The 225723-nt window shown below is 63.6% G+C and carries 216 protein-coding genes, 1 tRNA gene, 16 pseudogenes, 1 CRISPR repeat array and 2 riboswitches (2 of these 236 only partly in view); of the genes and pseudogenes, 102 read left to right on the top strand and 131 right to left on the bottom strand.

Features of this window, described 5'->3' with window-relative positions; genetic code table 11:
* Positions 1–1006 carry the 3' portion of an IS66 family transposase gene (locus tag HEQ16_02025; protein ID MCO4052840.1) on the top strand. Its footprint begins 662 nt before the window's first position, so 1006 of the gene's 1668 nt are visible here — the last part of the coding sequence; the start codon falls outside the window, past its left edge; the stop codon is at positions 1004–1006.
* 96 nt (positions 1007–1102) lie between these two features.
* The gene (locus HEQ16_02020; protein MCO4052839.1) at positions 1103–1432 is read left to right on the top strand and encodes a transposase; all 330 of its coding nucleotides are present in this window, start codon (positions 1103–1105) and stop codon (positions 1430–1432) included.
* A 4-nt stretch (positions 1433–1436) separates the two neighbouring features.
* On the opposite strand, the gene HEQ16_02015 is transcribed toward HEQ16_02020, so the two are convergent.
* The 6 genes from HEQ16_02015 to HEQ16_01990 all read right to left on the bottom strand — a co-directional run bounded on the left by HEQ16_02015 (position 1437) and on the right by HEQ16_01990 (position 6290).
* A complete protein-coding gene (locus HEQ16_02015) occupies positions 1437–3128 on the bottom strand; it encodes an IS66 family transposase (GenBank protein MCO4052838.1) in 1692 nt (563 codons plus the stop codon).
* A 76-nt stretch (positions 3129–3204) separates the two neighbouring features.
* On the bottom strand, positions 3205–3549 hold the full coding sequence (gene tnpB / locus HEQ16_02010; GenBank protein MCO4052837.1) for an IS66 family insertion sequence element accessory protein TnpB: 345 nt from the start codon (positions 3547–3549) through the stop codon (positions 3205–3207).
* Positions 3546–3929 (bottom strand): transposase, encoded by a 384-nt coding sequence (locus HEQ16_02005; GenBank protein ID MCO4052836.1) that lies wholly within the window; start codon positions 3927–3929, stop codon positions 3546–3548. The genes tnpB (HEQ16_02010) and HEQ16_02005 overlap by 4 nt, the downstream gene beginning before the upstream one ends.
* 223 nt (positions 3930–4152) lie before the next feature.
* Complete coding sequence (locus HEQ16_02000; GenBank protein MCO4052835.1) at positions 4153–4629, bottom strand: DUF3368 domain-containing protein; 477 nt, start codon at positions 4627–4629, stop codon at positions 4153–4155.
* A 6-nt stretch (positions 4630–4635) separates the two neighbouring features.
* Positions 4636–4959 carry a type II toxin-antitoxin system Phd/YefM family antitoxin gene (locus HEQ16_01995; protein MCO4052834.1) on the bottom strand — a complete coding sequence of 108 codons (324 nt, stop codon included), beginning with the start codon at positions 4957–4959 and terminating at the stop codon, positions 4636–4638.
* 176 nt (positions 4960–5135) lie between these two features.
* Entirely contained in the window at positions 5136–6290 is a 1155-nt protein-coding gene (locus tag HEQ16_01990; protein ID MCO4052833.1) for a tyrosine-type recombinase/integrase, read from the bottom strand.
* 75 nt (positions 6291–6365) lie between these two features.
* Here HEQ16_01990 and HEQ16_01985 point away from each other — a divergent pair, with 75 nt between their 5' ends.
* From HEQ16_01985 to HEQ16_01975, 3 genes are all read left to right on the top strand, one after another.
* A complete protein-coding gene (locus tag HEQ16_01985; GenBank protein ID MCO4052832.1) occupies positions 6366–6626 on the top strand; it encodes a type II toxin-antitoxin system prevent-host-death family antitoxin in 261 nt (86 codons plus the stop codon).
* Positions 6623–7051, top strand: a complete 429-nt coding sequence (locus HEQ16_01980) for a plasmid maintenance toxin (PemK-like) (GenBank protein ID MCO4052831.1) — start codon at positions 6623–6625, stop codon at positions 7049–7051. The genes HEQ16_01985 and HEQ16_01980 overlap by 4 nt, the downstream gene beginning before the upstream one ends.
* Positions 7052–7251: 200 nt before the next feature.
* Positions 7252–8514 carry a DUF1612 domain-containing protein gene (locus HEQ16_01975; protein MCO4052830.1) on the top strand — a complete coding sequence of 421 codons (1263 nt, stop codon included), beginning with the start codon at positions 7252–7254 and terminating at the stop codon, positions 8512–8514.
* A gap of 46 nt (positions 8515–8560) precedes the next feature.
* Here HEQ16_01975 and HEQ16_01970 read toward each other — a convergent pair whose 3' ends face one another.
* Together HEQ16_01970 and HEQ16_01965 are read right to left on the bottom strand one after the other, a co-directional pair.
* Positions 8561–8977: a DUF5615 family PIN-like protein gene (locus HEQ16_01970; GenBank protein MCO4052829.1), complete on the bottom strand. Its 417-nt coding sequence runs from the start codon at positions 8975–8977 to the stop codon at positions 8561–8563.
* Positions 8974–9616, bottom strand: a pseudogene (locus HEQ16_01965) (DUF433 domain-containing protein). Before HEQ16_01965 ends, HEQ16_01970 begins: the two are co-directional and overlap by 4 nt.
* Before the next feature lie 60 nt (positions 9617–9676).
* Here HEQ16_01965 and HEQ16_01960 point away from each other — a divergent pair.
* Entirely contained in the window at positions 9677–9931 is a 255-nt protein-coding gene (locus tag HEQ16_01960; protein ID MCO4052828.1) for a hypothetical protein, read from the top strand.
* A 305-nt stretch (positions 9932–10236) separates the two neighbouring features.
* Here HEQ16_01960 and HEQ16_01955 read toward each other — a convergent pair whose 3' ends face one another.
* Positions 10237–11265 carry an IS110 family transposase gene (locus tag HEQ16_01955; protein ID MCO4052827.1) on the bottom strand — a complete coding sequence of 343 codons (1029 nt, stop codon included), beginning with the start codon at positions 11263–11265 and terminating at the stop codon, positions 10237–10239.
* A 279-nt stretch (positions 11266–11544) separates the two neighbouring features.
* On the opposite strand from HEQ16_01955, the gene HEQ16_01950 reads away from it, so the two are divergent.
* From HEQ16_01950 to HEQ16_01900, 11 genes are all read left to right on the top strand, one after another.
* The gene (locus HEQ16_01950) at positions 11545–13179 is read left to right on the top strand and encodes an ABC transporter substrate-binding protein (protein MCO4052826.1); all 1635 of its coding nucleotides are present in this window, start codon (positions 11545–11547) and stop codon (positions 13177–13179) included.
* Between the two features lie 13 nt (positions 13180–13192).
* A complete protein-coding gene (locus HEQ16_01945) occupies positions 13193–14188 on the top strand; it encodes an ABC transporter ATP-binding protein (GenBank protein ID MCO4052825.1) in 996 nt (331 codons plus the stop codon).
* Positions 14185–15186, top strand: a complete 1002-nt coding sequence (locus HEQ16_01940) for an ATP-binding cassette domain-containing protein (protein MCO4052824.1) — start codon at positions 14185–14187, stop codon at positions 15184–15186. The genes HEQ16_01945 and HEQ16_01940 overlap by 4 nt, the downstream gene beginning before the upstream one ends.
* Complete coding sequence (locus HEQ16_01935; protein ID MCO4052823.1) at positions 15186–16118, top strand: ABC transporter permease; 933 nt, start codon at positions 15186–15188, stop codon at positions 16116–16118. Before HEQ16_01940 ends, HEQ16_01935 begins: the two co-directional genes overlap by 1 nt.
* Positions 16115–16990: an ABC transporter permease gene (locus HEQ16_01930; protein ID MCO4052822.1), complete on the top strand. Its 876-nt coding sequence runs from the start codon at positions 16115–16117 to the stop codon at positions 16988–16990. The genes HEQ16_01935 and HEQ16_01930 overlap by 4 nt, the downstream gene beginning before the upstream one ends.
* Position 16991: 1 nt before the next feature.
* A complete protein-coding gene (locus HEQ16_01925; protein ID MCO4052821.1) occupies positions 16992–18467 on the top strand; it encodes a nucleotide pyrophosphatase in 1476 nt (491 codons plus the stop codon).
* Between the two features lie 213 nt (positions 18468–18680).
* Positions 18681–19616, top strand: coding sequence for an ABC transporter permease (locus HEQ16_01920; GenBank protein MCO4052820.1), 936 nt, complete (start codon positions 18681–18683; stop codon positions 19614–19616).
* Between the two features lie 23 nt (positions 19617–19639).
* Positions 19640–20509: an ABC transporter permease gene (locus tag HEQ16_01915; GenBank protein MCO4052819.1), complete on the top strand. Its 870-nt coding sequence runs from the start codon at positions 19640–19642 to the stop codon at positions 20507–20509.
* Between the two features lie 82 nt (positions 20510–20591).
* On the top strand, positions 20592–22151 hold the full coding sequence (locus HEQ16_01910; GenBank protein ID MCO4052818.1) for an ABC transporter substrate-binding protein: 1560 nt from the start codon (positions 20592–20594) through the stop codon (positions 22149–22151).
* 61 nt (positions 22152–22212) lie between these two features.
* On the top strand, positions 22213–23031 hold the full coding sequence (locus HEQ16_01905) for a hypothetical protein (protein ID MCO4052817.1): 819 nt from the start codon (positions 22213–22215) through the stop codon (positions 23029–23031).
* 281 nt (positions 23032–23312) lie between these two features.
* Complete coding sequence (locus tag HEQ16_01900) at positions 23313–24233, top strand: metallophosphoesterase-domain-containing protein (GenBank protein MCO4052816.1); 921 nt, start codon at positions 23313–23315, stop codon at positions 24231–24233.
* A gap of 26 nt (positions 24234–24259) precedes the next feature.
* Here HEQ16_01900 and HEQ16_01895 read toward each other — a convergent pair whose 3' ends face one another.
* The 4 genes from HEQ16_01895 to HEQ16_01880 are packed head-to-tail and all read right to left on the bottom strand — an operon-like array spanning position 24260 to position 28531.
* Positions 24260–25546 carry an extracellular solute-binding protein gene (locus tag HEQ16_01895; protein MCO4052815.1) on the bottom strand — a complete coding sequence of 429 codons (1287 nt, stop codon included), beginning with the start codon at positions 25544–25546 and terminating at the stop codon, positions 24260–24262.
* A gap of 35 nt (positions 25547–25581) precedes the next feature.
* Positions 25582–26424: a carbohydrate ABC transporter permease gene (locus HEQ16_01890; GenBank protein MCO4052814.1), complete on the bottom strand. Its 843-nt coding sequence runs from the start codon at positions 26422–26424 to the stop codon at positions 25582–25584.
* On the bottom strand, positions 26421–27368 hold the full coding sequence (locus HEQ16_01885; protein MCO4052813.1) for a sugar ABC transporter permease: 948 nt from the start codon (positions 27366–27368) through the stop codon (positions 26421–26423). The genes HEQ16_01890 and HEQ16_01885 overlap by 4 nt, the downstream gene beginning before the upstream one ends.
* Positions 27369–27373: 5 nt before the next feature.
* A complete protein-coding gene (locus HEQ16_01880) occupies positions 27374–28531 on the bottom strand; it encodes an ABC transporter ATP-binding protein (protein MCO4052812.1) in 1158 nt (385 codons plus the stop codon).
* Between the two features lie 184 nt (positions 28532–28715).
* On the opposite strand from HEQ16_01880, the gene HEQ16_01875 reads away from it, so the two are divergent.
* On the top strand, positions 28716–29834 hold the full coding sequence (locus tag HEQ16_01875) for a Fic family protein (GenBank protein ID MCO4052811.1): 1119 nt from the start codon (positions 28716–28718) through the stop codon (positions 29832–29834).
* 125 nt (positions 29835–29959) lie between these two features.
* On the opposite strand, the gene HEQ16_01870 is transcribed toward HEQ16_01875, so the two are convergent.
* From HEQ16_01870 to HEQ16_01860, 3 genes are all read right to left on the bottom strand, one after another.
* Positions 29960–31564: an IS66 family transposase gene (locus HEQ16_01870; protein ID MCO4052810.1), complete on the bottom strand. Its 1605-nt coding sequence runs from the start codon at positions 31562–31564 to the stop codon at positions 29960–29962.
* A gap of 74 nt (positions 31565–31638) precedes the next feature.
* Positions 31639–32001, bottom strand: coding sequence for an IS66 family insertion sequence element accessory protein TnpB (gene tnpB / locus HEQ16_01865; protein ID MCO4052809.1), 363 nt, complete (start codon positions 31999–32001; stop codon positions 31639–31641).
* On the bottom strand, positions 31998–32411 hold the full coding sequence (locus HEQ16_01860) for a transposase (GenBank protein ID MCO4052808.1): 414 nt from the start codon (positions 32409–32411) through the stop codon (positions 31998–32000). The genes tnpB (HEQ16_01865) and HEQ16_01860 overlap by 4 nt, the downstream gene beginning before the upstream one ends.
* 505 nt (positions 32412–32916) lie before the next feature.
* Between HEQ16_01860 and HEQ16_01855 the strand changes: the two genes are divergently transcribed.
* Positions 32917–33972 (top strand): DNA primase, encoded by a 1056-nt coding sequence (locus HEQ16_01855; protein ID MCO4052807.1) that lies wholly within the window; start codon positions 32917–32919, stop codon positions 33970–33972.
* 37 nt (positions 33973–34009) lie between these two features.
* Here HEQ16_01855 and HEQ16_01850 read toward each other — a convergent pair whose 3' ends face one another.
* From HEQ16_01850 to HEQ16_01820, 7 genes are all read right to left on the bottom strand, one after another.
* The gene (locus tag HEQ16_01850) at positions 34010–35005 is read right to left on the bottom strand and encodes a tyrosine-type recombinase/integrase (GenBank protein MCO4052806.1); all 996 of its coding nucleotides are present in this window, start codon (positions 35003–35005) and stop codon (positions 34010–34012) included.
* The gene (locus HEQ16_01845; protein MCO4052805.1) at positions 34998–35945 is read right to left on the bottom strand and encodes a tyrosine-type recombinase/integrase; all 948 of its coding nucleotides are present in this window, start codon (positions 35943–35945) and stop codon (positions 34998–35000) included. Before HEQ16_01845 ends, HEQ16_01850 begins: the two co-directional genes overlap by 8 nt.
* Positions 35942–37192 carry a tyrosine-type recombinase/integrase gene (locus HEQ16_01840; protein MCO4052804.1) on the bottom strand — a complete coding sequence of 417 codons (1251 nt, stop codon included), beginning with the start codon at positions 37190–37192 and terminating at the stop codon, positions 35942–35944. Before HEQ16_01840 ends, HEQ16_01845 begins: the two co-directional genes overlap by 4 nt.
* Positions 37193–37272: 80 nt before the next feature.
* Positions 37273–38325, bottom strand: a complete 1053-nt coding sequence (locus HEQ16_01835) for a DNA primase (GenBank protein ID MCO4052803.1) — start codon at positions 38323–38325, stop codon at positions 37273–37275.
* Positions 38325–38642: a hypothetical protein gene (locus HEQ16_01830; GenBank protein MCO4052802.1), complete on the bottom strand. Its 318-nt coding sequence runs from the start codon at positions 38640–38642 to the stop codon at positions 38325–38327. Before HEQ16_01830 ends, HEQ16_01835 begins: the two co-directional genes overlap by 1 nt.
* A gap of 62 nt (positions 38643–38704) precedes the next feature.
* On the bottom strand, positions 38705–40834 hold the full coding sequence (locus tag HEQ16_01825) for a ParB N-terminal domain-containing protein (GenBank protein ID MCO4052801.1): 2130 nt from the start codon (positions 40832–40834) through the stop codon (positions 38705–38707).
* A gap of 126 nt (positions 40835–40960) precedes the next feature.
* Positions 40961–42157: a DUF932 domain-containing protein gene (locus HEQ16_01820; GenBank protein ID MCO4052800.1), complete on the bottom strand. Its 1197-nt coding sequence runs from the start codon at positions 42155–42157 to the stop codon at positions 40961–40963.
* 186 nt (positions 42158–42343) lie between these two features.
* On the opposite strand from HEQ16_01820, the gene HEQ16_01815 reads away from it, so the two are divergent.
* From HEQ16_01815 to HEQ16_01800, 4 genes are all read left to right on the top strand, one after another.
* The gene (locus HEQ16_01815) at positions 42344–42727 is read left to right on the top strand and encodes a transposase (GenBank protein MCO4052799.1); all 384 of its coding nucleotides are present in this window, start codon (positions 42344–42346) and stop codon (positions 42725–42727) included.
* On the top strand, positions 42724–43068 hold the full coding sequence (tnpB, locus tag HEQ16_01810; GenBank protein ID MCO4052798.1) for an IS66 family insertion sequence element accessory protein TnpB: 345 nt from the start codon (positions 42724–42726) through the stop codon (positions 43066–43068). Before HEQ16_01815 ends, tnpB (HEQ16_01810) begins: the two co-directional genes overlap by 4 nt.
* 746 nt (positions 43069–43814) lie before the next feature.
* Complete coding sequence (locus HEQ16_01805) at positions 43815–44132, top strand: hypothetical protein (GenBank protein MCO4052797.1); 318 nt, start codon at positions 43815–43817, stop codon at positions 44130–44132.
* A gap of 311 nt (positions 44133–44443) precedes the next feature.
* On the top strand, positions 44444–45838 hold the full coding sequence (locus tag HEQ16_01800) for a relaxase/mobilization nuclease domain-containing protein (protein MCO4052796.1): 1395 nt from the start codon (positions 44444–44446) through the stop codon (positions 45836–45838).
* Positions 45839–45844: 6 nt separating this feature from the next.
* Here the strand turns inward: HEQ16_01800 and HEQ16_01795 are convergent.
* Positions 45845–46911, bottom strand: a protein-coding gene (locus HEQ16_01795; protein ID MCO4052795.1) for an IS630 family transposase whose coding sequence is annotated in 2 segments (ribosomal slippage) — positions 45845–46425 and positions 46425–46911 — 1068 coding nt in all. Because the reading frame shifts where the segments join, the coding sequence is not laid out codon by codon here.
* 55 nt (positions 46912–46966) lie between these two features.
* On the opposite strand from HEQ16_01795, the gene HEQ16_01790 reads away from it, so the two are divergent.
* Positions 46967–47584, top strand: a complete 618-nt coding sequence (locus tag HEQ16_01790; GenBank protein ID MCO4052794.1) for a hypothetical protein — start codon at positions 46967–46969, stop codon at positions 47582–47584.
* 159 nt (positions 47585–47743) lie between these two features.
* Here HEQ16_01790 and HEQ16_01785 read toward each other — a convergent pair whose 3' ends face one another.
* Both HEQ16_01785 and HEQ16_01780 read right to left on the bottom strand, forming a co-directional pair.
* The gene (locus HEQ16_01785) at positions 47744–49336 is read right to left on the bottom strand and encodes an AAA family ATPase (GenBank protein ID MCO4052793.1); all 1593 of its coding nucleotides are present in this window, start codon (positions 49334–49336) and stop codon (positions 47744–47746) included.
* Positions 49337–49401: 65 nt separating this feature from the next.
* Positions 49402–49713, bottom strand: a pseudogene (locus HEQ16_01780) (transposase).
* 64 nt (positions 49714–49777) lie between these two features.
* Here HEQ16_01780 and HEQ16_01775 point away from each other — a divergent pair.
* The 4 genes from HEQ16_01775 (at position 49778) to HEQ16_01760 (ending at position 54957) form a co-directional block, all read left to right on the top strand.
* Positions 49778–50620, top strand: a complete 843-nt coding sequence (locus HEQ16_01775; protein MCO4052792.1) for a tripartite tricarboxylate transporter substrate binding protein — start codon at positions 49778–49780, stop codon at positions 50618–50620.
* 288 nt (positions 50621–50908) lie between these two features.
* A riboswitch (cobalamin riboswitch) is annotated at positions 50909–51115 on the top strand.
* A gap of 47 nt (positions 51116–51162) precedes the next feature.
* Positions 51163–53166, top strand: coding sequence for a TonB-dependent receptor (locus tag HEQ16_01770; GenBank protein MCO4052791.1), 2004 nt, complete (start codon positions 51163–51165; stop codon positions 53164–53166).
* 10 nt (positions 53167–53176) lie between these two features.
* Positions 53177–54184 (top strand): iron ABC transporter permease, encoded by a 1008-nt coding sequence (locus HEQ16_01765; protein MCO4052790.1) that lies wholly within the window; start codon positions 53177–53179, stop codon positions 54182–54184.
* The gene (locus HEQ16_01760) at positions 54181–54957 is read left to right on the top strand and encodes an ABC transporter ATP-binding protein (GenBank protein MCO4052789.1); all 777 of its coding nucleotides are present in this window, start codon (positions 54181–54183) and stop codon (positions 54955–54957) included. Before HEQ16_01765 ends, HEQ16_01760 begins: the two co-directional genes overlap by 4 nt.
* Here the strand turns inward: HEQ16_01760 and HEQ16_01755 are convergent.
* Positions 54909–55943, bottom strand: coding sequence for a threonine-phosphate decarboxylase (locus HEQ16_01755; GenBank protein ID MCO4052788.1), 1035 nt, complete (start codon positions 55941–55943; stop codon positions 54909–54911). The genes HEQ16_01760 and HEQ16_01755 overlap by 49 nt on opposite strands.
* Here HEQ16_01755 and HEQ16_01750 point away from each other — a divergent pair.
* Positions 55935–56825, top strand: coding sequence for an ABC transporter substrate-binding protein (locus HEQ16_01750; protein MCO4052787.1), 891 nt, complete (start codon positions 55935–55937; stop codon positions 56823–56825). The two genes, HEQ16_01755 and HEQ16_01750, sit on opposite strands and share 9 nt — an antisense overlap.
* A complete protein-coding gene (locus HEQ16_01745) occupies positions 56825–57799 on the top strand; it encodes a cobalamin biosynthesis protein (GenBank protein ID MCO4052786.1) in 975 nt (324 codons plus the stop codon). The genes HEQ16_01750 and HEQ16_01745 overlap by 1 nt, the downstream gene beginning before the upstream one ends.
* Here the strand turns inward: HEQ16_01745 and HEQ16_01740 are convergent.
* The 14 genes from HEQ16_01740 to HEQ16_01675 all read right to left on the bottom strand — a co-directional run bounded on the left by HEQ16_01740 (position 57785) and on the right by HEQ16_01675 (position 74595).
* Complete coding sequence (locus tag HEQ16_01740; GenBank protein MCO4052785.1) at positions 57785–59251, bottom strand: cobyric acid synthase; 1467 nt, start codon at positions 59249–59251, stop codon at positions 57785–57787. The genes HEQ16_01745 and HEQ16_01740 overlap by 15 nt on opposite strands.
* Positions 59248–59871: a cob(I)yrinic acid a,c-diamide adenosyltransferase gene (gene cobO / locus HEQ16_01735; GenBank protein MCO4052784.1), complete on the bottom strand. Its 624-nt coding sequence runs from the start codon at positions 59869–59871 to the stop codon at positions 59248–59250. Before cobO ends, HEQ16_01740 begins: the two co-directional genes overlap by 4 nt.
* Before the next feature lie 8 nt (positions 59872–59879).
* Positions 59880–61205 (bottom strand): cobyrinate a,c-diamide synthase, encoded by a 1326-nt coding sequence (locus HEQ16_01730; protein MCO4052783.1) that lies wholly within the window; start codon positions 61203–61205, stop codon positions 59880–59882.
* A complete protein-coding gene (gene cobN, locus HEQ16_01725; GenBank protein MCO4052782.1) occupies positions 61205–64909 on the bottom strand; it encodes a cobaltochelatase subunit CobN in 3705 nt (1234 codons plus the stop codon). Before cobN ends, HEQ16_01730 begins: the two co-directional genes overlap by 1 nt.
* A 6-nt stretch (positions 64910–64915) precedes the next feature.
* On the bottom strand, positions 64916–65422 hold the full coding sequence (cobU, locus tag HEQ16_01720) for a bifunctional adenosylcobinamide kinase/adenosylcobinamide-phosphate guanylyltransferase (GenBank protein MCO4052781.1): 507 nt from the start codon (positions 65420–65422) through the stop codon (positions 64916–64918).
* Positions 65423–65448: 26 nt separating this feature from the next.
* Complete coding sequence (locus tag HEQ16_01715) at positions 65449–65841, bottom strand: DUF1636 domain-containing protein (GenBank protein MCO4052780.1); 393 nt, start codon at positions 65839–65841, stop codon at positions 65449–65451.
* Positions 65842–65849: 8 nt separating this feature from the next.
* The gene (gene bluB, locus HEQ16_01710; protein ID MCO4052779.1) at positions 65850–66530 is read right to left on the bottom strand and encodes a 5,6-dimethylbenzimidazole synthase; all 681 of its coding nucleotides are present in this window, start codon (positions 66528–66530) and stop codon (positions 65850–65852) included.
* A 97-nt stretch (positions 66531–66627) separates the two neighbouring features.
* A riboswitch (cobalamin riboswitch) is annotated at positions 66628–66829 on the bottom strand.
* Between the two features lie 195 nt (positions 66830–67024).
* Entirely contained in the window at positions 67025–68506 is a 1482-nt protein-coding gene (locus HEQ16_01705; protein ID MCO4052778.1) for an ABC transporter ATP-binding protein, read from the bottom strand.
* A gap of 8 nt (positions 68507–68514) precedes the next feature.
* Positions 68515–69090: an ABC transporter permease gene (locus HEQ16_01700; protein ID MCO4052777.1), complete on the bottom strand. Its 576-nt coding sequence runs from the start codon at positions 69088–69090 to the stop codon at positions 68515–68517.
* Between the two features lie 260 nt (positions 69091–69350).
* Positions 69351–70313, bottom strand: a complete 963-nt coding sequence (locus tag HEQ16_01695) for an ABC transporter permease (GenBank protein ID MCO4052776.1) — start codon at positions 70311–70313, stop codon at positions 69351–69353.
* Positions 70310–71164 (bottom strand): DMT family transporter, encoded by an 855-nt coding sequence (locus HEQ16_01690; GenBank protein ID MCO4052775.1) that lies wholly within the window; start codon positions 71162–71164, stop codon positions 70310–70312. Before HEQ16_01690 ends, HEQ16_01695 begins: the two co-directional genes overlap by 4 nt.
* A 147-nt stretch (positions 71165–71311) precedes the next feature.
* The gene (locus HEQ16_01685; GenBank protein MCO4052774.1) at positions 71312–72847 is read right to left on the bottom strand and encodes an ABC transporter substrate-binding protein; all 1536 of its coding nucleotides are present in this window, start codon (positions 72845–72847) and stop codon (positions 71312–71314) included.
* Positions 72848–72877: 30 nt separating this feature from the next.
* Positions 72878–73384, bottom strand: a complete 507-nt coding sequence (locus HEQ16_01680) for a DUF1636 domain-containing protein (protein ID MCO4052773.1) — start codon at positions 73382–73384, stop codon at positions 72878–72880.
* Positions 73381–74595: a GTP-binding protein gene (locus HEQ16_01675; protein ID MCO4052772.1), complete on the bottom strand. Its 1215-nt coding sequence runs from the start codon at positions 74593–74595 to the stop codon at positions 73381–73383. Before HEQ16_01675 ends, HEQ16_01680 begins: the two co-directional genes overlap by 4 nt.
* 108 nt (positions 74596–74703) lie before the next feature.
* Here HEQ16_01675 and HEQ16_01670 point away from each other — a divergent pair, with 108 nt between their 5' ends.
* Together HEQ16_01670 and HEQ16_01665 are read left to right on the top strand one after the other, a co-directional pair.
* Positions 74704–75114, top strand: coding sequence for a transcriptional repressor (locus HEQ16_01670; GenBank protein MCO4052771.1), 411 nt, complete (start codon positions 74704–74706; stop codon positions 75112–75114).
* A 92-nt stretch (positions 75115–75206) separates the two neighbouring features.
* Positions 75207–76364, top strand: coding sequence for a hypothetical protein (locus HEQ16_01665; protein MCO4052770.1), 1158 nt, complete (start codon positions 75207–75209; stop codon positions 76362–76364).
* Positions 76365–76440: 76 nt separating this feature from the next.
* Here HEQ16_01665 and HEQ16_01660 read toward each other — a convergent pair.
* The 17 genes from HEQ16_01660 to HEQ16_01580 all read right to left on the bottom strand — a co-directional run bounded on the left by HEQ16_01660 (position 76441) and on the right by HEQ16_01580 (position 93702).
* A protein-coding gene (locus tag HEQ16_01660; protein MCO4052769.1) for an IS630 family transposase occupies positions 76441–77387 on the bottom strand; the annotation gives its coding sequence in 2 pieces (ribosomal slippage) (positions 76441–77042 and positions 77042–77387; 948 coding nt in all).
* Between the two features lie 268 nt (positions 77388–77655).
* On the bottom strand, positions 77656–79665 hold the full coding sequence (locus HEQ16_01655; protein ID MCO4052768.1) for a type IV secretory system conjugative DNA transfer family protein: 2010 nt from the start codon (positions 79663–79665) through the stop codon (positions 77656–77658).
* 128 nt (positions 79666–79793) lie between these two features.
* Complete coding sequence (virB11, locus tag HEQ16_01650; protein MCO4052767.1) at positions 79794–80843, bottom strand: P-type DNA transfer ATPase VirB11; 1050 nt, start codon at positions 80841–80843, stop codon at positions 79794–79796.
* Positions 80844–80877: 34 nt separating this feature from the next.
* Positions 80878–82245, bottom strand: a complete 1368-nt coding sequence (locus tag HEQ16_01645; GenBank protein ID MCO4052766.1) for a TrbI/VirB10 family protein — start codon at positions 82243–82245, stop codon at positions 80878–80880.
* Positions 82245–83114: a TrbG/VirB9 family P-type conjugative transfer protein gene (locus tag HEQ16_01640; GenBank protein MCO4052765.1), complete on the bottom strand. Its 870-nt coding sequence runs from the start codon at positions 83112–83114 to the stop codon at positions 82245–82247. The genes HEQ16_01645 and HEQ16_01640 overlap by 1 nt, the downstream gene beginning before the upstream one ends.
* Complete coding sequence (locus HEQ16_01635) at positions 83111–83944, bottom strand: virB8 family protein (protein ID MCO4052764.1); 834 nt, start codon at positions 83942–83944, stop codon at positions 83111–83113. Before HEQ16_01635 ends, HEQ16_01640 begins: the two co-directional genes overlap by 4 nt.
* Before the next feature lie 127 nt (positions 83945–84071).
* The gene (locus tag HEQ16_01630; GenBank protein ID MCO4052763.1) at positions 84072–85187 is read right to left on the bottom strand and encodes a conjugal transfer protein TrbL; all 1116 of its coding nucleotides are present in this window, start codon (positions 85185–85187) and stop codon (positions 84072–84074) included.
* Positions 85184–85498 carry a hypothetical protein gene (locus tag HEQ16_01625; GenBank protein MCO4052762.1) on the bottom strand — a complete coding sequence of 105 codons (315 nt, stop codon included), beginning with the start codon at positions 85496–85498 and terminating at the stop codon, positions 85184–85186. Before HEQ16_01625 ends, HEQ16_01630 begins: the two co-directional genes overlap by 4 nt.
* A complete protein-coding gene (locus tag HEQ16_01620; GenBank protein MCO4052761.1) occupies positions 85498–86187 on the bottom strand; it encodes a conjugal transfer protein in 690 nt (229 codons plus the stop codon). The genes HEQ16_01625 and HEQ16_01620 overlap by 1 nt, the downstream gene beginning before the upstream one ends.
* A 109-nt stretch (positions 86188–86296) precedes the next feature.
* On the bottom strand, positions 86297–87244 hold the full coding sequence (locus HEQ16_01615; protein ID MCO4052760.1) for a hypothetical protein: 948 nt from the start codon (positions 87242–87244) through the stop codon (positions 86297–86299).
* An 8-nt stretch (positions 87245–87252) separates the two neighbouring features.
* Positions 87253–89664 carry a VirB4 family type IV secretion/conjugal transfer ATPase gene (locus HEQ16_01610; protein MCO4052759.1) on the bottom strand — a complete coding sequence of 804 codons (2412 nt, stop codon included), beginning with the start codon at positions 89662–89664 and terminating at the stop codon, positions 87253–87255.
* A 5-nt stretch (positions 89665–89669) separates the two neighbouring features.
* Positions 89670–89966, bottom strand: coding sequence for a conjugal transfer protein (locus HEQ16_01605; GenBank protein ID MCO4052758.1), 297 nt, complete (start codon positions 89964–89966; stop codon positions 89670–89672).
* A 6-nt stretch (positions 89967–89972) separates the two neighbouring features.
* Positions 89973–90278 carry a conjugal transfer protein TrbC gene (locus tag HEQ16_01600; GenBank protein MCO4052757.1) on the bottom strand — a complete coding sequence of 102 codons (306 nt, stop codon included), beginning with the start codon at positions 90276–90278 and terminating at the stop codon, positions 89973–89975.
* A 15-nt stretch (positions 90279–90293) separates the two neighbouring features.
* On the bottom strand, positions 90294–91136 hold the full coding sequence (locus tag HEQ16_01595) for a lytic transglycosylase domain-containing protein (GenBank protein ID MCO4052756.1): 843 nt from the start codon (positions 91134–91136) through the stop codon (positions 90294–90296).
* Positions 91137–91209: 73 nt separating this feature from the next.
* A complete protein-coding gene (locus HEQ16_01590) occupies positions 91210–91353 on the bottom strand; it encodes a hypothetical protein (GenBank protein MCO4052755.1) in 144 nt (47 codons plus the stop codon).
* Positions 91354–91393: 40 nt separating this feature from the next.
* Positions 91394–92152 carry an alpha/beta fold hydrolase gene (locus tag HEQ16_01585; GenBank protein ID MCO4052754.1) on the bottom strand — a complete coding sequence of 253 codons (759 nt, stop codon included), beginning with the start codon at positions 92150–92152 and terminating at the stop codon, positions 91394–91396.
* A 713-nt stretch (positions 92153–92865) separates the two neighbouring features.
* Entirely contained in the window at positions 92866–93702 is an 837-nt protein-coding gene (locus tag HEQ16_01580) for an IS5 family transposase (GenBank protein MCO4052753.1), read from the bottom strand.
* Positions 93703–94018: 316 nt separating this feature from the next.
* Here HEQ16_01580 and HEQ16_01575 point away from each other — a divergent pair, with 316 nt between their 5' ends.
* The 17 genes and pseudogenes from HEQ16_01575 (at position 94019) to HEQ16_01495 (ending at position 112071) form a co-directional block, all read left to right on the top strand.
* On the top strand, positions 94019–96694 hold the full coding sequence (locus HEQ16_01575; protein MCO4052752.1) for a mechanosensitive ion channel: 2676 nt from the start codon (positions 94019–94021) through the stop codon (positions 96692–96694).
* A gap of 167 nt (positions 96695–96861) precedes the next feature.
* A pseudogene (locus tag HEQ16_01570) lies at positions 96862–97377 on the top strand (IS5 family transposase).
* A gap of 103 nt (positions 97378–97480) precedes the next feature.
* Complete coding sequence (locus tag HEQ16_01565) at positions 97481–97894, top strand: transposase (protein MCO4052751.1); 414 nt, start codon at positions 97481–97483, stop codon at positions 97892–97894.
* The gene (tnpB, locus tag HEQ16_01560) at positions 97891–98253 is read left to right on the top strand and encodes an IS66 family insertion sequence element accessory protein TnpB (GenBank protein MCO4052750.1); all 363 of its coding nucleotides are present in this window, start codon (positions 97891–97893) and stop codon (positions 98251–98253) included. The genes HEQ16_01565 and tnpB (HEQ16_01560) overlap by 4 nt, the downstream gene beginning before the upstream one ends.
* 251 nt (positions 98254–98504) lie before the next feature.
* Positions 98505–100268: pseudogene (locus HEQ16_01555) on the top strand (IS66 family transposase).
* Positions 100269–100351: 83 nt separating this feature from the next.
* The gene (locus tag HEQ16_01550) at positions 100352–101176 is read left to right on the top strand and encodes an IS5 family transposase (GenBank protein ID MCO4052749.1); all 825 of its coding nucleotides are present in this window, start codon (positions 100352–100354) and stop codon (positions 101174–101176) included.
* Positions 101177–101218: 42 nt separating this feature from the next.
* Complete coding sequence (locus HEQ16_01545; protein MCO4052748.1) at positions 101219–102157, top strand: hypothetical protein; 939 nt, start codon at positions 101219–101221, stop codon at positions 102155–102157.
* Between the two features lie 851 nt (positions 102158–103008).
* On the top strand, positions 103009–106113 hold the full coding sequence (locus HEQ16_01540) for an autotransporter domain-containing protein (GenBank protein MCO4052747.1): 3105 nt from the start codon (positions 103009–103011) through the stop codon (positions 106111–106113).
* 230 nt (positions 106114–106343) lie between these two features.
* On the top strand, positions 106344–106679 hold the full coding sequence (locus HEQ16_01535; protein MCO4052746.1) for a hypothetical protein: 336 nt from the start codon (positions 106344–106346) through the stop codon (positions 106677–106679).
* 77 nt (positions 106680–106756) lie between these two features.
* Positions 106757–107083 carry a hypothetical protein gene (locus tag HEQ16_01530; protein MCO4052745.1) on the top strand — a complete coding sequence of 109 codons (327 nt, stop codon included), beginning with the start codon at positions 106757–106759 and terminating at the stop codon, positions 107081–107083.
* A 47-nt stretch (positions 107084–107130) separates the two neighbouring features.
* On the top strand, positions 107131–107568 hold the full coding sequence (locus HEQ16_01525; GenBank protein ID MCO4052744.1) for a hypothetical protein: 438 nt from the start codon (positions 107131–107133) through the stop codon (positions 107566–107568).
* 61 nt (positions 107569–107629) lie between these two features.
* Entirely contained in the window at positions 107630–108166 is a 537-nt protein-coding gene (locus HEQ16_01520) for a hypothetical protein (protein MCO4052743.1), read from the top strand.
* Positions 108167–108328: 162 nt separating this feature from the next.
* Positions 108329–109153: an IS5 family transposase gene (locus tag HEQ16_01515; GenBank protein MCO4052742.1), complete on the top strand. Its 825-nt coding sequence runs from the start codon at positions 108329–108331 to the stop codon at positions 109151–109153.
* Between the two features lie 407 nt (positions 109154–109560).
* On the top strand, positions 109561–110832 hold the full coding sequence (locus HEQ16_01510; protein MCO4052741.1) for a DUF1173 domain-containing protein: 1272 nt from the start codon (positions 109561–109563) through the stop codon (positions 110830–110832).
* Positions 110833–110946: 114 nt separating this feature from the next.
* Positions 110947–111111, top strand: coding sequence for a hypothetical protein (locus HEQ16_01505; GenBank protein MCO4052740.1), 165 nt, complete (start codon positions 110947–110949; stop codon positions 111109–111111).
* 60 nt (positions 111112–111171) lie between these two features.
* Positions 111172–111354, top strand: a complete 183-nt coding sequence (locus HEQ16_01500) for a hypothetical protein (GenBank protein MCO4052739.1) — start codon at positions 111172–111174, stop codon at positions 111352–111354.
* A gap of 102 nt (positions 111355–111456) precedes the next feature.
* Entirely contained in the window at positions 111457–112071 is a 615-nt protein-coding gene (locus tag HEQ16_01495; GenBank protein MCO4052738.1) for a hypothetical protein, read from the top strand.
* On the opposite strand, the gene HEQ16_01490 is transcribed toward HEQ16_01495, so the two are convergent.
* Positions 112068–112292, bottom strand: coding sequence for a hypothetical protein (locus HEQ16_01490; protein MCO4052737.1), 225 nt, complete (start codon positions 112290–112292; stop codon positions 112068–112070). The genes HEQ16_01495 and HEQ16_01490 overlap by 4 nt on opposite strands.
* Positions 112289–113410, bottom strand: a complete 1122-nt coding sequence (locus tag HEQ16_01485; GenBank protein MCO4052736.1) for an acyltransferase — start codon at positions 113408–113410, stop codon at positions 112289–112291. The genes HEQ16_01490 and HEQ16_01485 overlap by 4 nt, the downstream gene beginning before the upstream one ends.
* A 28-nt stretch (positions 113411–113438) precedes the next feature.
* Here HEQ16_01485 and HEQ16_01480 point away from each other — a divergent pair, with 28 nt between their 5' ends.
* The 4 genes from HEQ16_01480 to HEQ16_01465 all read left to right on the top strand — a co-directional run bounded on the left by HEQ16_01480 (position 113439) and on the right by HEQ16_01465 (position 115793).
* Positions 113439–114035 carry a hypothetical protein gene (locus HEQ16_01480; GenBank protein ID MCO4052735.1) on the top strand — a complete coding sequence of 199 codons (597 nt, stop codon included), beginning with the start codon at positions 113439–113441 and terminating at the stop codon, positions 114033–114035.
* 218 nt (positions 114036–114253) lie between these two features.
* Positions 114254–114601, top strand: coding sequence for a hypothetical protein (locus tag HEQ16_01475; GenBank protein ID MCO4052734.1), 348 nt, complete (start codon positions 114254–114256; stop codon positions 114599–114601).
* Between the two features lie 176 nt (positions 114602–114777).
* On the top strand, positions 114778–115287 hold the full coding sequence (locus tag HEQ16_01470) for a transglycosylase SLT domain-containing protein (GenBank protein MCO4052733.1): 510 nt from the start codon (positions 114778–114780) through the stop codon (positions 115285–115287).
* Between the two features lie 56 nt (positions 115288–115343).
* The gene (locus HEQ16_01465) at positions 115344–115793 is read left to right on the top strand and encodes a hypothetical protein (GenBank protein MCO4052732.1); all 450 of its coding nucleotides are present in this window, start codon (positions 115344–115346) and stop codon (positions 115791–115793) included.
* A gap of 60 nt (positions 115794–115853) precedes the next feature.
* Here the strand turns inward: HEQ16_01465 and HEQ16_01460 are convergent, their stop codons facing one another.
* On the bottom strand, positions 115854–116177 hold the full coding sequence (locus HEQ16_01460; protein MCO4052731.1) for a hypothetical protein: 324 nt from the start codon (positions 116175–116177) through the stop codon (positions 115854–115856).
* 313 nt (positions 116178–116490) lie between these two features.
* Between HEQ16_01460 and HEQ16_01455 the strand changes: the two genes are divergently transcribed.
* Positions 116491–117075, top strand: a complete 585-nt coding sequence (locus HEQ16_01455) for a hypothetical protein (protein MCO4052730.1) — start codon at positions 116491–116493, stop codon at positions 117073–117075.
* Between the two features lie 29 nt (positions 117076–117104).
* Here the strand turns inward: HEQ16_01455 and HEQ16_01450 are convergent, their stop codons facing one another.
* Positions 117105–117356, bottom strand: a complete 252-nt coding sequence (locus tag HEQ16_01450; GenBank protein ID MCO4052729.1) for a helix-turn-helix transcriptional regulator — start codon at positions 117354–117356, stop codon at positions 117105–117107.
* Positions 117357–117454: 98 nt separating this feature from the next.
* Here HEQ16_01450 and HEQ16_01445 point away from each other — a divergent pair, with 98 nt between their 5' ends.
* On the top strand, positions 117455–118120 hold the full coding sequence (locus tag HEQ16_01445; GenBank protein MCO4052728.1) for a helix-turn-helix transcriptional regulator: 666 nt from the start codon (positions 117455–117457) through the stop codon (positions 118118–118120).
* Between the two features lie 438 nt (positions 118121–118558).
* Positions 118559–119259, top strand: a pseudogene (locus HEQ16_01440) (IS6 family transposase).
* A gap of 505 nt (positions 119260–119764) precedes the next feature.
* Here the strand turns inward: HEQ16_01440 and HEQ16_01435 are convergent.
* The 5 genes from HEQ16_01435 to HEQ16_01415 all read right to left on the bottom strand — a co-directional run bounded on the left by HEQ16_01435 (position 119765) and on the right by HEQ16_01415 (position 124745).
* Positions 119765–120676 carry an isocitrate lyase/PEP mutase family protein gene (locus tag HEQ16_01435; GenBank protein MCO4052727.1) on the bottom strand — a complete coding sequence of 304 codons (912 nt, stop codon included), beginning with the start codon at positions 120674–120676 and terminating at the stop codon, positions 119765–119767.
* On the bottom strand, positions 120673–121638 hold the full coding sequence (locus tag HEQ16_01430) for an alpha/beta fold hydrolase (GenBank protein MCO4052726.1): 966 nt from the start codon (positions 121636–121638) through the stop codon (positions 120673–120675). Before HEQ16_01430 ends, HEQ16_01435 begins: the two co-directional genes overlap by 4 nt.
* On the bottom strand, positions 121635–122708 hold the full coding sequence (locus HEQ16_01425) for a TRAP transporter substrate-binding protein (GenBank protein ID MCO4052725.1): 1074 nt from the start codon (positions 122706–122708) through the stop codon (positions 121635–121637). The genes HEQ16_01430 and HEQ16_01425 overlap by 4 nt, the downstream gene beginning before the upstream one ends.
* 103 nt (positions 122709–122811) lie before the next feature.
* Positions 122812–124104: a TRAP transporter large permease subunit gene (locus tag HEQ16_01420; protein ID MCO4052724.1), complete on the bottom strand. Its 1293-nt coding sequence runs from the start codon at positions 124102–124104 to the stop codon at positions 122812–122814.
* Between the two features lie 32 nt (positions 124105–124136).
* Positions 124137–124745 (bottom strand): TRAP transporter small permease subunit, encoded by a 609-nt coding sequence (locus HEQ16_01415; GenBank protein MCO4052723.1) that lies wholly within the window; start codon positions 124743–124745, stop codon positions 124137–124139.
* A 162-nt stretch (positions 124746–124907) separates the two neighbouring features.
* On the opposite strand from HEQ16_01415, the gene HEQ16_01410 reads away from it, so the two are divergent.
* Positions 124908–125381 (top strand): MarR family transcriptional regulator, encoded by a 474-nt coding sequence (locus HEQ16_01410; GenBank protein ID MCO4052722.1) that lies wholly within the window; start codon positions 124908–124910, stop codon positions 125379–125381.
* Between the two features lie 246 nt (positions 125382–125627).
* Here the strand turns inward: HEQ16_01410 and HEQ16_01405 are convergent.
* A pseudogene (locus HEQ16_01405) lies at positions 125628–126328 on the bottom strand (IS6 family transposase).
* 71 nt (positions 126329–126399) lie between these two features.
* A pseudogene (locus tag HEQ16_01400) lies at positions 126400–127202 on the bottom strand (IS3 family transposase).
* A 286-nt stretch (positions 127203–127488) separates the two neighbouring features.
* Between HEQ16_01400 and HEQ16_01395 the strand changes: the two are divergent.
* Positions 127489–127842 carry a hypothetical protein gene (locus tag HEQ16_01395; protein MCO4052721.1) on the top strand — a complete coding sequence of 118 codons (354 nt, stop codon included), beginning with the start codon at positions 127489–127491 and terminating at the stop codon, positions 127840–127842.
* 32 nt (positions 127843–127874) lie between these two features.
* Entirely contained in the window at positions 127875–128201 is a 327-nt protein-coding gene (locus HEQ16_01390; protein ID MCO4052720.1) for a hypothetical protein, read from the top strand.
* A 306-nt stretch (positions 128202–128507) separates the two neighbouring features.
* Here HEQ16_01390 and HEQ16_01385 read toward each other — a convergent pair whose 3' ends face one another.
* The 8 genes and pseudogenes from HEQ16_01385 to HEQ16_01350 all read right to left on the bottom strand — a co-directional run bounded on the left by HEQ16_01385 (position 128508) and on the right by HEQ16_01350 (position 136076).
* Positions 128508–129080: a transposase gene (locus tag HEQ16_01385; protein MCO4052719.1), complete on the bottom strand. Its 573-nt coding sequence runs from the start codon at positions 129078–129080 to the stop codon at positions 128508–128510.
* A 9-nt stretch (positions 129081–129089) separates the two neighbouring features.
* On the bottom strand, positions 129090–130757 hold the full coding sequence (locus HEQ16_01380; GenBank protein ID MCO4052718.1) for an IS66 family transposase: 1668 nt from the start codon (positions 130755–130757) through the stop codon (positions 129090–129092).
* A gap of 76 nt (positions 130758–130833) precedes the next feature.
* On the bottom strand, positions 130834–131178 hold the full coding sequence (gene tnpB / locus HEQ16_01375; GenBank protein ID MCO4052717.1) for an IS66 family insertion sequence element accessory protein TnpB: 345 nt from the start codon (positions 131176–131178) through the stop codon (positions 130834–130836).
* Positions 131175–131558, bottom strand: coding sequence for a transposase (locus HEQ16_01370; GenBank protein MCO4052716.1), 384 nt, complete (start codon positions 131556–131558; stop codon positions 131175–131177). The genes tnpB (HEQ16_01375) and HEQ16_01370 overlap by 4 nt, the downstream gene beginning before the upstream one ends.
* A gap of 76 nt (positions 131559–131634) precedes the next feature.
* Positions 131635–132458: direct repeats of the CRISPR family, unit length 29 nt; unit sequence CGGTTCATCCCCACGGGCGTGGGGAACAC.
* Positions 132459–132485: 27 nt separating this feature from the next.
* Positions 132486–133496 (bottom strand): CRISPR-associated helicase Cas3', encoded by a 1011-nt coding sequence (cas3, locus tag HEQ16_01365; protein MCO4052715.1) that lies wholly within the window; start codon positions 133494–133496, stop codon positions 132486–132488.
* Positions 133442–133669, bottom strand: a complete 228-nt coding sequence (locus HEQ16_01360) for a hypothetical protein (GenBank protein MCO4052714.1) — start codon at positions 133667–133669, stop codon at positions 133442–133444. Before HEQ16_01360 ends, cas3 begins: the two co-directional genes overlap by 55 nt.
* Positions 133666–135210: a CRISPR-associated endonuclease Cas3'' gene (locus HEQ16_01355; GenBank protein MCO4052713.1), complete on the bottom strand. Its 1545-nt coding sequence runs from the start codon at positions 135208–135210 to the stop codon at positions 133666–133668. Before HEQ16_01355 ends, HEQ16_01360 begins: the two co-directional genes overlap by 4 nt.
* Before the next feature lie 119 nt (positions 135211–135329).
* Positions 135330–136076 (bottom strand): annotated as a pseudogene (locus HEQ16_01350) (IS6 family transposase).
* 129 nt (positions 136077–136205) lie between these two features.
* On the opposite strand from HEQ16_01350, the pseudogene HEQ16_01345 reads away from it, so the two are divergent.
* Positions 136206–137218: pseudogene (locus tag HEQ16_01345) on the top strand (IS110 family transposase).
* Positions 137219–137499: 281 nt separating this feature from the next.
* A pseudogene (locus tag HEQ16_01340) lies at positions 137500–137664 on the top strand (IS30 family transposase).
* A gap of 59 nt (positions 137665–137723) precedes the next feature.
* Here HEQ16_01340 and HEQ16_01335 read toward each other — a convergent pair.
* From HEQ16_01335 to HEQ16_01325, 3 genes and pseudogenes are all read right to left on the bottom strand, one after another.
* The gene (locus HEQ16_01335; GenBank protein ID MCO4052712.1) at positions 137724–138035 is read right to left on the bottom strand and encodes a type II toxin-antitoxin system RelE/ParE family toxin; all 312 of its coding nucleotides are present in this window, start codon (positions 138033–138035) and stop codon (positions 137724–137726) included.
* The gene (locus tag HEQ16_01330; protein ID MCO4052711.1) at positions 138025–138315 is read right to left on the bottom strand and encodes a type II toxin-antitoxin system ParD family antitoxin; all 291 of its coding nucleotides are present in this window, start codon (positions 138313–138315) and stop codon (positions 138025–138027) included. The genes HEQ16_01335 and HEQ16_01330 overlap by 11 nt, the downstream gene beginning before the upstream one ends.
* A 137-nt stretch (positions 138316–138452) precedes the next feature.
* Positions 138453–139202: pseudogene (locus HEQ16_01325) on the bottom strand (IS6 family transposase).
* Between the two features lie 126 nt (positions 139203–139328).
* On the opposite strand from HEQ16_01325, the gene HEQ16_01320 reads away from it, so the two are divergent.
* Together HEQ16_01320 and HEQ16_01315 are read left to right on the top strand one after the other, a co-directional pair.
* On the top strand, positions 139329–139982 hold the full coding sequence (locus HEQ16_01320) for a DUF433 domain-containing protein (GenBank protein ID MCO4052710.1): 654 nt from the start codon (positions 139329–139331) through the stop codon (positions 139980–139982).
* A complete protein-coding gene (locus HEQ16_01315; GenBank protein MCO4052709.1) occupies positions 139979–140395 on the top strand; it encodes a DUF5615 family PIN-like protein in 417 nt (138 codons plus the stop codon). The genes HEQ16_01320 and HEQ16_01315 overlap by 4 nt, the downstream gene beginning before the upstream one ends.
* 46 nt (positions 140396–140441) lie before the next feature.
* Here HEQ16_01315 and HEQ16_01310 read toward each other — a convergent pair whose 3' ends face one another.
* Positions 140442–140591 carry a hypothetical protein gene (locus tag HEQ16_01310; GenBank protein MCO4052708.1) on the bottom strand — a complete coding sequence of 50 codons (150 nt, stop codon included), beginning with the start codon at positions 140589–140591 and terminating at the stop codon, positions 140442–140444.
* A gap of 145 nt (positions 140592–140736) precedes the next feature.
* Here HEQ16_01310 and HEQ16_01305 point away from each other — a divergent pair.
* Positions 140737–140961 (top strand): annotated as a pseudogene (locus HEQ16_01305) (IS21 family transposase).
* A 1-nt stretch (position 140962) separates the two neighbouring features.
* Here the strand turns inward: HEQ16_01305 and HEQ16_01300 are convergent.
* From HEQ16_01300 to HEQ16_01270, 7 genes and pseudogenes are all read right to left on the bottom strand, one after another.
* Positions 140963–142042, bottom strand: coding sequence for a dipeptide ABC transporter ATP-binding protein (locus HEQ16_01300; GenBank protein ID MCO4052707.1), 1080 nt, complete (start codon positions 142040–142042; stop codon positions 140963–140965).
* Positions 141961–142974 (bottom strand): ABC transporter ATP-binding protein, encoded by a 1014-nt coding sequence (locus tag HEQ16_01295; GenBank protein ID MCO4052706.1) that lies wholly within the window; start codon positions 142972–142974, stop codon positions 141961–141963. Before HEQ16_01295 ends, HEQ16_01300 begins: the two co-directional genes overlap by 82 nt.
* Positions 142975–142992: 18 nt before the next feature.
* Positions 142993–143925 carry an ABC transporter permease gene (locus tag HEQ16_01290; protein MCO4052705.1) on the bottom strand — a complete coding sequence of 311 codons (933 nt, stop codon included), beginning with the start codon at positions 143923–143925 and terminating at the stop codon, positions 142993–142995.
* Positions 143891–144850 carry an ABC transporter permease gene (locus tag HEQ16_01285; protein MCO4052704.1) on the bottom strand — a complete coding sequence of 320 codons (960 nt, stop codon included), beginning with the start codon at positions 144848–144850 and terminating at the stop codon, positions 143891–143893. Before HEQ16_01285 ends, HEQ16_01290 begins: the two co-directional genes overlap by 35 nt.
* 83 nt (positions 144851–144933) lie before the next feature.
* A complete protein-coding gene (locus HEQ16_01280) occupies positions 144934–146733 on the bottom strand; it encodes a peptide ABC transporter substrate-binding protein (GenBank protein ID MCO4052703.1) in 1800 nt (599 codons plus the stop codon).
* A gap of 162 nt (positions 146734–146895) precedes the next feature.
* Positions 146896–148155, bottom strand: a complete 1260-nt coding sequence (locus tag HEQ16_01275; GenBank protein MCO4052702.1) for an amidohydrolase — start codon at positions 148153–148155, stop codon at positions 146896–146898.
* Positions 148156–148388: 233 nt separating this feature from the next.
* A pseudogene (locus HEQ16_01270) lies at positions 148389–148757 on the bottom strand (IS6 family transposase).
* Here HEQ16_01270 and HEQ16_01265 point away from each other — a divergent pair.
* Positions 148713–149283, top strand: a pseudogene (locus HEQ16_01265) (IS701 family transposase). The pseudogenes HEQ16_01270 and HEQ16_01265 overlap by 45 nt on opposite strands.
* Positions 149284–149469: 186 nt before the next feature.
* Here the strand turns inward: HEQ16_01265 and HEQ16_01260 are convergent.
* On the bottom strand, positions 149470–150132 hold the full coding sequence (locus HEQ16_01260; protein ID MCO4052701.1) for a heme-binding protein: 663 nt from the start codon (positions 150130–150132) through the stop codon (positions 149470–149472).
* A gap of 433 nt (positions 150133–150565) precedes the next feature.
* The gene (locus HEQ16_01255) at positions 150566–151345 is read right to left on the bottom strand and encodes a helix-turn-helix domain-containing protein (GenBank protein MCO4052700.1); all 780 of its coding nucleotides are present in this window, start codon (positions 151343–151345) and stop codon (positions 150566–150568) included.
* Positions 151346–151490: 145 nt separating this feature from the next.
* Between HEQ16_01255 and HEQ16_01250 the strand changes: the two genes are divergently transcribed.
* The 7 genes from HEQ16_01250 to HEQ16_01220 all read left to right on the top strand — a co-directional run bounded on the left by HEQ16_01250 (position 151491) and on the right by HEQ16_01220 (position 157173).
* Positions 151491–152153 carry an amino acid ABC transporter permease gene (locus tag HEQ16_01250; protein ID MCO4052699.1) on the top strand — a complete coding sequence of 221 codons (663 nt, stop codon included), beginning with the start codon at positions 151491–151493 and terminating at the stop codon, positions 152151–152153.
* Positions 152150–152800 (top strand): amino acid ABC transporter permease, encoded by a 651-nt coding sequence (locus HEQ16_01245; protein MCO4052698.1) that lies wholly within the window; start codon positions 152150–152152, stop codon positions 152798–152800. The genes HEQ16_01250 and HEQ16_01245 overlap by 4 nt, the downstream gene beginning before the upstream one ends.
* On the top strand, positions 152787–153518 hold the full coding sequence (locus tag HEQ16_01240) for an amino acid ABC transporter ATP-binding protein (GenBank protein ID MCO4052697.1): 732 nt from the start codon (positions 152787–152789) through the stop codon (positions 153516–153518). Before HEQ16_01245 ends, HEQ16_01240 begins: the two co-directional genes overlap by 14 nt.
* 39 nt (positions 153519–153557) lie before the next feature.
* Positions 153558–154340, top strand: coding sequence for a transporter substrate-binding domain-containing protein (locus HEQ16_01235; GenBank protein ID MCO4052696.1), 783 nt, complete (start codon positions 153558–153560; stop codon positions 154338–154340).
* A gap of 148 nt (positions 154341–154488) precedes the next feature.
* Positions 154489–155526, top strand: coding sequence for a succinylglutamate desuccinylase (locus HEQ16_01230; GenBank protein ID MCO4052695.1), 1038 nt, complete (start codon positions 154489–154491; stop codon positions 155524–155526).
* A complete protein-coding gene (locus HEQ16_01225) occupies positions 155523–156470 on the top strand; it encodes a pyridoxal-phosphate dependent enzyme (GenBank protein MCO4052694.1) in 948 nt (315 codons plus the stop codon). Before HEQ16_01230 ends, HEQ16_01225 begins: the two co-directional genes overlap by 4 nt.
* The gene (locus tag HEQ16_01220; protein MCO4052693.1) at positions 156451–157173 is read left to right on the top strand and encodes an ABC transporter permease; all 723 of its coding nucleotides are present in this window, start codon (positions 156451–156453) and stop codon (positions 157171–157173) included. The genes HEQ16_01225 and HEQ16_01220 overlap by 20 nt, the downstream gene beginning before the upstream one ends.
* A gap of 122 nt (positions 157174–157295) precedes the next feature.
* Here the strand turns inward: HEQ16_01220 and HEQ16_01215 are convergent, their stop codons facing one another.
* From HEQ16_01215 to HEQ16_01165, 11 genes and pseudogenes are all read right to left on the bottom strand, one after another.
* Positions 157296–157985: a GntR family transcriptional regulator gene (locus HEQ16_01215; GenBank protein ID MCO4052692.1), complete on the bottom strand. Its 690-nt coding sequence runs from the start codon at positions 157983–157985 to the stop codon at positions 157296–157298.
* An 11-nt stretch (positions 157986–157996) separates the two neighbouring features.
* Positions 157997–159436, bottom strand: coding sequence for a peptide ABC transporter substrate-binding protein (locus tag HEQ16_01210; GenBank protein MCO4052691.1), 1440 nt, complete (start codon positions 159434–159436; stop codon positions 157997–157999).
* 25 nt (positions 159437–159461) lie between these two features.
* Positions 159462–160511 (bottom strand): ATP-binding cassette domain-containing protein, encoded by a 1050-nt coding sequence (locus tag HEQ16_01205; protein ID MCO4052690.1) that lies wholly within the window; start codon positions 160509–160511, stop codon positions 159462–159464.
* On the bottom strand, positions 160508–161485 hold the full coding sequence (locus HEQ16_01200; GenBank protein ID MCO4052689.1) for an ABC transporter ATP-binding protein: 978 nt from the start codon (positions 161483–161485) through the stop codon (positions 160508–160510). The genes HEQ16_01205 and HEQ16_01200 overlap by 4 nt, the downstream gene beginning before the upstream one ends.
* An 11-nt stretch (positions 161486–161496) precedes the next feature.
* Positions 161497–162288 carry an ABC transporter permease gene (locus tag HEQ16_01195; protein MCO4052688.1) on the bottom strand — a complete coding sequence of 264 codons (792 nt, stop codon included), beginning with the start codon at positions 162286–162288 and terminating at the stop codon, positions 161497–161499.
* Positions 162289–162400: 112 nt separating this feature from the next.
* Positions 162401–163366, bottom strand: a complete 966-nt coding sequence (locus HEQ16_01190) for an ABC transporter permease (GenBank protein ID MCO4052687.1) — start codon at positions 163364–163366, stop codon at positions 162401–162403.
* A gap of 80 nt (positions 163367–163446) precedes the next feature.
* Positions 163447–164979 carry an ABC transporter substrate-binding protein gene (locus tag HEQ16_01185; GenBank protein ID MCO4052686.1) on the bottom strand — a complete coding sequence of 511 codons (1533 nt, stop codon included), beginning with the start codon at positions 164977–164979 and terminating at the stop codon, positions 163447–163449.
* 71 nt (positions 164980–165050) lie between these two features.
* Entirely contained in the window at positions 165051–165446 is a 396-nt protein-coding gene (locus HEQ16_01180) for a VOC family protein (protein ID MCO4052685.1), read from the bottom strand.
* 306 nt (positions 165447–165752) lie between these two features.
* Positions 165753–167002, bottom strand: a pseudogene (locus HEQ16_01175) (IS256 family transposase).
* Between the two features lie 153 nt (positions 167003–167155).
* Positions 167156–167983 (bottom strand): annotated as a pseudogene (locus tag HEQ16_01170) (transposase).
* A gap of 4 nt (positions 167984–167987) precedes the next feature.
* On the bottom strand, positions 167988–168932 hold the full coding sequence (locus tag HEQ16_01165) for a tyrosine-type recombinase/integrase (GenBank protein ID MCO4052684.1): 945 nt from the start codon (positions 168930–168932) through the stop codon (positions 167988–167990).
* 29 nt (positions 168933–168961) lie between these two features.
* Here HEQ16_01165 and HEQ16_01160 point away from each other — a divergent pair, with 29 nt between their 5' ends.
* Positions 168962–169183 (top strand): hypothetical protein, encoded by a 222-nt coding sequence (locus tag HEQ16_01160; protein ID MCO4052683.1) that lies wholly within the window; start codon positions 168962–168964, stop codon positions 169181–169183.
* A 32-nt stretch (positions 169184–169215) separates the two neighbouring features.
* Here HEQ16_01160 and HEQ16_01155 read toward each other — a convergent pair whose 3' ends face one another.
* From HEQ16_01155 to HEQ16_01145, 3 genes are all read right to left on the bottom strand, one after another.
* On the bottom strand, positions 169216–169635 hold the full coding sequence (locus HEQ16_01155; protein MCO4052682.1) for a type II toxin-antitoxin system VapC family toxin: 420 nt from the start codon (positions 169633–169635) through the stop codon (positions 169216–169218).
* Entirely contained in the window at positions 169635–169886 is a 252-nt protein-coding gene (locus HEQ16_01150) for a plasmid stabilization protein (GenBank protein MCO4052681.1), read from the bottom strand. Before HEQ16_01150 ends, HEQ16_01155 begins: the two co-directional genes overlap by 1 nt.
* 260 nt (positions 169887–170146) lie before the next feature.
* Entirely contained in the window at positions 170147–170377 is a 231-nt protein-coding gene (locus HEQ16_01145; GenBank protein MCO4052680.1) for an ATP-binding cassette domain-containing protein, read from the bottom strand.
* Between the two features lie 181 nt (positions 170378–170558).
* On the opposite strand from HEQ16_01145, the gene HEQ16_01140 reads away from it, so the two are divergent.
* Genes HEQ16_01140 through HEQ16_01130 form a run of 3 tightly spaced genes read left to right on the top strand, consistent with a single transcriptional unit; the run spans position 170559 to position 173769 of the window.
* Positions 170559–171833, top strand: coding sequence for an efflux RND transporter periplasmic adaptor subunit (locus HEQ16_01140; protein ID MCO4052679.1), 1275 nt, complete (start codon positions 170559–170561; stop codon positions 171831–171833).
* 24 nt (positions 171834–171857) lie between these two features.
* On the top strand, positions 171858–173084 hold the full coding sequence (locus HEQ16_01135; protein ID MCO4052678.1) for an ABC transporter permease: 1227 nt from the start codon (positions 171858–171860) through the stop codon (positions 173082–173084).
* A complete protein-coding gene (locus HEQ16_01130) occupies positions 173077–173769 on the top strand; it encodes an ABC transporter ATP-binding protein (protein ID MCO4052677.1) in 693 nt (230 codons plus the stop codon). The genes HEQ16_01135 and HEQ16_01130 overlap by 8 nt, the downstream gene beginning before the upstream one ends.
* A 27-nt stretch (positions 173770–173796) precedes the next feature.
* On the opposite strand, the gene HEQ16_01125 is transcribed toward HEQ16_01130, so the two are convergent.
* From HEQ16_01125 to HEQ16_01090, 8 genes are all read right to left on the bottom strand, one after another.
* Complete coding sequence (locus HEQ16_01125) at positions 173797–174492, bottom strand: VIT family protein (GenBank protein ID MCO4052676.1); 696 nt, start codon at positions 174490–174492, stop codon at positions 173797–173799.
* Positions 174493–175111: 619 nt separating this feature from the next.
* Positions 175112–176407, bottom strand: coding sequence for a TRAP transporter large permease (locus HEQ16_01120; protein MCO4052675.1), 1296 nt, complete (start codon positions 176405–176407; stop codon positions 175112–175114).
* 1 nt (position 176408) lies between these two features.
* A complete protein-coding gene (locus tag HEQ16_01115) occupies positions 176409–176936 on the bottom strand; it encodes a TRAP transporter small permease (protein MCO4052674.1) in 528 nt (175 codons plus the stop codon).
* A 15-nt stretch (positions 176937–176951) separates the two neighbouring features.
* Positions 176952–177992 (bottom strand): TRAP transporter substrate-binding protein DctP, encoded by a 1041-nt coding sequence (gene dctP / locus HEQ16_01110; protein MCO4052673.1) that lies wholly within the window; start codon positions 177990–177992, stop codon positions 176952–176954.
* Positions 177993–178096: 104 nt separating this feature from the next.
* Entirely contained in the window at positions 178097–179071 is a 975-nt protein-coding gene (locus HEQ16_01105; GenBank protein ID MCO4052672.1) for an alpha-ketoacid dehydrogenase subunit beta, read from the bottom strand.
* Positions 179068–180057 carry a thiamine pyrophosphate-dependent dehydrogenase E1 component subunit alpha gene (locus tag HEQ16_01100; protein MCO4052671.1) on the bottom strand — a complete coding sequence of 330 codons (990 nt, stop codon included), beginning with the start codon at positions 180055–180057 and terminating at the stop codon, positions 179068–179070. Before HEQ16_01100 ends, HEQ16_01105 begins: the two co-directional genes overlap by 4 nt.
* A gap of 89 nt (positions 180058–180146) precedes the next feature.
* Complete coding sequence (locus HEQ16_01095) at positions 180147–181289, bottom strand: ISAs1 family transposase (protein ID MCO4052670.1); 1143 nt, start codon at positions 181287–181289, stop codon at positions 180147–180149.
* 50 nt (positions 181290–181339) lie between these two features.
* Positions 181340–181885 carry a hypothetical protein gene (locus HEQ16_01090; protein MCO4052669.1) on the bottom strand — a complete coding sequence of 182 codons (546 nt, stop codon included), beginning with the start codon at positions 181883–181885 and terminating at the stop codon, positions 181340–181342.
* 130 nt (positions 181886–182015) lie between these two features.
* Between HEQ16_01090 and HEQ16_01085 the strand changes: the two genes are divergently transcribed.
* From HEQ16_01085 to HEQ16_01075, 3 genes are all read left to right on the top strand, one after another.
* The gene (locus HEQ16_01085; GenBank protein ID MCO4052668.1) at positions 182016–183611 is read left to right on the top strand and encodes an AAA family ATPase; all 1596 of its coding nucleotides are present in this window, start codon (positions 182016–182018) and stop codon (positions 183609–183611) included.
* Positions 183612–183676: 65 nt separating this feature from the next.
* A complete protein-coding gene (locus tag HEQ16_01080; GenBank protein ID MCO4052667.1) occupies positions 183677–184750 on the top strand; it encodes an NAD(P)-dependent alcohol dehydrogenase in 1074 nt (357 codons plus the stop codon).
* A gap of 468 nt (positions 184751–185218) precedes the next feature.
* The gene (locus HEQ16_01075) at positions 185219–185905 is read left to right on the top strand and encodes a helix-turn-helix domain-containing protein (protein MCO4052666.1); all 687 of its coding nucleotides are present in this window, start codon (positions 185219–185221) and stop codon (positions 185903–185905) included.
* 14 nt (positions 185906–185919) lie between these two features.
* Here HEQ16_01075 and HEQ16_01070 read toward each other — a convergent pair whose 3' ends face one another.
* Positions 185920–186093, bottom strand: coding sequence for a hypothetical protein (locus HEQ16_01070; protein MCO4052665.1), 174 nt, complete (start codon positions 186091–186093; stop codon positions 185920–185922).
* An 8-nt stretch (positions 186094–186101) separates the two neighbouring features.
* Entirely contained in the window at positions 186102–186509 is a 408-nt protein-coding gene (locus HEQ16_01065; protein MCO4052664.1) for a hypothetical protein, read from the bottom strand.
* Positions 186510–186571: 62 nt separating this feature from the next.
* Here HEQ16_01065 and HEQ16_01060 point away from each other — a divergent pair, with 62 nt between their 5' ends.
* Entirely contained in the window at positions 186572–187870 is a 1299-nt protein-coding gene (locus HEQ16_01060; protein ID MCO4052663.1) for a hypothetical protein, read from the top strand.
* Positions 187871–188163: 293 nt separating this feature from the next.
* On the top strand, positions 188164–188382 hold the full coding sequence (locus HEQ16_01055) for a hypothetical protein (GenBank protein MCO4052662.1): 219 nt from the start codon (positions 188164–188166) through the stop codon (positions 188380–188382).
* 131 nt (positions 188383–188513) lie between these two features.
* Here HEQ16_01055 and HEQ16_01050 read toward each other — a convergent pair.
* A tRNA-Ala gene (locus HEQ16_01050) sits at positions 188514–188589 on the bottom strand.
* Positions 188590–188688: 99 nt separating this feature from the next.
* Here HEQ16_01050 and HEQ16_01045 point away from each other — a divergent pair.
* Complete coding sequence (locus HEQ16_01045) at positions 188689–188979, top strand: YggT family protein (protein MCO4052661.1); 291 nt, start codon at positions 188689–188691, stop codon at positions 188977–188979.
* Positions 188980–188993: 14 nt separating this feature from the next.
* Here the strand turns inward: HEQ16_01045 and HEQ16_01040 are convergent, their stop codons facing one another.
* From HEQ16_01040 to HEQ16_01020, 5 genes are all read right to left on the bottom strand, one after another.
* Positions 188994–189515 carry a hypothetical protein gene (locus HEQ16_01040; GenBank protein ID MCO4052660.1) on the bottom strand — a complete coding sequence of 174 codons (522 nt, stop codon included), beginning with the start codon at positions 189513–189515 and terminating at the stop codon, positions 188994–188996.
* Positions 189512–190069: a permease gene (locus tag HEQ16_01035; GenBank protein ID MCO4052659.1), complete on the bottom strand. Its 558-nt coding sequence runs from the start codon at positions 190067–190069 to the stop codon at positions 189512–189514. The genes HEQ16_01040 and HEQ16_01035 overlap by 4 nt, the downstream gene beginning before the upstream one ends.
* A 141-nt stretch (positions 190070–190210) precedes the next feature.
* A complete protein-coding gene (locus tag HEQ16_01030) occupies positions 190211–191173 on the bottom strand; it encodes a tellurite resistance TerB family protein (GenBank protein ID MCO4052658.1) in 963 nt (320 codons plus the stop codon).
* Between the two features lie 125 nt (positions 191174–191298).
* Positions 191299–191949, bottom strand: a complete 651-nt coding sequence (eda, locus tag HEQ16_01025) for a bifunctional 4-hydroxy-2-oxoglutarate aldolase/2-dehydro-3-deoxy-phosphogluconate aldolase (protein MCO4052657.1) — start codon at positions 191947–191949, stop codon at positions 191299–191301.
* An 84-nt stretch (positions 191950–192033) separates the two neighbouring features.
* A complete protein-coding gene (locus tag HEQ16_01020) occupies positions 192034–192528 on the bottom strand; it encodes an Lrp/AsnC family transcriptional regulator (protein MCO4052656.1) in 495 nt (164 codons plus the stop codon).
* A gap of 158 nt (positions 192529–192686) precedes the next feature.
* Here HEQ16_01020 and hppD point away from each other — a divergent pair, with 158 nt between their 5' ends.
* A complete protein-coding gene (gene hppD / locus HEQ16_01015; protein MCO4052655.1) occupies positions 192687–193814 on the top strand; it encodes a 4-hydroxyphenylpyruvate dioxygenase in 1128 nt (375 codons plus the stop codon).
* A gap of 635 nt (positions 193815–194449) precedes the next feature.
* Entirely contained in the window at positions 194450–195001 is a 552-nt protein-coding gene (locus HEQ16_01010; protein MCO4052654.1) for a winged helix-turn-helix transcriptional regulator, read from the top strand.
* Between the two features lie 144 nt (positions 195002–195145).
* On the opposite strand, the gene HEQ16_01005 is transcribed toward HEQ16_01010, so the two are convergent.
* Together HEQ16_01005 and HEQ16_01000 are read right to left on the bottom strand one after the other, a co-directional pair.
* A complete protein-coding gene (locus HEQ16_01005; GenBank protein ID MCO4052653.1) occupies positions 195146–195571 on the bottom strand; it encodes a hypothetical protein in 426 nt (141 codons plus the stop codon).
* Positions 195519–196520: a hypothetical protein gene (locus HEQ16_01000; protein MCO4052652.1), complete on the bottom strand. Its 1002-nt coding sequence runs from the start codon at positions 196518–196520 to the stop codon at positions 195519–195521. Before HEQ16_01000 ends, HEQ16_01005 begins: the two co-directional genes overlap by 53 nt.
* A gap of 275 nt (positions 196521–196795) precedes the next feature.
* Here HEQ16_01000 and HEQ16_00995 point away from each other — a divergent pair, with 275 nt between their 5' ends.
* From HEQ16_00995 to HEQ16_00970, 6 genes are all read left to right on the top strand, one after another.
* On the top strand, positions 196796–197827 hold the full coding sequence (locus HEQ16_00995; protein MCO4052651.1) for a substrate-binding domain-containing protein: 1032 nt from the start codon (positions 196796–196798) through the stop codon (positions 197825–197827).
* A 522-nt stretch (positions 197828–198349) separates the two neighbouring features.
* Positions 198350–199210, top strand: coding sequence for a shikimate dehydrogenase (locus tag HEQ16_00990; GenBank protein MCO4052650.1), 861 nt, complete (start codon positions 198350–198352; stop codon positions 199208–199210).
* Positions 199211–199481: 271 nt separating this feature from the next.
* Complete coding sequence (gene pcaH, locus HEQ16_00985; GenBank protein MCO4052649.1) at positions 199482–200207, top strand: protocatechuate 3,4-dioxygenase subunit beta; 726 nt, start codon at positions 199482–199484, stop codon at positions 200205–200207.
* Positions 200208–200210: 3 nt separating this feature from the next.
* Positions 200211–200837: a protocatechuate 3,4-dioxygenase subunit alpha gene (pcaG, locus tag HEQ16_00980; GenBank protein ID MCO4052648.1), complete on the top strand. Its 627-nt coding sequence runs from the start codon at positions 200211–200213 to the stop codon at positions 200835–200837.
* 7 nt (positions 200838–200844) lie between these two features.
* A complete protein-coding gene (locus tag HEQ16_00975) occupies positions 200845–201684 on the top strand; it encodes a 3-keto-5-aminohexanoate cleavage protein (protein ID MCO4052647.1) in 840 nt (279 codons plus the stop codon).
* A 114-nt stretch (positions 201685–201798) separates the two neighbouring features.
* Positions 201799–203019: a deoxyribodipyrimidine photolyase gene (locus HEQ16_00970; protein ID MCO4052646.1), complete on the top strand. Its 1221-nt coding sequence runs from the start codon at positions 201799–201801 to the stop codon at positions 203017–203019.
* Positions 203020–203085: 66 nt separating this feature from the next.
* Here HEQ16_00970 and HEQ16_00965 read toward each other — a convergent pair whose 3' ends face one another.
* The gene (locus HEQ16_00965; GenBank protein ID MCO4052645.1) at positions 203086–203847 is read right to left on the bottom strand and encodes an SDR family oxidoreductase; all 762 of its coding nucleotides are present in this window, start codon (positions 203845–203847) and stop codon (positions 203086–203088) included.
* Between the two features lie 223 nt (positions 203848–204070).
* Between HEQ16_00965 and HEQ16_00960 the strand changes: the two genes are divergently transcribed.
* The 3 genes from HEQ16_00960 (at position 204071) to arsJ (ending at position 206796) form a co-directional block, all read left to right on the top strand.
* Positions 204071–205102 carry a phosphotransferase family protein gene (locus tag HEQ16_00960; protein ID MCO4052644.1) on the top strand — a complete coding sequence of 344 codons (1032 nt, stop codon included), beginning with the start codon at positions 204071–204073 and terminating at the stop codon, positions 205100–205102.
* The gene (locus tag HEQ16_00955) at positions 205099–205425 is read left to right on the top strand and encodes a hypothetical protein (protein MCO4052643.1); all 327 of its coding nucleotides are present in this window, start codon (positions 205099–205101) and stop codon (positions 205423–205425) included. Before HEQ16_00960 ends, HEQ16_00955 begins: the two co-directional genes overlap by 4 nt.
* 102 nt (positions 205426–205527) lie before the next feature.
* Entirely contained in the window at positions 205528–206796 is a 1269-nt protein-coding gene (arsJ, locus tag HEQ16_00950) for an organoarsenical effux MFS transporter ArsJ (GenBank protein MCO4052642.1), read from the top strand.
* Positions 206797–206853: 57 nt separating this feature from the next.
* Here arsJ and pcaF read toward each other — a convergent pair whose 3' ends face one another.
* Together pcaF and HEQ16_00940 are read right to left on the bottom strand one after the other, a co-directional pair.
* Positions 206854–208065, bottom strand: a complete 1212-nt coding sequence (gene pcaF / locus HEQ16_00945) for a 3-oxoadipyl-CoA thiolase (GenBank protein MCO4052641.1) — start codon at positions 208063–208065, stop codon at positions 206854–206856.
* A gap of 66 nt (positions 208066–208131) precedes the next feature.
* Complete coding sequence (locus HEQ16_00940; protein MCO4052640.1) at positions 208132–208413, bottom strand: hypothetical protein; 282 nt, start codon at positions 208411–208413, stop codon at positions 208132–208134.
* Between the two features lie 652 nt (positions 208414–209065).
* Between HEQ16_00940 and HEQ16_00935 the strand changes: the two genes are divergently transcribed.
* Together HEQ16_00935 and HEQ16_00930 are read left to right on the top strand one after the other, a co-directional pair.
* Positions 209066–210019: a ring-cleaving dioxygenase gene (locus tag HEQ16_00935; GenBank protein MCO4052639.1), complete on the top strand. Its 954-nt coding sequence runs from the start codon at positions 209066–209068 to the stop codon at positions 210017–210019.
* Positions 210020–210525: 506 nt separating this feature from the next.
* Positions 210526–211722, top strand: a complete 1197-nt coding sequence (locus tag HEQ16_00930) for an MFS transporter (protein ID MCO4052638.1) — start codon at positions 210526–210528, stop codon at positions 211720–211722.
* 6 nt (positions 211723–211728) lie between these two features.
* On the opposite strand, the gene HEQ16_00925 is transcribed toward HEQ16_00930, so the two are convergent.
* From HEQ16_00925 to HEQ16_00910, 4 genes are read right to left on the bottom strand one after another with little or no spacing between them, the layout of a single operon-like run.
* Entirely contained in the window at positions 211729–212349 is a 621-nt protein-coding gene (locus HEQ16_00925; protein MCO4052637.1) for an L-2-amino-thiazoline-4-carboxylic acid hydrolase, read from the bottom strand.
* Complete coding sequence (locus HEQ16_00920) at positions 212249–213079, bottom strand: ABC transporter permease (GenBank protein ID MCO4052636.1); 831 nt, start codon at positions 213077–213079, stop codon at positions 212249–212251. The genes HEQ16_00925 and HEQ16_00920 overlap by 101 nt, the downstream gene beginning before the upstream one ends.
* Entirely contained in the window at positions 213072–214052 is a 981-nt protein-coding gene (locus tag HEQ16_00915; GenBank protein ID MCO4052635.1) for an ABC transporter permease, read from the bottom strand. Before HEQ16_00915 ends, HEQ16_00920 begins: the two co-directional genes overlap by 8 nt.
* Positions 214053–214110: 58 nt before the next feature.
* Positions 214111–215721, bottom strand: coding sequence for an ABC transporter substrate-binding protein (locus HEQ16_00910; protein ID MCO4052634.1), 1611 nt, complete (start codon positions 215719–215721; stop codon positions 214111–214113).
* Between the two features lie 332 nt (positions 215722–216053).
* On the opposite strand from HEQ16_00910, the gene HEQ16_00905 reads away from it, so the two are divergent.
* The gene (locus tag HEQ16_00905) at positions 216054–216992 is read left to right on the top strand and encodes an S-methyl-5'-thioadenosine phosphorylase (GenBank protein MCO4052633.1); all 939 of its coding nucleotides are present in this window, start codon (positions 216054–216056) and stop codon (positions 216990–216992) included.
* Between the two features lie 36 nt (positions 216993–217028).
* Entirely contained in the window at positions 217029–219242 is a 2214-nt protein-coding gene (locus tag HEQ16_00900; protein MCO4052632.1) for a PAS domain-containing protein, read from the top strand.
* 522 nt (positions 219243–219764) lie between these two features.
* Here HEQ16_00900 and HEQ16_00895 read toward each other — a convergent pair.
* Positions 219765–220778, bottom strand: a complete 1014-nt coding sequence (locus HEQ16_00895; protein MCO4052631.1) for a TerC family protein — start codon at positions 220776–220778, stop codon at positions 219765–219767.
* Positions 220779–221335: 557 nt separating this feature from the next.
* On the opposite strand from HEQ16_00895, the gene HEQ16_00890 reads away from it, so the two are divergent.
* The 3 genes from HEQ16_00890 to HEQ16_00880 all read left to right on the top strand — a co-directional run bounded on the left by HEQ16_00890 (position 221336) and on the right by HEQ16_00880 (position 224045).
* Complete coding sequence (locus tag HEQ16_00890; GenBank protein MCO4052630.1) at positions 221336–222400, top strand: ABC transporter substrate-binding protein; 1065 nt, start codon at positions 221336–221338, stop codon at positions 222398–222400.
* Between the two features lie 84 nt (positions 222401–222484).
* The gene (locus HEQ16_00885; GenBank protein MCO4052629.1) at positions 222485–223273 is read left to right on the top strand and encodes an ABC transporter ATP-binding protein; all 789 of its coding nucleotides are present in this window, start codon (positions 222485–222487) and stop codon (positions 223271–223273) included.
* A 1-nt stretch (position 223274) separates the two neighbouring features.
* Complete coding sequence (locus HEQ16_00880; protein ID MCO4052628.1) at positions 223275–224045, top strand: ABC transporter permease; 771 nt, start codon at positions 223275–223277, stop codon at positions 224043–224045.
* 6 nt (positions 224046–224051) lie between these two features.
* Here the strand turns inward: HEQ16_00880 and HEQ16_00875 are convergent, their stop codons facing one another.
* Positions 224052–224432, bottom strand: coding sequence for a hypothetical protein (locus HEQ16_00875; protein ID MCO4052627.1), 381 nt, complete (start codon positions 224430–224432; stop codon positions 224052–224054).
* 180 nt (positions 224433–224612) lie between these two features.
* Between HEQ16_00875 and HEQ16_00870 the strand changes: the two genes are divergently transcribed.
* Both HEQ16_00870 and HEQ16_00865 read left to right on the top strand, forming a co-directional pair.
* Positions 224613–225014, top strand: a complete 402-nt coding sequence (locus HEQ16_00870; protein ID MCO4052626.1) for a carboxymuconolactone decarboxylase family protein — start codon at positions 224613–224615, stop codon at positions 225012–225014.
* A 216-nt stretch (positions 225015–225230) separates the two neighbouring features.
* On the top strand, positions 225231–225723 hold the 5' portion of the coding sequence (locus HEQ16_00865; GenBank protein ID MCO4052625.1) for a cell division protein ZapE. It continues 647 nt past the right edge of the window; the window shows 493 of its 1140 coding nt (coding positions 1–493); its start codon is at positions 225231–225233; the stop codon falls past the right edge of the window.

The raw sequence follows: 225723 nt of genomic DNA, 5'->3' as shown, positions 1-225723 counted from the left end.
TCAGGAGGCGATCTACCTGCGCGACGGGGTCGAGATCAGCCGATCCCTGATGGCCCAATGGATGGGCCATCTTGGGTTTGAACTGCAGATACTGGCCGATTACATCCTCGAAAAGATCAAGGAGGGTGAGCGGATCTTTGCCGACGAAACGAGCTTGCCCACTCTGGCTCCCGGATCGGGGAAAGCAACCAAGGCCTGGTTATGGGCCTACGCGCGCGATGATCGCCCCTATGGCGGCACCAGTCCGCCAATGGTGGCCTATCGCTTCGAAGACGGCAGAGGCGCTGAATGTGTGGCCCGTCATCTGTCCGGGTACAACGGCATCCTGCAGGTCGATGGATACGTGGCCTATAGCAGCCTTGCCAAGAGCCAGGCCAAGAGCCAGGCCAAGAGCCACGCCAAAAGCCAGGCCAAAACCGGCAGCACAGAAACGATGAGGCTTGCCGGATGCTGGGCGCATCTCAGGCGCAGGTTCTACGATCTGCACATCAGCGGCGTCTCGCAGGCTGCCACGGACAGCGTCATGGCCATGACCGAGCTGTGGAGGGTCGAAGATGACGTGCGCGGCCGGAATGCAGACACCCGCGCGAAGCTCCGGCAGGAAAAGTCTGCGCCTGTCGTCGCGCGCCTCTTCGATCTTTGGGAACGGGAGCTCGGCAAGGTCTCCGGCAAGTCCAAGACGGCGGAAGCAATCCGCTATGCGCTCGCCCGCCGTGAAGCACTCGAACGGTTCCTCTCCGACGGTCGCATTGAAATCGACTCCAACATCGTCGAACGGGCCATCAGGCCCCAAACCATTACGCGAAAGAACAGCCTCTTTGCCGGAAGTGAAGGCGGTGGCAGGACCTGGGCTACACTGGGAACGCTTCTGCAAACCGCCAGGATGAACAATGTCGATCCTCTCGACTGGCTGTCGCAAACCCTCGCGCATATCGCCCAAGGATGGCCCGCATCCAAAATCGACGCCCTCATGCCCTGGAACTTCAGGTCAAACGCCCTCAGCTAACCGCTTACGCTGTTCTTTCGTAAGCGTGTAGGCAACCCCACGTATCTTTTGGTGTTCTGATCGCTCATTTTCCCGGTGAATCATGTGGGGAATCCTATGAGCGAGAGTATGAATCAAGATCGAGTTTTTGAGGTTTTGACGGCAGCGCCGGTGCGGACGAGGCGCAGGCCACGTGATTGGTCGGTCGACGAGAAGGCACGACTGATTTCCCAGACGCTGTTGCCTGGTGCGAATGTTTCGGCGATTGCGCGTTCTGCCGGGGTTGACCCTTCGCAGCTTTATGGATGGCGGCGACAGGCCCGGGCATCCGGGGCGGTCAAAGCCATGCCCGTTGCGCACGATGAGGTGAAGTTTGCGCGCGTCGAGGCGGCTGGCAACTGGGCTGTGGAGATTGTCATTCGGGATACGGTTGTCCGTAAGCGGTAAGCGGTTAGCTGAGGGCGTTTGACCTGAAGTTCCAGGGCATGAGGGCGTCGATTTTGGATGCGGGCCATCCTTGGGCGATATGCGCGAGGGTTTGCGACAGCCAGTCGAGAGGATCGACATTGTTCATCCTGGCGGTTTGCAGAAGCGTTCCCAGTGTAGCCCAGGTCCTGCCACCGCCTTCACTTCCGGCAAAGAGGCTGTTCTTTCGCGTAATGGTTTGGGGCCTGATGGCCCGTTCGACGATGTTGGAGTCGATTTCAATGCGACCGTCGGAGAGGAACCGTTCGAGTGCTTCACGGCGGGCGAGCGCATAGCGGATTGCTTCCGCCGTCTTGGACTTGCCGGAGACCTTGCCGAGCTCCCGTTCCCAAAGATCGAAGAGGCGCGCGACGACAGGCGCAGACTTTTCCTGCCGGAGCTTCGCGCGGGTGTCTGCATTCCGGCCGCGCACGTCATCTTCGACCCTCCACAGCTCGGTCATGGCCATGACGCTGTCCGTGGCAGCCTGCGAGACGCCGCTGATGTGCAGATCGTAGAACCTGCGCCTGAGATGCGCCCAGCATCCGGCAAGCCTCATCGTTTCTGTGCTGCCGGTTTTGGCCTGGCTTTTGGCGTGGCTCTTGGCCTGGCTCTTGGCCTGGCTCTTGGCCTGGCTCTTGGCCTGGCTCTTGGCAAGGCTGCTATAGGCCACGTATCCATCGACCTGCAGGATGCCGTTGTACCCGGACAGATGACGGGCCACACATTCAGCGCCTCTGCCGTCTTCGAAGCGATAGGCCACCATTGGCGGACTGGTGCCGCCATAGGGGCGATCATCGCGCGCGTAGGCCCATAACCAGGCCTTGGTTGCTTTCCCCGATCCGGGAGCCAGAGTGGGCAAGCTCGTTTCGTCGGCAAAGATCCGCTCACCCTCCTTGATCTTTTCGAGGATGTAATCGGCCAGTATCTGCAGTTCAAACCCAAGATGGCCCATCCATTGGGCCATCAGGGATCGGCTGATCTCGACCCCGTCGCGCAGGTAGATCGCCTCCTGACGGTAAAGCGGAAGACCGTCGGCATATTTGGAGACCGCGATAAAGGCGAGCAGCCGTTCCGTTGGCAATCCGGCTTCGATGATGTGTGCCGGTGCGAGCGCCTGGATCACGCCGTCATGGCCACGGAAGGCATATTTGGGACGGCGCGTCACGATGACCCTGAACTTCGGCGGAATGACATCGAGCCGTTCGGAACGGTCTTCGCTGATCAGCACCTTCTCCAGGCCCTCATATCCAGCGGGGAGTTCCGGCTCGATGACCTCCTCGATGCGCTCAAGATGCGCAGCAAAGCCTTTGCGCGGGCGTGGAGCGCGTTTCGGCTTGTCCCTGGCGCCCCGGTCGAGTTCGCTCTGGACGCTCGAAAGGCCGGTCTCCACCTCCTCGAAGGCAAAGGCAATCTGCTCGTCGTCGAGGACCCCAGGACCACCGGCGCGGAGCCGTTCAGAGCGCTTGCCATGTTGCGCGCGCTGCAAGACCTTCATGATCAGCGTCAGGTTGGCAATCCGCTCGTTGGCGCTCTGTTCGATCGCCTCCAGCCGGGCGATTTCAGCCTCCGCGGCTCTTAATCGAACATCCCCTTGCGCCTGCGCACGCGCCAGGGCGAGCACCATCGCCTTGAGCGCATCCACGTCGTCCGGCAAGGTGTTCAGGGGTAAATCCATGGGTGCAAATAGAGCACAAAACCGCTCACTTTCCCAATGATTACAGCAGCATGATTCATCTTGCCGCAGATCGACATCATCCCGTCAGCAAGGGTCGCCGCACCTTTGTCGGACGGATCTTCTTCCAGTCCATCCCGGCCAGAAGAGCCATCAGCTGCGAATGGTCCAGGCGAATGCGAGCCGCCGATAGGGCAGGCCAGCAAAAGCCTTGCTCCTCAAGCGTCTTCGAATAGAGACAAACGCCGCTGCCATCCCACCACACGATCCGAACACGGTCCGCACGTTTCGACCGAAACACGTAAAGCGCGCCGTTGAACGGGTCGAGGCCGCCATCCCGGACAAGCACCATCAGGGATGCGGCACCTTTACGAAAGTCGACGGGCTGGCACGACACGTAAACGACGACACCCAGGCCAATCATGCTTTGCGCACCGCCCTCAGTATCACGGTCAGATGATCCGCATCGATGTCGCCGCCAACACGGACAACCGTATCCCGAATGACAATCTCCACAGCCCAGTTGCCAGCCGCCTCGACGCGCGCAAACTTCACCTCATCGTGCGCAACGGGCATGGCTTTGACCGCCCCGGATGCCCGGGCCTGTCGCCGCCATCCATAAAGCTGCGAAGGGTCAACCCCGGCAGAACGCGCAATCGCCGAAACATTCGCACCAGGCAACAGCGTCTGGGAAATCAGTCGTGCCTTCTCGTCGACCGACCAATCACGTAGCCTGCGCCTCGTCCGCACCGGCGCTGCCGTCAAAACCTCAAAAACTCGATCTTGATTCATACTCTCGCTCATAGGATTCCCCACATGATTCACCGGGAAAATGAGCGATCAGAACACCAAAAGATACGTGGGGTTGCCTACACGCTTACGATACCACACCCACGCTACCCAAGTTCAAGCGCCAGATCGTGCATGCCTATCTCTCTGGTAAGAAGCGGGATGGCCCGACCAAAAGCCACGACGTCTCGCGCAACCTGATCCGCGTCTGGCTCCAGAAGCGCGAGCATGCTCGCAATCAGACCTCGTTGGCGCGCTGGAGCACAGCCTGAAGGAGCGCCTCGCTTAGGAAGTATCCGGCAGCCCGCCAATCCGCCAGAACTGGCTTGATCGCCGGGATGAGCCGACGCTGCTTGGCTGCAATGAGGATGGCCGCGCTACCGATCACCCTTACGCCATGCAAGCTGGCAACGCGGCGACCGAGACGTTCATCCATCAGCACTGGACAGCCAAGCTCCATCGCCAGCGCGATGGCGGAAACTTCGCCCTGTCCCAGCGCGGGGAGGGGATCGTTCAACACCCCGCCAGCGCGGGTCACGATATGTCCCGCCTTCTGCGCGGCCAGTATCGCGTTGGAACCGGGCCGGGAGCCCTCACTCACGCACTCGTCCCAGACGGCCTCGGGAACAATGACGTCGCCCGCGACGACACGCAGCACGTCGATGAGCTCGCTGCGCGCCAGCATGATGAGCGGCGAAGCGTCGACAACGATCATCCGCGGTCAGACGAGTGCGGCGAGATCTTGATCAAGCTCCGCTGGCGCAAGATCAACGGCTGGAATCCCCATAGCTCCCAGAACAGCAATGAAGCGCTCGACGGGGAGACCCGCCAGCTTTGCGGCCTTGCCAAGGCTGATGGTGTGCTCGGCGAAGAGGCGGCAGGCCATGGCGACGGCAACGCCCTCGCTGAGAAGATGCTCATCCAGCGGCACGGCAACGAAGAGCGGATGGCCGTGTTTCGCCACGATGGACAACCGTCCCTCTTCAGCCTGGCGCACCAGATCGCCTGAGCGTTCGCGCAAGTCTCGCACGGAGAAGGTGTCCATGGCTGGTTTCCTTTATTGATCCCCAATTTGATAGCACACTCTCTTCCCGTCCGTCCATCAACGATGCACGTCGTTGGTGGAAAGCTCTTGAGCCATCACCCGAGCTTTTGCTCTGTCTGATCTCCGCTCAATCCACAGACGCGCTTGAGAAAACAGGGGAGGGTGGCGGCCAGCGCTCATCCCAGCAACCGTGCCGCCTTGCCCATCCGGCGCTCGGCATCGTTGTAGTAGCGGGCGGCCTGTTGCACGGATGTGTGCTGGCTCTGCGCCATCGCTTCGGGCAGGGGTACGCCTTGCCGGGCCGCCTCGGTGAGGAAACCAGAGCGCAGGCCGTGGGCAGAGAAGCTGACGGGATCGAGGCCTGCCATTGCGATGCGGCGTTTGAGGATCAGGTTGATGCCCTGGCCGGTGAGACCTTCCGGGCGGATGTTCTCCCACTGGTCGATACGGCGGAAGATCGGGCCGCTCTTGATTCTGGTAAAGGCCAGCCAAGCCTCGAGTGCCCCGACCGGCGCGCCGATCACAAAGACGCTGGCATCCTGATCGGCGTCGGTGGTCTTGGTGCGCCCGAGCCGGATGCGCCGGCAGGGCAGGGGCGGGGAGGTGGGATCGCCGGGAACCGAAGGCACGTCCGGCTCCACCACAATGTCCTCAAGGCGCAGGCCAGCCACCTCCGAACGCCGCCGGCCACCTGAGGCGAAGGCGATCAGCAGCAACGCCTTGTCGCGCAGATCCTGCGGCCGGTTCAGCCAGCAAGTGGCAATCAGCTTTGCCACGATATCGCCGGTGACGGCCTTCTCGCTCTTGCGCTGACGCGGCCGGGCGGCGGCACGCACCGAGAGTCTGAGCGCCGTCCTGATCTGACCGTCGCCGAATGGCCCAGTCATTCCCCGCCATTTGTGCATCGAGCCCCAGAGCGACAGCCGCCGCTTCACCGTGCCAGGCGCGTGGGGGCCGGTGGATTTCAGGGCACCCATGGCTCGCAGCGTGTGCGCGACCTCATCGGGCATGCCATGAGCCGGATCGGCCTCCTTCTTCACCGCATCCCACAGGTGATGGGCAATGAACTTCACCACCAGCGAGGCCGGCGCCGGCCAGGGCAGGGGAGAGCCTGTCGCGGCCAGCGCCCAGCGCTCGAGATAGGCCAGATCCGAGGCGATGGCGCGCAGCGTGTTGGCACCCATGCCGCTCTCGACCAGATGGCGCAACGTAGCGACATCCGCATCGGAGAGCAGAGCGGAGAGCTCGTCGCGGCGGTGATAGGGCAGCACGCCTGCGAGCGCATTCAGCTCGGCAAAGCGGGCGTGCTCGAGATCGTCGGGATGGCTCATCGGGAATCCGCCAAAATTCGGTATTTCGCTAATTTAGCGAGTATGCTAGGTTTGCGAACCGAAAAAGAGGTCCCCATGCCAGCAACCCTGACCCGCAGCGCCTTCGAGGCCCAGGTCGGCGAGGCCCTGGACAAGGCGATGAGCCAGCCCGTCATCGTGACCAAGCACGGCAAGCCGAAGAACGTTGTGCTGTCATACGACGAATACGAGCGGCTGGCGGCACGCGACCGGCGCATCGTCACGCTCTCGGACTGGACTGAGAGCGAGATCCAGGCGCTCGAAAGCATGGAGATGGAGCCTGGGCTCGCGCATCTCGACGCCGAGCTTGAGGCGTGATCGGGGGCGAGCCAAAGGTCGGATACGTCCTGCGCTATGTCTACGATTGGGGCCCTGAGGCCAGGACCGGCAGCGACAAGGAGCGGCCAGCCGTCATTGTGCTGACCGTCAGGCGGGCAGACGGCAAGACGCTGGTGCGTGTGGCACCGGTCACGCACCGTGCACCGGACGACCCAGCGCGGGCGCTGGAGCTGCCCCGGGCGACGAAACAGCGCCTCGGCCTCGACGACGACCGCTCGTGGGTCATCCTCGACCATGCCAACGAGTTCCAGTGGCCGGGTCCTGATGTGCGTCCGGTGCCCGGCGCATTGCCGGCGACGATCTACTACGGTCCGTTGCCGCCGGCGCTCTTCGTGCGACTGCGCCAGCAGCTCCTCGGCCTGCTCAGGGCCGGCCGTGTGCGGGCCCGGCTGCGGCTTGACTGAGCGCACAAGCCGGAGAGCATGCAGTCGGCTGCGGCGGGAGGCAGATTTGGCGGTCATCAGGGCCAGAATCCACGATTCTGGTTTGGCTGCCCATGACTAACGATAAGGGGGCATTATCGTGAGTGATGGATCGCCTTTCAGACATGCATATGTGAGACAATCCAATAGCCTTTTGGATTGTTTGTGATACTCTGCCTGTCGTGATAACAGATTCTTACGCACTCTCTACAATAACCCTGCGCGCGCTGCTTTCCGATCTCGCCCGCCCGATCGAGGCTGCGACGCTGGCGCTGGTGCGGCTCGATGAGCGGCTGGCGCGAGCTGAGCCCGTGCTGGCCGACGGCGTGCGCGCCCGTGGCCATCTGTTCGAAGCGCAGGCACTGGCGCATCTGTCGGGGGAACTGGCCTCGCTCGAGGATCTTGTGCTGCACGATGCCGGCATGGATGTCCGCGTGCCCTCGACCGGCGTGGTGCGGGCGCAGCGGATCCTTGATGAGCGCCGCAGCCTGGCGCGGCGTACGCCAGAGGCCGTTCTGGCGCCGGAGGCGCTCAGCCGGCTGATCGGCGTGGCGGCAGAAAGCGGGCAGGTGAAAGCCAGGGACGCGGAGATGGGTCAGGCTGCAGCAGCCGTCAGCGCTGCCGCGCGTCCTGCAGTGTCCGGCCCCTGGGATATGCCCAAGCCGTTCGCCGAAGACGGGCTCTGGCCGGATCCGGACGAGAGCGACGATGGCGACGGGCTGGAGCTGTCCGACGATGAGGGCGAGGCGATTGCAAGCAACAGTTCGTGCGCCGCGGCCGGCGACCTCGCCACCATCGATGCGCTGCTGGCGCGCACAGGTCGCCTGCTCGACGTCTACACGGTGCCGCAGCCAGAAGCGGTTCCCCTCAGGTTGCGCGACCCGGACTATGGCGCATCAACCCGTCTCATGGCCTGGCTGGAGGCGCTGAAGGCAGCGGAGGATGCGCCCGCTGTTCTCGCCACAGCCCTTGCGCTCGATGCCTGGCTTGCGCTCGAGCCGGCCGAGCGGGGAGGGGAGGTGGGCTTCGCATTGGCGGCCACCATCCTGCGCCAACGCGACATCGCTGCGCACCACCTGCCGGCGCTGGGGCTCGGCTACCGCAAGGGTCGCTTCCGCTGGAGCCCGCACCAGGGACAGGAGGTCCGCCTTGCCGGCTTGATCGAAGCCATGCAGGGTAGTGCAAGGCTGGCCGACAGCGACCTCAAGCGGCTCAACCTGGCGCGCGAGGTGATGGGGCGGCGCTGCGAGGGACGACGGGGGAATTCGAAGTTGCCGCAACTGGTCGACCTGTTCATGGCCTCGCCGCTGGTCACCGTGCAGATGGCGACCGAGAAGCTCAAGGTCACGCAACAAGCTGTCGAGGTGATGCTGAAGGAACTCGGGCCCAGCCTGCCGCGCGAGCTCACAGGGCGGAAGCGGTATCGGGCGTGGGGGATCGTGTGAGGCGCGCAAGGCTGACTGTGAAGTGCTGCCCGAAGTGTGATCGCCTTCAGTCCGGAGGTAGGGCGTAGCGCAGGATGTGGATCTCATCGGCAGCGTCGGCTGTGACCTCGAGCACCTGATTGACGAGGTCGGGATCGCCTGCCAGCTCGTCAAGCGCGACCTCGAACAGCCCAAGCTGCAGATCGAGGTCCATGGCGTCCGCGGCGCCAAGGCAGATCAGCCCGGCATGCAGTGCGACGCCGGCGTATTGCCCCTTCGCGCCCGGCCGATCTGCCGGCCCGCGGAAATCGACCGCGTTCTTGGTGACGAAGGTCCAGTCGCCGGCGAGGATAATCGGCTTCAGCTCCCAGTCCTTGCGGCCGGCAAGACCCAGCCAGACCACATGCGAGGATTCGCCGTGGCCGCGCCGCTGCGCCAGCTTGGTGAGGTCCGGGCTGAGGCACTCGTCGATGAGGAGCTTCACGCCGCCGCCCTGCGGCGCACCACGCGGCGATCCGTAACGATCCGAGCGCCGGCAGGCAACTCGACCGACCGAGGCCGCCCGCGCGGCGGGTTAGCGGCGGCGTAAAAGGCGGCGAGGTCGACTTGGCGCCCGTCGAGGCTCGGATAGGCCGAAAGGATGCGCTCCATCGGAAGACCCGCCGCCACCAAGGCCGCTACGTCATGGACCGGCACACGGGTGCCGCGGACGACTGGCGCACCGCCCAAGATGTCGTGATTGTTTTCGACGAGGGCGCGAGCCTCGGCCAGCTTGTCCAGCCGCTCGGACGAACGGCCCGAGGTCAACCGCAAGATAGGCCTCGCGCCAAGTCCAGTCCTCGTCAGCGGCCTCGCTCAGCGTCCTGGATCCCAAACTGCCCAGCCGTGGAGCCATGGCGTTCAGCACGGCCAGCCGCTCCTCGGCCGCCAGGCGCCGGGCGCTGGCGAAATAGAAGGCGATCATCGGGCAGGTGGCGGCCCGCAGACGGCGGCCGTCCTCGGCCGCGAGCAGGTCAGCCGGCAGGAGCCTCTCGTCCACGACCCGGTTGACGTCGCGCAGCGAGACTCCCGCAACCGCGGCCGCTTCGGGTGGCTTCAGAAGTTCGGTGGCTGTAATGAGCATGACCGTGCTCCTAACGCATAAAATCATCCGATCGATCGGATTATATATCAACGCTGTGAGATGATCAACCTGACAGGGTACTGTCATGTTGACGACGTGTCGGCGAACATCGGCTCTTCGAGCGCGATGATGCGGCAGCACCGATACGGCCGACGCTCGTTGGTCGAAACAGCGATTTCCCGGGTGAAGAGGATCAACGGCGGACGCCTCACCTCACGAACCTTTGGAGCCCAGCAGAATGAAGTCGCCATTCACATCAAGATCGCCAACCGCAACATGCTGCTCGCGAGACCGCAGTCACAGCGCATTCGCTGACCAGGCTGCAAAGCCGAGATGCCGGGTGCCTCCATCCATGCACCATGTGTAGACGCCCGTTTGGCAAGAGGAATCTTTGGTCAGTACGTGCGCGTTGTCGGGTGCTGACATGTGTCCGGCCTCTGATGCGGCTTTCTCATGCGCCGCGGGCCCGTATGGTGTTAGCGGATCAGGTCCAAATCAACGCCGCGTGCTGATGAAGCACTTTGGTGCACACTGGTTTTCCTAATCCCGTCTCACGACCGTTGCTCCATACCCTCCTTCTGACCTCTCCTGCTGCGACGTCCCCCTCGATCGCCTCGGCTTTATGCCGCCGCGACCGAAGCCCTGTATGTCTCTCCCCGCGCCATGATCGCCCAAACGATGCTCGCCATCTTGTTGGCGAGCGCCACGCGCACCAGCATCGGTGGTTTACTCGCCAGCATGTTGGCCAGCCATGACCCCGGCGTGGCACCTTTGCGTTTGCGCCAGATCAGTTCGCTGTGTGCGCCCATGATCAGGAGCCGCCGCAGGGATCGTTCACCCATCTTCGTCGTGGAGCCAAGGCGTTGCTTGCCGCCGGTCGAATGTTGCCGGGGCACAAGCCCAAGCCATGCGGCGAAGTCACGTCCGCGTTTGAACGTCTCCGGCGATGGCGCAAGAGCCACCAGAGCCGAGGCGACCAGCGGCCCAACCCCAGGGATCGTCATCAGCCGGCGCGCCTTCTCGTCTTCGCGTGTGCGCCTGACGATCTCGGCATCCAGGACGCCGATCTGATCATTCAACTGCGACAGGGTCGCCGTCAGAAACCGCAAAGCCGCCCGCGCCGGTTCCGGCAGCACGGTCTCTGGATCATCAATCATCGCCGTCAGCTTCGAGGCGTGGCCCAGACCTTGCGGCGCGACATGACCGAACTCGGCCAGATGGCCTCGCAAGGCATTGATGGTCTGCGTGCGTTGGCGGAGCAGCAAATCACGGGTGCGCAACATGACGGCTGCCCCTTGTGTCGCTTCGCTCTTCACCCCAACAAAGCGCATCGTCGGCCGCTGAGCCGCCTCGCAGATCGCCTCGGCGTCTGCCGCATCGTTCTTCTGCCGCTTCACGAAGGGTTTGACATAAGCAGGTGGGATCATCCGCACCTCATGTCCCAGCCGACCGATCTCCCGCGCCCAGAAGTGGGAACTTCCGCAGGCTTCCATCGCCACCAGGCATCGCGGCTGATCAGCGAAAAACTTCAGAACTTGCCCGCGCCGCAACTGCTTGCGGAGCACAACAGCTCCCGCCGCATCCGCGCCATGCACCTGAAATGCATTCTTGGCCAAATCCAAACCGATCGTGCAAACCTCGCTTGTCATGCCTCTCTCCAATGGTGATGCCAACCATCCTTCTTTGCCACACATTGGGATCGTCGCGGGCGTCTATATCATCAACGCCATGGCCAAACCCTTAGCGTAGGATTCTACACCCCACCGCAAACGACCCCAATAAATCCTCACTTCGTGAAGCTGCTGTCATCACCCTGTCGCGCAAACGGAGGATTGTAGAACTGACAAGTCAGATCGTCGGTGCAGTGTCCTGACATCTACGTCATGTCATCGAAAATACCAATTTTTTGAACAAACCGAGAGACGATCATGACGGCTTTCACACGACGTAGGGCGCTTCAGCTTGGCGTAAGCGCGCTTGGCGCATCGGCCTTGCCGAACTTCGCCATCGGCCAATCCGACACCCGCGCCTCGATCACCATCGCAGTGCAGAAAATTACCAACTCCAATGTGCTCGACGTGCTGCGCGAGCAATCCAATGTTGGCGAGCGTGTATTTTTTACCTCGATCTGGGAAGGGCTGATCAGCCGCGACTGGCTAGGCAACCTGTCTCCGCGTCCGGGGCTCGCCACGGAATGGAGGCGCATCGACGACCAGACCGTCGAACTCAAGTTGCGTCAGGGCGTCAAGTTCCATAACGGCGAGGAAATGACAGCCGAGGACGTCGTTTTTACGTTCTCGCGTGAGCGCATGTTCGGGAATACCGAACCTAAGAACCGGACGGTCATCCGTGTTGAGGGTCGCATTCCTGCGCCGCGCCCCGGCAAGGAGCTACCGCCTGAAGTCACAGCTATTGCACGTCGCGCCTGGCCAGATCTGGCCCGGGTAGAAGCCATCGATAAGTATACGGTTCGTTTTTATAACGCGACTCCTGACGTAACCCTCGAGGGCCGTCTTGCCCGCTACGGTTCCGACATCATGAGCCGCAAGGGCTGGGAAGATGCCGCAAGCTATCTCGACTGGGCCCGCAAGCCGATCACCACCGGTCCTTACAAGGTCGTCGAATTCCGGCCCGACAACTCGCTGACGCTCGAAGCCCATGACGAGTATTGGGGCGGGCGTCCACCGCTGCGCCGCATCCGTTTCGTCGAGGTGCCCGAAGTGCCGAGCCGCATCGCCGGGCTCTTGTCAGGCCAGTATCAGTTCGCCTGCGACATTCCGCCGGACCAGATCTCGGACATCGAGAAGAACGCCGCTTTCGAGGTGCAGGGCGGCACGATCCTCAACCACCGCCTGACGGTGTTCGACAAGAACCATGCCCAGCTTCAGAACCCGCTGGTCCGCCGCGCGCTGACCCACTCCATCGACCGCCAGGCCATCGTCGACTCGCTCTGGGCTGGCCGCACCAAGGTTCCCGCCGGACTGCAGTGGGAGTATTACGGAGATATGTTCCATGCCGATTGGACGGTGCCGGAATTCAACCCGACGCTGGCCCGCGATCTCTTGCGGCAGTCCGGATACAAGGGCGACCCGATCCCATACCGCATGCTGAACAACTATTACACCAACCAGAACTCCACAGCGCAGGTGCTGGTCGAGATGTGGCGGTCGGTTGGGCTGAACGTCCAGATCAATACAGTCGAGAACTGGTCGCAGATCATGGCACGTGGCGAGGCCAGAGCCATTCGCGATTGGTCCAACTCCGCCCCGTTCAGCGATCCTGTTTCGTCAATCGTCAACCAGCACGGTCCCAACGGCTCGCAGCAGCAGGCCGGCGAATGGACAAATGCCGAGATGAACCAACTCTCGGAGGTACTCGAAACCTCGACCGATCGTGCAAAGCGGAAAACCGCGTTCCGGCGGATGCTAGAAATCTGTGAGCGCGAGGACCCCGCCTACACGGTGCTGCACCAGAACGCGACCTTCACGGCAAAGCCGAAAGCACTGCGCTGGAAAGCTTCGCCAGCCTTCGCCATGGACTTCCGGCCCGGCAACTATGTCTGAGGCCAGCCGGATCATGATACCTTCCACACAATTTACCCTGTCGGGGCTGACTGTCAGCTTCGACGGGATCACGGTTTTGCATGGCATCGACCTTTCGATTGGCAAGGGCGAGGCTCTCGGTCTCGTCGGCGAGTCAGGGTCCGGCAAGTCGGTCACCTGGCTTGCGGCGCTTGGCCTCCTGCCGGGCAAGGCGCGCGTTTCCGGAAGTGCAAGGCTTGACGGCCTCGAACTGATCGGTGCAATGCCTGAAACACTGGATAAGGTCCGTGGTGGTCGCGTCGCGATGATCTTTCAGGACCCGACCAGCGCACTAAACCCTGTGCTGAAGGTCGGCACACAGATCGGCGAGGCCTTGGCGCTGCATCGCGGGCTTTCGGGTGCTGCAATCAAGGCGGAGGCGAAAAGGCTGTTTGATCTGGTCGGCATTCCCGATGCGGAACGCCGCCTGTCGTCCTATCCGCATGAGTTTTCAGGCGGCCAGAACCAGCGCGTGATGATTGCCATGGCGCTGGCCGGGGAGCCAGACATTCTGGTGGCCGACGAGCCCACAACGGCATTGGATGTCACCATTCAGGCACAAATCCTCGATTTGATCAACACTGTCCGCCGCGAGATGGGCATGGCACTGGTGCTGATCAGCCATGATCTCGGTGTCATTGCGGAAACCTGCGACCGCGTCGCGGTGATGTATGCCGGGCGCATCGTCGAGGAAGCGCCGGCGGCCGATCTGTTCGCAGCCCCCCGACACCCCTATGCACGCGGACTTCTGCACTCGCTACCGCCTCTCGGAGGGGCACGCCGCAAGCTGGTCTCGATCCCCGGTGTTGTGCCTGACCCGCGCGCGCTGCCGAAGGGCTGCGCCTTTGCGCCGCGCTGCAGCGAGGTGACGGATGCCTGTCTCATTTCCCCGCTAACGCTTCGCAGCGCCGAGACAGGGCGTCGGCTCGCCTGCGTGCTTGATCCCCATGAGCCAGCGCGAAAAGACCAGCGCCAATTCGAGGCCGCATGAGCGCCGCCTTGCTCACTGCCACGGACCTTTCGCGCACCTATGGCTCGCGGCGTGGGCTGTTCGGTGCCATCACGAAAGTGCGCGCGGTCAACCGCGTCAGTTTCAGCATTGCCGCTGGCGAGACATTGGGCATCGTTGGCGAGTCCGGCTCAGGCAAGTCAACCATGGGGCGCATGGCCCTCGGCCTGGAGCCTCCCGATGAGGGGCAAGTGCGGTTCATCGGCCAGCCAATTCCCGCCTCCGGCAGTCTGGCGTGGCGGGCTCAGCGCGCGCGCATGCAAATGATCTATCAGGACCCGCTCGGCGCGCTTGATCGCCGCCTGCCGGTAATCGCCCAGGTTCAGGAGCCGCTGGATATCCACCGGTTGGGCGATCCTGCGCAACGTCTGCTGCGTGCGCAGGAGATGCTGGCCCGCGTCGGGCTTTCAGTTGAACAGATGGGCCGTTATCCTCACGAACTCTCGGGCGGGCAGCGTCAGCGCGTGGTGCTTGCGCGCGCGCTCATGACAAGACCTGATTTTCTGGTGTGCGACGAGCCGGTTTCGGCGCTGGACGTCTCGATCCAGGCACAGGTCGTGAACCTTCTGGTCGATCTGCAGGCAGAGTTCGGCATTGCCATGCTGTTCATCAGCCATGACCTGCGGGTGGTGCGGCAGGTCTCCAGACGCGTAGCGGTCATGTATCTCGGTGATTTTGTCGAGGTGGGCGATGCGGATGATTTGTTCGCCGAGCCGCTGCATCCCTACACCCGCGCGCTTGTCTCCGCGGCTCCGGTGACGCTGCGCATGCCCGACCAACAGCGCATCGTGCTGAAGGGCGAGCCGCCAAACCCAGCCAATCGGCCGGGCGGCTGCAGCTTCCATCCACGTTGCCCGTTCGCCACGGAGCGATGCAAGGTTGAAAAACCTGCGCTGTTGCCGGTCGATCAGGGCCTGGGGCGCCGTGTTGCCTGCCATCTGATTGAGCCTTCCAGCGCCGCAATCGAAAAGGCCGCCTGATGCTGCGCTATTTCGCCATCAGGCTCGGGCGCGCCATGATCACCATTGCGCTGGTCGTCACCTTCGCCTTCATCGTGCTGCGCATGTCGGGCGATCCGGCGCAGATCATCATGGGGCCGGAAGCGCCACCGGAGGTGATCGCCGCCTTCCGCAAGGCCTGGGGTCTGGATGATCCGATCTGGCTGCAGTATTTTCATTATTTCGGCGCGATCCTGCAAGGCGAGCTTGGTCGTTCCATGCGCGATGGGCGCTCCGCTATCGCACTGGTGACCGAGCGCATTCCGGTGACGCTGGCGCTGACGTTGCCTGCGCTGGCGATCAAGATCGGGCTTGGCATTCCCGCTGGCATCTATGCGGCCCTGCATCGCGGCAGCCTCGCCGACCGCATCGTGATGACGCTGTCGGTCGCTGGTTTCACCATCCCCAGTTTCGTGCTTGGCCTGACGCTGGTGCTGATCTTCGCGGTCAAGCTCGGCTGGCTGCCATCGGGCGGGCAGGATAGCTGGCGGCATGCCATCTTGCCAGTCATCACGCTCGGCATTGGCGGCGCGGCGGTGCTGGCGCGCTTCACCCGCAGTGCCATGCTGGAGGTTCTGGGTCAGCCGTTCATCCGTACGGCTAGCGCCAAGGGCGTGCCATGGCGCGATGTCATCGTCGGCCATGCCTTGCCCAATGCCGCCATCCCGACTGTCACCATTGTCGGTTTCATGATCGGCACGCTGATCGCCGGGGCGGTCGTTGTGGAGAGTGTTTTCTCATGGCCGGGCGTTGGGCGGCTTCTGGTTGTCGCAGTCGCAAACCGTGATCTGGCGGTGGTGCAGTGCATTCTCCTGCTGGTCGCAGCCACGATGGTCACCTCAAACCTGATCGTCGATTTCCTGTACGGCTTCCTTGATCCGCGCCTGCGCCAGAACGCGGGGAAGGCGTCATGAGCGATCACGCACTGCCCGGAACCACTTCAGGGCATCCGGTGGTCAGCCGAAAAAGGCGGGGCCATGACATGCCGCTTCTGGTCAAGATCGCGCTGCTCTGGCTGATCGGCATGATCCTGGTCGCAATCTTCGCGCCCCTGATCAGCCCGTTTGTCTACACTTCGCCAAACCTGCGCAACCGGCTGGCGCCGCCGGGCGCATTCCCGCATATCCTGGGCACAGACGAGCTTGGCCGCGATGTGCTTTCGCGCCTGCTGATGTCGATCCGCATCTCGCTTCTCATTGCCTTTGGTGCGTCGATCATTTCGGCGGTGCTCGGCACCACGCTCGGCTTCCTCGCCGCTTACTTTCGTGGCTTCGTCGAGCAGATCGTGCTGATGCTGGCTGATTTTCAGGCCTCCATGCCGTTCCTGATCCTGGCGCTTTCGGTGCTTGCCTTCTTCGGCAATTCGCTGGCGCTGCTCATTGGCCTGATGGGCCTGTTTGGCTGGGAGCGTTATGCCCGCATCTCACGCGGGTTGGCGATCTCGGCAAGCGCGCAGGGCTATGCCTCCGCCTGCCGCCAGCTCGGCGCCTCGCCCATGCGGGTTTATCTGCGCCACATCCTGCCCAACATCGCCTCCACGCTGATCGTCTCGATGACGCTTGTCTTTCCAGAGGTGATCCTGCTTGAAAGCGGGCTGTCCTTCCTCGGGCTCGGCGTGCAGCCGCCGATGACCAGTCTCGGCAACATGGTCGGCTATGGCCGCGAATACATCACTCGCGCGCCTTGGATCATGCTCAGCCCGGCCCTGACCATCGTGTTCACGACGCTGGCCGTTTCCGTCCTTGGCGACTGGCTGCGCGACAAGCTTGATCCAACGTTGAGATGAGATGATGCAGACAGCTTCACGTGTTGTTGTAGTGGTGTTCGATGGGCTCAGGCCCGACATGGTGACATCGGCCCGGATGCCGAATCTGGCTGGATTTGCGGCTGATAGCCTGTGGTTTCGCGAGGCGCGTTCGGTGTTTCCGTCGATGACACGGGTGGCGACGTCGTCGATATCGACCGGTGCGCCACCAGCCCTTCATGGGATTGTCGGCAACAGTTTCTACTGCCCCGAGGTGACGCGCGACTTCGTGCTCGACACGTCTCTGGCTGACGATCTCGCTCTGGCCGAGAGTCGCCTCGCCGGCCCACTGATTGCGCCAGAAACCCTTGGCGACAGACTGGCTACCCACGGCAAGAGTTTCGCCGTGGTCCACTCGGGCTCCGCAGGTTCGACCTATGCGATCAACCCGCGCGCCGCCGTCAATGGCCATTGGACGTTCTCGGTGATGGGGCGCGATGCGACACGGACGCTTCACGCGGTCGATGAGGTGGTTGAACGTTTCGGGCCGCTCCCACCCCGCACTTTGCCTCGCTTTGAGGAGACCGACTATGTGATGCGCGTTTTCACAGAGCATGTACTTGGCGAAATGGACCCGGACGTCGCGCTGATCTGGTTCAATGAGCCCGATACCTCGTTTCACTACAAATTCCTGGCCTCTGACGAAACCAATGCCATCATGAAAGCGGTTGATGCTGCATTCGGTCGCATTCTTGCCGTGATCAAGGCGCGGCCTGACGCGGACGAGATCGCGCTCATCGTCGCCTCGGATCACGGTCAGATTTCAAGCTCCGGCGTTGCCGATATCGCTGCACGGCTCACTGAGGCCGGGCACAGGGCGGCGCGTGCCTCGTCACGGGCAATCAATGGTGCAGATATCACGGTCACCGGCGGCAATATGGGCGAGATCCGCATGGTCGATGGCGACATGGAGCGCCGCGATGCGATTGCCCGCTGGCTGATGCAGCGCGACGAAATCGGGATGGTGTTCACGCCCTCCGATGATCCCGTCCAAGGTGCTGTCGAAGGGACATTCTCCACAAGTCTGGTTGGGCTCGACCACGCAAGGCAGCCAGAACTGGTTTATGTGCTCCGATCGGGGACCGAGGCAGATGCGCACGGATTACCGGGCCTTGGACTGATCACCGGAGGCGTTCCCGTCGGCGGCGGCATGCATGGCGGGCTCAACCGGCATGAAATCAACACCGTGCTCATTCTGGGTGGCGCCGCGCGTGGCGGACTGCCCGGCTTGAGTGAGGCGCCGTCCGGGATCATCGACATCGCGCCGACAGTGCTTGACCTGCTTGGGCTCGACGCCCCGGCCAGCATGCGCGGCGCCAGTCTGACGGCCGCTGCTACGCGCAACCATGCTCCCACGATCACAAGCTTCGAGGCTGGGATTGGATCGTTTCGCCAACGACTGAGTGTCAGACGACGCGGCAATCACATGTTTCCGGTCCATGGCAGCCGGATCGGCTGAGATCCGATCATCGCGTCTCACGCGGCGTCCGCCCGGACGAAATGCCCGGCTTTGAACTCGACCAAAGGCAGCCGCGTGGGCCGCTGGCCAACCGGCTTCTGTCACGCCGCTGACATCTCGCACCATTAGGCGATTGAGGACGATGCAATACAGACTTGGCCATTTGATCAGCAACTGTCGAGGCACATCGCGCAAAAGCCGCGCGGGGCGGACATGCTGACCTTCATTGCCCGTCGCATGCTGCGTGCGGTGCTCACGCTCTCCATCTGTGTCACCGCCGTGTTCGTGGTGCTGCGTCTGGCCGGCGATCCGACCGATATCCTCCTGCCGGACGACATGCCGCCTGAGGTGAAAACCGAGTATCGCGAGCGCTGGGGCATAGACCGGCCTATTCCTGAGCAATATGTCCGCTTTCTGGTTGCGGTCACACGCGGCGATCTTGGCGTCTCTTTCGCCGACGGACGCGCGGCCGCCATTGTTGTGGCTGAGGCCATTCCGAACACCCTTTTGCTGGCCGCGGCGGCACTGGGTCTTGCGCTCATGATCGGTATTCCGCTCGGGGTTTTCGCGGCGCTGAAGCACAATTCGGCGCTGGACCGCATTGTCATGTCGATGGCCGTGCTGGGCTTGTCGATCCCGACTTTCTTTCTGGGCATTCTGCTGATCTTGCTATTCGCGTTGACGCTGCGATGGCTGCCATCCTCGGGCACTGAAACCTGGTGGCACCTGATCATGCCAACGCTCACATTGGCGGCCGGCCTGCTTGGCAAGATTGCCCGCTTTACACGCACCGCCATGCTGGAGGTTTTGGGCCAGAGCTTTGTGCGCACGGCACGCGCCAAGGGTGTGCCGCGCCTGCCCGTGCTGCTGCGCCATGTCTTTCCGAACGCCGCCGTACCGCTGCTGATGTTTCTCGGCATCGAAGCCGGGCTGCTGTTCGCGGGCGCTGCGGTCACGGAGACGATCTTCGCCTGGCCGGGAGTGGGCCGGCTGCTGGTATCGTCTGCGGGGTCGCGCGATCTGCCGGTCATCCAGACCGCCATCCTGTTTGTGGCTTTCGTCATAATCGTGTCAAATCTTGCCGTCGACATCATCCACGCGCTGATTGATCCGCGCCTCGACGCGCTTGGTACGAGAGGCGTCGCCTGATGCGTTCTGCCGAACCGGTCAACATGGCGGTGATATCTGCTAAGCCGCCTGCTGCCCGCACCATTGGCATGCCGCTCAGCATCAGGCTGGCAGTCGGTTTTCTGGCGTTGATGGTCGCAGTCGCCATCCTTGCACCTTTCATCACACCTTACGATTTCGCCACCCAGAATCTGGCCCGCCGTCTGCGCCCGCCAGTTTTCTGGGGTGGAGAATGGGCCTATGCGCTTGGGACTGATCATCTGGGACGCGATATCCTGAGCCGCCTGATCTACGGCATCCGCACATCGATTGCGATTGCGCTGGCCGGAACGCTGATCGGTGCAGTGATCGGCACGGTCCTTGGATACGTTGCCGCACGCAAGCGCGGCTGGCTGGATGATATCATCATGATGATGGTTGATGTGCAGGCAGCACTGCCGGCTTTTTTCATTGCCATCGCATTCATTGCGCTGCTTGGTTCAAACCTCATGATCTTCATCGTGCTGGTCAGCCTTGAGGGCTGGGAGCGCTATACGCGCCTCGTGCGCGGGCTGGTGATGTCGGAACAGGCTGCGCTCTATATCCGCGCGGTCCAGTCGCTGGGAGCAGACATCAACCGTGTCAACATCAGGCATGTGTTGCCCAACATCGCCGCATCACTGGTGGTGCAGATGACCATCACATTTCCCTGGGTCATACTGCTTGAAACCACGCTTTCTTTCCTTGGGCTCGGCGTGCAGCCTCCAGGCACATCGCTCGGCCAGATGCTGGGCGCGGGCCGCAACTATCTGCTGCAAGCGTGGTGGATCGCGGTCTGTCCCGGCATGGTGATTTTCCTGACAACGCTGTCTGTCAGCCTGTTCGGCGATTGGCTGCGCGACCGACTCGACCCCACGCTCGACAGCGCCTCATGAGCTGCGCTTGAGCTTTGCTCAGGACGTCATGGCCATGTCGCACAGGCACGGTAGCCACAAGGACGTGTCCAAGGGGGTTTCCATGTCGCTCAATCGCCGTCGTTTCATGGGAGGCGCGGTTGCCGCGCCTTTCGCTATCACCACGCCACATGCCTTCGCCCAGACGGACCGGCGCCCGACGCTGACGGTAGCTGTCGCAGAACTGCCGAAGGTGCTCGAGCCAGCCATGGAACTGAACAATGTCGGCACGCGCGTCACCTATTCGGTGTTCGACACGGTGATCCGGCGCGATTTCAAGAGCCAGCCAGATGGCGGTGGCTCAAAGCTGCTACCCCACCTGGCGCTGTCATGGGAACACGAGAATCCCCGCTCGCTCGTGGTGAAGTTCCGCTCCGATGTGAAGTTTCACAATGGCGACGAGATGACCTCCGATGATGTCGCCTACACGTTCCGCGAAGGCCGGCTTTGGGGTGAGAAGGCCGATATTCCGGGCGGCCGTCCGTTCTTCGGCACGCTCGAAGCCGTTGAGGCGATTGACAAACATACAGTCCGTTTCAGGACCCGCACGCCTGACGTGCTGATGGCGCAGCGGCTAGCCTCTTGGTGTTCATGGATCATCAACAAGCGGCACTACGAGCAGGTCGGCCTTGATGGCTTTGGCAAGAACCCGGTCGGTACGGGCCCCTATCGCTTCACGCGCATGCGACCCAATGAATTCATGGAGTTCGAGGCTTTCGATGGCTACTGGATGGGCCGCCCGTCGGCCCGGCGTGTCACCTTCCGCGAGGTGCCGGAACTGTCGACCCGCATTGCAGGTCTTGTCTCGGGGGAATTTGATCTGATCACCAATGTGCCGCCGGACCAGATTCAGGTCATCTCGGGCTACCGCGATGTCGAGGCGCGCTCCGTCGTGCTGGCCAACAGCCACCTGCTGACCTTCGATGCGCGCGGGCCGATGACCTCGGACAAGCGCATCCGGCAGGCCCTTGCCGTCTCGATCGACCGCCAGAAGCTGGTCGATGCGCTGTGGCTCGGCAAAGCAGTGATCCCTCCATCGCACAACTACCCGGAATATGGCCAGATGTTCCTGGAAGGCCGCAGCCTGCCTTTCAATCCTGAACGAGCACGCGCGCTGCTGCGCGAGGCTGGTTACAAGGGCGAGCCGATCACCTACCGCACCATGCCGAACTACTACACCGGCGCTCTTGATGCCGCGCAGATCATCGTCGAGATGTGGAAGGCTGTCGGCATCGACGCGCGCCTTCAGGTTGTCGAGAACTTCAACCAGATGCAGGGTCCCGGTCAGCAGGTGGGCAACACCTCGAACTCGACCCGCTTCCCGGATCCGCTCGGCGCCATCTGGCCAAGCTGGGGACCTGCCTCGGCCTTCCAGACCACCAAGGCCTTTGCCGAAGCCGATGCGGCGCCGTTCAACGCAGCTGGGCGCGCCCTGCTGGGCGAGACCGATCCGGCCAAGCGCAAGGCCCTGTTTGCCCAGATGCTGGATGCCTATGAAGATGCGTGCCCAGGCACGATCCTGTATCAGCCGCTGGAAACCTATGGCGTGAAGAAAAAGGTCAAATGGACGCCCTACAGCTTCTTTTTCATGGATCTGCGGGCCGACAATCTGAGCTTTGCCTGAGATGAGCGCTGCCAACGGTGTTGATCGCCCAATCCGCGTTGTACAGGTGTCGGACACCCATTTGTCCGAGACGCATGCATACTTCATCGACAACTATGACGTCTTCGTTGACGAGATGCAGGCGCTCAAGCCTGATCTCATCGTCCACACCGGTGATGTGTCCTTCAATGGTCCGGTGCGGCCAGACGATCTCGCGTTCGCGAAATCCCAACTGGCCCGCCTGCCGGCACCGGTCCTGACGCTCGCGGGCAATCATGACATCGGCGAGGCGCCGCCCTTCTCGCGGCTCGATCAGCCGATCAACGATGCGCGCATGATTGCGTGGACAGGCGCCGTTGGGCCGATGTGGTGGAGCCACGATATCGGCAGCTGGCGCCTGATAGGGCTGGACACAGCGCTGATGGCGTCCGGACTGGCCGATGAGGATGCCCAGCTCGCATTTCTCGGCGAGCAGTTGGACTCTCGCGGTCACCGTCAGGCCATGGTGTTCATGCACATGCCACCTTTCGAAACCGACCCGAAAGACGACAGGCCCACGACATCATGTGTGCCCTATCCGGCCCGGCGCGAGTTTTTCAATATCTGCCGAGAGGCGCGCGTCAAGGTGATCGCCTGCGGCCATCTGCATGTCTACCGCAAGCTGCGCTATCAAGGCATGGGCATCGTCTGGGCGCCGCCGACCGCGATGGTCAACTTCGAGCGGCAATGGCGCAAATGGCGGCGCTGGTCGCGGCCAGGGTATCTGGTCTGGACCCTTGACGGCGGCAAGATCAGCCACGAGCTTGTCGAGCCACGTTTGATGATCGCGCAGGACACTTCGCGCTGGACCGACCTTGGCGGCACTACAACCAACATGCCACCTCGTCCGCTGCGCACCTGATTGCCAGTCCACGAAGCATCGATGAAGTGAACCACCTGGTAACTGGGGCAGATTTTGTGGCGTTCAGGCCGTGGCGTTCTGCCGGAAAAGAACGGCGAGTTCGGGCGCCGCTTCAGACATCAAGCCAACCTGGATTCGTGGTCCGTTCTCGCATCCCAGACACATCATCCCACTTCGTGTCGTGACGCCGCACTATGAAAGCCAGACCCTTGGCCGGGATCAGTCACCAGCCTGTCATGTCTGTCGGCGACTCTGTGCATGAGTCATCCACTCGAGGTTCCATCATGCCACGCATTGCTATCATCACCGATATCCACCACGGCAAGGACGCCGAAGCCAAGAAGGGGAGCCATGCCTTGCGGTTGCTGGCGGATTTCGCCGACTTTGCCGAAGTGCACAAGCCCGATCTGATCCTTGAGCTTGGAGACCGGATTTCGGATGTCGACCGCCAGACCGATCTGGATCTTGAGCACGAGGTCGCGGAGGCGTTGGCGCCGATCAAGGCAATTGCGCCTGTCCTGCACATTTGCGGCAACCATGACCGTGATTTCCTGTCTGTCGAGGACAACGAGGAGATTTTCGGCCAGATGCTTGGCAACTTGACAATCGATCTTGGCGGCTGGCGCGTCGTCATGTTTCGTGCCGATACGCGGATGCGCAGGCCCGACGGCTTTCGTTGTCCCGATAGCGACATTGACTGGCTTGCCGGCGTCGTGGCCGATGCTGACAGGCCGCTTCTGATAGCCAGCCATGTGCCGCTATCTGGCCACGGGCAGGACGGGAATTACTACTTCCAGAATTCGCTTGGTTTTTCGCGTTACCCGCAAACCAGTGTGCTACGCGAGGTGTTGCGCAGCTGCCGACAGCCCCTGTTGTGCGTGGCCGGGCATGTTCACTGGAACACGGTGACGACCGTGGACGGCGTCACGCATCTGACGCTGCAGTCGCTCACCGAGAGCTTCACGATGTCACCTGATCGCGGGCATGGCGCTCCTGCTGGTGCGTGGGGAATGCTTGAGCTTGGCGCGGAGAATGTCGCGTGGCGCGTCCATGGCGAAGACACAATGGCGCTGGAGTTACCCGTGAAGCAGCTTGCCCGGCGCTGGTACAAGCCGCTGCCGCCGCTGGCCGAGCTTGCCGACGAAAGCGGCCGCCAGAAGCGGATAGAGGCGTTTGATCGTGAAATGGCCCCCGGCGTCTGACGCCGAGGGCCTGTCGGCTTGCGCGTTCAGCCGGCGCGGCGTGGCAGCAGCCCCTGCACGTCGGCGGTCATCTGCTTCAGCGTCGGCAGTGCCTCCTTGGTGCGGTTTACAACCGTCTGCAGGTGGTCGTTGATCACATCGGTGATCTTCAGCGCGTTCTGGCCAGGGAAGGCGTACCAGCCGGTCATCACCGGAAGCTGCTGCAGGGTGGTATTCCAGTTCGGGTTCTCACGATAGAACTTGGCAAGCATATCCTCGCGCTGGCCTGGCAGGGCAGTCGAGGGCATATAGCCGGTGTTGTTGACCATGATCGTCGCGCCTTCGGGGCCAGTGACGAACTTGATGTAGTCGAAGGCCGCCTTCTGTTTGGCGGCATCCTTGGTGAACATCATGGCGACCTTGCCACCCGCAGGGATGCGCCCGTTGGCAGTCATGATGGGATATCGTACGGTTTTCAGCGGAAAGCGGCCGCCGATCTCGCGGGTGACGCGGGCCAGTTGTGCCGTCGATTGCATCAGGATGCCAAGCCGCCCGGCGAAGAAGTCGGAGAAAGCCGTTTCGGGCTTGAGATCGGGCATTTTCGCATCATCAACGAAGCGGCGCAGCAACTGGATTGCGGCTTCGCCGGGTGCATCGCCATAGGCGACGCGGGCTTCATCCTCGCTCAGCATCCGCCCGCCATTGCTAAAGACCAGCCCCTGCCAGGACCAGTTGCCGGTGATGGTCCAGTCGAAGAACATACCGCGGATGTTGTCGGCTGGCTTGTCCATCGCTGCGCCAGCCTTGATCACCGCATCCCAGGAGTTCAGGTCTTCGGTCTTCAGCCCAGCCTTGGTCATCATGTCGACGTTGACATAAAGGATCGGCGTCGAGAGCGCCGTGCCAATGCCGGTCTGCTTGCCGCCGATGCGGCCAAGATCGAGCATCTGGTCGGTGAAGCCAAGCGAAGCCCACTCGGCATCCGCCTTGATGAACGGGGCCAGATCAACCGGGATGTCGCGCTCCAGCAGCGTCCGCTGGCGGTTGACGCCGTGATAGGACACATCCGGCAAGGAGCGGGTGATGGCGTCGCGCAGGGACTTCTGCAGGCCATCCTCGTAGCTCTCGTAAGGCGCGCGGAAGGTCAGCTTGACGTTCGGGTGCTTCGCCTCGAAACGGACCTTCATGTCCTCGTGCATTTTCTGGAACAGGTTGGCCGAAGGGTACTGGACCGTCAGTTCGATGGCGGACTGTGCGCGCACCACCAGCGGCGCGGCGAGAAGAGCCGCCGAGGCGGCCGATCCCTTGAGGATCGTACGGCGTGTGGTTGTCATGTCTGGGCTCCCGGGGTTGTCGGCGTTCTGGCCGGTTACTTCACGCCGGTGACAGCGAAGCCTTCGAGAAAGCGGCGCTGGGCGACGAGAAAGGCGATGACAAGCGGGGCCGTGACGGCGACGGCCGCGGCCATCAGCGGGCCGTAATTGGTGCCGGCCTCCGCATTGTCGAAAAAGGCGATCCCGAGCGGCGGGGTCATCAGGTGGGTCGACTGGATGGCGATCAGCGGCCAGAAATACTCGTTCCAGTTCCACACCAGCGACAGCACCGCAAAGGCGATCAGCGCCGGCATGGCGGAGGGCACCATGATGCGCCAGACGATGGCAAACTCGTTCAGCCCGTCGATCCGCGCCGCATGGATCAGATCATCCGGGACCTGCCGGAAGAACTGCCGCATCAGGAAGATGCCGAACACCGAGATGCTTGAGGGGATGATCAGCGCGGCGTAAGTATCGATGAGACCGAGCTGCCACATGGCGATGTAGAGCGGGATGGCCGGCGCCTGCGGCGGGATCAGAAGGCCCAGCAACACGAAGACGAAGATCGTCTCGCGGCCGCGGAACCTGAGCTTTGCCAGCGCATAAGCGCAAGGCACGGCAATCAGCGCCTGAAAGAAGAAGATCGCCGCACCGACGAACACGCCGTTCAGGATGAAGCGCCCTAGAGGGATGCGCGTGAAGGCCGTGGTGTAGTTTTCAACCGCGGCCCACGTCTGCGGCAGCAGCGAGAAACCGGGCGAGAAGATTTCGCCTGCTGGTTTTAGCGAGGTCGAGACCATGACCACAAATGGAAACAGCATGAAGGCCGCGCCTAGCAGCAGCAGCATGTGCCGCAGCACTTCGAAGGCCAGTGCTTTGGGCTGGGTTAGACGTTTCATGTGTAGTGCGCCCGCTTGTCGAGCACGGCCGTCTGCGCCCAGGTCAGCGCCAGCGTGCAGACGAGGAAGGCAACCGTGATGGCGGACGCATAACCCGAGCGCAGGAACTGGAAGCCTTCCTGATACATCAGGTAGACCAACACTGAGGTCGCCTTGTTCGGCCCGCCATCGGTCAGCACCTGCACGGTGTCGAAGACCTGGAACGAGCGGATCGTGGTGATGCTCACCACAAAGACATTGGCGGCGCCCAGCATCGGCCAGGTCACGCGCCGGAAGCGCTCCCAGGCGCTGTCGACACCGTCGATGCTGGCGGCCTCATAAAGATCACGCTGGATGGCACGCAGGCCTGCCAGATACAGGATCATGTTGAGGCCTGCGGCCTGCCAGACGCCGATGATGATGAGCGAATACAGTGCGACGTTGCCATCCTTCATCCAGTCCAGCTTCGGGAAACCGAAAGCAGACAAGAGGAGGTTGAACCAACCCACGGTCGGGTGGAAGGCGAACTCCCAGGCGAGTGCGGTTGCCAGCAGGGTGGCGGTGACGGGCAGGAAATAGACGGCAGAATAAAAGCCGCGCCCCCGCGCCCCGGCGTTGATCAGCAGGGCTATGCCAAGGCCAAGGGCGACCGAGATGGGAACAAGCAGGCCCACATAGATCACGGTGTTGCGGAACGAGGTCCAGAACACGCGGTCAGCAAACATCTTCTGGTAGTTTTCGATGCCGATGAATGCCACCCTCGGCATGCCGAATTCCCAATCGGTGAAGGAGATCAGCAGCACAGCGACGCAGGGGCCGATCAGGAGCAGCCACATCATGATGGTGGCAACGGTGCTGAGCAGCCAGCCTGCGATGAACTCGAGCCGCTCGGTTGGGGAGCGGCGGCGCTTGCCTGTACTGGCGGCCCGCGGTGCGATATCTGCGACTGCGAGGCTCGCCGACATGATCGTCAGCTCACCATCTGCAGAAGCGCCGCCGCGTCAGATGGCTTGGTCGACACGCGCCGCCCGTTAGCGCCGAACAGGAAAGTCCGCGCTGTCAGGTGATTGAGGCCGAAATGATCACCAATCCGCAAGCGCACATCACGCTCTGGCGACAACCGCATGACGACACGTTCCTTGAGGTTCTCGACATCGGCGTAAACGAAGATGTCCGCACCCAGATGCTCTAGATGGCGGACGATGGCCGGAACGCCGTTTTCGGTTGCAATCTTGAGATGTTCGGGCCGTATGCCGATACTGACGGGCAATCCTTCCGGCAGGCTGCAAATGAGCGGCAAAAGCTGCCCCAGTGCGCTGACACGGCCGTGCTGGCCGACCGATGCGGGCAGGATGTTGATCTTTGGCGCGCCGATGAACTCAGCCACGCGCACATCCGCAGGGTTGGCATAAATCTCCTGTGGCGACGCGACCTGAAGGAGGTCGCCGCCCATCATCACCGCGACGCGGTCGGCCATGGTCATGGCCTCGACCTGATCATGCGTAACATAGACAAACGTGCCGCCGATGCGGCGGTGCAAATCGGCGATTTCGGCGCGGGCCTGCACACGCAGCTTGGCGTCAAGGTTGGACAACGGCTCGTCCATCAGGAAGGCGGCTGGCTTGCGCACCATCGCCCGCGCCAGGGCCACACGCTGGCGCTGCCCGCCGGAGAGTTGCCCCGGCTTGCGGTCGAGGAGATGGCCAATCTGCAGCGATTGGGCCACGGCGGCCACGTCCCCCTCGATGCTGGCGCGCCGCGTAGCGGCATCGCCGATGAATCGACCGGCCAGCGGCAGGCGCTGGAGGGTCGTTAGCCGGCGCATTTCCAGGGGCAGGCCGATGTTCTGGCGTACGCTCATGTAGGGGTAGAGCGCGTAGGACTGGAACACCATGGCGATGTCGCGCGCCTTCGGTGGCTCGTAATCAATGATGCGGTCACCGATGCGAACCTCACCGTCGTCCTGGCCTTCCAACCCTGCCAGAATGCGCAAAAGCGTTGTTTTCCCGCAACCGGAAGGGCCGACCAAGGCCAGAAACTCGCCATCCGTGACATCGAGACTCACGCTGTTGAGAACGCGGGTCTCCCCGAACGACTTGGTGATGCTGGAAAACGAAATCGTGGCCATGCGTCGGAGTTCTCTACGTAGCCCGTCTTAAGTCCGCTAGGTGACGCTCATGCAACGAGGCCATGTCTGTTCCATGAAACACGGCTCTCCCATAGAAGTGGCTCGGGAAATCTGAACAGCGTCGATAGGTCATTTCAGGCGAGATCGATTTGTCGGATGCCGAGCAACTCCTGGAAGCTGCTGAATGAGCCCGGTTCCCTATCATCTCGGCAAGTTTCCTCCGGTCGATCTTGATTGGCCACGCTTGTTGCCCTTGATCGGACCTGCGAATGCAGCAATCGCTCGTTATGACGGCGTCTTGCAAGGCGTGCCTAACCCGGATGTGCTGCTGTCGCCGCTGACTGATCAGGAAGCCGTGCTCTCCAGCCGGATCGAAGGCACCCAGGCCACTCTTGGCGAGGTGCTGGAGTTTGAAGCCGAGGGTGACCTCCTTGACGAAAGCACCCCCAAGAAAGCCGATATCCGCGAGGTGCTGAATTACCGGAAGGCGCTGCGTGAGGCCATCCACCTATTGGATGGGCTGCCACTCTCGCAAAGGCTGATCAAGAAGGTTCATGCTGTCCTGATGCAAGGGGTGCGCGGCCATAATAAGGCTCCGGGCGACTATCGCAAGATTCCCAACTGGATCGGACCAATCGGCTGCACGATTGAGAACGCACGGTTTGTGCCAACATCGGCTGATCAGCTGCCAAAGGCGATGAATGACTGGGAAACCTACATCCATTCCGATGCGCTAGACCGGCTGGTTCAGCTTGCCATCGTCCATGCTGAATTCGAGGCGATACACCCGTTCCTTGATGGCAATGGCCGTCTGGGAAGGCTAATCATCCCGCTGTTCCTGTTCAGCCACAAGCTGCTGGCGCGGCCAAACTTCTACCTGAGCGCTTATCTGGAAAGCCACCGGGACGAGTATTACGACCATCTGCTGGCCGTGTCGCGCGATGGTGACTGGACAGGATGGTGTGCGTTCTTCCTGCGCGGGATGATTGCACAGGCAGAAGAGAACCAGACCAAAGCCCAGAAAATTCTGTCGCTTTATAACGGGCGCAAAGTCTGGATTGCGGAGATCACACGTTCGCAACATTCGATGCGAGCGCTGGACTGGATGTTTCGTCGACCTGTCTTCAAGACAACGGACTTTGTTAGCAACAGCGGCATTCCAAAACCGACTGCACAACGCATTCTGCGTGAGGTGCACAAAAACGGCTTGTTGCGTGAGTTGCGCCCTGGCAGCGGTCGTCGTCCTGCGATCTTCGCGTTCAGCGAGCTGTTGAACATTGCAGAAGGCAAGGATGCTTTTTGAGTTGCACGAAATCACATCAAGCCAGTTTGCGTTTCATGAAAAGCCGTTTCGTGAGCAGCAAGCCATGTTGTTGTGAATGCGTGAGACGCAAACAAACACGGCCCAAAGTAAGCGTCCTCTGACGGCTACGGCATAAGGTTCCACGGCAACAGGTCGGCGATTTTGTTGATGGGGTGATCGGCGATCCTGGTGATGACTGCTCGCAGATATCCCGCTGGGTCTCGCCCGTTGAGCTTTGCGGTTTCGGTGAGCGTGTAGATGGCGGCGGCGCGCTCGCCGCCTGCGTCGGACCCTGCGAACAACCAGTTCTTGGCGCCGAGCTTGAGAGGCCTGATGGCGCGTTCTGCGGCGTTGTTGGAGATATCGAGGGTGCCGTCGTCGAGATAGCGGGTGAGTGCTGCCCAGCGCGATCGGGCATAGCGAATGGCCTTGGCCAGGTCGCTCTTGCCGGAGATCTGGGCGAGGGAATGGTCGAGGAAGCTGGCGAGTTCGGTCATGACGGGCAGCGCCAGATCCTGACGAGCCTTGCGCCGATCCTCGGGCTGCTGGCCGTGAATGAGGCGCTCAACCTCGAACAGCTTGCCAATGCGGGTCATCGCCTCCAGTGCCAGGGGCGAGCCTGTCCCGGCGTGAACGTCGTGGAAGTTGCGCCTGACGTGCGCCCAGCAGGCAACCTCGGTTGCGGCGGCTGAACGCGTGGCACTCGTCGCATAGAGTTCGTTGAATCCGGCATAGGCATCCGCCTGCAGGAATCCTGCAAAGGCCTTGAGGTGCTCGCGCGGTCGCTCTCCCTTGCGGTCGGGCGTGTAGCGATACAGCGCGGCGGGCGGGTCTTGACCGCCACGGGGTCGCTCATCGCGCAGATACACCCAGAGCCGCCCTGTCTTCGTGCGCCCGAGGCCCGGCGCCAGCACTGGCACGGGCGTGTCGTCGGCATGCAGCCGCTCAGCCCGCATCACATGGGCACCGACCGCCTCGACCAGTGGCGCGACAAGCTCTGCGGCCTTGGCAACCCAGCCGGCCATCACCGAGCGCTCGATCTCGACGCCCTCGCGGGCAAAGATCTCTGCCTGGCGATAAAGCGGGAGATGATCACAGTATTTGCCAACCAGAACCTGGGCGATCAGGCCCGGTCCGGCCATGCCGCGCTCGATCGGCATGCTCGGCATCGGAGCTTGCGCCATGCTCTCGCAGGTGCGGCACGAGAAGGCGGGACGCACATGGCGGATAACCTCGAAGCGGCCCGGCACATACTCCAGGACTTCACGGACATCCTCATCCACCTTGCGCCACTTGCCTGCCGTTCCGCAGGATGGACAAGCACAGGCAGGGTCGTTCACGATGGCAGGCGTGTGTACGATCTCGATGCGCGGCAGATGCTCAGGCAAAGGGCGGCGCGTGGCCTTCGGCTTGGCTGTTGCTGCATCAGCGGCAGGAGCTATCTCGTCGATGGCTGCATTGTTCGCCGCCTCGACCATCTCCAGTTCCTCGAGCCGCAGTTCCAGTTGCTCGATCTCATGGGAGAGCTTCTCCGAGGAGCGGCCAAATTGCATGCGCCTGAGCCGCGCGATCTGGATCTTGAGCTTCTCGATCTCCAGGCTCTTGACAAGAAGACCGGCCTTGGCGGCGGCAGCTTCGGCCTGCGCCGTCTTCAGCGCTGCAGCCTGCGCAGCGACGAGCGCGCGAAGCCGCGCCACCTCGTCACTATCTTGTCCCGCTGCTTCGATCATGAGGTGAAGATACCAGGGCAGATGGGGTCAAGCTATTGAATCAATGTCGATCTTGACCTTTTGCGCGAAGCACTTCACCCCGCACGTCGTGGCTGATCCGTGCGTAACGGCGAGCGCCAGTCGATGCCTTCGAGCAGCATCGACAGCTGTGCGGGCGTCAGTACAACCTCGCCATCCTGCGTCACTGCCCAGACGAAGCGGCCACGCTCCAGCCGCTTGGCGAACAGGCAAAGCCCCGTGCCGTCCCACATCAGAATCTTCACCAGATCAGCGCGCTTGCCCCGGAAAATGAACAGGTGGCCGCGGAACGGATCCTTCTTCAAAAGATCCTGCACCACCATCGACAGCCCGTCGAAGCCCTTCCTCATATCCACAGGTGCCAGCGCCATGTAGATGCGCGCGCCCGCCAAAGGCGAGGTCAGGGTTTGTGGCGTCATCGGTCGAGCGCTGCGACAAGAGCCGAAAGCCGCTCAGGCGCGATACCCTCATCCGCCTTCAGCACCCGGCCGTTGCTCAAGCTGACCTCCACCGTGCAGTCGGCACGCGGAGCCATCTTGCGCGGGGGCTTTGGTGAAGGCTTCTGTCCCGGCTGCGCTTCGGCTGCGATGACAACAGGCGCGAAGACCGGAGCCTCCAGCGAGGCCAGCGGCGTCACGCCCGGCATCAGCCCCGCCTTCGCCTGCTTGCGCCAGTAAAACAGCAGGCTCCGGCTCACCCCATGCCGATCCGCAACCGCCGCCACAGAAGCGCCCGGCTGCATCGTCGCCTCCAGAAGCCGCACCTTCTCCTCGACGCTCCAGCGACGACGGCGCTCAACCTGGCTGATAATCTCCGTCCGGGTGTCCATAGCCGTCCTTGCGCATAGGCTTAAGGACGACAACAACCGTCCAGACCATGCTCATACGATGCCGGACCCGCCCCCGCGCAAGGCAGCCATGGCAGAACGCTTACAGAGCTGGAAGCGCACCCAAATCCGAAATGCCGCGGCTGACCAGGTAGCGCTCAGCCAATGTACCGGCGATCGGAGTGCCGGCGTGAAACAAACGACGGGCAGCATCTGACGAGCCTGTCGCCACAGGGATCCGCCGCGTTGCGGGATCTGTTTGCGGCAAGCTCAGAAAGCGGCGAGCTTCTGCAAGGATGTCTCGGAGGCTCTCAAGGCGCTCGGCGCGTGCGATGATGTCGAGGAGATCGCCATGCTCGCTGGTCGCAGCGTCAGTCTTATGTTGAGTTGCACATAAGACTGATTATGTTGCTGCGCGGGTTATGTTGCGCTCCGGCGAACAGGCCGTATTTTTCGGGGGATCGGCAGCTTCTCCGCAACATAATCCCAGCCTGCCTGGGAGGATCGCGTGATGTCCCGCGATGCTTCCGAGCTGGCGCGTCGGCTCGCCCGCGACGCCGAGGCGGTGTGCCGCCACTACCTCTCGAGGGGGCGACGTCAAGGCCGTTACTGGATGGTCGGCGACGTGCGCAACACGCCGGGGAGGTCGATGTTCGTCCGGCTCACCGGGCCAGATGCCGGACCTGGCGCAGCTGGTCGATGGACCGACGCCGCCGAAGCCACCTATGGCGATCTGCTCGACGTCATCCGCGAGAGCTGCGGGTTCGCCGAGTTCCGGGATGCCACCGAGGAGGCGCGTCGCTTCCTCGGCCTGCCTCGGGCTGACCCGCGGCCCATCACGACGCCCGTTCACGCTGACGTTCCCGCAGGATCGCCCGAAGCGGCGCGTCGGCTGATCGCCATGTCGCAGCCGATCAGCGGGACGCCCGTGGAGACGTATTTGCGCAGGCGCTGCATCAGGGCCGTCCACGACGCGGGCGCGCTCCGCTTCCATCCATGCTGCTACTACCGTCCAGACGACCACTCACCGACCGAGATCTGGCCAGCGATGATCGCGATCGTCACCGATCTCAAGGGCCGCACCACCGGCGTGCATCGCACCTGGCTGGCGCCGGACGGCTCCGGCAAGGCGCCGATCGACACGCCGCGACGAGCCATGGGCGGTCTCCTCGGTCATGCCGTACGCTTCGGCGCGGTCGGCGACGTCCTCGCCGTCGGCGAAGGCATCGAGACGATGCTGTCCCTGCGCTACGCCCTGCCAACCTTGCCGATGGCCGCCGCGCTGTCCGCCAACCACCTCGCCGCCCTGCTGCTCCCAGCGACGCTGCGTCGGCTCTACGTCGCCCACGACGCCGATGCCGCAGGCGGCGTCGCGCTCAGGACCCTGAGTGCGCGCGCCGAAGCAGAAGGCGTCCAGGTGCTCGTGCTGTCCCCGCGGTTGGGCGACTTCAACGATGACCTCCGCGCCTTCGGCCTCGGTGCGCTGCGGGCGGCGCTGCGAAGCCAACTCATGCCGCAGGACGTCATCCGCTTCGCACGCCGCCGACCGGCCGGGACGAGCTGATCGCCAGAAGAGCCCGAACCGTTCCGAACAACGTGCTTCACAACGACCTCAAGAACGCCATGAGATCCTTGTCCTGCTTCCAGATCCGACCCGCCGACGGTCCGCTGACCTCGCACAGCGCAACAGCGCTCGCCTTCAGCGTGAGATCGATCTCAGCGTAGATGTTGGTGGTGGCGATCGACACGTGGCCGAGCCAAGCTCGCACGGTGTTGATGTCGACGCCCGCCAAAACGAGATGACATGCGGTCGTGTGGCGAATGACATGCGGGGTCACGTTGCGAGCCGCCAGCGTCGGAACGCTGGCGGCACACCGCGCGACGAGGCGATGAACGCCGAAACGGGTGAATGCCGTACCAAGCCGGCTGACGAACACCGCGTCATCGGCGGTGAGGTCGGCGGTCATCCCCTTGAGGATGCGAGCCGTCTCTGGCCAGAGAGGACACTGTCGCGTCTTGCCGCCCTTGCCATGCAGAATGGCGATGTCGTGTCCGCCGTTGCCGCGCCGCATCTGGAGATCGCGCACTTTAAGCTGCGACGCTTCCGATACCCTCGCCCCTGTGTTGTAGAGGAAGAGCAGCATCGCATGCTCGTGACGCCCTCGCCGTGACCGGTGGTCGGGAACGGCTAGCAGGGACTCCATCTCCGCCCTTGTCAGCCAACCGACGGCTATCGGCATGGACTTCTTGATGGCGATCGCTCGCATGTGGCCGCTCCACTCCACATAGCCCGGGTCCCGGCTCGCGACGAAGCGTGCGAAGGACCGGATGGCGGCGAGCCGCTGGTTGCGGGTGCGGGCGGAGCAGCCCCGTTCCGTCTCGAGATGGGCGAGGAACTGAAGAACGAGTCGCGATGTGAGATCGCAGACTGCGAGCCGATCCACAGGCTTGCGCAGCTTCCGGCTGACGAACGGCAACAGAAGGCTGAACGTATCGCGGTAGCTCGCCTGCGTGTTGCGCGCCAGATTGCGCTCAGTGACGATGTGCTCGCACAGAAAGCGGCGGAGCCAGGGTCCGAGGGTGAGGAGTTCACGCATCGCGACCTCCTGCGGCATAGGAGCTGAAGCGCAGCGATGCCTGTTGCAGAAGCTCAGGCGTCATCGTCAGGTAGACCTTGGTGCCTTCGAGATCCGCATGACCGAGATAGGTCGAGAGCGCCGGCAGAAGCCGCTGGACATCCGCGCCTCGGCGATACCAGCTGGTCAGGCTGTGGACCGCAAAGCTGTGGCGTAGGTCATGCATGCGCGGGGTCCTGGTACCGGGCGAGGCAGCCAAGCCGGTGATGCGCCGCAGCTTGTCGAACGCATCCTGCACGGTGCTGGTGGCGAGCACGGTCCCATCCGGGTTCGCGAGCAAGAATGTGGGTTGGGAGCCCGGTTGTCCGCCTCCACCGTGCAAGGCCATGTGACAGCCGAGCACTGCCGCAAGCTGCGGCCCTATCGGGACCAGACGGCTCTTGAAGAACTTCGTGGCGCGGATGGTTAGGACGGCCTCCACGAGATCCACGTCCGCCAGTTCCAGTCGCGTCGCTTCGCCGTAGCGCAGGCCGGCGCCGTACAAGAGAAGCAGCAAGACCCGGAAGGTTGCCGCGTCGAGCTGCACCGCACCGCAGCGGCTGAGTGCTACCGTCGCGGGATCAAATAGCCGCCGCAGTTCGTCCTGCGAATAGATGTACGGCGGTGCCCTTCTGGGAGGCCTTGGCTCGTCAACCGGCAACGGCGAACGGCTGGCATGGCCTCGGCTGATTGCATGCCGCCAGAAGCCTGCAAGTGCGTAGCACTTGTTCTCGCGGTGGCGGGTCAGCGGTCCTGCGCCAGCCATATAGGTGATCGCCTGGTCCGTTGTGACGGCATCGCAGGATGCAGCGCCATCGGCGTAGCGGAGCAAGCCGCGCACGAGGCGCGCACCCGTGACGAACTTCGCACCATGAGACCGCCGCCATTGAATATAGAGTTCGATCGCGTCGCCGAGGGTCATGCCAAACCCTCCAGACCGAGCGCCGCCACCTCGCGGAGCGCTGCGAGATCAACCTTGGCGTAGATCGCCGTCGAGGACGGGTCGCGGTGGCCGAGGAGGTCGCCGATCACCTTCATCGGCATGCCATGATCGAGAAGGTGCTGGGCCGCGGCGTGCCGCAGGGCGTGCGTGCCGCGCCGGCCAGATACGACGCCGATGGCGGCCAGACGATGGCGCACCATCGCGCCCAAGGCAGAGCTTCTGAGCGGTTGGATAGGTGCGTGCATCGTGAGGAACAAGCTGCGCCCGAAGCTCCGCGGCCGCGCCTCCCGCAGATAGCGCACGATCGCGTTGCCAATGCTCTGCGGTAGCGGCAACACGTTGATCCGCCCGGGCTTCGGGCATCGAACGTGGAGCAAGCCCCGCTCCCAATCGACATCATCCAGCCGGAGGCCACCGACCTCTCCTGCTCGCAGCCCATAGATGGCCAGCAGCATCAGGACCGCACGGTCGCGCTTGTCGACGGGGCGGTCGCCTTCGACCGAAGCGAGTAAGCGAAGAACGTCGTCCCGTCTCAGCCCCTTTGGCACGCCGTCATCCGCCATGAAGCGTGGCGGCATGATCCCGGCGGCCAGCCCCGGCGCGATCCAACCACATGCTTCAGCGAAGAGGATGAACGCCCTAAGCCTCTGCGCATGGTCGTGCATCGCCCGGCGGCTCAAGGAGCCGGATTGCCGTCGCTCAGTGAGGGCAGCGTCGATATCGGCGATACTCGCCTTGTCGAGTGCGACGCGTTGCACGGCGAGCCATGTGAGGAAGCGGTTGGCGACGATGCAGTAGTCGCGGATCGTGGCCTCTGACAGGCCGCGCTCGTCGCGCATCCAGGCCTCGAAGCGCTGAACCTCGGGGTGGCGACGCCGATGCATACCTCCAGTCTCGTCGAACCAGCCGAGGAAACGGAGCCATCCGATCCCGAAGCTGACGAACCGCTCTCTCGCCTTGGCTGTGGCGGCCTGCTTGCATCGACGTCCGCGTGGCCGCGCCCAGAGTGCGCCCGCGTGCTTGATGCGAGACAGGCTGACTTGATCGCCTTCTCTCAGATCAAGGAGCCGGATCAGCGCGAGCTGGTGGTTGGCGCTTTTGCGCAGCGTCGAGCGACGATAGCCGAGCTGCTGCAGGTGACGCAAATAATGCGCGCGCTGCTCGGGCAGGGGCGCCGTATCGTAACGCTTGAGCAAAGCGGGAATGACGAACAGTTCGGAAAACATCATAGAGCCTCCTTGTTGCGGGAGGCGCCATCATGCTGCAGGACGCACGTTGTTCGGAACGGTTCGGGCTCTTCTGGCGATCAGCTCGTCCCGGCCGGTCGGCGGCGTGCGAAGCGGATGACGTCCTGCGGCATGAGTTGGCTTCGCAGCGCCGCCCGCAGCGCACCGAGGCCGAAGGCGCGGAGGTCATCGTTGAAGTCGCCCAACCGCGGGGACAGCACGAGCACCTGGACGCCTTCTGCTTCGGCGCGCGCACTCAGGGTCCTGAGCGCGACGCCGCCTGCGGCATCGGCGTCGTGGGCGACGTAGAGCCGACGCAGCGTCGCTGGGAGCAGCAGGGCGGCGAGGTGGTTGGCGGACAGCGCGGCGGCCATCGGCAAGGTTGGCAGGGCGTAGCGCAGGGACAGCATCGTCTCGATGCCTTCGCCGACGGCGAGGACGTCGCCGACCGCGCCGAAGCGTACGGCATGACCGAGGAGACCGCCCATGGCTCGTCGCGGCGTGTCGATCGGCGCCTTGCCGGAGCCGTCCGGCGCCAGCCAGGTGCGATGCACGCCGGTGGTGCGGCCCTTGAGATCGGTGACGATCGCGATCATCGCTGGCCAGATCTCGGTCGGTGAGTGGTCGTCTGGACGGTAGTAGCAGCATGGATGGAAGCGGAGCGCGCCCGCGTCGTGGACGGCCCTGATGCAGCGCCTGCGCAAATACGTCTCCACGGGCGTCCCGCTGATCGGCTGCGACATGGCGATCAGCCGACGCGCCGCTTCGGGCGATCCTGCGGGAACGTCAGCGTGAACGGGCGTCGTGATGGGCCGCGGGTCAGCCCGAGGCAGGCCGAGGAAGCGACGCGCCTCCTCGGTGGCATCCCGGAACTCGGCGAACCCGCAGCTCTCGCGGATGACGTCGAGCAGATCGCCATAGGTGGCTTCGGCGGCGTCGGTCCATCGACCAGCTGCGCCAGGTCCGGCATCTGGCCCGGTGAGCCGGACGAACATCGACCTCCCCGGCGTGTTGCGCACGTCGCCGACCATCCAGTAACGGCCTTGACGTCGCCCCCTCGAGAGGTAGTGGCGGCACACCGCCTCGGCGTCGCGGGCGAGCCGACGCGCCAGCTCGGAAGCATCGCGGGACATCACGCGATCCTCCCAGGCAGGCTGGGATTATGTTGCGGAGAAGCTGCCGATCCCCCGAAAAATACGGCCTGTTCGCCGGAGCGCAACATAACCCGCGCAGCAACATAATCTGTCCACTTGCCGGCTGCGCCTTTGCCGCTGTCAGGCCCGGTGAGACGCACAAACAGGCTTCGCCCCGGCATATTCTGGGCGTCACCGACGAGCCAATATCGGCCCTGCCGGCGGCCGTTTGACAGGTAACGTCGACAGACAACCTCGGCATTCCGCGCAAGCGCACGGGTGAGTTCCCCGGCAGACGATGACCGATTATGGTCCATGGCCGACCTCCAAAAAAAAGGGCCCGCCGTGAGGCGGACCCGCGAGACTGCGTAGGGGCTTGTTATTCTGCGGCGATGGCAACCTGGGGAGGAGGCGCAGGCTCAGTCTCGTCGTCGTCGGCCTCAGCGTCGATAGCCGGTTCCCCGCCGATCCCCGCTGGTTGCACTTCGCCTTCGCCTTCGCCGTCAGTCTGCGTCTCAACGCCGAAGGTCTGCCCGGGCGTGCGCAGCGGCTCGGGCACCCAGCCGGTATCGGCGAGCAGCGCTTCGGCCGCCTCCGACATTTCGGCTTTCTTCATATGCGCGATGCGGTCGGCCGCACGCGCGCCCTTGGCTTCCCGCACGGCTTCAAGAATGCGGCCCTTGGTGACGCGCCCGAGATAGCCCTCGATCGTGGGCTTCCAGCCGGCGGCCGCCATGTCGAGGTCGAGCGCTTCGGCCAGACGGTCGGCGTGCGCCAGCGCCTTGGGTCGCCGATTGTAGGGCTCGGCAACCGCGTTGAGCGTGAGCGCGACGCAATGGGCGAAGAGGACTTGGCGGCTGTCGCCGTCGAAGCCGGTCAAGACATCCCAGAGCTCGCCCGGTTCCTTCGGCAGCGCTTCCGCCCACCTTGCGTGCCGCGCTTCGATCGCCTGCGCCGAAGCGGTGTCACCGAGGCCTGCCGCCTGCGCGGTGAAGGCCGCGCTCTTCGGTTCGATCTCGACGCAGCTGTCGAGGTTGTAGCGGTAGAAAAGCCGAAGTGTCAGCGCGTGCAGCGCCGCGACGAAGGCGATGTCCGAGTCATTCGCCAGCGCCTCGCGTAACGCAACGGTGCGATGCGCGGTGAGCTCCATCACCAGCCGATCCGAGAGCGGTCGGACGCCTTCGTCCTCCTCGGGCTCCGCTGCGACGATTTCGGCAGGACCGTCCATGCGGGCGGCGACGGTAACATTGCGAACATCATCAGCCTCGGCGACAGTCTCTCCTGTCTCCGGTTCGGGTGCCTCCACCGGCGGCTCGTCTTCCGGCCGCACGAAGCCGCGCTCGACGCGCAAGCTGCCCGAGCCGTCGATCGAGACAAATACGCCGGCGCGGGTGATCTCTTCCGTGCCATAGACAAGCGGCCGATGGTCGAAGGCGGCCAAGGCCGTCTCGATCTCGGCGAGGCGCTGGTCGGTTTGATCCGGAATCTCGTCGAGGCCCTCGCAACTCGCTTCGAGCGCGTCGTACTCGGTCTGTAGCGCCTCGCGGGTGGCCAGCTCCGCTTCGGTGAACGGCTCGGCCTCGCCCTGGAGGTGGCGCAGGCCGTAGCTGTGGCCGTAGGGGAATTCGGGAAGCGCCTCGACCCAGCGCCAGCCCTCAGTGCGGATGACATCGGCTTCTCGCTCGAGCCTGTCTACTACGAGCCGGTCGAGCAAGCGGACGTCCTGCCACCAGCCGCCCTCGTCCGACTGGAACAGATCACGCAGGATGATCCCGCCCGCCTCTTCATAGGCCTCGGCACCGACAAACTGCGCCCGCTTGTCGGAGGCGCGCACCGCCCCTTCCGTGAGCATACGCCGGATCGTGTAGGGCTCTTTTGAGTAGGAGCGCTGCACGGCCTCCCAGACCTGCTCCTGGCGTTGATGGTCGGGGCTGACCGTGAAGGCCATCAACTGCTCCAGCGTGACGCCGTCCTCAGCATAGACGTCGAGGAGGCGCGGGCTGACAGCGGCGAGCCGGAGGCGCTGCTTCACCACCGCCACCGAGATGAAGAAGGCCGCCGCGATCTCCTCCTCGCTCTGCCCCTTCTCGCGCAGGGTCTGGAAGGCGCGGAACTGGTCGAGCGGGTGAAGCGGCGCACGCTGGATGTTCTCGGCGAGCGAGTCCTCCTCCGCGATCCCCTCGGTGCGGATAACGCAGGGGATGGGCGCGGTGCGGGCAAGGCGCTTGCTCTTCACCAGCAGCTCCAGCGCCCGGTAGCGCCGACCGCCCGAGGGCACCTCGAACATGCCCGTCTCCGCGCCGTTCTCGTCGAGCACGGGGCGCACGGTCAGGCTTTGCAACAACGTGCGCCGGGCGATGTCCTCGGCGAGCTCCTCGATGGCGACGCCCGCCTTGATGCGCCGGACGTTGGACTGGCTTAACACCAGCCGGTCGAAGGGAATGTCTCGCGAGGCGCTGAGAGCGATCTTCGGGCTCGAACCCTTGGGGGACTTGGTCTTGGTCGACATGGCCGTTCTCCATGGCGGGTCGGCCGAAAGCCTCTCTCTCGACCATTCAACCCGTCACGAAGCCCGCGGCCCGCCTCTTCCTCGGAAGGGACGGACCGCGGGGAGCAGACTTGTCAGGGGCAACTCTTACGCTGCACGATCCAGAAGCTTCTTCGCCCGGCCTTCGAGCTCGAGCCTGGCGTCTTGATGGGGCCTGGTGCGTGCCACTGCCGTGATGCCTTGAACGAAGTCGAATACCGAAGCCGGCGGATGGCCTTCCTCGGTGAGAACGGTCTCGATGATCTTCGCGGTCTCGCCCCTGCTGAAGCCGCGCTTCCTGAGGAACTCGGTGCGGTCTTCATACGTGCGCGCGACGATCCGCTCGCGCGCTTGCCGGATGCCGTTGACGAAAGGCATCGGCGAAGAGTCGGCGAAGCGCACAAGCGCTGGCGCCACCTCATGGGCGAAGCGCCCCGCAGCATATTTCGAGTGCCGGATGGTGATCTCCTCGAAGTCCTCGACGCCCCAGAGATTGCGGTTCTGGCACACCGCTCGGAGATAGAAGCTGGCGATGCCGAGCGTCTTGGCGCCGACCTCCGAGTTCCAGCAGTAGAAGCCCCGGAAATAGAGGTCCGGCGAGCCATCGGGCAGCCAGCCAGCCTCGATCGGGTTGAGGTCGTCGACCAGGAAGAGGAAGACGTCGCGGTCGGAGGCGTAGAGGGTGGTGGTGTCTCGGCTCACATCCACATGCGGGTTGTAGACGCCTGTGCGCCAGTCGAGCACGCCCGGCACCTTCCAGCGCGTGTCGCCCGTGCCGTTGCCGGCTATGCGCTGCACAGCCGAGACGAGTTCATGGTCGTAAATGCGGCCGTAGTCCGGGCCGGTAACGGCGCGCAGCTCGGTCCGCCCGTTTCGTGCCTCCAGCGTCTTGATCTGCTCGGCACGGTGCGACGAGAGACCGTACTGCAGATTGATGCCGGCGAGCGCCGCCGGAAGCTGGCGCAGATACGAGGCCGGCGCGCCGACGAGGCTGGCGAGCTGGCCGAAGCTCCAGTGGGTGGGCGCTACCGGCGCGTCTGCCCCCGGCAGTATCAACGCGAGACGCTCGGGATCCTCCCGGCTCGCCTCGACTCGCACAACTGCGCTATCCACGGTGCGCGTCGTGCTGCGTTCGGCCCGGCCGCGCACAGACGCCATCAGTTCGTCGAGCGACAAGAAGCGCTCGTCGTCGGGCCGTGAGAACCATTCGGAGGAGACGCGCCCAACGCGCTCCCCCTTCGACACATCCACCTTGTAGCCGCCGCTGCGCGCAGGCGAGGTACCCAGGATCTCCACTTCGGTCATGACTCATCTCCATGACGTGCTGGCCGAGAGCCTCTCTCTCGACACTCAACCCGTCACGGCACACCCGGCTTGCACTCTTACTCTTGAGGGAGGTCGCGAAGCCTCAAAGGTAAGCGTGTAGGCAACCCCACGTATCTTTTGGTGTTCTGATCGCTCATTTTCCCGGTGAATCATGTGGGGAATCCTATGAGCGAGAGTATGAATCAAGATCGAGTTTTTGAGGTTTTGACGGCAGCGCCGGTGCGGACGAGGCGCAGGCTACGTGATTGGTCGGTCGACGAGAAGGCACGACTGATTTCCCAGACGCTGTTGCCTGGTGCGAATGTTTCGGCGATTGCGCGTTCTGCCGGGGTTGACCCTTCGCAGCTTTATGGATGGCGGCGACAGGCCCGGGCATCCGGGGCGGTCAAAGCCATGCCCGTTGCGCACGATGAGGTGAAGTTTGCGCGCGTCGAGGCGGCTGGCAACTGGGCTGTGGAGATTGTCATTCGGGATACGGTTGTCCGTGTTGGCGGCGACATCGATGCGGATCATCTGACCGTGATACTGAGGGCGGTGCGCAAAGCATGATTGGCCTGGGTGTCGTCGTTTACGTGTCGTGCCAGCCCGTCGACTTTCGTAAAGGTGCCGCATCCCTGATGGTGCTTGTCCGGGATGGCGGCCTCGACCCGTTCAACGGCGCGCTTTACGTGTTTCGGTCGAAACGTGCGGACCGTGTTCGGATCGTGTGGTGGGATGGCAGCGGCGTTTGTCTCTATTCGAAGACGCTTGAGGAGCAAGGCTTTTGCTGGCCTGCCCTATCGGCGGCTCGCATTCGCCTGGACCATTCGCAGCTGATGGCTCTTCTGGCCGGGATGGACTGGAAGAAGATCCGTCCGACAAAGGTGCGGCGACCCTTGCTGACGGGATGATGTCGGTGATGAGGGCAAGCGTGCGCGGCACCGATGCGACCTCCAATCGACCATGAACCAGAACGGGGAGACGGTCTGACCGCATGCCTGTTAAACGATGATTCCTGATTACAGGAATACAGCAAAATGGTCTATTGGTTTATCATAATGAACGTTTTGGCGGATTGCTGTTTTGCTGGAAAACCACATGACGGTTTGCGGGCAAGCCCGGGACACTGGATGACCGGCGTCCTGTTCTCCGGTCGTCCAGTGTGACAGCGGTCCCGTATTGCGGTGAACCTGTCGGCCGGTGAAACCGCAAAACACCTGCGATCCTCGATCACTGGCCTCCGGTGGTCCTGTTTTCTGGGAAACCGGGGATACGGTTTGACCGGAAAACGCAACGACCGTTATCCCATGTGCCGATTGTCATGTCCCGTATGGCCGTATTCCAGCAATACGGTTTTCCGGTTAAATGGTGATACATGACGACCGCATAACGGTATGACAGTATAAAAGTCCAATTATACATATATCTGATCATGTACGCCGTACGATTGAATGTCTATGGACCGGGTTGATTGTCGATTTGCGCCGTTCGAAAAATGTAGATTGATTTCAGCATGGGGCTATTGCTTTTCTATATTGACAAGATAGCAGTTTGTGGGACAAACTTCGGTGGTGGAGGTTGTCATGGGCGCCAAGCGGCATCGCCTCGATCTGGATGAAGCGGATTCACCGGCTGCTGGTGGAAGCATCGGCTCGGCTTGGTCTGTCATCAAGCTGAGGTGACGCGGCGGCTGATCAGGGCGGCGTTGGATGTTGGTCCGGCGCTGTCGCGGGATAATGCAGAGACGGTCGCAGAGCTCAGCGGACAAATCCGTGCGGTCGGCAGGAACCTCGCCCAGGTGGTCAAGGCCATCAACGAAGGGCGTGCGGTTCGGCTTGAGGATACGCGGCCTATCTTTGAAATCCTGCATCGACGGATCAGCGCCATCGATGGCGAGCTCACCGCCATGACGCTGGCCTATGGCAGTGGCCTCAGGCGCGCGGCGCAACTGGGATCGGTGGAGCGATCCTCATGACCAGTGATGAGATCACCGGCTGGATCGAGGCGCTGTCTGCGGCGGCTGCCGATGAAGAGCGTGGCCGGCAGGCGCGGATGTCGGGCGGCACCGGCGCCAGTCTCTTGGGGCAGGGGGCTAGCGGCGGCGCAGGACGTAGTGGGCGCGGGGCTCCCTCTGCCGGCATCGGGATGGCGTTGTGGCGAGGCGACGAGTTGCAGAGCGCCAAGACAGGCAAGGGCGCGCCGCGGTCTGTCGTTGTCGATGGGGGAGGGTCACGCCGGTCGAGTGACGGCAGCGGCTCTGGCGGTAACGGCGCTTCGCAGAGGCTGATGGCCCAGGGATATTCGCCGGCGGTGGTGAAGCTGATTTCGTTCGCCAGCGGCGGAGCGCGCGCCGCCGCCACTGCCGATTATGTGCTGCGCGAGGATGCGCCGCTGGAAACCCATGAAGGGATGATGCTGACCGATCGCGAGGCTGTCGCGGTCGAGATGAAGCGCTGGGCGCAAGACTTTGAGAAACGGGCCAAGAGCCAGGATGCGGCGAGTGTGAGAGTGGCGGTAGCCGGATTGAAGGACACTCCCGAAGATAGGGCGAAGCTGGAAGACACGGTGGCTGTGGTGTTCAGGGGCCATGTCCATGCCATGCGCATCGATGCCGTGCGCGATGGATCGATCGAGGCGCGTGTGGTGACGGTGCTGGCCGGTCGCAACGAAGAGGGCAAGGCGGAACGGTTCCGGATCACCGAACAACGTGTCGGCAGCGAGGAAGACGGGTTCCAGTTGCGCGTGCTCGACGCCAGGAGCCAGGCGGCGATCCATGCCAGGGTCGAGGCGATCGGCATTGCCGCCTATCGGTTGTCGGTCGAGCCGGGCACGGCCGCGCATGGTGTCGACGGGTTGACGCACCGGCTGAACCAGCTTGCCGATCGTGGGCCAGCGCAGCGCTCGGATGGCGGGACGGTCAGCAACGCGGCAGACGTGCGAGCCACGGCGCAGGCCTGGAAGGAGCAGCTGCGCTCGCAAACCCCGCGCGACACGATGCATCTGATCATCTCGTCCAAAGCCGGGGTTGATCACGAGCGCTTCCGGAATGCCGCGCGGGAATTCCTGCACGCGCAGTTCGCCGATCATAAATTCATGTTCGCGCTGCACACGGATCGCGAGACCGACGGGCATATCCACGCCCATGCCATTGTCGCGATGCGTGATGAGAACGGCGTGAAGATCCATCCGAACCGGCAGACATTTGTGGGATGGCGCACGGGATTTGCTGAGGCAGCGCAGACGAATGGGCTCAAGATTACGGCGACCGGCGCCATGGAGCGGGCATCGTCACAGTCTTATGGCGCGAAGGACAAGGCGATCGTAGATGCCGCCGACCGGCCGCGTGCTGGTCGTGAAGACCGCGACATCGCTTATTCGGAACGCCCCGCCAATGCTGCCATGATCGCCAATGCTCGCCGCCGCATCGAGACGGCGCGAAGCAACCCGGTGCGCATCCCCGTCACCGAGCGGCAATGGCAAGTGGTGAATGCCAGTCTCGGGGCCTGGTCGGCAACAGCAAAACAGGAGCCGGGCAATGCGATTGCGCTCAACATGACCAATCGGCTCAGTCTGTCGTTTGCGGCGGGGCATGTGCTGACGACCGTGGAACAAACAACCAAGGCCTATCAGAAGGAGGAAAACGCCATGGCGATCACGGCAGCAAAGATGACCTCATACTAACGGCCCTTACAACTGACCTGTTTGCGCCCAGTGGCGCATCCCGATTGATGTGATGACGTCGGGCCTTTCGGTGAGCCTGTTCCAGGCCTCGCAGGCTGCATTGATGATGTCGGCGTATGTCTCGAAGACGCGGTTCGAGAGGTAGTTGGCACGCAGATACTGCCAGATATTCTCCACGGGGTTCAGTTCCGGCGCGCGCGAGGGCAGCAGGATCGGCGTGATGTTCTTCGGCCAGTTCAGGTCGCCGGTGATGTGCCATCCGGCTCGATCCAGCAGCAGCACGGCATGAGCGCCTTTGGCGACGTGCAGGGATATCTCGTCGATATGCAGTTGCATCATGTCGGTGTCAGCATGGGGCAAAGCGAGGGCCGCGCCCACGCCTCTTTCGGGGCAGATGGCACCGAAGAGATAGGCGTTCTCATAGCGTTGGTCGGCAGGCTGGGTAGGTCTTGTGCCGCGCCTCGCCCATTGCCGGACGAGCCCGTTCTTCTGGCCGATGCGGGCCTCATCCTGAAACCAGATCTCGATCTTCGTCTTGCGCGTCACGCCCTTGATGTGCGCCGCGAGCGTGTTGGGCCAGTTTTTTTAAAAGCCGCGATGACCTCGCCATCTTGCCCGGGATGCCGTGGCCGGGCGCTGATGTGCGAGAAGCCCAGGTGCTTCAGCAGCTTGCCGATGCTGCGCTGGTGATACGCGATCTTGAACTTGTCCGCGATGACACGTTGCAGGTCGATCCGCCGCCAGCGCACCACGCCGTCTACAGCGCGGTTGGGGCCGGTCTCGACGATCTCGGACAGCTCCACCAGTTGCGCCTGCGACAGACGTCTTGGGTTCCCCCGGCGACGGTTGTCCTTCAACCCGGCAGGGCCTTGCTCATTAAACCGATGCGCCCAGTCCCGTAGCGTCTGGCGGTCCATGCCGCCGATCTTGGCGGCCTCCGCCCGGCTCATCCCGTCCAGCGCCGCAGCGATGGACAGCAATCGTCGACTTTGGTTCGCATCCTTGCCCGATGCCGCCAGGCGGCGCAGCTCGGCGGGAGTATGGCTCGGCTTGATCTCGACAACCTTCGGCATGGCGTGGGTCCTCCACGCACTTTGAATCACGCCGCAGTCAGTTTGGGAACCCTCGGTGAGTCAGGTCAAAGGGCCTTTGGTATCAGACCTCCAGACCCTCAACAAGCTGGTCAACACGGTCGCGGAAAAGCTGCCGCCCCAAAGCCGAAAGGTGTTCACCGAGCGCAGCGGCGAGTACCTCGAAATCATGGCCGGGCGGCTCGATCTGCAGCGGCAGAAGGAACAGGGTGTTCAGAGCATCAGTCCGGATGCGGTGGTTGGTCTTGCTGGCAGCGCGGCAAACCGGCTGTTGCAAGAGGCGAGGGCGGTGGCGATCAAGGAAGTGCGTGAGGCTGAGCAGGCACGGTCGGCGATGGTCGAGCGGCAGACAAACCGGCAAGGTGAGTCTGGGCGAATAGCGGCTGAGTCATTGGATGATCGTGCAAATGCTCAGCGGATTGAGGGCGCCCTGCAGGATCGAGCTGAACGCGAGTGGGCTCAGGCTATTGAGGCGGGCCGTGCTGTACGGGATGTCGAGCGGAAGCCGACACAGACCCTCAGAACTGATGGGAACAGTTCAGAAGCGATCCAAGCCCTGCGCGAACGTCAGGAGCAGGTGCGCAAGGACATTGAACGAGAGCAGGAGGCGGCCAGGCAGACGGAAGGATCGGCGCGGATGAAGCCGCAGTCCTGATGGCGCCCCACGGTATCGGTGATGGGTGGTTGATAGTTATGTTCGGTGCTGCAGGTACGGCAGCTTTGGGGCCGGAAGCGGAACGGCAGGTATCAAGGGGTGAACAACTGCATAGCGGTCCAAGCGGACATTCGTTGATAATAATTGGCCAAAGTCTGGTCAGACCCCAAATACGTCCTTGCGCAGCTTGTCATAGATGGCCAGGCCGGGCTTGATCAGCTTGGACAGCGTGTTCCGTGCGAACGCCGGGGCATCGTTGCCCACCTGCGTGAGCGACAGTATCTTCTTGGCCTCGACATAGATGCTGCCTGCGGCCTTCTTGATGTCGTCTGCGGGATGGCCCTGGCTTACTACGCTGGCGATCGCGGCGGCCTTGGCGGCGAGTAATTCCGCCGCTTTCTCGGGCTTTCCGACCGAGTCGCAGAGAGCGTTCAACACTTCGTCGTCGTAAAGGTAGGCTTCGAGATGTCGAAGGCTCAGAACATTTATGCCGCTGCTCTTGAAGGCGACGACGTCGGTCGCGGCGTGGTCGTCCAGATCGATCAGGCGGGTGATTTTCATGCCTGAGGTCAGCTTTGGTAGCACCGTTGCCAATCCAATAAAATCGTCCTGTACTTCCTTCGAATTGCCGGCAGAAATGAAGGCGGTGTCGGGCATCTCGTCGGCGAATATCGCTTCGTAGATCCGAGCATCGTGCTCAGTGTTCTTCCCTAGTACCGCGCCCCTTGGGTTGCCTTCGCAGATGATCACTTGCTTGGGCGCTATGAGCGCAGCGAGATCGTCGAGGGCGACGTGCATCACACCCTCCCAGAAAGCGCGTGTGGGCCTGCTCGGCGAGAGAATTACTACTTGGTCGAAGTCGTGACCGCTGAAATCTATGAAGGCCACCGACGCCGGATCGGCATCGTACAATTCCCGCGCTTTCCGCATCATCCCGATCGAGTGTGAAGCGATCCAGAGTTGAGAGTTGCCGGGAAGCAGACCCACCAGTTCGCCTAGGAGCGCCGCTTGAAGGCGAGTGTTCATGTGGGTCTCCGGCTCGTCGATACAGTAGATCGCATCCGCAAAGCTGCGCCGCTTGACCACGAAATCGAGGATCAGGTCGAAGGAGGCCTTCTCGCCACCAGAGAGGTTTTTGTAGTCGAAGCCCTTAGAGGTGCCCTTGTCGAATTGGAAGGTGCCCTGGCTGAGAGGATTGCCAACACCGACCAAGGTCAGATCAGGGAACAACCGCTTCAATGGTGACCGAACCTCGCCGATCACCTTCTCGCGGTAGTCGCCCACGGTTGTCCCCGCCTTTTCGTTGACGAAGATGTCCTCCATCGCTTGGGAGGCAAGACGCTGGTAGTTAACGCTAACTGTGGCGTCGGGCTCGATCAGCCGATTTAAGCTATTTGTGTCGAGGATGGCTCCCTGCCGGCGGAGGGTATCCGTATTGAATTCAGGATCGTTCCTATACGCTGACCGGACGTAAAGGTTGCCCCGGGCGAAGTTGCCGGTGTCGGTGGTGACGGAGATCCTAGCGGTGAGGTCGACGAACGGATCCTGCGGCCGATCATAGTACTTGGCATCGCCGGCCCAGCTGTATCCCGCCGCAATGCGGTAACGTAGAAGCAGAGCGTCAAAGAGCGAAGACTTGCCGGATCCGTTCGGGCCAGCAAGCACCACCAGCTTGGCACTAGCCGGAATATCCCGAATGGTCAGATCAGCAAACCGGCGGAACTTGGTGATATGGGTATTGAGCAGACGCATGGCCAAGACCCTCGGAATCACGCTGAGGAGTAAAGCCTGCGTACGGTCGTTTGGCTAGCTCGATTGTCGGCCACGACCTCCTTCAGGGCAGTCGATTCACGACGCAGGTTCTTCACCTCGTCCGAGGTCGCAGCACGGGCCGTGTCGCCAGCTAGCCGCCGTTTGCCAGCCTCAAGGAACTCCTTGGACCAGCCATAGCACATCGAGGCGGCGATCCCCTCGCGGCGGCAAAGCTCCGAGATGCTCTCCTCGCCCCGCAGCCCTTCCAGAACGATGCGGATCTTCTCTTCAGCCGAATACTGCCGACGCGTCTGACGCCGGATATCCTTCAGCACTTGCTCTGCCGGCGCTTTGTCCGGCCCGGACTTCTGTTTCATCTTCGCTCCTTGCGGCTACGATGAACCAGAATTCCTCCCTTCGTGAAGGCCTCAAATCTGTCTCATGGATGCTGACGGGGAACACGCGGCAGAATGGGAGAAGCGCCTCGGCCAGCGTATCGTGCTCGAGGCCATGCCGCAGAACTCCGGTATGCGCGCGACCGAGATGGTGTCCGATGCTGCTGCCGATGGCCACACGCTGCTGGTCGGTACATCCTCGCAACTGGTATTCAACATGGCGACGTTCGATCCGATGCCGGTCGATCTGCCGAAAACTCTGCGCGGCGTCGCGATGATGAACGCCGTGCCAATGATCCTCACGGTCAAGGCGGACAATCCGGCAAGGACGATGCAGGACTATGTTGCCAGCCTGAAGGCGAGCCCTGGAAAGGTGCAATATGGATCGGGCCCGATCGGCACAACGACGCATGTGACGGGGATGCTGTGGGCCCGAGCGGCCGGCGTGCAGATCGAGCACGTGCCCTACAATGCCGGGTCCGATGCCATGAAGGACGTGATTGCCGGTCGCCTTGTCCACATGTTCGACGTGGCGGTGACAGCGATCCCGCAGATCAGGTCGGGCATGGTGCGTGGCCTTGCCATCACATCGCGCGAGCGCAGCGCCGCAGCACCGGATATCCCGACTGTTGCAGAAGCCGGGCTGGCGGGTTTCGAAGCGCAAACCTGGAATTCGATCGCTGCGCCCATCGGTTTGCCGCAGGCGATTGCAGATCGGATCAACGCTGACATAGCCGCAGTGCTTGCAATGCCCCCAGTTCGTGAGCGGCTTGACGCATTGGCATCGAGCTACTTCCCGTGCTGGAAGCCAGGCGAGGTCGATGCATTTTATGCAGCAGAGCGGGCGAAATGGATTCCGGTAGTCAGGCAGGCGGTGGGTCGTTCCTGATCCGCTCGCTGCACCGGCTTGATCAACCGGCGCTGTTGGTCGGCCAGTGGGCTCCGAGAATTATGACATTATCGGTGATGGCACCAGTCAGATCGCGGTCATGGCTGATGAGAAGTAGGGGTAGTCCACGCTCATCAACCATGGTGCGCCATAGGCTGATGTTGTCCTTTTGCTGAGCTTAGCCGCCGGAGATCTCGGACGGACGCGGCGAAAGCACGTCAGGTCTGACGCAGCGTTGGTTGACCACTGTCAAACGAAACACTCCTTGCCACCCGGCTGCCTAGGTGCTTAATCAATTCTGCTTTCGGTGCCTCTCGTCAGGGAGAGGTGAAACAGGGAATGCCGTGCGTGTCTTCGGGCATCATTCGGCTGCTGCCCCCGCAACTGTAAGTGGCGAGTTGGTTTTGCATCACCACTGACCTCTCAGGGTCGGGAAGGGCGAGATCAGCGTCTGAGCCGCAAGCCAGGAGACCGGCCAAAAGCATGTGCAACCCAAACCACGGCGGCGGGCCGTTGGAGGAAACATGTCTTGTCGGTCTCGCGTGGCGCGTGCCACGCCGATTGTTATTGTGTCATTCGTTGCCGTTCTCCCGGCCCATTCCCAAACATCGCCGCAGCAAGTTCCCGAGCCGGTACTGGAAGTCACAGTCACAGCCAACAGGCTGCCGACCGCTATCCAGCGCACGGGCAGCGCCATCACCGTGATCCCGCGGGCAGAGATCGAGCGCACAAATCCGACGTCGCTTGTCGATGTGCTGCGCAACGTGGCAGGCGTCTCGCTCACCGAGGCTGGTGGCCCCGGGGCTACCTCCGACATTCGCCTGCGCGGGGCGAACCCCAACCACACGCTCGTCTTGATCGATGGCGTACGCATCAACGACCCGGCCCAGGCCAGCGGCGAGTTTGATGCCGCGATCATCGCACCATCGCTGATTGAAAGGATTGAGGTGCTGCGCGGCCCTCAATCAGCGCTGTATGGCTCGGATGCCATCGGCGGTGTGGTCAACATCATCACCAAACGCGGGCGCGGCCAGCCCACATTCAGCATCGGGGTCGAAGCAGGAAGCTATGGCACGATCAACACAGTCGGCTCAGCCACTGGAACTATCGGTCCATGGAGCTTCGCCTTTTCAGGCACGGCGCAGCGCTCGGACGGCTTCTCCCGCTATGGCTACCGGATTGGTCGTCTTGGCAATGCCAACAACATCAATGGCGTACGCGCAGGAAAGCTGGAGGCCGACGGCTTCACGCGTTTCGGTGGCTATGGTCGGATCGGATATGATCCTGGCACTGGCTTCCGCTTCGAGTTGTCTGCTCTATCGGTTGATACGCGGGCTGACACGGATGCGGGCTCTGGTCTCGCATCGCCCGGCGCGACCACCTTTCCTGATACGACCAGCTCGGCAAGGCGGCGTCTGAACCAGATCACAGCGCGGGCTGAACTCGACACGTGGGACGGGGCTTTGACCCACGCAATCCAGCTGTTCGCTTCGCGCACTGAACGACACTTCGTGGGGTCAACACTGGCACGGACTGGCGGTGCTCTGCGCGAGACACGGACCACGAGCGACTTCATCGGGGATCGTGCCGGTGCCGAGTATCAGGCAACCTTGCGCCTGCAACAGTTTGGCTCGCTGATCGGGGGGGCTCGCATTGAGCGTGAGAGTGCGGACACCTTTGGGACCAATGTTCTGCCTACACCGGGGCCACGCATTCGTAATGTAGCCGCGCAGCAAGATACGATGTCGGCTTTCGGCCTGTGGCAAGTGCCTGTCGGTGAGCGTCTAACCGTTTCGTTGGGTGCCCGGCATGATAAAGTTAGTGATATGAAGGGCTTCACCACTTGGCGCGCCACGGCAGCTTACCGCATCCCGGAAACCGGCACTGTTCTGCGCACCAGTGCCGGGACAGGAGCCAAGGCGCCGACCCTTTTCCAGCGTTTCGCAGTCGTCGGCACGCCGGATCTGAGGCCTGAGTTCAGCACCGGTTTTGACATAGGCATCGACCAGTCACTGCTGGATGGCCGCATAAAGCTGTCTCTCACGGTGTTCCAGAACAACATCCGCAACCTGGTTCAGTTCAACAACTCGGCTGGATGCCTGGCTCAGACCGCGCCACGCTGCTATTCCAATGTCGATCGCGCCGTGACCTCAGGTCTTGAAGCCAGCGCCCGGACGGAAATTGTTGAAGGCAAGCTCTCGGCAACAGCGGTCTACACCTACCTGCATGCTAAGGACGAGGCGACAAACCTGACGCTGCAACGCCGCCCGCAGCACACCGGCAGACTGGCCCTGCAGTGGACCCCGCTGCCACAACTTCTGATCGAGCCGTCAGTGACGCTGATATCCGAGCGTTTCTCGCGCTCAAACGAGCGTGACAGGCTTGCGCCCTATGCGCGCTTCGACATGGCGGCGACCTACCAGTTCAACGAAACCTGGAAGGCATCCTTGCGCGTTGAGAACATCACCAACGCCAAGTATCAGGATGTCTACAACTTTGGCACCACAGGCCGGGCGGTTTATGCCGGGCTGACGGCAACATGGTGAGGCTTTCGGTGTGAGCCCGCATCGGCATTGGCTCGTCCCAGCGCTGGCATTGCTCGCATTGGGCCTGTTCGTGGCGTCTCTTGGCGTTGGCCCGGTCAGGCTCACGCCGTCCGATGTCTGGTCTGGCTTGATGGGCTCTGGTCCTGATGTCCATGGCGTGATCATCTGGGATATCCGCCTGCCTCGCGCCATTCTGGCTCTGGCCATCGGCTCCATTCTTGGTCTGTCGGGCGCAGCGATGCAGGGCCTCTTGCGCAACCCGCTCGCGGCTCCGTCGCTGTTCGGCGCACCACAGACAGCGGCTTTCGCCGCTGTCTCGACCATCGCGCTGGGCTGGAATGATACGCTCTCATGGGGCTTGCCACTGGCGGCGATCTGCGGCGCGTTCGCATCGGTTTTTCTGCTCATCGCCGTGGCTGGCCGCAATGCCTCGCTGCTACTCCTGATCCTCTCCGGCCTCGCAGTGTCCGCGCTGGCAGGGGCCGGAACCGCATTGGCGATGAACCTTGCGCCCAACCCGTTTGCAGCGCTGGAAATCGCTTTCTGGCTACTCGGATCGCTGGAGGATCGTAGCATGCGCCATGTGACGATGGCGCTGCCTTTCATCCTCGCTGCTGCGGTGTTGTTATATCTTCAGCGCGGTGCCTTTCGCGCGCTCACACTTGGCGAAGAGGCGGCGCAAAGCCTTGGCGTCAATGTGGATCTGCTCAGGCTGCTCGTGATCCTGGGTGTCGCACTCGGTGTGGGGGCATCGGTTGCCGTTGCCGGTACGATCTCGTTCATCGGCCTGGTCGCGCCGCATCTCATGCGCCCGCTGGTCGGGCATGACCCGGCGCGTTTGATGCTTCCGGCTGCATTGACGGGCGCTTGCCTGCTGCTGTCGGCTGACATTGCGGTCAGGCTGATCCCTGCCACAAGCGATATCAAGGTCGGGGTGCTGACGTCGATCATCGGCGTGCCGTTTTTTCTGTATCTGATCATGCGCCAGCGCCGCAGTCTTGCCGGTGGTGTGACATGAGTGTGGCACTCGATCTTGATGGCGTGTGTGTTGCGCTCGGTGGGCGCGAGATTGTCCACAGGGTCACTCTGTCATTGGATGCTGCCCGGCTGGTGGCCCTTCTTGGGCCGAACGGAGCTGGAAAAACCACGTTGCTCAAGGCCATGGCCGGCCTTTTGCCAGCCCGCGGCTCGGTGCGGCTTGGCGGGCAATCTCTGGCTGACCTCAGTCGCCATCAGAGGGCGCAGCATATCGGCTACCTGCCACAGGGCCATCAGGTCCATTGGCCACTCAGTGCCCGCGATGTGGTGGCGCTTGGGCGTTATCCACATGGCCTTGCCGATCCGGCAAGAATGAGCGCTGTCCATACCGAAGCTGTCGATGCCGCAATGACACGCACGGACACGATGCGGTTTGCGGATCAACCCGTGATGACGTTGTCCGGCGGCGAGCGCGCCCGCGTGATGCTGGCGCGGGTGCTGGCGGGGCAGGCCGATGTCCTGCTCGCTGACGAGCCGACCGCATCGCTCGATCCGCGCCATCAGATCACCGTGATGCAGGACCTTAAAGCTGAAAGCAGGCGGGGTGCACTGGTCATCGCCGTCACGCATGACATCGCACTCGCCAGCCGCCTCGCCGACGAGATTGTGCTGATGCACGAAGGCCGCATCGTGGCTCAGGGTTCGCCTGCTGAGGTGTTGACCAACGAGCGCATGGCCAGCGTCTATGGCGTGAGAGCGCTTCGTCAGACAGTCGATGGAGAAAATGTAGTCACGCCATGGGGCCTCGCGTGAGGTGCGAACGCCAACAGGGCGCGCTCAAGACGGGCGAGGCTGGCCTCGCTTCCCGGCAGGCCAAAGCGCAGAAGGCCGCTATCCCAATCGAACTTCCGAACCCAGATGTGATGGTGCGCCAGATGCGCGTGCACGGCCGCCGCCTCCAGATGTCGCACCAATCGGTAAAGCACTGTTCCGCCGATCATCTCGAAGCCAGCGTTGACCAGAACGGCATCCAGTTGACCAGCCTCCTGCATCAGCCTCGCGCGCATGGCATCCGCCCAAGCCTGATCTTGAAGAGCAGTTTCACCGATGGCCAGAGCAGGCCCTGCAACCGACCAGGGTCCCAGCGCAACAGCGAAGCCGGATGCGATTTCGTCCGACGCAATCACACATCCGAGGCGAACGCCTGCGAGACCGTAGAACTTGCCGAAAGAGCGCAAGATCACCACCGGCTGCTCGACACAGAGTTCCGCGGCGGTTGCATCGGGCATGACATCAACAAACGACTCGTCGATCAGGAGCCAGCCACTGCGGCGCGCGGCCTCGGTCGCGAGATCGGCCAAGGCACTCTGGGGCAGCAAGCGCCCATCGGGATTGTTGGGATTGACCACGATCAGGTTTGTCTGCCCGCGCCAGTCGCCCAAATCGCTGATTTCGGTGATAGCGCGGCCCGCATCCCTGAACGCGCGGGCATGCTCGTTGTAGGTGGGGCCAAGAACGGCTGTGCTGCCGACTGGTGCAAGACGAGCCATCCATTGGATCAGCGCCTGCGTGCCGGGGGCGGCGACAAGGCTGGCCTTGTCGGGCACGCGATATGCCTCGCGCGCAGCTTTCAACAGCGCATCAAGATCGCCCTGGGTTGGCAGTGTCTGCCAGAAATGAGGCGCAATGTCTGGCAAAGGATAGGGATGGGGGTTGATGCCGGTCGACAGATCGAGCCAGCCGCCGCGCCCTCCACCAAACTGAGCCATCGCGCCCGTGAGATCACCACCATGCAACATGGGCGGTCTTTGCCATTCCTGCACAGGCTGCGCCAGTCCTTCGTGATCTGTGCGACCTTGCTGCTCATGGGCAGTGTAGCCGCAGCCCAGACACCTCAGCCCGCCCGCGTGATCTCACTCAACATGTGCACCGATCAATTGCTGCTTGATCTAGCCCCAACACAACAGATCGCTGGCCTTAGCCCTTTTGCGGCGGATGCCGGTCGATCGTTCTTGGCGGCACGTGCCGGGAGCCTGCCCATCCTGTCAGGATCAGCGGAGGAGGTCATGATGCTGAGGCCCGATCTTGTGGTGTCGGGCACTTTCACCAAGCGTGCGACCCGCGAGTTTATCCGGGCGCGCGGCGTCAATCTTGAGGAGTTTGCACCGATCAGGACATTGGCTGAGACGAAACGGCAAATCACACGCTTTGGCGAGATCACGGGCGCGACAGTCAAGGCTGCGGAGCGCAATGCCGAGATCGATGCTGCGCTGGCTGAGCTTCGGACCACTGCTGCTGCGCAGAAACTGCGTGTTTTGCCGCTGGCACGCCGCGCATGGGTTTCGGGTTCCAACTCGCTGATATCCGAACTACTCACGCAAGCCGGTCTGGTGAATGCCGCAGCCGAACTGGGCATCCGCACGGGCGGGCGCACCACACTGGAACAGATTGTGATGCTGAAGCCGGATGCCATCCTGATCTCGCGCGACGACGGCGAAGCGGAGGATCAAGGCCGCGCGCTTCTCCTGCATCCCGCGATTCAATCGCTGTTTCCGCCTGAACGCCGCATCGTGATCCCCGAACGTTTGACAATCTGTGGCGGCCCAATGCTGGCTGATGCCATGCGTGCCCTCGCAGGCCAGATCAGCCGCCTGAAACCACGTTCAGCGACAACGCCCTGATGCTGTTCCAAGCCGACGCGCTGCTGGTCGTCTTGATCGCGCTGTTAGCAGACGCGGTGATCGGCGATCCGGATGCGATCTGGCGACGTTGGCCGCATCCTGTGACGTGGCTCGGCTGGCTGATCGGATGGCTGGACTCATGCTTCAACCGTGACAATCAGACATTCAGCCGCCGCAGGATCATGGGCTGCATCGCTCTGGCGCTGCTTCTGGTGATTTCGGGTGCTGTGGCCTTTGCGCTCGATGCTGTGCTGCGCTCGTTGCCGGGCCACCCCTGGACCACAGGCCTGATCGCTTCGGTACTGATCGCGCAGAACTCGCTGTATGTGCATGTCTTGCGTGTCCGCGATGCCTTCGCGACGGGCGGCCTCGATGAAGCACGACAGGCAGTTGCGATGATCGTGGGGCGAAATCCGGACAGCCTCGACGAGGCCGGTGTGGCGCGTGCGGCCATCGAAACCACCGCCGAGAACTTCTCCGATGGAGTCGTCGCTCCCGTATTCTGGTTTATCTTCTTCGGTCTGCCAGGGCTAGTTCTGTACAAGGCGATCAACACGGCGGACTCCATGATCGGCCATCGCAGTGCCCGCCATGAAGCGTTTGGCTGGGCCGCAGCGAGGCTGGATGACGGGGTCAATCTCATTCCCGCTCGCATCGCAGGACTGCTGGTTGCGCTGGCTGCTACCTTTGCAGGTGGATCGTCCGCACATGCCCTGAACGTGATGCTGCGCGATGCCAGATTGCACAAATCGCCCAATGCGGGTTGGCCGGAAGCGGCCATGGCCGGTGCGCTCGGTCTCGCGCTTGCAGGGCCGCGTCGCTATGGCGACAGGCTGGTCGATGACCCATTCCTCAATGCGAATGGACGTAAAGAGGCGACGGCTTCAGACATTGCCCGTGCCTTGCGCGTCTTAGCCACTGCCTGCCTGCTGCAATTCGTGTCGGTTGTCGTGCTGGCCTTACTGGCCGCGTGAGCGCGCAATCGTGATGATTTGATCAATATCGAGATGCTGTTCGCAATGGTCAGCCAGGGCATCGAGCGTGGCCTCAATGCTCTCATCATATCTGAGTTCGCTTGAGCGCCCGAAGCTTGCCAGCCATGCGCTTCGAAACCCATCAGCGCCGAACAGGCCGTGGACATAGGTCCCAGCGATGCGCCCATTGGCGCTGTTGGCACCATCAGGCCTGCCCGCAATGTCGAGCACGGGTCGCATGCAATCGGGTCCTGACGTTCGGCCAAGATGGATTTCATAGCCCTGGATCATCTGGCCCGTCGCCAGATCGCGTGCGGTCACGGGTGCTGTGATCTTGTCGCCGGTCAGTACTGTCTCGACATCGAGAAGGCCGAGGCCAGCCACTGTTCCCGGTGGACCCTCTACGCCATCCGGATCGCTGATCAGGCGGCCGAGCATCTGATGGCCGCCGCACAGGCCGAGCACCTTGCCGCCCCGCCGCACATGGGCCTGCAGGTCAATGTCCCAACCCTGGGCACGCAAGAATGCCAGATCGCCGATGGTGGATTTCGAGCCGGGCAGGATGATGACATCAGCGTCACCAGGCAGTGGCTCGCCTGGCTGCACGAGCCTGAGTTCCACGTCCGGCTCTTGCGTCAGGGGATCGAGATCATCGAAATTGGCAATGCGGGCAATGATCGGTACAGCGATCTTCAGTCGCCCTGCCCCACCGCCACGGCTTGCCAGATCGAGCGCGTCTTCAGCCGGAAGTTTGTGGGCTTGGCCGAACCACGGGATGACCCCGAGTGAAGGCCAACCAGTGCGCTTGGTGATCTCTGTCAGTCCGCCATCAAACAACCTGACATCACCGCGGAACTTGTTGATGAGGAAGGTGCGGATCAGCGCGCGTTCATCCGGCTCAAGCACCGCGTGCGTGCCGACAAGGCTGGCGATGACGCCGCCGCGATCGATATCGCCGATTAGGGCTACTGGCACTTGCGCCGCCAGCGCAAAGCCCATGTTGGCGATGTCGCCGACACGCAGATTGATCTCGGCAGGGCTGCCTGCACCTTCAACCAGCACAATGTCGGCACCAGCGCTGACCTTGGCAAAGCTGTCGAGAACCGCCGGCAAAAGCGTAGCTTTGCGCGTGCCGTAATCCATCGCACGCAACGAGCCGATGCGCTTTCCGTGCACGATGACCTGCGCGCCCGTCTCGCTTTCGGGCTTGAGCAGGACGGGGTTCATGTGAACCGTTGGTGCTACACGCGCCGCCACGGCCTGCACCGCCTGCGCCCTGCCGATCTCGCCGCCATCAACAGTGACGGCAGCATTGTTGGACATGTTCTGCGGCTTGAACGGTACAACGCGGAGGCCCCGCCGGACCAGCGCACGCGCAACACCGGCCACAAGCGTCGATTTCCCCACATTCGAGCCCGTGCCCATGAACATGATGGCAGGCGTCATGCTCAAAACTCGACGCCCTTCTGGGCTTTTACGCCAGCGCGAAACGGGTGCTTGATCAACGTCATCTCGGTGACGAGATCGGCAATCTCGATCAGTTCGGGCTTGGCGTTGCGGCCCGTGATGACGACGTGCTTGCCTTCCGGCTTTTCAGCCTTGAGGAAGTCGATCACCTCACCGAGCGGCAGGTAATCATAGCGCAGGACGATGTTGAGTTCGTCCAGCAGCACCATCTTGTGGCGGTCGTCGCGGATCAGTTCCTTGGCGCGCTCCCAGGCCGTGCGGGCCGACGCGATGTCGCGATCCCTGTCCTGCGTATCCCAGGTGAAACCCTCGCCCATGATCTCCAACGTGCACAACTCCGGAAAGCGCCGCAGCATGATGGCTTCGCCGGTCACCCAGTCGGGTGCCTTGGTGAACTGCACGACCGCCACCGGCATCTCGTGCGCGATGTGGCGAAACACCATGCCGAAAGCCGCCGAGGATTTGCCCTTTCCGGTGCCCGTGTGGACAATCAGCAGGCCTTTGTCGGCCACCTTGGCAGCCAGCATCTTGTCCTTCGCCGCCTTGTGCTTCTTCATCTTCTCGGCATGGCGTGTATTGGCCTCAAGGCCGGTCGCTTCGGTCATGGTGGGTCTCAGGTGTCTGTGGTGATCAGGTGAAAGAATGAGCCGGTGACGTGCCCTCGCCTGCTTCCGGTTTCCGGCATGATGGCACCGGTTGCATCGCAGATCACGGCAAGTGGTTCATCTGGCTGGTGTATAATGCCGGCATAGTGGAACTCATGGCCCGTCAGCCTGGTGCCTGCAGCAAGACCAGGCATGGGTGCCAGCAAGGTGGCGCGGCGGTAGCCAAGCCGCATGCGCTTCGGTGTGAAACTGGTTTCAAGCCCCAGCAAACCCAGCATGGCATGGCGCGCGCCATCACTGGTCGTGATGCCTGCACCCAATGTCATGTAGCCACCGCATTCGCCATGGATGGGCTTCGTCCGCGCGAAGGCACGCATCCCGCCATGGAAGTTTCCGGCGCTCGCGAGACGAGGCGCATGCAGTTCAGGATAGCCGCCCGGCAGCCAAACCATATCGGCGGTGCTGTCCGGGGCCTCGTCCGCAAGTGGTGAGAACGGCAGAATGGTCGCGCCAGCAGCGCGCCAGCTGGCGATCATGTGGGGGTAGACAAAGGAGAACGCGTCATCGCGTGCGAGGGCGATCCGCCCGCCAGGCGGCGTGAGTTGCAATGGCTTTTGTTTTGGAAGGATCGAGTATCGTGCTGCGCTCGTAAGCGCATCGAGGTCCACGTCCTTGATAATGCTGTCCGCCAGGCCATCGATGATGGCCGACAGGTTGGGCATCTCGTCCGACTGGACAAGACCAAGGTGGCGGGATGGCAGATGGCCGTCCTTCCGCGCTGGCAGGCTGCCGAACAGGGGAATGCCGGCCTGGGCAAGGCCAATCTCGGCGAGCGCCCGGTGCCGATCGCTGGCTACGCGGTTGAGGATCACGCCTGCAATTCGGACGTCCGGCCTGAATGTTGCGCAGCCAAGGGCAATGGCACCAGCCGTCTGGGCCATCTTTGCCGCATCAATGACAAGGATGACCGGCCAGCCGGTCGCTGCAGCGACATCAGCGGTCGAGCCTGCACCGGTTTTGCCCATGGCAGGGCCGGCGTCAAACAGGCCCATCAGCCCTTCGGCAATGGACAGATCATGGCTTCCAGCCAGCGCGATGATCCCGGCCAATTCGGCGGAATTCATGGCAAAACCGTCAAGATTGAAGCAGGGTCGCCCCGCTGCTGCACTGAGAAAGCCTGGATCGATATAGTCCGGACCACACTTGAACGGCTGCACGTCATGCCCCTGGCGGCGCAGGGCGGCGATCAGGCCCGTGGTCGTGCTGGTCTTGCCAGCGCTGGAATGCGTCGCGGCGATGATCAGGCCGGGACCCTGGCTGGCTTGATCGCTCATCAGGCTGACTCCACGCCGGCAGCATGGCCAGACAGGTTGGTGAGCTGGGAAGCGGCGCTGTTCGAGCGTGGCTGCCAGAAATCGCGGCGGATGGCCTCTTCGAAGCGCTGCGCCATCTCGCGCAACGCCCCCGGGTTGTGCTCGGCGATGAAGGCTTGCACGGAACGATCGCCAAAATACGCATTGAAAAGCTGATCGAACTGGTGGCTTTTCACGGCGTCGGTGGTCGCGGCGAATGCGAAGAGATAGTCGAGCGTCGCTGCCATCTCGAACGCGCCCTTGTAGCCATGGCGCATCACGCCCGCGATCCATTTGGGATTGGCGGCGCGGCCACGCACGATGCGGGCGATCTCCTCCGCAAGTGTCCTCACCTTCGGGTCTTCTGGGCGCGAGGTGTCGGTATGATAGATCGGCACGGCACGGCCGGAGAGTGTCTCGACGCCGGCGGAAAGGCCGCCCATGAACTGGTAGTAATCATCGGAGTCGAGCACATCATGCTCGCGGTTGTCCTGCGTTTGCAGCACGGCTTCGCTGCTGGCGAGCCGGCGCTCGAGCGCGGCACGGTCGCATCGCCCATCCTGCCCGCCTCCATAGGCGAAGCTGCTCCACGACAGGTAGATGTCAGCCAGCTGCGATCTGTCCTGCCAATCTCCGCTGTCGATCGGGGCTTGAAGGCCCGCGCCATAGCTGCCGGGCATCGAGCCAAACACGCGCGCGCCAGCCATGCGGGCTGCATCGATGTCGGTTTGGCCGTCGCCGCGCAGACGCTCGGTTTCACTCCGCATTGCGGCCGCGATCGGGTTCTGGTGTGCGTCCTCGTCAAGCGCCGCAACCGCCCGCGCGGCGCTGTCGATCAGGTCGAGCTGGGTAGGGAACGCATCACGGAACAGGCCTGATACGCGGAAGGTCACATCCACACGCGGACGCCTCAGTTCAGACGGCGGCAGGATCTCGAAACCGGTCATCCGGCCTGATGCAGCCTCCCAGACAGGCCGACAACCCATCAGCGCCAGCGCCTGCGCCACATCATCGCCGCCAGTGCGCATGTTGGCCGTACCCCAGGCGGAGAAGGCAACGGAGCGCAGCCACGTGCCCGTGTCATCCCAATGGCGCTTCACAAGCGCTTCGGCGCTGGCCTTGCCGATGGCAAAGGCGGTGGCTGTCGGCACGGCGCGCGGATCGACGGCGTAGAAGTTGCGCCCGGTCGGCAGCACATCAGGCCTGCCACGGCTCGGCGCGCCGCTGGGCCCTGGGCTGACGTGGTGGCCATCGAGCGCGGTCAGGATCGCCGCTGTCTCTGCCGGGCCGCAGGCATCGATCGCTGGCATGAGGTCGCGCTTGATCCATTGCAGCACTGCGGCAATCTGCGTCCACTCTGGCAGGCAGGGTTGATCGCCATTCACCAGCTGCTGGGCCAGCACCTCGATGCGCTCGACCGTGTCGCCTGCCGTCCGCCATGGGTCGGTCGACAGGATAGCCAGCGCTTCAGGTTTGGCAGTTTCCCAAGGAGTCGACATCTCCCGAGCCAGCGGATCAAAGCCATCAAGCCCGAGGTCAGCCGCGATGGCCCGATGCAACGAGTGGGCTGCAGGGTCTGTGCCAGCTCTTGGCACACGTGCAATCGACACCGCGAGATCGGTGCGCAACCGCCCCACAGGTGAGCTTCCCACCACATGCAGCCCATCGCGGATTTGCATTTCCTTCAGATCACACAGGTGCGCATCGACCCGCCGCACCCGTTCTTCCACGGGAAGGCCTGCGTCCAGCCTGACATCCTCATCGAGCCTGAGCACCCCGGCAAACGCGGCGATCTCGTCGGCCAGACGCCGCGCACGTCGGGGGTCGAGATCGGCAGCAAGCGCATATTCATCGACCAATGTCTCAAGCCGGGCAAGATCACCATGCAATTCACCGCGTGTCAGCGGCGGCGTCAGATGATCGACGATCACAGCCGACGTGCGCCGCTTGGCTTGCACGCCTTCGCCCGGATCATTGACGATGAACGGATAAATGTTCGGCAAAGGCCCGATCAGCGCTGCCGGCCAGCAGGCGGTGGACAGGCCAACCGCCTTGCCAGGCAACCATTCGAGGTTTCCGTGCTTGCCGAGATGAATGACGGCATGGGCACCAAACGCCTGCCGGAGCCAAAGATACGTCGCGACATAGCGGTGCGGCGGAACCAGCGCTGGATCATGGAAGGTAGCGGCTGGATCGACATCATAGCCACGCGAGGGCTGAATGCCGACCACAAGGTTGTCGAAGCGATGCAGCGCGAGTTGCATGGTGCCATCAGAGGCATGCGGGTCCGTTTCCGGCTTGCCCCAGCGGACGCGCACCTGCTCCTGCACTTCCATCGGAAGGGTGGCGAGCGCCTGCTGGTAGGTTGCAATGGGCCAGGTGATCGAAACCGGCCCCGCCTTACCCGGCGCATTGGTGACGCCGCCTGTCAGCAGCGCCATGAGGTCTGTTGCCGTGCGTGGGGCATCGCCGACGGCGTAACCGCGTTGGCATAGCGCCGCCACCAGATCAGCGCATGATTGAGGCGTGTCGAGGCCGACGCCGTTTGCCAACCGCCCGTCGCGGTTGGGGTAGTTGGCGAGAATGATGGCCACGCGCCTCTCGGTGGGAGCCGTGCGCTGAAGCCGGATGAGCGCAGCTGCGCGCTCGGCCAACGCCGCCATCTGTGCGGGTTCCGATTGCAGAACTGTCGGCGTGTGGTTGGCGTCCGCACTCCAGGCCACCTTGGTCTTGAACGCGACCGGTGCCGTGATGATGCGGCCATCCAACTCCGGCATCACCACATGCATCGCCAGATCGCCCGGGCCCATGCCGCGTGCAGACGCCGCCCAATCGCGCCGTGGCTGGCCAGCAAACGCGACCTGCAAAACGGGTATCGGCCCGAACAGCGCGGCGGTGTCGGCAGCAAATGCCGTGGCGCTGATGATCACTGATGGTTGCACGACGGCCAGCGTCGAGGCGACAATACCGCGCGCTGCCGGATCTTTAAGGCTTGTGACATGGACGACACTGAGACTAAGGCCATGGCGGTCCAGCTGCTCACACAGAGCCGCAGCGGGTTCCAGATCACCCGCCTGGGCGAGTGCCCGATAGAGGATCAGCATCGCATCTGCTGGTTCAGCATCCTCGCTTGTGACGAAGCCCGCCAGCGGCATCGGCGCTGGCGGCCCTGCGGTCGCTGATGCGCCGATCAGCCCTGCGAGGAACAGCAGCGCATTCTCGCAATTGGCTGACCCGCCCTCGCTGAAGTAGCGCCAAAGCGTTTGAGCCTGCGTAAGTTCCAGTATGCCGCGCCGAGCATAGACCTGATCCCAGATCGTGCCGCCGGGAATGAGCGCCAGCAAGCGGCGCGGCTCCGCGTGTGCCCATTCGCGCAAAGCCTCAATGCCCTCGGGCCAATAACCTTCTCCACCGATCTGGCGTAGCACAACCAGCTTCGCGGCACGCAGCGTCTCATCGACAAAGGCATCGATGGCGATCTGGGTCGACAAGGTGAGGTAGTTGGTCAGTGTCAAAGACGGGAGCTGTGCGACCGGACCCATGCCAAGTGACTGGTGTGCCTCCGCCAGAAGGCGCAATTCACTGTCATGCGCGCTGATGAAGACAATGTCGGCGCTGGGCTGATGCTCTTCACGGCCAGCAGCGCCAACTTCGATCTTGCCTCTCTGGAACAGCCGCACATGCATATCGCATCACGGCTTTTTCAGCATAAGCGGCAGGCCAGCCGCCACAAACACGACATGCGAGGCGATCGCCGCGACCGCCTGGTTCAGCCGCCCTTGCGCATCGCGAAAATCGCGGCCGAGCTTTGTTTCCGGCACGATGCCAAGGCCGACTTCATTCGAGACAAGGATGACGGGTCCGCGCGCACTATCCAGCACGCTGAGCAGCGCGGCCTGCATGCGCGCCACGTCGCGCTCGCCGAGCATGATGTTGCTCAGCCACAGCGTCAGGCAATCCACCAGCACCACAGCGTCCGGGCTGGTGTGGCGCGCGATGGCAGCCGCCAACCCAATCGGCTCCTCGATCGTCAGCCAGCCATCCGCCGCACGGTCTGCCTTGTGGCGGGCAATCCGCACGCGCATCTCATCGTCGAAAGCTTGCGCCGTCGCGATGTAGACGCGCGAAAGCCCGGTTTCGCGTGCCAGCCTCTCGGCATGGGCCGATTTGCCAGATCGGGCACCGCCGAGAACCAGCATGCAGGATGTCGCTAACGGCTGGACTGTCATGCCGGAGCACTCCCGTCCTCGGGCGACCAACCGGGTGGCGGCACGCGTGCGATGACGCCCTTGCGCAAAGCCTCGGGCCGCTCCTTCCACGGCACGAAGCCATGGTCCGCTGCTGCGCAGGCCCGCGCCATCTCAACTACGGCCTCAGCGGCTGTTGCCGGGTCGAGATCACCAAACAGGAACGTGTATTTGCCCTCGCCAGATAGCGCGACCGTGCAGATGCGCTTGCAGACGCTGAGGCACTGGCTTGGCCGCACGACAACCTCCGGATGGCCCTCAGCCGCAGCCTCGACTGCTGCCAGCAGACTTTTGCCCGGAGCATCCGCGCGCTCGATACCCGCCGCTCGGCAGGACGTGCAGACAGTGATGATGATGGGTGAACGCGTCATGTGTGACCTTAACGTGTGTGCAGGAAGGTTGCGGTGGGCAGACGTGACTGCCAGCCCCGGCGCTCCAGTTCTGGAACCGCATGCGGCTTGCGCGGCCAGCCGATGCACAGATAAGCCACCAGTGCCCAGTGCTCAGGCACATCGAGCGTGTTGCGAACCGCTTCCGGATCGAGGATCGAAACCCAGCCGACGCCCAGACCCTGCGCCTGAGCGGTTAACCACAACGTATGGACGGCGCAGACAACCGAGTATCGCAACATTTCAGGCATGGTTTGACGTCCTAGCCCATGGCCCATCGCGGTGCTCTCGTCACAGAAAATGGCCAGGTGGACGGGAGCCTCGCGCAGGCCGGCAAGTTTCAGCGCGGCATACGCGTCTGCCTGCGCACCCTCATAGAGACTGCCGGCCGCGGTGTTTGCGTGTTCGAAATTGGTGATGATGCCAACCCGGCGCGCCGAACACCGCACGTCGACAAACCGCCAGGGTTGGGCATTGCCAACAGATGGCGCGAGGCATGCCGCAGCGATCAGCCCGTCAACCACGCCATCGGGCAGCGCATCGGTGCAAAAGTGCCGCTCGTCCCGGCGCCACACGAACAGGTTATGGAGTTGAGCTTGGAAGGACGCATCCGAACCGAAGGCCGGAGTCTGCGCAGTTTCCCCGCAGGCCGCATTGGGCACCGCAATCATGACGCAACCAGTCGAACGACCAGTCCTGATGGTCGAGGCGCGGTCTTCCGCCTCGCACAAGTCCGCGCCTACCGTGCACCCCGCCGGTTTGGCACCCATCAGCAACACAGCGCACAGCCGGTCTCCTGGCTTGCGGGTCGACGCTTCAACCGTTGCCTTCCCAGCCGCAAGGCCAGTGGCTTGGTCCCGGATGAAACTCACCGCCTACAGTTGCGGGGGCAGCTCTCGCATTGGGCCGGAGCCCGCACGACATTCCCGATTAACCTCCTCACGGAGGCACTGTGCGCATTACTGCGTCGCATGTAGCCTCCGCGCGAGCAAGTCCAAAGCAACCGAGCACCTTGCGCAAAAATCGGCCCGAACACGTCGCTTTCAGGCGGCTTTATCAGGAACGACAGGGGGCCTGCATCAGACTGGCAGCAGGCGTAGCAGTTCTCGGCCTTGTGCGCTCACCACCACTCTGCATTCAATCGATGTGAGAGGGATCTCTTCAGCTATCTTTGCTGAACCGGCGGTCTGTGTGCTCGCTTTGCGCATTCCCGCTTGCTTGCCAAACTCACGCACTCGTGGCTGTCAGTAGCCATATCGAGAACAGTGTCCGAGACAGCTTTGACAAGATCGGCGTGGTGACTGATCAGGATCAGCGCCAACCCACGTTCCATCACAAGATCGCGCAGCAGCAGCATGGCCTCCCGCTGGACGATCGGGTCCAGCCGTGAGGTTGGCTCATCTGCGACAATCAGGCTTGGATTCATCAACAATAGCCGCGCAAGCGCCAGTCGCTGTGCTTCGCCGCCGGACACTTCGCCGATGCGGCGATGCAAGAGGGCTGGCCTCAGTTTCAGGCGCTCCAGAAGCGGCTGCAGATTCGCCCGATGCGGTTTCTGCAAACTTCCCGGTCCCACGTCATCCAGTTGATCGCCGAGCGTCCGATACGGAGTAAACACAGTGGTCGGGTCCTGGTGCAATTTCTGGTAGCGTCGGCGCAATCGGCGTCCGCCGGTTAAATCGAGATACGGATCGCAGCCCGCCCATGAAACCTCGCCCCGTGTGGGTTTTTGCAGTCCCAGCAGCACATTGCCGAGTGTGCTCTTGCCCTTGCCGCTGGGGCCGGTGACCGCTAGCACCTCGCCACGCCGAACGTGGATGTGAAGCCCCTCGAACAAAGGCGCACCAGGCCGATACCCAAACGTGAGATCGTGGGCTGCGAGCACCAGATCATCGGCATGGAGGCAGGTCTCGCAGGCGGGCCAGTTTGCAGGATCGGCAGCCAGCCAGGCGCGTGTGTAGGCGTGCCGCGGTTCACGAAGCACAACCTCGGGCGGCCCGCTCTCGACGATGGCTGCATCTTTCATCACAGCGACGTGGCCGCCATCTGCCAGGCCGCGCGCCACGGCAAGATCATGGGTGATGACCAGCAGGGTTTTGCCAGCGTCTCGCAAAGCGCGCAGCAATGCGATGACCTGTTTGACGCGAGGCGGATCGAGGCCCTTGGTTGGCTCGTCCGCGATGATGAGAGACGCATCGGTCAATCTGGCGTTTGCCACCAGAACGCGTTGGGCCATGCCGCCCGACAACTGGAAGGGATAGAGCCGCGCGGTATCCGCCGGCAGATCAACCTCCGCCAGCGCAGCCAAGGCATGTGCCGGTTGCCGCCCGAGTTGGTTCGCAACCCGGATCAGCGGATCAAGCGCGCTGCCAGGCTCCTGCGGGATCAGGCTGACGGAGGAATGCCACAGACCGCGCAACGCCAGCACATCGTCTGCACGCGCGAGGCGTCCAGCCAATGTGATGGTACCATCGCCGCTCAGTCCATGCGGTAGAAGACCCATGACAGCTTGCGCCACGAGGCTCTTGCCGCTGCCGGTCTCGCCGATGATGCACGTGCTTCCGCCCTTGGGAACACACAGCGACACCTGGTCGACCAACGTCAATCCATGAGCCGTTCGCACGCTCAGCCCACGCAATTCCAGCATCGGGCGGCTCATGACGATGCTCCGGCCAGGCGCGCCGCCACGCCTTCGCCGACAAGCGTGAAGGCCAGCACGCTGATCACGATCATCAGGCACGGCGCTGCCATCTGAAACGGCGCATCGGCGACGTAAGGCAGTAACTCGCTGATCATCGCGCCCCATTCCGGCGTTGGCGGTTGCAGGCCGAGGCCCAGGAAGCCCAGCGACGAGATGGACAGGATCGCTGCACCAACCCCCAACGTCGCCAATGAGATCGTCTGTCGCAACACGGGCGGCAGCAGATGATGGCGCAGGATGTGCAGCTGCGACAGGCCTGCCAGCCGCGCAGCTTCGACATGGCCCTCCTGCAAGGTGGCGCGCGCCGTTGCGCGCGCCATGCGCGCGAACTGTGGCCAGAGCGTGAGCTTGATGCCGATCATCATCGGGATGATACCGCCACCGAGCAATCCTGCCAGCAGCAGCGCCAGCAAAAGGCCGGGAAAAGCGAGGACGAGATCCGCAAACCGCATGATCAAGCCGTCGGTGAAGCGACCACTTGCGGCAGCGACCAGCCCGAGTGCCAGACCGACCGTCGTCGCCAGCGCCACGCAGATCACGGCAATCCCGAGCGAGCGCGGCGCACCATGCACGACACGAGCGAGAACGTCCCGGCCCAGATGATCCGTCCCGAATGGATGCGCAAGGGACGGTCCGGCAAGCGTCTTCAGCAAATCCTGTGCAATAGGATCAGGCAGCGGGAGTGAGGGGCCGATCATGCATAGCAGCGCCAGACCACCGAGCAAGGCCAGCCCGATGCCGAGGCCCGTCAGCACGGGCGGTCGCAGCGTATCGAGGCTCGTGACCGTACTCATAGTGCCGCCCTCAACCGCTGACGCGGATCGAGCCACAGACATGCAAGATCGGCCAGCAGATTGGCGAAGGTGAACATGAGCCCTATGAGGATGCCCGCCCCCATGATCATCGGGACATCGCGGGCCAGCAGAGATTTGACCAGCAGGTCACCGAGACCGGGATAGTTGAATAGCGTTTCGATCAACACGAAGCCGTCGATTACATAGCCCATCTGCAGCGCCATGAAGGTAACGACCGGGATCGCCGCATTGCGCACGCCATGGCGGCGGAAAGCTGAACCGGGCGTCAGCCCGCGGATCTCGGCAAAGGTCATGAAAAAGCTGGAGCGCACATCGACCACGGCGTTGCGAATGACGCGCACGGAGTAGGCCGCCAGCCCGAGCGCGAGCGTCAGCGCAGGCAACAGCATGTGCCATCCCGTGCGATAACCAGCCGGCGGCAACCAGCGCAGTGACAGCGCAAATAGCGAGATCAGCAGGATGCCGATCAAGAAGGTTGGCGTCGAGGCCAGCAACACGGCTAGACCCTGCGTGGTGCGATCGATCACCCCGCCCGGTCGTGTTCCCGCAGCCAACCCGAGCGGCAAGGCGATGAGATAAGATAATGCCCACCCGGCGAGGCCGAGACCGAGCGTGAAGCGCGCGTGATAGGTGAGTTCGCTAAGAACGGGCTTGCGGGTCACCAGCGATTTGCCGAGATCGCCCTGGGCCAATCGAGCCATCCAGTGCACGTATTGAGCCAATACGGGCCGGTCGAGACCTTCTTCACGGCGGATACGCTCGGTCACCTCTTCCGTCAACCGGTCTTCCCCCACTCGCGCCGCCGCGATGCGTAGCGTCGCGTCTCCCGGCAGCGCATGCACGAACGCAAAGCACAATGTCGCCAGCACGAAAGCCGTCGCCAGCGCCTGTGTCAGGCGGGCCAAAATGATGCGGGCGAATGGTGAGCGCGGCATCATGCTTTTACTGCTTCGGTACGCGCGACCGGCAACCGATACGCAAAGGCCACGGCCATGGCTGCCAGAACGATCAGCCCGGCCCCCAGGAAACCAAGCGATGTCGGCAGCAGCGCGAAGATGAGCACATCAAACACGAGGGCCCAGATCAGAGCCGTATATTCGAAAGGTGCGAGGGTCGAAGCCGGCGCGCGGGCCAAGGCCTCTGTCATGGCAATGTGGGCCAAGCCGCCAAACACACCAGACGCCACCAACGCCAGCATCGCCGTGCCGGTTGGTGAGGCCCAGCCCAAGGGCAGGGTGAGAAGACCCATGAGGCTGCAGACGACCGCGAAATAAAAGGCGATGGCACCGGGTGCCTCGGTGGCAGTCAGGGCCTTGATCTGGACCTTGGCTGCCGCGGTAACCACGGCCATGGCGACGCCTGCCGCAACGCCGATCACGGTGGACCTGTCCAACAACGAGCCTCCTGACGAAGACATTTGCAGGGCTGGAAACAGCATGATGATCACGCCCGCGAACCCGGCAAGGCTCGCAAGGATCACGACGGGGCCGGGGCGTTCCTTCAGGAACACCATGGCGACCGGAACGACTAGCAAAGGTGCGAGGAATCCTAAAGCCGTGGCCAGCACCAGCGGCAGGTGCGCCAGCGAAACAAACGAGAAGAACATCGCAGCGCCGCCGAGTAGGCTGCGCGTTAAGTGACCCATCGGGCGGTTGGTGCGCAGACCGTTTGGCAACTGACCGCGCCAGGCGAGGTAGAACATGATCGGCACCAGCGCGACGGCGCTGCGCCAGAACACTATCTGCCCCGTTGGAGCCTCGACCGAGGCCAACCGCACGCTGAGCGACATCAGTGCGAACAGAAGTGTTGCGATGATGCGTAGCCAGATGCCAGCCAGGTCATGACGGGGAGTGGCGGCTTGGGTCGCTGATTTGGTTGCTACACGCACGTCGCTGATGACTTTCGATCCCCATCGATCATGACGAAAGGTCGCCACTCACTTCAGTGTCACGCTGTGCAGCATGTAGCGAGTCTCATAAGGGTCGATCACCAACCCCTGAACGCGGCCTGACACTGCAACTGTGTGCTCGAACCACGCAACCGCCGTCACGGGCGTTTCGTCATGGATGAGACGGGTGATGGCGTCACGGATGGTCTGTTTGCGGGAGGGATCGAAACTGGCGACATACTCATCCGCCAGCGCCTTCACCTTGTCGCGTCCAGTCCAGTTCAGCGTGCCCCAGGTCGAACGCTCGCGGGTGAAATCGGGAATGATGGTGGCGATAACCTCCGGTACATTGACGTAGGTCCGGGCAAACATGCTCATCTGCATGGTGCCGTCCCGGATCGCCGCCGGGATGTTGGCGGAGGGCACCGGATCGACGCTGATCTCAACGCCGATGTCCTTTAATTGAGCCTGCATCGCCTGGCCGATGACGGTCAGTTCCGGTCGGTTCGCGATCGTCATCATCGTGGCCGATAGCCTCACGCCATTGCGAGCACGAACGCCGTCTGCGCCCGGCACCCAACCGGCTTGATCCAGCAGAGCGCGCGCGCCGGTTACATCGCGGCTGTAAGCCGGCAACGCCTTATTGTGCCACTCAGTCAGCACGGGCGGGATAAGTTGCGTTGCGGCCGAGCCCGGATGACGCAGCACGGCGGAGGCGATGCCCTGCCGATCGATCGCCATGGAAATGGCGCGGCGCACGCGCGCGTCCTCGAATTGCGCGATGCCGGAATTGAAGGCAAGCACCCTGATGCGCGGGATGGTGAGGCTGGTGACCTTCATCTGGCCGCCAGCATCAATCCGCGGGGTCGCGCTCGGCACAGTGGTGAAAATGATGTCGGCATCGCCCGCGATCGCCACATTGGAGCGCGTGTCACCATTGGGAACAGCCGTGTAACGCGCCTTCGCGACGTTGGCAGGTCCGCCGCGATATCCGTCGAAACGCTCAAGTTCCAACACCGTCTTGCCGTCGATCTTCGCGATCTTGAACGGACCGCTGCCGATCACCCTCACAACCTTGCCGTCAGCGCCGTAAGATGCCGGCGCGAGGATCACAGAGGCATAATCGACCAGAACAGTCGGCAGATGGCTGAATGGCGTCTTGGTGCGGATCACCACCGCATTGCCCTCGGCCTTCAACTCGTCAACGGGGATCTGTTGCATGCTTTCGCCTGCGAGGGCGAGTTTGAGGCTGGCGACGGCAGCCTCTGCCGTCAAAGGCGAGCCGTCATGAAAGGTGAGACCGCTGCGGATGGGAAAGCGCCACGTCAGACGGTCTTCTGCCACGCTCCAGCTTTCAGCAACGCCGCCCACCAGCTTGCCGTCCGGCTCGACCATCACCAGCGTCTCGGCGATCTGCATTCTGGCCATGATGTAGCCAGTGTCAGACGGTTCGTTCGAGGTGTATTCCCACGGTGCCGCCACCCGAAGAACACCGGGCTCGGCGAATGCAGCCGCCGGTATGGCGGACATCATTGCACTGACGCTAGCAGCAAGCAGCAGACGGCGGGTGAAGGACAAGGACATGACAGGTTCTCTCTGTGTTGGATAAGGAGGTCAGGTTGTTTGACGAAAACCCGCCGCGTCAGGCGCAGGCACGGGAGTATTTGGGTTTTTGTCGAAAGCCGCCGGGCGCGGCTCCACAAGACGGGCTGCATCGCCCAACGGCGGAACGCGTCCGAGAACGCCCGCACGCATCACCTCAGGGCGTTCGAAACGCTCCATGAAACCATCGGCGCGAGAGGCATAGAGTTCAAACGCATCAAGGATATCCGATGCATGGCATTCTGGATCGAGATCGCCGAACACATAGGTGAACTTGCCCTGCCCGGAGAAAGCGATCACGCAGGGCCGTTTGCACTGGCTCATGCAGCGCACATCGCGCAGTAGGGTGAGGTCCAGGCCACGCTTTTGCGCCTCCGCCTCGATGGCTTCCGCCAGTCTTACACCCGGCCGTTCCGTATCTTCGCCCTTCCAACCCTCTGGGCGGCAACGGAAGCAGACCGATAGTACGCCGCGGCTAAGACCGATTGCTTCATCCACCAATTGTTGGCCAACGCTCACGCGGCTTGTCCTTTGCCCCAGAGCGGGAACGGATCGGCGAGGTTTTGGTGTGACTTCGAAATACCCGTCGTGACGGCACCCACGAGGCATTCATCAAGACTGGCACGGATGGCGGCTTCGTCCATGTCCGTGCCGCCGATGAACACCAGTTCCTGGCGGCGGTCGCCCCAGCTCGGTGTCCAGTGCTTGCGCATCAGCGACTGGAACTCCGGTGATTTGGGCCAGCGCTCCTTGGGCACGGCGGCCCACCAGCTTCCCAGCCCTTCAGTGCGCGTGATTTGGCCCGCCAATGAGAGTTCGCCAACCCAGTTGGGCCGTGTCGCCAACCAGAAATGCCCTTTGGCGCGGATCACGCCCGGAAGGCGCTTGCCCAAGATCGCGTGCAGCTTTTCCGGGTGAAAGGGTCTGCGCGCGCGATAGACGAACGAGCGGATGCCATATTCCTCGGTCTCGGGCACATGGTCGCGGAAGCCGAACAATTCCTTGTGCCAGAGCGGATGCTCCTGCGCCTTTTCCTCGTTGAACAGGCGCGTGTTCAGCACGGCATCGAGCGCGACGCGGCTGTTGTCAGTCTCGACAATGCGGGCGTCGGCGTTGAGGCCGCGCACCACGACACGCACCTTCGCCAGTTGTTCGGGCGTGACATCGCTGACCTTGTTGATGACAACGACATCCGCGAACTCGATCTGCTCGACCAGAAGATCGACCATGGTGCGGTGATCCTGCTCGCCAGCCGTTTCGCCGCGATCCTTGAGGAAGTCCGTGCTGTCATAGTCACTCAGCAGGTTCACGGCATCGACAACCGTCACCATCGTGTCGAGCCGTGCCACGTCATCGAGGCTGGCGTCGTCCTCATCGCGGAACGAGAAAGTGGCGGCGATCGGCAAGGGTTCGGCAATACCGGTACCCTCGATCAGCAGATAGTCGAACTTCTTTTCGGCAGCGAGGCGGCGCACCTCGACCAGCAAATCATCGCGCAAGGTGCAGCAGATGCAGCCATTGCTCATCTCGACGAGTTTTTCCTCGGTGTGCGACAGCCCGCCATTCTCGCGCACGAGGTCGGCGTCGATGTTGACCTCGCTCATGTCATTGACGATGACCGCGACGCGCTTGCCTTCGCGGTTGTTCAGCACATGGTTGAGCAGCGTCGTCTTGCCAGCCCCCAGAAAGCCCGAGAGCACAGTGACCGGCAGGCGGCGGTCGATGAACATATCGGCGCGATCCATCAGGCAGGCTTTCCAAGAGAGGTGTTATGTTGTAACAGTTTGCATGTTACACTATAACATTACACATCGAGTCAACCCTCAAACGAGTTTGCGATGGGACGGCATGATCCGCAGACGCTGAATGCGCGCGCCGAGCAGGTGCTGGCCTTGCTGCGGGAATCTGCCCAGCCTTTGGGAGCCTATGAACTCGTGCATCGCCTCGCTGACGGTGGGGACCGGATCGCACCAACGCAAGTCTACCGGGTGCTAGGTGCGCTCAAGGATGCTGGCCTCGTCCTGCGCGTCGAAAGCAGGAACGCCTTCATCGCCGCGCAGCATGTTCATCAACCTGACGAGCCCGTGGCCCTGCTGGTCTGCGCTTGCTGCGGCAAAGTCGAGGAAGCCGATGCCGAATTCATCGCGCCGGCCTTGAAGCCAACAGCACAGGCTTTCGGGTTCACTCCACTTCGGACATCGCTGGAGGTGCTCGGCGAATGCGGCAACTGCCGCGATCGACCAGGTTGAGCAATCCGGATCAGCGCTCTTGTTTTTCACGTTTCAGACCCCCGTTCACAACAACAGGATCTCCCATGCGAACTCTAGTTTCTGCCGCTCTCATGCTCGCTCTCGTCACTGGTGCAACCGCCGCAGAAAAGGCGGTGTATCGGGCGGTCGTAGCTGATCACTCCAGTGGCAAGATCACGGTGGTGGATGCCCTGACCGGGAAGATTATTGCCAATTTTGGGGTTGAAGGCCCCGCTCGCCTCAAGGCCAACGAAACCGGGCGCCTCATCTATGCAACCCAGGGGGCACAGGGCCGCGTGGACGTGATCGACAGCGGCGTCACCGTGACCAGCCATGGCGACCACGCGGACGTCGACGCAAAGGCACCGCGCATGACCACGGCGTCCATTCTTGGTCTCAGGCCTTCTCACATCAACATCGACAATGGCCGTGTTGCCGCCTTCTTCGATGGTGATGGGCAGGCCAGCATGTTTGCGGAAGAGGCCTTGCTGGGCGGCAAGGGCAAGCCTGCCCTGATCAAGACCGCAGCACCTCATCATGGCCTTGCGGCACCTCTCGGCACGTTTACCGCTGTCAGCATCCCGCATCCGACCGATGACAAGGCCCTGCCCATTGGCATCGACTTGCTCGACCGGGTGGGCAAATCCGTTGCGAGGTCCCCCGATTGCCCGCGCATGCACGGCGAAGCCAAGTCTGGTGCGACCTCGGCCTTCGGCTGCGCCGATGGTGTCCTGCTGCTGCGCATGACCCGCACCGGCGGCACCTTCGAGAAGGTTGCCTACACAACGACGCTGCCCACCGAGCGGATGGTGCGCAACATGGCTGGCGGCAATGCCACCAAGTCCTTCCTCGGCGATTTCGGCGCCGACGGAATGATCATTCTCGACCCGGTCGCCAAGGAATTCAACTTCGTGAAGTTGCCATCACGCCGCATGCATTTTGCCCGTGACAGGGTCAATGGAGATTTCGGCTTTGTCGTCACGGAGGATGGCCAGCTTCACAAGATCAACGCGCTGACGGGCAAGATCGAAGGTTCCCTTGCCGTTACAACCGCCTATTCTATGGAGGGTGGTTCTGCTGTTCCACGGCCACGTCTGTCAGCCAGCGGCGACCGTGTCGTGGTCTCCGACCCCGCAAAGGGTCAGATCCATGTGATCGATAGCGCGAGAATGGCGGTCACACACAAGGTCAATGTCCCCGGCGCACCGTTCGATATCGTCGTGGTCGGGGCGAGTGGCGAGGATCATTGAGGTGCATTGGTTCCGGTTACAAGTGCGACGCAGGGCTCTGCATTCGAGCGATCGTGAGCGCTAGAGCGGAATCCGATCAGGTTGCATCATAGCCTGCGGCACTGAAATAGTTTGCGCACTCTGCGGGCGGGAAGAGGTTGAGGATGCGCCCGATGGCGTCCCACAGACCTCCGATGGTTCGCTCGGCGGCTTTTCTTAGCAGCGCCTTGAGCTTGGTGAAGGCGTTCTCGATGGGGTTGAAGTCGGGGCTGTAGGGCGGGAGGTAGCGCAGATCGGCCCCCGCCGCCTCGATCATCTGGCGTACGCGCGGCCCTTTGTGGCTGGACAGATTGTCCATGACGACCATGTCGCCGGGCCGCAGTTCCGGGATCAGCACCTTGGCCACATAGGTCTCGAAGGCGTCGCGGTTGATCGGCCCATCAAGCACCCAGGGAGCGATGAAGCCGCGCAGCGTCAGAACGCCGACAAAGGTGGTCGTCTTCCAATGGCCATGCGGGACACCGACCCGAAGCCGCTCGCCACGCCGGCAACGCCCATGGCGGCGTGCCATGTTGGTCGAGGCCCATGTCTCGTCGATGAAGACCAGCCGGTCCGGATCGAGATCGAGCTGATCCTCGAACCACCGTTCGCGCCGGATCAGGACGTCGGGACGGTCTTGTTCGGTGGCGTGCGCGGTCTTTTTTTGCGCGTGATGGCGTGGCGCGCGAAGAAGCGCTGGATCGTGCCGAAGCCGAAGATGAGGCCCTGTTCCGCCAGGCTCGCGCGAACTTCCTCGATGGTGGCGTCCCTGCCAGGGCCAAGCGCGGCCATCACCGCATTATGGTGCGCCTCGATCCGGTCCGAACGTCGGTCGCCGCCAAGCCGCCCTGGGCGCGGATCGCCTTGGTCGCGCTCTCGCTTGCGCCACCGGCTGACGCTTGCGGCGCTTACGCCGAACCGCTCGGCCGCCTCGCGATGCGTTGCACCCAACGCGACAGCCCCCAAAACCCGAACCCGAAGATCGACCGACAGCGCTCTCGACATGCCTGCCGGCCTCCGCCCGGCAAGCATGTCTGAATCACTTCGCTCATGATTTGGGAATCCCTCCCGATTCACTCAGGTTGGGTTCCGCTCTAAGCAGGTCGCTGACCACCAATGTCCGCAATCGAGCAACTCGTGAACAATGACTGGTGAAGGGGCGCAAGCCAGACTTGTTGCTTTCGAGCGGAAGCGTCTGCTTCCCTGACATGGAACCAACGCATAGTCGCGCTACCGGTGGCGTCGATTTTAACAACTGACCTCGACGATGGGCTCATTCGAAGATTCTGTCGTCATCCCCGAATTCGGCATGAAGCATCGTCATCTGCTGAAGCTGGTCGATAAGCTCGTCATGCTCGCCGCCATGGGGAAGCCCTTCCATGACCTGTCGGAACGCGGCTGCACCTGCTTCGATTTGAGCGGTCAAGGCAACCTCAATCGGTAAGCTTCCTGCGGAGGTGGTTGGCGTAGATGGAATTCGGCTGTCATGGGCCAATTGGCGATAATCAACACGCCCAACACGGACCGGTTTGGACTGCCTCGTAACCGGCACAGTTGGTGTGTCGGCTTGTCGTTCAATGACATCAAGAGATGGCTCGGCGCTGGCTTTTGTCGCTTGCGAACTTCCCATGGCTGCTCCCGGAGTCGCCGAGACATTATTCCCGACCGATGCAGGCACAGCAGCCGTCGCCAACCCCCCGCCTGCATCCGCGTACGGTTCCAACTCCGGCACGCTCACCGACTGGAACCTGACCTCCTCCAGCGCCTGCCTGTAGGGCCGATCATCGTGGTAGATTACGCGCTCGAGCTCAAATGGCGGTGCGCTTGACACGAGCAGGATGATCTTGCGCGGATCCATCTGGCGCAGCTGCTGCGGCGTGCGCAGGGGCACCGCGTCGTAGTCGGTGTTGATGGTCTTCTGCCCAAGCATGCCACCGCGCCGGAGCGAGGCGCGTTTCAGCTCGATCGTGGTTTCGCCGAGCATCTTCGAGAGGTATTCAGAGGTATCGAGGTTGTCGATGCGGATATAGAGCTGGGTGGCGCAGGCCGAGACCGTCGTCTCGCGGACCGCCTTGCCGTAGACCTCATCGAGCTGCGAGAGGTTCTGCAGCACGATCACTACGCGGAAGCCATAGCCGGCGTTGATGGTGAGTTTGCTGATAAGATCGTCCATGCGGCCAAGCTGCCGGAATTCGTCGATCATCAGGAGGACCTGATGCGGCTCGTCACGTTGGGGGGGCGCCACCATCAGCACATCGTGGATCTGCTGGATCAGGATGTTGAGGAGCGGCCGGAAGGCGTCGAGCTGGGCGACCGAGCAGCCAATGAAGATCGACATCCGCTTGCGGCGCAGCTCCCGGATATCGAAGTCGCTGGTCTCGGTGGCCGCGGCAACCAGCTGGTTGTTCCAGGGGTTGAGCGCGATGTTGAGGTTAAACACCGCCGAATTGCGGGTTTCGGGTTCAAGCGCGATGTACTGGTTGAAGGCGTCGAGGACCCAGGAGGGCAGGTGCTGGCTTTCCGTCTGGACGATGCTTTTGAGGTAGGCCGAGATGTCCTTGCCGGAGACCAGCATCCTGGCGACCGATCGCAGATGCCGGGTGTTTTCGCAGAGCGGCGAGGTCAGCACGTAGCCGATCATGGCGGCGAGCAGGAGCCGGGCAGATTTCCCCCAGATTTCGCCAGGAGTATCGGGCACGATGAACCCTGCGACGACCAGCGCATCGGTCGGCATGGTCGCGTCGCGCCGGATGAATTCCAGCGGATTGTAGCGGTGCGAGCGCAGTTCACCGGGATTGAACAGGTAGACCTTGTCGCCCGATGCGGCACGGTAGGCGCCGAAGATGGCGAAGTTCTCCTTCTTGGGATCGAAGAAGACGGCCGAGCCTTGCCACATGATCCCGTTCGGCCCGATGAAACTCTGGCCCTTGCCTGAACGAGTGGGCCCGACCACGAGGACATGGCCGGGCTCGTCCGAGGTGATGGTCGCGCCGCTGAGCCGCCCCAGGATCAGTCCTCGCCGGGTGGTGAGCTTGCGTTTCTCCGCATCAAGCACCGACCCGAACCTCGCTTCGCCATAGGGTTTGAGGGGGCGCAGGACATGCGCTGCAATGGCAAGGCCAACGCCAGCCGCCAACACGAGGCCAAGTGCGATGCCGCCTCGGATGATCGTCTCGGCCTGCGTTGCGGGGAACATCATCCGCCGGTAGAAATGATCCGCGCTGCGCAGCAGCGCCTGAGCCGAATACTCGGCATTCAGGCTCTGCAGCAGCGCCCAGCGCACCGCGCCTTCCGAGGGCAGGGCAGGGTTGAAGCGCCAGCCGACGATGATGGCGTAGACCAGGCTCCAGGCGAGGAAGAGGAACGCGGCCCCAACGAGCGCGATCACGAGCCTGGCCGACCAGCGCCGCATCAGATGCGCCCCTTTGCGTCGCCGTCGAGGCCTTGCTCTTTGAGCCAGATCGGCATCTTCGAAAACTCGACATGGGTCATGACGCGCTCGCCGCCGGTCATGCGCCGGAACTGCACGATGATCGGGATGACCGAACGGATGTAGCTGGCGATCTCGGCTTTCATCAGGCCCAGCCCCGCCTGCATCACCATCAGGCTGAGCTGCTCGACCGCGCCTGACGGGGTATCGGCATGGACGGTGGTGATCGAGCCAGGATGACCGGTGTTGATGGCACGCAGGAAGGAATAGGCTTCAGGCCCACGGATTTCGCCGAGGAAGATGCGGTCTGGCCGCAAGCGGAGCGAGGCCTGCAGCAAGCTCTCGATGGTAACGCGGGCGAGGCCCTGGTCGCCTTTGGAGGCGATCAAAGCCAGGTGGTTCTCATGGGGCGGCTGCAGCTCGCGGGTGTCCTCGATGGTCAGGATGCGCTCGTCTGATGGCACTTCGGAGAGCAACGTGTTGAGGAAGGTGGTCTTGCCGCTCGACGTGCCGCCAGAGATCAGGATCGAGATGCGGCTTCTGACGGCAAGGCTCAGGAAGGCGGCGAAGTCGCGGGCGTGCAGCAAGGCACAGAGCTCCCGATCCGTCTCCGACAGATCCTCGTCAACAACGACAATGGTGCGGTCGAAGGCGCCCATCGCCAGATAGTCGGCAAGATGCAGCTTCTGGATGACCTGCTTGCGAATGGCGAAGCCACCGCCTCCCGTGGTCGCGGGCGGCAGCACGCCCTGGAAGCGCTCACCGGTTGGCAGTGCGGCGCTCAGCAAGGGATGCTCCTCGTTGACGGCCTGGTCGGTCGCGCCGGCGACGCGCTCGCATAGATGCCGGATTTCGGCGGATGTGAGCTTCGGGACTTTAAAGCGTCGCATCGCCGGTTCGCCCATGACCTCGACGAAGACGATGCCCGGGCCGTTGGCGACGATCTCGACGACACGCGGATCGGCGAGCCAGGGCCGGAGCGGCTCGAGCGCACGGTCGAGATAGACCGAACCGGTGCTGTGGCTGGAAATTTGCCCGGTGCTTTCCCCAGCATTTGGCCCGGAGCTACGGAGCGCGCTGGCGTTCACGTTGGATCTCCCTCAGCGCCTCGCGGACGGGATCGGGATAGAGCCCCGAGAAATCGAGATCGCGACGCACGAAGACGATCACGCGCGTACCCTGATCGAGATGGATGGTGGGCGGGATGTTGATGGAGTCGCGCAGCGCCTCCTGAGCCAGTTGTGTCAGCGTCTGGCTGGTGGTCTGCGCCGCAATCTGGCGGCCGCGATCCGATTGGGACAAGCCCCCGCTGTTGTTGCCGCCGGTCTGGGTGGTGGTGCTGACGCCGGTCACAGGGTCCGTCACCGTCACCGTCGTGCCGGTTGGGTTGGTGTCGCGCACGCCGAGGCCGGCGATAAATTGGGAAGCTGCTCCTACGACGCTCAGCACGATCGCCGCGCCGAAGCGCTCAAGGTACTTGTTGTCGACAAAGCCAGTCGCACCGCTGCGGCCAAGATCGTCGGTGCCGATGGAGCCGAGTTGCACGGACACCCCGTCCGCGCGCAGCATCCGCGTCCAGACGATAAACACCCGCGTCTGGCCGCGTGTAATGCCGGAGCGGTAATCGCCGATCAGGCGGCTGCCAGACGGGATGAGGATGCGACGCCCATCAAACGACCAGACATCCTCGGTGGTCACGGCGCGCACCATGCCTGGCAGGTCCGAGACGACCGCGTTTTCGAGCACCGCGCGGATCATGGTACCTTGCGGCACGAGCGCGTCGATCCGCCGGTTCTGCGAGGCCTGCGCTGTCTCGACACCTGCGGCCGCAGCCTGATTGAGAAAGCGCCGGTTCGGATCGCTCTCCTGATCACGCGTGCTGGGCTCTGATCTGGGGCCCGCTATCGCGCCGTCAGCCCCGAGCGCCACCTCGCTGCCCTGGTCAATAACGATGCTGCTGGCACGGAAGCGCTCCCAGCGTCGCCGCTCTTCTTCGGCGAGGCGGCGTGCCTCGCTGTCATCGGCAGGCGGTGTATTCCGAAAACCCGGTTGAATGAGGATGGGCTGTGGCGGCTCTGGCGGAGGAGGGGGCGGGGTGAGCACGACCGGAGGCGGAACAGGCGCTGGCGGGATGGGTGGAGGCGGCGGTGGTGGAGCTGCCGGGATCTGGATCGTGCCCTGGTTGCGCTGTGGTGGCGGCTCGCCCAGGGACGGCGCTGGAAACTGCGTTGTCCGGAACTCCTCATTGTCAGGCCGGATGAAGGACGGCTGCGGCGTCTGCAGACCCTCATAGATGATGTAGCCGGCGAGCAGGATCGCGCCGAGCGGCACGACCACCTTCAGGAACGTGCCCACATTGGATTGGGGGCGCGCCACAGCCGTTGCCGCCGCGCTCTCCAGATCAAGCTGCCGCCATTGCTCGGGTGTCGGCATCACGGCGCCCTCCCTGCTGAATTCAGGCGCGCGTTGGCGGCCATGTTCTGGCGTCGGGGAGGCTGAGCGGTGCGCTCACCCACCCGCTGCGGCGCGAAGGGCTCGACGCCGGTGGGCTCAATGACGTTGGTCAGGCGCTGGTTGAAGACGCAGGTAACATCGTCGCCATTGCGCAGGGTCCATTGATAGTTGACCCGGTCGACAACGATGTACGGCCCTTCACGGCGAAAGTTGACCAGGCTCTCGTTGCGCTGGCGGTCGACGATGTAGATCGCGGGAACCTGGGCCTCGAAGCGGAAGAAGGTTTTGACACCATCGTCGAAAATGACGGAGGGCTTGTTGGCGGATGAGCCCTTGTAGCCGTAGTCCGTGTTGGCGTTGGCGACATTGAGATTGCGCAGGTTGGGCTCGGAGGCGCGTCGACGGGCCTCGTCCAGATCAGCCACCGTTGTGGCGGTGTCAGGATAGGTGAAGCGCACCGCAAAAACCTGGTTGCGGATGTTGCGGAACCCTGAGCGCAGCACAAACACATAGTGCCGCTTGGTGGTGAGCACATTGAGGTTGGCAAGCGCATCCTTTTCGGCCGGTTTGACGAAGAGCACATTGCCGCGCTTGTTCGGTTCGATCTTGAAGCCGAGCGCGTCGCCAGCACCGAGCGTCTCGATCTTCTCGTCATCCTCGAAGACGATCATGGTGGACGCGCCGAAGGTCACGTCGATCGCCACCACCTGATCACGGTGATAGGCGACGTAACGGATGCGGCTATCCTTCGGGCCGGGCCGGGGCAAGGTGTCGGCCAGGGCTGCGGCGGCGCTCAGGAACGAGCCGATACCAAGCCACAGCATGATGCAGGCAGCCCCCCAATTCATTGCCGCGTCGCCCCGGTGGACTGGGCAGGTGCAGGCGCAGGACTAGGTGCAGGAGCAGGAGTGAAGCCGGGTGAGAAGGCAGGAGCGGAAACAGGAGCGGAAACGGGCGCGGCAATTGGGGCAATGGCGGGCACTGTCTCCTGATCGCGCCGATACTCCAGCACCTGGAAGCCGAGCGGGTTCTCGAAGCGGACCTCGTTGCGGGCAGGGGCGCTGGTGTAACGGAAGCGGACCAGCGACTGCCAATGGCGGGTTGTGATCCCGGTGCTGCGTCGTTCGTCCGTCGAGAAGCGCACCAGCGCGGTGCGGGTGTTGGGGAAGGTGACGGATTTGATCGTCACGGACACAAGCGTGTTCGCGCCATAGAGCCTGACGAGATTGTTGGGGTTGCCGGGCGAATAGATCTCGGTCAATTCGCGCTGGGCGTCGCCGGTCGAGAGCAATTGCGCCAGATCGAAATTGTCCTTGAGCGCGCGGGGGTCATAGGTCTCCCGCGTCCTGACATAGCGCACGACGTTGAACATGGTGATGGCTTCGTCAGGATTGAGCGGGTCCTGAGCCAAGGGGCGTTTGACCTCGACGAAGCCGGACGAGCGGTCGACCACGATCATGTAGGGCTCATAGCTTTTCAGCGGCAGGACCATGACCAGCGCGGCGACCGCGCCGATGGCGATCACCGTCATGATGAGCGTGACGGTCCAGGCAATGGCGCGCGAGAAGGCGTTACGGCGGGCGATGGCGGTCTCCCACGTCGCGCCGTCCCGGTAATAGGTCTGCAGCCCCGGATCAGGCTTGATGCCTTGTTGAATCGCCGTCGCATCCGCCGCCATGGTGTCTTTCGCCTTTGCCTTTCTGTCTTTCTGCTGTCTGCTCGGCTCTGTGCCAGCTGCCTCCGCCTGACCTGCCGACTCTCACGCCTTTGCTTTCACCTCCCCCTCTGGCATCAACGATTGCGCTTCACGGCCTTGGGGGCTCGCGGCGGCTGAGCTGCGACTGGATCTGCCGCGCTTCGGCCGTGTCGAGATAGCTGCGCTGCGCCAGCATGCGGCGGCCGACGCTGCGGCCCTGTTGCCGTTCGGTTGTGGTCAGCCCGCCAAGGTAGCGCTGGAAGCCGTCGCGCGAGGCGCGGGCACCACCCACAAGACGGCCAGCAGCGGCTGAAACATTATTCCAGCCGCGCCGTGTCGAAGGCACGCCAAGCGCGAATCCGCCGACGATATTGGCGGCCACGGTCGGGATCTGCATCAGCAGGAAGAAGCCGATCAGGGCGACAACGATGATCGGGCCGACATTGCCAAAAGTGGCGGTCTGGTTGGCGGCTACCCCGGTCGCCGCATCGAAATACTGCTGCGAGAGCGCGAGAAAGAAGGCGAGGAAGGCGTAGATCAGCACCTGCACCACAAAATATAGCACGATCGTCCGGATCCAGCCGGAGAAGAACTGCGAGGTGAAGCCGAACAGCAGCAGGATGATGAAGATGGGCCCGAGCGCCAGCAACAACCACATGAACAGCTTGGCCAGCGTGATGACGAAGACCGCATAGGCAATCAGCAGCGCCACCGCGACGACCATGATGCCAGCGAAGATGTAGGGGCCGGCGGAGAGATAGCCGGCATTCTGCGTGAACGCACTGGCGAGGTTGAGGGTGGTGTTCCAGACATTGGTCAGCGCCGTCTGCACGGCATTGACGGAGGTAAGGTTGACGCCAAGCCCGGTGTTGTTGGCATTGGCCACCGCGCCCAGCATGGCGTTGCCGATGGCCCCAGGCGTCTCGTTGAAGAAGGTGTAGGCGAACACCTGAAAGTCCGACCAGGACGTCGCCATGGTGTAGATCAGGAACACCCGAAACAGCCGAAACACCGCCTCGAGCGGCCCACCACGCGCTGTGCCGAACCAGAGGCCAAACCCCCAGAAGATGACGTAGAGGGTCAGAAGCAAGGCCGCGACATTGACCCCTGTGCCGCCCGCACCCGAACCGGTCAGCGCGGCAGCCAATTGCTGATAGGCGTTCTGGACGAAAGTGGTGCCGATCTGGTCGACACGGGCCAGAAAGGTGTCGACCGTGAAATTCATGGCATCATCCCCGACGGTGATCTGGGGGCGTTGATCGAGCGCAGCGGGCCGCAGGGATCGACAACGGGAATGCCGCCTGCGCTGAGCTGGTCGAGCGGCGATCCTGTCACGCGCTGTGCCAGGGGCGCATAGGAGAGTGCTGGCGTGCCGCCCTCGTCCGGACCGCAAGGGGCCTTGAGCTCACGATAGCCACAACCGCTGAGGCCGACCGCCAACGCCAACAGGATCGCAATGCGCGTCTTGCGACATGTTGCATCGTTCCCGGCATCGATCCGGGACCGCCCTATGGCGATGTCGGAGACTCTGGCCATCAGCGTGCCGGAACCACAGACATGGCGCGCGATGTCGAGGACAGGAGTTGAAGCCGTTCGAGGTTCTGCTGGTTGGTGGCCGCGACCGCGTTGTTCACGACGCCGGTCAGCTCGTTGATGGTCTGGCCGGTCTGGATCTGCACCATGGTGTTCTGGTCGACCGAGCCCTTGAGGTCGCGCGCTGTTCCGATCTGTTGCCCGCCAGCTCCAAAAGCCTGGCTGCGCTGCTGGATCGCGCCTTGCGTCGAAGTGACAAGGCCCGCCATGGTCGCGGCGAGGTTGACGGAGTTCTGGTAGCCCTGGTCGTTGCCGGTGCGCTGGCCGTTGAGCAGGCCAGACAGCGACTGCACAAGCTGCAGGCTGTTGATCAGCTGCGTGACCATGGCTTGCGAGCCGCCCATGCCTTCAAAGGACAGTGGCCCGCCCGATATCACCGCACCGAGCGAGGGAGCCTGTCCCATGGAGAAGCCACCACCCAGCGCCATGCTGGCGAGCTGGCCCGCCTGGCCTGTGCGGTCGCCGGTCACCGCTTCAAGCGTCGCTCTCGTGTTCTGCATGATGTCGCGGGAGGCGGTGAGGATGTCGTTTGTGGTGGTGGCGATCTCGGTGGATTTCTGGAGGTTGGCTCCGTCGAGGACGGGCACCTGCGCGAAAGCCGCGCCGCTCCAGAGGAGGGCTGCTGCGATCATCGCAAGCCGAAAGCCGGTGGTCCCATGGCGGGGCCTCGCCAGCATTGGCTTTGTCGCTCTTGCAACCGTCGATCCTTTTTGGGTCGTCATGATCCTCTCCTTTCGCTGGCTACCGATTGGTCTGAAGCGCGGTCATCAGATCAGTCCCCGGCACTGCTGACGTTGATGATGCGGCAAGGGCGGGCATGACCCCGGCGCTCTGAGCAGAGCTCTGAACACCACTGAGATAGACGGACACGTTGCCTGTGCTGTCGATGAAGCGTTGCGACACACAAGCCGGATCCGGCGTGACGCCCGGCGCAGTGGTGGAGCAGGCTGAACTGGCGGATCGGCAAGGATCGTCTGCCGTGCCGCGACCGATCAATCCACCAGCGCATGTGGTGCCACCAACGGGACTTTGCGCTGGCAGCCCCGTGTTCATCCCGCCCGCGCTGGCGCTGAGTTGTCCGACAGTGAACAGGTTCGCGGTGTTGAGCGCCTGCACCAGCAAGTTCGCCGATTGGGTGGTCTGGTTCCAGGTGATGCCGTTCTGGGTGCGCACGGCGCTGTTCTGATCGAGCGCGGCTGTGACGGTTGGCGCCGTGCCGACCCCCACTGTCATCTGACGGTACTGTGCCTGGCTGTCAGGAATGATCGCAGCTTGCGTATCGACCCCGCCGATCACCGTCGATGTACCATCCATCAGGCTGCGCTGCTGCGCGTTTCGCCCCGGATTGACAGCTGGAATGACGACAGGGTTGCCAGCAGGTGTGGCAGCGGGCGTTACAGAGGCTTGTGGCGCGCGTTGAATGCCGAAATCGAATTGCCGTATCCGGCCCTCGCCACCATTGGGCGTGATGGATTGGGTGGTATCCCGCGTCGTGCCGCGCTGGCCGGTGGTCGCGGCGCAGCGGATGCCCTTGGCGTTGGTCCCGGTTTTGCGCGTGGTCTCGAGCAAGCGGACCTTCACGGTCGAGGTTTCGGTGCGCTGGTTGAGGATCGCCTGATCGCGCGTTGGCACGGCGCCCAATGCTGAGAAGCTCGACGCCGACACAAGCGCGATGATGGTGAGAGCCAAGCCGATCCTCATGCCGCCCTCCCCAGGAAATGCGGTAGCCAGGCTGCGGGATCCTCGCCATGCCGCTCACGGAGCGCTGCGCATTCGGCCAGCGTTTCGGTTCGGCCCGAGAGCACACGGACCAGGTCCGGCATTGACCCGAGGTCGAGCCGTGCGATCACCGAATCCTGGCCAGACTTGATCAGGAACTGGCGGCTTTCTGGGACATTTTCGCGGATCCAGGCGACCTCGTGGCGGCTCAAGCGAAACGCCTCGCTGTAGCTCTCGTCATCGGCCTTGGCGTTGGGGAAGAAGATGTTGGTCAGCGATTGCTCGATGATCGTGTTGGCGTCAGGCGATCTGACGATGTCCTTGGCGGTCTGCGTGCCGAGGCCGACGATGCCGTTGCGCTTCCGGATGGTCTTGAGCTTGTCCTTGATGAAATAGGCGAACTCCGGATCCTCGAGCATCTTCCAGTCTTCATCGATGAAGATCATCACCGGATCGCCGGTGAAAAGCTCCTCGATCCGGTGGAAGATGTACATCAGCGCAGCCGTCCTGATGTCGGGCAGGTCAAGCACGCGCGTCATGTCGAAGCCGAAGATCGAGGTGACGGAGAACCGGTCGTCTGGATTGTTGAAGAGCCAGCCCTTTTGTTCGGGCGCGACCCAACTGGCCAATCTCGACATGAGATCGCCCTCGTTCTGGCGAAGACGGCCACGAAGCAGCGTCGCGAATTCCGGCAGCGTGCGGCCCTCAGGCCCGCCGGCCAGCACCGTGTTTACGGCATTGCGGATGACCTGCTGTTCCGAGGCCGAGAGCGTCTCGTGTTGGCTCGGCGGCTTGAGCATAAAGCTGAACAGCTGGAACAGGAACTCGCGGTTCGCCCCATTATCGGTCAGCATCAGCGGGTTGAAGCCGGTCGGCTCGCCGGGGTTCAGCACCTCGTATTGCCCGCCCATGGCGCGGATGAAGATCTCGGCGCCGCGATCCTTGTCGATGTAGACGAGCTTGGGCCTTGGCTGGATGCGCAAGGTCTGCGCCGAGATGAACGACATGAACACGGTCTTGCCCGAGCCGGTCGGCCCGACCACGGTGAAGTTGCCGATGTCGCGGACATGATGGTTGTAGAAATACGCCGTCTGCGATGAGGTCTCGAGGATCGAGATCGGCAGGCCCCAATGGCCGCCACTTGGCCTGCCCGAGGCGTAATTGTGCATCGACATGAAGCCTGCGAGGTTTTTCGAGCTGATCAGGCTGCGCCGCGCGATGTAGCCGAAATTGCCCGGCAGCATGGCCCAGAAGGCCGGCTCGCAGTTGAGATCCTCGCGCGTCCACAGCATCGAGCGGTCGGTCAGCGCGCCGCCGACTGCCGTAACGCAGGACTGCAGATCAGCCATGGACCGACCGAGGCAGAAGACGCTCATATGGTGCTCGCCATAGAGAGCGACGGAACCCAGCAATTCGTCGCGGGCTTCCGCCAGATGCTCGGCAACGATGGTGCCGGCCTCGTCTGACATGTCGACCTGACGATCGATCAGATTGATCGTGGACAGCGCCTCGGCCCGGTCGACGATGCCGAAAGACTGCGTGACGATGAACTCGTGCGGCACGCTCAAAAGATTGTCGATCGAGCCGGGTCCTGTGTAGGCCGGGTATTCGCGCACCGAGAGCATGGCGCCGACGCGTGAATCGGTCGGCGACGCGCCCTTGATCTCGACGGCGTTACGGCCGAACGAAATCCGCTTGGTCGCCAGCGCCTCGTTCAGCGGCATGCGCGGCAGGGGCATCGGGCGGGGCAGGGCGCCATTGAGCAACTGCACCAGGAACTCGAGCGGCTCCGACATCCAGATGCCGTCTCGTTTGACGACGCCAAGCGTCCGCGCGCCATAGGGCCCGAGGCTCTGCTTGAGCGCCGCAGCGGCTTCCAGCAGTTCGGTGAGCGCCGTCTTCTCATCGACGGACTCGCCGGCAGCATCGCGCTTGCCCATCAAGCGTTTCATCATCACGTCGAAGGTGCCGACATGGCCCTGCATGTTTCGGCGAAGCAGGGTCAGATAGATGTCGTTGACGAACATGCGCTTCCTGCCAAGCGAGGCCATGTAGCGCTCGTCAAGCTCACGGCAGAAAGCGTTGTCGAAGCTCGAGGCAATGCTGGGAAACACCTCGCGGCGGATGATGTGCGAGGTCAGCGCGAAACGGGAATTGCCGAGCGTGCGCAGGACGTCGTTGCGAGCGAGCAGGCGAACATTGAGCTCTGACTGGTCGGCTGTCTCGAACGAAAACCCATCGAGCTTGAGGACAGTCATCAGCACGCCGTCAGCGAGTTTGATCACCTCGTCCTGGACGTGCCTGAGATAGGGGACATGCCGCGCCACCGGCAGCTCCCGGCTCGCAGCCCGGCCGTAGGTCAGCTCGTTGAGAAGGGCGTTTGCGACCATGCCCGTCAGACCCTGTAGCTGTCCGCACCCCAGAACGCCCGGCTGCGTGGCGGGCAGCGCCGGAGCCGGATACCGAGAATGTCGAAGATGCGGTGGTCTTTCAGGGTGAGGATGCGGCCGGTCGCATAGATCGGCAGGCAGCTGAACAGAAACCACAGGTTCTTGGTGGCGAGGAAGATCACCGCCGTGCACACCCCCGTGAACATGAAATACGAATACGGCACGCCCAGCAGCGTTGGCGACACCGTCAGCGGCTTCACCAGAGGCGTGATCAGCGGCTCTTCAAGGTCGCGCTCGTCCATGATGCGTCAGCCTCCGCCACCGCCGCCAACTGCGGACTGGAAGAACGACACGATCTGGGCCGAGCCGAACACCAGGACGATGCCGAAGATGATGCTGCCTGCGAAGAACCAGTTGAGGCGTCCGACGAAGGCGAGAAAACCGGCAGCGATCACGGCGAGGATCGCGAGTGAGGTTGCGATCGGCCCCGTGAGCGTCTGCACGAGCCGCTGCAAGGTGCTTTGCACGGGCTGGAGCTGGTTCGCGTAGGCGCTTGCATGCAGCGCGATCAGCAAGCACTGGGCGGTCAGGATCAGACGGGGCCATCGGGACATGAGCGCTCCATGCGTTCAATCGAAATTGGCGACAAAGCCGCTGTTCCAGCTGACAGGGACTGGTTCGGGTGATGGCGATGAACCAACACGGGGCCGGCGGCGCTCGGCAGGCGCCGAAGCTGTCATAGCCCCGATCATTTGGGGTTGTTCATCCGGAGGGCGGTTGCGCGTGACCGCTGATCCGGCCTCAGCGGCCCGTGTGCCCTCGGCAATTGCGGGCCACTCGTAGAAATCGTCCATCACCCGGGCGATGTAGGTCAGCGTCGCAGGGTAGGGCGGCAAGCCGTTCCGCTCGATCAGCGTCTGTTCACCGGCGTTGTAGCCGGCGAGGATGTAGAACGGATTGCGGAAACGCTGGTGCAGGTGGCGCAGGAAACGCACGCCGCCGCGCACATTGTCCTCCGGATCGCAGATGTTCACCTTGAACCGGTCGGCCGTCGCGGGCGTCAGCTGCATCAGGCCGTAGGCGCGGCCGGAGAAAGCATTGGATTTGAAGGAACTCTCGATCTTGCTGACGGACTGCACGAAGTCGGGAAAGAAGGCTTCCTGTGTCGCGACACGCTTCACCAGGTCCCGGGCTGTATTTCGATCCAGTGCCGCTGCGCCGGGGCAGGGGTGGTCAATGTCTCTTGGGCTGAAACTGTTGCCTGATGGATGAGAGCCGCCGGGCGGGGAAGGGTTGCCAATTGTCTGCGGCGGTTGATCGGGGGTATTGATGGGCCTCAGAACTCCATCGGCACCGACGGCGAGGGTGACAGGCGAAGCAACTGCGACACGATCCTGCGATTTGGCCGTCTGGGCGCTTGCGCCCGACGTCGCCATCACGAGAACCGATATCGCATGAGCTGCGCGCATCATCTCCTCCGTTCATCCATTCAGTATAATGAACTTTTGGAGACGGCAAGTCTGAAAATTGAGCGCAGCCAGCAAGTCAGCTGGCGTTCGTCAATTCGTCAAGGCTGTTTGCGGTGAGCTTCGACGTCTGGTTTGCGCCCCCAAAACGGTCCTTAGCGGCGGCTTCGGCGAACGTTGAAAGCGGACGTTTCCCTGTATTCAAAAGCTTGAGGCGGCTCAACACAATGGCCTGATTTCCAAGGTGCAGGCGGTTGTCGGGATCAACGCGATGCCAGCCATTCCAGCACATGGGGTACAGCTGCCACGGGCGTCTGTTGATGGTTGCCGTCCACTTCGATTCTCGTCCCGCTCGCATAGGGAGCGCGGTCGCGCATGGCAGGCCTGTCCGCCCGACCGATCACCCAGAGAATGGAGCGCCCTGTACCGCGTCCCCGCGCTGCCTGGCCTGCCGGTCCATCTGGGTCGAAGAAGCTCACATAAGCAGCCGCCGTCGTCGTCACAGGCATAACGCGTCCGCCCCAGTCGAGAAACTGGGCACGCTCATTGCCGCGACCAGCGGCGACCATAGCCCGCGCTCGATCAAGACTGTCGCCGGTCATCGTGGCAATGAAGTCCGGCCTGTGCCCCGGAGCCATCGCGATTATGCCATCGACACTGCCACCCGCAGCGACATAACCGATCGAGATATTAGCTCCCATCGAATGACCGGCCAGGAAGACCTTCTGGGCCCCCATCTGGCGGATCCGTACAACGGCAGCAGCAACCTCCTGCACGGTTTGCTCATAGGGCCGGTAACCGGCCTTCCAGGACATGCTGGGCATCAGGATAATCGCCCCCTGCTTCCGCAACTCCTGTGCAAGAGGTTGAAGCGGGCCCTGCCCACCGCCCTTCCCGTGGATGAGCACCACACCGACACCCCGCAAGTTCTGGGCGTAACCCAGGGATGGCCACAGGCTTCCGAACGCAAAGGCTGTGATGAACAGTGCAAAGACCAGACGGATCGAGCGGAAACTAATCATTGGCGGCCTCCATGCCTACGAAGATCCTGCTTCGCTTTAGTTCTAATCTTTGCACGCCGGTACGACCATTTCGAGCGAGCTTCCTGATCTCAGGATAGTTTTTCTAAACCAGCGCACCACAAACCAGCCATCCTCCTCCGAGGGTGACCGACTATCAGGTTTGCGCCCTCAGATCAGTCACTCAAGCCCACTTTGCCATTTGAGGAAAGCGGACATTACTGGTGCCGTGTGGCAGTTCGTGATTGCGCCAGTTGCTGACATCCGGCTTTTGGTAGACACTTTCGTACTTCAGACATTGAGGCTGGCTGATTGATCTGACGAAAGGTCGGTATGTCGAGACTTTTGGGTTCGATCAAAGCGGGCTTTTGGCTCTGGTGCGGGTGTCTAACGGATCGTTGGAGCAGAATGGTCCAAAATTGGACAAGGGACAACGGTTGCAAATCTGGCAGAGGAGATGAATTTGGCTGCCTCGAGCACGCCAATTTCAATGTCATTTCGAAAAAAATGCACCGGGAAGTCAATCTCAAATGAATGCCGCGTTGAAGGGGATACTCGCCGCTATCTTCGCGGGAATTGTTGTCATTGGCATAGGCTTTTATGTTGAGACTACGGACCTTCGCCGCGCCGTCGAGAAGCAAGCCGATGAGGGAGCTGCGGAACTCGAGACAATGACCAGCCGCATCAGCCGCGACCTGAGAGCCCGATTCAAAAGTTCACGTGCAGATTGAGTGTCTTGCGATGCGTCTGGTGAGCATGCGGATGCTGGCGATATGGGCGAAGGCTGTGGAGCTTGCGATGGATTTCTCCCAATCCTTGGCAAGACGGCGGCATCGATTGAGCCATGCGAATGTTCGCTCGACCACCCATCGGCGGGGCAGGACGACGAAGCCCTTTGCGGCATCGGACCGTTTGACGATTTCGATTGTCCAGCGGCCATGGCCGCACATGGCATCCTTCAATTTGTCCCCCGCATAGCCGCCATCAGCAAAGATATGACGCAGCCACGGACAGCGGAAGCGGATCGCCTTGAGCAGGTCAGGAGCACCATCACGATCCTGAATGTTGGCACCGTGGACCAGCACGAAGATCAGGAAGCCGAGCGTGTCGGTGATGATATGGCGCTTGCGGCCTTTGATTTTCTTTCCTGCATCATGCCCCGAAATCCCGCCACTTTCGGTGGTTTTGACGCTCTGGCTGTCGATGATGCCGGCGGTGGGCTGGGCTTGCTTGCCCTCAATCTCGCGTGCGGCCATCACCAGAAGCTGGTTCATGGTTTCCAGAAGGCCACTGTCCCGCCAACGATAGAAATAGCCGCGCACGGTCGAGACAGGAGGGAAATCGCCTGGCAGCATACGCCATTGGCATCCGCTCGAAGCAATAAACAGGATCGCTTCCACCACATCGCGCATGTCCGTGGTTCTGGGCCGACCGCCGCGCTTGGCGGGAGGAACCATCGGCGCGATCAGTGCCCATTCCCGGTCGGTCAAATCACTTGGAAAACGCAAACGATCACGGTTATGCTCAGCGCGAGCGATAGCGGTCCAGGTCATCGGAAACCCCATTTGATTCAGCACCAAACGGGAATCACAACCTACTGATATCGCTCAACCACTTTTAAATCGGGCTCTCAGACATTGAGGCTAGCTGATTGATCTGACGAAAGGTCGGTATGTCGAGACTTTTGGGTTCGATCAAAGCGGGCTTTTGGCTCTGGTGCGGGTGTCTAACGGATCGTTGGAGCAGAATGGTCCAAAATTGGACAAGGGACAACGGTTGCAAATCTGGCAGAGGAGATGAATTTGGCTGCCTCGAGCACGCCAATTTCAATGTCATTTCGAAAAAAATGCACCGGGAAGTCAATCTCAAATGAATGCCGCGTTGAAGGGGATACTCGCCGCTATCTTCGCGGGAATTGTTGTCATTGGCATAGGCTTTTATGTTGAGACTACGGACCTTCGCCGCGCCGTCGAGAAGCAAGCCGATGAGGGAGCTGCGGAACTCGAGACAATGACCAGCCGCATCAGCCGCGACCTGACACAGAACGTGGGGGTTCTGCAGGGCGTCGACGCCTTGGTTTTTGGCGGGAAAGACATTCCTCAAGAGGCGTTCAACGCCTTCGTGTCACCGCATCTGCGGGAACATCCCGGCGTTCGCCGCATTTTTGTCGTGAAGGAAGGCCGCGTCACACATATCGCACCCTTCACAACTGTTCCCAGCGTATTCGGCCGGATCGAGCAGCGCATCGCCGCGACGGATCCTCTCATCGAACGCGCTCGCGCCCGCAATGTGCCAGCGATGGTTGGACCGGTCATTTTCGTAAACGGAAAGACGGGCTTCTTCTATGCGCGACCATCATTCGAAGCCATTGACGCGGCGCGAGCCTTTCGTGGCTTCACGGGCCTGAGCTTCGAGCTTGATGACAACCTGCTGTGTCCGCTCGGCCAGTGCGAGCCGCGCCCTAAATACAGGGTTGCGCTCAAGGCCTATGTCGATCAGCAGCCACTGGACTGGCAACATGGCGACCAAGCCTTGTTTAACTCCCAGGGCCGCACGCTGACGGCGGCGATCCGCATTCCTGGCGTCCGGTTTGAAATCGCCGCTGTGCCAACCGCCGGCTGGATCAGAGCGGCACCAGATCGCTGGTTAATTCGCGGGATCACGCTGGCGCTGGCCTTGGTGACCTCGGTCAGCGCATTTGTCATTTTCGGTGCACAGAGGTCACGCACCGGGCCAAGCCGGTCGCTGGCCATCGTTGCAGCCGTCGTCGTGTTGTTGCTTGGGGCGGGCCTCGCGGCATTGGTCGACAAAAGGCAAAACTCTGGCCGGGTTGAAAACGCTCGGGATGCGGCTCAGGCCGAACTCACCCTTCTGGCCAGCCGCTCGACGCGTGACGTCACCCAGCAGTTCAGCGCGATCAACGGTCTTGCCGCGTTCGTGACGGCACGCCCGAATCTGACGGATGCCGAGTTTCGGGAATTTGCACAGCGGCTGCGTCAGGAAAGCCCGGAGCTGCTGTCGATCCGCCTGGCACGCGGCGGCAAGATATCGCACGCCGAACCGCCCGACAGCATTGACCAATCCCTGTTCGGAACCGACCTGACGCGCGGCCCGGCGGAAGCTGCCCTTAATGCAAGCTCGATCGACACGGGGAAGCCGATCCTGACCGGTCCTCAGCGGCTGCCGGACGGCTCCGAGGCATTCCTCTACCGGAAGCCGGTCTATCTTGGCGACGGCAGTCCATCGCGGGATCGTTTCTGGGGCTTCGCCACTGTGCTGATCGACCGAAAGGTTGTGCTCTGCAAGCTCGGTCTCTGTGTCGAGCCCCAGCGCTTCACGACAGCCGTTCGCCTGGTCGTCAATGGCGAGCCGCGACCGGCTTTTGCCGGCGACGATATGATGTTCGCGCAAGGTGCAGACACGGTTCAGGCGTCCCTTCGCGTGCCCGGCGCTCGGATCGACATAGCAGCGAGGCCAATCGATGGCTGGCTTGCGGAGTCATCCAGCCGCTGGATCTTGTGGGCTGTGGCATTGCCGTCGGCCTTTGCAGCGGCTGGCGGTTTGCTCTTCCTGTTTGTCAACATGCGCGGGCCGCAGCTCAGGATCTGGGTCGGGGTCCTTGTCGGGCTTGGTGGCGCGCTACTCGCCATGTTCACCGGCGAACTGACGCAAGCCGTCAGCACCCTGGGCTTCGGCTTGGAACATTTCGTTTGGCCGGCCAAGCTGACATTCATCGCGGTGATGTTCGCTTTCACGATCAACGCCGTTCTCGCCGCCTATGTGTGGGAAAAGCCAAGCGGCACCAACGATCAAATGATGCAGGCGCCTGCCATCCTGCGCTCATTCGTGGCTGTATCAATCTATGGCTTGGCTCTGCTCTGGGCTGCGGCTTTTGCTTTTGGCCTCAGTCTCCAGGGGGTTGGGCTGACCTCGGGCGTTGTTGGCATCGTTATCGGCATCGCCGTGCAGCGCATCATCCTCGACTTCTTCTCCGGTGTCATGATCGGCATCGAACGTCCCTTCCACATCGGCGACTGGATCGAGATCAACAATGGCACGGTCCGTGGCATGGTCACCGAAATGACATGGCGCACGACAACGCTCAGGACATCTGTGCCGGACTACATCACGGTTCCCAATTCCGTCTTGGCGCAGGCCATTATCTGCAACCGATCAAGACCCAACCGATGGACAGAGGCCTCCATCTCCGTCGTCATCGATATGGCAGTGCCTTTCGAGAAAGTGGAGGCACTGATGCTCAAGGTCGTCGAGATTGCGAAACCCAGCGTGCCCAATCTCCTGCTTGAACCGAAACCGAGCGTCGTGATCACCGAGTTCAAGGACTCTCAAGCCGTCTACAAGCTTTCCTTCTATGTTGAATTCGGCGAGCGCAGCGAAGGAAAGGCGCGCAGCACCATTCACAAGCTGCTGCAACGTGGCTTCCCGGTTGCAGGGATCGAGGTGGGGTGGACACGGTCTGAGAGCCGAAGTCTTGATGTACCTGCCGAGCGTCGCGAAGAGCCGGTTCTCTCAAGAGCCGAATAGCGCTAGAAACGTCCTGCGAACCATCGACGATTGATGTCGTGAAACGCACGTCAGAGCGGCAATTGACAGCCATTTTTGCGCCTCATACGTTTCGTGTGCTTTAGAGACTGTTTGGAAAGTCGGCGATTGGTGTTTCGGTGGGCTGGCGAATGTGATTCACATTACGGATGTGGACACATGAGAACCGGGGCCGGATGGCCAAGATCGCCAAGAAGACGAAGCGCTATCCCTGCGACCTGACGGACGAGGAGTGGGCCCGGATCGCGCCCTTGATGCCCAAACCCGGACGGACGGGACGGCCTCGGGAGACGGACTTCCGCGAGGTGATCAACGCCGTGCGCTATCTGGTGCGCTCGGGCTGCGGCTGGCGGATGCTGCCTCATCATTTCGGCCATTGGCGAACGGTTTACGGCTGGTTCCGCGAACTGGCGCGGCGCTTCCTGTTCCAGACCATCCACGATGTCGAGCTGATGCTCGACCGGGAGCGGGTTGGTCGCGAGGCAAGCCCCACGGCGGCGGTGATCGACAGCCAGTCGGTCAAGGCTCCGCAAGCCAAAACAAGGGGTTACGACGCCAACAAGAAGATACGCGGCCGCAAGCGACATATCGCGGTCGATACCGACGGACGGCTCTTGATGGTCAATCTGACGACCGCCGACATCTCCGACAGCGCCGGTGCGCAGTAAGCGTTCTGCCATGGCTGCCTTGCGCGGGGGCGGGTCCGGCATCGTATGAGCATGGTCTGGACGGTTGTTGTCGTCCTTAAGCCTATGCGCAAGGACGGCTATGGACACCCGGACGGAGATTATCAGCCAGGTTGAGCGCCGTCGTCGCTGGAGCGTCGAGGAGAAGGTGCGGCTTCTGGAGGCGACGATGCAGCCGGGCGCTTCTGTGGCGGCGGTTGCGGATCGGCATGGGGTGAGCCGGAGCCTGCTGTTTTACTGGCGCAAGCAGGCGAAGGCGGGGCTGATGCCGGGCGTGACGCCGCTGGCCTCGCTGGAGGCTCCGGTCTTCGCGCCTGTTGTCATCGCAGCCGAAGCGCAGCCGGGACAGAAGCCTTCACCAAAGCCCCCGCGCAAGATGGCTCCGCGTGCCGACTGCACGGTGGAGGTCAGCTTGAGCAACGGCCGGGTGCTGAAGGCGGATGAGGGTATCGCGCCTGAGCGGCTTTCGGCTCTTGTCGCAGCGCTCGACCGATGACGCCACAAACCCTGACCTCGCCTTTGGCGGGCGCGCGCATCTACATGGCGCTGGCACCTGTGGATATGAGGAAGGGCTTCGACGGGCTGTCGATGGTGGTGCAGGATCTTTTGAAGAAGGATCCGTTCCGCGGCCACCTGTTCATTTTCCGGGGCAAGCGCGCTGATCTGGTGAAGATTCTGATGTGGGACGGCACGGGGCTTTGCCTGTTCGCCAAGCGGCTGGAGCGTGGCCGCTTCGTCTGGGCAGTGACGCAGGATGGCGAGGTTGTACTGACGCCCGCACAGCTGTCGATGCTGCTCGAAGGCATCGACTGGCGCTCGCCGTTACGCACGGATCAGCCACGACGTGCGGGGTGAAGTGCTTCGCGCAAAAGGTCAAGATCGACATTGATTCAATAGCTTGACCCCATCTGCCCTGGTATCTTCACCTCATGATCGAAGCAGCGGGACAAGATAGTGACGAGGTGGCGCGGCTTCGCGCGCTCGTCGCTGCGCAGGCTGCAGCGCTGAAGACGGCGCAGGCCGAAGCTGCCGCCGCCAAGGCCGGTCTTCTTGTCAAGAGCCTGGAGATCGAGAAGCTCAAGATCCAGATCGCGCGGCTCAGGCGCATGCAATTTGGCCGCTCCTCGGAGAAGCTCTCCCATGAGATCGAGCAACTGGAACTGCGGCTCGAGGAACTGGAGATGGTCGAGGCGGCGAACAATGCAGCCATCGACGAGATAGCTCCTGCCGCTGATGCAGCAACAGCCAAGCCGAAGGCCACGCGCCGCCCTTTGCCTGAGCATCTGCCGCGCATCGAGATCGTACACACGCCTGCCATCGTGAACGACCCTGCCTGTGCTTGTCCATCCTGCGGAACGGCAGGCAAGTGGCGCAAGGTGGATGAGGATGTCCGTGAAGTCCTGGAGTATGTGCCGGGCCGCTTCGAGGTTATCCGCCATGTGCGTCCCGCCTTCTCGTGCCGCACCTGCGAGAGCATGGCGCAAGCTCCGATGCCGAGCATGCCGATCGAGCGCGGCATGGCCGGACCGGGCCTGATCGCCCAGGTTCTGGTTGGCAAATACTGTGATCATCTCCCGCTTTATCGCCAGGCAGAGATCTTTGCCCGCGAGGGCGTCGAGATCGAGCGCTCGGTGATGGCCGGCTGGGTTGCCAAGGCCGCAGAGCTTGTCGCGCCACTGGTCGAGGCGGTCGGTGCCCATGTGATGCGGGCTGAGCGGCTGCATGCCGACGACACGCCCGTGCCAGTGCTGGCGCCGGGCCTCGGGCGCACGAAGACAGGGCGGCTCTGGGTGTATCTGCGCGATGAGCGACCCCGTGGCGGTCAAGACCCGCCCGCCGCGCTGTATCGCTACACGCCCGACCGCAAGGGAGAGCGACCGCGCGAGCACCTCAAGGCCTTTGCAGGATTCCTGCAGGCGGATGCCTATGCCGGATTCAACGAACTCTATGCGACGAGTGCCACGCGTTCAGCCGCCGCAACCGAGGTTGCCTGCTGGGCGCACGTCAGGCGCAACTTCCACGACGTTCACGCCGGGACAGGCTCGCCCCTGGCACTGGAGGCGATGACCCGCATTGGCAAGCTGTTCGAGGTTGAGCGCCTCATTCACGGCCAGCAGCCCGAGGATCGGCGCAAGGCTCGTCAGGATCTGGCGCTGCCCGTCATGACCGAACTCGCCAGCTTCCTCGACCATTCCCTCGCCCAGATCTCCGGCAAGAGCGACCTGGCCAAGGCCATTCGCTATGCCCGATCGCGCTGGGCAGCACTCACCCGCTATCTCGACGACGGCACCCTCGATATCTCCAACAACGCCGCAGAACGCGCCATCAGGCCTCTCAAGCTCGGCGCCAAGAACTGGTTGTTCGCAGGGTCCGACGCAGGCGGCGAGCGCGCCGCCGCCATCTACACGCTCACCGAAACCGCAAAGCTCAACGGGCGAGACCCAGCGGGATATCTGCGAGCAGTCATCACCAGGATCGCCGATCACCCCATCAACAAAATCGCCGACCTGTTGCCGTGGAACCTTATGCCGTAGCCGTCAGAGGACGCTTACGGTGCGCAAGCCATCCTCGATGCCATCCGCAAGCGCTGGCCCTGGGTGAAGCATCTCTTCGCCGACGCCGCCTACGACCGCCTGACCTTGATGGACAAGGCCGCCTATCTCAACTTCGTCATCGAGATCATCCGGCGCTCCGAGCAGCAGAAGGGCTTCCATGTTCTGCCCCGGCGCTGGGTCGTCGAGCGGACCTTCGGATGGATGATGCGCTGGCGCCGCCTCGTCCGCGACTATGAAAAACGCATCGACGTCTCAACCGCCATGATCCACGTCGCCATGGGCGGCCTTCTTATCCGAAGAAACGCTCATCCCTGACTTTCCAAACGGACTCTTAGAGACTGTTTGGAAAGTCGGCGATTGGTGTTTCGGTGGGCTGGCGAATGTGATTCACATTACGGATGTGGACACATGAGAACCGGGGCCGGATGGCCAAGATCGCCAAGAAGACGAAGCGCTATCCCTGCGACCTGACGGACGAGGAGTGGGCCCGGATCGCGCCCTTGATGCCCAAACCCGGACGGACGGGACGGCCTCGGGAGACGGACTTCCGCGAGGTGATCAACGCCGTGCGCTATCTGGTGCGCTCGGGCTGCGGCTGGCGGATGCTGCCTCATCATTTCGGCCATTGGCGAACGGTTTACGGCTGGTTCCGCGAACTGGCGCGGCGCTTCCTGTTCCAGACCATCCACGATGTCGAGCTGATGCTCGACCGGGAGCGGGTTGGTCGCGAGGCAAGCCCCACGGCGGCGGTGATCGACAGCCAGTCGGTCAAGGCTCCGCAAGCCAAAACAAGGGGTTACGACGCCAACAAGAAGATACGCGGCCGCAAGCGACATATCGCGGTCGATACCGACGGACGGCTCTTGATGGTCAATCTGACGACCGCCGACATCTCCGACAGCGCCGGTGCGCAAGCCATCCTCGATGCCATCCGCAAGCGCTGGCCCTGGGTGAAGCATCTCTTCGCCGACGCCGCCTACGACCGCCTGACCTTGATGGACAAGGCCGCCTATCTCAACTTCGTCATCGAGATCATCCGGCGCTCCGAGCAGCAGAAGGGCTTCCATGTTCTGCCCCGGCGCTGGGTCGTCGAGCGGACCTTCGGATGGATGATGCGCTGGCGCCGCCTCGTCCGCGACTATGAAAAACGCATCGACGTCTCAACCGCCATGATCCACGTCGCCATGGGCGGCCTTCTTATCCGAAGAAACGCTCATCCCTGACTTTCCAAACGGACTCTTAGAAACTCGAGCTTCGTTGTTCGCATGAATGAATTACCGAATAAAACTGCGTTTCGCATTGATTGTTTTGATTCCGTCTTGTCGCAACGAACAACATCAGATGAATGGCAGCGCATTCTATTTCTGCGCAATCATCCCGATTTTCTGAATGCGCTGTTCAAGTATGCCGCAGTAATGCCAAATTACTTTGCGGATAACGTGATCCTCAACAAAATTGTCACAGAAGCATGGCGCTTCGAAATGCTGGTGTACACGCTTTACTTGCACGATATTCGTGATCCCAACGATCCGCGCAGCGGATTGACGCTGGCAAATCTGCAACGCGTGTGTGAACAACAGCAATGCGCCAGCCGCGGCCGCGTTCTGGCCATTCTGGGCATCATGGGGATTGGCGGATACCTGCACCGTTCCAGGGCCAACGGCGACGGCAGAGTGGCGCGCCTTGAACCTTCCGAGAAGTTTGTTGCGGTCGTCGAAGGCTGGAACCATCTCATTTTCGAGATCATCGATGCCGTGTTGCCGGATGATGCATTGGCACGTTCGCATGATCAGTTTCCGCGCTTCGGTTGGGAGATGCGACGCCATGGCGCTGAAACTCTTCTCGCAGGATGGAAACTCCTCGATCCGTTCCCGGAGGTCGCGCATTTTGTTTCCAGAGATGGCGGCTGGATGTTTCTGTTGACCTGTGTTGCCGAAACTCTCCGTATGGGAAGCAGTCGTGAGATTGTTCCATTGTCGATCAACCTCAGCAGTTTCGGTGCGCGATTTGGCGTTTCAAGGTCCCATCTGAGGCGCTTGCTGGAATCCGCATATGCGGACGGCCTGCTCGCTGCCCCGCCAAAGAACGGCTCGGCAATCATGCTGTCAAACCATCTCGTCGCAGCGTTTCTTGCCTGCATGGCTTCGGAGCTTGGCAATTACCGGCTTTGGGCTCTGCGGGGACGCGCGAAGCTCGAGGTGTGAGTGCTGACGGACCCTGCAGCGGCGGGTTGAATATGTCCAAAAATGGACCACACAATCTTGCCAGACGATGATAGAAGCATGGGAATAAGTTGACGGCTACAAAATACTACCCAGATTTTTGACGACATTTGACAAACAAATATTGCAATTCAAATATTCTAAAATATTATCATAAATATAAATGATAACAGTCGTACTGTATTTTATAAATTTACTACCGATCGGTTCAGTGGTTAAATTAGTCAGCATCAATATGGTTCGTTTCAATGACGCTATACGTATCAAGGCTTGATTCCATCAAGGCAAGTGTCAGTTGTTTCGCGTTGGCACTCTGCATCGGCCTTGGGGCGCAGAGTGACGCCGAAGCCGCCGCAAGAAGCAGTGCCCCCCGTTCTGGTGATGTCTCGGCGGCAAAGCCGCATGACAAACGGCAGAGATCCGCTGTCAAGCACACGACGTCCGACACGTTCATGGCGATGTTGGCGTCATCGGCGCGCGGACGCCATGCACTTTTGGCAGAAACCGCATTGCGTAGCCAGACTGCCCCGCATGAGCGAGACAGGATCGTATCCTACGCGGCGACCCTGATGCCCGGTTCCCGTTCTGAAATTGCACGAGCGGCCGAGATCGGTGCGCTTGTTGCCAACCGAAACGCAGGTTCGTTTCCACATGATGCGCGTGGGTCCGGGTCATCAACAACGGGCTCAGTCAGCGCCCGGCCTCCCGATAACATCGCGCCGAAGAGCAGGTCTGCGGCAGTTTTCGACACATGGAACTATGTCCCACAACGTCCAGCACCACTTGGACCAACAGACACGTACTTCTGGGCTACCCAACGGGAAGAACTCGGGTTGACATATGGGGACGCTGCCCGTCGTGAGTTCGGCTCGAACTGGGGCAATGCTGCGGTAGGCCAAGCCGTCGCGCTGAACGCACCAGGAAACGGCGCGACAGGTTGGCGCGGTCGTGGCGTGACGGTCGCTGTGATCGACAGCGGCATCGATGCAACCTTCGCCAATCGATTGAACTCGGCTGAGGGTTTCAGCTATGTCCATCCGGAGCTACAAGGTCGGCTCGACATTCGTAGCCGCAAGATACGGGCAAACGGGACTCACGATCTCGACATCGGTGACGACAGGGGCTCGCACGGCACACATGTCGCCGGCACGATCGCAGCCAACCTGAACGGCGTTGGCATGACGGGAATTGCTCCTGCTGCCAACATCATTGCCCTGCGTGGCTGGGGCGGCGTTGGCGCCGCCGAGGGAAGCACAATCCAGGCAGTGGCTTACGCCGCCAGCCAGTCGGATGTGCGCATCATCAACGGGAGCTATGGACCTCAAGCCAGGCAAGGCGAGCGGACCTGGTTCACGCCACCTTCCATCGGCAACGAATTCGCAGCTGTCCGTCAGGCGGTGGCGAATGGCCAAGTGCTGGTTTACGCGACCGGCAATGATTTCGAGGCAGCGCCCCTTCAGGCGCAGAACCCAACGGGCATCCCGCTTTTTCCGTTCATCAGGCCTGCCAACGCCAGGCACGGCGCCTACGATGACGGTGGGCGGAACTATGACTTCTCGATCCTGAACAGGCTGCCAGGCTTCATTGTCGCCGTCACAAATGTTGACAACAATTTCGTCATATCGTCCGACGCCAATCGTTGTGGCGTCGCTGCCGCATGGTGCATATCTGCGCCCGGCGGAGGTATACAAAACAACAACACCGCCGGAATTTTCTCCACAGTGTCTCGCGGCTTTCCAAGCAATGCGAGCGGCGACACCATCTATGTCGGCCCAGATGGCAACCTCGGCTATGCCTTCCTGAGTGGCACATCGATGGCAGCGCCGCATGTCTCCGGCGTGATTGCGGTTCTCATGGAGGCGTATCCAAACTACTCCGCCCGTGACATCGTCCGCTTGATGTTTGCCACCGCAGATGACCTTGGCGCGCGTGGTGTCGACCGGATTTACGGGCATGGATTCGTCCGTCTTGATCGTGCGCTCGCCGCTGCTCCACGGATCGATGCGATCCCGGACACCTTCGTTCAGAACATCCAGCCCGGCCAGACGCAGACCTGGGCAGCTCCCATCAGCACCGACCGGGAGCTGCAGGTGCAGGGCGCGCGCAGCGGCAACTCTGGGGAGAATGACGGCGACCTTGTGATTGGCGGCGTGGCGGAGTTCAGAGGGGGCGTGCGCGTTTCAACTGGTGACCTGGTGGTGGATGGCACACTGAAAGCACCCATCACTTCCGTCGGCACAGATGCCCGGTTGCTTGGCGATGGCCTTGTGGCTGGCAACATCGTTGTCGATGGCGCGCTCAAACCTGGCTCAGGTCCCGCTGACCTTTATGTCGAAGGCAGCGTGACCATGAACAGGGGAGGTCAATTCCAGGTGGACATCGATGGCCTGTCAGATGCAGGCGGTCCCGGCAGCTACAGTCGGCTGGTTCTCTTCGGCAACGGCAACACTTTCCGTGCCGGTGGCAGCTTCTCCGCCAGCTTCCGCGGGCAGGACGAGGGCGCAGACAACACCTTCACCACACGGATCGGTGATCGTTTCCGGACAGTCCTGGCGGAAGACGGCGCGCGCGTTGTCGGCCGCTTCGAGCGCATCGAAACCGAGGTGGACGAGAATGGTGAAAGCGGCCTTCCCACCCATGCGCGCCTCGCGCTGATCTATCATCCGACGTCGGTGACGCTCGCGGTCAATCCGGCGTCGTTCGGCAACCTGACGGCACATGGCGTTACGCTCAGCCACAGACAATCTGCGGTAGGGACGGCATTGGACCGCATGCAGGACCCCGTGACCGGCGCGATCGCCGGTCCCGCAGCAGAGATTTTTGATCGGCTTGAAGGCCTGGGTCCTGCCGAGATCGCGCCGGCCCTTCAAGAGCTGTCCGGATCAGGCCATGCGCATGTCCTGCGCAGCGCCTTTTCGGCCCATCAGCAGTTCACCGGCCTTGTTGGTGACCGGATAGCCGCTCTGCGCTCAGGCACGGCAGGTTCGGCAACCAGCCTGCCGGTCATGGCCCTTTCCAACACAGGTGGCGTGTCGTTCTCCGCCGGGCAGGCCACAAGCAGCTATGCGGCTTTGAATGCGCCCGTATCGCCGTTGACGTTGGCTGGACCGCAGGTATCGATCTGGGGCAAGGTTTTCGGCCATGCATCGCATTCCGGCGGCGACAGCACGTCCCCGGGAAGCCGTTCATCGGGAGGCGGCGTGATCGTCGGCTCCGATGTTGCCATCACATCCAGTTTCACCCTTGGCGTTGCGACCAGCTTTGCGCGCAGCCACACCAAAGGCCTCGCCTTGGCCGGTGAAACCACGAGTTATCTCGGCGCGCTGTACGCCGCGTATTCCAATGGAAGCCTCGAGGCAGATGCCGTCATTGGCCTGGCTCATTCCGATTTCAGAACAAGGCGCACTATCGGCTTCGGTGGCGTCGATACCACAGCATCATCGTCCGGCAGTGGCACAGGGCTCATCGCCAATTTTGAAGTCGGCTATCGCCTGCAGGCTGGTTCTGGCACAGCTGCCTGGATCAAGCCTTTCGCGGGCCTCTCATACAGCAACCTGAACCGTTCCGGGTTCGTCGAAACTGGCGCTGGCGCGCTGGGTTTGAGCTTTCCGTCGCAACGTTTCGCCATGCTTCAAAGCCGTGTTGGCGTCGCATTTGGAGCAACCCTGATCGCAGACAACAAGGTGACATATGCGCCGGAGATCAGCCTCGCATGGGGCCGAAGCCTGAGTGACCAGACCTCGCGTTATCGGACAACGCTGGTTGACGAGGCACTTGTTCTTCCCGTGGCGACCGAGGGGCGCGACGCACTTCTCGCGAACGTGAAGCTGACGGCCGAACTCAACGCGAACTTTCGACTGTCTGCAGGCTATTCCGGCGAGTATCGGACACGGCATGTCGCCCACAGGCTCGAGGGCGGGGCGCGGTGGACCTGGTAGCATCCGTTTCGGTTGCCTGGCGCATCACGGCCTGCGACATGGAGGCCCCGGTCTCTCCGAAAAGCTGATGGCGAAGCGGCTGTTCGCCGGCCGAGCAAGCATCCGCCGATAAACGGTCTAAAAATGGACGGCGATGCGATTTCGCTTCTTATTGACAGCCATGCGAGGTGAATTCTACGTTCAGTCAGCAATTCACAAATCAATTCATGTCATCCATAAGGACATTTATGATGGTCAAGACAATATTGACGGCTGTTGCATTTTTCTGCCTAGTAAATTCAGTATCTGCGCAGAATTATAATTTCTATCTGCATAATCGTGCAAATGGATGGGTGATAAACGGCTTCTATACATACCAGGACGGGCGATGGAGCAGGAACTGGCTCACCTCTCGCATTCAGCCGGGCCGCAATGTGCCGCTGGTTTGGAACTCGCAGCAGGGCGACTGCCGGGTGCCATTCCGCGTCAGCTGGGTCGACTTCGGGGCCCAGGATTTCACGATGGACTGGTGCCGGAACAACCCGACCAACATTTACATGAAGGATGAAGGCTTCAGCTGGGACTGACCCGAACGGCGAAGCTCTGCCGGAGTGCTCGGGCAGGATAAAGACCCAATCATCCAGTCTGCGAGACGAGGCCGAACATGACCGTGTTCTTGTGGCGGACAGCATCACACATGTCTGTGGCGTTGTTTGGCTTGACCCAGGCGAGCGCTTCAAGCGGTGACGCGTGGGCCAAGCTTGAAATGGCGATCAGGAAGGCCGAATTGGCCTGCATCAACGCTTACCGAAAAGAAAATGTGCTGGCGCAAGCTGTGAAATCGTCTGGCTCGTCCGAGTACACAGCATCATACATCCTCGTGAGACTTGATAGCCAAGTGGTCGAGAACGCCAAGACCACCCGTAAGCAGGACTTCTGCATTGTGAGCCGACGAACAGGCAAGCCGGAACTGGCCGGTTCCTTGCCTTGATGCCCCGGCTGCCCAGCAGACAACAGTTAGAGCCATTGACAATGGATATGAAGCTCCGGATCTCCTTGACAGCCCTGGCTGCCGTCATACTGGCGAACACCGCCGCGATGGCACAGGTGTCCGTGACCTGTCCCATTCGGATGACCACGACCGCTGTCACCATCTCCGATCCATCATCGGTCGCAGGCTTCAGGCAGCACATCGGCAACGAAGGCCAATCGCAGGCATGGCTCAACGGCGTTTCGCTGTACGTCGGTGCCGTTTCAGCCGAGAACCGCGTCGATGGCGCTCCGCATGGGGCACGACAGATGCACTGGACGTCGGATGGCCAGAAGGACGTTTCTGTGGCCTGTCTCTATGAGGGCGGTGTTGTTCTTTCCCGGCCAGTTGGCAAGGTCAGGGCCTGCACCGCTGCGTTTGTCAGGTCGTCAGAACCCGGAGCTGCCCATTGGGGCCTGCAAAACGCGAAATTCACCTGTCGCTAGAGCAATCCGCAGTGCGGCTACGGTGTGATACCAACCTTTCCATCATCTGAGGACAAACTCCATGCGTCGCAGCGGCTACTTCACCACGCTGTCGGTCACAGCAGCACTCGTTGCTTTGTCGGTTTCGCAGGTTGCAGCACAGAGCCGCCGTACGCCAACTCCAGAATTTTCAGCGAGCTGCCCAGCGAGCTTGACAGTCACTTACCAAAAAATTGCACAGCGCAGTTTTGGGGATCCTGAAGACGATCTCACCGGATTTGTTCCATCGTTCCTGCCCAACACCGTCATTCGGCTGATAAGCGCCCACATTGCTGCGGTTGCAAATCCTGGCGAGAGCACGTCTGCAGATATGGCAGACAATCAGGACACAGCGAAACCCGGACAAGCGCTCATCTACACCTTCTGGCGAAAGGGTGAGAAAGCACCGGACTATGCCGCGGCAGTCACCTGCCACTACGAAGGCGGACTCGCTCTCCAGAAAGCTGTGCCGGCGACGATGCGCTCATGCTCTGTTTCTGAAACAGTCAAACAGCCGAAGGTCGGAGATAGCACCAATCGAACAATCGTTACAAAGGCCGACGTAAAATGCCGCGCATGAATGATGAATGACCAATTGTTGTTCGTCCATCGCAAGCGTCTCCCGTTACTGTCAGTGATTCTACATTGCTCCCAACCTTTGCTTTCGGGAGGTCGTAAGAGACTGTTTGGAAAGTCGGCGATTGGTGTTTCGGTGGGCTGGCGAATGTGATTCACATTACGGATGTGGACACATGAGAACCGGGGCCGGATGGCCAAGATCGCCAAGAAGACGAAGCGCTATCCCTGCGACCTGACGGACGAGGAGTGGGCCCGGATCGCGCCCTTGATGCCCAAACCCGGACGGACGGGACGGCCTCGGGAGACGGACTTCCGCGAGGTGATCAACGCCGTGCGCTATCTGGTGCGCTCGGGCTGCGGCTGGCGGATGCTGCCTCATCATTTCGGCCATTGGCGAACGGTTTACGGCTGGTTCCGCGAACTGGCGCGGCGCTTCCTGTTCCAGACCATCCACGATGTCGAGCTGATGCTCGACCGGGAGCGGGTTGGTCGCGAGGCAAGCCCCACGGCGGCGGTGATCGACAGCCAGTCGGTCAAGGCTCCGCAAGCCAAAACAAGGGGTTACGACGCCAACAAGAAGATACGCGGCCGCAAGCGACATATCGCGGTCGATACCGACGGACGGCTCTTGATGGTCAATCTGACGACCGCCGACATCTCCGACAGCGCCGGTGCGCAAGCCATCCTCGATGCCATCCGCAAGCGCTGGCCCTGGGTGAAGCATCTCTTCGCCGACGCCGCCTACGACCGCCTGACCTTGATGGACAAGGCCGCCTATCTCAACTTCGTCATCGAGATCATCCGGCGCTCCGAGCAGCAGAAGGGCTTCCATGTTCTGCCCCGGCGCTGGGTCGTCGAGCGGACCTTCGGATGGATGATGCGCTGGCGCCGCCTCGTCCGCGACTATGAAAAACGCATCGACGTCTCAACCGCCATGATCCACGTCGCCATGGGCGGCCTTCTTATCCGAAGAAACGCTCATCCCTGACTTTCCAAACGGACTCTAAGAGCTCCTGAATACCCGACAAGGGTCAAGTCGAGACACTACCCACTGCCGATCTCGGGACTAAGGTCAGCTTGTCGCCGTGTATCTCTGAAAGCAGTCGGTCCGCCTACGGCCCCAAGGTTGACGGCTATGCGCCCCAAAGCAGATTTCGCTGAAACGGCAGTCGAAAGGCAGGTTCACCCGAGCCAAGCTAGCGCCAGGATATCAAGCAAGGGCCTCCATGCTCACGGTTCTGACCGTCGCACAAAGATCGGTTCATCACGGTTCCGCACGGCCGTGACGCCGAAAGCCGGACACCGTATGTGCCGATCCCCGTTCAGTTCCGGACGGCCATTTGCTGCGTCGCTTTTTGAGTTCACTAAAATGAACAAATAAACCATACTCAGGTCATGGCCGAGTATGAGATCGACAACCGTGCCTATGCTGAAGGCGACCCCGAGCTGGCCGCCGCGCTGAAGGCGGCCCATGGTGCTGGCGCACGTCCGCACTGCCTGTGCCGGCCGTTCACCGCGAAACCGCCCATGGTGATCGAGCACCGCAAATCGGACGGCCAGGACGCGTATGTGCTGCGCCGAATGCCAGGACGGGGCCATCAGCATGCGCCCGCCTGCAAACACTATGAGGCGCCCGAGGCCCTGTCGGGCCGTTCCGATCATCTCGGTGGCGCGATCCGCACCGACGATGACGGGGCCCACCACAGGTTGCGCCTGGCTTTTCCACTGTCACACAAGGAGAAGGCCACTTCGACCGATGAGATCGTCAAGCCGGGTGATAAACCGCAGCCGCGCAAGAGCTACGAGCGCCTGTCGCTGCTCGGCTTCCTCCACCATGTACTGGAGACGGCCGAACTCAACAAGATGCACAAGGGGCTGCATGGCAAGCGCAGCTGGAACGTCATGCGTGGCCGCATTCTCGAGACGATGCGGGCTCAGGCGACCTCGCGCTATCGCGATCTTGCCGCCTTCAGCTTCGCGCCGCGCATCTTCAGTCCGGAACATAGGGACGAGCTGTTTCGTGACTGGCGAGCCATCGAGCGCAAGGCAGGGATCGAGAAGCGGTCGATCCTGCTGTTCGCCGAGTTGAAGGATATCGACGCGGGAGAGGCCCATGCTGGGAGGGCTGGTGACTGCCAGCTCACCTTCAAGCATCTGCCCCAGCGCCGCTTCGCCCTGAAACCTGACGTCCAGAAACCGTTTCTCGATGCGCTCGAACGCATCACGGGTCTGATGACCGGACCGCGTGGCGCAGGGCATGTCATCGCTTGCGCGGTCGTCACTGTCGGAGAAGGTGACGCCTTGTCGATCGCCGCCATCGCGATGACCGCCGCGACATCACATTGGATTCCGTTCGGGTCGATGGCGGAGTATCGGCTGCTTGCCGCCTGCGATGAACAGGACAGGTCGTATCTGAAGTGCCTCGATTACGGGCAGGATCAACCCGTGGCGTCGCTTCTTCTGACTGATACCGGCGACAGCGGCACGGCCGTCTTCCTGATCGATGAGCAGCCAACTGATACGCAAGCTCTGGCGATGAAGGCGCTCGAAGATAAAGGCATTCCGGTCTGGCGCTGCGACATGTCCGAGGGACGGCCAGCCTTGCCGCCAAGGGGATTGCAGACCCGCCCTCCCCCTGCGGATCGTCTGGAGCGGACTGCGCCATGATGCAGCCGATCGCCATTGCTGCTGTCATTAGCACCATGATCACGAGCGTCCTGCCGTGCCGGGCGCCAGACTTCCTCTCCATCCACTCCGTCGGTTCATGTCCCCCGCGAGACCGTGCAGCGGACGCCCATGCGTGTCTCGGTGCTGGATGGCCGCAGCTTCCGGGATACGGCAGGTGGTGAAACCTACCGGCTCTACGGGATCGAGACCTGCGAGGCTGGACAGTTCGCCGAGCTTGGAGCGCAGCGCTGGCCGTGCGGCGTCGTTCCTTTGGCCTAGCTGGTGACGGCAACGCTCAACAAATGGGTCGCCTGCAACGTTATCGTGGAAAAGGACGGCATGCGTCATGCGCGCTGCGCCAGCCATGAGGTCTCCGATATGGGGCAGGAATTGCTGCGCATCGGCGCTGCGGTGGTCGATGGAGCGGAAAGTGGACCCTTGATCGACGTCTACGGGGCGACGGAAGCCGAAGCGAAGCGCAATTATCGCGGCCTCTGGGGCTCGACCTTCGAAATGCCCTAGGCGTTCCGTCATCGACAAACATCACAAACGCCGCCGCAATGACAGCTCGCTGTCACGGACGGGGGACTTCTCTTCTGGCCAGAGATGATCTATCTGTTCATTATGTTGAACTTTTCCAGCATTGCCCGAGCCATCTGCCTGGTCCTGCCTGCTGGCGTCCTGATCGCCGGTTGCGCCGTGCCGCCCGATGCCTCGACATCATTGGTGACGCCCATTGTCATCCCTGCCCGCGACGCTCTCCATACACCGGACCAGCTTCGATCGGGACGCCTCGCATACGCGCCCGATCGCTCGACCTTCGCGCCTGTGTTGACCGAACGCTTCGCCTACCCGACGCAGCCGCAGGCCCAGAACGCCTTCCTGCGCTCGCAGTGGCCACAGGTCCTATTTCCGAAGGCGGGAAAAGGCCCTGATCTGACCGCAACCTTCACGGGGCCAACCTACCTTGCCGCCTCCGTTCGGCTCTTCGCCTGCAGGCCGGGCGCGCTCGACGGCCAGACCGGGCGCATGGTGCGGTACCGGGGTCCCGTCGTCCTCTGCGCCACTGAATTCCTCGACGAGGCTGGCACGCGTCTGTGGCGCGTGCCGATCAACTTCTACTACCATCAGAAGATGTGGCGCATGCAGGATCCGGCTCCGCCCACCGCCCCGGTGCCATGGCTCAACCGCGAACCGTCTCCGGCGCGATCCTGGAACCCTTTCGGGGATCGGACTTAAGCGCTGTCGATACTAAGCTTGCGGCCTTGCATCATGCCATGGCTGGCTGAGGTGCGAAGCGTGATGATGTCCTGGCAGGCCAGCAGAAGCGCCAGCACAGGGTCACCCTTGGCCACGCCGATGTAGCGCTCAGCCAGCGCCTTGACGGCCGCGTCGCAATCCATCCCCTCGGGCAGGAGAATCGTGAAGGCCTCGGCGTTGGTCGGTGGCTCACCGGTCATGGTGCTCGCTCTCTCAGGATGTACCGATCTGTGAACCGCCGGGCGGCACGATAGGCTGGGTCGCCGATGGTCCGGGTAAGCCACCACGCCACCACGAGCAAAACGACCATCGAGACGGCCCGTGCACCGCCAAAACCGAACTGCTGCACAAGGCCACTCAAGCCGATGGCAATCATGATCGGCGGGTGGATCAGATAGATGGCATAGGACCACGCCCCGAGGCGCTGTCCGATCCGTGCTGCAAATCGGTTGGCGAGCAGCACAGGCGACAAGCCGCTCCGCACCGTGATCCAGCTGGCGAATATGGCGACGCTGACGATGGCCACGCCGCTCAGCGGTCCCGTCATGATACGCGGCAAAAGCGCCATCACCGTCAGAAGCCCCACCAGCTCGATGACGCTCAAGGCGGGGACAATTCGTGGCCAGCGCCATGCGAAGCGCGAGCTCCATTCCCGCCCGATCCAGAACCCGAGCAGCAGGGCCTCGATCCGAAACGCCCAACCCAAGCTTGCCTGCCAGGGACGCTGCACGAACAGGCTGACGAACAGGATTATGATCGCAAGGGCCCGCAGAACGCGAACCGGGATCAGGAACAGCAGCGGCGCCACGAGATAGAACTGCATCTCGAGCGCAAGGGACCAGGTGTGGTGCAGCAGAGTGGCACTGCCGCACCCGGCCGCACCCGCGAAGCACCGCCCGAAATGTACGTTTGCCGTGAACGCCGCCGCACTCATGAGATCGGCCCAAGGCAAGAACGAGCGCGGCAAACCGATCGTAACAATGCCGGTGACGATCACCACAAACCACAAGAGCGGAGCGATCCGCCCAAGCCTTTGCAGATAGAAGGCCAGCACCGCGCGCCAATACGCCCCAGACCGCTCGTGGAGATCGTGCAGGGATTGCGCGATCACAAAGCCCGAAATCGCGAAGAACAGATCAACCCCGACCCCGAGCGCCGGGATCGCCAGCCAGGAGACCACGTGCCCTGTTTGGTCGAGAAAGAACGGCGCGTGGGACAGGCAGACCATGAGGGCTGCGATGCCGCGCAGGAGGTCGAGATTGACCAGCCGTTCACGCGTCCCCTGCCCGTCCGAAGCCCTCTGCGTGCTCGACATCATATGTTCATTATACTATACAGCTGAACCTATGTCAGGCCGTCGATCAACCCTCTCGGTCATGGTGGTTGGGCTCGCTTGTGGAGCGCAAACCCTCCTGTTCGCGCAGACCGCTGCACCATCAGACTGGCGCGATCTCATCTATGTGGATCTGCGGCTGCCGAATGAGGCGGTGCGCTCGCATGCCGAGATCTGGGCCGATAAGCTTGCCACGAATAACCAACACTATGCACGCGCCGGCGATACGCGCTTCGCTGCAGGGAACGCGCCAGCCGTCGCCTCAAGCTTCGTTGTCAGATCGCCAACCAGAGTGGCTGTTCTCTCGGTGTTCAACGCCGTTAGCGCCTGCAGAACAGTTCAGCGATTTGAGCGGCTGGCCGTGACCGTGAAGCGCTGCCCGATGCGGCTTGCGATCTACGACAACGGAATTGGCAGTGTGCTGGACGCTGGGACCGGCTGCTTCCTGGAATTCGGGGATCCCAAACGTGCCTTCACCTCTGATCGCGATGCTGGGTCTTACGCCACCTACGAGATGGCCACCCGCACCATCCGCACGGGCGTTGTGATCAGCGGGCAGGCCGTCAGGGGCTGCGATCTTGCCATCCCCATTCCGCCACGCGGCAGCTGACCAGGAGACCAGCCATGACAACATGCACGACAGCGCAAGCGGCTCATCTCTCAGACCACCATGCCCGGCAGGTCCCTTCCGTTGGCTTGGCAGCGTCCCGCAGGCGCTGGCCTACGGTTCAAGGCTGCCCGGGTGGCGCGCCTCACGGCGCGGCCTTGACCGCGGCCCGTCCGCCTGCGGCCGGGGCTGCCCAACCAGCCAATGGAAGGACCGCCGCCATGTGTTTCGCCGCTCTTGCCACCTGCGCCCTGCTCGCAGCCTTACCGCCACCTGCCAGTGCCCAGGCGCTTGATCTCGAGCGTGGCGATTACGTCATCAAAGACTTTCCCTGCAACGAAGCACCCTCCCCGGCCATTTTGAGCTTCGACGGGCGCCGGTTCGGAAACAAGGGTGTCCAGTGCACGCTGGAGGCAGCTGGCCGCTCGGGCGACAGTTACGCGGTGACCTGCATCGAGGGCATTGATGCGAGCACACGGGAAAACCAGAGATGGACCTACCAGCGGATTGATCGCAGAACCTTCTCCGTCAACGGCTCAATCTTTCGCTTTTGCCCGGTGCAGCGATGAGAAGCTGCGCAGTCGCTTTCGCCCTGAGTGTATGGACTGGCGTTACGACCGCTCCAGCAATCGCCAACAGCTTTACCAGCGATGCGCAATCGTGTGACCTTGGCCAGCGGACACGGCTGACTGACCTCTGCCCAAACGGGTTCGGGCTTCCGGCCTACGGCTCTACCGACGCCATCATGGCGCGAACCCCCAACATTGCCGGCATGATCGTTGATTCCGCCAACCGCTATGGCGTTGATCCGCGACTGGCGCTTGCAGTTTCTGCCCACGAAGGCGCTATGTCCGCCTGCGCGGGGTCATTCACCGGAGTTCAGGGTCCGATGCAGCTGACCCAGGCGACGGGTCGCGGCTACGGTATGGATCGCGGCATCCTCTCCGACAACATCAATGGTGGCATGCTCACTCTGCGTGATGCCATTCGGAGTTGCGGGGGCAATCAGAACATCCGCTGCCTGGCAGACCGCTACAATGGCAGCACCGAGACCCAACGGCAGAACTGGACGAATGACGTCAGGCGTCGCCTCGCTGGGCTCAACCAAGCTGGTCAAGCTGCCCCGACTGGCTGCGATGGTCAGGCCCAGTGCATCATGGGGCCGGGAGATTTCCCCACCGGCAGAACGCCATTCGCAGCAACTCCCCCTGCCCCTGCCCCCACCGATGTCATGGTGGGCGTGGGCCAGGTGTGAGCGGCAGTGATGATGGTGATGAACACCAGCAACGACGGCCCGAAGGAGGCTCATCCATGATGACAGCCGCAGATGTGACCCAAGGCATCGCAATCGTCATCACGGGCATCGCTCTCCTGATGACGGCCGCCCTCGCCTATCTCGCCTTGATGCGTTGGCTCATCCTCATCGTGCCGACCATCATCCTGGTTGGGTTCGCGTTCGATGTAGACATGCAGCTGCGGTTGACCGTGGTGCTGCTGGGGCTGTTGACGCTCCTGTATTTGCCGCCGCTCGTCATTGCTCGGGTCTGGCGGCGGAATTCGAACAGTCGCGCTGTGGAACTCAACACAGTGCGCTCACCTTCAACCGCCGAGATGGCGCACCAGGCGTTCGTCGATGACGAGGCTGGTGTCAGATCGCAATTGGCTATCAATGCCGCGCGCGACGCCCGTGAAGAACAGGATATCGAGACCCAGGCCCGCTTTCTGGAGCAGCAGGGTGCGGTCAGTCTATGGCGCCGCTAGAGGCAGATAACCCCAAAGTCCGATTGGAACCGGGGGGGCTGTTCGTAGCCCCCCCGCAGCTCAACCGCCGCTCTTCTCGAGCATCTTCGCCAGGGTCTTGCGGTTGCGCTTGTCACCCTTCGAGAATGAGGCCAGCTGCTCGGCATCGATGCCGATCTTCTCCAGATCCTTCTTCACGTTCTCCGGATCAAGCCCGAGCAACTCGATGAAGCTCATCTGCTGGCTGTCGGCGATGCGCTGCAACAGGCTGATGGTCGGGTTGCCCTCTCCCCGCATCAGCTTCCACAGCGTGCCCTTCGAAATTCCTGCGCTCTGGATGAAGGCGTCAAAGGTCTCGTGCCGCTTCGATATCTGATGCAGCCTGATCATGAGCCATAAGTGCATAAATCGCTCCCCGTCCCGCCCGAGGAGTTCCGCCATGTTCATGTCAATGATTCCAGCCTGAAATTCTCAGCCATTATAATGACCAACTTTATGCAGTGTCGATGAATTTTCACCGTTTGGCGCAGGAAGCGCTGTACCGTTAAGTCATTGAAAACACGTAATACACTGCGCTTTCAAATATCGTTGTGACGATTGATATGAAATTCAGCGGCAATCTGTGTCCGTTCAACAGCACAGCGTACCATTGCGACAAAGTTCATTATGATATACCAATAGACGATCGCTGGTGGATAAACTGCGGCGAGCCGTTTTGATGGAGACCATCATGAGCAGGTGTGTTCTCAGGTTGGTCGTTGGCGCTGCCATGAGCATGGGGTCGCTTGAGACAGCGAAAGCCCAGGATGCGGAGTTCGGCTGCAAGGTGCTGCTGTGCGCTGCCGCCAGCAATCCGTCCTGGCCCTCGATCGCCTACTGCGTGCCAGTGATGAACCAGCTTTACAGCATGATGCGCAGCATCCGATTCCGGTGGCCGGTCTGCACTGCGGCCAGAACCGGGGCGCCCGGATACGAGCCCTATCAGCCCTGCCCCGCTGGCTGGCAATTAGCCTCGAGCAACATTGATGGCGGCGACAACGGCGTGACCAATCTGAATGCTGAAGGCAACGGCGATCTATGCGCACGCCCCCTCCCCTCGCCACCAAACGGTCAGCAACCTCAAGCCACCACATCAAGCGGGGTGATACAGTGCTCCGGTGGTGGGGGTGACAACGGCAATTCAGGCGGTTCTGGTCACGGCTGTCTCGAGTACATCCAGCGCCCGCGAAATGAACGGCCGTACTTCTTTGACTTCCGCAATTCAGACGGCAACATGGCCCGTATCTGGTTCAATGTGCGCTGAATGTTTGGCGCCTCCTTGAGGTCCAACCGCTACACAGTGTGCGAGGTGTCAGTCTCGCGCGGACCTTCTGGGGTTCTCGTCATGAGCAAGGCAATCGGATCGACTCCCAGCGCTTTCGCCAACTTTTCAATGATATCGACCGTCGGTGAGCACTCTTCACGCTCGATCATGCCGGTGTAGTTGCGGTCAATCCCGGCTAGCGCAGACAGCTGTTCCTGCGTGAGGCTCCGATCACGCCGCAACATCCTCACATTCGTCGCGACCGTCTGCTTGAGCCCCATCCTCCGACAGACAGCCCAAACGCTCGACTGATCGACCTATTATAATAGGTAATCGTCATCCCGAAGTACAAAACACGACGCCGGCATATTGAACAGACATGATACTGCAATCTATTAATAAAATTCTGTATACACAGCACGGCTTGTCGCTTTGTAAGAATGACCAAGAGCATATCTACAAGATTTATGAGTGTAATAAGATTAAAAGGCGTTTGGTCATTCAAACCGGCGATAACGTGTTCAGCTGGGGGCTGAGTATGAAGTTCGACCGAGTCAACGAGCAAACGACGTATTCCGAAAAAGAGATCGACCATCTTGCCTGTGCCTACGTGATAGCCCTCGGCTATGAAGGGGCAATCATGATGTTCGAAGGGCTGCTCTCGGGAAGCGAACAATCCACTGTTGAGCCTGATGATGCACTCGCCATTCTATGCCGCCGCGTTCTCGATGCTATCAACGACGAGGCGGCGACGATCACGCGGATTCTCGACCGGATGCTGCCAGCTTTGCTGGCCGGTGAAAACGATGCGCTCGCGGATGAATTCGCTTGTCGTCCCAATCTCATCGACAGGCACATTGGCGGGCGCGTCCAGCAACGGCGTGTTCAACTTGGTTGGTCAACGGCTGAGCTCGCAGAACGACTTGCTGTCACCACCGCATTGGTAGCTGCCATGGAACGAGGCTCCCAGCGGATAGACGCGGTTATGCTCGACCGCGCCAGTCAGTGTTTGGGTGTACCCAAAGAGCTGTTCTTTCAGAGATAATCTTTGATGACGACGGCACATGTTCGTACGCGGCGTTCCGAGGACACCTTTCTTTGACGCGGTTTGAGCGGGCACTGTGATGATCCGATTGGAGCGTCGTTTTGTGTCCAGACTTGACCATAGACTTGAGCCGCCAGCCGAGGTTCGCCGCTTCGAGGTTGTACCCTGTCAGCACCACTGAGACAGATCGGGTGATCTCGGCAATGGAGGTTTTCTGGTCCATCGTCACGCCAAGGAGCGACGATGAGACAGAAGTAGACGACGCCCGCCAGTTCGGCGGAAGAGGCGATCAAGGACATCCGGCGCGCCACGCGGCGGCACTGGTCGGCTGAGGACAAGATCCGGATCGTGCTGGAAGGCCTTCGTGGGGAGGAGAGCATCTCCGAGCGGTGTTGTCACAGTAACTCGACCTGAAACCGGTTCGGGTTACGGGGCGGCATGATTGCCAAGTCCGTCAGCTACAAGCGCCACCGCTTCCCGCCCGAGATCATCGCCCGTGCTGTATGGCTGTATTTCCGCTTTCCGTTGAGCCTGCGGTTGGTCGAGGAGATGCTGCTCGAGCGGGGCATCGTCGTCTCCTACGAAACGATCCGGCGCTGGGCGAGGACGTTCGGCCCTGACTATGCGAAGCGCTTCGGCGAAAGCCGGCCCGTTCGGACGATATCTGGCATCTCGACGAGGTCGTGATAACGATCGCCGGCAGGAAGCACTGGCTGTGGCGGGCGGTCGATCAGGATGGCTATGTGCTCGACGAAATCGTCCAGGCCCGCCGCAATACCAAGGCCGCCAGGCGGCTTCTCACCCGCCTGTTGCAGAAGCAGGGCCTGAAGCCCAGGCGCATGATCACCGACAAGCTCGGCTCCTGCGGCGCGGCAAAGAAGCAGGTCATGCCCGGCGTGGAGCACCGTTCGCACAAGGGCTTGAACAACCGGGCCGGGAACAGTCACGTCCCTTTTCGAAAGCGGGAACGGATCCTGCAGCATTTTCGATCGGCGGGAGCCCTGCAGCGTTTCGTCTCCGTCTTTTCCGCTGTCCGCAATCTCTTCGTCCCGCCCCGCGCGAGCCGCTCCGCTCCCGGCATCCACCTCCACCGGCTCCATGCCCTCGCTCAGTGGAATTCTGTCGCCATCGCTGCTTGATTGCCGGAACAAACCGCACTGAGCGGCCCCACAGAGTTAATGTGACAACGCCCGCCGGGGTGGTCGCAAGCGCTTCGGCAACCTGATCCTGACCCGCTACAGGCTGGCACAGGCGCTGCGCCGCCATTGACCGTGTCGCCTCCTCGACGAACTCCCGGATCACGCCGGCATCGGCTATGATCTCGGTTCCGACCTCGCGCTCGCGCCGATAAAGGTCGAGGCAGTCGGCGCGGAAGGCCTCGTCAGGCCAATGCCCTTCCTCCTCGTGGATGGCGCTCAGGCGCTGGGTGACGTCGGTAAGGGTCTGGAGCGGGCCGGGCGGACCCTTTCGGAAACTACTTCGGCCGGGCATGGTAAGCGTGCTTCTCTTGAGATTGGCTTCGCGCATGGAGCGTTTACTCTCCCTGCCAGCATGCGCGATGCGTCGGGTGTGCGGCTTGATCTGCATCGGGCAATCGTCCCGCCGCCGTCACGCCAGCGGCGGCGATCAGCGAGCCCACAAGCCTCAGCCTTCATCTAGCGCACGCAGCGCTGCCTCGACCTGGGTATAGCCCGTCGCGTCCAGAAGCTCGGCATGGCTCAACCGGGGCGGGCCAGCTTCTTCCGCCGCAATTGCGGCCAGCGCGGCGCGTGCCGCATGCCCGGCCGCACCGATCAGCGCGATCGGATAGGCTGCCATGGCGAAGCCGAGCGCCTCGAGCCGGGCACGCGGCAAGATTGGACTGAGACCACCCTCGAGCACGTTAGCGAGCGTGGGCGATGACACGGCCTGGTTCGACTCCGCCATCTCGCGCTCGTCATGTGGGCTCTCCATGAACAGCAGTTCCGCCCCCTCCGCCTCGAAGGCTTGCATGCGCCAGATCGCCTCCTCCAGCCCGGCGATGTTGCGGGCATCGGTGCGCGCCAGGATCAACACGCGCCCGGCGCTCTGTTCCGCTGCGCGCACCGCAGTCCGAACGCGCAACACGGCTTCGGTCCGGTCCACGATCTGCTTGCCCGCCAGATGTCCGCAGCGCTTGGGCGAAAGCTGGTCCTCGATCATCACTGCAGCCACGCCTGCGGCATCCATGGACTGCACGGTCCGCCGGACGTTCATCGAGCCGCCATGGCCCGTGTCGCCATCCGCGAGGACGGGCACACCCGCCGACGCTGCCACGACCCTGGCCGCCTCGACCATTTCGCCTTGCGTCGCGAGGCCGATGTCGGGAAAGCCGAAGCGCGACGCCACCAGTGCGTAACCGCCCATGAACATCGCTTCATATCCCGCCTGCGCTGCAAGCCGCGCCGACAGCCCGTCATAAGGGCAGGGCAGGGCGAGGATTCCTGTGCCTCGCCGCAGCCGCGCGCGCAGGACCTCCGCCATGCGCGGCGGGGCAGGCTCTCCCGGAAGTCGCTCCCGTATGATTGGCAAGGTCATGGCGTCCCTCCGGTCGTTTCGATCTGCGCAGGCGCCGCGCAGTCATAGATGAACGGCGTAAGGCGGCCGAGTACCGCTTCGTTGCGACGATCCATCATCATCAGATGCGTGTGGCCCGGCAGTCCGTCCGCGCTGAGCTCAAGCATGGTGGCCCCCGGCGCGCGCTCGACGAACCGGCGGATTCGTGCGGTCAGCGCCTCCCACAAGGGCGTTGCATCAAGATTGTCCCCCATCACGATCAGAGTGGCGGGCAGGGTCTCCACATCTTCCGGCAGGGCCGACGGTTCGAGCGCCATCACCCCACGCACGAGGTCTGGCCGGGCCGCCGCGACCGCGAAGGCCTGTTCAGCGCCCTGGCTGTGGCACATCACCGTACAGGGGCCGATCCGCATGATCGCGGCTTTCAGCGCCGCCGTCGCCGCCGGCCCGTTAGTGGTCCAACGCGGCACAAAGGAGGCGGCGAGCGTCTCCAGCGCCGAAGCGGGGAAACGCTGCCCGGGAAAGGCGCGGCGATCCTTGAAACCCTCTGCCGGGCCGATCCGGAACAGGGACCAAGCCTCCTCGAGGCTGCGCTGAACCGGTTCGCCATCCCAGATCCCGTCCAGCGCGCACCATCCGGCGCGACCACGCTCGACCGCGTCGATCACATAGACTGCAAAGCCCTGCCGCAGAAGAATCTGGACGAAGCCTGCGCGGCCGTCCGGCGTGGTCTCCCAGACGGCACCTGTCATGCCGCCACCATGCACCAGCACGACAGGCAGCGCGCAGCGCAGGATGGCCGGGCGATACCATTGCACATATGCCGCCTCGATCCGGTAGGCGCCGTTCGGGTCGACCCGGTGCCGCGTCGTGCGGGTGAAGGCGATGTCGCGAGGCTCGCGCCCGCGGATCTCGACGAGTCGTCCACCGACGTGGAAGCTGCCGAAGTCCGCGAGCGCGATCGGGGTGGGCTCTTGCGTCACTTCAGCCGGTTCAGGTTATTGTATTCATCATAGATGGCACTGAATGCGCGGTAGGACTCAAGCGCCTTCTTGAACAGGGGATCGCGCGCGGCTTCCTCGTCCATGACCTCCGTCGACGCCTTTTCCAGCGCAGCGAGCACCGTGTCCGGCAAGCGTCCGACCTTGACGCCATCTTTCTGGAAGGCCTCGAGCGCCGGTTTCTGGATGACGGAGGCGCGGGTGATCGCCCAAAGGCTCGTCGCTTTGCACGCCTCCTCAACGGCCAGCCGCTGGCCCGGCGTAAACTTGTCCCAGACTCCCTTGTTGATCAGGAACTCGATGAAGCCGGACGGCTGGTGCCAGCCAGGGAAGTAGTAGTTCTTGGCGACGCGGCTGAAGCCGGCCTTCTGGTCGATGGCGGGATAGCTGAGCTCAGTCGCGTCGATCTTGCCGGTCTCAAGCGCGAGGTAGACCTCCGATGCCGGGACGGCTGTGGGCGTAGCGCCGACCTTGGCGAGGATCTTGCCGCCCAGGCCACCGATGCGGAACTTCAGACCCTTCATGTCGTCCAGCGACTTGATTTCCTTGCGGAACCAGCCAGCTGCCTCGGAGATGATGGTGCCGCATGGCATCGGCACGACGTTGTCCTTGGCGTAGATCTCCTGCCAGATCGCAAGCCCGCCGCCCTCGTAGATCCAGGCGAGGTATTTGATGGCATCAGGGCCGAATGGGATCGAGCCGAACAGGTTCGCGGCCGGGTACTTGCCGGCCCAGTAGCCCGCATAGCTCCAGCCCGAATCAATCGAGCCATTGCCCACATTGCCCAGCACCTCGAAGGGCGGCGACAGCTTGCCGGCGTCGTAGGCCTTGAACTTGACCTGTCCCGCCGTGGCGTTGTCGACATTGCGAATGAAGTAGTCGATCGATTCCGACAGCACGGGGAACCCGCCGGGGAAGGTCGACTGGAGGCTGAGTTCGCGCGCCCCCGCTGCGCCGGCGCTGGCCATGAGCGCTACGCCCGCGATGGCGCCGAGCAGCCGCTTGCCGATGCGGCCGGAGCCGGCCCGTGTTGGTGTGGTCGTTCTGGTCATTGTCTCCTCCTTGCCCATGGGGCGTTGGCAGTGTCTTTGGTCGCCCGGTCTTGAAGCCGGGTGTTCGGGAAGGCCGTGCCCGCAAGCCGGCGGGCAGGGCGGCTCACCATCGCCATGTCACGAGGCCTGGAACGAGGGCCACGATCAGGACGACGAGGATCTGCAGCGCGATGAAAGGCGCGACCCCGCGGTAGATGTCCGCGTTGGACAGCAGCTCGGAGGCTGTGCTGCGCAGGTAGAACAGCGTGAAGCCGAAGGGCGGCGTGAGGAACGAGGACTGCAGGTTTACCGCCACCAGGATCGCGAACCAGGCCAGTCGCTCATTGCCGACCAGGCCGTTTCCGAAATCGAGCCCGGCGATCACGGGCCCGACCAGCGGCATCAGGATGAGGCTGATCTCGAGCCAGTCGAGCACGAAACCCAGCACGAAGATCGCCGCAAGGATCACGCCAAGGATGCCCCATGGTCCGCCGCCCAGGCCGGTCAGGGCTTGCTCGATCATGGTTTCGCCGCCGATGCCGCGGAAGACCGCGCTGAAGCAGGTCGCCCCGATGATGACGAACATCACGAGCCCAGTGGTCCGCGCAGTGTCGAGGCAGGCCTTGACCAGCAGCGGCAGCGACAGGCGCCCTTGCAGGCTGGCCACCAGGATGGCGCCGGCCGCGCCCAGCCCACTTGCCTCGGTCGGAGTGGCGAAGCCGCCGATGATGGAGCCGAGCACGCACAGGATCAGCAGCGCGACCGGCGCGATGCCCCCCAGCATCTCGGCGAGCCTGAGGTCGGCCCTGTCGGCGGAAGGCGGCGCGGCGCCGGGATCGGCGAAGGCGCGGCCGGCGATCCAGAGCCCGTAAACTGCGACCAGCAGGAAGCCCGGCAGCATCGCGCCCTGGAAGAGGTCTCCGACCGGCACGGGCAGCTGGTCGGCCAGCACGATCAGCATGATCGATGGCGGGATCAGGATCGCAAGGGTTCCCGAGGAGCCGACCACCCCGGCGGCGAAGCTGCGATCGTAGCCGGCCTTCACCATCTGCGGCAGCGCCAGGGTCGACAGGAGCACGACCGAGGCGCCGACGATCCCGGAGGTGGCCGCGAGCATTACGCCGACCGCCAGCACCGAGAGCGCCAACCCGCCCGGCAGCGACCGCAGCATGCGTCCCATCTGGTCGAGCATGCGTTCGGCCACGCCCGTCCGTTCGAGGATGAAGCCCATGAAGATGAACATCGGCACCGCGACCAGCAGCCAGTTGGCCAGCGCATTGGCGTATATTCGGCTGATCATCAGATTGAAGAAGGCGGCCGGCAGGTCCGACAGCAGGATGAACAGCGCCGATGTGCCGGCCAGAGCCAGCGCCACCGGATAGCCGAGGAGGATCGCCGCCAGCAGCGTGAACGACATTGCCAACGGCATGGCATGGGCCGACAAGGCGCTCACCGTCGCCGCCCCGCGCTCAGAAGGGTTGCGATGCGCCGAAGGATGTCGATCGCTAGCGCCAGCGCCAGAAGCCCCAGGCCGAGCGGCAGCAGCCCCTTGACGAGGAACCGATCAGCCAGCCCGCCATCGACCGAACCCTCGCCGGACAGGCGCGAGCGCTCCATGAAGGTCCAGGCCGGCCCGACCGCCAGCACGAGGAAGGGGATGGCGAGCAGGCCATGACCGCCCAGGTTGACCACGCTGCGCCGGCGCGGCGAAAGCCGCTCGTAGAGCACGTCGACGCGCACATGCCGGTCGCTGAGCACCAGCGCGGGGATCGCCAGCATCGTCATCAACGCGCTAAGGTGCCATTGCAGGTCGATCAGACTGTTCTGCGTTATCGCCCGGCCCAGCAACGGCACCGGCTCCGCGAAGCGCATGACCGCCTCGATCCTCAGCAGGCTGGCGATGACGCCCAGCACCACGGCAGCGATCAGGAGAGGCGTCGCGAGCGCAGCGATGCCAATGAGAAGCGAGCCAAGCCGGCTCCCCAACCGCTGCGCGACTGCAAGGGCGCCTGTTGCCGGCGGCTCCGCGTCCACGCGATGATCCTGGGGCAGGCCCATGGATTTCGTGTCTCCAGCCTGTAAGATGAGGGTTCTGCATGCCCTCTCTGGAGAGCATGTTCATCCCAAACGGGACGAATATCAAGAGCAAATTGGCGACAGCCATGTACGCGGGCGAAAGCATTGGATCAGGCAGGAAATCGCGAACCAGCAGATGTCAGCATGGAGAGGGCCGGCTCGCTGCGCCTGATCGGCCTTATCGATACCGTCGCGATCTCTACGGCCTACAAGCTTGCTTTCATCACGAATTTCTATCGTGAACCCCTCTTACGGCGCATCGAGCGTGATCACGGGTTGACGCGTCCGGAGTGGACGATCCTGATCTGTCTCGCCTACAGCAGCCCGCTGAACCCGCGCGATATCACGACCTTCACCGAGCAGCCGCGCAACAACATCAGCCGCGGCACAGCGCTGCTGGCGTCAAAGGGGCTGATCAGCCAGGAGCCTGACCCGGATGACGCGCGCCGGGCGCTGCTCTCGCTGACCCCGGCCGGCCGCGCTCTGCATGATGCAGTAATGGCGCTGTTCGTCGAGCGCGAGACGGATGTGCTGGTCTGCCTCGATGACGCCGAAAGGTGCGACCTCAACCGGCTTCTCACCAAGGTCGCGCTGAACCTGCCACTCGACCTGCGGTGATCGACTTCTTCTTTTCTGTCGTTTCAAGCTGACCCACCACCATCGGCTCGCTGGGGTTGTGTCTCACTCGGCCAGCCTATCAGTGGCGTTGCCATGTCTGGCCGCGATGTTGAGTGGTCGTTCTGGCGCAGCAGGAGGCTGGGGCTGGGAACAGAGCGTCTAAGCCCTCCACGCAGATCACCAACCACTCGAATGGCGTTGTCACATTAACTCTGTGGTGCCGCTCAGAACGGTTTGTTCGGGCAATCAAGCAGCGATGGCGACAGAATTCCACTGAGCGAGGGCATGGAGCCGGTGGAGGTGGATGCCGGGAGCGGAGCGGCTCGCGCGGGGCGGGACGAAGAGATTGCGGACGGCGGAAAAGACGGAGACGAAACGCTGCAGGGCTCCCGCCGATCGAAAATGCTGCAGGATCCGTTCCCGCTTTCGAAAAGGGACGTGACTGTTCCCGGCCCGGTTGTTCAAGCCCTTGTGCGAACGGTGCTCCACGCCGGGCATGACCTGCTTCTTTGCCGCGCCGCAGGAGCCGAGCTTGTCGGTGATCATGCGCCTGGGCTTCAGGCCCTGCTTCTGCAACAGGCGGGTGAGAAGCCGCCTGGCGGCCTTGGTATTGCGGCGGGCCTGGACGATTTCGTCGAGCACATAGCCATCCTGATCGACCGCCCGCCACAGCCAGTGCTTCCTGCCGGCGATCGTTATCACGACCTCGTCGAGATGCCAGATATCGTCCGAACGGGCCGGCTTTCGCCGAAGCGCTTCGCATAGTCAGGGCCGAACGTCCTCGCCCAGCGCCGGATCGTTTCGTAGGAGACGACGATGCCCCGCTCGAGCAGCATCTCCTCGACCAACCGCAGGCTCAACGGAAAGCGGAAATACAGCCATACAGCACGGGCGATGATCTCGGGCGGGAAGCGGTGGCGCTTGTAGCTGACGGACTTGGCAATCATGCCGCACCGCAACCAGAACCGGTTTCAGGTCGAGTTAATGTGACAACACCCCGGGCACGCCCCCCCCCCCGCAGGATGAAGAGATCGGACAGGACGTCGATCACGTCGATGGACCTGAGCTGCCGGTCGATCCGGATCGCCAGGCATTCATGGGTGAACTCGTCGATCAGGTTGAGTATCCGGTATTTCTTCCCCTCATGGGTCCGGTCCTCGACGAAGTCGTAGGACCAGACATGATTGGGGTATTCCGCTCGCAGCCGCATGCAGGAACCATCGGCCAGCCAGAGCCGCCCCTTCTTTGGCTGCTTTGCCGGAACCTTCAGCCCCTCGCGCCGCCAGATGCGTTCGACCCGCTTGTCGTTCACCACCCAGCCGGCGGTCGAACGCAAAAGCTCCGCGATCTTCCGATAGCCATACCGGCCATACTGGCGAACCAGTTCGGTCATGTCCTTGATGAGCGCTTCTTCATCGTCAGGCCCCTTGGGGCGTCGGCGCTGCGTCGAACGATGCTGCCCGAGCACGCGGCAAACCCGCCGCTCGGACAACTTCAGTTCAGACCGGATATGGTCGATGCAGGCGCGACGCCGCGCGGGGCTCAGAAGTTTCCCCTTGCCGCCTCCGCCAGGATCATCTTGTCCAGCGTCAGATCGGAGACGGCACGACGGAGCCGGGCATTCTCTGCCTCAAGTTCCTTCATCCGCTTGACCTGATCAGACTTCAGCCCGCCGAACTCCTGCCGCCAGCGGTAATACGTGACCTCGGTCACGCCGATAGCGCGGACAGCATCCGCAACGGATTTGCCCTGCGAGACCAGGACGTCGACTTGCCGCAGCTTCGCGACGATCTCTTCAGGTTTATGACGTTTTCTCGGCATGGATCGGATCCTCCTCGTTGCCATAAGACATACTTCAAGGTGGACCAATTCATTGGGGGTGGATCACACGGCGTTCTGGTGGGGAAAGAAAACCAGAGCGTATCATCGGCAAAGCTGAATCCCAGAGCTGCCTCGCGTCAACACCAAATTCGGCTTCCGGGTGACTCGGAGTATAACATTCCAACCGGACCACTCAATGTGCCCCGATCAGTCTTTGATGAGGGAAACTTGACTCTGTGTGGCCAAAATGAGATCAATTTGGGGCTGTTCACGTAAGGGGGATTGCATGCTTAATATCGTTCCAGTTCGGGTTTCGCTCGCCAATCAGGATTTAACCGCGCTTCTCACTGAGCTGAAAGAAGCAGTTGCCGTCAACGAGCTTGCTGGTTGTGGTTGTGGTTGTGCTGATACGCCGGCAGTTGATACGCCGGAAGTTGATACGCCGGAAGTTGATGCGCCGGCAGATGTTTACACCGTCTCTGCCTCTGGCAAAGTTACATTCAGCGGATACCTGACTGGGTGGGATTACAATTCTAGAACTAACACATCATATTGTACATACACTGATTTTGCTACTGGGTATGTTTTCGGTCTTACTTATCCAGGTAATTACTGTCCAGCCGGTCAGATTAATTATTGAAATGGTATCTGCTTGGTGAAAGGACTCGCAAAATGGCATTCAGCATTGGCCCCAACCTTAGAAACCTGCTCATATCAGCAGCAGGCGATAACAAGACCTTCGGGGGCGACAGCGCAAATGTGTTCCCGTCGATTATCTGGAGCTTGGGAGGCGAGATTAAGAATAAGAACGGAGAAATACTTAAAAAAATCGGACCAAAATACTCGCTGGGCTGGATCAAATCTTCAGATATTTCTAGATTTATAAGCATCCCCGACGAAGAATTCATTTTTATTGCATTTAGGCCAAGTGGCGAAGATGCTGAAAGAGAAAGGGGTATACTAGAATACGCTGATGGCGAAATTAGGATGTGGCAGTAGGGGGTCAGAACAAGAGCTGCTCGAAATCAAACGCTTAGTCTTACTGAGTCAGAAAGTCGCGGTCTTGCGGAGCTTCGCGCTGACGTCTGATTTGATAGCGTGCCGCTCGGTAATTGAGGAATCGAGCGGCAATGGACATCTGGACAGTCGAGAGTGAAACGGCGTTCGACGGCTATGTCGAGGCCCTAAGAGCCTGTCGCCCAATAGGTGTTTTTTTAGGTTCACCGCGCTCCAGCGCGCCATGACGGCGTAGAGAAGCGGGTTCTTGCGGCTCATTGAGGCGGGTTTTCGGCCATTCTGGCGGTTCTAACCTGCGTTTTCTGTTCGGCGGACGGACTCCCGGTGCAGTTTTCGAAGGTTGTGAACGGCGGCCTGGAGCTGCCACTCGCCGCGGCAGAGCTCAAGCCCGCGCATGCTGAAGCGACCGGCATCCTGGCGATCCTTCATCTGTCCGAACACCGGCTCGACGCTGGCTCCCCGTTGACGGTAGAGCCCACGGCCGCGCCTGGTCCGCAGCTTGCGATCCATACGCTCGCGCGCGGTCATTGACTTCGGCATCCGCCCCCGCGGCGATGGTGCCTCCCGCAAGGCAGCTCGCTGCTTGTGATCCTTCTGGGTTGCAATGAACAGTTCGCATTCCCCGGTCTGGCTTTCGGCATTCGCCTCCGACCAGTACCCGGCATCCGCCTCCGACCAGTACCCGGCATCCGCAACCGCCGCGCCGAGAACCGCTTCCTCGCCCGGCACTGCTTCGGCATTGGCCTGTGCCTGGTCAAGCATGCCGGTGAGTTGGCGCACATCGTTGGCCTCGGTGGTGACGTCAGCGGCCAGGATGATCTGCCCGGTCGTCACCACTGCCTGCGCGTTGTAGCCCTGCACGGTAAGCGGTTAGCTGAGGGCGTTTGACCTGAAGTTCCAGGGCATGAGGGCGTCGATTTTGGATGCGGGCCATCCTTGGGCGATATGCGCGAGGGTTTGCGACAGCCAGTCGAGAGGATCGACATTGTTCATCCTGGCGGTTTGCAGAAGCGTTCCCAGTGTAGCCCAGGTCCTGCCACCGCCTTCACTTCCGGCAAAGAGGCTGTTCTTTCGCGTAATGGTTTGGGGCCTGATGGCCCGTTCGACGATGTTGGAGTCGATTTCAATGCGACCGTCGGAGAGGAACCGTTCGAGTGCTTCACGGCGGGCGAGCGCATAGCGGATTGCTTCCGCCGTCTTGGACTTGCCGGAGACCTTGCCGAGCTCCCGTTCCCAAAGATCGAAGAGGCGCGCGACGACAGGCGCAGACTTTTCCTGCCGGAGCTTCGCGCGGGTGTCTGCATTCCGGCCGCGCACGTCATCTTCGACCCTCCACAGCTCGGTCATGGCCATGACGCTGTCCGTGGCAGCCTGCGAGACGCCGCTGATGTGCAGATCGTAGAACCTGCGCCTGAGATGCGCCCAACATCCGGCAAGCCTCATCGTTTCTGTGCTGCCGGTTTTGGCCTGGCTTTTGGCCTGGCTTTTGGCCTGGCTCTTGGCCTGGCTCTTGGCAAGGCTGCTATAGGCCACGTATCCATCGACCTGCAGGATGCCGTTGTACCCGGACAGATGACGGGCCACACATTCAGCGCCTCTGCCGTCTTCGAAGCGATAGGCCACCATTGGCGGACTGGTGCCGCCATAGGGGCGATCATCGCGCGCGTAGGCCCATAACCAGGCCTTGGTTGCTTTCCCCGATCCGGGAGCCAGAGTGGGCAAGCTCGTTTCGTCGGCAAAGATCCGCTCACCCTCCTTGATCTTTTCGAGGATGTAATCGGCCAGTATCTGCAGTTCAAACCCAAGATGGCCCATCCATTGGGCCATCAGGGATCGGCTGATCTCGACCCCGTCGCGCAGGTAGATCGCCTCCTGACGGTAAAGCGGAAGACCGTCGGCATATTTGGAGACCGCGATAAAGGCGAGCAGCCGTTCCGTTGGCAATCCGGCTTCGATGATGTGTGCCGGTGCGAGCGCCTGGATCACGCCGTCATGGCCACGGAAGGCATATTTGGGACGGCGCGTCACGATGACCCTGAACTTCGGCGGAATGACATCGAGCCGTTCGGAACGGTCTTCGCTGATCAGCACCTTCTCCAGGCCCTCATATCCAGCGGGGAGTTCCGGCTCGATGACCTCCTCGATGCGCTCAAGATGCGCAGCAAAGCCTTTGCGCGGGCGTGGAGCGCGTTTCGGCTTGTCCCTGGCGCCCCGGTCGAGTTCGCTCTGGACGCTCGAAAGGCCGGTCTCCACCTCCTCGAAGGCAAAGGCAATCTGCTCGTCGTCGAGGACCCCAGGACCACCGGCGCGGAGCCGTTCAGAGCGCTTGCCATGTTGCGCGCGCTGCAAGACCTTCATGATCAGCGTCAGGTTGGCAATCCGCTCGTTGGCGCTCTGTTCGATCGCCTCCAGCCGGGCGATTTCAGCCTCCGCGGCTCTTAATCGAACATCCCCTTGCGCCTGCGCACGCGCCAGGGCGAGCACCATCGCCTTGAGCGCATCCACGTCGTCCGGCAAGGTGTTCAGGGGTAAATCCATGGGTGCAAATAGAGCACAAAACCGCTCACTTTCCCAATGATTACAGCAGCATGATTCATCTTGCCGCAGATCGACATCATCCCGTCAGCAAGGGTCGCCGCACCTTTGTCGGACGGATCTTCTTCCAGTCCATCCCGGCCAGAAGAGCCATCAGCTGCGAATGGTCCAGGCGAATGCGAGCCGCCGATAGGGCAGGCCAGCAAAAGCCTTGCTCCTCAAGCGTCTTCGAATAGAGACAAACGCCGCTGCCATCCCACCACACGATCCGAACACGGTCCGCACGTTTCGACCGAAACACGTAAAGCGCGCCGTTGAACGGGTCGAGGCCGCCATCCCGGACAAGCACCATCAGGGATGCGGCACCTTTACGAAAGTCGACGGGCTGGCACGACACGTAAACGACGACACCCAGGCCAATCATGCTTTGCGCACCGCCCTCAGTATCACGGTCAGATGATCCGCATCGATGTCGCCGCCAACGCGGACAACCGTATCCCGAATGACAATCTCCACAGCCCAGTTGCCAGCCGCCTCGACGCGCGCAAACTTCACCTCATCGTGCGCAACGGGCATGGCTTTGACCGCCCCGGATGCCCGGGCCTGTCGCCGCCATCCATAAAGCTGCGAAGGGTCAACCCCGGCAGAACGCGCAATCGCCGAAACATTCGCACCAGGCAACAGCGTCTGGGAAATCAGTCGTGCCTTCTCGTCGACCGACCAATCACGTAGCCTGCGCCTCGTCCGCACCGGCGCTGCCGTCAAAACCTCAAAAACTCGATCTTGATTCATACTCTCGCTCATAGGATTCCCCACATGATTCACCGGGAAAATGAGCGATCAGAACACCAAAAGATACGTGGGGTTGCCTACACGCTTACGGTTCATCCCCACGGGCGTGGGGAACACAACAGCGTTCACGCGATGATGTGCCCACAAGCCGGTTCATCCCCACGGGCGTGGGGAACACGGCACATCACCTACGCCGCGACGGATGGGCACCGGTTCATCCCCACGGGCGTGGGGAACACCGGCATCTGTGGAACTGGGCGCACCTGAAGGTCGGTTCATCCCCACGGGCGTGGGGAATGCCATTGGCGATCTGGACGCCGAGGCCCTGCTTACGGTTCATCCCCACGGGCGTGGGGAACACGGTTATGCCAAGATTAGTCGCGCCGCCGGGGTCGGTTCATCCCCACGGGCGTGGGGAACACGGGTTGTGTCTGACATGTCGATTGACGAGTTTCGGTTCATCCCCACGGGCGTGGGGAACACACGGGCGTCCAGCGGCTTGCGGCGGCGCGTGTCGGTTCATCCCCACGGGCGTGGGGAACACCTTGGCGGGCTCTTGCACGATACCCTGATGCGCGGTTCATCCCCACGGGCGTGGGGAACACAGGGGGGCAGGGGGGGGTGCAATCTCTGGCAACGGTTCATCCCCACGGGCGTGGGGAACACATTGAGCGCCAAGCGCCTGATAAAGTCTTCACCGGTTCATCCCCACGGGCGTGGGGAACACGCGCGACGCTATAGGACGTGACGCGCTCGCCTCGGTTCATCCCCACGGGCGTGGGGAACACGCCCAGCCATTGGTGCATGCGGTTGTCACGGGCGGTTCATCCCCACGGGCGTGGGGAACACGTTTCCGTCAATCATCATCACAAATCTTCCTTCGGTTCATCCCCACGGGCGTGGGGAACACGCACCATAACTGCAATTCTTTTTGCATTATCACGTCCAAAATAGTCCAATGATTCCAGCGTATCGACCCGACTTATTTCTGCCTTCAGACGTTCTGACATGAAAGACACAACCTTCGCCATCCTCCAGCAAAGGAAGGCAAAGTGCTTTCATTCCCTCGCGCTCCCACAACACATCGAGCGCTGCCGCCTGTGTTTCGATCGCCGGCTCATAACATCCACGACCACTGACACGCCGCGCGCTGACGCTAAGTTCTGACAGCGCCCAAGCTTGTCGCAGATCAGGCGTCATTGCGTAGGGAATGAGCCTACCCTCGCTGATTCGCGCCAGCCTCAGCGTCGTGCGGTTGTCGCTCAGGCGGGTTGGCGTCCGGATGTCGGTCTGCCACAGCCCGCTGTGTGGCGCGTAGCCGTCTTCCAGGTTCAGCAGATTGAGCGAAGCATGGCCCCGGTTTGCCATATCCTTGCCAGATGTCCTGATCACCGATGGAGCAAGGCCTTCCGGCACGTCCGTAATTTCATCGGCATAGACCTGCTCGACCAGAGGGCGCATGTCTTCCGGTACCTTGATGCAATCGCTGCCAAACAGCAGACGCGCCGTGCGCCACAACCGCGCGTGGTCGGGGTAGACAAATTGACCGGCGGGAAACAGCGCGCCATACCAATCTGCGAGCGCATCCGGCACGGCTTGGGGTGAAAGCACGGCCAAGGTCGGCTGCCCCCAGCCACGCTCCTGCCGGCCTGTATGACGCCAGACCCGCCCCATGCGCTGCAGCAGAAGATCGATGGGGGCGAGATCGCTGACCATGAGATCGAAGTCGACATCCAGCGATTGCTCTATCACCTGGGTCGCCACCAGCACGCGGCCGCGCCGATCCTCGGGCAGCGAGGATTTGCCGAAGCGCGCCATCGCCGCCTGCTCGATGGCGATGCGGTTGCACATGGCGAAGCGGGCATGAAACAGCTCCGCCTCGATGCCCTGCGCCGTCAGACGCTGCCACGCCGCGATCGCGTCATCGACCGTGTTGCACAGCCGCGCCACGGCCGCGCCTGCCGTGCAGCCTCGACCACCAGCGCATCGGCAGCGGCGTGATCGGGCAAGCGCCTGATGGCCACCTCCCGCACGAGGTCGGCGCGCGGCATCAACCGTGTCTGCCGCGCGCCTGTTGGGCCCAGCACGGTCGCCAGCGGATAACTGGCCTCTCCTTGGCTCACGGCAGGCAACTTGCGGGCATCGCCCCAAGCCTTCGTGAGCCGCCCCGGATGAGTGACGGCAATGTCGCCGACAGCACGATCACCGGCGCATTCATGCTACCCTGATAGCTGATCAGCCGCTCGATCTCCTTCTGCATATAGGCGTCATAGGCATGCGCCTCGTCGATGATGAGCACGCGGCGGCGCAGGCCCAGTTGCCGCACCGCGCAATGCTTCACCGGCAGCATGCCGAGCAGCGCCTGATCAATCGTGCCGACGCCGACATCGGCCAGAAACGTCTTGCGCCGGTCATCCGCTAGCCACCGCGCGCAGGCCACTTCCGAGGCGTCCGCATCATCCTCGCTGGCAGTGATCGGGACCACATTTGGCACCAGGCGTTCGAGGCCAATGCTGCTGCGGAATTGTTCGTCAAGATCACGCGCGCCATGGGCCAGAATCAGGCTTGGCGACGCATCCGGCATGAACAGGCGACGGTAAATGCGTACCATCCGGCCATAAAGCGCATTGGCCGTCGCCATTGTCGGCAGCGCTACATACAGCCCGCCCGCGCGGCCGGCCTGCATGAGACGGTGCGCGAGAATCAACGCAGCCTCAGTCTTTCCCGAGCCCATCATGTCCTCAAGGATGAAGAGCCCGGCACCCTCGTCGAGCGAGAGCTCCGCCGCCCAGCTTTGCGCATCGGTCAACGCAAAGTCGCCGCGCGTCACGGCGTCGGTTGCCGGCATCTGCGAGACCGGCGCGCCACGAAGGCCCGCGGCCGCAACCGCCTGCCTCGCCCGCTTCTGCGCCAGTGTCCAGTAATCTGCAGCACCGAGTTCCGCTGTCGTGTAGGGAAAGCAGGTCTGGCTCGAGCCGATCCAATCCGCCAGCGCCACCAGCCCCGCCAGCCGCCAGGACAGGGTGGCGGCCTGTCCTTTCCCTAGCCTTGGCAGTTCAGGATGGCCGAACAGGGCAAGCACTTCATCCATGAATGCCCGCGCGGCGTCCGCTGATGGGCCATCGCGTCTGCCGTCACGTTCGGCCAGAATAGTCGCGTCGACCAGTGGCCGCCCGTGATGCCCAAGGACAGGCTGCAGCAACGCCCATCTTTCGTCGCTGTGAAGATGTGGCAGCAAGGCGTCGCACTGCCGCTTGAGGTAGCGGTCACAGCCCAAGTAGGCGATCCCGGTCGCGCCATGGTCGATGCCAGTATTCGTCAGCAACGGTATCAGTTCAGAAGGGGCCTGTTCCGGCGCCTTGGCCTGGAAAGCCGGGGCGAATTTGCCGATGTCGTGCAGGGCAACCAAGATAGCCAATGCCCCACGCGCCGTCGGCCAATCACCTTGGAACGCGCGTTCCAGCGCCCGAGCTTCGTCCGGCCAGGCGTCAAGAAGCTCAAGAAACACGGCCGCGACATCAAGCCCATGCCAGGCGACAGGGTGAAATGGGCAAGGAATGGCCATACTGGCAGACGACCTCGCATCCGGTTGCGGCTGCGCCTTGCCCCAGAAACGCCGGAAATCGACATGGCAAAACTTTGATTTTGGTATGTCGCTTAGCATGAATGTCCAGCCTGTCAGTCGAATGAAGCAGAAACGGCATCGAGGTCCAAGGCCATCGAGACAGGTACTGTCAACTTGCCGACCGGCGGCCACGCGAAGACGGGGCGCTTTCCCCTGCGTTACGCAGCGATACCCGGTTCAGCGATCTCGCGCCACGCCATAATCGTCTCAGCTCGCAGCGCTTGATCGTCGGATGACGACATGGCTTGGCGGGGACAATTGTGGAGGTTGGCGATCGGATCTTGGATAAAGACGAGGCGCTTCAGGTGTCGGGCGGATGTGAACCGCTTGATGATCCTCTTGCGCCGCCGCGTCGGCAGATGCGAATTCTCCGCCCGGTTGTTGAGGCCCTTGTGCTGGCGATGTTCGAAGGTCATGCCCATCCCGGTCCGGGCAGCGCCATAGGAACCGAGCTTGTCGGTGACCATCACCCGCGGTGCGCGGGATTGCTTTCGTATCAACTTGCGCAAGAGCTTCTCCACTGCGAGCTTCTCCGCTGCGCACCGACCCTCGCGGCCCTGAACCAGGGCGTCGAGAACCAGGCCGCCACAAGCCATCAGCATCGACGGCGCGAACATGGCACTGCATCTTGCCGTTGATCGAGATCACGACTTCGTCGAGATGCCACTTGTCGCAGAACTGCGGGGCGCGCCGACGGATCTTGTTGGCGTATATCCGTCCGAATGTCTCCGCCCGGCACCGCACGGTTTCGTGCCTGATTCATGGCTGACGACGATCCCGCTTGCCCCCAGCAGGTCCTCGACCATCCGCAGGCTGAGTGGACAACGGACAAAGAGCCAGACAGCCTGCTCGATGACGTCCGCCGGGAACCGATCGCCACGATCAATGGATTCCGCACTCGTCATCATCGCGCTCAAATAGCCGATGTTCGTCGACACTTCGGCAACCTGATGGTGTGGACGGCTCCCCCCGGCGGCATCGCGATGTGCCATGTTGGGGAATGTTGTCGCCAACAGAAGGAAGGAGCCATCCACATGCGGATTACAACACTCGGGATCGATTTGGCCAAGTCCGTTTTCCAGCTTCACGGGGTGAATGAGGCGGGTGAGGTCGTGCTGCGCCGGCAGCTGCGCCGCCCGGCGCTTCTGGCTTTTCTTTCGGAACTGCCCGCGTGCCGGATCGGCATGGAGGCCTGCGCCAGCGCGCATGACTGGGGACGGAGGATCTCGGCGATGGGACACGATGTCCGCCTGATCGCGCCGGCTTATGTGAAGCCCTATGTCAAGCGCCAGAAGAATGTGCGGCGGATGCAGAAGCGATCTGCGAGGCGGTATTGCGCCCGGGCATGGGCAATGTTCCGATCAAGAGCGAGGAACAGCAGGGCTGCCTGATGCTGCACCGTTCGCGTGACCTCCTGATGCGCCAGCGCACGATGCTACTCAATGCCATGCGCAGCCATCTTGCGGAGTTCGGGATCGTGCTGCCACAGGGACCAGTCCGGATCATCGCCTTCATGAAGAGCTTGCGCGAGAGTGGGCATCCCGATCTGCCCGATGGTGCTGTGCTGGCCATGGATGTCATGAGCAGCCAGCTCGATGTGCTCGCGACCGGCATCCATGCCATCGAGCGCAAGCTTCTGGCCTGGCATCGGGACAACGCGGTTAGCCAGCGTCTGGAGACGATCCCCGGCATCGGACTGATCACGGCCACCGCCCTAGCAGCCAGTGTCGGCGATCCCGAAGCCTTCCGGTCGGGCCGGCACTTCGCGGCCTTCCTCGGGCTGGTTCCGCGCCAGACCTCAAGCGGCGGAAAGGAACGGCTCGGGCGCATCACGAAGATGGGCAATAGCTATCTGCGTCGTCTTCTGGTGATCGGGGCGACATCGGTCGTGCGCCGGGCTGGTGCCTGCACAACCGGAACCGGCGCGTGGCTGCGCCATTTGCTCGAACGCAAACCGGCACGCTTGGTCACGGTGGCGAGGGCCAACAAGACCGCCCGGATCGCATGGGCCATCATGGCGCATGGTGAAGAGTATCGTGCGGCATGAAACAGGAATTGCCCGGCATCACAACCGGGCATGAGGCGGCGGAATCCCCGCCGTAACGGGAAAAGGGCAAGACAAGCGACGGATCAAGACACGAAAGCACCGGAAAACCCGTGGTACTGTCCGAGCTTCAACAGCTCGACTGTCTGATTGGGACCGGCTAGCGATCACCATCGGGGCCAGCGGTCATCAAACCGCGTCAACAGGCCGGACACATGACCGATCCCTGTCTCGAACCAAAGCTGAACTTACACCCTTGACCCAAACAAGCCGTCCACACATGACAGTACCTGCCCAAGGGCATCGACCTGTCGATCTACAGCCAGCGTGATCTCGACAGGATCGCCCACAGCCTCAACACCAGACCGCGCGCCGTCCTCGGCTTCCAAATACCCGAGGAAGTCTTTATGATTGAGCTATCGAAACTCGGTGATGCACTTCAGATTTGAGACCGCCCAGATAAAAAAATGCCACCTCATGCGCAGCAGCGAAGCCACCAACGATCGGCCTAGAAAAGACCCTTCAGGTCGCGGCGGCCATCCACCACGCGGACGATCTCGACATGCTCAACCGGGCCAGACGGGAGATCCGGTTCAATCCGATAGAGGATCAGGTAAGGCCGTTCGACCAGCATGCGGAAACCCGGCGCAATCTCGGGGCGGGCCACGCCAAGACGCGGCTGCTCAGGCAGGAGCGAGGCCAGCGCCTCGATCCGGTCAAAATACCGCTCCGCAGCCGCAGGCTGCTCAACCCCGATCAGTTCGTAGATGTCCAGGAGGTCAAGGCGTGCTTGCCTTGACCAGATCAGTCTATTTGCCATCAGGGCCAGCTTTCGTTGCCCCGGCCAGACGCGCACGAGCTTCCAGGCGCAACGCAGTCATATCAAATTCACCCGCCGAGCCACTGGCCAGGCCATCCTGCCAGAGCTGGCGCAGGCGGCGGATATCGTCTTGCTGGAGTTCACGTTTAAGCTGCCAGTCGCGCAAAGCCTCACGCACAACTTCGCTGGTGGTGGCATATTCACCCGCCTCAACGACCGCGCGCAGGGCGGCCAGCTGTTCCGGGGTCAACGCAATGCTGACTTTTTCCACGTTCGCCATGGGGTCACACCTTTCATTAGTAGCAAATCTTACTACCATATACCCCCAATGACAAGCCTGGTCCCTGACACCCGTCTGACAGGTGCTGTCAACTTGCCGAACGGCGGCCAGGCGAAGACGGGGCGCTTTCCCCTGCGTTACGCAGCGACGCCCAGTTCGGCGATCTCGCGCCACGCCATAATCGTCTCAGCTCGCAGCGCTTGATCGTCGGATGACGATATGGCTTGGCGGGGACAATTGTGGAGGTTGGCGATCGGATCTTGGATAAAGACGAGGCGCTGCAGGTGCCTGGCGGATCTGAACCGCTTCATGATCCTCTCTCGCCTCCGCGTCGGCAGATGCGAATTCTCTGCCCGGTTGTTGAGGCCCTTGTGCTGGCGATGTTCGAAGGTCATGCCCATCCCGGTCCGGGCAGCGCCATAGGAACCGAGCTTGTCGGTGACCATCACCCGCGGTGCGCGGGATTGCTTTCGTATCAACTTGCGCAAGAGCTTCTCCACTGCGAGCTTCTCCGCTGCGCACCGACCCTCGCGGCCCTGAACCAGGGCGTCGAGAACCAGGCCGCCACAAGCCATCAGCATCGACGGCGCGAACATGGCACTGCATCTTGCCGTTGATCGAGATCACGACCTCGTCGAGATGCCACTTGTCGCAGAACTGCGGGGCGCGCCGACGGATCTTGTTGGCGTATATCCGTCCGAATGTCTCCGCCCGGCACCGCACGGTTTCGTGCCTGATTCATGGCTGACGACGATCCCGCTTGCCCCCAGCAGGTCCTCGACCATCCGCAGGCTGAGTGGACAACGGACAAAGAGCCAGACAGCCTGCTCGATGACGTCCGCCGGGAACCGATCGCCACGATCAATGGATTCCGCACTCGTCACCATCGCGCTCGAAGAGCCGATGTTCGCCGACACGTCGTCAACATGACAGTACCCTGTCAGGTTGATCATCTCACAGCGTTGATATATAATCCGATCGATCGGATGATTTTATGCGTTAGGAGCACGGTCATGCTCATTACAGCCACCGAACTTCTGAAGCCACCCGAAGCGGCCGCGGTTGCGGGAGTCTCGCTGCGCGACGTCAACCGGGTCGTGGACGAGAGGCTCCTGCCGGCTGACCTGCTCGCGGCCGAGGACGGCCGCCGTCTGCGGGCCGCCACCTGCCCGATGATCGCCTTCTATTTCGCCAGCGCCCGGCGCCTGGCGGCCGAGGAGCGGCTGGCCGTGCTGAACGCCATGGCTCCACGGCTGGGCAGTTTGGGATCCAGGACGCTGAGCGAGGCCGCTGACGAGGACTGGACTTGGCGCGAGGCCTATCTTGCGGTTGACCTCGGGCCGTTCGTCCGAGCGGCGGGCGAGCGGCTGGACAAGCTGGCCGAGGCTCGCGCCCTCGTCGAAAACAATCACGACATCTTGGGCGGTGCGCCAGTCGTCCGCGGCACCCGTGTGCCGGTCCATGACGTAGCGGCCTTGGTGGCGGCGGGTCTTCCGATGGAGCGCATCCTTTCGGCCTATCCGAGCCTCGACGGGCGCCAAGTCGACCTCGCCGCCTTTTACGCCGCCGCTAACCCGCCGCGCGGGCGGCCTCGGTCGGTCGAGTTGCCTGCCGGCGCTCGGATCGTTACGGATCGCCGCGTGGTGCGCCGCAGGGCGGCGGCGTGAAGCTCCTCATCGACGAGTGCCTCAGCCCGGACCTCACCAAGCTGGCGCAGCGGCGCGGCCACGGCGAATCCTCGCATGTGGTCTGGCTGGGTCTTGCCGGCCGCAAGGACTGGGAGCTGAAGCCGATTATCCTCGCCGGCGACTGGACCTTCGTCACCAAGAACGCGGTCGATTTCCGCGGGCCGGCAGATCGGCCGGGCGCGAAGGGGCAATACGCCGGCGTCGCACTGCATGCCGGGCTGATCTGCCTTGGCGCAGCGGACGCCATGGACCTCGATCTGCAGCTTGAGCTGTTCGAGGTCGCGCTTGACGAGCTGGCAGGCGATCCCGACCTCGTCAATCAGGTGCTCGAGGTCACAGCCGACGCTGCCGATGAGATCCACATCCTGCGCTACGCCCTACCTCCGGACTGAAGGCGATCACACTTCGGGCAGCACTTCATAGTCAGCCTTGCGCGCCTCACACGATCCCCCACGCCCGATACCGCTTCCGCCCCGTGAGCTCACGCGGCAGGCTGGGCCCGAGTTCCCTCAGCATCACCTCGACGGCCTGTTGCGTGACCTTGAGCTTCTCGACCGCCATCTGCACGGTGACCAGCGGCGAGGCCATGAACAGGTCGACCAGCTCCTTCAGCCTCGAATTTGTTGATTACCGCTGAGAACTGACCCGGCGGGCTCGTAAATTCCCACTGAGATTTGACCCATGTTCTGACCATCTCCCTGGCTTTGGGTCGGGGGAACATGGAGTGATCGACATGGCATTATTAAGCGTCATCCGGCGCTGGCATTTCCGGGAAGGGATGCCGATCCGGGAGATTGAGCGACGCACGGGATTGTCGCGGAACACGATCCGTAAATATCTTCGCGCGGGCACGGTTGAGCCTCAGTTCAAGGTCCCCGATCGCCCGAGCAAAATCGACCCTTTTGCCGGGAAGATAACGGTGTGGCTCCGGGCCGAGGCGAGCAAGTCCCGATCACGGGTCACGCGCGGTGATGGCAGGCGACGAAATGGCCGGGCCGCGTTTCGCGCAGAGGCGGGGCCTCGCTGCGGCACAGGCCGTTGTCCGCGATCGGGCAGCGGGTGTGGAAATGGCAGCCTGGTGGCGGATTCAGCGGGCTTGGCACGTCGCCTGTCAGGCGAATCCGCGTGCGCTTCACGGTCGGGTCGGGGATCGGCACAGCCGACAGCAGCGCCTCTGTGTAAGGGTGCAGCGGCGTCACATAGAGTTCACGCGACGCTGCGATCTCGACCACGCGGCCCAGATACATCACCGCCACACGGTCCGAGATGTGTTCGACCACGGACAGATCGTGCGCGATGAACAGGAAGGTGAGGCCGAACTTCTCCTGCAGGTCTTCCAGCAGGTTGACCACCTGCGCCTGGATCGAGACGTCCAGCGCGGACACCGGCTCGTCGCAGATCACCAGCTTTGGCGACACGGCAAGCGCGCGGGCGATGCCGATGCGCTGGCGCTGCCCGCCGGAGAACTCGTGGGGAAAGCGGCGCATGTGATCGGCGTTGAGGCCGACATTCTCCAGCAGTTCCACCACCCGCTCCTCGCGCTCGCGCGCGCTCTTCGCCAGGCGGTGGATGATCAGCGCCTCGGCGATGATGGCGCCGACCGGCATGCGCGGATTGAGCGAGGCGAACGGGTCCTGGAAGATGATCTGCATGTCGCGCCGGATCGCGGTCATCTGCCTGTGGTCGAGCGCCGTGACCTCCTGTCCATCGAACCAGACCTTGCCGGAGGTTGGTTCGATCAGCCGAAGGATCAGCCGGCCCGTGGTGGACTTGCCGCAGCCCGATTCGCCCACCAGCCCCAGCGTTTCACCGGACGCGATGTCGAACGAGACGCCAGAAACCGCATGCACCTCGTTGACCGTGCGGCGAAGAACGCCGCCCTTGACCGGGAAGCGCTTGACAAGATTGTCGACGCGCAGAATCGGCTGTTGACCGGCTGGGCTTACGCGATCGGAACTCACGCGATCTCCTCCGCGCGGTGGCAGGCCGCCTTGTGGGCCGGCGATACTTCCCGCAAAGGGGGCTCCACGGTACGGCATTCCTCAACGGCAAACTTGCAGCGCGCGGCGAAGCGGCAGCCTTGCGGGGGATTGAGCAGGCTTGGCACCGATCCGCCGATGGCTTCCAGCCGCCGGTGCTCCGTGGCAGCCAGATCAAGCCGTGGGATCGAGCGGATAAGCCCTTGCGTGTAAGGGTGGCGGGGCTGGGCGAACAAAGCCTCGACTGTTGCTTCCTCAACCACCTTGCCGGCATACATCACCACCACGCGCTGCGCAGTCTCCGCCACCACGCCCATGGCGTGGGTGATGAGCAGCACCGCCATGCCGAGCCGCTCCTTCATCTCGTTGAGCAGATCGAGGATCTGCGCCTGGATGGTGACGTCGAGCGCGGTCGTCGGCTCGTCGGCGATGACGAGCTGCGGGTTGCAGGACAGGGCCATGGCGATCATCACGCGCTGGCGCATGCCGCCAGAGAACTGGTGGGGATAGTCGGCGACGCGCCGGGCTGCATTGGGGATATGCACGAGGTTCAGCATCTCGGCGGCGCGTTCGAGCGCGGCCTTGCGCGAGAGGTTCTCGTGCTGGCGCACGGTTTCCGCGATCTGGTCGCCGACCGTGTAGACAGGGTTCAGCGAGGTCATCGGCTCCTGGAAGATGAAGCCGATGCCCTTGGAGCGGATGGCGCGCATCCGCGCCGGTGGCGCATCCACGAGATTTTCAGCTGTACCATTTGTGCCGCCGCGCCAGTCGATCCGGCCAGCGACGATCTTGCCGGGTGGCATGTCGATCAGCTTGAGAACCGTCTTGGCGGTCACCGTCTTGCCGCAACCGGATTCACCGACAATGGACACGGTCTGCCCGCGTCCGACAGCGATGTCGACGCCATCGACGGCGCGCACCCAGCCGTCATCGGTCTTGAAGTGCACCTTCAGGCCCTGGATGTCGAGCAATGGCGACGACGCAGCGGTCACAGGATCATTGCCCACGGATCATTCCACCCGCCGCGGGTCGAGCGCATCACGCAGGCCATCGCCGACGAAATTGATGGTCAGCACCGTCAGGAAGATCGCAAGCCCTGGAAAGATCGCCCAATGCGGGGCAAAATCGAGATGGTCGCGCGCGTCGAACAGCAGCCGACCCCAGGTCGGGATGTCCGGCGGGAAGCCGAGACCAAGGAATGACAGCGTGCTTTCCGCCAGGATCGCGGCCGCGATGTCGATGGTGGCGGCGACGATCACGGGACCCAGCGAATTGGGCAGGATGTGGCGCGTCACCAGCCGCCAGCGCGAGGCCCCGAGCGCGCGGGCGGCCTCGACGAACTCCTTCTCCCGGATCGAGAAGAACTGGGCGCGCACGAGCCGCGCCACCTGCATCCAGTTGAACAGACCGATGATCGTGACGATCAGGATGAAGACGCCCATTGTCGTTCCCACCACCGAGGTCAGACTGTCGCGAAACAGGTAGATGATCAGCAGCAGCAGTGGCAGCTGCGGCAGCGACAGGAACAGGTCGGTCACCCACATCAGCGCCGCATCGGTCTTGCCGCCGGCCATCCCTGCGACCGCGCCGACGAAGATGCCCACCACGACCGCAACCAGCATCGCCATGAAGCCTGCCGCCAGCGAGATGCGCCCCCCGTAAAGAATGCGCGCCAGAAGGTCCTGGCCGAGGTCATCCGTGCCCAGCGGATGTGCCAGCGACGGGCCCTGCAGCGAGACCGCGAAGTCGATCTCGTTGATCGGCACGGGCCAGAGGAACGGGCCGGCCAGAACGCCGAGCACCAGCAGCGCCAGCACGACAAGGCTCGCGACCGCAAGCCGGTGCTTGGCGAAGCGCCGCCATGTTTCCGCCCAGGGGCTGACCGTCGGCCTGGTGCCGACGGGGCCGCTAGCGGTAGCTGATACGGGGGTCGAGCCAGCCATAAAGCAGATCCGCGACGAGGTTGAAGAAGATGACGAGGCAGGCGAACACGAAGGTGACCGCCATGATCACCGGGGTGTCGTTGGAGAGGATCGCGGTGATCAGCAGGCTGCCGATGCCCGGCACGCGGAAGATCTGCTCGGTGACGATGGCACCGCCAAACACCGCGGGCATCTGCAGCGCGACCAGCGTTACCACCGGTATCATGGCGTTGCGCACGACATGGCGCGTCGTGATCGACCCTTCGGGCAGGCCCTTGGCGCGGGCCGTGGTGACATGGTCGAGCCGGATCACATCGAGCACGGCAGAGCGCACGAAACGCACCCAGGCCGCGCCCTGGAACAGGCCCAGCACCATGATCGGCATGATCGACTGGCGGAACTGTTCCCACCACCAGCGCCAGCCGCTCGCATCGATGTTGGTGCGGTAGACGAAGGGAAACCACTGCAGGTAAATCGAGAAGAACAGGATCATCAGCAGGCCGGTGAAGAAGGTCGGCAGCGAAAAGCCGATGAAGGCGAGCGTGTTGGCGATCTGGTCGAACAGCGAATAGGGGCGCGTCGCGGCGTAGACGCCAACCGGCAGGGCGATGGCCAGCGCGACGAGCTGGCTGAGCCCGATCACCGCAATGGTCGTGGGCAGACGCTGCATGATGAGCTGGTCGACAGGAATGCGGCTGACGAAGGAATAGCCCCAGTTGCCCTGCAGCATCGCCATCAGCCAGGAGACATAGCGCACATAAATCGGGTCATCGAGGCCGAGCGATGCGCGCAGGTTGGCGCGCACCTCGGGCGGGATCGCCGGGTTGGTCGCCAACTCCTCGAACGGGTCACCCGGTGCCATTGCCAGAATGGTGAACAGCACGATGCTGATCCCGAGAATGCTCGGGATCGCGATCAGCAGCCGCCGGATGAGATATTGCATCATGAGAGGGATGATCCTTGTCACCAACCATGGTGGAGGTGGCCGCCTGCGTTTGTGGGCAGTGCGGCCACTCCATCGGTGCCGGATCAGGCCCTGCGCCACCAGTCCTGGATCATCCACATGGTGATGTCCCAGCCAGACAGCACATGCTGCAGGTTATTGACCGAGCCCGATACGATCGGGCGCATCACCAGCGGAATGATGTGGTTCGAGCCGACGATCAGGTCGTTCATCTTGATGAACATGGCGGCCCGCTTGACCGGGTCCAGTTCGCCCTCCGCTGCGCGGAAGAGGCTGTCGTACTCGTCGTTGCGCCAGCGAACGATGTTGCGGCCCTGCCAGTTGTTGGCACGCTGCGAGAGCTCCCACGACACATACTGGTTCATGAACCGCTGTGGGTCAGCCTGCGGCATGGTTGTCGTGTACATCTGCATGTCGGCCCAGAACTTGGTGTAGGTATCCGGGTTGGCGACGTCCGAGCCGAAGAAGACCGATGCGGTGACCGACTTCAGTTCCAGATCGATGCCGGCGCGCTGCGCCGCCTGCTTGTAGACAGCCTGCGTGCGCTGGCGCGGCGCGTTGACAGATGTCTGGTAGATGAAGCGCAGACGCACGCCATCCTTGGCGCGGATGCCGTCCGAGCCGCGCACCCAGCCAGCCTGATCGAGTATCTGGTTGGCGCGGTCGACACTGAACTCCATCCTCATGTTCGGTGAGCGGAAACGTGGCGGATTGTTGAGGTAGTTCGCCGTCGCCGGCCCGCCGCGGCCATAGATGTTCTGCTGCAGCGAATTGCGGTCTATCAGCAGGGCCATCGCCTGCCGGACGGCCGGGTCGCTGAAAGCGGGATGCCGCGTGCTGGGGTGAGAACGTTCGCCCTCGACCTCACGGTTCGGATCGGCAACCGACAGCTGCACGAATTCCAGCGCGCCGCCATCGACGATGTTGACCTTCCCGCGCCCTGCCTGTTCGAGGCGCAGCAGGAGCGCGTCTTCCACCTGGAGGTTCCAGGCGTAGTCGAAATCGGCTGTCTGCAGCACCGCGCGTGCAGCGGAAGCTGCGTCTCCGCCGCCCTTGATCTCCATGGTGTCGAAGAACGGGCGATTGTTCATGTGGTAGGTCGGGTTGAGCTCCGCGCGCAGCAGGTCGCCCGGCGCAAAGCTCTGCAGGCGGTACGCGCCCGTGCCGACTGGCTTGATGTTGGTTGGCGCGTCGCGCGAGTTGGCGCCGGCGAAATCCTTGAACAGATGGCGCGGGATCATCATGCCGGAACTGCCGACAAAGGCGTCCGCCCAGAATGGGGTGGGCTTCTCGAAGTCGATCCGGACAGTGAAATCATCGATCTTTCGCGCCGACATGCCTTGGTAGGAGCCCGAGGTGGTCGTGCCGATAGCGGTATTGCGCGCATACTCGAAGTTGAACATGACGTCGTCGGCACTGAAGTCCTGTCCGTCGTGCCATTTCACGCCGCGCTTCAGCTTCCAGGTGACACTGCGACCGTCGGCGGCAAGTCCGCCATTCTCAACCGACGGAATCTCGGAAGCGAGAATGGGATGGAGCGTCCCGTCGGCCGCCCAGCCAGCCAGCGGCTCGTAGAAGACGCGCGACGAGTCCTGATTGGTGGTGCCGACCGCAACATGCGGGTTCAGCAAGGTCGATGCCTGCCAGTACAGCACCTTGAGGTGACCGCCGCCGCCGCGCCTCGTGCCGCCGTAAGCCGGCACGCTTGCCGTGGTTGACTGCGCGTTGACGCCGTTGATGGCCAGAAGCTGAGTCGCCATCGGCGCGGTGAAGCCGACTGCCGCCAGGCGCTTGACGAACGATCGTCGGTTCATGGACCCGTTCCTGACGCGTCCGATCAGGCTCTTGAGATCATCTTCGTTCATGTCCGGCGCTCCCCTGCGGTTCCACGACACCATGCATCTGGACCGCCCGACGGGCTCCTGCATGGTAACTCATGATAGGCTAGCGCGATGTAACGTGTCCTGCCTAGGGGTAAGTTGATGACGAAAGCGGCAGGCGCGGCGCGTGTGTGCAACCAGCCCGCGTTACGTGCGGGCGGACCCCAGTTCGCGGTCGACAACACTCACCCACCAGGCAACGCCGAGCGGGATGATGTCGTCGTTGAAGTCGTAGTTCGGCGTGTGCAGGTAGGGCGACGTGCCATCCGGGCCGGAGCCACCGCCGATCAGCATGAATGCGCCTGGCCGTGCTTCCAGCATCAGCGCGAAATCCTCAGCGCCCGTCACCGGAGCATGTTCACCAACGCGTTTTTCACCCGCGACATCTGCCGCAGCCGCTGCTGCCAGAACTGTCTGCGACGGGTGGTTCACCACGGCCGGCACGCCGCGCAGGTATTGCACCTCGGCGGTTGCCCCGTGCGCCGCCGCCAGCCCGTGGGCGAGTTCGGCAATGCGCTTCTCCAGGATAGCGCGCACCTCCGTGCGGTAGTGCCGCGCCGTGCCGCCGATGGTGAGTTCCGCCGGCATCACGTTGGTGGACACCGGCGAGCCGCCCTGGATCGAGCCGACGCTGAGGACCGCCGCCTCCAGTGCCGGCACATTGCGCCCGATGATGGTCTGCAGCCCCAGCACGAAATGCGCCTGCACGATGGTGATGTCGGTCGACAGATGCGGGGATGCACCGCCGTGGCCGCCGGTGCCCCTGAATGTCACGAAGAAGCGGTCCGCCGCCGCCATGGATGGCCCCTGCCGTATGGCGAACTGGCCCGCCGGCATGTTCGGCATGTTGTGCAGCCCGTAGACCGCATCACACGGAAACCGGTCAAACAGCCCGTCCGCCAGCATGGCACGCGCGCCGCCCCGGCCTTCCTCCGCCGGCTGGAAGATCAGATGGACCGCGCCGGAGAAATCGCGGTGCTGGCTCAGCCAGCGCGCAGCCCCGAGCAGCATCGTCGTGTGCCCGTCATGGCCGCAAGCATGCATCACCCCTGGATTTCTCGAGGTGTATGCTGCGCCGGTCGTCTCGGTGATCTGCAGCGCGTCCATGTCGGCGCGCAAGCCAACGGCGCGGTTGCCCGGCCGCGAGCCCCTGATCGTGCCAACGACGCCGAAGCGCCCGACGCCTTCGGTAACCTCGATGCCGAGCGCGCGCAGTTCCCGCGCCACGAGCGCTGCCGTCCGCTCCTCCTCCATGCCAAGTTCGGGATGCGCATGGATGTCGCGCCGAATAGCGGTCAGTTCCGGATGGAAGGCGTTGATACCCTCCAGAACGGATTGCGCAGGAACATCCGGGTCACCCGCCGTGGATCGGGCGTCCTCGGCGGCGGGTCCAGCGGTGTCGGTCATGGTGGCAGTTGGCTTGATCGCGTCAGTGATGGCAGCATCGGTCATGGTCGGATCAGCCCCTCGCGGTTGTTTCCCGTCATTGATGGCCTGCTGAAGCCGCTGGGGCAACGAGCTTTTTTCGCGTGGGGCATCCTGCAGACATCCAGGGCGAGATCCGGCGTTATCACGTTGACGCGGGCTGGGCGTTGTCACATTAACTCTGTGGGGCCGCTCAGTACGGTTTGTTGCGGCGATCAAGCAGCGATGGCGACAGAATTCCACTGAGCGAGGGCATGGAGCCGGTGGAGGTGGATGCCGAGAGCGGAGCGGCTCGCGCGGGGCGGGACGAAGAGATTGCGGACAGCGGAAAAGACGGAGACGAAACGCTGCAGGGCTCCCGCCGATCGAAAATGCTGCAGGATCCGCTCCCGCTTTCGGAAAGGGACATGACTGTTCTCGGCCCGGTTGTTCAAGCCCTTGTGCGAACGGTGCTCCACGCCGGGCATGACCTGCTTCTTTGCCGCGCCGCAGGAGCCGAGCTTGTCGGTGATCATGCGCTTGGGCTTCAGGCCCTGCTTCTGCAACAGGCGGGTGAGAAGCCGCTTGGCGGCGTGCTGGGTGTCAACGCCAATCACCATTTTCGATCATGGGGTGACAAGCCGCGCGTAGCGGGCACGGCGGACGAGATTGCGCGTGAGCATGACCCTGCGCTGTGGCAACGGTTGTCATCCGGAGCCGGAACCAAGGGCGAAAGGCTTCATGACTGGGCCTACTGCGAACTCGCCGATCTTGATGCCGCCGAGTATAATGAAGGGCAGCCTGGGCCTCTGGACACGAGGTCTGCTGATCCGTCGCAATATTGCCGATGGTGAACTGGCCTTCTTCTCGACCTGGTGCGTGGCCGGAACTGGCATCGAAGCCCTCGTCAGGGTCGAGGGCCAACGCTGGGCCATCGAAGACAGCTTCGAGACTGCCAAGAACGAACTGGGCCTTGATCATAATGAAAGCCGTTCCTGGCATGGCTGGCACCGGCACGTCAGCCTCGTCATGCTCGCCTTCGCCATGATGGCCGCCATCCGCTACAAAGCCAATGTCGAGCCGCCCCCAAAAAGTATCCGGACAGTCACGCGCAGACCAAAGCGCCTCTGATCCGCTGGTCCATTCAGGAAATCCGCCGCATCGCCATCCGGCTCGCACAGCGCCGCATCAAACCTGCCCACATCATCGCATGGTCACTCTGGCGAAGAGCCCATCAGGCAAGCGCACAAAAAGCTCACTTCAAATCAAATATGCAACTGTAATGCTAGGACAGGCTAGCGTTCTGAGAGAGCACCGTCACGGCATCTTCACATCGAACAGCACCTCGTTGCGTCGCAAGAGGCCCGGCGTGAACGGGTCATTATAGTAAGCGTAGGTCGGAGGCCCGAGGATCGTGATCGCGCGGGCGGCGAGCCACGTCCGCAACACCCTCTTGTTCATCTCGATCAGCGCATCGGTGGCGACGCCGGAGAAGCGGATCGCCGCGCGGCGGCTCGGCGGCACATCGAGCAGGCGGACGTCATCGCCTGCAGCCTTCGGCAACGTCGCGAGCGTGTATTGCGATGGCATGATGAAGCGGATGACCCAGCTGTCGTTGGCGGCGTTGCCATCGCTCGACGGCACCGGCGTCTGCGTCACCGGCGCGGTCATGGCGATTTTCTGGTCTGACTGCGCGGTCTGCGTCTGCAGCACCGGCGCAGTCATGCTGACACTCCCGCCGCCCCGGTTCTTGGCAAAAATGTAGCCTGCAAGCGGTGAAAACCCTGCGCGCACAGCGCTGCCCCTGTCCCCGCGCCGCGTCACCTCGGCCACGACCAGCGCCGGGTAATCGCGCACCTCGATCGCGCCATCTGTCATGACAGTCCTGTATTTGGGCTGCTCGACCGTGCTCACAATGTAGATCCAGACTCCTGCCCCCAGAACAGCTAACCCAGCGACGAGACCAAGACCGAGCAGCATAGCTTTCTTCACATATCCCATAGGCGAGATATAGGTTGCCTCACCCCTGTTACGAGGCCCGCAGTGCCCGAAAGCCGATCTGTGACATCAGCCCGGCTGGTGACAACCTGGCCTCGCTGCATCCTTCGCCAATGAAGCTGGATGCCCTGTCTCCCCCGTGGCCTTGGCTATGATCGACCCCGCGAGCGACGACCTTTTCTATCCCGAGCGCCCCTTGTCATGCATATCGACAAGGTTTGGGCTGCATCGTCGGTGCGGACGGGCGACGGCAGCCTGATCGCCAGCGTTGTGCCCAGCGAGGCTCGCACATCACCTGTACCGGCGGCGCCTCAAGCCAGGAAAGCGGCGATGCTGTCAGTGGAGCCGGTGCGTACGGCGAGCCGAAGCGAGAAGCCGAAGCGGTGCTGCAGCCCGGGCGCGATCAACTGACCGGCTACAGAGAGAGTTGTGCGCCTGCCTCGGAGCATACGGTCGTCAGCGCGCGAACGATTGCCATTTCGTCGGTCACGAAACCATGGCGCCGGAGAGCTGGCACGAGGATCGCAGCCTCAGCGTGCCCAGCCGGGCCGATGACAGGACATGCTATGTCCGTGACCGCCATGATGTCCCTGCTGGCCGCTATGCGGTGACCCGCCGAGCGAAGCTCGGCGAAGACGGCGAGAAACTCGGTGGACCCGAGCCGTTCACGATCCTCCAGGCTGGCGTCGCGCATAAGGGATTGGCGGCGCGTCGTTGACTGGAAGGCGAGGATGAGCAGGCCGGAATTCGCCTCCAAGGCCGGGCGGCCATAGCCCAGCCGGACGGTCACGGCAGCGTCGAGATGGCCCGATGTCGTGGCGAGAACGACTGTCTGGGCCCGGCTGAGCACGACCAGATGAGCCGCATGCCCTGTCTCCTCGCTGAAGCGCTCCATCAGCGGCAGCACGACCGAGGTCAACTGGCGCCCGCCAGGCGTGCGAATTCCCAGGTCGAACAGGCGGCGCGAGAGCGCGAGCCGGTCCGTGCCCGCTTCACGGACAAGATAGCCGCGCTGGAGCAATACGAAGACCATGCGGAAGATTTCGCTCTTTGATCGCGCGAGGCGGCCGGCGATCTCCCGCGTCGAAAGCGGCTCGCCCGCTTCGGCCAGCAGTTCAAGGATATCCAGCCCCTTCTCCAGCGCCGGCGCGGCGTAGGAAGTGCGGTCCTCGTCGTCGCTAGCGCTGTCGGTCATGTCGATCTGTTTCATATGTAAAGCTTGACATCAAATAAGAAGCACACGTAGCCTGAGGTCTGCGAGGGATCAATGGTGACGCCTCCGACCAGTCCAGCCTGCCTGCTCATGCCGTCCGCAATAACAGCGGCCAGAGGCTGATGCCATGAGGTACGGGCTCCAGTTTCGCGACGTGTTTGCGGCCTGGGAGTCCCTCCTTGAAGGCGTCTACATCACGCTTCTGCTGTCCGCCTCCGCCATGCTCGGCGGTCTGATCATAGGGGTCGCCTGCGCGGCCGCACGCGTCTATGGCCCAGGCTGGCTGAAGCGCATCGTCGGGGCCTATGTCGAGATCATCCGCAACACGCCCCTGCTGGTGCAGCTCTTTTTGATCTTCTTCGGCCTGCCCAGCTTCGGCATCAGGCTCGACGGGCTGACAGCCGCGATCCTCGCCCTCGTCATCAATCTGGGCGCGTATGCCACCGAGATCGTCCGGGCCGGCTTCGAGGCTGTGCCGAAGGCCCAGATCGAGGCGGGCCATTCGCTGGGCCTGTCCGGCTTGCAGGTCTTTCGCTACGTCGTCGTCTTCCCGGCCATGAAGTCGATGTATCCTGCGCTCGCCAGCCAGTTCGTCCTTCTGATGCTCGCCACCAGCGTCGTCTCGCAGATCTCGGTCGAGGACCTGTTCCACGCTGCATCGATCATCCAGTCCCGAACTTTCCGGGATTTCGAGGTCTACACCGTTATCGGCGTGCTCTATCTCGGCCTTGCCTTCGCCTTTCGCGGCCTGTTCGCCGGCATCTATCATTGGGTGTTTGCACGGCGATGATCAGGACCTTCTCCTACATCGATGTCATGTATCTGGTCGCGGCCGCCCGCTGGACTCTGGCCCTGACCGCGACGGCCTTCTGCGGCTCGGCGCTGCTCGGGCTTGTCCTCGCCATTGCCCGCATATCCCCCGTCGCGCCCCTTCGCTGGCTGGTCGCGGCCTACATCTACATCGTGCAGGGCACGCCCCTGCTGGTCTGGCTCTTCTTGATCTTCTTCGGCCTGCCGCTGCTGGGTGTGTCGGTGAACCCGTGGCTTGCGGCCGCCATCGCCTTCTCGATCTACGGAAGCGCTTTTCTGGGGGAGATCTGGCGCGGCGCGCTCATTTCCATCGCGCGCACCCAGTGGGAAGCCGGTGCTTCGCTCGGCCTGTCGATGGCGCAGCAATTGCGCCACATCATCATTCCCCAGTCGGTCAGGATCGCGATTCCCCCGACCGTGGGTTTCCTGGTCCAGCTCATCAAGAACACGTCGCTGGCGGCCACGATCGGGTTGGTCGAACTCACTCGCGAAGGCCAGCTCACGGCTGCCGGCACCTACATGCCCTTCGCAGTCTTCACCACAGTTGCCTGCATCTATTTCGTCATGTGCTTCCCTCTGACCCAATGGAGCCGCTCTCTCGAGCGGAAGCTTGATGTCGCTCGTTGAGATCCAGGCCATCAGCAAGAGCTACGGGTCGCTTGCCGTGCTGAAGGACGTTTCACTCGCCGTCGCCAGGGGCGAGGTCGTTGCCGTGATCGGTCGCTCGGGTTCGGGCAAAAGCACCTTGCTGCGCTGCATCAACGGTCTGGAGCCGATCCAGGCCGGAACGATCACCGTCGACGGCGTTCGGGTCAATGATCCGAAGACCGATCTTCGGAAGCTCCGGCAGGAAGTCGGCATCGTCTTCCAGAGCTTCAACCTCTTCCCGCATCTTTCCGTCTGCGAAAACATCACGCTCGCGCCGCGCGTCGTAAGGAAGCAGCCGCCGGACGCAGCGCGTGAGGTCGCGCGCGAAGTGCTGCGCAAGGTCGGCCTCGAGGAGAAGCTTGACGCTTATCCCTCGCAGCTTTCGGGCGGCCAGCAGCAGCGCGTGGCGATCGCCCGATCGCTGGCGATGCGGCCCAAGCTCATGCTGTTCGACGAGGTCACGTCGGCGCTCGACCCCGAACTCACAGGGGAGGTTCTGAAGGTGCTCGAATCGGTCGCCCAGGAGGGCATGACCATGATTCTCGTCACCCACGAGATGGGCTTCGCGCGTCGGTTCGGCTCGCGCGTCGTCTTCATGCACGAAGGCCGAATCCATGAAGAAGGTCAGGCTGCGGCGGTTCTCGCCGCGCCGAGGACGCCCGAACTACAGACTTTCCTCAGCGCAGTCCTGCACTGAGGGGCCCATCACGAACACTACAGAAACAGGGAGAGAGACATGCGTTCATTCTTTGCAGGGCTGGCCGCGCTGGCCATGGCCTTTGTCGGCTCGGTCGAGGCCAGGGCCGACAAGCTTCAGGACATCATATCCAAGGGCGTTGTCCGCATCGGCGTGCCGCTTGATGCGCCGCCCTTCGGTTCGCAGGACGCCAGCCGCAAGCCGATCGGCTTCGACATCGAGATGGCGGAAATGGTGGCCAAGGGCCTGGGCGTGAAGCTCGAGATGCAGCAGATCACGGGCGCCAACCGCATCCCCTTCCTCCTGACCGACAAGGTCGACATCGTGATCTCGGTCATGGGGCTCACGCCTGAACGGGCAAAGCAGATCCAGTTCACGGCTCCCTACGCGAACACGTTCCTGGCCGTCTATGGACCCAAAACATCGGCGGTAAGCAGCCCCGAAACGATCGGCACGGCGCGCATCGCAGCAGCGAGGGGCACAACACAGGAACTCGCGATCAGCGCCTCGGCCCCGAGGGCGAACCTGATGCGGACCGAAGACGACGCGACAGCCGCGGCCGCCTACATCAGCGGGCAGGCCGAACTGCTGGCCACGAACAGCATCGTCGCGCAGGCGCTCGCCAAGCAGAACCCCAACAAGGAGTTCGAGCGCAAGTTCACGATCAGGCGCAGCCCCGCCCATATGGGCGTGCAGATGGACCAGCACAATCTGGTGCGCTGGCTGGACGGCTTCATCTTCTTCAACACGATGAACGGCGAGCTCGACCGGCTGCACCGGAAGTATCTCGACATGCCGATGGATCCGCTGCCAACGCTCTGAGCGCCTCGTGCATGGGCCGGGCACAGTGCCCGGCCTTTCTCCGCCGAATGCCGGGCCTGGATGCCCGGTCTCACCCCAGGCCTTGAAGCCAGGGCCTTGAGGCCGTGGCTTGGCGCCCATTCCCTTCGATCCGAAACAGAGCCAGCAAATGCCAGCCAAGCAGCAGCCCTCTCCACGTCCTTCCAGCGCGTTCCTGACGCTCGACCCTGAGCGCGAGGGCAAGCAGACCGGCTTTCTCATGATCCCGCATTCGCCAGATGACGATGCCTGGGGCGCGACGCGCGTTCCCATCGCCGTCATCAAGAGTGGCTCCGGCCCGACCGCCATCCTTGAAGCAGGCAATCACGGCGACGAGTATGAGGGGCAGATCACGATCTGCGACATGATCCGGGATCTTGATCCCGGACGCGTCCAGGGTCGCCTCATCCTCATGCCGGCCAACAACGTCCACGCCGTGATGGGGGGCAAACGCACATCTCCGGTCGATGGGCTCAATTTCAACCGCACCTTCCCTGGCGACCCGCGCGGGACCATCACCCAGCAAATCTCCGCCTACGTCACCGATCACATCATGCCGCTGGGCGATGCGTTCCTCGATCTGCACTCGGGCGGCTCGTCGCTCGACATCATCCCCAGCGCGATCGTCGAGCCGACAGACGATCCCGAACTGCACAGGCGCAATGTCGCGGCGGTGCTGGCCTTCGACGCGCCCATGACTGTGGTCATCAGCAATCTGGGCGAGCCGCGCACGGCGACAGCCACGGCCTGCCGGTCGGGGCTCGTCACGGTCGGCACCGAGATGGCCGGCGGCGGCACGGTATCGCTTGCGGCGCTCAGCGTTTGCCGGCGTGGGGTCGCCAATGTGCTCGATCACCTTGGAATTGTGCGCCGCGAGACGCCCGAGCCGCGGCGTGGCGACGGGGCCGTGCTCGAACTGCCGGGCACCGGGGCCTATGTCTTCGCCTCTTCCGATGGCGTCTTCGAGCCCTTCCACGCCAATGGCGAGAGGGTCAGCGCCGGCCAACCCGCAGGGCGAATCCATTGCACCTGGGATCCGGCGCGCGCGCCCGATCTGCTGCACTACGCCGCCGACGGCATCCTTTATGGACGCCGGCAGCCGGGCCGTGTCAGGCCGGGCAATTGCTGCCTGATCGTGGCGGCGCCCTACAAGGGGACGTTGTCATGATCGAGCTTGCCGAAATCGAAGCGGCCCGCCAGCGCATCGCGCCACATGTGCGCAAAACGCCGACGCTGGCCTATGCGCAGCAAAAGGATGGCCCGACAAGCGCAGCCTCCGTGGTAATGAAGCTCGAACTGCTGCAGGCGGCCGGTTCCTTCAAGGCTCGCGGCGCAATGAACCGGCTCCTGACCCTCGACAGCGCGCAACTCGAACGCGGCATCGTCACGGCCTCGGGCGGCAATCATGGCCTCGCCATCGCCAGGTCCGCGCATGTGATGAAGGCGGCGGCGCAGATCTTCCTTCCTTCAAACGTTGCTCCCGACAAGGTGGTGAAGCTGAAGCAATGGGGTGCGTCGGTGGAGATCGTAGGCCATGTCTGGGACGACGCGAACGCTGCGGCTCTCGCCTGGGCGGAGCGCACGGGCGCGACCTACGCCCATCCCTTCAGCGACCCCATCGTCGTGGCTGGCCAGGGAACGCTCGGGCTTGATATCCTGGAGGACATTCCTGACGTGGATGTCATCCTCGTCGCCATAGGCGGCGGCGGGCTCATCACTGGGCTTTCCACAGCGGTCAAGGCAAAGCGGCCTTCCACGCGCATCATCGGCATCGAGCCCGTCGGCTCGCCTACGCTGCACGCCTGTCTCGAAGCTGGCAGGCTCGTGGCGCTGGACAGGCTGGAGACGCGCGTCGCCACGATGTCATGCCGCCAGACGGATCAGGCGATCTTTGAGGTCGTGCGGCGCAATGTCGACGAGATCGTGCTGATAAGCGATGACGAGATGGAGCGTGCTGCACGCTCGCTCTGGTTCGAGTTCGGCATCGCGGCCGACATGTCGGGGGCAGCTTCGGTTGCCGTCCTGCAGTCGGGCCGGGTGGCATTCAAGCCGGGGGAGCGGGTCTGCGCGCTGATCTGCGGCGCGGGGGTGGATGGGCTGGCTGCTGCCTGACCCGAGCCTGCTCCGTGCGGTGCGGCTCAACTGGCCGTCACGCCGCCATCAACCACCGTCCGCCGTGTCGTCCCGGCTGTGGAAGTGGCTGCTCGAGGGCAGCCTGTGGAACCATCTGTCGATCACGCTCTATGCGACGGCGCTCGGCTTCATCATCGGATCGCTGGTAGGCTTCGTCCTTGGCCTCCTGTTCGGGCGGTTCCAGACAGTGGCCGACATCTTCGACCCCTACATCACGGCGCTCTATTCGATCCCGAAGATCGCTCTTGCGCCCCTGTTCATCATCTGGTTCGGCATCGGCATCGAATCCAAGGTCGCGGTCTCCGCCTCGATCGTGTTCTTCGTGGTGTTCCTCAACACTTATGCCGGCGTGCGCGACGTGAACCCGATCTTCGTGCATGCGACGCGCATCATGGGCGGCAACGAACTGGATGTGCTGCGCCATGTCATGATTCCGTCGGCAGCTTCGTGGGTCATCACCGGGCTGAAGGTCTCGGTGCCTTATGCGCTGGTCGGCACCGTGATCGGCGAGTTCATGTCGTCCAACCGCGGCATCGGCTTCATCATTGCGCAGGCGACCGGGCTTTTCGACACAACCTCGGTCTTCGCGGGGCTTGTGCTCCTTGGCGTCGTGGGCGCGATCATCAATGTCGCGCTGCGTCATGCCGAGACGTGGCTGCTCCGATGGAAGGCTGCGAACTGAGGCGGCAGGTCGTCCATCGCCTCCCGCCGGCAGGGTTCGTCGTTCCAACGCGCCGCAATGGCTGGACAGATCGCTGCGGCAGCCTGGAGCGCATCCACATTCCGGCGTCACGATGTTTCCGCTCAGCGGAACAGGGCGTCGAGATGGGACAGCACGCTCGCCCTGACATTGCCGACATGCGTGCGCATCGCATCTTCCGCTGCGGGCACGTTGCCTGCCAGCACGGCGTCGATGATGGCCAGATGCTCCACCGCTCCGGGGCGCAGACGTTCGGGCACGAGGCGGGTGTCGAAGATGCGGGTCTTGAGCCGCAGGTCGCTGATCAGGCTGGCGAGAAGGCGCGACCCCGCCATCTCGGCGAGCAGGCCATGAAGCCGATCATCGGCTCCGACGTGGTCCTCCACCGCAGGCGGCGGGCCATCCCGAAAGGCGACGAAGCGTTCACGCAAGGCGGCGAGCCCGGCCGAGCCCCCGCGCGTGGCGGCCATGCCGGCCGCCTCGACCTCGAGCAGGCGGCGCATGTGCAGGATCTCGACGATCTCGTGGATGGAGATGCGGCGAACGGTCGGCGTGCCGCCCGCTTCGCGCGTGATCAGGCCCTCGCTCATCAGGCGGGTCATGGCCTCGCGCACGGGGGTGCGCGATACGCCCAGCCGCTCGGCAAGGCGCTTCTCGTTCAGGCCTGAGCCGATGGGAAGCGTGCCGCTGAGGATCATGCCGCGCAGGCGCTCATAGGTTGACTGGCCCAGCAGCGAGGCCGGCGAGCGCGCCGTTGCCAGGGCGGGTTCATGGTCGGGCGTCGCGGCGGACATGGGCGCTTTCCTCACAGCTCCGGCAGCGTGCGCACGTCCAGCACGCCATCGAACCGCATCGCATAGACAGGATGGCTGCCTGCGAGGCCGATGCGGCGGCGGTGGTTGTAGACATAGAGCCAGGGCGGATCCTGCTGGAGCAGGCGATAGGTCTCGCAGCGCAGGGCCCGCCTCGCATTGGCATCGATGGTGCGGCGCGCCTGGTCGAGCAGGGCCTCGACGGCCGGATTCGCATAGCCCTCCCACCACGAGCCCTTCACGCGGGAATCGACCTTCTCATGCAGCACGCGGAAGGCGCTCATGGGGCTTGAATCGAACACGCAGATGTCGTGGATCTGCTTGAGTCTGACCTGATTGGCGTAACGGGTGCGGTCTGGCTCGACATGGCGGATGAAGCTGACGCCGATGCCGGACAGTTGCGCCTCGATCGCATCGACCAGTTGCGGCGCCTCGTCGGGCAGGCGCGTGGGGCAATAGACATTGAGCGCAAGCCCGTCAGCGTAGCCCGCCTCGGCGAGCAGGCGTCGTGCCTCGGCGCGGTCGAGTGCGAATTCCGGAGCTGCCGGATCGTAGCCGTCATGAGCCGGGCTGATGTAGCCATGCAGAGGCTGGCCCGCCCCGCCCAGCACGCCGGCGACCAAGGCTGCCCTGTCGATCGCGAGGTTGAGCGCGCGGCGCACGCGCAGGTCAGCCGCCGGGCCTGCAGCGGCGTTGAACATGAAGATCAGGGCCGTCGGCGCCAGATAGTCATGGAACGTCACGCCGGCTGTCGCATGGCCGGCCATAGGCAGTCCGTTGGCGACGTGGGCGCGACCGGACATAAGCGCATCGAGCCGAGCGGCAGCACTTGGCTCGGCCTGCCAGCGCAATTCGCCATGGCGGGACTTCGGCGCGAGGTGGTGGGGACTTGCGCTGGCCAGCAGATGCTCGCCCTCGCGGCAGCTTTCCAGCTTCCACGGCCCGGTGCCGACGGAACGCCGCGCCAGATCCTCGCCGGCGTCTGCGAGGGCGCGTGGCGAGACGATGTGTCCGTAGCCGACGATGTCGAGGATGTCGGCGATCGGCTCGGCCGTGGTCATAACGAGCGTATGCGGATCGGGGACGTCAATGCGCATGCCTTGCAGATACTGCGCGTAGACCCCGGGGGCGCCGAGGGTTGCGCCCATGTCGGGCCTCGCCATGCGCTCAAGGCAGAACCTGATGGCACCGGCATCGCAAGGCTCGCCATCATGAAAACGCACGCCGGCGCGCAGGGTGAAGGTGGTGGTGCGCGCGTCATCGGACATGCTCCAGCCCGTTGCCAGATTTGGCTCCCAGCCGCTGGCTCCCCGGCGCGCCAGCGCGTCAAAGAGCCCACCGAACACGGTCAGCACATCGCCTGAATCCGTGCAGGCATGCGGGTCATCGAGCATGACCCGGGGCTGGACGATTGTAAACGTGGAGGCGGACATGGCGCTTGGCCCTTCTGGTTCGGTTTCAGGCCGCGGCGGCGGTGTCGGACGCCGCGGCATCATGAAGGTGGCAAGCCACATGCTGGCCGTCTCCGAGCGCGCGCAGCACAGGGCGTTCCCGCGCGCAGCGATCGAAGGCAAGGGGGCATCGTGTGCGGAAGCAACAGCCGCTCGGCAGGTCGAAGGCGCTCGGCACCTCGCCCTTCAAGTGATCCTCGGCGGCGGGCAGCGGCTGGCCTACCTTGGGCGCGGCCGCGAGCAGGGCCCGCGTATAGGGGTGCCTGGGGTTCTCGAAGATCGCTTGCTTCGGGCCCGTCTCGACCATGAAGCCGAGATACATCACGCCGATCCTGTCGGAGATGTAGCGCACCACGGACAGGTCGTGGGTGATGAACAGGTAGGAGAAGCCGAACTCGTCCTTGAGGTCCATCATCAGGTTCAGGATCTGCGCCTGGATCGAGACATCAAGGGCTGAGACGGGCTCATCCGCCACCACAAGCTCGGGGCGCACGGAAAGCGCGCGGGCGATGCCGATGCGCTGGCGCTGGCCGCCGGAGAACTGGTGAGGATAGCGCTGCGAATGCTCGGCCCCAAGTCCGACGCGGCCGAGCAGAGCCAGCATCCGCTCCTCGAGATCCTCGCCCTCGGCACGCCCCACCTCAAGCCAGGGCTCCATAACGATGTCGGCCACCTGCTGGCGCGGGTTGAGCGAGGCATAAGGGTCCTGGAAGATCATCTGCATCTTGCGCCGCACAGGGCGCATGCGGGCAAAATCGTGATCGGTGATGTCCTCACCGTCGAGGATGATGCGCCCGTCATGTGGCTCGTGCAGCTTGATGATGGTCTTGGCGAGCGTGGATTTGCCGCAGCCGCTCTCACCGACGAGGCCGAGAACCTCGCCACGATCGATGTGCAGGCTCACGCCGTTCACCGCATGGACGATGCGACGCGGGGCGCTGAAGCGGCCCTTGTCGAAGCGCAGCCGGTCTAAGAAGCCTCCGGAGGAATCGAAGCGCTGATGCAGGTTCTCGACCCGCAGCAACTCGCCCCGTTGCTGGGCTGGCGCCGCGTTCATGATGCGACCTCGATCGGAAAATGACAGGCGGCGGCGTGGCCGGCGGCATCTGCCTGCAGCGCGGGAGCTTCGTGCGTGCACAGCGGCTGAGAGCGAGGGCAGCGCGGGGCAAAGCTGCAGCCGGGCGGGAGGCGGCGGATATCGGGCACGGAGCCGGGAATCTGGCTCAGCCGTTTGCGTCCCGGCGCATGGGCGGGGATCGAATCGAGGAGGCCGCGCGTGTAGGGGTGCCGGGGCCGCGCAATCAGTTCGGCCGCGCGCCCTGTTTCGACGACCCTGCCGCAGTAGAGCACCACGATGCGATCGGCCATCTGCGATACGGCCGCAAGATCATGCGTGATGAGGATCAGCGAGGTGCGGTTGCGTGCGACCTGGCTCTTCATCAGCCGCAACAGCTGGGCCTGGATGGTCACGTCGAGCGCCGTGGTGGGTTCGTCCGCGATCAGCAGGCTGGGGCCGGCGATCATGGCGATGGCGATGACGACACGCTGGCGCATCCCGCCCGAGAACTGGTGCGGATAGCTGCCAAGCCGCGCCTCGGGCTGCGGAATTCCGACCTCCGCAAGCATCTCGATGCAGCGCGCGCGCCGGGCGCGGGCATCGAGGTCGGTGTGGAGTGTGAGCATCTCCTCGAGTTGATTGCCGATGGTGTAGAGCGGGTTCAACGCCGTCATCGGATCCTGGAAGATCATGGCGACCTGCTTGCCGCGCACCTTCTGAAGCTCGCCTTCCGAGAGCCGCGCGAGGTCGCGACCGCCAAAAAAGATCTCGCCGGCCTCGATGCGGCCGGGCTTGTCGATCAATCCCATGATCGAGAAGCCGACCATCGACTTGCCGCCGCCGGACTCCCCGACCAGTCCGAGGATCTCGCCTGGAGCGAGATCGAAGCTGACGCCGTCGACCGCCTTCACCACGCCGCCGAAGGTATGAAACCAGGTCTTGAGGCCGCGAACCGAGAGCAAGGCATCCGTCATCGCTCTCACCCTCACTTCAGGCGTGGGTTGAGCTCGTCGCGCAGGAAATCGCCGAGCAGGTTGATGCCGAACACGATGAGCATGATGAACAGGCCCGGAAAGACAGAGATCCACCACAGGCCGCTGAACAGCACGTCGAAGCCGTTCTTGATCAGCAGGCCGAGGGATGGCTCCGTGATCGGCACACCAACGCCAAGGAAGCTGAGCGATGCCTCGATGAGCACGAAGGTGCCCACCTGGATAGTGGCGACAACGATGAGCGGCGTGAGCACATTGGGCAGGATGTGCTTGAGGATGATCTTGCGGTTGGGCAGGCCCGAGACGCGCGCCGCCTGGACATATTCGCGGCTTTTCTCGCGCAGCGTGGAGCCGCGCACCGTGCGGGCATAGACAACCCAGCCCACGGAGGTCAGCGCGATCAGCACCTTCTCCACGCCCGTGCCGAAGGCCGACATCAGGAAGAGCGCGATCAGCACGGACGGGAAGGAAAGCTGGATGTCCGCAATGCGCATGATCACGCTGTCGAGGCGGCCGCCGTAGAAGCCGGCCATGATGCCGAGCGTGGTGCCGATCAGGCATGAGGCCAGCATGGCGGCAAGGCCGATGAACAGCGAGATGCGGCTTCCGTAGACGATGGACGCCAGCACGTCGCGGCCCTGCTGGTCCGTGCCGAGCCAGTATTGCGCGCTGCCACCCTCCAGCCAGACCGGCGGCTTGAAGGCGTCCATCAGGTCGAGCTGGCGCACGTCATAGGGGTCCTGCGCGACAAGCCAAGGGCCGAAGGCGACCATGAAGGCGAACATTGCGATGATGAGGGTGCCGGCTATGGCGGAGGCATTGCGCCGCCAGTTATGGGCCAGCTCGGATTTGAGGGCGCGTTTGAGGCGCAAGGAGAGGGCGGTCACGGGCTGCCCCTCACTTGATCTTTATGCGCGGATCGATGAGCGCGTAGGCGACATCGACCACGAAATTGACGACCACGAAGAGGAAGGCGACGAACATCAGGTAGACCACGATCACCGGCCGATCGCCGCGATAGATCGAATCGACCAAAAGCTTGCCGATGCCGGGCCAGGCGAAAATCGTCTCGGTGAGGGTTGCGAAGGCGATGAGGTCGCCGAGCATGAGGCCGAACACGGTGATCAGCGGGATCAGCGCGTTCTTGAGGCCATGCTTGAACAGCACGAAGCGATTGGCTGCGCCCTTTGCGCGGGCGAACTTGATGTAGTCCTGCTTGAGCACCTCCATCATTTCTGCCCGAATGATGCGCATGAGGATGGCGAGCGTTCCGATCGACAGCGTGACCGAGGGCAGCACGAGATGGGTGAAGCCCTGCCAGCTGGTGAATGAGAAGCGCATGCCCATCCATTCGGTGGTCGGCCCGCGCCCCGATGAGGGGAACATCTGCAGCTTCACCGCGAAGACGAAGATCAGCACCATCCCCAGCCAGAAGCCGGGCAGCGAGATGCCGACTAGCGAGCCGGCCATCATGGCCCGGCTGGAGAAACGCTGCGGGTTGGCGCCGGCATAGACGCCGAGCGGAATCGCGACGACCAGCGCCAGCGCCATGGCGAGGAACACGATCTCCAGCGTGGCCGGGAGCCGCTCCATGATGAGTTGGAGCGCGGGTTGCCGGAACACGAAGGAGCGGCCGAAATCGCCCTGCACCATGTTGGACAGGAAGCGCCAGTATTGCACCAGATGCGACTCATCCAGGCCCAGGATGCGACGTGCCTGCTGGATCTGCTCCTCGGTGGCGTCGAGCGGCACCATCATGAAGGTCGGATCGCCCGTGAAGCTCATCATCACGAAAACGAGCACGGACACCACCCAGAGGACGACGACCATCTGGATCAGGCGCTTGAGAAGATAGCCGAGCACGCCGGGCCTTTCGGTAGCTGCAAGGTGGGAACGGCCGGCGCATGGCCGGCCGCTCGAGGGTCAATAAAGCCCGCGCCGGGTCAGGCGACGTCCATCTCGTAGGCCCAGATGAACTTGTCCATGCGGGGGACGACAGTGACGTTCTTCCTGGCGGCGTAGATGTCCTGCTCGTAGTGGACCGGGATCATGGGAATGTCCTTCACCGCGATCTTCGTCGCCTCCTGCAGGAATTCATGCCGCTTCTTCATGTCCGAGGTGGCGTCGGCCTTGTCGATCCAGTCGTCGAAGGCGGCGTTGGAATAGGCGCCGCGATTGGCCTGGCCGTAGCCGGGCTTCCTGTTCCGGCTGTAGAGCAGCACGTTGTACATGTTGCCAGCATCGCCGGAGGGCGTGTCCCAGCCGCTCATGATGAAGCTGGACTTGTCCGACGGCACGCGGATGTAGCCGAAGAAGTTGGCGCGCGGCATCAGGTTGAGGTTGAGCGTGATGCCGATGCGCGAGAGCATGGAGGCGAGCGCCTGCGCAATGGCGCCATCGTTGACATAGCGGTTGTTGGTCGTGTCGAGCGTCATGGTGAAGCCCTTCTCGAACCCGGCCTCCTTCATGAGAGCCCGCGCCTTGTCGAGATCGAACGGATATTCCTGACGGAAGTTGAGCCCCGGCACATAACCCAGATGCGAAGAAGGCACGTACTGGTCGCTCGCCGTGGAGAAGCCGTTCATCACCACGGTGCGGATGGCCTCGACATTGATGGCGCGGGCAATGGCCTCGCGCACGCGGCGATCCTTCATCGGGTTGACGGGCAGATCGATGGTCGGCGACTTGTCGCGCGTGTCCAGCGCCAGCACGATGTTGAGCAGGCTCGGCCGGGTGATCACGTTGAACGCGTTGTTGGCCCGCACGCTGGCCACATCGCGCACCGAAAGATCCTGAATCACGTCCACGCCGCCGGTCAGGAGCGCCGCCGTGCGGGTTGCGGGGTTGGTGATGGGCTTGAAGGTGACCCGGTCGATCCTGGCCTTGCCACGCCAATGGTCGGCGAAGGCCTCCATCACGATGCGGTCCTCCTTGATCCACTCCACCAGCCGGTAGGGGCCCGTGCCCATGGGCTTGAGACCAACCTGTTCGTCCCCGATGGCCTTGGTGTGCTTTTCGTTGAGGATCAGGATCTCGGCCAGCGCCATGTGCAGCACGGCGTATGGCTTGGGCGTCTTGAACTCGACGGTGTAGTCGTCGATGGCGCGCGCCGCGGAGATGTTGGCCACGAGGCTGGCCATCAGCGCCTTCTTCAGGCGCTCTACGGTGAAGACAACGTCCGAGGCCTTGAGTTCGTCGCCGTTGTGGAACTTGGCGCCGCGCCGCAGCTTGAACACCCAGGTCGTATCGTCGACCACCTGCCAGCTCTCGGCCAGCCCCGGCTTGAAATCCAGCTCCGGCGTGCGCTGCACCAGAGCATCATAGAAATGGTAGAACATGATGTTGCCGGTGAGCTCATTCGCCGCATGCGGATCGAGGATCACGGCGTCTGCCGTCAGCGCGATGGTGAGGCTCCTGGCCGGCGCCTGCGCGCGCGCCATTCCCGGCCATGCCGACGCAGCGATCGCGCCCGCCATCAGGGCCCTGCGGCTCACCTCTCCGAAACGGGTGTTGCTCATGACGGTGTCTCCCCGGGTTGATGATGCGCTCAGTCGAGCGCGGACTGGATTTCGATCTGGTAGCCTTCGGGATCGTTGAACACGAAGGCGCGAATCTTCAGTTCCTGGTTGGATTTCGGGCCGCGGAGCGCAGAGACGCCCTTGCTTTCGATCCACGCATGCCAGGCGTCTACATCCACCACGCGGATGCACAACTGCACGGGCTTGATGGGATTGGCGCGGTGGCTGCCGCGGGTTTCATCCACGAGTCCGACATAACCATCCGCCGTCACGGCGTAGATCTTGCTCCAGCCCTGATCGATCGCGAGCGGCAGGCCGATCACCTCTTCATAAAAGCGCATCGCGGCGGGCAGATCGCGATAATAGAGGAAGGTGATCTGCTTGACGTTGTCGGCATGGGGCGGGCGCTGGACGGGTCCGGACATGGAGGGCCTTGGGCTGGAAGGGGCGCGCCGGCCCCTGAAAACATCGTTGACGCGCGGGCCTCGGGGATCGAGAGCCGAGGCTCCGGCAGTCCCCCAACAGGGCTGAACGTTTACGGTATACCTGCGGTATTCTTTGTCAACGCCGATTGACCAGAGCTGGCCGCCTGTGGAAAAGCCGAAAAACCCCGCCGAGGCGGGGCTTTCGGACCCCAGCAGCGCCAGAGGCGCGTCTGACACGCCGCGATCATCCTGGGTAGCGTCCGTCAAGCTGGTGTAATTTGCGGGATGGCCATTCTGGATCATCGGTCAGGCGGCCTGTGTTGTAATGCTTAGAAGCGGGTCGATCTGGGCGGTATCAATCTGGCTGAATGCCTCGACCATCATGTAGCGGTGTTGGCTCTGCCAGTCGTCATTCTGCTCGAATAGGACGGCACCGATCAGGCGCAGGATCGACTCTTCGTTCGGGATTGAGGAGGACAAAGCCATTCTTCCAGTGGAAGAATGGCCCGACGAGCGCCGACCACATCAGCGCGGCGCTTCACCTCCTTGTTCAAGCGTTCCAATGGGTTGGTGCTATGAAGCTTGGTGCGATGCTGGGCCGGGAATGCCATATAGGCCAACACGTCGGCTTCGCTCTCGTCCATCAGTGTGGACAGTTTCGGCCAGCGGGGGCGGAGCTGGTCTGCGACGTGCCGCCAGACCTCGACAGCCCCTTTATGATCGGACTGATTGAAGGCTTGCCGGATCGCGGCGGACACGACGGTGTGCTGGCCCTTCGGCACATGGGCCAGCGCGTTGCGCATCCAGTGAACGCGGCAGCGCTGCCAGGTGGCATCGAAGACGCGCCGGATCGCCGCCTTTAGCCCGGTATGAGCGTCCGAGATCACCAGCTTCAGCCCGTTCAGCCCGCGGGCCTTCAGGCTGCGCAGAAACTCGGTCCAGAAGGTTTCTGCCTCTGACGGGCCGACGGTCAAACCGATGATCTCGCCCCGCCCATCCGTGTTCACCGCGACAGCGATTATCGCCGCCACCGAGATGATCCGCCCACCCTGGCGCACCTTCAGATAGGTGGCGTCCAGCCATAGATAGGGCCATTCACCAGCAAGCGGGCGGTCGAGGAACTCATGCACCCGATCATCTATGTCCTTGCAAAACTTGGACACCGTGCTCTTCGAGATGCCCGATAGCCCCATCGCCTGCACCAGATCGTCTACCTTGCGGGTCGAAACCCCGCCGATCCATGCCTCCTGAATGACCGCCACCAGCGCCTTCTCCGAGGTGCGGCGCGGCTCGAGGAAGCCCGGAAAGTATGGCCCGGTCCGCAGCTTCGGCACCCGAAGGTTCAAAGCCCCCATCCGCGTCTTCAATTCGCGGTCACGATAGCCGTTCCGGTAGGTCTGGCGGCCCTCGCCGCGTTCATAGCGGCCAGCGCCGATCATCCCCTCGACGTCATGCTCCATCAGAGTCTGAAGCACGGCCTCGGTCACGGCGCGCAGAAAATCGCCCTCATCATGCTTTTGCAAAAGCTCGATCAGGGGCATGTTGGTCTCGGTCATCGGGGTTCTCCTCGGTCCGTGGTTGAAGCTCGCAACTCCACCATAAACCGACGTCCTCGATGACCACCCCGGTTACACCGCCAGAACGGCGAAAATTTCCACCACGTCCTCGGACACTACCTGAGGCTCCGTATTGCCTCATCCCTAAATGTTCCCGTCATGGGCGATGAGGCGGCGGTTCGAGATCGCGACGCGGTGGGTATAGCGGGCGAGATAGGCGAGCACGGCCTCCGGGCCGGCGAAGGGCGGCTTGGCGTAGACGACCCAGCGCTTCTTGCCGATCGGCGCGAGATGACGCTGGAACAGGCGCGGGTCATTGAGGTTCGCCAGCGCGCCATAGAACCTGAGCTTGCCTGTGCGATGCAGGGCCAGCAGGCCATCGAGGAAGAGACGCCGGAACAGCATGCCGAGGACGCGCACCGGCAGGAGGAAGGCCGGGCGCGAGGAGATCCAGCGCGTTCGATCCGCGCTGACGCCGCCACCCGGCACGATCATGTGCAGATGCGGATGATGCGTCATGGCCGAGCCCCATGTGTGGAGCACCGCCGTGATGCCGATCCTGGCGCCGAGATGCTTCGGGTCGGCGGCAATCGCCAGCATCGTTTCCGAGGCGGCCCGGAACAGCAGGTCATAGACCGGCGCCTTGTTGTGGAAGGCGATCTCGCCGATCTCGGCCGGCAGGGTGAAGACGACATGGAAGTAGCCCACGGGCAGCAGGTCGGCTTCACGCGCATCGAGCCAGGTGCGCGCGGCTGCACCCTGACACTTGGGGCAGTGTCGGTTCCGGCAGGAGTTGTAGGCGATGCGCCGATGCCCGCAATCGTCGCAGGCCTCGACATGGCCTCCGAGTGCGGCGGTGCGGCAGGTCTCGATCGCCGACATCACCTTGAGCTGGTCGAGGCCGAGATGCCCGGCATGGTCTGCCCGATAGGCAGGGCCAGCGGTGCGGAAGATATCGGCGACCTCGAGCGAGGCCGACATGACCTCAGCCGTCGGGCTTCCCCAGTCTCATCGGGGCTCTGCCTTCCTCGATCCGCTTGCCCTCCATCAGCGCCATGAGATGCTCGAGCGGGCTCGCCACGGCCTGGAGCGTCCGGGTCGAGACCTTGGTGTAAAGCGCGGTCGTCTCGAGCTTGCTATGGCCGAGCAGCACCTGGATGACGCGGATATCGACATCCTGTTCCAGAAGATGTGTTGCGAAGCTGTGGCGCAAGGTGTGCGGACTGACGCGCTTGCGGATCCCGGCCCGCTCGGCCGCTTCCTGAACCGCGCGATGGAGTTGCCGGGTCGAGATCGGCTCCGTGCGGCCTTGCCAGTCCCGGAACAGCCAGCCATGGGGCAACATCACGCCGCGTCGCTTGCCCTCGCGCCACCACAGACGCAGCTGGTCCAGAAGATGCGGGGAGAGCATCGCATTGCGATCCTTGCGGCCCTTGCCCTGCTCGATGCGGATCAGCATGCGCGTGCTGTCGATATCGTCGATCTTGAGATGCGCGACCTCCGAAACCCGCAAGCCCGCGCCATAGGCCACGCTCAGCGCAGCCTTGTACTTGAGGCCCGGCGCGGCTTCGAGCAGCCGGGCAACCTCTTCAACGCTGAGGACGTCGGGGAGCTTGCGGTGAAAGCGGGTCACCACAAGGCTGCGCGCGAGATCGCGCCGGCCGAGCGTGACAGAAAACAGAAACCGCAAGGCCGAGACCGCGGAGTTGATGGTGGCGACACCGATGCCCCTCTCATGCTGCTGAAGCTGGAAACGGCGGACATCGTCCGCCGTTGCCGTATCCGGCGAGCGCCGGATGAAAGCCGCGAAGGCACGGACGTGGCGGATATAATCCTGGCGGGTATGCGAACCCAGGCCTCGCATCAGCATGTCGTCCTGCATGCGCTGCCGAAGCGGGCTGACCGGTGTGTCGTTCGAGATCCTGTCCATGGCAAGTTCCTTATTGTTGAAGGAACCCCATGATCACGCGGCAGAATCAGAGCGCCAAAACCTCAACAAGCAGCACAGAACGTCCACACGAGTGCCCATCCCGCGAAGCGGGTTCGTGCATGGGGGCGCGAAGCTGCCCGGCCGCTTTGAATCAAACTGATGTTCTGGTGCTCTTGCTCACCTTCATTGGCCTCGTCACGCTTATCAAAAGCAGCGATTTGTCGCGCGGTATCTTCATCCTTCTTCGCTGATCCATTCGGCGAGGAGAATGGACGCCTCAACCTCATGTCACGGTCCAGGGGTTGATCACGGTCAGCCCCGCAGCGTGGAATGCGCTCGTGTCCCGCGAAGCTATGGCAAACTCATGCGCAGCAGCGATCGCGGCGATATAGCCATCAGGTGTGGGGAAACCCCTGCCGGCCATGCGTGCCTTGACCGCGAGATCGGCATAACGCCGTGCCGCGCTCGCATCGAAGGAGAGGATGCGCACCCCAAATAGGTCCATGACGCCATCGAGCGCTGCGGCCAGATTGTCCTTACGCTTGCCTCTAGGCAACACGCCGATCCCGAACAACAACTCGGCTACAGTGACGCTGGAAATGAACAGCGTCTCAGCCGCCTGCGCATCAAGCCAATCACGAACGGACAAGTGCGGCTCAGGTTTCATCGCCTCGGACACGACGTTGGTGTCGAGCAGGATCATCAGAATTGCATCGGTTCGGCGGGGTTGGCGTTGCGAGTCTGTTCGAGCGCCTCGACATCAGCATTGGTGAGGCCGATCTTCCGGCTCATCTGCGACAAGGCAGAACCAAGACGAAGCCGGCTATCGGGGCGAACAGCGGTCTCAAGAATGGCGCGCATCTCGGCTTCCGTGCTGCGATTATGCCGAGCGGCACGAACTTTTAGGGCGCGATGTGCCTCATCTGAGAGATTGCGGATGGTGACAGCTGCCATGATAGCGATCTCCATAAAACGATTGCGATGCCATCACTCTATAAAAACGCCATCAAATTTCAAGTGCATTGTCGAACGCGCTTTCCCAATAGCTGCTCACGGACTGAGCAAATTGGCTTTCAAACGACCGCCATGGTGAAGGGTTTCGGGTGCCGGGGGTGGCTCTCACGGCTCTATTGCAGTTCGCTGAGATCATACATCTTTGGAAGCAGACTGCACCCCGTGTCAATGGCCCAACAATTTTCCCCGAAAGTGGGCTTTCAAAATTCCATTTCCTCGCCAAGGTGGATTAATGGATATGGCCCGTTCCCGCCGATGATGTTCAGGAATATGGACTTGCCCGAACCCGACGGACCCAGCATCACCACGAACTCGCCTGCCGCCGCCTCGAAGTCGATGCCGCGCAGCGCGTGAACCTCCACATCGCCCGATCTGTACACTTTGGTCGGACCGCAGGTGCGGAAGACCGGGGGGCCAAGCCCAGTCACCATGATGCCACACGCCTCTGCGTTGGAGCCTGGCGCTCCCGCCGCCAAGCTCGCGGGTTCGAGCGAAAACGGCATTCAGCTCCATATTTCAGCTACCTGACCGGCAGCTGTCTCTGACCTCCATCAACTTCTGCTCACACCCGACGTGCCAGGAAGGCCTCAGCCAGCCGCAGCGGACATTGGGATGAACCGGAACGTCGACCCCCCCAGCCAGCAGACGGCCGCGAGCGTCGGAAAGCCTCGGGCGGCGCTGCGATTTGTGTGGACGCATCGCTGGTTCGCCCTTGCTGTCCTGGCGGCGCTGTCTATTGGCGCATGGCAGGCAGGGCGTGTCCTGCTCGGGCCAGCCGTCGTCGTCGACCGTGTCGGACGCGGCGTGCTCGTCCAGACAGTTGTCGCCAGCGGTCATGTCGAAACGCCCTTTCGCGTCGAGATCGGGGCGCAGGTCACCGGCGTCGTCGCCGAAGTGCTGGTTCAGGAAGGCCAGACGGTTCGCGAGGGCCAGCGGCTCATCGAGCTGCGGCCGGAGGAATTGCGTGCAAACCTCGTGCAGGCGGAAGGGGCCGTCGCGCAGGCCGAGGCGCGCCTGCGCCAGCTGGCGGAGCTGACCTTGCCCATGGCGCGCGAGGCTCTCATCCAGACGCGCGTGACCTTGCGCACGGCGCAGGCGGCCTACGACCGGACCGCGGAGCTGTTCCGGAACGGCAACGCCACGCGCGTCGCCTATGACGAGGCCCAACGCGCGCTGGACGTCGCCCGCACCCAGGTGCGCACGGCCGAACTACAGGAGTTCACGGCAAGCCCGGGGGGAAGCGACGAGGTGCTCGCCCGCACCCAGCTTGCTCAGGCGCACGCCACGCTCGACACGGCGCGGGCCCGGCTTTCCTACGCCACGATCGTCTCGCCGCGCGACGGCCTGCTCATCTCGCGCAACGTCGAACGGGGCGCAGTGGTCCAGCCGGGAAAGACGCTGCTGGTCCTCGCGCCGGCCGGAGAGACGCAGCTCGTCATGCAGATCGATGAGCGCAATCTCGGCCTCATCGAAATCGGGCAGAAGGCCGTGGCCTCGGCCGACGCCTTTCCCAACCGCCGCTTCGAGGCCTATGTCAGCTTCGTGAACCCTGCGGTCGATATCGCGCGCGCCTCGGTCGAGGTGAAGCTCACCGTGCCGGATCCGCCGGCTTATCTCCGGCAGGACATGACGGTCTCGGTCGACGTCGAATTCGCGCGCCGCGATGACGCCCTTGTCCTGCCGGCGCGCGCCGTGCGCGATATGCAGTCGGGCCGCGCCTGGATCCTGGTGCTTCGCGACGGCCGCGCGGTGAGGCGGCCGGTCCGCGTCGGCATCCGCGGCCAGAGCCAGGTGGAGATACTCGAAGGAGCCGGAGAAGGCGATCTCGCCGTGCCGGTCAACGCCGGCGTCGTGACCGGCCAGCGCCTCAGACCCGTCGTGCCATAAAGCCATCGCCATGAAACCACTGCCATGAACCCGCTTCTACCCTTCGACTGGATCGCGGCGCTGCGCTTCCTTCGCGAGGGGCGGCTGCAGACGCTCTTCATCCTTGGCGGCATCGCCATCGGCGTCGCGGTGATCGTCTTCATGTCCGCCATGCTCGCGGGGCTCGAGCAGAACTTCCTGAAGCGCATGCTCACCTCCCAGCCGCAGATCCAGCTCCTGCCCGTCGATCAGGTCGCCCGCCCCTTGCGCTCCGGGTCCGGCCTCTTCGCCGACGCCATCGTCCAGCGCCCGAGCCAGCGCGTGCGCTCCATCGATCAATGGCAGGCCATCGCCGAGGACGCACGCCGGATGGAGGAGATCGCCGTGGTCTCGCCCAGCATCTCCGGGACGGCGATCGCGGCGCGCGGGGAGGCGAGCCGTTCGATCTCGCTCACCGGGATCGACCCGGAGACCTACTTCCAGATCGTTCGCGTGCCGGATTACCTCGCAGCCGGCCAATTGCGGCTGTCCAGCGACGACATCCTGATCGGCACGGACCTCGCCAACGACATCGGCGCCCAGGTCGGCGACAAGATCAACGTCACGGCGGCCTCCGGCGTAAGGCGCGTGCTGACCGTCGCCGGCCTGCTCGATTTCGGCATGAAGGCCGTGAACCTTCGCACCACCTATGTCGCCCTGCGCACGGCCCAGTCCCTGCTCGGCATGATCGGGGGCGTCACCTCGATCGACATCACCGTGCGCGACATCTACGCGGCCGAGCGCGTCGCGCAGCGGATCGCCGGCGACCATGCTGTGCAGGCCGACAGCTGGATCAAGACGAACGCGCAGTTCTTCTCGGCCATGCGCGCGCAGGTTAACACCAACACGCTGATCCGCGTCTTCGTCGGCCTCTCCGTCGCCTGCGGCATAGCGGCCGTGCTCGTGGTGTCTGTCATCCAGCGCTCGAAGGACATCGGCATACTGCGCGCCATGGGGGCGCGGCGTGGACAGATCCTGCGCGTCTTCCTGATCCAAGGCGGGCTGCTTGGCTTCCTCGGCTCGCTGATCGGCTCGGCGCTGGGCCTCGGCGCGCTCATCTGGTGGCACTCCCTGGCGCGTCAGGCAGATGGGAAGGAGCTGTTCCCCCTGATCGTCGATCCGTCGCTTCTCATCGGCGCGGCGCTGATCGCGACACTGGTCGGCGTCCTCGCCGCCGCCTCACCGGCCGTCCGGGCCGCGCGGCTCGATCCCGTGGCGGCGATCCGTGGCTGAGGAAATCATCCGGCTCGAGGGGGTGACGAAGGCCTACAATGTCGGCCTGCCGTCGGAGACGGAGGTGCTGCACGGCATCGATCTGACCATCACCCGCGGCGACTTCGTGGCGCTCATGGGTCCGTCCGGCTCCGGCAAGAGCACGCTGCTCAACATCATCGGCCTGCTCGACCGGCCGACCTCCGGCCGGCTGCTGATCCATGGCGTCGACACGGGTCGGATAGACGACGCGGCGCTGACGCGGCTCAGGGGCCACACCATCGGCTTCGTCTTCCAGTACCACATGCTGATCTCCGCCTTCACGGCGACCGAGAACGTGATGATGCCGCTTGTTCTGGATCGGGGCCGCCCTTCCGCTGAGATCGAGCAGCGGGCGCGCTCCCTGCTCGATCAGGTCGGATTGACGGCGGTGGCCGACAACCTCGCCCAGAACATGTCGGGCGGACAGCAGCAACGTGTCGCCATCGCGCGGGCCATCGCCATGAACCCGGACCTCGTCCTGGCGGACGAGCCGACGGGCAACCTCGACTCGAAGTCGGCTGAGGATGTCTTCGCGATGATGCGGCGCGTCAACGCGGGCGGCGGCTCCAGTTTCCTGATCGTCACGCACAACGCCGCGCTGGCCGCCAGATGCGACCGCATCATCCAGGTCGTAGATGGCCGCATCGAGACAATGGCCAGGTGACACGGCGGCCACCATGCTCCAGCCGCATCATATGGTCCGTCCAACGAGCGCGCCGATCACGGCGGTCGAAGCCATCGCGAGAGCTCCCCAGAAAGCGACGCGGAGCGTCGGCCGCAAGACCGGAGCGCCGCCCAGCCGCGCCCCGGCCACACCGAGCGCGGCAAGACACAAGAGCGAGCCGCCAGAAACGATCCATGTGACGTGCGCCTGCGGAGCGGCGAGCGCGCACAGAAGCGGAACCGCCGCGCCGATGGCGAAGGTCGCGGCCGAGGTCAGGGCCGCCTGGACCGGTCTCGCCGCCGTCTGCTCCGACAGCCCCAGTTCATCCCTCGCATGCGCGCCGAGGACATCCCGCTCCGTCAGCTCCCGGGCGACCTGTCGGGCAAGGTCGGGAGAAAGGCCGCGGCGGATTTGGATCTGGGTCAATTCCTCCAGCTCGGCCTCGGGATCCGCCGCGAGCTCCTTGGCCTCACGGGCCAGATCGGCCGCCTCGGCGTCGGCTTGTGAACTGACCGAGACGTATTCGCCGGCCGCCATCGACATGGCGCCGGCGACCAACCCGGCGATGCCGGCCACCAGCACATCGCTCTTGCTGGTGGCTGCCGCCGCCACGCCGACAAGGAGGCTTGCCGTCGAAATGACGCCGTCATTGGCTCCAAGCACAGCGGCGCGCAGCCAGCCGATGCGGACAACGAGATGGGTTTCACGGTGCAATGGGTGCAAGTACGTCCTCCTTTGGGCAAAGCATTTGTTGGCAGTCCGCTGGTCTTGCTCAAGGCGGCCGACGGTCGTTGAATCTGCGTGTCCTGACAAGGAGGGTCTGATCCAGACCGATCCCGCCACGATGGCCGCAGATATTCCCGCCGGAGACTGGCGGACCCTGGCGGCAGGGGAAGGCTCCAAAGGTTTGCGGCTCTATGATTGGGCTTCGATCAAGCTGCCCTGGGTCACGCAAGATGGCTTTTGCCGTTGGCTGCTGTTCCGCAGATCACGCAAGGATGCCGGGAAGCTGGCCTGTTGTCTCGTCTTTGCGCCCGAAACCACAAGCCTTGGCGAAATGGCCGCTGCTGCTGGCTTGCGCTGGACATCAAAGGCCTCGTTTCCTGACCCACGGGGGATTCCCTCGGCGTTCCGGGCGTAATCCCGTGGCGCGGGGAGGATTCGCGCGATGCCCGCACCCGTGAAGATGCGGACTGATTGTTCGGTGGAGAACCTGCGCCAGCTGACGAAGGAGCAACTGGCGGAACTCGCCGAGATTGTCTGACGTGATCAGGATCGTCCGATGACCCGCTGCCGCATGTGCCGGGATGGCCTGCAGGGTTCGATGAAGGCAGGAGTGTTCCTAGAGATCGCCCATCCATCGTGGCAGGAACAACGCTATATCCGGAAAGAAGGTGACAAGCAGCAGCGCCAGCAGCATCGAAAGCACAAACCAGATCACCCACGGAACGGTCGATTCCATCGAACAGCCCGCGACCTTGCAGGTCACCATCAGATTGACGGCCATCGGCGGGGTGAACTGGCCGATGGCGATATTCATCGTCATGAGGATGCCGAACCAGGTCAGATCCCAGCCATAGGTCTTGGCAATGGGCAGCAGGATCGGAAGGAAGACGAGAAATATCGAGACGCCGTCAATCAGCATGCCAGCGATCAGCAGGATGACTGTGATAGCCAAAAGCATCACTGTTTCGCTGGCAGTGAAGGCAATCAGCGTCTTCGCGGCGGCATCGAAAGAGCCCACGGTCGAGCCGGCATGGGCGAAAACGGAGGCCAGCGCGATGATGATCATCACCACAGCCGCGATCTCGGCTGAATCGGCCAAGACCTTGTAGACAGCCTGAAAATCCAGCGTGCGGTAAATGAAGACGCCGACGAATAGCCCATAGAACACGGCCACGACTGCGGCTTCAGTCGGTGTGAAAGCCCCAGAGCGCATGCCGCCTAGGATGACGACGGGCGCCGCCAGACCCCATATCGCCTCCTTGAAGGTCTGCCATAACGGCGGGCGCACATCGTTTGGATCGGCCATGCCGAAACCGCCGCGCTTACACAGCCATATGGCCGGCACAAGCAAGGACAGGCCAGCGAGGATGCCCGGGATCAGGCCGCCCACGAAGAGGGCATTGAGCGAGACACCCGGCACCAGCACCGAATAGACAATGAAGGCGATGGAGGGCGGAATCAGGATCGCGGTCGAGCCCGCAGCAGCCGTAAGGCTGGCGATGTAGGGCCGCGGATAACCCTGCTTAAGCATGGCGGGAGCAAGAACCGCTGCGACCGCTGCCGCATCAGCCGGACCAGAACCTGAAATGCCGCCAAGGATCATGCAGACCAGCACAGCCACGACCGCAAGCCCGCCAGTGCGGTTGCCAACGCAGGCTGCGGCAAACCTCACCAGCCGCTCGGCCACGCCAGAGCGCTCGAACACCATCCCCGCCACAATGAAAACGGGCAGCGCCAGCAACGGATACTTGGCGATGCCCGTCCAGACATTGGTGGGAAACGCCATGATGCCGAGTTTTTCGACACCAATGACAGTGACACCGGCAATCCCAAGCGCGACACCAAGTGGCATGCCGACAAAGAGCAGCCCAAAAAACAGTCCCAGGAGAATGATCGAACCTTCGAGCGCCATCTCAGCCGCTCACCCGGCGCGTGGTCTGCCAGACGCGAGCCAGGCGGCCCAGGATGCGCAGGCAGATGATGAAACTCAGCACCGGGAGAGCCGCCGTATAGCGCCATTGCGGGATGCCGAGACCGGGTGACATCACATCGAAGCGGTATTCATCCCAGACATAGGATGCGGACAGCCAGGTCAGCAGCGCGAACAGGCCGAAACAGGACAGCATGATGACAAGCTCAAGCTGCCTTTGCCGCTCGACAGGCAGCCGCTCGACCAGAAAAGTCAGCCTGATATGCCGATCGGTGGCAAAAGCCGCCGAGGCCCCGACCAGCGCCACCACCACCATCAGCGCCACCGACAATTCCTCGGTGAAGGCGAATGAGACGTTGGTGAAATAGCGGATCACGACGTTGGCAAAGGTTATGAGGCACAGAAGCCCCATAACGGACGCGCCAACAACCCGCTCGATGCTTTCCGGCACGCGCGGCGCCGCCTCGCCGAGCTTGAGGCCCGGCTCCTGGATATCGGCATGCTCAGTCATCGTGCTGGAAGCTCGTCAGGCGCCGGCTGCGATGGCGGCTTCTGCCTTCTTGACCAGATCGGCGCCAATCTGTGCTGCCCATTTGTCAAACACCGGGCGGGTTGCCCTTGCGAAGGCCTGCTTTTCGGCTGGCGTTGAGTCGATCAGCGCAACCCCACGTTTCACCAGTTCCTCATAGGAGGAGCGATCCGCGTCAAGGACGCCAAGCCCCTTGCGGGAGGCACGGATGTTTTCGACCGAGGCTTCCCGCGCGGCGTCGCGGATCAGGTCCTTGTCGGTGGCGTTGAAACTGTCCCAGACCGGCTTGGCGACATGGTAGATCGCGGCGTCGGCACAGTAGTTCCAGGCAGTGAGATGCTTCTGGGCCAGGGTGTCCATCTTGAGGGCGAGGAACAGGTTGACCGGATTCTCCTGGCCATCAACCGCACCACTCGACAGGGCGGGCTGCAAATCGGCGAAAGACATCTGAACGGGATTTGCGCCCATTGCATTGTAGATATCGGCAAAGATCGCACCGGCCGCAAAGCGGATCTTCAAGCCCTTGAGGTCGTTCGGCTCGCGGATCGGGCGCTTGGAGTTGGATATCTCGCGGAAGCCGTTCTCGCCCCAGGCCATCGGCACCACGTCGCGGCTTTCGAGCACCTTGAACAGGTCCTGCCCGACCGCGCCACCAATGATGGCATCGAAAGCCTTGTGGTTGGGCATCAGGAACGGCATCGAGAACAAGGTCAGTTCGCGCACCTGTGGCGACAGGTTGATGGTCGAGGACACTGTCATGTCGATGACGCCCTGACGCATTGCCACCAGTTCGCGCGTCTGGTCGCCGCCCACCAGCGCCGAGCCGGGATAGACCTTCATGTTGATCCGGCCCTGGCTCTTCTGGGTCACCAGTTCGGACCAGCGAAAGGCTCCATCCGCCATCGCCGTCGGGCGATTGCCGACGACGGAAACCTTGTACTCGGTCTTGAGGCTTTGGGCTTTGGAGACCCATGGCATGGCCACGCCAGCTGCTGTGGCTCCCATCAGGATCGTACGGCGAGAGATAGTTGTGGTCATGCGCGGTGCCTCCCGGGCGTTTTTTCAGCGGCCAGCCTTGAGCTGGCTTGGTTGCAGTGAAGCGGATTAAGGGGATTTGCGCAATGGGCCGTGGGAATTGGCGATCAGAGCGCCAGCACCTCATTCACGGCCCTGGTGATCATGCCAGGCCTGATCCAGCAGGCCTCTTCAAGGGTCGGCGCGAACGGAACGGGAATACGCGGCGAGGCGACACGGCGGATGCCCTTCAGGGCGCTGACGGCTTCACCCACAGTCGCAGAGACTTCTGCACCAAAACCGGCAGCACCCACGCCCTCCTGCACCACCACAAGCCGCCTTGTGCGGGTGACAGAGGCGACAATCGCTTCGCGATCCCAGGGCCAGAGCGAGCGCAGATCGAACAGATCGACGCCGACGCGCGCATCTGCAAGCTCAGCGGCGGCAGCTTTCGCAACAGGCATGGCCTGCGCCCAACTGACGATGGTGACGTCATCGCCTGCCATCAGGTGTGCGGCCTTGCCGAAGGGAATGGCTGGCCAGTCATCGGGCATGTCAGCGCTGGTCTTGAACAGCGCTTTGGGTTCAAAGAACACCACTGGATCATCGCTGCGCAGGGCTGTGCGGAGCAGGCCCGCAAGATCGAGCGCCGTCGATGGCGCGGCCACCACGAGGCCCGGCACATTCACGAACCAGCTTTCGATGATCTGGCTGTGCTGCGCCGCAGAGCCTGCCATCAGTCCATGCGGCATGCGTGCCACGAGACTGGCGCGGGCCTGCCCGCCGAACATGTAGCGAACCTTGGCGATCTGGTTGACCAGCTCGTCAATGGCTGGCAGCACGAAATCGGCAATCCTCATTTCGATCACCGGGCGTGTGCCGACAAGCGCAGCCCCGAGGCCAGCGCCCATGATGGTCGATTCGGATATCGGCGTATTGACCACGCGTTGAGCGCCAAACTCCTGAAACAGGCCCTTGTACTGGGCAAAGATACCGCCCATTTCGACATCCTCACCAAGCACCCAGATGCTTGGATCACGGCGCATCTCGTCGGCCAGCGTACGGGCGGCAACCTCGCTCATGGTCAGCGTATTGGAACTCATGCTGGCGCTCCCATGTCCTGAACGTCCATGAACGCCTGGGCGCGTTGTGGATAAGGCAGCATGCGTGCACGAGCCTGCGAGCGCAGGATATCGGCCTGGACCTCGCTATCCAGTGTTTCGATGTCTGCCTCGGGCATGCCGGCCTTTGCGAGTTTCACCCGCGCCAGCGCAAGCGGATCGTACGCCAGGGCTGCATCAAGATCAGCTTGCGAGCGGTAGGTGGCGGGATCGACCGAGACATGGCCACTGAAGCGATAGGTCTTGGCCCACAGAAAACGCGGTCCACCCCCGGCGCGCACCTCCGAACTCAACCGGAGCGCGGTCTCGTGCACCGCAAGCACATCATTGCCATCGACCCGCTCGCCGCTCACCCCGCAGCTTTCCGCGCGGGCCAGTGGGCCGGGGCCTGCCGTGGTCGTGCTCGAATGGGTGAATGCGGAAAAGGTGTTGTCCTCGCAGACGAACAGCACCGGGAGTTTGTAGATCGCTGCCCAGTTCATGCCTTCAAGGAACGGGCCGCGATTGACCGCGCCGTCGCCGAAGAAGCAGGCTACGATGGCGTCCGAGCCCAGAAGCCGCAGTCCCTGCGCCGCGCCGCAGGCGATCGGGATGCCGCCAGCAACGATGCCATTGGCCCCAAGCATGCCGACGGAGAAATCTGCCACATGCATCGAGCCGCCCTTGCCACCGCAAAGGCCGGCCTCCTTGCCGTAAAGCTCCGCCATCATGCCATCGAGATCGGATCCCTTTGCCAGACCATGGCCGTGGCCGCGATGGGTGCTGGTGATGCGGTCATCCGTGCGCAGGACCGAGCAGACGCCAACAGGCACCGCCTCCTGCCCGGCGGAGGAATGAATGTAACCGGGCATCTCACCCGCCTTGTGGGCGGCAACACAGGTGTCCTCGAACACCCTGATGGCTTTCATACGGCGATAGAGTTCGCGCAGGAACGCGCAATCATCTGTCGGGTGCGATGGAATTTGCATGAGGAAAGATCTCGGATTCGCTGTAATCTCGCGGGCCGAAACCGATACGTCAAGCCTGGCGCCCAACGAACCAGGGCAACGAGTCCAGGTTAACGCGGTGAGGCATGGATGATCTGGGCGAGGGTGTTTGTGTTCCATCCAGCGGCTTTTCGGGCTGTTTTGATGGAGCGGTTTCCCTTTCCTGCGCGGACGAGGTTGAAGGCGAGCCTTCGCACGAGGGCCATGTTCTGCGCTCCATGACCGCGCCTGAGGCGTGATTGATCCTCCTTGAAGACGACATCGAGCACCCAGTGGAGGCTTTCGATGCCCCAATGGCTGCGAATGGCGGTTGCAGCGCGTTCGGGTGTGAGAAGGGCGGAGGAGATGAAGAACCGCGTCTCCCGGGAGGTCTTGCCCTGCCGTTCGACTTGTGTGGTGGCTCGCACGATGCTTCTGAGACGGTGGAAGCGATGCTCGCCGGGATGGCGTCGCCCGCCTTCCAGCCAGCCGATCTCATGGCTGACCGTGGTGGTACGGGTCTCGATGCGTCCATGATCCTTGTCGACGCTGATGCTGGTGGCGAGCCCTGTCGTGGCCGGATCGTCGAAATAGGCCGCGACCTCGTCGTGCAGGGTCGGCTGGTTGCGCTTGAGGGCCAGAAGATAGTCGCCTTCCTTGTCCGTGATCGCCTTGGCCATGGACGGGTTGGTGGCGATGGCGTCGATGGTGACGAGCGCGCCCTTGAGCGTCAGCCGCTCCAGGATTGCCAGCATGGCGGCGCATTCGTTGTCCTTGGCGTCCACGGCCTCCTGCGCCAGCACGAGGCGCTGGGTCGAGGCCCAGGCGCTGACCAGATGGATGGGGGGCAGACTGCGGCCAGCCTCGCCGCTGCGGCGCGCTGTCTTGCCGTCCAGCGCGATCAGGTCCGCCGCGTCCGGTCGCAGCTGCGTCGCCCAGGCCGTGAAGCAGGCCGCAAACAGCGCCGGATCGATCCGGTTCAGCACCACCCGCAGCCAATCCTCCTTGGGAGTGCCGAAGAAATACTCGGCATGCTCGCGCAGGAAAGGCAGATGCGCATCGCCCCAATCGGCGATCTCGTCATAGTCGTCGCAACCCGCGACAGACGCGCAGGTCACCAGAAAAAGCACTTCCGCAAGCGGATACTTGACCTTGCAGCTCTCGCGCGGGTCCCCGACGCGTCCGAAGTGATCCAGCAGAAGGCGCAACCGGTCCTTGACGAAAATCTGATCCATCGTTCGGGCTCCTGATCCGAGCCCGTTGAATCAGAAGCCATACTCCAAAGCTATCCCGTGCGCTCCGCCGTTAACCTGACAAAGTTGCCGTGCCCAACGAACCAGGGCAGTCTCGGTAATCGCCCCGATCCAGCCTTGTTCAGGCCGCGCAGGATTGACGGCCTTTCACTGGCGGTCAGGCTCCCTGGTGGATTGGTGTCGGCCCGGTCCACTGGCGGGATGCCCGCCAGCCCTGCCCGGACCGCGGGATCGACGTTGATCGTGAAGCATTCCCGACGTGCGCAAAACTCGCGTGTCGCGTCGAGCGGGTCGATCAGGAAGAACGCAGACGGCTCGTCGCGTGCAGGGCTTTCGACATCCTCCTCGCTGATCAATGGCATGCCGGGGCAGGCCGCATCGAGCGCCCGCGCGAGCATCTCATGGCTTGCGAGATCGGCTTGCGAGATCGGCTGGCGAGATTGGCTTGCGAGATCGGCTGGCGTGACCGGCGATGCATCGGGTTTCGCGTGCGTCTGAAAGCCATCCGTGCGGAGCCGCATGACCGTCTCCCCAGCTTGCCCGACAACCGGAAGCAACGCCTCCATGATCTGCGACATGCCTGGTTCTGTCAGTCTGGTGTCTGGCTGGTCCGCGGTCCGGCGAGCGGGCATGGTGAATCTCCCGCCGGCACGCTTTCCTGTTTTCGATGCGCCATCTCTGACGCAGGTCAGCGCCCTGTCCCCTGGCATGAGGAATGCTGCCGGCTTTGTCGGACCTTGCCGCACGGAGTGTCCCGCCATCGAAGACCCGCAAGCTGACGTGATCGCGATGATGACGGACCCGCGCAACCACGGCGGCGCTCCCGTCGAGCGGATCGACACACACATCTCGCATATCTTCCTGGCAGGTGATCGCGCCTGGAAGATGAAGCGCGCCGTCCGGCTTCCTTACGTCGATTTCTCGACGCCTGCGCTCCGGCTTGCAGCCTGCCGGCGCGAGGTCGAGTTGAATTCCATGACCGCTCCAGGCCTCTACCTCGGCTGCCATGCCATTTCGCGGCGGCCGGGCGGAGAACTCATCAGGGGAGAAGAGGGCGAACTGCTTGATGCAGTGGTCGAGATGCGGCGCTTCGACCAGGCCGCGCTCCTCGACCGCATGGCCGTCCGGGGTGACCTGGACGCAGGCATGATCACCCGCGTCGCGTGCATGATCGCCGACTTCCACGCGGGGGCTCCTGTCGGGCCGCGCGCGGGAGGGGCTGACCGCATGTCGGCGGTGCTGAAGATCAACGAGGCCGGGTTCTGGACGAGCGGCGTCTTCGACGACGCGCAGATCAAGGCGATCACCCGGGCCTGCACAGAACAGCTGGAGCGGCATCGGACCCTCCTGGACCGCCGGGCGTCGGAGGGTCTCGTCCGCCGCTGTCACGGTGATCTGCACTTGCGGAACATCTGCCTTCTCGACGGCGGGCCAAGGTTGTTCGACTGCATCGAGTTCAACGATGAACTCGCCACCACCGATGTGTTGTACGATCTGGCTTTCCTGCTGATGGATTTGTGGCATTGCGACCTTAGACAGCTCGCGAACCTGGCCGCCAACCGCTACCTTGACGTAGCCGGCCATGACGAAGCCTACGTTCTGTTGCCGTTCCTGATCGGGGTTCGTGCCGCCGTCCGCGCCCATGTCAGCGCCACGCAAAGCATGGATGGGGGACCGCAGGCCAATGCGCTGCTGGACAAAGCGCGCAGCTACCTGGCTCTGGCCCATGCGGCGCTGGAATCCAGGCCCGCGATTCTGGTCGCAATCGGCGGACTGAGCGGCGCCGGCAAGTCGACACTCGCCGATGCGCTCGCTCCCCATCTCGGTTCGCCTCCCGGCGCCCGGATCGTCGAGAGCGACCGCATCCGCAAGGCGCTGCATGGCGCTCCGGCCGAGGCAAGGTTGCCGGCCGATGCCTACCGGGCGGAAGTGTCGGTGAAGGTCTACGAGAGTCTGGCCGAACGCTCGCGGCGTCTTCTTGGCGCGGGTGCCAGCGTCGTGTGCGACGCCGTGTTCGAGCGGGCGTCCGACCGCGGACAGATCGAGGCCGCCGCGCGCGTCGTCGGCGCGGCTGTCCACGGGTTCTGGCTGCGCGCTGATCCCTCGCTCTTGCGCACGCGGGTCGCCGCGCGCCGCGGCGGCGCCTCGGATGCGACGGTCGAGGTCCTCGACAGGCAGCTCGCGCGCGATCCCGGCGAGATCGCCTGGATCACGCTGGATGCCGCGCTGCCAGTCGAAAGGAACGCCCGGATGATCAGTGACCTGCTCGCTTCACACGAATGTCGCACGCTGAGCGGGGACTGACGCAGATCAGTGTTGCGGCTCACGCTTGGGGCACGTTCACCAACGAAAACTTGAGGAGATTGCCCATGCCCAGGATGAAGGCCGCTGTCTTTGTCGAGCCTGGCCGGATCGTCCTCGACGAGAAGCCAATTCCCGATATCGGCCCCCTGGACGCGCTCATCCGCATCACGACCACGACCATCTGCGGCACCGACGTGCATATCCTCAAGGGCGAGTATCCCGTCGCCAGCGGTCTCACCGTCGGCCACGAGCCGGTCGGCGTGATCGAGAAGCTCGGCTCAGCGGTCACCGGTTATCGCGAGGGGCAGCGCGTGATCGCAGGCGCCATCACGCCGAGCGGCTGGTCGAATGCCTGCCTGTGCGGTTGCCATTCGCAGGACGGCGCCGGGACGAAGCATGGCTGGAAGGCGATCGGCGGCTGGCGCTTCGGCAACACCATCGACGGCTGCCAGGCCGAGTTCGTCTGCGTTCCCGATGCGATGGCGAACCTCAGCCCCGTACCCGACGCGTTGACGGACGAGCAGGTGCTGATGTGCCCCGACATCATGTCGACCGGCTTCAGCGGGGCTGAACGGGGGGGTATCCGCATCGGCGATACGGTCGCCGTGTTCGCGCAAGGCCCGATCGGACTGTGCGCCACGGCAGGAGCCCGTCTGATGGGCGCCACCAGGATCCTTGTCGTGGACCGCCTGCCGGAAAGGCTGGCGGTGGCGAAGAAGCTTGGCGCTGACATCGCGATCAACTTCCGCGAGAAGGATCCGGTCGAGGCCATCATGGCGGCGACCGATGGGCGCGGGGTCGATGTCGCCATCGAGGCGCTGGGGACGCAGGGCACTTTCGAGGCGGCGCTCAAGGTGCTCCGGCCAGGCGGCACGCTGTCGAGCCTCGGTGTCTATTCCGGCGACCTGACAATTCCTCTCGGGGCTTTCGCCGCCGGGCTCGGCGACCACACCATCGTCTCCACTTTGTGCCCCGGCGGCAAGGAGCGGATGCGGCGGCTGATGGAGGTCGTCGCCTCGGGCCGCGTCGATCTCACGCCGCTGGTGACCCATCGCTTCAGGCTCGACGACATCGAGAAGGCCTATGATCTGTTCTCCCATCAGCGCGATGGCGTGCTGAAGGTTGCAATCACGCCGTGAACCGGCGCATTCGGCGCCTTCGCTTCAGCGGGCCATCATCAGGCTGCGGCGGGACATGCGCACGACCTTGTCGGACAGGACGCCCGGCGGAAGGACGGCGGAATGGCTGAGCCCATTGCGGCGCACGCTGGCGGCAAGGCTGGGTTCCTGCGCAATGACAGACAGTCCTGGCGCCGCAACGGATGTAGCAGCTGTCTGTGAATGCTGGGCCCGAACAGCGACCCATTCCCGTGCATTCTCACTTTCCACGACCGCTATCTCCTCGACGTTCCGATGGTGAACCTGCCCCAAGCGTGAGCCGCGCCACGATGAGCGGCCTGTGCCGTTTGTGATGGATCAACGACGGGGTGGCGGAGCTGCACGACCCATCCTGCACTGCGCTAAACATCCGTAGAGTTCCCTAAAATGCCACATTGCAGGGAACCCAATGACGCTACTGCATGTTTCCTACCCTCAAGGAGCAGTTTGATGGCGACCTTCAATGCGCCCGTGGCAGTCCGGATCGACGACAGTGAAGGTCGCCAACCCGTCAAGGGAGGAGGGGCCGTCGGGCTTTGCAGGGCATATGCGAAGCGAAGCGCCATCTTTCACCAGGGGGATCCCGTCACGCATCTCTACCGGGTCGAGAGCGGCGCCGTGGCGCTCGAACTCTTCCTTGAGGATGGCCGGCGACAACTCGCGGAGATTCTCCTGCCGGGAGACTTCTGCGGGTTTGCAATCGAGCACTCGTATCATGAGACCGCAATCGCCTTGCAGCCGACAGTCCTTTCCGTGATGCGCCAGTGCGATCTCGAACGGGCGGGGATGTCAGGCTGGGACGTGGCCCGTCAGGCTGGGCGGCAGATTGTGCGGACCCACGACCATCTGCTGGCGCTTGGCCGCAAGACGGCTCAGGAGCGGATTTGCCAACTCCTGCTCCGGTTGGCGCGCGTCATTGGAGATCGTCCTTTCCAATCCCCCCGCGCATGCCACGGACCGATCCGCCTGAACGTTCCCCTGACGCGCGGCGAGATGGGCGACTACCTTGGTCTGTCTCTCGAGACCGTCTGCCGCACCATGAGCGCGCTGCAGAAACAGGGCATCATCGAGGTCGGTCCCCGGCAGGGCGACGTGACCGTGCGGGCTCCTGAACTGATCAGCCTGCTGGCCGGCTGACGAACAGTCCCACATCACCGGACGGATGTGGAAACCGTGGTGCCTTCGCTGCCGGCAAGGAGACCGGTGATCTGGCTCCTTGTGCCGATGACAGCCGGCTTGGCCATGCTGTCGGCGACAAAGCCGATCATCTCCCGCAGGATATCGGCGTCGGGGGGCTTCTCCACAATCGTGCTAAGGTCCATCATGTGATGGGTCATTTGGCCGTCCTCAGGTTCGCCTGGTTGTCGCAAACCAGAGCCTCACCCGAAGACCATTCAATGGCCACCGCCGTCTGCCCGGCTGCCAAGTCGCTGCTGAAGGCGCGCAGCCGGGACGATGGCAAACGTCGAGCTGCACCATGTCCCGGGACGTCACCCACGCCAACGTCCAGCCTGCCTCTACGATAGGCCGCCACCAGGCATTTGCCATCCTCCTGCGACGCAGCTTCAGCCCCTGATCGCCAACTGTTCCCATGCGCCCGAAGAAATCGCACGATTCGCCCTTCGAGCAGCATGCTGGGCTGGTGAATTAACCCTAACAAACGAAGAACGCGCGGGAGTAAGGCGGTATCATTCTGATAGTATATCTTCAACACTTTATAAGATATAAGGATCACGTTCATTTCCGTCTCAAGAGGTCGAGTTCGTGATGCCAATGCCGATACGCAAACTCCGGAACGATCAAATGATGAGATCCCTCGGGCGGTCCGAAAGCGGCGCCGTCGGACTCATCTTTGGGCTGGCCCTCGTTCCGATGGTTGGCCTGGTCGGCGCAGCCATCGACTACAACAGGATGAGCAATACTCGCGTGAGCATGCAGAGCGCAGCCGATGCCGCTACGCTGGCCGCGGCCCGAATGCCAGTGAGCGCGACCCTGGCCGAGCGCAACCAGGTCGCCAAGGCTGTGTTCAGCGCAAATCTCAGCCAGGTCTCAGACGCCAACCCGGGCGCGGGCACACTCACCCGCGTCGCCGATGGCCACTTCCGGTACGAGGCCTCGGCCCAGGTGCCCAACCAGTTGACGCGCGTGCTCGGCTTCTCTAGCTCGAATATCTCGGTGGCTTCCGAGGCCGCGCAGGGCACGACGGCAGTGTCAGGGCAGGCCGAGTTCGTGGTCGCCTTCGACATCACCAACTCCATGTTTTCCTCACAGGCGGAATACGATACTGCGATCGCCACGATGCAGGAATTCGTGACCAACATGTTCACGGGAGCCAGCGCCGGCTCCGTCGTGGGAACCGTCATGCCCTTCTCCGATCGTGTCCGGCTTCACGATGGCGCCGGTGCCTGGGCATCGGGTTCGAAGCCGTCGGGCTGGCATGGCTGTCTCGATGTGCGCGAGCAGACCGTCAGTGGCCGGATCCAAACGCTGACCGACGATCCGCCGAGCGTGGCCAGCTTCAAGTATTTTAAGAATCGTCCCTCCAGTGCCCCCGGCGGGTATTCCTACACCTTCGATTGTTTCGGCGAGAGAGCCACCGTGGCGCAAGTGGGGCCTGGCCTGCTCGTGCCGGCGCTCAAAGACATGGGGGGCGGCGGAACCGGCCGGCCCGACGAGGGCATGGCCTGGGCATGGCGCATGCTGTCCCCGCGCTGGAAAAATCAGTGGGCACGCGCAAACTACCCAGCGGACTACGGCACCGGACGCAAACTCGCCGTGTACGTCACCGACGGACGCACCGAAGCATACCGGTATGAGGTTCTGCCGACCGGCGGCCCGGCAGTGGTCTACGGCGGCAATATGGGCTCCAAACGGGGCTTCGACAATCTCGAGGATGTGTGCAGCCGCATGAAGGCAGCCGGCATCGAGGTTGCAATCGTTCAGCTCACCGGCAACAATAATGCCACACCCCATCTGCAGAGATGCGCATCGGCCAGCCGCCATTTCATGATCAACTCGGTCAACGACTTCAAGGCGGCGTTCAAAACGATCGCGGGGGGAGGCACAACAACCACAACCACAGCCGTGCGTCTCGTCCGCTGACGGGCCCCCACGAGTGGTGCGGTTCGAGCTTGTTGCATGAAGATGGCCCGAACCGCAGTTCCCCCCTTTCCCCATCGGCTTCAGGCGACCCGGATTGAGGCAGGCCTGCCCAGTTCATTCATGCGGTTGAGAGCGTTGACGGTGATTTTGACTTCGGTCTTTCGCTGAGGATCACCGCATGATCGCAGCGCGTCGCCGGCGACGCGCCTGTAGCGGCTGATCTGCACCTCGACCTTTGATCGGCGCGTGCGCGCTGAAGTCTCTTGCCATGTCGAACGCCCGTGCGCCCAGATATGCATGAGGTGCTTGTCCCGCCGGGTGGGCGCGGCGGCGGCATTCGTGCTTGGCGCAGCATCCTTGACGGAATCTTGCTAAATTCCGTCAACTTTGAGTTCTTCGCGAACAAAATCAAAAAATATCGAAATGTAATGGTCAAAAAAAGCCTTCACATTCTCAAAATCCGTGTATTCACTATCGCGCTTGCGCCAATTCAGACAAAAGCGTTCTTCTGAATTTGCATTAATGTGTCGCCTGCCTCAGAAGACAGACAAAAACGCGGCATCGGATAAGGCTCATCAGCAACGCTCATCTGAATTTTTTGCTACAGAAAAAGCGTGATAATCAAAGATTTACGGAGAAGCCCTGGTGGAGCTGAGGGGATTCGAACCCCTGACCTCTGCAGTGCGATTGCAGCGCTCTCCCATCTGAGCTACAGCCCCAGAGCGAGCGGCTTTTAGGCCGGCCGGGGCATCGCTGTCAATCCGGCCGGCGCTTCAGCGCCATGCTTGCGTCTATTCCTTGAGCCGAGAAGCACTCACATGCAGTCCGTCCTCGATGTCATCGACCTTGCGCTCGGCCTTTACACCTGGCTGGTCATCGCATCGGCCATCATCAGCTGGCTCGTGGCGTTCAACGTGATCAACGCCAGCAATGATCTGGTGCGCACGATCTGGGATTTCCTCTATCGGGTCACGGAGCCTGCGCTGCGGCCGATCCGCAAGGTCATGCCCAATCTGGGCGGACTCGATCTGTCGCCGATCGTGCTGCTGCTGATCATCTTTTTCCTGCAGAGCGTCATCGCGCGTTATCTGCGTCCCCTCGTCTTCTGAAGCGTGCAGGGGCGTCAGCGCAGCAGCGCGCCGGGATCAGGCCAGGCCAGCACCAAGGCCACGAGCCCGGCTGTGATGAAGGGGAAGGGCAGGCTCACGATGAGCCGCGCCCGCACGAACCATGCGGGCATGTAGGGCAGTTCCCAGATCAGCGTCCGGTTGAGCGTATAGAGCGACCAGCCGGTGACGAAGGCCATGACCTGGGGCAGGCCCGCCCCGGCCTTCAGCGCCACCGCGCCAAGCGCGAAGCCCACAACCGGCCCGCCCGGCGTCAAGGCGCCTGCCAGCGCCGCAAGCGCGACGCCCAGGATGCCGCTGCCCTGGCCGAACCAGCTCACGATCTGGTCCTGCGGCAGGGCCTGCGCGATGAAGCCTGACCCGATCACACCGAGCGCGAGCCGTGGCGCCAGGTGCAGCACTTCGCGCACCGCCGCAGTGACCGAGAGATTGAGCGTGCCGTCATGCCGGCGCCAGGCGATGAGCATCAGCGCCACCACCACGCCATAGAGAAAGAGGGTCAGCGCCAGCAGCATCACGGGCCCTGCCTTGCACCGTCCGAGCCCTTGCCGGGGGAGACTGGCAGCCAGCGCGCCATGAGCCCGGCCGCGAGCGGCATCCACCAGCACAGCGCCATGCGCAGGAAGACCACATCTCCGCCGAAGAAGGGCAGTTCCCAGATCAGCATCCGATTGAGACCGATCAGGAGCCAGCCCGTGATGAAGGCGACGGCCGCACCACGGTCGGCGCCGATCACCAGCAGCGCGGCCGCGAGCGGAAACACAGTGAACGGACCGGCGGGAAACAGAAAGCCGATGAAGGAGGCGATGGCGAGGCCCTTGAGCCCGGAGCCCTCGCCGAGCCAGCGCACGATGACTTCCCGCGGAACCAGTCTGCGCACGAGTTCGCCGATCAATGTGCCCGCGATAACCTTCGGCACGATCTCGACGAAGAGCCACAGATCCTCCGTGAAGATGTGCCGGACGACGCCGACGCCGTCACGGCGCCACACCACGGCCACCGAAGCCACCGTCAGCCCGGCGATAAGCCAGAAGCTCCAGTCGAAGAGGCGGCGTTCAGAGGACTTGTCCACGCGAGCGGGGCTATCCGGCAAGGGCATCATGAAAAAGAGCCCCGCCCGGACAGGCGAGGCTGGTCATTAGTGTCGCCGTTCGGCTGCGGACGCAACCGCGTCCACCGCATGGCGGGGTCGGCATTGCTCAGGCGTGAAGGTTCAGGCCTTGACGCTTGCCGCGGCGAGGTCGATCTGGCCGACAAGGCCGGGGTCGAGCCCCAGGGACTGGCCAAGGCCGGCCAGGAAATCGGCTTCCGGCTGGGTGTCGGGCTCTATGGCGAGACGGGCCGCGGTGTAGACTTGCGCCGCCAGTTCGGGCGTGGCCGCGCCAGCCGCCAGATCCGCGAGCCTGGCCGGATTGGCCATCTCATGCTCCAGCCAGGCATTGCCTTCCGGATCGAAGCCGGCTTCCGCGAGCCCGCCCACGATGGCCTGACGCTCGGTGGCATCGATCAGGCCATCGGATGCAGCCGCGGCGATCATCGCGCGGATGAGCAGGATCGCTGTCTCGTTGCTGGCGGCCTCGGGCTCGAAGCCGGAGCCAGCCGGCGCCGGCAAGGCGGCAGCCTGAGCCTGGCCAGGCACGGGCTGTCCGGCCTGATGGTTCTGGTAGGCCTTGTAGGCGAGGCCGCCGATGAGCGCGAGGCCGCCCATGGCCGCCGCCGATCCCACGACCGAGCGGCCGGTCTTGGAGCCGAGCACCAGTGCTGCCAGGCCGCCCAGGGCCGCGCCCGTCGCCATCTGGTTCTGGCCGGCCAACTCGCGCGCCCGGTTGAGCAGATCGCCCGCCTGCGTGCCGGCGAGACGCCCCTGCAGCTTGTCGAACGCGCCGGTGGCGGCCTGACCTGCCTGACCGGCCATGCCGCCGGCCTGCTGCGCCGCCCCTTGCGCGCCCTGCTGAAGCTTGCCCAGCACCGAGCCGACAATGCCGCCATGGCCGCCGCCCGCCGTGGGAGCAGTTCCCGCAGCGCCCTGACTGACCTGCGAGATCTGGCCCAGAACGGAGCCCAGAAGCCCGCCAACGCCGCCGGCCTTTCCGGGCTGGGTCGGCTGCGCCGCCTTCTGCGCCATTTGCGAGCCAGCGCTCACAAGCGCGTTGAGTAACGACTTCGCGTCGAACATGTCACCCTCCAGGGGCGCGCCATCCGGCGCCCTCGCCGGGATGTAAGCGTTATGGTCACACTTGCCAGTGATGTTTTGAAATAAATGTGGTGTCCGGCGGCGTTCTTCTATAGCCCGCACTTCAATCAGTGCTTGAAGAGTTGTGCCGCGTCATGCGCCAGTGCTGTGATGGCGGCAAAGTCACCCTTGGCGATCAGGCCAGCCGGCGCGATCCACGAGCCGCCCAGGCCTGCAACATTGGCCAGCGCGAGATAGCCCGGAGCGCGCGCGGCGTCGATTCCGCCCGTCGGGCAGAAGGCGAGATCAGGCAGCACGGGCTGGAAGGCCCTGAGCGCGGCGACGCCGCCCGAACTTTCCGCGGGAAAGAACTTGAGAGTGGAAAAGCCAAGCTCGCGCAGCCGCATGGCTTCGGAGATGGTGGCGATGCCCGGCAGGAACGGAACGGGCGACTGGGCCGCGGCGGGGGCCAGTTCGGAGGTCATGCCCGGGCTCACCAGAAAGCGCGCGCCTGCATCCAGCGCGGCATGCACCTGCGCCGCTTCCAGCACGGTCCCAACGCCCAGCACCGCCTCGGGCACGTTCTGCGCTATGGCCCGGATCACGGCCAGCGCATTGGGGCTGCGCAAGGTCATTTCGACCAGCGGCAGGCCGCCGGCGACCAGCGCGCGGGCCAACGCCACACCGGCATCGGGATCGTCGCCGCTCACGACCGGGACGATGCGCGCCAGTTTGAAGAGGTCGCGCGCCGTGCTCTGGGCCTGGGTCTGGCGGATCATGTCCCGCTCCTTCGCTGCCATGTCCATTGTCCGCCATGTCATAGGCATGGGCCTGCGCAAGGCCAAGCGCCGAATGCGCGCCGCTCAGCGGCGCGGCAGGGCAGATGCCGGCAGGGGCAGGCCCGAGGTTTCCTTGAGCGTCTCGAGCACGATCTCGGAGCGCACCCGCGCCACGCTTTCATGGGGAAGGAAAACCTCATTCACCAGCGCCGAAAGCTCCTTGAGGTCGCCCACCGCCAGCTTGATCAGATAATCCGCCTCGCCCGTCAGCGCATGAGCCTCGAGCACGGACGGCGTGGCGCGCACGAGATCGCGGAAGCGGCGCGCATTGTCGCGCGAATGCGTGTCAAGGGCGACATGGATGAAGACGGTCACCATCAGGCCGACGGTGACCGGTGCGATCAGGGCCCTGTAGCCCTGGATCACGCCCTGCTCCTCCAGCCTCTGGCGTCGGCGCGAAACCTGGCTGGCGGAAAGGCCGATCTCCTCGGCGAGCGCGGCGTTGGTGCGCGAGCCATCGTCCTGAAGGCTGGCCAGGAGCTTCCAGTCCAATCCGTCGAGCTCGATCGATCCGCGCATGATGGCCTCAATATATGCACGGATCGAGCATACAAGGAAGATGACAGACGTAGTTTGCACGCTCCATGCGCGCCTGATGCGATAGACTTGACGCGTCAGTGCGCGCGACCGGCGCGACGCAGCCGCCCGGCATGACCTGGGCGCACAAGGAGCATGCCATGGGACCCTTTCCGCACGACACCGCCCCGCCCGCGATATCCCCGGCCAATCCGATGGGAACCGACGGGTTCGAGTTCGTCGAATTCGCCCATCCCGAGCCCGAGACCCTCAAGGCGCTGCTGGAGACGATGGGCTTCACGCCTGTCGCCCGTCACCGCTCCAAGAACGTCACGCTCTACCGCCAGGGCGACGTCAACTTCGTGGTCAATGCCGAGCCTGACAGCTTCGCTCAGCGCTTCGCCGCCGAACATGGTCCGTGCGCCTGCGCCATGGCCTTCCGTGTGGTGGACGCCAGACATGCCTATGACCGCGCCATCGCTCTGGGGGCCGAGCCGTTCGAGGGCAAGGTCGGCCCGATGGAGCTGAACATTCCGGCCGTGAAGGGGATCGGCGGCTCGCTGCTCTATTTCGTCGACCGCTATGGCGAGAAGGGCTCGATCTGGGATGTGGACTTCGTCTGGATCGGGGAGCGCGACCCAAGGCCAGAGCCGGCCGGCCTGTTTTATCTCGACCACCTCACCCATAATGTGCAGCGCGGGCGCATGGATCACTGGGCCGGCTTTTACGAGAAGCTGTTCAACTTCCGCGAAATCCGCTTCTTCAACATCGAGGGCAAGCTCACCGGGCTCATCAGCCGGGCGCTGACCTCGCCCTGCGGCAAGATCCGCATCCCGATCAACGAGAGCCTCGACGACAGGAGCCAGATCGAGGAATACCTGCGCCAGTACAAGGGCGAGGGCATTCAGCATGTCGCCATGGGCTCGCGCGACATCTACGCCTCTGTGGAAGCGCTCCGGGCGCGAGGCCTGCCCTTCATGCCATCGCCGCCGGCCACCTATTACGAGAAGATCGAGCAGCGCGTGCCGAACCATGGCGAGCCGCTGGACCGGCTCAAGGCCAATGGCATCCTGATCGATGGCGAGGGCGCCGTGGCCCTTGGCGAAAAGGAGGGCCGGATGAGCAAGGTGCTGCTGCAGATCTTTTCCGGAACAGTGCTCGGGCCGATCTTCTTCGAGTTCATCCAGCGCAAGGGCGACGAAGGCTTCGGGGAAGGCAATTTCCGCGCCCTGTTCGAATCCATCGAGGAGGACCAGGTGCGCCGGGGCGTGCTCACAGCGGCGGAGTGAATGGCTATCCGGCCCGGAACAACGGCGCGCGGCAATCTCGCTTCGCGCCCCTGAAGGCCCGGACGCTTCTCCCCCCTCCCCCCCAGACAGCGGCGAGCCAGGATGTCGCCCGCGATGGCCAGGCCCCGGCAGGGCCTTCAGCGTGACGTCGCCGCCCGAGGCCGCGAGAGCCTCGGCACAGGAGAAGGGCGCTTCCCTGTCATTGTGCGCGTGGAGCACGAGCGTGGGCACGCGGGTCTGGCGCGGCACGTCCGCGCTCTCGAAGCTGGCGCTCGCGCCCGGCCAAGCGCTTCACATGGGCGTCGAACCAGCTCTGGCTGCGCGCATTCAGGCCGATAGTCCGGCCAAAGCGATGAAGGAGCCGGGGCATCGAATGCGGAGCGGCGATCAGCGCCAGCCGCTTGACGGGAACCGGAGGCTGGCCTTCCACCAGCCCGCCAATCAGGGCCGGAGCGATGGCGCCGCCGAAGGAATGGCCGATGACGCCATGCCATGGCCCTGTCCGGGCATGCGACGCCTGTAGCGCACGAGTTGGCGGGTGACCTTCAAACCGGGCTGTGCCATTCTCGGGTCCAATCGTTCAACCATGAACAGGAATGTTCAATGTTGAACTATATCGTTCAAGATTGAACAGAATGCAAGATCGATCGAACGGGAATGCGACCTTGAGCGGCCAGGATGCGGAGCAGTCCGGACAGTCGGGCCAGATGCCCTGGGACCTGCCGCGCTTCCGCAACTGGATCGCTGTGGCGAATGTGCATCTGCTCGTCGAGAAGGCGATGGCGGCAGGCCTTGTGCCTTTGTCGCTCAAGCTGCCGCACTACGACATTCTCGCCAATGTCTACCGGTTTCCAGGCCTCACCCAGCAGGAGCTGGCCAACCGCCTGCTCGTGGGCCGCTCCAACCTGTCGATGCTCCTGCCCGAGCTGGAGCGGCGCGGGCTGGTTCGGCGCGTGCCTGACCGCGACGACAGGCGTGTGCGCCGGCTCAACCTGAGCCCCGAAGGACGGATCCTCACCTTGCGCGCCCTCAAGGTGCAGGTGCAGGTGATCGAGAACATGATGGCGGCGCTTTCGGCGGAGGAATGCGCCACGCTGGGCGATTTCATGCGCCGCGTCGGACAGCACATGCTCGCCCACCCTTTGCCGCCTGATGGCGCAGGCCCGTCTCCATGGGATGGTCGATGAGGGTGCGGATCTCCGACCGCATCGCCAGGGCGGGCGCTGGCGGGCGGGCGCTGGCGGGCGGTGCGGCCTTCCTTCAGCCAGGCCCTGTAGCCCTGGCTGAAGCCGATGCGGGGTCAGGGCCCGCGCCAGCAGTCCCGCCGCTCTTCAGGCAAGGGCCGTCATGCCCGATGCTTCGCCAAGGCGGATCGGATTGGGCCCGGCATGGTGGCAGGCCGCCGCATGGCGTGCGCCCACCGCCCTGAGTTCGGGACGTTCCTCCCGGCAGCGCGCGGTGGCCATCGGGCAGCGGCTGTTGAAGGCGCAGCCGCGCGGCACGTTGCTGGGGCTCGGCACATCGCCGCGCAGCACGATCTGGCGGCGGGGCGCGTCCGGGTCCGGGTTGGGCGCGGCCGAGAGCAGCGCCTGCGTGTAGGGGTGATGCGGCGTCGCATAGATCTCGTGCTTGGGGCCCATTTCGACGATGCGGCCCAGATACATCACGGCCACGCTGGTGGCGATGTGCCGCACCACAGCGAGGTCATGAGCGATGAACAGATAGGTGAGCCCCCGGCTTTCCTGCAGGTCCTGCAAGAGGTTGATGACCTGGGCCTGCACCGAGACGTCGAGCGCGGAGACAGGCTCGTCGGCGACGATGAAGGATGATGTCGGCGCGCTGCAGCGTGTCGACCAGCGCCTCGGCATCCTCGCCGGCAAGACGCGCCTGGATGATCGCGAAGAGCGCGGCCCAGTTGCGGCGGCGGATCACGGGATCGGTGAAGCGCTCGTCGTCGATCAGGTGCCCGATGCCCACCGTCTCGCAAAATCGCGTCCAGCGATGATTGTAGATCCAGATGCACACCCAGCCGTCGCGGCACAGGACCTGCCCGCAAGGGTTGGAGATGTCGGCGCGGCGGCGGAGCGTGCCGCTGTAGATGTGCTGGAAGGGAAAGGGAAAGCCCATCGCGACTGCGGTCTCCGCAGCCGAAATCTCGACATGCTGGCCGGGCCCGTCCGCCCCTCGGGCCAGAAGCGCCGCCAACGCTCCTATATAGGCGGCCACTCCAGCGGCGTAGGAAGAGCGCTCGCCGCAGCCGTAAAGCGGCTCGCGTCCGTCAGCGCCATTGTTGAACATCATGCCGGACAGCGCCTGGATCACGATCTCGGGGCCGCGCCAGCCTGCGCGTGGCCCTTCGCGCCCGAAATCGCTGATGTCGACGGTGATGGTCGTGGCCGGAAAAGGCAGGGCGCTGCGCTCTGCGTTCGGAAGGATCGCGACATCGGCCGAGGCGGCAAGCGCCTGAAGCTCCGCAGACGACGCCCCAAGGACAACGGAAGACTTGCCTGAATTGAGATGCAGAAACGTCAGCGAGGCCCCGGTTGTGGCCGAGAACGGGCCTTTGCGTCGCATTGCCGAACCGCCAGGCGGCTCGATCAACGTGACCGAAGCGCCGAAATCCGCAAAAAGCCGCGAACAATACTGCCCTGCCACCGATTCAGACAGGTCAACGACGCGGATACCATGCAGCGCACGGCCCGACATGCCCTTGTTCCTTCCCGTCTCGTCTTGTCCGTCCGGACCTCCGGACATCTGCGAGTTGCGAGGATCGTAGATTGATATGAATGCCGATGCAACATGCCGCGTGATTCTTTTCTCGCGCTTCAGGATTTCGACTCATTTTCGAGCCTTCAGGAGTAATTCCATTGCAATATCAACACCATTATTGGGTGACATGAGCTGAAATCCCCCATGTCTGGCACCATAAAGCTCGCTGCGGACTATTGCATCAATGATGCACGTTATGTTTCATGGCGGCCATGAGCGACTCACCCCTCACCTCCCGCGACCTTGCCGAGTTGATCGGCGTCAGCCAGTCGGCGGTTTCACGCGCCTTCACGCCGGGAGCCTCCATCTCACCCCAGCTGCGCGCGCGTGTGATCGCGGCGGCGGAGCGCCTTGGCTACAGCCCCCATCCGGTGGGCCGCAGCCTTGCGGGTCTCCAGCGCGATGTGGTGGGCCTCGTCATTTCGGACCTCAGGAACCCGTTCTATTTCGCGCTTCTGGAGCGGCTGACGCAGTCGCTTCAACAGGCGGGTCTCCAGACATTGCTGTTCAATGTCACGCAGGGCGCCGACGTGAAGCAGCAGCTGGCCGCATTGAGGCTCTACAATGTGCCTCTGCTCATCGTCATCTCCGCCACGGTGCTGTCGGCGAAGGACTTGCTGTGGGCGGCCGAAGGGCGCCGCCTGATTCTCGTGAACCGCGTGGCGGCGGAGACCGACCTGCCTTCGATCACCTGCGACAGCGTGGCCGGAACGCGCGCGGTGGCCGACCATTTTCATGAGTTGGGCGTGCGCAAGGTCGCCTATGTCGGGGGGCTTGCCCATACCGTGATCGCCCGCGAGCGGCGGGACGCCTTCATCACCCGCATCGCCGAGCACGGCATGACCCTGACGGATGCGCTGAGCGCAGGGGAATACAGCTACACGGCGGGCTGGAAGGCCGCGCAGGAGTTGTCGCTGTCGAGCCGGCCCGAGGCCGTGTTCTTCGCCAACGACATCCTTGCCGCAGGCGGCATGGACGCATTGCGTGATCAATGCGGGCTTTCGGTGCCGCAGGATGTGGCCGTGGCGGGCTTCGACGACATCGCCATGGCATCATGGCCGCGCTACCAGCTCACGACAGTCCGGCAGCCGATCGCCGCCATCGTCGACGCCGTCATGGTGCGGGCGAAGCAGTCGCGCGAGCCTCACCCCGGCCCGCATGATCTGCGCCTGCCGGGAAGTCTGGTGGCGCGCGCCTCGACGCTGGCAGGCGAGGCCGCCACGAAAGCGGGCGCTGCGCGCTGAACCAGGCCAGCTGCGCCCTGACGCCGCTGCCATGCTGGCGCTCAGGGCGCAGCGGGCCCGGCGCTGGCGGCTGGCCGCATCGCCGATGCCATGGATCAGGAGCGGCTGCGGCAAGCGTGCACTTGCCGCAGCCGCACTCACCAACAAGCCCCGGCGTCTCGCCGGCATGGAGCGCGAGGTCCACGCCGGCCACGGGCGACAGGTCATGCATCAGCCGCCCGGCCTTCTGGCAGATCTCGCCGCGCCTGGCGACAGCGATCTCCCGCGCGCCGCGCCTGCAAGGCGGCCGACATTGAAAAGATCATGTCCGGGAACTGGCTGCGCGTGGTCTCCGGGGTCTGGGGCTGATTCCTCTGCGGGAAGCGGACGGGTGGGACTGGCGAAGCACCAGCAGTTGACGCACTATGTGGCGATGCCGTTCATCCGCTTGCCCTTCCGCCCTCGCCTTGCCTGTCCAACCTTGCCTGTGGCGTCCGGGCGCTCCATGCCGCATCCGCGCCGCGTCTTCGGAGGTTGAGGACGATGAGCGCCCCCGCCATGGACCATGCGCGCATCAGGCTTGGCCTGATCGGCGACAACATCGCCGCTTCGCAATCGCCCAAGCTTCACCGCCTTGCGGGTCGTCAGGTGGGCCATCCCGTGAGCTATGATCTTCTCGTGCCGCGCGAGCTCGGCATGGACTTCGACCATGTCTTCGCCTTCTGCGCCGCCGGCGGCTATCGCGGCGTGAATGTCACCTACCCCTACAAGGAGCGCGTGGCCGCCAAGGTGCGCATCGACGAGCCCCTGGTGAAGGCCATGGGCGCGGTCAATACCGTGGTGTTCGAACCGGATGGCCCGCGCGGCTACAACACCGACCATACCGGCTTCATCGCCGCCTATCGCCGCCTGCGCGGAGCGGCGCCGCCAGGGCGGACCTTGCTGATCGGCGCGGGCGGCGTCGGCAAGGCCATCGCCTTCGGGCTTGTCGCGCTCGGCCTCGACCAGCTCGCCATCGCCGATCCGGACCTTGCCAAGGCCGACGCGCTGGCGGCAGCGCTGGCGACGGGCGCGCCGGGGCTGGACATCGAGACAGGACGCGACCCGGCCGCGCTGGCGCAGGGGGCCTGCGGCCTCGTCAACGGCTCGCCCGTGGGCATGGTGGGGCTCGGCGGCACGCCGCTGGCCCAGGCCGCGATGGCGGGCGCTGCCTGGGCCTTCGATGCGGTCTACACGCCGGTCGACACCGCCTTCCTGCGTGACGCCGAGGCCGAAGGGCTCGCGATCATCCCGGGCTATGAGCTGTTCTTCGCGCAGGGCGTGGATGCCTGGGCCCGCTTCACCGGCCTGCCGCTTAATGACGAACGCCTGCGCGCGGCGCTGCTGGAACCGGAGGCCGCATGATCGGCAGCACCGTCATCGCCGCCATGCCGAATGTGCGCGACCGCCGCGCCTTGACCGGCGAAGATAAGGTGGATCGGCGGTCGCCGATCCATCAGACTGCCCGCGGTCGAGACACGCCTTTTCTAACCCTCGCGTGTCGAGACACGCCTTTTCTAACCCTCGCGTGTCGAGACACGCCTTGCCCAACCCTCGCGTGTCGAGACACGCCTTGCCCAATCCTGGCGATGGCCTGCCATGGGCGTGACGCCAGCACCGTTCGAAAGGACGCGACATGACCGGACCCGCCGCCTTCTTCCAGCGCGACCGCACCTGGCATCCGCCGGCGCTTGCGCCTGACTACAAGACCTCCGTGGCCCGCTCGCCGCGGCTGGCGCTGCTGTCGATCGAGAACACGCCGTCGGAGCTCACGGGCCCGGTCTTCGGCCATGGCGACATCGATCCGCTCGATGCCGACCTCATCCGGAACTACGCCCATGGCGGCGATCCCATCGGCGAGCGGATCATCCTGCATGGGCGCGTGCTCGATGAGTGCGGCCGGCCGGTGCCGCAGACGCTGGTGGAAATCTGGCAGGCCAATGCCGGCGGGCGCTACAGGCACCGCAAGGACAGCTATCTTGCGCCCATCGACCCCAATTTCGGCGGCTGCGGCCGCACCATCACCGATGCAGCAGGCTCCTATGCCTTCCGCACCATCAAGCCTGGCGCCTATCCCTGGCGCAACTGGGTGAACAACTGGCGGCCGGCGCACATCCACATCTCCGTGTTCGGCGCGGGATTCGCCCAGCGGCTCATCACACAGATGTATTTCGAGGGCGATCCGCTGATCCAGCGCTGCCCCATCGTGCGCTCCATCCCGGACCCGCGGGCCATCGAGCAGCTCATCGCCCCGCTCGACATGAACGCCGCCGTGCCGCTCGATTGCCTCGCCTACAAGTTCGACATCGTGCTGCGCGGCTCCCGCTCGACCCTGTTCGAGAACCGGCTGGAAGGAAACTGAGAGATGCCTCAAGCCCTGCCCGAACTCAAGGAGACCGCCTCGCAGACGGCTGGTCCGTTCGTTCATATCGGTCTGGCGCCCGGCGCCGCAGGCTTCGCGATCTATCGCAATGAGCTGGGGCTCGACATAGCGGGGCCGAATGCGGCCGGGGAGCGCATCCGCATCGAGGGCGTGGTGCGCGACGGCACGGACGCGCCGGTGAAGGACGTGCTCATCGAAACCTGGCAGGCCGACGCCAACGGCATCCATCCCCATCCGGGCGATCCGCGCTGCGCCGAGGTGGCGCCGGGCTTCAGGGGCTGGGGGCGCGTCATCCCGGATTTCGACACCGGGCTCTGGCAATTCGACACCATCAAGCCCGGCCCGGTGCGCGACCGGTCTGGCCGGCTCATGGCTCCGCACATCAGTCTGTGGCTGGTAGCGCGGGGCATCAACATCGGGCTGAACACCCGGCTGTATTTCTCCGACGAAGCGGCCGCCAATGCCGCCGATCCGGTTCTCAACCTGATCGAACAGGGGCATCGCCGCGAGACCCTGCTTGCCCGCCGCCAGCCCGGCGAGGGCCAAGCGGTCTATCGCTTCGACATCCGCCTCCAGGGCGATGGCGAAACCGTGTTTCTCGATATCTGAGGCCGCCATGAGCGAAGCTGCGACACCTTGCATCCTGTGCATCGCCATCACTGGCAGCGTCCCGACGAAGGCGGACAATCCGGCCGTGCCGATCACCATCGCCGAGCAGATCGAGAGCACGCATGAGGCTTTCGAGGCCGGCGCGGCGATCGCGCATTGCCATGTGCGCGACGACGATGGCAAGCCGACCTCCGATCCCGAGCGCTTCGCCCGCCTCAAGGAGGGGCTGGAGAAGCATTGTCCGGGCCTCATCATCCAGCTTTCGACAGGCGGGCGCTCCGGCGCGGGGCGCGAGCGCGGCGGCATGCTGAAGCTCAATCCCGACATGGCCTCGCTCTCGGTCGGCTCCAATAACTTCCCGACCCGGGTCTATGAGAATCCGCCCGATCTCGTGGACTGGCTCGCGAGCGAGATGATCGCCCATGAGGTGAAGCCCGAGATCGAGGCCTTCGATCTGTCCCACATCGTGCAGGCCACGCGCATGGCGGCGGATGGCCGGCTCAAGGGGCCTTTGTATGTGCAGTTCGTCATGGGCGTGAAGAACGCCATGCCGGCGGACGAGGCCATACTCGACATCTACATCGCCACGCTGAAGCGGCTTGCGCCCGATGCGCTCTGGTGCGCGGCCGGCATCGGGCCGGCCCAGATCCTGCTCAACGAATGGGCCATCGCCCGGGGCGGGCACACGCGCACAGGCATGGAGGACAATGTCCGGCTCGATCGGGAGCGCCTCGCGCCCTCGAACGCAGCGCTGGTGCGGCGAGCTGCTGAAATCTGCGCGCGTCACGGACGCCAGGTCGCGACCTGGCGGCAGGCGCGCCAGATGCTGGGCCTGCGCCCGGCCTGACAATCCCGCGCGCGGCGGGCGAGGTCCGCGCCGCAGCCGACGCGGCGTCGCACCGCATTGAACGGGTGCGCACGGGCGACGATCTACGCGGCTGTCACGCGAAAGGCCGCTTCGATGTCACCCCTCAACCCGAGCCGCGAAGCGGGTCTCCATGCCCTGCGTGCCTTTGTTCCCCGGATGGGGCGGCGCTATGCCGAAGGGCGCAACCATGACCATGGCCCCGGAGCGCACCGGGCCGTCTCCGGCCTTTCGCCCTATATCCGGCGCAGGCTGCTGAGCGAGCGCGAGGTGGTGGCCGCCGCGCTGGCGGCGCACGGGCCGGACGAGGCCGAAAAATTCATCCAGGAGGTGTTCTGGCGCAGCTACTTCAAGGGCTGGCTCGAGCGCCGCCCGCAGGCCTGGCGCAGCTATGCCGCCGGTCTTCGCGGCGACATCGCCGCCATGGACGCGGACAGGCGCCTGAGGGGGGAGGTCGCCCGCGCCCAGGCCGGGGAAACCGGCCTCGCATGCTTCGATGCCTGGGCCGAGGAACTGGTGGAGACGGGCTATCTGCACAACCATGCCCGGATGTGGTTCGCCTCGATCTGGATCTTCACCTTCGGCCTGCCCTGGCGCCTGGGGGCGGACTTCTTCCATCGCCACCTCATCGATGGCGATGCGGCGTCGAACATGCTGGGCTGGCGCTGGGTGGCGGGCCTGCACACGCGCGGCAAGCCCTATCAGGCGCAGGCCTGGAACATCGCGACCTTTACAGGCCAGCGCTTCTCGCCGCGCGACAGCGACCTGGCGACAGTGGTCCAGGGGCTGGAGGCGGAGGAGCCCGACGGCTTGCCGCCGCTGCTGCCGCTGCGGTCGGTGACGGCTCCGCGCGAGGGGCAGCCGACAGCGCTGCTGATCACCGACGAGGACGGGCTTGTCGAGGAGTTCGATCTGCCGAGCCTCGCCATCGTCTCATGCGCCACGTTGTCGGCCACGCATCTGCGCTCGCCGGGGACAGTGGCCGGGGCTGTGGCCATGTTCGATGAGGGCGCGCTGGCCGACGCGGCCAGGCGGGCCGGCCCGGCTCCCGTCAGGCTGCATGCGGGACCCGTGTCCGATCTGGCGCGGTGGGCGGCCGAGGCCGGAGCCAGCCAGATCGTCACGCCCTATGTCGCGCAAGGCCCGGTGCGCGACTGGCTGGTGGAGGCCCAGCCCGCGCTCGCTGCGCGCGGCATCGCGCTGTGCGAATGGCGGCGCGACTGGGACAGCGCCATCTGGCCCCACGCCACCGCAGGCTTCTTCAAGGTCAAGCAGCAGATGCCCCGGCTGCTCGCGGAGCTTGCGCCGGCGGCCTGAGGGCGCTGCGCGTCCGTTCAGGCTGCGGGCGAAGCGGCCGTGAAAGGGCGGCGGCGGGGCCGGGCCTCAAACCCACCCGCCATCCACGATGTATTGCTGCGCCGTGCAGGCGCTGGCCTCGTCGGAGGCGAAGAACAGCGTCGCGCTGGCGATCTCGTCCGGCACGAGCTTGCGCTTGAGGCACTGGCGCTGCATCAGCTCGGCCTCGCTCTCGGGGGTGAGCCACAGGTCGATCTGGCGCTGGGTCATGATCCAGCCTGGCGCGATGCTGTTGACGCGGATGTTGTGCTTGCCGAAATCGCGCGCCAGCGAGCGCGTGAGCCCGAGCACCGCCGATTTCGCCGCCGTATAGGCCGCCATGCCGCCCTGGCCGATCATCCACGAGGTCGAGCCGAAATTGATGATGGAGCCAGCGCCTGCCGCGATCATGTCGGGCAGCACGGCCTGCGCCGCGAAGAACTGGTGGCGGATGTTCACCGCCATGCGGTCATCCCAGTATTCGGGCGTCACGGCGAGCGTGGCATGGCGCTGGTCATGGGCGGCATTGTTGACGAGCACCTGCACGGGCCCCAGCGCCGCCCGCAGCCCGGCGATGCCGGCGCGCAGGGCCTCGATGTCGGTGAGGTCCGCATGGGCGAACGCCACGTCGCGGCCTTGCCCCTTGAGGTCCGCCAACAGCGCCTCCGACGGCTCGCGCGCGATGTCGATGAATCCGGTCCGCGCGCCCTGCGCGGCGAAGCGCCGGACGATGGCTTCTCCAATGCCGCTGCCGCCGCCGGTGACGAGAACGGTCTTGCCCGCAAGATCGGGATAGATGGCGCCAGCCATGGGAGCTCCTTTTTCTCTGATGATCGCCATCGATATACATGAGCCTGCCGGGCCCGCACCGCCAAATCTGGCGGCATGGCCTGTGGTTCGATCATGGAACAGCGCGGCCCATGTCAAGCAGGAGCATCGGCCCAGCGCTTGCGCGGCGCAGGGCAGGCGTGCATCCCTTGCGGGCTGAGGCACATGACGAGGACGGGGCGAAGCAGTGCGCATCGAGAGGTCCGTGATGGATGAAGGCGCCCGCTCGCGCCTTGCCGCCTGGCTGGCCGCAACCTTGCGCGAGCGGGTCGACACGCTCACGATCTCGCGGCTGTCGGGCGGCGCGATCCAGGAGAACTGGCTGGTCGAGGCGGCGCTGGCCTCGGGGCCGCGCAGCTTCGTGCTGCGCAAGGATGCGCCCGCCACGATCGGCGCAAGCCATGGCAGGGCCGAGGAGTTCGCATTGCTGCGGCTGGCGCGGGCGGCCGGGGTTCTGGTGCCGGAGCCGGTGGCCTTCTGCGACGACGCGTCTGTGCTGTCCGGCCCCTTCGCCCTGATGGCCAAGGTCGAGGGCGTGGCCTTCGGGCCCAGGATCGTGAAGGACCTGTCGCTGGGCGGCGACCGCGAGGCGCTTGTCGAGCGGCTCGGCAAGGAACTCGCCCTGATCCATGCCACAAGGCCGCCGGCCGATGGCAGCGCCCACGCCGCTTTGCCCTTTCTTGGCCCACCGCCGGTTGATCCCGCCCGCACCGAGGTCGCCTTCCTGCGCGGCGCGCTCGACGCCATGGGGGCGGTGCGGCCTGCGCTGGAATGGGGCCTGCGCTGGGCCGGGCGTCATGCGCCGGCGCCATCGCGGATCACGCTGGTCCACCGCGATTTCCGGACCGGCAACTACATGGTGGATGGCGCGGGTCTCACAGCCATCCTGGACTGGGAGTTCGCCGGCTGGGGCGACCCCATGGCGGATCTGGGCTGGTTCTGCGCGCGCTGCTGGCGCTTCGGGCGCGACCGGCTCGAGGCTGGCGGGATCGGCTCGCGCGAAGCCTTCCACCGCGGCTATGCAGCAGGCGGGGGCTTGCCGATCGATGGGGACGCGGTGCGCTACTGGGAGGTGATGGCGCATCTGCGCTGGGCGGTCATCGCGCTGCAGCAGGGCGAGCGCCATGCCTCCGGCCGCGAGCCCTCGCTAGAACATGCGCTCACGGCGCGCATCGCTGCCGAACTGGAGCTGGCCGTGCTCAACATGACGGCCCCTGCGCAATGGAGGCCAGCATGAAACCGGAAACCACGGGCCTTGCGCTGATCGCAGAGGTGGAGCGCACCATCGCGGCCGAACTCGTGCCCCAGCTCGCGGGCGAGGCACGTTACAAGGCGCTGATGGCGGCCAGCGCCCTGCGCATGGCGTTGCGCGAGTTGGGCGAGGCCCCGCCGCGGGGCGGCGATGCCGCCGACGCCGCGGACGCGGCACGGGCTGCGCTCTGCGCCGCGCTGCGCGCCGGCTCGGCCGATGCCGACGCAGGTCTCCATGCCGAACTTGTGGCGGACGCGATCGGGCGCGTGCGCATCTCAAATCCGGCGGCGCTGGCCGGCGAAGGCTGAAGCCGGGGCCTCGCCCGGGCGGCGCTGTCGTCATAATGTCATGTGCGGCGCCCTTAAGATCGGGCGTAAGGGGGGCTGACGATCTTGGACGGGAGTGCGGCAATGGCGCGGGCTGGCGGCAGCGGGGCCGGAGGGCCGGGCGCGGGCGCGCGGAACTATGCCATCGTCACCGCTGCCTACTGGGGCTTCACGCTCAGCGACGGCGCGCTGCGCATGCTCGTGCTCTTCACCTTCTTCAAGCTGGGCTACTCGCCCTTCACGCTGGCCGTTCTTTTCATGCTCTATGAGGCGGCCGGGATCGGCGCCAACATGATCGGCGGCTGGCTGGCGACGCGGCATGGCATCCGCCGCATGCTGATCGTCGGGCTCGCCACCCAGATTGCAGGGTTCGTGATCCTGTCGGCCATGAATCCGGGCTGGGAGGCGGCCCTCTTGGTGAGCTGGGTGGTGCTGGCGCAAGGCGTCTGCGGCATCGCCAAGGATCTGACCAAGACCGCCTCCAAATCCGCGATCAAGCTCACTGCCGTCGAGGCGCAATCCGGCGCCGAGGGCCGGCTTTTCCGCTGGGTGGCGTGGTTCACCGGCTCCAAGAACGCGATGAAGGGCGCGGGCTTCTTCCTTGGTGGCGTGCTGCTCGAGGCCTTCGGCTTCCGGCTTTCGCTCTGGCTCATGGCGGGCGCGCTGGCGCTGGTGCTGGCCGGGGTCGTGCTCTCGCTGCCCCCGCTCAAGGGCAGGGCCAGGGCCAGCAGCAACGCACGCGAGCTGTTCGGCAAGAGCCGCGGCGTGAACCTGCTGGCGCTGGCACGGATCGGGCTTTTCGGCGCGCGCGATGTCTGGTTCGTGGTCGGCGTGCCGGTGTTCCTCTATGCGGCCGGCTGGACCTTTCCCATGGTGGGGGCCTTCCTCGCGCTGTGGACCATTGGCTACGGGCTCGTTCAGGCTGCGGCCCCGGCGGTGGTGCGGCGCAGCGCCGACGGGCTCTCGCGTGAGGCGCCGGCGGCGCGGGCCTGGTCGCTGGCGCTGACGCTCGTGCCGCTTGCGCTGGCGCTCGTGCTGGCGCTTGGCCCGCCCCGGCCCGACATCGTGTTGGTGGCCGGACTGTGCCTGTTCGGCGCCATCTTCGCGGTGAACTCCTCGGTGCACTCCTATCTCATCCTCGCCTATGCGGGCTCGGAGAAGGCGGCCGAGGATGTGGGGTTCTATTATGCCGCCAATGCAGCCGGGCGCTTCATGGGCACCGCCTTGTCCGGCCTGCTCTACCAGTGGGGCGGGCTTCAGGCCTGCCTGATCGGCTCCGGCCTCATGCTGGCGACCTGCTGGCTGGCGACGCAGTGGCTGCCAGGGAACGCGCAAGAACCCGCCTCCCCCTGACACTGCGCTGGCCTTCGGGCGAAGATTCGGGTCGCTGCCGGGCGCGGGCCAAGGCGTTCAGGCCCGTGCGAGCGCAAGGCTGACGCCTTGTCCGACGCCGACGCACAGCGTGGCCAGCGCATGGCGGCCGCCGGTCCGGACCAGCTGCCGCGCCGCCGCCATGACGATGCGCGCGCCAGACATGCCGAGCGGATGGCCCAGCGCGATCGCCCCGCCATGCGGGTTGACCCGCTCATCGGCCTCATCCAGCCCGAGCCCGCGCAGCACGGCGAGCGCCTGGCTGGCGAAGGCCTCGTTGAGCTCGATGGCGTCGAACTGGTCCAGGCCCAGCGCCAGCCGGCCCAGAAGCTTCTGCGTGGCCGGCACGGGCCCGATGCCCATGATGCGGGGCGGCACGCCGGCCGTGGCCATGCCCAGAATGCGCGCCACCGGCACGAGCCCATGGCGCGCCACGGCCGCCTCGCCGGCCAGCAGCAGCGCCGCCGCCCCGTCATTGACGCCGGAAGCGTTGCCGGCCGTTACGGTGCCGGGGCTGCGCACGAAAGGCTTCAGCCTGCCCAGGCTCTCCAGAGTGGTGTCGGCGCGGGGATGCTCGTCCGTGGCCACCGGTTGGCTGGCGCCTCGGCCGGCCGGGACATCCACGGCCACGATCTCCCCGGCGAGGATCCCGGCTGCTGCGGCGCTGGCCGCGCGCTGCTGGGAGCGGAGCGCGAAGCCATCCTGATCCTCGCGGCTGATCCCGAACGCCTCTGCGACGTTCTCCGCAGTCTCGGGCATGGAATCGACGCCGTATTGTGCCTTCATCAGCGGGTTCACGAAACGCCAGCCGATGGTCGTGTCGTGCACCTCGTTCGTCCGGGTGAAGGCTTCGGTGGCTTTCGGCATCACGAAGGGCGCGCGGCTCATGCTCTCGACCCCACCGGCGATGGCGAGCTCGATCTCGCCGGCCATGATGGCGCGCGCCGCCGCGCCCACCGCATCCATCCCCGAGGCGCAGAGGCGGTTGAGGGTCACGCCCGGCACGCTCGCTGGCAGACCAGCCAGCAGCAGCGCCATGCGCGCGACATTGCGGTTGTCCTCGCCGGCCTGGTTGGAGCAGCCGAGATGGACCTCCTCGATCGAGGCAGGGTCCAGCCCCGGGTTGCGCGCCAGCAGGGCGCGGATCGGCACGGCGGCGAGATCATCGGCGCGCACACGGGCCAGCGCGCCGCCATAGCGCCCGATGGGCGTGCGCGCGCTGTCGCAGATGAAGACGGCACGGAGCGTCATCAGCCTTCTCCTGACCGGGCGCACCCTGCGACCGCGCCGCCATAGAGACCGCCCGGCCCGGCCGCGTCAACATGGCCGATCCCGGCGCGGGCTCAGCTGCGGTCCGAGATGGGCGCGGTCGGCAGGGTCCTTGAGGTCAAGCGCGAGGGAGGCCTTGCCCCGGTTGAGAAGGGCGAAGCTGGCGCTGTCCCTTCCCCAGAGCGGGGCATAGGCCCGCATGTCCTCGCCGCGTCCGGGCCGCTCGATCCTGATGACCTCGGCGCCAGCCTCGGCCAGCAGCAGGCTGGCCATGGGACCCGGCAGCAGCGTGGAGAAATCGAGCACAAGGAGCCCGGACAAAGGTTGCATCAGCCGGTTCTCCGCGCGCTGCCAAGCCAGACTCCCAAGCCAGACTGCCTGCCAGCATGCCACTCCAGCATGCCGGGCGGGGCCTCTTGGCCGGGCCTCCTGGCCGGGCCTCCTGGCCGCAAGGGGCATGGACCATGATGGCGCAGCGCCCGCTTGCGCTCAAGCCCGGGCGCATCCTCGCCGCGCCGACGCCATCCTGCTCGAACGGAACGATGAAGGGGCCGTCCAGCGCGCACGCTGCATGACGCTGGAAACCATCGCGCCGATGAGCGATCGTCCCCTCACCAGCCTGCCCGCCGTCGCGGCCTGACGAAACCGCCCGGGCTCATCCCCATAGCAGCCAGTGATGATCAGAAGCTGCGCCACGTCCGGGGACTGCACACGACAGTCGTCGTTCGCCGGTCAGCTGCTCGGCACATCACCCGGATGCATCCGCGCTCTCGCGTATTGTATGCATGATGATGATCAGACCGCTTGAGAGACGATGCGCATGGCAAGATTGGATGCATGATGCTCTGCCGAAGCTTCACCTGCCAGTTCCTTGCAGATGTGCAAGCTCGTGCCGGCCCCCGTGGCGCTGAAACCGGCCGGGGCGGACCCTATCTGCGAGGCATGAACCCGGCGCCCATGTCGGGCCCACAGGAGCGCACCCATGTCCCTCACCGGCCTTCATCATCTCACAGCCATCTGCGCCGATGCGGCCGCCAATCACCGCTTCTACACGCAGGTGCTCGGCATGCGCCTTGTCAAGCGCACCGTGAATCAGGACGACACCTCGGCCTATCATCTGTTCTACGGCGATGGCCGCGCCAGCCCCGGCAGCGACATCACCTTCTTCCAATGGCCCGTCCCGCCTGCACAGCGTGGCACGCGCTCGGTGATCCGCACGGGGCTGCGCGTCACGGGCGAGGCCGCGCTGGAATGGTGGGCGCAGCGCCTCGCCGCCGCCGGCATCGCGCATGGCGGCGTCGTGGAGCGCAACGGCCGGCTTGTCCTCGATTTCGAGGATCATGAGGGTCAGCGTCTCATGCTTGTCGACGATGGCGGCGAAGGGGATGGCGAGATCTGGGAGAAAAGCTCCGTTCCGCCGCATCATCAGATCCGGGGCCTCGGGCCGATGGTCCTGAGCGTGCCCGATCTTCAGCCCACCGACATGGTGCTGCAGCGCCTTCTCGGCCTGTCCCCGGCAGGGCAGTTCCGCGACGCTGCCCTCGCCGATGGCGAGCTTCATGTCTATGCCATCGGCGCAGGCGGGCCTGCGGCGGAGCTCCATGTGGCTGTCGAGCCGCACAAGCCCGTCGCCCGCGAGGGGGCGGGCGCGGTGCATCATCTGGCGCTGCGCATTCCGACCTTCGAGGATTACGATGCCTGGGCGGCGCGCCTGTCGACCGCGCGCTATCCCAATAGCGGGCCGGTCGATCGCCATTACTTCCGCTCGCTGTACTTCCGCGAGCCGAACGGCATCCTCTTCGAGCTGGCGACCGATGGCCCGGGCTTCGATGTCGACGAGCCCATGGAGACGCTTGGCGAGAAGCTGGCGCTGCCGCCTTTCCTCGAGCCGCGCCGCGCCGCCATCGAGCGGGGGCTCGTTCCTCTCGCGGTCTGAGCCGTCAGGAGGGGCCCGGTTCCTGATGCGGACGCCATTGGCCTCGACCCGATGCAGGATCATGCTGCCGGGAAGCCCGGCTTCCGCATCCAGCCTGGAGGCCACGCGCCCCGGCCTTTGCCGGGCTGCGGCGCCGCGCGACGCCGGCCACGCGCGCCGGGTGCCATCAGGGTTCGACGTGTCAGGCTCGTGGACGTTCAGATCTCGGTTTCCTTCGACGCGTCGTTTCGCGCGCGGCCAAGGGCCCCTTGGACCGCAAGTGCAGACGCTCATTTCGCCGATGGCCAACCCATCGTTACGGAGGCTCCGCCGGTCCTCGCCTGCGGAGCGGCATCGCCATCACCGCCAAGCAAACGCCTGGTGACTGCAAGTGGCCCAGGCCGCCCGCGCGCCCCCTTCTGCAGCCGCCGCGTCGCTCTGGCCCGCATCAGCATGATGCGGGCCATGCGCGGCTTGCACTGCTGCGGCATTGACCGGCCGGGTCTGGCCGCGGAAAGCTAACGGACATGACCACGCTTCCCCTGGCTCCGGCCGCCGCCCGTCCGCTGATGCCCGTGCTCGCCGCCTTGAGCGTCGCGCATCTGCTCAACGACCTGATCCAGTCGATGATCCCAGCGATCTACCCGCTTCTCAAGGAGGCCTATCAGCTCGACTTCACGCGGATCGGGCTCATCACCCTGTCCTTCCAGGTCACATCCTCGCTGTTGCAGCCGCTGCTGGGCTACCTCACGGATCGCCGCCCCTGGCCCTATGCCATGGTGGCGGGCATGGGATCGACACTGGCGGGCCTGCTCGGGCTCGCCTTTGCCGGAAGCTATGGGATGGTGCTCCTGTCGGCTGCGCTGGTCGGGCTCGGCTCGGCGGTGTTCCACCCGGAGGCGACGCGCATGGCGCGCCATGCCTCGGCCGGTCAGCAGGGCCTCGCGCAGGGCGTGTTCCAGATCGGCGGCCATGCCGGCTATGCGGCGGGTCCGCTGCTGGCGGCGCTGATCGTGGTGCCGCGCGGGCAGACGAGCCTGGCCTGGATATCCATCGTGGCGCTGGCTGCGATGGTGCTGATGAGATGGACGGCCCGGCGCTATGTCGCGCTGCGCAAGGAGCAGGCCGCATCGCGCGCCGCTGACGCCGCCGAGGCCGCGCCGTCGCGTCTGCCGGCGGGGCATGTGGCGCTAGCCATGGCGATCCTGATCGTGCTGCTGTTCTCGAAGAACGCCTACACTTCGGGCTTCACCTCCTATTACACCTTCTATCTCATCGAGCGCTTCGGCGTGACGGTGCAGCTCTCGCAATTGATGCTGTTCCTCTATCTTGTGGTCGGCGCGCTGGGCGTGATCATCGGCGGCATGGTGGGCGACCGGATCGGGCGCGACCGCGTCATCTGGCTGTCGATCCTGGGCTCGCTGCCTTTTGCGCTGATCCTGCCCCATGCCGACCTGTTCTGGACCGGCGTGCTCAGCGTCATCATCAGCCTCATCATGGCGAGCGCCTTCTCCTCGATCCTGATCTACGCCATCGATCTTGTGCCGCACCGGGTCGGGTTCGTCGGCGGCCTGTTCTATGGGCTTGCCTTCGGGCTGGGCGGGCTGGCCGCGGCCGGCCTCGGCGTTCTGGCCGACCGCATCGGCATCGTGCAGGTGTTCCAGCTCTGCGCCTGGCTGCCGGCGGTGGGCCTGCTCACATTCCTGCTGCCAAAGGCGCGCTGAGCAGTTTCAGGCTACGGGGACCTTGCCGCCTTCCGGCGCGCGCAGGGTGATGCGGCAGCAGCCGCCGCCGCGCGCCTCGCTCCAGGTCGAGTTCTCGAAGCCGAGCCCCGCCCCCTCGAACAGGCCCTTGTCGAAGGCTCCGGCGATGCGGCACAGCGTCGCCACGGTGTCGGCGGCAAGGCCTGAATCGAGCCAGGCCTGCTTGAGCGGGCAGGCATGCACCGCGATGGTGAAGCGGCCCGGCGCCGCTTCGGCGTCATGCGGATAAAGGTCGCCGCCATCGGGGCTCACAGAGAGAAATCGTCTCGCAACGGCTTCGGGCTCGGGCTGCATTCCGCCGAAGAGCAGCGGCGCGACCTCGCGTCCGCGCCGCTCGCAGACCTCCATCAGGATCGCCTCGGCCTCCGCCGGCCCATGCCGCTCGCCGATGACATCGAGCATGAGACGATACAGATGGGCGCGGTTGCGGAAGGCGTCGGCCAGTTCGCGGCGCAGGGTCTCGGCGGAAGCAGGCATGGAGGGCTCCTCAGCTGTTGCGCCTGGACAATGCTTGCGAGACAGCCTCGCCCAGGAGGCTGACGGCGAGCACGGCGAGAAAGAGCGCAACGCCTGGCGCGATGATGACATGGGGGGCTGTCCGCATCACCTGCCGGCCTTCGGCGATCAGCGCGCCCCAGCTTGGCCGGTTGGGGTCGCCAAGGCCGAGAAAGGACAGCGCCGCCTCGGAGAGCAGCGCGCCGGCCACGATCACCGCCACCAGCGCCAGCGCCACGTTCAGCGCATTGGGCAGCACCACCTCGAGGGCGACCGCAGCGCGGCTTCGCCCCAGCAGGAGCGAGGCCTCGACGAAGGGCGCCTCGCGCAGCCGCAGCACCTCGGCCCGCACGATGCGGGCCGGCCCGGTCCAGGCGCTGAGCGAGAGCGCCGCCACGAGCCCCGCCAGCGAAGGCCCGGTCACGGATACCACCGCCAATGCGACGACGAAGGAGGGCACGGTCTGCAGCGCGTCCGCCACTCGCATGATGGCTTCATCGGCCCAGCCGCCCAGCATGCCCGCCAGCGCGCCAGCCACAAGCCCCACGCCAAGCGCGACCGCGGCCACTGCGAGCGCGGTGAGCAGGCTTGGCGCCGCGCCATGCACGATCATGGCGAGCATGTCCCGCCCGAGGCGATCCGTGCCGAGCGGATGCCCGGCGAGGGCGAAGGGCGGCAGCAGCGGCCGGCCCACGATGTCGAAGGGATCGGCCGGCAGTAGCCAGGGTGCGGCGAGCGCCATCAAGGCCGCGCCCAGCAGCAGGACCGCGCCCGCCAGCCCGGCGGGATGGGACAGCGCCGTCAAGGCTGCCGAGTCACGCATCGGCCGCCCCGATGCGCGGATCGAGCCGGGCGAGCGCGAGGTCGACGACGAGGTTGATCGCCAGCACGAGCAAGGTGGCGGTCATCACCACGCCCACCATAAGCGCCGTGTCGCGCCCGGTGACGGCCTCGAAGGCGAGCCGGCCCATGCCGGGAATGGCGAAGACGGTCTCGACCACCACGCTGCCGCCCACCAGCGTGCCGATGTTCTGGCCTGCAACGACGACCGTGGGCAGCAGCGCCGGGCGTACTACGCCCCGCCTCAGCACATCGCGCTCGGCGAGGCCTCTGGCCCGTGCCGCACGCACATGGTCGGCGCTCCATGCCTCGATCATGCCGGCGCGCACCGTGCGCAGGTACAGCGCGATGTAGCCCGCGCCGAGCGCCAGGGTCGGCAGGACCAGGTGCCGGGCTGTTTCGACAGCGCTTCCCAGCCAGCCCGCGCCCAGGGTCACGCCGCCAAGCCCGCTGACGGGAAAGATCGGCCACATCACGGCAAGGGCCACGACCAGCACCAGCGCCAGCCAGAAATTGGGCAGCGCAAGCAACCCCAGCGCGGCCGTCGAGACGGCGCAGTCCGTCCATGATCCGGGCCTGCGCCCCGCCACGATGCCGAGGGCGAGGCCCATGCCGCCGGCGAGCAGCGTGGTGGTCGCCATCAGCAGCAGCGTGTTCGGCAGCCGCTCCGCGATGACGCTGGCGACCGGCCGGGAGAAGATGACCGAGCGGCCAAGATCCAGCGATGCCAGCGACAGAAGGAAGCCTGACAGACGCTCGAGCACCGTTCCGCCCAGCCCAAGCGAGCGCCGCAACTCCGCCGCGTAGCCCGCATCGCCCCCGGTCTGCGCCAGATACGCATCGACGGCATCGCCGGGCGCGAATTCCAGCAGCAGGAACGCGCCGCACGCGACGACCAGCAGGGTCGGCGCCATGCTCAGAAGGCGCAGCAGGATGATGCGGGCGGCGCGGGTCATCGCGTGCGCGCCCGTCCGGTCCGGGAGCGTGGACGCCGCGTGCTGCGGGGCAGCCGCGTCATGGGCTGAGCCAGGTGTCGGACCAGTGCGAGGTGGCCCAGCGCGGGTTGTTCGCTACGTTCATTACCGATTTGCGTGCGACCGTGACGAAGGTGAACTCGGCGACATGGATCAGCGGCAGCTCCGCGCCCGCCAGCCGCTGGAACTCGCGGTAAAGCTGGGTGCGCTCGCCAGCGTCGACGGTTCCGGCCGCAGACCGGATCAGCGTGTCCATCGCGCTGCTGGCATAGCCATACTGATTGGAGAAGGGCACGCCAGCCGGCAATCCGCTTTCATAGAGGATGGTGGTCGAGATTGCCGGATCGTTGCGATAGACCGGCGAGCCGACGGCCAGATCGAAGGCGTGATCGGTGTAGACCGCGCGCAGATGCGCCGCAGGATCGTTGTTGACGATCTGGGCGTCGATGCCGACCGCGCGCAAGGTCTGGCGCAGATAGTCGCCGAACTGCCGGGTCTGCTCGAACCAGGGCGCCGGCAGAAGCCGGAGCGCAAAGCGCATGCCGCCGGCGCCTCGCGGCAGCCCGGCCTCGTCCAGCAGCGCCTCGGCCCGGCGTCGGTCGAACGCGGTGGCAGGCACGTCATGCGCATGGAACTGGCTGTCGAAGGCCGGGATGGGTCCGTTGGACGGCTTGGCGTAGCCCAGGAAGATGGTGTCAACCACGAAGTTGCGATCGATGGCGTGGGCGATGGCCCGGCGCACCAGTGGATTGGCCAGTTCCTTGCGGCGATGGTTGATCTCGACCGTGAGCTGGTAGGTGATGCCGTCATAGCCTTGCGGGATCACCGCGATGCCGGGCACCTTGGCGAGGCGTTCGAGATCGGCCAGCGGCACGGCCGAAAAGGCGGCCAGCTGTATCTGGTTGGCTTCGAGGGCGGCAGCGATGGCGCCGCGATCGGGGAGCACGCGGTAGATGATCTGGTCCAGATAGGGCCTGCCCGCCTCCCAATAGGCGCCGTTGCGATCGAGGCGGTAGAACTCGCCCGGACGGTGTTCGGCGAAGCGGAAAGGCCCCGTGCCGACCAGCCGCGCATTGGCCGCGTTGGCGGCGATGTCCCCCGTTTCATACAGATGCTTCGGCACGACGCTGGCGAGCCCCGGCAGGGCATTGCGGATGAGCTGGAACGGCGTGGGCTCGGAAAAGCGGAAGATCGCCGTGCGGGCATCGGGTGTGTCGACGGCCTCGAGGTTCCTGAAGACGACGCGGCCGAGATTCTGCAGCGGCTTCCACAGGCGCATGGCGCTGAAGGCGACATCAGCCGAGGTGAACGGCCGCCCGTCATGCCAGGATACGCCCTCGCGCAGCGTGAAGGTGATGCTGCGCCCTTCGGGAGCGCCCTGCCAGGAGGTGGCGAGGCGCGGAGCGAGCCCGTCGCCGCCCTCGGCCATTTCCGCCAAGGGCTCGATAACCTTGGACGCGACATAGAACACGCCGTTGGACGCCACCATGGCGGGATTGAGGTTGCGCGGCTCGGTGTCGGCCGCCACGGTGAGGATGCCGCCCTGACGGGGCGCGCCCTGGGCCCAGCTTCTGCGAGACAGCGCCGGCATGGCCAGCCCCGCCATCGTCGCGCCTGCGCTTGAAAGGATCTGCCGCCGCGTCCGTTGCATGTGCCAGCCTCCGCTTCGCCATGATGGGCTGGCCTCATGGTGCGCGTTTTTCGCCAGGAGGCAAGGCGAAGCACGGCATGGCGCGCGGCAAGCCAACCCGGTCACGATGATCGCAGGCTTCAGCCGGGGATGTCCGGCGAGGTCGCCCTGGCCTCAGCGCGGGTCTTCCTGCCGATGCCGCCACGGCCCCGCTGGTGGACGCCATGGCCCGAGCGCCGGACCAAGCACGGCGCCGTTGGCTGGCCCCGTCGCCTTGCCATTGCGGAGCGGGCCAGATTGACCCATGGTGAGGTGTGGAGATCGGCGTTGCCGGCCGACAGGGAGCGTGAGGCATGGTGAAGTCAATCCTGGGCGTGATCGGAGGCTCGGGCGTCTATGATCTGCCGGGTATGGAGGATGTGGAGGAGCGCACGGTGGCGACGCCCTGGGGCGCCCCATCCGACTCCCTGCGCATCGGGCGCATCGGCGCCACCACTGTGGTGTTCCTGCCGCGTCATGGCCGGGGGCACCTGTTTTCCCCCTCCGACATCAACTACCGGGCCAATATCGACGCGATGAAGCGGATGGGCGTCACCGACATCGTGGCGCTTTCGGCCTGCGGCTCGTTGAAGGCGCAGCTGCATCCGGGGCTTCTGGTTTTCGTGGACCAGTTTGTGGACCGGACCTTTCGCCGGGCAAGCTCATTCTTCGGCGCTGGCTGCGTCGCCCATGTCTCGATGGCGCATCCGGTGGGGCCGCTGCTGCAGGCGCGCCTCGCCAAGGCCGCACGCGACGAGGATGTGCCTGCCGTTACGGGCGGAACCTATCTGTGCATGGAGGGACCGCAGTTTTCGTCTCTGGCCGAGTCGCAAGGCTACAGGGCCAGCGGCCATGATGTGATCGGGATGACCAACATGCCGGAGGCCAAGCTCGCACGTGAGGCCGAAATCACCTATGCGACCGTGGCGATGGTCACCGATTTCGACTGCTGGCATCCCGAACATGACGTCGTGGACGTTGCGGCCGTCATCGCCACGGTGAAGTCCAACGCGGCGAGCGCGGCGAGGCTGATCGCCCGGCTGGCGCGCGATTTCCCCGCCGAGCATGAGGCCTGTCCGGTCAAGTCTGACCGCGCCCTCGACGGCGCGATCATGACCAGGCCCGACGCGCGTGATCCGGCGCTGCTGGCGAAGCTCGACGCCGTGGCCGGCCGGGTGCTGAGGCTTGAGCGGGCTGCTCGCAGCTTGCCGCCCGATGCGGGCTCGACGGCTTGCGCGATCGCGAACTCGTGATTTACGTCATTCACATGCCATGGCAGGGCCCACTTGATGCGCGACGACTTCGCTGATCGTGGAGACAGCACGGAGCCTGCCCGAGGGGTCGGTCACGCCGTCGGGCGAGGCGCCCCCGGCGCCGATCCCACGCTCTACCGCGAACTCTGCCAGGCTGTCGACCAGGGCTTTGCCCTGATCGAGATGGAGTTCGACGCGGCGGGGCGCGCGACCGATTACCTCTTCATCGACGTGAACGCCGGCTTCGCATGCCAGACGGGGCTAACGGACGTGGTCGGGAAGACCATCAAGTCTCTCGTGCCGGATCTAGAAGCCTTCTGGTTCGATGTCTTTGGGCGCGTGGCGCGCACCGGCGAGGCCACGCGCTTTCGCCACGATGCGAAGCCTATGGGCCGCTGGTTCGACGTCTATGCATTCCGCACCAAGTCGCTGCCTGAGCGGCAGGTGGCGCTGCTGTTCCGCGATGTCACGGCAGAGCAGAAAATGGCCCAGTACCTGCGCGAGACGGAGATCCGCTACCGGTCCGCCCTGCGGGTGGGCCGGATCGGCGCCTGGGAGACCGATTTGGTGAACCTGCGCCGCATCTGGTCGGATGAGGGCAAGAGCCTGTTCGGGCTCGCCCTTCCGGGACCGTATGGCGCGGTCGGCGGCCCGGCGGACGAGTGGCGACTTGCGCTGCATCCTGATGATGCCGGAGTGGCTGATGAGGTCTGCCGCACGCTCGCCAAGCAGGACCGGCTGCAGGTGCGCTACCGCATCAGGCGGCCCGATGGCGTTGTGTTGTCGCTGCTCGGACACACGGAGGTTTCCCAGCGCGGCCCGGACGGCTCCGTGGAGCGGCTCATCGACGTCGTGGCCGACATCACCGAGATGACGGCCACAGAAGCGGCGCTGCGCCGGAGCGAGACACGCTTTCGCGCCGTCCAGGAAACCTCGATCGACGGCTTCATGGTGCTCGACAGCGTACGCGACGAAGGCGGCGCCATCGCCGATTTTCGCTGGAGCTACGTCAATGACGCCGGGGCGCGGATCGCCGGCAAACCCCGTGACTGGTTCGTCGGGCGAAGCTTGCTGGAAGAGATGCCGGGCAATCGCGAGGAAGGCCTCTTCGATGCCTATGCCCGCGTCGTCGAGACCGGCGAGCCCTGGAGGCGGGAGTTCACCTACCAGCACGAGGGGCTGGATCTTTACATCCGCGCGATCTGCGCCAAGGTCGATGACGGCATCGCCATCAGCTTCGTGGATCTGAGCGAACGTCGGCGCTCGGAAATGCGCGTGCAGGAAAGCGAGGCGCGGCTTGCTTCCGCGCTGGTCGCAGGCGAACTCGGCGTCTTCGATTTCGACCCGCGCACCGGCGCGCTGCAATGGGACCAGGCGGTCCGCCGCATCTGGGGCGTTCCGGACGACGAGGCCATCACCAACGACACCTTCCTGTCCGGGCTGCATCCCGATGATGTGGCGCCGGTGGAGAGCTTCCTCGCCGCCGCGCTCGATCCTGCGGGGTCGCGGCGCTTCGTCGTCGAATACCGGGTCATCAACCGGATCGACGGGCGGACGCGCTGGATGATCGCCCATGGCGACGCCAGTTTCGACGGCGAGTTGCCGGTCCGCGTCGTCGGCACGGTGCGCGACGTGACCGACCGCAAGAAGGCCGAAGCCGACAGGCGGCTCCTGGTCGAGGAGCTCAACCACCGCGTCAAGAACACGCTCGCCACGGTGAAGGCCATCGCCTCGCAGACGCTCAAGGGCGACAATGCGAAGCCGGAGGCGCGCGAAGCCTTGAACGGCCGGTTGATCGCGCTCGCCGGCGCACATGATCTGCTGGTGCGGGACGAATGGTCAGGAGCGCGCCTGCGCGCCGTTATCGAGAAGGCGCTTGCCGCCCATTTCGATCCGGGCTCGGACCGCGTCGCGCTTTCGGGGCCGGATGCCGCGCTTCCGGCCAAGGCGGCGCTGGCCTTGACGATGTGCCTGCACGAACTTGCCACAAATGCAGGCAAATATGGCGCGCTCTCCACCGAAGCCGGCCGCGTCGACATCGTCTGGTCCCTCGAAGGCCCGCGCCTGTCGCTTGTCTGGACGGAGAGCGGCGGGCCGCCCGTGACCCCGCCCAGCCGGCGTGGGTTCGGATCGCGTCTGGTCGAGGGTGTGCTTGGGGCAGATCTCGCCGGCGAGGTCCGGATCGAGTTTCCCGAGAGCGGGGTGATCTGCATGCTGAGCGCCCAGATCGCTCCGCCGAGCCTGTCCTGACGCCGACGCGCTCCGTCGCAGTCCACCTTTTGGGCCCCCGTTCTGGCGGACAAATGCCTCCTGCGGTCAGGCAAGGCATGGAGCCCCGGAAAACGGCTGCGTCGCCGCTTTTGTCCGCTCGAGACATCCAGCTTTGTCGCCTCCAGCGCAACCGCAACCTTGGCTGCGCTCACGCATTCAGGCTCCGCGGCTCTGACGGGTCGCAACCCTCGCATTTTTGAGCCCAACCATGTTCCCGCCTCTTCGGCGGCAGGGCTTCGGACCTCGCGAGCCGGGGGATCTCGGCAAGGCATGAGCAGATGAGGCGCAGACGACTCCCTTGGCCGATGTTTGAATCCCGCTCCTGGACGTCCCTGTCCTGTCAGCGCCCTGCCTTCTTCCTCGATTTCGATGGAACCCTGGTTGAGCTGGTCGCGCGGCCCGACCCTGTTCGTGAGCCGCGCTGTCTGGCGACCGGCAAAAGCAAAGGGCCGCCCATGCAGGGGCGGCCCTTCCTCATGGATGGCCATCGACGGCCTGGCGTCACTCCGCCGGGCGGGGAGCTGCCGGATCGTTCCGGGTCTTCCACAGCGAGTAGAAGATGCCGGCCGCGATCAGCGCGATGGTGATGCCCAGCGAGTACTCGGGCGGGAACTTGCCCACGAGGTTGTTCCAGAAGATCTTGAGGCCGATGAAGACCAGCACGATCGCCAGCGAGTACTTGAGGTAGTGAAAGCGGTGAACCATCGCCGCCAGCGCAAAATAGAGCGCGCGCAGGCCGAGGATGGCCATGATGTTGGCGGTGTAGACGATGAAGGTGTCGGTGGTTATGGCGAAGATCGCCGGCACCGAGTCCACCGCGAAGACAAGGTCGGCGATGTTGATCACGACCAGCGCCAGGAAGAGCGGGGTCGCCCACAGCACCATCTGGCCGGTCTGCGTGTCGGGCTGGCGCACGAAGAATTTCTGCGCATGCAACTGGTCGGTGACGCGCATGTGCTTCTTCATGAACTTCACGACCGGGTTTTTCGACACGTCCGGATCGCCCTCCGGCACGATCAGCATCTTGATGCCGGTGGCGATGAGGAAGGCGCCGAAGAAGTAGAGGATCCAGCTGTAGTTCTGAACCAGCGCTGCGCCGACCGCGATCATGATGCCGCGCAGGATAATGACGGCCAGGATGCCCCAGACGAGCGCGCGATACTGATATTTGCGGGGAATGGCGAAGAAGCCGAAGATCAGCGAAATCACAAAGACATTGTCGATCGACAGGGCTTTTTCGATGAAATAGCCGGTGAAGAAGGTGATGCCGGCATGGGTGTTGTCCGAGGTCTTGATGACTCCGGCCTCATAGGCCCACCACACGCCAGCCCCGTAGACAATCGCGAAGGCGAAATAGAAAGCCGACAGCCAGAGGCTTTCGGTTATGCCCATTTCCTTGTCGTCCTTGTGCCAGATGCCAAGGTCGAAGGCGAGGAGGGCGATGACGATTGACAGGAAGCCTGTCCACATCCAAAGCGGTTTGCCGAGCCACTCGGCCAGAAAAAATTCAGGCATGGGTTCCGTTCCGTGAAATGTTCAATCGATGCGTCAGATGCGCAGCTGGTTCCGACATCACGGGGCGTCCGGATGAAATCCACGGAACGCCTAGCCGCCAGAGGGGCCCGGTCACCAACAGTCCAATGCACATGGTGCGTGCGTGGTCCATGTCAAGCTTTCGCCATGATTGAATCGGGCGAAAAGGTGCAATTGCATCGCCTGGAGTCAAAAAAGCCAGAAGGCATGGCGCCCCGCCGCACCAGGGCCTGTGAAGCCGCTGGTGAAGGCCTTGCTTATTTTGGCGGCAGATGCCTGAAATAGCGGCGTCCTTCTGCCTGCTGGCCCTGCGGCTCGCATCAAGAGATGAGGAGAAAGTCGGCACGAGCCTTGCCTTACTGTCACGAGCCTTGCCTTACTGTGTAGATTTCGTCTCAATCCGTTGATCCCGGGTGCGGGATGCTCGTCTTGATCCTTGCCTCTGGAGCCTTGTCGGGGCAGGAACAAGCTGCTCCGCTATCCTTGTTCCTCTCAACCTTGCCCAGGCGCCCATCCTTTCCCGTGGAGTTCAGCTTTCAATGACCGCCCCAACCTTTTCCCTTCGCCAGCCCCTGTCGCGCCTGAGCCGCCGCGCCGCCATCGCCGGACTGGGCGTCGCAGCCCTGCTGCTGGGGGCTCCCTTGTCCGAAGCCCAGGCCCAGACGCCGATCCGGTTCACGCTGGACTGGCGCTTCGAGGGTCCGTCCGCCCTGTTTCTGATGGCCCTCGAGAAGGGCTACTTCAAGGCTGAGGGGCTCGACGTCACCATCGACACCGGCAACGGCTCGCGCGAGGCCATCCCGCGCGTCGCCTCGGGCACCTACGACATGGGCTTCGGCGACGTGAATTCACTCATCCGCTTTCGTGACGAGAACCCTTCGGTGGATCTCAAGGCGGTGATGATGATCTATGACAGGCCGCCATTCGCCATTGTGGGCCGCAAGTCGCGCGGCATCACCACAGATGTGAAGAGCCTCGAGGGAAGGAAGTTCGGCGCGCCGGCCGCGGACGCCGCCTACGCGCAGTGGCCGATCTTCAAGGCCGTGAACAAGCTCAATGACGCCGCCATGCGGTTCGAGAATGTCGGCTTCCCGGTGCGCGAGCCGATGCTGGCCTCGGGCGAGGTGGACGCCGTGTTCGGCTTCGCCAACTCCTCCTACATCAACGTGAAGTCGCGCGGCGTGCCGGTGGACGACATCGTGACCATGCTGATGGCCGATTATGGCGTCGAGCTTTACGGCAATGTCATCATGGTCTCGCCCAAGTTGATCACCGAGAAGCCCGAGGCCGTGCGCGGCTTCCTGCGCGCGCTGGTCAAGGGCGTGCGCGATACGGTGAAGGACCCTGCCGCAGGCGCCGCCCTCGTGATCAAGCGCAATGACGTCGCCCGCCTGGAGGTCGAGACCGAGCGCCTCAAGATGACGCTCGACCAGAACGTCGTGACGCCCTGGGTCAAGGCCAACGGCTTTGGCGGCATCGATCGCGACCGCTGGACCCGCGCCCTCGACCAGATCGGCCTGACCTTCACCTTCAAGGACAAGGCGCGCGCGGGCGATGCCTTCGTCGACGCCTTCCTGCCGGCTCAGGCGGATCGGGGCCTGTGAGGTTGTCCCCTGCCGCCTCGGGGCGTGCGGGACCAGAGCCATCCGGGACAGCCTCCCGGGTGGCCGCACGATAAGGCGGGATCGATGAGTTACTTTGTCGACGTTCAGGGCGTGACGCATGTCTATGGCGGCGGGGACGGCACGCCGGCTGTCGAGGATCTGACCGTTCGTGTCAGGCAGGGCGAGTTCGCGGCCATTGTCGGGCCTTCCGGCTGCGGCAAGTCCACGATGATGAAGCTGGCCACGGGCCTTCAGTTTCCCAAATCCGGATCGGTCGTGGTCGATGGCGCGGAAGTCACGGCGCCGCTCAAGATAACCGGCATGGCCTTCCAGAACCCGGTGATGCTGCCCTGGCGCACGGTGCTCGACAATCTGCTGCTGCCGCTGGAGATCGTCGAGCCGCACCGCTCGCGCTTTCGTGCGCACAAGCATGAATATGTGGCGCGGGCCGAGAACCTGCTGCGCTCGGTCGGCCTTGCGGGCCTTGGCGAGAAATACCCCTGGCAGCTTTCGGGCGGGATGCAGCAGCGCGCCTCGCTCTGCCGCTCGCTGATCCATGAACCCAAGCTCCTGATGCTGGACGAGCCTTTCGGCGCGCTCGACACCTTCACGCGCGAAGAGCTGTGGTGCGTGGTGCGCGATCTTCATGCCGAGCGCGGCTTCACGGTCATCCTCGTGACCCATGACCTCCGTGAGGCCGCCTTCCTCGCGGACCGGATCTTCTGCATGAGCTCGCGGCCCGGCAAGATCATCGCCGAACGGGTCGTGGACCTGCCGCGGCCGCGCGATCTCGACGTGACCTACACGCATGGCTTCGCGGACATCGTCCAGGAGCTGCGCCACCAGATCAAGACCGCACGCGTGGCCGCCTGACATGACCCGCAAGACATCGCTCCAGCTTGCGCCCTACCTGTTCACCATCGGCTTCTTCGTGCTGTGGGAGGTGGCCTGCCGCGTCTTCGCCATCTCGAACTTCGTGCTGCCGCCGCCGTCCGCTGTGTGGGGCGCGATGGTGCAGTTCAAGTGGCCGCTTTTCATCAACGCCTTCCACACGCTGTGGATGACCAGCGCGGGCTTCGCCATGTCCGTGGTGTTCGGCATCGCGCTCGGGCTCATCGTCGGCTCGTCGCGTTTCCTTTATGCGGGGCTGAACCCGCTGCTTGTCGGCTTCAACTCGATCCCGAAGGTCGCCGTCGTGCCGATCCTCGTGATCTGGTTCGGGGTCGGCTGGCTGCCGCCGGTGCTCACCGCCTTCGTGATCTCGTTCTTCCCCATCGTGGTGAACATGGCCACTGGGCTCGCGACCATCGAGCCCGAGACCGAGGACGTGATGAAGGCGCTGGGCGCCAGCCGCCTCGACATCATGCGCAAGGTCGGCATTCCGCGCTCGTTGCCCTATCTGTTCGGCGCGCTCAAGGTGTCGATCACGCTGGCCTATGTCGGCTCGGTGATCGGCGAGCAGAATGCGTCCAATCTCGGCATCGGCAACCTCATCACGCGCGCCTCGGCGGATTTCAACGTCCCGCTGATCTTCGCCGCGCTGATCGTGCTCGCAATCCTGGGCGTGTTCCTCGTCGTGATCGTCGACATGATCGAGGCGCGCACCACCCAGTGGGCACGGCGCTCGCAGATGTCCAATGCCTGAGGCGCGTCAGCCGGCCCACGCCGGCGCGCTGAAGATGGCGATGGTCGAGAACCAGCCGATGGCCCAGAGCACCGAGCGGGGTGTGGCGAGATCAGTCATGTAGGCGCCGGTGTAGCCGATCCGCGCCGCGAGGAAGATCACCGCCAGCAGATCCACCGTGGCCTGCGGCGCGTCAAACTGGCTGGCGGCCAGCACGGCTGCGGCGAAGAAGGGGAAGGCCTCGTAGGCGTTCTGATGCGCGGCATAGGCGCGCCGGCGATAGCCTGTGAGCCCGTTGGCCCAGTCGCGCGGATGATGATTGTCGATGGGCGCGCCCCATTTGGCGATGCCGGTGGTTATGACGGGCAATATGCCGGCGATCAGCACGATCCAGAAGGCCAGGGTCATCCATCTTCCTCCGGGACAGGGCCTCGGACGACAGGGCCCTCCTGGATCGGATACGTTGGCGGGTGGCCGCTGGATCGTCCTCGCCAAGGATCGTCCTCGGCATGCGCGCGCTGCGCTTGAACCCGCGCCCTGGCTGCGACACAGTGTGCGGACCGGAACAGGAGCGGGGACGCCAGCGCCATGTCGATCGTGAAGATCCTTGCGGATGACGAGTTGCCGGCCGCATCGGCCGAAGTCTTCGCCGACATCCGCGCCACGCGCCGCACCGATTTCGTGAACAATTTCTGGCGATCCATCGCCCATGACCCGGCGCTGCTGAAACGCACCTGGGAGGGCGTGAAGGCCGTGATGGCGCCCGGCGCTCTCGATGCGCTGACCAAGGAGATGATCTACGTCGCGGTGTCGGTCGTCAACAACTGCGAATACTGCATCCGCTCGCATACAGCAGCGGCGCGGGCCAAGGGCTTGAGCGAGGCGCAATTGATGGAGCTGGTGGCGGTCGTGGCCATGGCCAGCCAGACCAACCGCATCGCGACCGCGCTGCAGGCGCCGGTGGACGAGGCGTTCAAGGGCCATGGTTGAGGCGGCGATGAACCTTGGCGCGTCGACGCCTGCGGCGCAGCCGGCCTGAGGGGAGCGCTGCCGGACCCCCAACGGGAACGGTCAGGAGCGCTGATTGTTCTGTGGCGCGGTCCGCGCTATCAGCGCCCGTCCGCAACCTTGTTTTGCCTGTCCAGGGCCACCCCCTTGCCGAATTCCGCCGCGATCTCGCTGCCTGCCCATTACGACGCGCTGGTCATGAGCGGCGCGATCGAACGCGATCCCTCGCAGGAGGACCTTGTGCGCCGCCTGGAAGCGCTGGCGACGCAGCTCGCCGAGCGCGCCCTCGCCAGCAAGGGCAGCGCGCTGGGTTGGCTGTTCGGCAAGCGCCGCGCGGAGGCCGCGCCCGTCAGGGGTCTTTACATCTGGGGGTCGGTCGGGCGCGGCAAGACGATGCTGATGGACATGTTTCATGCAAGGGTGCGCAACGTCTCCAAGCGACGCGCGCACTTCCATGTCTTCATGGCTGATGTCCATGAGCGCATCCATGCCTTCCGGCAAAAGGTGAAGTCAGGGGAGGCGCGCGACGGCGATCCGATCGCGCCTGTGGCCCGCACCATCGCGGCTGAAGCGAGCCTGCTGTGCTTCGACGAGTTCACCGTCACGGACATCGCCGACGCCATGATCCTGGGGCGGCTGTTCACGGCGCTGTTCGCCGAGGGCGTGACCCTGGTGGCCACCTCCAATGTCG

It is taken from the genome of Bosea sp. (in: a-proteobacteria), from assembly GCA_023910605.1.
Taxonomy (GTDB): domain Bacteria; phylum Pseudomonadota; class Alphaproteobacteria; order Rhizobiales; family Beijerinckiaceae; genus Allobosea.
This window is presented reverse-complemented; position numbering and strand designations above follow the sequence as displayed.

What these genes read in the sequence shown, in the direction of transcription:
- HEQ16_01120 (MCO4052675.1), bottom strand. Translation starts at nt 176,407, where the DNA reads ATGGCGCTCGAAGGTTCGATCATTCTCCTGGGACTGTTTTTTGGGCTG.
- HEQ16_01245 (MCO4052698.1), top strand. Translation starts at nt 152,150, where the DNA reads ATGATCAGGACCTTCTCCTACATCGATGTCATGTATCTGGTCGCGGCC.
- HEQ16_01835 (MCO4052803.1), bottom strand. Translation starts at nt 38,325, where the DNA reads ATGTCCCGCGATGCTTCCGAGCTGGCGCGTCGGCTCGCCCGCGACGCC.
- HEQ16_01800 (MCO4052796.1), top strand. Translation starts at nt 44,444, where the DNA reads ATGGCCCAGGGATATTCGCCGGCGGTGGTGAAGCTGATTTCGTTCGCC.
- HEQ16_01605 (MCO4052758.1), bottom strand. Translation starts at nt 89,966, where the DNA reads ATGGACGAGCGCGACCTTGAAGAGCCGCTGATCACGCCTCTGGTGAAG.
- HEQ16_01815 (MCO4052799.1), top strand. Translation starts at nt 42,344, where the DNA reads ATGAGCGAGAGTATGAATCAAGATCGAGTTTTTGAGGTTTTGACGGCA.
- HEQ16_00870 (MCO4052626.1), top strand. Translation starts at nt 224,613, where the DNA reads ATGTCGATCGTGAAGATCCTTGCGGATGACGAGTTGCCGGCCGCATCG.
- HEQ16_01355 (MCO4052713.1), bottom strand. Translation starts at nt 135,210, where the DNA reads ATGCTAAGCGACATACCAAAATCAAAGTTTTGCCATGTCGATTTCCGG.
- HEQ16_01510 (MCO4052741.1), top strand. Translation starts at nt 109,561, where the DNA reads ATGGCCGAGTATGAGATCGACAACCGTGCCTATGCTGAAGGCGACCCC.
- HEQ16_01435 (MCO4052727.1), bottom strand. Translation starts at nt 120,676, where the DNA reads ATGACCTTGCCAATCATACGGGAGCGACTTCCGGGAGAGCCTGCCCCG.
- HEQ16_01300 (MCO4052707.1), bottom strand. Translation starts at nt 142,042, where the DNA reads ATGCCGTACCGTGGAGCCCCCTTTGCGGGAAGTATCGCCGGCCCACAA.
- HEQ16_01285 (MCO4052704.1), bottom strand. Translation starts at nt 144,850, where the DNA reads ATGATGCAATATCTCATCCGGCGGCTGCTGATCGCGATCCCGAGCATT.
- HEQ16_01495 (MCO4052738.1), top strand. Translation starts at nt 111,457, where the DNA reads ATGTTGAACTTTTCCAGCATTGCCCGAGCCATCTGCCTGGTCCTGCCT.
- HEQ16_01705 (MCO4052778.1), bottom strand. Translation starts at nt 68,506, where the DNA reads ATGCTGGAATTGCGTGGGCTGAGCGTGCGAACGGCTCATGGATTGACG.
- HEQ16_01920 (MCO4052820.1), top strand. Translation starts at nt 18,681, where the DNA reads ATGCTGACCTTCATTGCCCGTCGCATGCTGCGTGCGGTGCTCACGCTC.
- HEQ16_01010 (MCO4052654.1), top strand. Translation starts at nt 194,450, where the DNA reads ATGCAAGATCGATCGAACGGGAATGCGACCTTGAGCGGCCAGGATGCG.
- HEQ16_01750 (MCO4052787.1), top strand. Translation starts at nt 55,935, where the DNA reads ATGCAACATGGGCGGTCTTTGCCATTCCTGCACAGGCTGCGCCAGTCC.
- HEQ16_00955 (MCO4052643.1), top strand. Translation starts at nt 205,099, where the DNA reads ATGAAACCGGAAACCACGGGCCTTGCGCTGATCGCAGAGGTGGAGCGC.
- HEQ16_01195 (MCO4052688.1), bottom strand. Translation starts at nt 162,288, where the DNA reads ATGTTCGCCTTCATGGTCGCCTTCGGCCCTTGGCTTGTCGCGCAGGAC.
- HEQ16_01950 (MCO4052826.1), top strand. Translation starts at nt 11,545, where the DNA reads ATGACGGCTTTCACACGACGTAGGGCGCTTCAGCTTGGCGTAAGCGCG.
- hppD (MCO4052655.1), top strand. Translation starts at nt 192,687, where the DNA reads ATGGGACCCTTTCCGCACGACACCGCCCCGCCCGCGATATCCCCGGCC.
- HEQ16_01225 (MCO4052694.1), top strand. Translation starts at nt 155,523, where the DNA reads ATGATCGAGCTTGCCGAAATCGAAGCGGCCCGCCAGCGCATCGCGCCA.
- HEQ16_01490 (MCO4052737.1), bottom strand. Translation starts at nt 112,292, where the DNA reads ATGACCGGTGAGCCACCGACCAACGCCGAGGCCTTCACGATTCTCCTG.
- tnpB (MCO4052837.1), bottom strand. Translation starts at nt 3,549, where the DNA reads ATGATTGGCCTGGGTGTCGTCGTTTACGTGTCGTGCCAGCCCGTCGAC.
- HEQ16_01475 (MCO4052734.1), top strand. Translation starts at nt 114,254, where the DNA reads ATGTGTTTCGCCGCTCTTGCCACCTGCGCCCTGCTCGCAGCCTTACCG.
- HEQ16_01425 (MCO4052725.1), bottom strand. Translation starts at nt 122,708, where the DNA reads ATGACCAGAACGACCACACCAACACGGGCCGGCTCCGGCCGCATCGGC.
- HEQ16_01380 (MCO4052718.1), bottom strand. Translation starts at nt 130,757, where the DNA reads ATGGATTTACCCCTGAACACCTTGCCGGACGACGTGGATGCGCTCAAG.
- HEQ16_01635 (MCO4052764.1), bottom strand. Translation starts at nt 83,944, where the DNA reads ATGGCGGCGGATGCGACGGCGATTCAACAAGGCATCAAGCCTGATCCG.
- pcaF (MCO4052641.1), bottom strand. Translation starts at nt 208,065, where the DNA reads ATGACGCTCCGTGCCGTCTTCATCTGCGACAGCGCGCGCACGCCCATC.
- HEQ16_00970 (MCO4052646.1), top strand. Translation starts at nt 201,799, where the DNA reads ATGTCACCCCTCAACCCGAGCCGCGAAGCGGGTCTCCATGCCCTGCGT.
- HEQ16_01545 (MCO4052748.1), top strand. Translation starts at nt 101,219, where the DNA reads ATGAATGAATTACCGAATAAAACTGCGTTTCGCATTGATTGTTTTGAT.
- HEQ16_01250 (MCO4052699.1), top strand. Translation starts at nt 151,491, where the DNA reads ATGAGGTACGGGCTCCAGTTTCGCGACGTGTTTGCGGCCTGGGAGTCC.
- HEQ16_02005 (MCO4052836.1), bottom strand. Translation starts at nt 3,929, where the DNA reads ATGAGCGAGAGTATGAATCAAGATCGAGTTTTTGAGGTTTTGACGGCA.
- HEQ16_01395 (MCO4052721.1), top strand. Translation starts at nt 127,489, where the DNA reads ATGCTTAATATCGTTCCAGTTCGGGTTTCGCTCGCCAATCAGGATTTA.
- HEQ16_01880 (MCO4052812.1), bottom strand. Translation starts at nt 28,531, where the DNA reads ATGGCCACGATTTCGTTTTCCAGCATCACCAAGTCGTTCGGGGAGACC.
- HEQ16_01515 (MCO4052742.1), top strand. Translation starts at nt 108,329, where the DNA reads ATGTGGACACATGAGAACCGGGGCCGGATGGCCAAGATCGCCAAGAAG.
- HEQ16_01850 (MCO4052806.1), bottom strand. Translation starts at nt 35,005, where the DNA reads ATGCGTGAACTCCTCACCCTCGGACCCTGGCTCCGCCGCTTTCTGTGC.
- cobN (MCO4052782.1), bottom strand. Translation starts at nt 64,909, where the DNA reads ATGCATGTGCGGCTGTTCCAGAGAGGCAAGATCGAAGTTGGCGCTGCT.
- HEQ16_01290 (MCO4052705.1), bottom strand. Translation starts at nt 143,925, where the DNA reads ATGGCTGGCTCGACCCCCGTATCAGCTACCGCTAGCGGCCCCGTCGGC.
- HEQ16_01030 (MCO4052658.1), bottom strand. Translation starts at nt 191,173, where the DNA reads ATGTTCGACGCGAAGTCGTTACTCAACGCGCTTGTGAGCGCTGGCTCG.
- HEQ16_02020 (MCO4052839.1), top strand. Translation starts at nt 1,103, where the DNA reads ATGAGCGAGAGTATGAATCAAGATCGAGTTTTTGAGGTTTTGACGGCA.
- HEQ16_01085 (MCO4052668.1), top strand. Translation starts at nt 182,016, where the DNA reads ATGAGGAATGCTGCCGGCTTTGTCGGACCTTGCCGCACGGAGTGTCCC.
- HEQ16_01415 (MCO4052723.1), bottom strand. Translation starts at nt 124,745, where the DNA reads ATGGGCCTGCCCCAGGATCATCGCGTGGACGCGGAGCCGCCGGCAACA.
- HEQ16_01020 (MCO4052656.1), bottom strand. Translation starts at nt 192,528, where the DNA reads ATGCGCGGATCGATCGAGCTCGACGGATTGGACTGGAAGCTCCTGGCC.
- HEQ16_01060 (MCO4052663.1), top strand. Translation starts at nt 186,572, where the DNA reads ATGATGAGATCCCTCGGGCGGTCCGAAAGCGGCGCCGTCGGACTCATC.
- HEQ16_00940 (MCO4052640.1), bottom strand. Translation starts at nt 208,413, where the DNA reads ATGCAACCTTTGTCCGGGCTCCTTGTGCTCGATTTCTCCACGCTGCTG.
- HEQ16_01645 (MCO4052766.1), bottom strand. Translation starts at nt 82,245, where the DNA reads ATGCCGACACCCGAGCAATGGCGGCAGCTTGATCTGGAGAGCGCGGCG.
- HEQ16_01370 (MCO4052716.1), bottom strand. Translation starts at nt 131,558, where the DNA reads ATGAGCGAGAGTATGAATCAAGATCGAGTTTTTGAGGTTTTGACGGCA.
- HEQ16_00890 (MCO4052630.1), top strand. Translation starts at nt 221,336, where the DNA reads ATGACCGCCCCAACCTTTTCCCTTCGCCAGCCCCTGTCGCGCCTGAGC.
- HEQ16_00905 (MCO4052633.1), top strand. Translation starts at nt 216,054, where the DNA reads ATGGTGAAGTCAATCCTGGGCGTGATCGGAGGCTCGGGCGTCTATGAT.
- HEQ16_01160 (MCO4052683.1), top strand. Translation starts at nt 168,962, where the DNA reads ATGATCACGCGGCAGAATCAGAGCGCCAAAACCTCAACAAGCAGCACA.
- HEQ16_00875 (MCO4052627.1), bottom strand. Translation starts at nt 224,432, where the DNA reads ATGACCCTGGCCTTCTGGATCGTGCTGATCGCCGGCATATTGCCCGTC.
- HEQ16_01500 (MCO4052739.1), top strand. Translation starts at nt 111,172, where the DNA reads ATGCGTCATGCGCGCTGCGCCAGCCATGAGGTCTCCGATATGGGGCAG.
- tnpB (MCO4052717.1), bottom strand. Translation starts at nt 131,178, where the DNA reads ATGATTGGCCTGGGTGTCGTCGTTTACGTGTCGTGCCAGCCCGTCGAC.
- HEQ16_01205 (MCO4052690.1), bottom strand. Translation starts at nt 160,511, where the DNA reads ATGAACGCGGCGCCAGCCCAGCAACGGGGCGAGTTGCTGCGGGTCGAG.
- tnpB (MCO4052809.1), bottom strand. Translation starts at nt 32,001, where the DNA reads ATGACGCCACAAACCCTGACCTCGCCTTTGGCGGGCGCGCGCATCTAC.
- HEQ16_02000 (MCO4052835.1), bottom strand. Translation starts at nt 4,629, where the DNA reads ATGATCGTTGTCGACGCTTCGCCGCTCATCATGCTGGCGCGCAGCGAG.
- HEQ16_00990 (MCO4052650.1), top strand. Translation starts at nt 198,350, where the DNA reads ATGAGCGCCCCCGCCATGGACCATGCGCGCATCAGGCTTGGCCTGATC.
- HEQ16_01145 (MCO4052680.1), bottom strand. Translation starts at nt 170,377, where the DNA reads ATGGTGACTGGGCTTGGCCCCCCGGTCTTCCGCACCTGCGGTCCGACC.
- HEQ16_02015 (MCO4052838.1), bottom strand. Translation starts at nt 3,128, where the DNA reads ATGGATTTACCCCTGAACACCTTGCCGGACGACGTGGATGCGCTCAAG.
- bluB (MCO4052779.1), bottom strand. Translation starts at nt 66,530, where the DNA reads ATGATTGCGGTGCCCAATGCGGCCTGCGGGGAAACTGCGCAGACTCCG.
- HEQ16_01210 (MCO4052691.1), bottom strand. Translation starts at nt 159,436, where the DNA reads ATGTCCGCCTCCACGTTTACAATCGTCCAGCCCCGGGTCATGCTCGAT.
- HEQ16_01690 (MCO4052775.1), bottom strand. Translation starts at nt 71,164, where the DNA reads ATGTCGCTCAGCGTGCGGTTGGCCTCGGTCGAGGCTCCAACGGGGCAG.
- HEQ16_01675 (MCO4052772.1), bottom strand. Translation starts at nt 74,595, where the DNA reads ATGTTCATCGACCGCCGCCTGCCGGTCACTGTGCTCTCGGGCTTTCTG.
- HEQ16_01525 (MCO4052744.1), top strand. Translation starts at nt 107,131, where the DNA reads ATGAAGCTCCGGATCTCCTTGACAGCCCTGGCTGCCGTCATACTGGCG.
- HEQ16_01230 (MCO4052695.1), top strand. Translation starts at nt 154,489, where the DNA reads ATGCCAGCCAAGCAGCAGCCCTCTCCACGTCCTTCCAGCGCGTTCCTG.
- HEQ16_01090 (MCO4052669.1), bottom strand. Translation starts at nt 181,885, where the DNA reads ATGTCGCAGATCATGGAGGCGTTGCTTCCGGTTGTCGGGCAAGCTGGG.
- HEQ16_00920 (MCO4052636.1), bottom strand. Translation starts at nt 213,079, where the DNA reads ATGCGTGACTCGGCAGCCTTGACGGCGCTGTCCCATCCCGCCGGGCTG.
- HEQ16_01630 (MCO4052763.1), bottom strand. Translation starts at nt 85,187, where the DNA reads ATGAATTTCACGGTCGACACCTTTCTGGCCCGTGTCGACCAGATCGGC.
- HEQ16_01755 (MCO4052788.1), bottom strand. Translation starts at nt 55,943, where the DNA reads ATGTTGCATGGTGGTGATCTCACGGGCGCGATGGCTCAGTTTGGTGGA.
- HEQ16_01535 (MCO4052746.1), top strand. Translation starts at nt 106,344, where the DNA reads ATGGTCAAGACAATATTGACGGCTGTTGCATTTTTCTGCCTAGTAAAT.
- HEQ16_01860 (MCO4052808.1), bottom strand. Translation starts at nt 32,411, where the DNA reads ATGGACACCCGGACGGAGATTATCAGCCAGGTTGAGCGCCGTCGTCGC.
- HEQ16_01830 (MCO4052802.1), bottom strand. Translation starts at nt 38,642, where the DNA reads ATGGACCATAATCGGTCATCGTCTGCCGGGGAACTCACCCGTGCGCTT.
- HEQ16_01840 (MCO4052804.1), bottom strand. Translation starts at nt 37,192, where the DNA reads ATGTTTTCCGAACTGTTCGTCATTCCCGCTTTGCTCAAGCGTTACGAT.
- HEQ16_01565 (MCO4052751.1), top strand. Translation starts at nt 97,481, where the DNA reads ATGGACACCCGGACGGAGATTATCAGCCAGGTTGAGCGCCGTCGTCGC.
- pcaG (MCO4052648.1), top strand. Translation starts at nt 200,211, where the DNA reads ATGCCTCAAGCCCTGCCCGAACTCAAGGAGACCGCCTCGCAGACGGCT.
- HEQ16_01100 (MCO4052671.1), bottom strand. Translation starts at nt 180,057, where the DNA reads ATGCAAATTCCATCGCACCCGACAGATGATTGCGCGTTCCTGCGCGAA.
- HEQ16_01080 (MCO4052667.1), top strand. Translation starts at nt 183,677, where the DNA reads ATGCCCAGGATGAAGGCCGCTGTCTTTGTCGAGCCTGGCCGGATCGTC.
- arsJ (MCO4052642.1), top strand. Translation starts at nt 205,528, where the DNA reads ATGGCGCGGGCTGGCGGCAGCGGGGCCGGAGGGCCGGGCGCGGGCGCG.
- HEQ16_01915 (MCO4052819.1), top strand. Translation starts at nt 19,640, where the DNA reads ATGGCGGTGATATCTGCTAAGCCGCCTGCTGCCCGCACCATTGGCATG.
- tnpB (MCO4052798.1), top strand. Translation starts at nt 42,724, where the DNA reads ATGATTGGCCTGGGTGTCGTCGTTTACGTGTCGTGCCAGCCCGTCGAC.
- HEQ16_01115 (MCO4052674.1), bottom strand. Translation starts at nt 176,936, where the DNA reads ATGACTGAGCATGCCGATATCCAGGAGCCGGGCCTCAAGCTCGGCGAG.
- HEQ16_01215 (MCO4052692.1), bottom strand. Translation starts at nt 157,985, where the DNA reads ATGTCCGCCGCGACGCCCGACCATGAACCCGCCCTGGCAACGGCGCGC.
- HEQ16_01990 (MCO4052833.1), bottom strand. Translation starts at nt 6,290, where the DNA reads ATGAGCCATCCCGACGATCTCGAGCACGCCCGCTTTGCCGAGCTGAAT.
- HEQ16_01925 (MCO4052821.1), top strand. Translation starts at nt 16,992, where the DNA reads ATGATGCAGACAGCTTCACGTGTTGTTGTAGTGGTGTTCGATGGGCTC.
- HEQ16_01140 (MCO4052679.1), top strand. Translation starts at nt 170,559, where the DNA reads ATGAACCGGAACGTCGACCCCCCCAGCCAGCAGACGGCCGCGAGCGTC.
- HEQ16_00935 (MCO4052639.1), top strand. Translation starts at nt 209,066, where the DNA reads ATGTCCCTCACCGGCCTTCATCATCTCACAGCCATCTGCGCCGATGCG.
- HEQ16_00925 (MCO4052637.1), bottom strand. Translation starts at nt 212,349, where the DNA reads ATGTCATCATCGCGCCAGGCGTTGCGCTCTTTCTCGCCGTGCTCGCCG.
- HEQ16_01220 (MCO4052693.1), top strand. Translation starts at nt 156,451, where the DNA reads ATGGGCTGGCTGCTGCCTGACCCGAGCCTGCTCCGTGCGGTGCGGCTC.
- HEQ16_01420 (MCO4052724.1), bottom strand. Translation starts at nt 124,104, where the DNA reads ATGTCGTTCACGCTGCTGGCGGCGATCCTCCTCGGCTATCCGGTGGCG.
- HEQ16_01685 (MCO4052774.1), bottom strand. Translation starts at nt 72,847, where the DNA reads ATGTCCTTGTCCTTCACCCGCCGTCTGCTGCTTGCTGCTAGCGTCAGT.
- HEQ16_01595 (MCO4052756.1), bottom strand. Translation starts at nt 91,136, where the DNA reads ATGATGCGCGCAGCTCATGCGATATCGGTTCTCGTGATGGCGACGTCG.
- HEQ16_01960 (MCO4052828.1), top strand. Translation starts at nt 9,677, where the DNA reads ATGATCAACCTGACAGGGTACTGTCATGTTGACGACGTGTCGGCGAAC.
- HEQ16_01600 (MCO4052757.1), bottom strand. Translation starts at nt 90,278, where the DNA reads ATGTCCCGATGGCCCCGTCTGATCCTGACCGCCCAGTGCTTGCTGATC.
- HEQ16_01330 (MCO4052711.1), bottom strand. Translation starts at nt 138,315, where the DNA reads ATGGCGAACGTGGAAAAAGTCAGCATTGCGTTGACCCCGGAACAGCTG.
- HEQ16_01275 (MCO4052702.1), bottom strand. Translation starts at nt 148,155, where the DNA reads ATGACCGACACCGCTGGACCCGCCGCCGAGGACGCCCGATCCACGGCG.
- HEQ16_01485 (MCO4052736.1), bottom strand. Translation starts at nt 113,410, where the DNA reads ATGATGTCGAGCACGCAGAGGGCTTCGGACGGGCAGGGGACGCGTGAA.
- pcaH (MCO4052649.1), top strand. Translation starts at nt 199,482, where the DNA reads ATGACCGGACCCGCCGCCTTCTTCCAGCGCGACCGCACCTGGCATCCG.
- HEQ16_01480 (MCO4052735.1), top strand. Translation starts at nt 113,439, where the DNA reads ATGTCAGGCCGTCGATCAACCCTCTCGGTCATGGTGGTTGGGCTCGCT.
- HEQ16_01845 (MCO4052805.1), bottom strand. Translation starts at nt 35,945, where the DNA reads ATGACCCTCGGCGACGCGATCGAACTCTATATTCAATGGCGGCGGTCT.
- HEQ16_01390 (MCO4052720.1), top strand. Translation starts at nt 127,875, where the DNA reads ATGGCATTCAGCATTGGCCCCAACCTTAGAAACCTGCTCATATCAGCA.
- HEQ16_01530 (MCO4052745.1), top strand. Translation starts at nt 106,757, where the DNA reads ATGACCGTGTTCTTGTGGCGGACAGCATCACACATGTCTGTGGCGTTG.
- HEQ16_01890 (MCO4052814.1), bottom strand. Translation starts at nt 26,424, where the DNA reads ATGAAACGTCTAACCCAGCCCAAAGCACTGGCCTTCGAAGTGCTGCGG.
- HEQ16_01465 (MCO4052732.1), top strand. Translation starts at nt 115,344, where the DNA reads ATGATGACAGCCGCAGATGTGACCCAAGGCATCGCAATCGTCATCACG.
- HEQ16_01575 (MCO4052752.1), top strand. Translation starts at nt 94,019, where the DNA reads ATGAATGCCGCGTTGAAGGGGATACTCGCCGCTATCTTCGCGGGAATT.
- HEQ16_00880 (MCO4052628.1), top strand. Translation starts at nt 223,275, where the DNA reads ATGACCCGCAAGACATCGCTCCAGCTTGCGCCCTACCTGTTCACCATC.
- HEQ16_01895 (MCO4052815.1), bottom strand. Translation starts at nt 25,546, where the DNA reads ATGACAACCACACGCCGTACGATCCTCAAGGGATCGGCCGCCTCGGCG.
- HEQ16_01625 (MCO4052762.1), bottom strand. Translation starts at nt 85,498, where the DNA reads ATGGCCAGAGTCTCCGACATCGCCATAGGGCGGTCCCGGATCGATGCC.
- HEQ16_01910 (MCO4052818.1), top strand. Translation starts at nt 20,592, where the DNA reads ATGTCGCTCAATCGCCGTCGTTTCATGGGAGGCGCGGTTGCCGCGCCT.
- HEQ16_01775 (MCO4052792.1), top strand. Translation starts at nt 49,778, where the DNA reads ATGGATGCTGACGGGGAACACGCGGCAGAATGGGAGAAGCGCCTCGGC.
- HEQ16_01930 (MCO4052822.1), top strand. Translation starts at nt 16,115, where the DNA reads ATGAGCGATCACGCACTGCCCGGAACCACTTCAGGGCATCCGGTGGTC.
- HEQ16_01410 (MCO4052722.1), top strand. Translation starts at nt 124,908, where the DNA reads ATGGAGAGGGCCGGCTCGCTGCGCCTGATCGGCCTTATCGATACCGTC.
- HEQ16_01235 (MCO4052696.1), top strand. Translation starts at nt 153,558, where the DNA reads ATGCGTTCATTCTTTGCAGGGCTGGCCGCGCTGGCCATGGCCTTTGTC.
- HEQ16_00965 (MCO4052645.1), bottom strand. Translation starts at nt 203,847, where the DNA reads ATGGCTGGCGCCATCTATCCCGATCTTGCGGGCAAGACCGTTCTCGTC.
- HEQ16_01165 (MCO4052684.1), bottom strand. Translation starts at nt 168,932, where the DNA reads ATGGACAGGATCTCGAACGACACACCGGTCAGCCCGCTTCGGCAGCGC.
- HEQ16_01310 (MCO4052708.1), bottom strand. Translation starts at nt 140,591, where the DNA reads ATGGCCTCGCCGCTGGTCACCGTGCAGATGGCGGTCGAGAAGCTCAAG.
- HEQ16_01055 (MCO4052662.1), top strand. Translation starts at nt 188,164, where the DNA reads ATGCATGAGGTGCTTGTCCCGCCGGGTGGGCGCGGCGGCGGCATTCGT.
- HEQ16_01095 (MCO4052670.1), bottom strand. Translation starts at nt 181,289, where the DNA reads ATGGATCAGATTTTCGTCAAGGACCGGTTGCGCCTTCTGCTGGATCAC.
- eda (MCO4052657.1), bottom strand. Translation starts at nt 191,949, where the DNA reads ATGATCCGCCAGACCCAGGCCCAGAGCACGGCGCGCGACCTCTTCAAA.
- HEQ16_01075 (MCO4052666.1), top strand. Translation starts at nt 185,219, where the DNA reads ATGGCGACCTTCAATGCGCCCGTGGCAGTCCGGATCGACGACAGTGAA.
- HEQ16_01715 (MCO4052780.1), bottom strand. Translation starts at nt 65,841, where the DNA reads ATGACGCGTTCACCCATCATCATCACTGTCTGCACGTCCTGCCGAGCG.
- HEQ16_01280 (MCO4052703.1), bottom strand. Translation starts at nt 146,733, where the DNA reads ATGAACGAAGATGATCTCAAGAGCCTGATCGGACGCGTCAGGAACGGG.
- HEQ16_00975 (MCO4052647.1), top strand. Translation starts at nt 200,845, where the DNA reads ATGAGCGAAGCTGCGACACCTTGCATCCTGTGCATCGCCATCACTGGC.
- HEQ16_01825 (MCO4052801.1), bottom strand. Translation starts at nt 40,834, where the DNA reads ATGTCGACCAAGACCAAGTCCCCCAAGGGTTCGAGCCCGAAGATCGCT.
- HEQ16_01820 (MCO4052800.1), bottom strand. Translation starts at nt 42,157, where the DNA reads ATGACCGAAGTGGAGATCCTGGGTACCTCGCCTGCGCGCAGCGGCGGC.
- HEQ16_01665 (MCO4052770.1), top strand. Translation starts at nt 75,207, where the DNA reads ATGCTCGCTCTCGTCACTGGTGCAACCGCCGCAGAAAAGGCGGTGTAT.
- HEQ16_01985 (MCO4052832.1), top strand. Translation starts at nt 6,366, where the DNA reads ATGCCAGCAACCCTGACCCGCAGCGCCTTCGAGGCCCAGGTCGGCGAG.
- HEQ16_01180 (MCO4052685.1), bottom strand. Translation starts at nt 165,446, where the DNA reads ATGTCCGGACCCGTCCAGCGCCCGCCCCATGCCGACAACGTCAAGCAG.
- HEQ16_01185 (MCO4052686.1), bottom strand. Translation starts at nt 164,979, where the DNA reads ATGGCGGGCGCGATCGCTGCGTCGGCATGGCCGGGAATGGCGCGCGCG.
- HEQ16_01670 (MCO4052771.1), top strand. Translation starts at nt 74,704, where the DNA reads ATGGGACGGCATGATCCGCAGACGCTGAATGCGCGCGCCGAGCAGGTG.
- HEQ16_01240 (MCO4052697.1), top strand. Translation starts at nt 152,787, where the DNA reads ATGTCGCTCGTTGAGATCCAGGCCATCAGCAAGAGCTACGGGTCGCTT.
- cobU (MCO4052781.1), bottom strand. Translation starts at nt 65,422, where the DNA reads ATGCTGGTTCTCGGCGGTGCCCGATCTGGCAAATCGGCCCATGCCGAG.
- HEQ16_01260 (MCO4052701.1), bottom strand. Translation starts at nt 150,132, where the DNA reads ATGCTGCTCGGTCTTGGTCTCGTCGCTGGGTTAGCTGTTCTGGGGGCA.
- HEQ16_01940 (MCO4052824.1), top strand. Translation starts at nt 14,185, where the DNA reads ATGAGCGCCGCCTTGCTCACTGCCACGGACCTTTCGCGCACCTATGGC.
- HEQ16_01945 (MCO4052825.1), top strand. Translation starts at nt 13,193, where the DNA reads ATGATACCTTCCACACAATTTACCCTGTCGGGGCTGACTGTCAGCTTC.
- HEQ16_01105 (MCO4052672.1), bottom strand. Translation starts at nt 179,071, where the DNA reads ATGAGTTCCAATACGCTGACCATGAGCGAGGTTGCCGCCCGTACGCTG.
- HEQ16_01455 (MCO4052730.1), top strand. Translation starts at nt 116,491, where the DNA reads ATGGAGACCATCATGAGCAGGTGTGTTCTCAGGTTGGTCGTTGGCGCT.
- cobO (MCO4052784.1), bottom strand. Translation starts at nt 59,871, where the DNA reads ATGACCGAAGCGACCGGCCTTGAGGCCAATACACGCCATGCCGAGAAG.
- HEQ16_01610 (MCO4052759.1), bottom strand. Translation starts at nt 89,664, where the DNA reads ATGGTCGCAAACGCCCTTCTCAACGAGCTGACCTACGGCCGGGCTGCG.
- HEQ16_01065 (MCO4052664.1), bottom strand. Translation starts at nt 186,509, where the DNA reads ATGAACGTGATCCTTATATCTTATAAAGTGTTGAAGATATACTATCAG.
- tnpB (MCO4052750.1), top strand. Translation starts at nt 97,891, where the DNA reads ATGACGCCACAAACCCTGACCTCGCCTTTGGCGGGCGCGCGCATCTAC.
- HEQ16_01550 (MCO4052749.1), top strand. Translation starts at nt 100,352, where the DNA reads ATGTGGACACATGAGAACCGGGGCCGGATGGCCAAGATCGCCAAGAAG.
- HEQ16_01785 (MCO4052793.1), bottom strand. Translation starts at nt 49,336, where the DNA reads ATGCGTCTGCTCAATACCCATATCACCAAGTTCCGCCGGTTTGCTGAT.
- HEQ16_00930 (MCO4052638.1), top strand. Translation starts at nt 210,526, where the DNA reads ATGACCACGCTTCCCCTGGCTCCGGCCGCCGCCCGTCCGCTGATGCCC.
- HEQ16_01200 (MCO4052689.1), bottom strand. Translation starts at nt 161,485, where the DNA reads ATGACGGATGCCTTGCTCTCGGTTCGCGGCCTCAAGACCTGGTTTCAT.
- HEQ16_01460 (MCO4052731.1), bottom strand. Translation starts at nt 116,177, where the DNA reads ATGCACTTATGGCTCATGATCAGGCTGCATCAGATATCGAAGCGGCAC.
- dctP (MCO4052673.1), bottom strand. Translation starts at nt 177,992, where the DNA reads ATGACCACAACTATCTCTCGCCGTACGATCCTGATGGGAGCCACAGCA.
- HEQ16_01445 (MCO4052728.1), top strand. Translation starts at nt 117,455, where the DNA reads ATGATACTGCAATCTATTAATAAAATTCTGTATACACAGCACGGCTTG.
- HEQ16_00995 (MCO4052651.1), top strand. Translation starts at nt 196,796, where the DNA reads ATGAGCGACTCACCCCTCACCTCCCGCGACCTTGCCGAGTTGATCGGC.
- HEQ16_01070 (MCO4052665.1), bottom strand. Translation starts at nt 186,093, where the DNA reads ATGATGGACCTTAGCACGATTGTGGAGAAGCCCCCCGACGCCGATATC.
- HEQ16_01870 (MCO4052810.1), bottom strand. Translation starts at nt 31,564, where the DNA reads ATGATCGAAGCAGCGGGACAAGATAGTGACGAGGTGGCGCGGCTTCGC.
- HEQ16_01935 (MCO4052823.1), top strand. Translation starts at nt 15,186, where the DNA reads ATGCTGCGCTATTTCGCCATCAGGCTCGGGCGCGCCATGATCACCATT.
- HEQ16_01620 (MCO4052761.1), bottom strand. Translation starts at nt 86,187, where the DNA reads ATGATCGCAGCAGCCCTCCTCTGGAGCGGCGCGGCTTTCGCGCAGGTG.
- HEQ16_01955 (MCO4052827.1), bottom strand. Translation starts at nt 11,265, where the DNA reads ATGACAAGCGAGGTTTGCACGATCGGTTTGGATTTGGCCAAGAATGCA.
- HEQ16_01045 (MCO4052661.1), top strand. Translation starts at nt 188,689, where the DNA reads ATGCAGTCCGTCCTCGATGTCATCGACCTTGCGCTCGGCCTTTACACC.
- HEQ16_01640 (MCO4052765.1), bottom strand. Translation starts at nt 83,114, where the DNA reads ATGAATTGGGGGGCTGCCTGCATCATGCTGTGGCTTGGTATCGGCTCG.
- HEQ16_01580 (MCO4052753.1), bottom strand. Translation starts at nt 93,702, where the DNA reads ATGACCTGGACCGCTATCGCTCGCGCTGAGCATAACCGTGATCGTTTG.
- HEQ16_01450 (MCO4052729.1), bottom strand. Translation starts at nt 117,356, where the DNA reads ATGGGGCTCAAGCAGACGGTCGCGACGAATGTGAGGATGTTGCGGCGT.
- HEQ16_00895 (MCO4052631.1), bottom strand. Translation starts at nt 220,778, where the DNA reads ATGCCTGAATTTTTTCTGGCCGAGTGGCTCGGCAAACCGCTTTGGATG.
- HEQ16_01150 (MCO4052681.1), bottom strand. Translation starts at nt 169,886, where the DNA reads ATGGCAGCTGTCACCATCCGCAATCTCTCAGATGAGGCACATCGCGCC.
- HEQ16_01255 (MCO4052700.1), bottom strand. Translation starts at nt 151,345, where the DNA reads ATGACCGACAGCGCTAGCGACGACGAGGACCGCACTTCCTACGCCGCG.
- HEQ16_01155 (MCO4052682.1), bottom strand. Translation starts at nt 169,635, where the DNA reads ATGATCCTGCTCGACACCAACGTCGTGTCCGAGGCGATGAAACCTGAG.
- HEQ16_01995 (MCO4052834.1), bottom strand. Translation starts at nt 4,959, where the DNA reads ATGGACACCTTCTCCGTGCGAGACTTGCGCGAACGCTCAGGCGATCTG.
- HEQ16_01585 (MCO4052754.1), bottom strand. Translation starts at nt 92,152, where the DNA reads ATGATTAGTTTCCGCTCGATCCGTCTGGTCTTTGCACTGTTCATCACA.
- HEQ16_00910 (MCO4052634.1), bottom strand. Translation starts at nt 215,721, where the DNA reads ATGCAACGGACGCGGCGGCAGATCCTTTCAAGCGCAGGCGCGACGATG.
- HEQ16_01745 (MCO4052786.1), top strand. Translation starts at nt 56,825, where the DNA reads ATGCTGTTCCAAGCCGACGCGCTGCTGGTCGTCTTGATCGCGCTGTTA.
- HEQ16_01885 (MCO4052813.1), bottom strand. Translation starts at nt 27,368, where the DNA reads ATGTCGGCGAGCCTCGCAGTCGCAGATATCGCACCGCGGGCCGCCAGT.
- HEQ16_01730 (MCO4052783.1), bottom strand. Translation starts at nt 61,205, where the DNA reads ATGAGCGATCAAGCCAGCCAGGGTCCCGGCCTGATCATCGCCGCGACG.
- HEQ16_01135 (MCO4052678.1), top strand. Translation starts at nt 171,858, where the DNA reads ATGAACCCGCTTCTACCCTTCGACTGGATCGCGGCGCTGCGCTTCCTT.
- HEQ16_01520 (MCO4052743.1), top strand. Translation starts at nt 107,630, where the DNA reads ATGCGTCGCAGCGGCTACTTCACCACGCTGTCGGTCACAGCAGCACTC.
- HEQ16_01470 (MCO4052733.1), top strand. Translation starts at nt 114,778, where the DNA reads ATGGCGCGAACCCCCAACATTGCCGGCATGATCGTTGATTCCGCCAAC.
- HEQ16_00885 (MCO4052629.1), top strand. Translation starts at nt 222,485, where the DNA reads ATGAGTTACTTTGTCGACGTTCAGGGCGTGACGCATGTCTATGGCGGC.
- HEQ16_01875 (MCO4052811.1), top strand. Translation starts at nt 28,716, where the DNA reads ATGAGCCCGGTTCCCTATCATCTCGGCAAGTTTCCTCCGGTCGATCTT.
- HEQ16_01000 (MCO4052652.1), bottom strand. Translation starts at nt 196,520, where the DNA reads ATGTCGGGCCGTGCGCTGCATGGTATCCGCGTCGTTGACCTGTCTGAA.
- HEQ16_01760 (MCO4052789.1), top strand. Translation starts at nt 54,181, where the DNA reads ATGAGTGTGGCACTCGATCTTGATGGCGTGTGTGTTGCGCTCGGTGGG.
- HEQ16_00900 (MCO4052632.1), top strand. Translation starts at nt 217,029, where the DNA reads ATGCGCGACGACTTCGCTGATCGTGGAGACAGCACGGAGCCTGCCCGA.
- HEQ16_01695 (MCO4052776.1), bottom strand. Translation starts at nt 70,313, where the DNA reads ATGATGCCGCGCTCACCATTCGCCCGCATCATTTTGGCCCGCCTGACA.
- HEQ16_01335 (MCO4052712.1), bottom strand. Translation starts at nt 138,035, where the DNA reads ATGGCAAATAGACTGATCTGGTCAAGGCAAGCACGCCTTGACCTCCTG.
- HEQ16_00915 (MCO4052635.1), bottom strand. Translation starts at nt 214,052, where the DNA reads ATGACCCGCGCCGCCCGCATCATCCTGCTGCGCCTTCTGAGCATGGCG.
- HEQ16_01320 (MCO4052710.1), top strand. Translation starts at nt 139,329, where the DNA reads ATGCTCATTACAGCCACCGAACTTCTGAAGCCACCCGAAGCGGCCGCG.